This window comes from Paenibacillus oryzisoli, assembly GCF_050467285.1.
GTDB lineage: Bacteria > Bacillota > Bacilli > Paenibacillales > NBRC-103111 > Paenibacillus_E > Paenibacillus_E oryzisoli_A.
In genome coordinates, this window is record NZ_JBCMUN010000019.1 from 1 (window position 1) to 230686 (window position 230686).

197 protein-coding genes and 1 tRNA gene (1 of these 198 cut by a window edge) are annotated in these 230686 nt (G+C 51.2%); 142 read left to right on the forward strand and 56 right to left on the reverse strand.

All coding sequences use genetic code 11. The features are described from left to right. Positions 1-360: 360 nt before the first annotated feature. The 8 genes from ABE504_RS26375 to dnaA form a co-directional block, all read right to left on the reverse strand. On the reverse strand, positions 361-1422 hold the full coding sequence (locus ABE504_RS26375; RefSeq protein WP_430095067.1) for an HD-GYP domain-containing protein: 1062 nt from the start codon (positions 1420-1422) through the stop codon (positions 361-363). A 79-nt stretch (positions 1423-1501) separates the two neighbouring features. Beyond that, positions 1502-3982, reverse strand: coding sequence for a DNA gyrase subunit A (gene gyrA, locus ABE504_RS26380; RefSeq protein WP_430094658.1), 2481 nt, complete (start codon positions 3980-3982; stop codon positions 1502-1504). A 105-nt stretch (positions 3983-4087) separates the two neighbouring features. Further along, positions 4088-6004: a DNA topoisomerase (ATP-hydrolyzing) subunit B gene (gene gyrB / locus ABE504_RS26385; RefSeq protein ID WP_430094660.1), complete on the reverse strand. Its 1917-nt coding sequence runs from the start codon at positions 6002-6004 to the stop codon at positions 4088-4090. 34 nt (positions 6005-6038) lie between these two features. Continuing rightward, positions 6039-6287, reverse strand: a complete 249-nt coding sequence (remB, locus tag ABE504_RS26390) for an extracellular matrix regulator RemB (RefSeq protein ID WP_126143533.1) — start codon at positions 6285-6287, stop codon at positions 6039-6041. Positions 6288-6292: 5 nt separating this feature from the next. Continuing rightward, positions 6293-7411 carry a DNA replication/repair protein RecF gene (recF, locus tag ABE504_RS26395; protein WP_430094663.1) on the reverse strand — a complete coding sequence of 373 codons (1119 nt, stop codon included), beginning with the start codon at positions 7409-7411 and terminating at the stop codon, positions 6293-6295. A gap of 27 nt (positions 7412-7438) precedes the next feature. After that, entirely contained in the window at positions 7439-7654 is a 216-nt protein-coding gene (yaaA, locus tag ABE504_RS26400; protein ID WP_126143531.1) for a S4 domain-containing protein YaaA, read from the reverse strand. A 15-nt stretch (positions 7655-7669) separates the two neighbouring features. Continuing rightward, positions 7670-8812, reverse strand: a complete 1143-nt coding sequence (gene dnaN, locus ABE504_RS26405) for a DNA polymerase III subunit beta (protein WP_430094665.1) — start codon at positions 8810-8812, stop codon at positions 7670-7672. Between the two features lie 179 nt (positions 8813-8991). After that, positions 8992-10359: a chromosomal replication initiator protein DnaA gene (dnaA, locus tag ABE504_RS26410; protein ID WP_430076263.1), complete on the reverse strand. Its 1368-nt coding sequence runs from the start codon at positions 10357-10359 to the stop codon at positions 8992-8994. A gap of 705 nt (positions 10360-11064) precedes the next feature. Here dnaA and rpmH point away from each other — a divergent pair. The 12 genes from rpmH to ABE504_RS26470 all read left to right on the forward strand — a co-directional run bounded on the left by rpmH (position 11065) and on the right by ABE504_RS26470 (position 22238). After that, on the forward strand, positions 11065-11199 hold the full coding sequence (rpmH, locus tag ABE504_RS26415) for a 50S ribosomal protein L34 (protein ID WP_126143528.1): 135 nt from the start codon (positions 11065-11067) through the stop codon (positions 11197-11199). Positions 11200-11338: 139 nt separating this feature from the next. Next, positions 11339-11698 (forward strand): ribonuclease P protein component, encoded by a 360-nt coding sequence (gene rnpA, locus ABE504_RS26420; RefSeq protein WP_430095069.1) that lies wholly within the window; start codon positions 11339-11341, stop codon positions 11696-11698. Between the two features lie 71 nt (positions 11699-11769). Beyond that, positions 11770-12543 (forward strand): membrane protein insertase YidC, encoded by a 774-nt coding sequence (gene yidC, locus ABE504_RS26425; RefSeq protein ID WP_430094668.1) that lies wholly within the window; start codon positions 11770-11772, stop codon positions 12541-12543. Next, positions 12540-13157: an RNA-binding cell elongation regulator Jag/EloR gene (gene jag / locus ABE504_RS26430; protein WP_430094670.1), complete on the forward strand. Its 618-nt coding sequence runs from the start codon at positions 12540-12542 to the stop codon at positions 13155-13157. The genes yidC and jag overlap by 4 nt, the downstream gene beginning before the upstream one ends. Before the next feature lie 165 nt (positions 13158-13322). Next, positions 13323-14702 (forward strand): tRNA uridine-5-carboxymethylaminomethyl(34) synthesis GTPase MnmE, encoded by a 1380-nt coding sequence (gene mnmE / locus ABE504_RS26435; protein WP_430094672.1) that lies wholly within the window; start codon positions 13323-13325, stop codon positions 14700-14702. Positions 14703-14754: 52 nt separating this feature from the next. Continuing rightward, entirely contained in the window at positions 14755-16644 is a 1890-nt protein-coding gene (mnmG, locus tag ABE504_RS26440; RefSeq protein WP_430094674.1) for a tRNA uridine-5-carboxymethylaminomethyl(34) synthesis enzyme MnmG, read from the forward strand. 3 nt (positions 16645-16647) lie between these two features. After that, a complete protein-coding gene (gene rsmG, locus ABE504_RS26445; protein WP_430094676.1) occupies positions 16648-17370 on the forward strand; it encodes a 16S rRNA (guanine(527)-N(7))-methyltransferase RsmG in 723 nt (240 codons plus the stop codon). Between the two features lie 213 nt (positions 17371-17583). Further along, positions 17584-18399 (forward strand): nucleoid occlusion protein, encoded by an 816-nt coding sequence (gene noc, locus ABE504_RS26450; RefSeq protein ID WP_430094678.1) that lies wholly within the window; start codon positions 17584-17586, stop codon positions 18397-18399. Between the two features lie 437 nt (positions 18400-18836). Beyond that, positions 18837-19595 (forward strand): ParA family protein, encoded by a 759-nt coding sequence (locus tag ABE504_RS26455; protein WP_126143521.1) that lies wholly within the window; start codon positions 18837-18839, stop codon positions 19593-19595. Positions 19596-19603: 8 nt separating this feature from the next. Beyond that, entirely contained in the window at positions 19604-20470 is an 867-nt protein-coding gene (locus ABE504_RS26460; RefSeq protein WP_430095071.1) for a ParB/RepB/Spo0J family partition protein, read from the forward strand. Between the two features lie 142 nt (positions 20471-20612). Further along, positions 20613-21710, forward strand: coding sequence for an aminotransferase class V-fold PLP-dependent enzyme (locus ABE504_RS26465; protein WP_430095073.1), 1098 nt, complete (start codon positions 20613-20615; stop codon positions 21708-21710). Between the two features lie 21 nt (positions 21711-21731). Beyond that, a complete protein-coding gene (locus ABE504_RS26470; protein ID WP_430094680.1) occupies positions 21732-22238 on the forward strand; it encodes a DUF4446 family protein in 507 nt (168 codons plus the stop codon). On the opposite strand, the gene yyaC is transcribed toward ABE504_RS26470, so the two are convergent. Next, the gene (gene yyaC / locus ABE504_RS26475) at positions 22207-22836 is read right to left on the reverse strand and encodes a spore protease YyaC (protein ID WP_430094682.1); all 630 of its coding nucleotides are present in this window, start codon (positions 22834-22836) and stop codon (positions 22207-22209) included. The genes ABE504_RS26470 and yyaC overlap by 32 nt on opposite strands. 96 nt (positions 22837-22932) lie before the next feature. Between yyaC and ABE504_RS26480 the strand changes: the two genes are divergently transcribed. The 5 genes from ABE504_RS26480 (at position 22933) to ABE504_RS26500 (ending at position 25077) form a co-directional block, all read left to right on the forward strand. Beyond that, positions 22933-23172, forward strand: coding sequence for a DUF3343 domain-containing protein (locus ABE504_RS26480; protein WP_430095075.1), 240 nt, complete (start codon positions 22933-22935; stop codon positions 23170-23172). Positions 23173-23187: 15 nt separating this feature from the next. After that, complete coding sequence (locus ABE504_RS26485; protein WP_430094684.1) at positions 23188-24075, forward strand: mechanosensitive ion channel family protein; 888 nt, start codon at positions 23188-23190, stop codon at positions 24073-24075. Then, entirely contained in the window at positions 24076-24300 is a 225-nt protein-coding gene (locus ABE504_RS26490; RefSeq protein ID WP_430076287.1) for a DUF951 domain-containing protein, read from the forward strand. It begins immediately after the preceding gene. A 71-nt stretch (positions 24301-24371) separates the two neighbouring features. Beyond that, positions 24372-24459 (forward strand) — tRNA-Ser (locus tag ABE504_RS26495). 162 nt (positions 24460-24621) lie between these two features. Further along, the gene (locus tag ABE504_RS26500; protein WP_430094685.1) at positions 24622-25077 is read left to right on the forward strand and encodes a hypothetical protein; all 456 of its coding nucleotides are present in this window, start codon (positions 24622-24624) and stop codon (positions 25075-25077) included. A 68-nt stretch (positions 25078-25145) separates the two neighbouring features. Here the strand turns inward: ABE504_RS26500 and ABE504_RS26505 are convergent, their stop codons facing one another. Continuing rightward, a complete protein-coding gene (locus tag ABE504_RS26505; protein ID WP_430094687.1) occupies positions 25146-26507 on the reverse strand; it encodes a glycosyl hydrolase family 28-related protein in 1362 nt (453 codons plus the stop codon). Between the two features lie 146 nt (positions 26508-26653). Then, positions 26654-26836, reverse strand: coding sequence for a YjzC family protein (locus tag ABE504_RS26510; protein WP_126143506.1), 183 nt, complete (start codon positions 26834-26836; stop codon positions 26654-26656). A 244-nt stretch (positions 26837-27080) separates the two neighbouring features. Here ABE504_RS26510 and rpsF point away from each other — a divergent pair, with 244 nt between their 5' ends. The 15 genes from rpsF to ABE504_RS26585 all read left to right on the forward strand — a co-directional run bounded on the left by rpsF (position 27081) and on the right by ABE504_RS26585 (position 41639). Continuing rightward, a complete protein-coding gene (gene rpsF / locus ABE504_RS26515) occupies positions 27081-27368 on the forward strand; it encodes a 30S ribosomal protein S6 (RefSeq protein ID WP_430094688.1) in 288 nt (95 codons plus the stop codon). 35 nt (positions 27369-27403) lie between these two features. Next, entirely contained in the window at positions 27404-27898 is a 495-nt protein-coding gene (gene ssb / locus ABE504_RS26520; protein WP_430094690.1) for a single-stranded DNA-binding protein, read from the forward strand. 24 nt (positions 27899-27922) lie between these two features. Beyond that, positions 27923-28210 (forward strand): 30S ribosomal protein S18, encoded by a 288-nt coding sequence (gene rpsR, locus ABE504_RS26525; protein WP_126143503.1) that lies wholly within the window; start codon positions 27923-27925, stop codon positions 28208-28210. A gap of 202 nt (positions 28211-28412) precedes the next feature. Next, positions 28413-29654 carry a hypothetical protein gene (locus ABE504_RS26530; protein ID WP_430094692.1) on the forward strand — a complete coding sequence of 414 codons (1242 nt, stop codon included), beginning with the start codon at positions 28413-28415 and terminating at the stop codon, positions 29652-29654. A 63-nt stretch (positions 29655-29717) separates the two neighbouring features. Further along, positions 29718-30443, forward strand: a complete 726-nt coding sequence (locus ABE504_RS26535; protein WP_430094694.1) for an ABC transporter ATP-binding protein — start codon at positions 29718-29720, stop codon at positions 30441-30443. Further along, complete coding sequence (locus tag ABE504_RS26540; RefSeq protein WP_430094696.1) at positions 30430-31182, forward strand: ABC transporter permease; 753 nt, start codon at positions 30430-30432, stop codon at positions 31180-31182. The genes ABE504_RS26535 and ABE504_RS26540 overlap by 14 nt, the downstream gene beginning before the upstream one ends. A 13-nt stretch (positions 31183-31195) precedes the next feature. Further along, complete coding sequence (locus tag ABE504_RS26545; protein WP_430094698.1) at positions 31196-32623, forward strand: ATP-binding protein; 1428 nt, start codon at positions 31196-31198, stop codon at positions 32621-32623. Positions 32624-32642: 19 nt separating this feature from the next. Further along, complete coding sequence (locus ABE504_RS26550) at positions 32643-33338, forward strand: response regulator transcription factor (RefSeq protein WP_430094700.1); 696 nt, start codon at positions 32643-32645, stop codon at positions 33336-33338. Positions 33339-33493: 155 nt separating this feature from the next. Continuing rightward, positions 33494-33805, forward strand: coding sequence for a MazG-like family protein (locus ABE504_RS26555; protein ID WP_430094701.1), 312 nt, complete (start codon positions 33494-33496; stop codon positions 33803-33805). Between the two features lie 6 nt (positions 33806-33811). Further along, on the forward strand, positions 33812-34726 hold the full coding sequence (locus ABE504_RS26560) for a DUF2232 domain-containing protein (protein WP_430094702.1): 915 nt from the start codon (positions 33812-33814) through the stop codon (positions 34724-34726). A gap of 18 nt (positions 34727-34744) precedes the next feature. Beyond that, positions 34745-36706 carry a DHH family phosphoesterase gene (locus tag ABE504_RS26565; protein WP_430094704.1) on the forward strand — a complete coding sequence of 654 codons (1962 nt, stop codon included), beginning with the start codon at positions 34745-34747 and terminating at the stop codon, positions 36704-36706. Next, the gene (rplI, locus tag ABE504_RS26570) at positions 36703-37152 is read left to right on the forward strand and encodes a 50S ribosomal protein L9 (protein ID WP_430094705.1); all 450 of its coding nucleotides are present in this window, start codon (positions 36703-36705) and stop codon (positions 37150-37152) included. The genes ABE504_RS26565 and rplI overlap by 4 nt, the downstream gene beginning before the upstream one ends. A gap of 153 nt (positions 37153-37305) precedes the next feature. Further along, positions 37306-38664 carry a replicative DNA helicase gene (gene dnaB / locus ABE504_RS26575; RefSeq protein ID WP_430094707.1) on the forward strand — a complete coding sequence of 453 codons (1359 nt, stop codon included), beginning with the start codon at positions 37306-37308 and terminating at the stop codon, positions 38662-38664. Positions 38665-39508: 844 nt separating this feature from the next. After that, positions 39509-40795: an adenylosuccinate synthase gene (locus ABE504_RS26580; protein WP_430094708.1), complete on the forward strand. Its 1287-nt coding sequence runs from the start codon at positions 39509-39511 to the stop codon at positions 40793-40795. 163 nt (positions 40796-40958) lie between these two features. After that, positions 40959-41639: a hypothetical protein gene (locus ABE504_RS26585; protein WP_430094710.1), complete on the forward strand. Its 681-nt coding sequence runs from the start codon at positions 40959-40961 to the stop codon at positions 41637-41639. Here the strand turns inward: ABE504_RS26585 and ABE504_RS26590 are convergent. Beyond that, positions 41636-41908, reverse strand: coding sequence for a hypothetical protein (locus ABE504_RS26590; protein ID WP_430094712.1), 273 nt, complete (start codon positions 41906-41908; stop codon positions 41636-41638). The genes ABE504_RS26585 and ABE504_RS26590 overlap by 4 nt on opposite strands. Positions 41909-42192: 284 nt before the next feature. Here ABE504_RS26590 and ABE504_RS26595 point away from each other — a divergent pair, with 284 nt between their 5' ends. The 6 genes from ABE504_RS26595 (at position 42193) to ABE504_RS26620 (ending at position 49483) form a co-directional block, all read left to right on the forward strand. Continuing rightward, positions 42193-43737 (forward strand): peptidoglycan DD-metalloendopeptidase family protein, encoded by a 1545-nt coding sequence (locus ABE504_RS26595; protein ID WP_430094714.1) that lies wholly within the window; start codon positions 42193-42195, stop codon positions 43735-43737. 152 nt (positions 43738-43889) lie between these two features. Continuing rightward, on the forward strand, positions 43890-44612 hold the full coding sequence (yycF, locus tag ABE504_RS26600; protein WP_430076337.1) for a response regulator YycF: 723 nt from the start codon (positions 43890-43892) through the stop codon (positions 44610-44612). Between the two features lie 2 nt (positions 44613-44614). Further along, positions 44615-46450, forward strand: coding sequence for a cell wall metabolism sensor histidine kinase WalK (gene walK / locus ABE504_RS26605; protein ID WP_430094716.1), 1836 nt, complete (start codon positions 44615-44617; stop codon positions 46448-46450). Continuing rightward, positions 46447-47736 carry a YycH family regulatory protein gene (locus ABE504_RS26610; RefSeq protein WP_430094718.1) on the forward strand — a complete coding sequence of 430 codons (1290 nt, stop codon included), beginning with the start codon at positions 46447-46449 and terminating at the stop codon, positions 47734-47736. The genes walK and ABE504_RS26610 overlap by 4 nt, the downstream gene beginning before the upstream one ends. Positions 47737-47806: 70 nt before the next feature. Continuing rightward, positions 47807-48628: a two-component system regulatory protein YycI gene (gene yycI / locus ABE504_RS26615; RefSeq protein ID WP_430094720.1), complete on the forward strand. Its 822-nt coding sequence runs from the start codon at positions 47807-47809 to the stop codon at positions 48626-48628. Positions 48629-48670: 42 nt separating this feature from the next. After that, on the forward strand, positions 48671-49483 hold the full coding sequence (locus ABE504_RS26620; protein ID WP_430094722.1) for an MBL fold metallo-hydrolase: 813 nt from the start codon (positions 48671-48673) through the stop codon (positions 49481-49483). On the opposite strand, the gene ABE504_RS26625 is transcribed toward ABE504_RS26620, so the two are convergent. Then, positions 49440-49661 (reverse strand): hypothetical protein, encoded by a 222-nt coding sequence (locus tag ABE504_RS26625; RefSeq protein WP_430094724.1) that lies wholly within the window; start codon positions 49659-49661, stop codon positions 49440-49442. The genes ABE504_RS26620 and ABE504_RS26625 overlap by 44 nt on opposite strands. Positions 49662-49879: 218 nt before the next feature. Between ABE504_RS26625 and ABE504_RS26630 the strand changes: the two genes are divergently transcribed. From ABE504_RS26630 to rlmH, 3 genes are all read left to right on the forward strand, one after another. Then, positions 49880-51109 (forward strand): S1C family serine protease, encoded by a 1230-nt coding sequence (locus ABE504_RS26630; protein ID WP_430094726.1) that lies wholly within the window; start codon positions 49880-49882, stop codon positions 51107-51109. A gap of 198 nt (positions 51110-51307) precedes the next feature. Continuing rightward, the gene (locus ABE504_RS26635) at positions 51308-51475 is read left to right on the forward strand and encodes a CxxH/CxxC protein (protein ID WP_126145029.1); all 168 of its coding nucleotides are present in this window, start codon (positions 51308-51310) and stop codon (positions 51473-51475) included. A gap of 545 nt (positions 51476-52020) precedes the next feature. Beyond that, positions 52021-52500 carry a 23S rRNA (pseudouridine(1915)-N(3))-methyltransferase RlmH gene (rlmH, locus tag ABE504_RS26640; RefSeq protein ID WP_430095076.1) on the forward strand — a complete coding sequence of 160 codons (480 nt, stop codon included), beginning with the start codon at positions 52021-52023 and terminating at the stop codon, positions 52498-52500. Between the two features lie 132 nt (positions 52501-52632). Here rlmH and ABE504_RS26645 read toward each other — a convergent pair whose 3' ends face one another. The 3 genes from ABE504_RS26645 to ABE504_RS26655 form a co-directional block, all read right to left on the reverse strand. Continuing rightward, on the reverse strand, positions 52633-53508 hold the full coding sequence (locus ABE504_RS26645) for a restriction endonuclease (RefSeq protein WP_430094728.1): 876 nt from the start codon (positions 53506-53508) through the stop codon (positions 52633-52635). Between the two features lie 4 nt (positions 53509-53512). After that, positions 53513-54631 carry a hypothetical protein gene (locus ABE504_RS26650; RefSeq protein WP_430094730.1) on the reverse strand — a complete coding sequence of 373 codons (1119 nt, stop codon included), beginning with the start codon at positions 54629-54631 and terminating at the stop codon, positions 53513-53515. 189 nt (positions 54632-54820) lie between these two features. Continuing rightward, positions 54821-56014 (reverse strand): competence protein CoiA family protein, encoded by a 1194-nt coding sequence (locus ABE504_RS26655; protein ID WP_430094731.1) that lies wholly within the window; start codon positions 56012-56014, stop codon positions 54821-54823. Positions 56015-56254: 240 nt separating this feature from the next. Here ABE504_RS26655 and ABE504_RS26660 point away from each other — a divergent pair, with 240 nt between their 5' ends. Together ABE504_RS26660 and ABE504_RS26665 are read left to right on the forward strand one after the other, a co-directional pair. Next, positions 56255-56683 (forward strand): hypothetical protein, encoded by a 429-nt coding sequence (locus ABE504_RS26660; protein ID WP_430094733.1) that lies wholly within the window; start codon positions 56255-56257, stop codon positions 56681-56683. A 75-nt stretch (positions 56684-56758) separates the two neighbouring features. After that, entirely contained in the window at positions 56759-57025 is a 267-nt protein-coding gene (locus ABE504_RS26665; protein WP_430094734.1) for a hypothetical protein, read from the forward strand. Here the strand turns inward: ABE504_RS26665 and ABE504_RS26670 are convergent. After that, positions 57018-57389 (reverse strand): helix-turn-helix domain-containing protein, encoded by a 372-nt coding sequence (locus ABE504_RS26670; RefSeq protein WP_430094736.1) that lies wholly within the window; start codon positions 57387-57389, stop codon positions 57018-57020. The two genes, ABE504_RS26665 and ABE504_RS26670, sit on opposite strands and share 8 nt — an antisense overlap. A gap of 184 nt (positions 57390-57573) precedes the next feature. Here ABE504_RS26670 and ABE504_RS26675 point away from each other — a divergent pair, with 184 nt between their 5' ends. The 36 genes from ABE504_RS26675 to ABE504_RS26850 all read left to right on the forward strand — a co-directional run bounded on the left by ABE504_RS26675 (position 57574) and on the right by ABE504_RS26850 (position 106036). Beyond that, positions 57574-58884, forward strand: a complete 1311-nt coding sequence (locus tag ABE504_RS26675; protein WP_430095078.1) for a stalk domain-containing protein — start codon at positions 57574-57576, stop codon at positions 58882-58884. 77 nt (positions 58885-58961) lie between these two features. Continuing rightward, the gene (locus ABE504_RS26680) at positions 58962-59420 is read left to right on the forward strand and encodes a hypothetical protein (RefSeq protein WP_430094738.1); all 459 of its coding nucleotides are present in this window, start codon (positions 58962-58964) and stop codon (positions 59418-59420) included. A gap of 237 nt (positions 59421-59657) precedes the next feature. Then, positions 59658-60764, forward strand: a complete 1107-nt coding sequence (locus tag ABE504_RS26685) for a helix-turn-helix domain-containing protein (protein ID WP_430094740.1) — start codon at positions 59658-59660, stop codon at positions 60762-60764. Between the two features lie 161 nt (positions 60765-60925). Continuing rightward, positions 60926-61378, forward strand: a complete 453-nt coding sequence (locus ABE504_RS26690) for a hypothetical protein (protein WP_430094742.1) — start codon at positions 60926-60928, stop codon at positions 61376-61378. A 115-nt stretch (positions 61379-61493) separates the two neighbouring features. Next, complete coding sequence (locus tag ABE504_RS26695; protein WP_430094744.1) at positions 61494-62024, forward strand: hypothetical protein; 531 nt, start codon at positions 61494-61496, stop codon at positions 62022-62024. Positions 62025-62056: 32 nt separating this feature from the next. Then, the gene (locus ABE504_RS26700) at positions 62057-62863 is read left to right on the forward strand and encodes a hypothetical protein (protein WP_430094745.1); all 807 of its coding nucleotides are present in this window, start codon (positions 62057-62059) and stop codon (positions 62861-62863) included. Between the two features lie 16 nt (positions 62864-62879). Beyond that, positions 62880-63392, forward strand: coding sequence for a bifunctional DNA primase/polymerase (locus ABE504_RS26705; RefSeq protein ID WP_430095080.1), 513 nt, complete (start codon positions 62880-62882; stop codon positions 63390-63392). After that, entirely contained in the window at positions 63380-65656 is a 2277-nt protein-coding gene (locus ABE504_RS26710; protein ID WP_430094747.1) for a DUF927 domain-containing protein, read from the forward strand. The genes ABE504_RS26705 and ABE504_RS26710 overlap by 13 nt, the downstream gene beginning before the upstream one ends. 323 nt (positions 65657-65979) lie before the next feature. After that, complete coding sequence (locus ABE504_RS26715; protein WP_430094749.1) at positions 65980-66402, forward strand: hypothetical protein; 423 nt, start codon at positions 65980-65982, stop codon at positions 66400-66402. After that, positions 66399-66860, forward strand: a complete 462-nt coding sequence (locus tag ABE504_RS26720; protein ID WP_430094751.1) for a JAB domain-containing protein — start codon at positions 66399-66401, stop codon at positions 66858-66860. Before ABE504_RS26715 ends, ABE504_RS26720 begins: the two co-directional genes overlap by 4 nt. Beyond that, entirely contained in the window at positions 66861-67178 is a 318-nt protein-coding gene (locus tag ABE504_RS26725) for a DUF960 family protein (protein ID WP_430094752.1), read from the forward strand. A 144-nt stretch (positions 67179-67322) separates the two neighbouring features. After that, complete coding sequence (locus tag ABE504_RS26730) at positions 67323-67541, forward strand: hypothetical protein (protein ID WP_430094754.1); 219 nt, start codon at positions 67323-67325, stop codon at positions 67539-67541. A 12-nt stretch (positions 67542-67553) separates the two neighbouring features. Further along, positions 67554-69137 carry a recombinase family protein gene (locus ABE504_RS26735; RefSeq protein ID WP_430094756.1) on the forward strand — a complete coding sequence of 528 codons (1584 nt, stop codon included), beginning with the start codon at positions 67554-67556 and terminating at the stop codon, positions 69135-69137. Further along, positions 69110-69583: a recombinase family protein gene (locus tag ABE504_RS26740; RefSeq protein ID WP_430094758.1), complete on the forward strand. Its 474-nt coding sequence runs from the start codon at positions 69110-69112 to the stop codon at positions 69581-69583. The genes ABE504_RS26735 and ABE504_RS26740 overlap by 28 nt, the downstream gene beginning before the upstream one ends. A 3-nt stretch (positions 69584-69586) precedes the next feature. Further along, positions 69587-71254 carry a recombinase family protein gene (locus tag ABE504_RS26745; protein ID WP_430094760.1) on the forward strand — a complete coding sequence of 556 codons (1668 nt, stop codon included), beginning with the start codon at positions 69587-69589 and terminating at the stop codon, positions 71252-71254. Between the two features lie 73 nt (positions 71255-71327). Then, the gene (locus ABE504_RS26750) at positions 71328-72353 is read left to right on the forward strand and encodes a hypothetical protein (protein ID WP_430094761.1); all 1026 of its coding nucleotides are present in this window, start codon (positions 71328-71330) and stop codon (positions 72351-72353) included. Between the two features lie 267 nt (positions 72354-72620). Next, entirely contained in the window at positions 72621-73781 is a 1161-nt protein-coding gene (locus ABE504_RS26755) for an AAA family ATPase (protein WP_430094763.1), read from the forward strand. Next, positions 73774-76014 carry a S8 family peptidase gene (locus ABE504_RS26760; protein WP_430094765.1) on the forward strand — a complete coding sequence of 747 codons (2241 nt, stop codon included), beginning with the start codon at positions 73774-73776 and terminating at the stop codon, positions 76012-76014. Before ABE504_RS26755 ends, ABE504_RS26760 begins: the two co-directional genes overlap by 8 nt. Positions 76015-76390: 376 nt before the next feature. Further along, a complete protein-coding gene (locus ABE504_RS26765; protein ID WP_430094767.1) occupies positions 76391-76951 on the forward strand; it encodes a hypothetical protein in 561 nt (186 codons plus the stop codon). Positions 76952-77478: 527 nt separating this feature from the next. Continuing rightward, on the forward strand, positions 77479-78066 hold the full coding sequence (locus tag ABE504_RS26770; protein WP_430094769.1) for a hypothetical protein: 588 nt from the start codon (positions 77479-77481) through the stop codon (positions 78064-78066). A gap of 1105 nt (positions 78067-79171) precedes the next feature. Further along, positions 79172-79882 carry a hypothetical protein gene (locus tag ABE504_RS26775; RefSeq protein WP_430094771.1) on the forward strand — a complete coding sequence of 237 codons (711 nt, stop codon included), beginning with the start codon at positions 79172-79174 and terminating at the stop codon, positions 79880-79882. Positions 79883-80134: 252 nt separating this feature from the next. Beyond that, the gene (locus ABE504_RS26780) at positions 80135-80326 is read left to right on the forward strand and encodes a hypothetical protein (protein WP_430094773.1); all 192 of its coding nucleotides are present in this window, start codon (positions 80135-80137) and stop codon (positions 80324-80326) included. A gap of 412 nt (positions 80327-80738) precedes the next feature. After that, positions 80739-81977 (forward strand): sensor histidine kinase, encoded by a 1239-nt coding sequence (locus ABE504_RS26785; protein ID WP_430094775.1) that lies wholly within the window; start codon positions 80739-80741, stop codon positions 81975-81977. Next, complete coding sequence (locus ABE504_RS26790) at positions 81952-82542, forward strand: response regulator (RefSeq protein WP_430094777.1); 591 nt, start codon at positions 81952-81954, stop codon at positions 82540-82542. Before ABE504_RS26785 ends, ABE504_RS26790 begins: the two co-directional genes overlap by 26 nt. Positions 82543-82643: 101 nt before the next feature. Further along, positions 82644-87257, forward strand: coding sequence for a leucine-rich repeat protein (locus tag ABE504_RS26795; protein ID WP_430094778.1), 4614 nt, complete (start codon positions 82644-82646; stop codon positions 87255-87257). Positions 87258-87260: 3 nt separating this feature from the next. Then, entirely contained in the window at positions 87261-87728 is a 468-nt protein-coding gene (locus ABE504_RS26800; protein WP_430094780.1) for a hypothetical protein, read from the forward strand. A 320-nt stretch (positions 87729-88048) separates the two neighbouring features. Next, positions 88049-88435: a MerR family transcriptional regulator gene (locus tag ABE504_RS26805; RefSeq protein WP_430094782.1), complete on the forward strand. Its 387-nt coding sequence runs from the start codon at positions 88049-88051 to the stop codon at positions 88433-88435. Between the two features lie 60 nt (positions 88436-88495). After that, on the forward strand, positions 88496-89320 hold the full coding sequence (locus tag ABE504_RS26810; protein WP_430094784.1) for an NAD(P)-dependent oxidoreductase: 825 nt from the start codon (positions 88496-88498) through the stop codon (positions 89318-89320). A gap of 241 nt (positions 89321-89561) precedes the next feature. Next, positions 89562-91340: a signal peptidase I gene (lepB, locus tag ABE504_RS26815; protein WP_430094786.1), complete on the forward strand. Its 1779-nt coding sequence runs from the start codon at positions 89562-89564 to the stop codon at positions 91338-91340. Between the two features lie 459 nt (positions 91341-91799). Further along, positions 91800-93557: a sensor histidine kinase gene (locus tag ABE504_RS26820; RefSeq protein WP_430094788.1), complete on the forward strand. Its 1758-nt coding sequence runs from the start codon at positions 91800-91802 to the stop codon at positions 93555-93557. A 25-nt stretch (positions 93558-93582) separates the two neighbouring features. Then, positions 93583-94908, forward strand: a complete 1326-nt coding sequence (locus ABE504_RS26825; protein WP_430094790.1) for an ABC transporter substrate-binding protein — start codon at positions 93583-93585, stop codon at positions 94906-94908. Between the two features lie 16 nt (positions 94909-94924). Next, on the forward strand, positions 94925-95728 hold the full coding sequence (locus tag ABE504_RS26830; protein ID WP_430094792.1) for a response regulator transcription factor: 804 nt from the start codon (positions 94925-94927) through the stop codon (positions 95726-95728). A 129-nt stretch (positions 95729-95857) separates the two neighbouring features. Then, positions 95858-97204: an ABC transporter substrate-binding protein gene (locus ABE504_RS26835; RefSeq protein ID WP_430094794.1), complete on the forward strand. Its 1347-nt coding sequence runs from the start codon at positions 95858-95860 to the stop codon at positions 97202-97204. 65 nt (positions 97205-97269) lie between these two features. Further along, complete coding sequence (locus tag ABE504_RS26840; RefSeq protein ID WP_430094796.1) at positions 97270-98223, forward strand: carbohydrate ABC transporter permease; 954 nt, start codon at positions 97270-97272, stop codon at positions 98221-98223. A gap of 1 nt (position 98224) precedes the next feature. After that, on the forward strand, positions 98225-99046 hold the full coding sequence (locus ABE504_RS26845; RefSeq protein ID WP_430094798.1) for a carbohydrate ABC transporter permease: 822 nt from the start codon (positions 98225-98227) through the stop codon (positions 99044-99046). Between the two features lie 135 nt (positions 99047-99181). Continuing rightward, positions 99182-106036 carry a polysaccharide lyase family 8 super-sandwich domain-containing protein gene (locus tag ABE504_RS26850; RefSeq protein WP_430094800.1) on the forward strand — a complete coding sequence of 2285 codons (6855 nt, stop codon included), beginning with the start codon at positions 99182-99184 and terminating at the stop codon, positions 106034-106036. Between the two features lie 110 nt (positions 106037-106146). Here the strand turns inward: ABE504_RS26850 and ABE504_RS26855 are convergent, their stop codons facing one another. After that, positions 106147-106374 carry a TetR/AcrR family transcriptional regulator C-terminal domain-containing protein gene (locus tag ABE504_RS26855; RefSeq protein ID WP_430094802.1) on the reverse strand — a complete coding sequence of 76 codons (228 nt, stop codon included), beginning with the start codon at positions 106372-106374 and terminating at the stop codon, positions 106147-106149. On the opposite strand from ABE504_RS26855, the gene ABE504_RS26860 reads away from it, so the two are divergent. Then, a complete protein-coding gene (locus ABE504_RS26860; RefSeq protein ID WP_430095100.1) occupies positions 106285-106497 on the forward strand; it encodes a hypothetical protein in 213 nt (70 codons plus the stop codon). The two genes, ABE504_RS26855 and ABE504_RS26860, sit on opposite strands and share 90 nt — an antisense overlap. 194 nt (positions 106498-106691) lie before the next feature. Here the strand turns inward: ABE504_RS26860 and ABE504_RS26865 are convergent, their stop codons facing one another. Then, positions 106692-107795 (reverse strand): PRK06851 family protein, encoded by a 1104-nt coding sequence (locus ABE504_RS26865; protein WP_430094804.1) that lies wholly within the window; start codon positions 107793-107795, stop codon positions 106692-106694. 244 nt (positions 107796-108039) lie between these two features. Here ABE504_RS26865 and ABE504_RS26870 point away from each other — a divergent pair, with 244 nt between their 5' ends. Genes ABE504_RS26870 through ABE504_RS26880 form a run of 3 tightly spaced genes read left to right on the forward strand, consistent with a single transcriptional unit; the run spans position 108040 to position 109415 of the window. After that, a complete protein-coding gene (locus tag ABE504_RS26870) occupies positions 108040-108486 on the forward strand; it encodes a hypothetical protein (RefSeq protein ID WP_430094806.1) in 447 nt (148 codons plus the stop codon). Position 108487: 1 nt separating this feature from the next. Beyond that, a complete protein-coding gene (locus ABE504_RS26875) occupies positions 108488-108715 on the forward strand; it encodes a helix-turn-helix transcriptional regulator (protein WP_430094808.1) in 228 nt (75 codons plus the stop codon). A gap of 4 nt (positions 108716-108719) precedes the next feature. Beyond that, positions 108720-109415, forward strand: coding sequence for a DUF4386 domain-containing protein (locus ABE504_RS26880; RefSeq protein WP_430094810.1), 696 nt, complete (start codon positions 108720-108722; stop codon positions 109413-109415). Between the two features lie 321 nt (positions 109416-109736). Here ABE504_RS26880 and ABE504_RS26885 read toward each other — a convergent pair whose 3' ends face one another. From ABE504_RS26885 to ABE504_RS26895, 3 genes are all read right to left on the reverse strand, one after another. Further along, positions 109737-111446, reverse strand: coding sequence for a copper amine oxidase N-terminal domain-containing protein (locus ABE504_RS26885; protein WP_430094812.1), 1710 nt, complete (start codon positions 111444-111446; stop codon positions 109737-109739). Between the two features lie 89 nt (positions 111447-111535). Continuing rightward, on the reverse strand, positions 111536-111964 hold the full coding sequence (locus ABE504_RS26890; RefSeq protein ID WP_430094814.1) for a hypothetical protein: 429 nt from the start codon (positions 111962-111964) through the stop codon (positions 111536-111538). Between the two features lie 281 nt (positions 111965-112245). After that, the gene (locus tag ABE504_RS26895; RefSeq protein WP_430095082.1) at positions 112246-112614 is read right to left on the reverse strand and encodes a VOC family protein; all 369 of its coding nucleotides are present in this window, start codon (positions 112612-112614) and stop codon (positions 112246-112248) included. 104 nt (positions 112615-112718) lie between these two features. Between ABE504_RS26895 and ABE504_RS26900 the strand changes: the two genes are divergently transcribed. Then, positions 112719-113429: a TetR/AcrR family transcriptional regulator C-terminal domain-containing protein gene (locus ABE504_RS26900; RefSeq protein WP_430094815.1), complete on the forward strand. Its 711-nt coding sequence runs from the start codon at positions 112719-112721 to the stop codon at positions 113427-113429. A gap of 62 nt (positions 113430-113491) precedes the next feature. Here ABE504_RS26900 and ABE504_RS26905 read toward each other — a convergent pair whose 3' ends face one another. The 3 genes from ABE504_RS26905 to ABE504_RS26915 all read right to left on the reverse strand — a co-directional run bounded on the left by ABE504_RS26905 (position 113492) and on the right by ABE504_RS26915 (position 117055). Next, positions 113492-114871, reverse strand: a complete 1380-nt coding sequence (locus ABE504_RS26905) for a DJ-1/PfpI family protein (RefSeq protein ID WP_430094817.1) — start codon at positions 114869-114871, stop codon at positions 113492-113494. Between the two features lie 152 nt (positions 114872-115023). Beyond that, positions 115024-116250 carry a sensor histidine kinase gene (locus ABE504_RS26910; protein WP_430094819.1) on the reverse strand — a complete coding sequence of 409 codons (1227 nt, stop codon included), beginning with the start codon at positions 116248-116250 and terminating at the stop codon, positions 115024-115026. Between the two features lie 124 nt (positions 116251-116374). Continuing rightward, the gene (locus tag ABE504_RS26915) at positions 116375-117055 is read right to left on the reverse strand and encodes a response regulator transcription factor (RefSeq protein WP_430094821.1); all 681 of its coding nucleotides are present in this window, start codon (positions 117053-117055) and stop codon (positions 116375-116377) included. Positions 117056-117396: 341 nt separating this feature from the next. Here ABE504_RS26915 and ABE504_RS26920 point away from each other — a divergent pair, with 341 nt between their 5' ends. The 5 genes from ABE504_RS26920 to ABE504_RS26940 all read left to right on the forward strand — a co-directional run bounded on the left by ABE504_RS26920 (position 117397) and on the right by ABE504_RS26940 (position 120563). Continuing rightward, entirely contained in the window at positions 117397-117837 is a 441-nt protein-coding gene (locus ABE504_RS26920) for an SRPBCC family protein (RefSeq protein WP_430094823.1), read from the forward strand. Next, complete coding sequence (locus tag ABE504_RS26925; RefSeq protein ID WP_430094825.1) at positions 117830-118303, forward strand: EVE domain-containing protein; 474 nt, start codon at positions 117830-117832, stop codon at positions 118301-118303. The genes ABE504_RS26920 and ABE504_RS26925 overlap by 8 nt, the downstream gene beginning before the upstream one ends. Then, positions 118284-118727, forward strand: coding sequence for a MarR family winged helix-turn-helix transcriptional regulator (locus ABE504_RS26930; protein WP_430094827.1), 444 nt, complete (start codon positions 118284-118286; stop codon positions 118725-118727). The genes ABE504_RS26925 and ABE504_RS26930 overlap by 20 nt, the downstream gene beginning before the upstream one ends. A gap of 254 nt (positions 118728-118981) precedes the next feature. Then, a complete protein-coding gene (locus tag ABE504_RS26935; protein WP_430094829.1) occupies positions 118982-119329 on the forward strand; it encodes a YciI family protein in 348 nt (115 codons plus the stop codon). A gap of 7 nt (positions 119330-119336) precedes the next feature. Then, positions 119337-120563 carry an RNA polymerase sigma factor gene (locus tag ABE504_RS26940; protein WP_430094830.1) on the forward strand — a complete coding sequence of 409 codons (1227 nt, stop codon included), beginning with the start codon at positions 119337-119339 and terminating at the stop codon, positions 120561-120563. Positions 120564-120692: 129 nt separating this feature from the next. Here the strand turns inward: ABE504_RS26940 and ABE504_RS26945 are convergent, their stop codons facing one another. After that, the gene (locus ABE504_RS26945; RefSeq protein WP_430094832.1) at positions 120693-121568 is read right to left on the reverse strand and encodes an NAD(P)H-binding protein; all 876 of its coding nucleotides are present in this window, start codon (positions 121566-121568) and stop codon (positions 120693-120695) included. A 184-nt stretch (positions 121569-121752) separates the two neighbouring features. Between ABE504_RS26945 and ABE504_RS26950 the strand changes: the two genes are divergently transcribed. The 6 genes from ABE504_RS26950 to ABE504_RS26975 all read left to right on the forward strand — a co-directional run bounded on the left by ABE504_RS26950 (position 121753) and on the right by ABE504_RS26975 (position 131725). Then, positions 121753-122334 carry a TetR/AcrR family transcriptional regulator gene (locus ABE504_RS26950; RefSeq protein WP_430094834.1) on the forward strand — a complete coding sequence of 194 codons (582 nt, stop codon included), beginning with the start codon at positions 121753-121755 and terminating at the stop codon, positions 122332-122334. 113 nt (positions 122335-122447) lie between these two features. Then, positions 122448-123035 carry a uracil-DNA glycosylase gene (locus ABE504_RS26955; protein WP_430094836.1) on the forward strand — a complete coding sequence of 196 codons (588 nt, stop codon included), beginning with the start codon at positions 122448-122450 and terminating at the stop codon, positions 123033-123035. A gap of 110 nt (positions 123036-123145) precedes the next feature. After that, on the forward strand, positions 123146-124306 hold the full coding sequence (trpB, locus tag ABE504_RS26960) for a tryptophan synthase subunit beta (protein ID WP_430094837.1): 1161 nt from the start codon (positions 123146-123148) through the stop codon (positions 124304-124306). 253 nt (positions 124307-124559) lie between these two features. Then, positions 124560-128768 (forward strand): X2-like carbohydrate binding domain-containing protein, encoded by a 4209-nt coding sequence (locus ABE504_RS26965; RefSeq protein WP_430094839.1) that lies wholly within the window; start codon positions 124560-124562, stop codon positions 128766-128768. Between the two features lie 109 nt (positions 128769-128877). Beyond that, on the forward strand, positions 128878-130629 hold the full coding sequence (locus ABE504_RS26970; protein ID WP_430094840.1) for an ATP-binding protein: 1752 nt from the start codon (positions 128878-128880) through the stop codon (positions 130627-130629). Beyond that, positions 130610-131725, forward strand: coding sequence for a response regulator (locus tag ABE504_RS26975; RefSeq protein ID WP_430094842.1), 1116 nt, complete (start codon positions 130610-130612; stop codon positions 131723-131725). The genes ABE504_RS26970 and ABE504_RS26975 overlap by 20 nt, the downstream gene beginning before the upstream one ends. Positions 131726-131756: 31 nt before the next feature. On the opposite strand, the gene ABE504_RS26980 is transcribed toward ABE504_RS26975, so the two are convergent. Continuing rightward, positions 131757-132398 carry a TetR/AcrR family transcriptional regulator gene (locus ABE504_RS26980; RefSeq protein ID WP_430094844.1) on the reverse strand — a complete coding sequence of 214 codons (642 nt, stop codon included), beginning with the start codon at positions 132396-132398 and terminating at the stop codon, positions 131757-131759. 154 nt (positions 132399-132552) lie between these two features. Between ABE504_RS26980 and ABE504_RS26985 the strand changes: the two genes are divergently transcribed. Then, entirely contained in the window at positions 132553-133977 is a 1425-nt protein-coding gene (locus tag ABE504_RS26985; RefSeq protein WP_430094846.1) for an MDR family MFS transporter, read from the forward strand. Positions 133978-134051: 74 nt separating this feature from the next. Continuing rightward, entirely contained in the window at positions 134052-134408 is a 357-nt protein-coding gene (locus ABE504_RS26990; RefSeq protein ID WP_430094848.1) for a VOC family protein, read from the forward strand. 168 nt (positions 134409-134576) lie between these two features. On the opposite strand, the gene ABE504_RS26995 is transcribed toward ABE504_RS26990, so the two are convergent. Beyond that, the gene (locus tag ABE504_RS26995) at positions 134577-135842 is read right to left on the reverse strand and encodes a PIN-like domain-containing protein (RefSeq protein WP_430094850.1); all 1266 of its coding nucleotides are present in this window, start codon (positions 135840-135842) and stop codon (positions 134577-134579) included. Between the two features lie 202 nt (positions 135843-136044). On the opposite strand from ABE504_RS26995, the gene ABE504_RS27000 reads away from it, so the two are divergent. The 4 genes from ABE504_RS27000 to ABE504_RS27015 all read left to right on the forward strand — a co-directional run bounded on the left by ABE504_RS27000 (position 136045) and on the right by ABE504_RS27015 (position 150193). Next, complete coding sequence (locus tag ABE504_RS27000; RefSeq protein ID WP_430094852.1) at positions 136045-136506, forward strand: phage tail protein; 462 nt, start codon at positions 136045-136047, stop codon at positions 136504-136506. 269 nt (positions 136507-136775) lie between these two features. After that, positions 136776-138785 carry an S-layer homology domain-containing protein gene (locus ABE504_RS27005; RefSeq protein ID WP_430094854.1) on the forward strand — a complete coding sequence of 670 codons (2010 nt, stop codon included), beginning with the start codon at positions 136776-136778 and terminating at the stop codon, positions 138783-138785. Positions 138786-138812: 27 nt separating this feature from the next. Then, positions 138813-147500 carry a PKD domain-containing protein gene (locus ABE504_RS27010; RefSeq protein ID WP_430095084.1) on the forward strand — a complete coding sequence of 2896 codons (8688 nt, stop codon included), beginning with the start codon at positions 138813-138815 and terminating at the stop codon, positions 147498-147500. Between the two features lie 185 nt (positions 147501-147685). Beyond that, positions 147686-150193 carry a cadherin repeat domain-containing protein gene (locus tag ABE504_RS27015; protein WP_430094856.1) on the forward strand — a complete coding sequence of 836 codons (2508 nt, stop codon included), beginning with the start codon at positions 147686-147688 and terminating at the stop codon, positions 150191-150193. Between the two features lie 66 nt (positions 150194-150259). On the opposite strand, the gene ABE504_RS27020 is transcribed toward ABE504_RS27015, so the two are convergent. From ABE504_RS27020 to ABE504_RS27035, 4 genes are all read right to left on the reverse strand, one after another. After that, complete coding sequence (locus tag ABE504_RS27020; protein ID WP_430094858.1) at positions 150260-150985, reverse strand: hypothetical protein; 726 nt, start codon at positions 150983-150985, stop codon at positions 150260-150262. A gap of 13 nt (positions 150986-150998) precedes the next feature. Continuing rightward, a complete protein-coding gene (locus ABE504_RS27025; RefSeq protein WP_430094860.1) occupies positions 150999-151742 on the reverse strand; it encodes a hypothetical protein in 744 nt (247 codons plus the stop codon). A gap of 14 nt (positions 151743-151756) precedes the next feature. Then, complete coding sequence (locus tag ABE504_RS27030) at positions 151757-153049, reverse strand: SPFH domain-containing protein (protein ID WP_430094862.1); 1293 nt, start codon at positions 153047-153049, stop codon at positions 151757-151759. A gap of 708 nt (positions 153050-153757) precedes the next feature. Next, positions 153758-154144, reverse strand: a complete 387-nt coding sequence (locus ABE504_RS27035; protein ID WP_430094864.1) for a hypothetical protein — start codon at positions 154142-154144, stop codon at positions 153758-153760. Positions 154145-154208: 64 nt separating this feature from the next. On the opposite strand from ABE504_RS27035, the gene ABE504_RS27040 reads away from it, so the two are divergent. The 15 genes from ABE504_RS27040 to ABE504_RS27110 all read left to right on the forward strand — a co-directional run bounded on the left by ABE504_RS27040 (position 154209) and on the right by ABE504_RS27110 (position 172335). Beyond that, positions 154209-154664: a hypothetical protein gene (locus ABE504_RS27040; RefSeq protein ID WP_430094866.1), complete on the forward strand. Its 456-nt coding sequence runs from the start codon at positions 154209-154211 to the stop codon at positions 154662-154664. 390 nt (positions 154665-155054) lie between these two features. Next, positions 155055-155729 carry a response regulator transcription factor gene (locus ABE504_RS27045; RefSeq protein WP_430094868.1) on the forward strand — a complete coding sequence of 225 codons (675 nt, stop codon included), beginning with the start codon at positions 155055-155057 and terminating at the stop codon, positions 155727-155729. Then, entirely contained in the window at positions 155722-157074 is a 1353-nt protein-coding gene (locus ABE504_RS27050; protein WP_430094869.1) for a sensor histidine kinase, read from the forward strand. Before ABE504_RS27045 ends, ABE504_RS27050 begins: the two co-directional genes overlap by 8 nt. A gap of 30 nt (positions 157075-157104) precedes the next feature. Then, on the forward strand, positions 157105-157800 hold the full coding sequence (locus ABE504_RS27055; RefSeq protein WP_430094871.1) for a response regulator transcription factor: 696 nt from the start codon (positions 157105-157107) through the stop codon (positions 157798-157800). Next, entirely contained in the window at positions 157793-158878 is a 1086-nt protein-coding gene (locus tag ABE504_RS27060) for an ATP-binding protein (protein WP_430094873.1), read from the forward strand. The genes ABE504_RS27055 and ABE504_RS27060 overlap by 8 nt, the downstream gene beginning before the upstream one ends. Before the next feature lie 252 nt (positions 158879-159130). Beyond that, the gene (locus ABE504_RS27065) at positions 159131-159997 is read left to right on the forward strand and encodes a M15 family metallopeptidase (protein WP_430094875.1); all 867 of its coding nucleotides are present in this window, start codon (positions 159131-159133) and stop codon (positions 159995-159997) included. Positions 159998-160326: 329 nt separating this feature from the next. Beyond that, positions 160327-161874 carry a malate:quinone oxidoreductase gene (locus ABE504_RS27070; RefSeq protein WP_430094877.1) on the forward strand — a complete coding sequence of 516 codons (1548 nt, stop codon included), beginning with the start codon at positions 160327-160329 and terminating at the stop codon, positions 161872-161874. A 167-nt stretch (positions 161875-162041) separates the two neighbouring features. Continuing rightward, positions 162042-163616 carry a histidine kinase N-terminal 7TM domain-containing diguanylate cyclase gene (locus ABE504_RS27075; RefSeq protein WP_430094879.1) on the forward strand — a complete coding sequence of 525 codons (1575 nt, stop codon included), beginning with the start codon at positions 162042-162044 and terminating at the stop codon, positions 163614-163616. A gap of 105 nt (positions 163617-163721) precedes the next feature. Then, positions 163722-165563, forward strand: coding sequence for a carboxypeptidase-like regulatory domain-containing protein (locus ABE504_RS27080; RefSeq protein ID WP_430094881.1), 1842 nt, complete (start codon positions 163722-163724; stop codon positions 165561-165563). Positions 165564-165711: 148 nt separating this feature from the next. After that, positions 165712-166032, forward strand: coding sequence for a hypothetical protein (locus tag ABE504_RS27085; RefSeq protein WP_430094883.1), 321 nt, complete (start codon positions 165712-165714; stop codon positions 166030-166032). Positions 166033-166034: 2 nt separating this feature from the next. After that, positions 166035-167816: an ABC transporter ATP-binding protein gene (locus tag ABE504_RS27090; protein ID WP_430094885.1), complete on the forward strand. Its 1782-nt coding sequence runs from the start codon at positions 166035-166037 to the stop codon at positions 167814-167816. Continuing rightward, the gene (locus ABE504_RS27095; protein ID WP_430094887.1) at positions 167776-169638 is read left to right on the forward strand and encodes an ABC transporter ATP-binding protein; all 1863 of its coding nucleotides are present in this window, start codon (positions 167776-167778) and stop codon (positions 169636-169638) included. The genes ABE504_RS27090 and ABE504_RS27095 overlap by 41 nt, the downstream gene beginning before the upstream one ends. A gap of 351 nt (positions 169639-169989) precedes the next feature. Beyond that, entirely contained in the window at positions 169990-170196 is a 207-nt protein-coding gene (locus ABE504_RS27100) for a hypothetical protein (protein WP_430094889.1), read from the forward strand. A gap of 853 nt (positions 170197-171049) precedes the next feature. Then, positions 171050-171907, forward strand: coding sequence for a DUF6973 domain-containing protein (locus ABE504_RS27105; RefSeq protein ID WP_430094890.1), 858 nt, complete (start codon positions 171050-171052; stop codon positions 171905-171907). A 251-nt stretch (positions 171908-172158) separates the two neighbouring features. Then, positions 172159-172335 carry a hypothetical protein gene (locus tag ABE504_RS27110; RefSeq protein ID WP_430094892.1) on the forward strand — a complete coding sequence of 59 codons (177 nt, stop codon included), beginning with the start codon at positions 172159-172161 and terminating at the stop codon, positions 172333-172335. A gap of 22 nt (positions 172336-172357) precedes the next feature. Here ABE504_RS27110 and ABE504_RS27115 read toward each other — a convergent pair whose 3' ends face one another. Next, positions 172358-172489, reverse strand: a complete 132-nt coding sequence (locus ABE504_RS27115) for a hypothetical protein (protein WP_430094893.1) — start codon at positions 172487-172489, stop codon at positions 172358-172360. Positions 172490-172718: 229 nt separating this feature from the next. Here ABE504_RS27115 and ABE504_RS27120 point away from each other — a divergent pair, with 229 nt between their 5' ends. Both ABE504_RS27120 and ABE504_RS27125 read left to right on the forward strand, forming a co-directional pair. Then, the gene (locus ABE504_RS27120) at positions 172719-174572 is read left to right on the forward strand and encodes an LTA synthase family protein (protein WP_430094895.1); all 1854 of its coding nucleotides are present in this window, start codon (positions 172719-172721) and stop codon (positions 174570-174572) included. Between the two features lie 182 nt (positions 174573-174754). Continuing rightward, positions 174755-174925, forward strand: a complete 171-nt coding sequence (locus tag ABE504_RS27125; protein ID WP_430094896.1) for a hypothetical protein — start codon at positions 174755-174757, stop codon at positions 174923-174925. Between the two features lie 66 nt (positions 174926-174991). Here the strand turns inward: ABE504_RS27125 and ABE504_RS27130 are convergent, their stop codons facing one another. Both ABE504_RS27130 and ABE504_RS27135 read right to left on the reverse strand, forming a co-directional pair. Beyond that, a complete protein-coding gene (locus ABE504_RS27130; protein ID WP_430094898.1) occupies positions 174992-177319 on the reverse strand; it encodes a flagellin in 2328 nt (775 codons plus the stop codon). A gap of 183 nt (positions 177320-177502) precedes the next feature. After that, positions 177503-177682 (reverse strand): carbon storage regulator, encoded by a 180-nt coding sequence (locus tag ABE504_RS27135; protein WP_430094900.1) that lies wholly within the window; start codon positions 177680-177682, stop codon positions 177503-177505. A gap of 413 nt (positions 177683-178095) precedes the next feature. Between ABE504_RS27135 and ABE504_RS27140 the strand changes: the two genes are divergently transcribed. Beyond that, positions 178096-182478: an AAA family ATPase gene (locus ABE504_RS27140; RefSeq protein ID WP_430094902.1), complete on the forward strand. Its 4383-nt coding sequence runs from the start codon at positions 178096-178098 to the stop codon at positions 182476-182478. 160 nt (positions 182479-182638) lie between these two features. On the opposite strand, the gene ABE504_RS27145 is transcribed toward ABE504_RS27140, so the two are convergent. After that, positions 182639-182797, reverse strand: coding sequence for a carbon storage regulator (locus tag ABE504_RS27145; RefSeq protein WP_430094904.1), 159 nt, complete (start codon positions 182795-182797; stop codon positions 182639-182641). Positions 182798-183242: 445 nt separating this feature from the next. Further along, the gene (locus ABE504_RS27150; protein ID WP_430094906.1) at positions 183243-183677 is read right to left on the reverse strand and encodes a VOC family protein; all 435 of its coding nucleotides are present in this window, start codon (positions 183675-183677) and stop codon (positions 183243-183245) included. An 85-nt stretch (positions 183678-183762) separates the two neighbouring features. Between ABE504_RS27150 and ABE504_RS27155 the strand changes: the two genes are divergently transcribed. Beyond that, a complete protein-coding gene (locus ABE504_RS27155) occupies positions 183763-184209 on the forward strand; it encodes an Rrf2 family transcriptional regulator (protein ID WP_430094908.1) in 447 nt (148 codons plus the stop codon). Between the two features lie 122 nt (positions 184210-184331). Further along, positions 184332-184970 (forward strand): NAD(P)-dependent oxidoreductase, encoded by a 639-nt coding sequence (locus ABE504_RS27160; RefSeq protein WP_430094910.1) that lies wholly within the window; start codon positions 184332-184334, stop codon positions 184968-184970. 44 nt (positions 184971-185014) lie between these two features. On the opposite strand, the gene ABE504_RS27165 is transcribed toward ABE504_RS27160, so the two are convergent. Both ABE504_RS27165 and ABE504_RS27170 read right to left on the reverse strand, forming a co-directional pair. Next, entirely contained in the window at positions 185015-186481 is a 1467-nt protein-coding gene (locus tag ABE504_RS27165; protein ID WP_430094912.1) for a methyl-accepting chemotaxis protein, read from the reverse strand. A 181-nt stretch (positions 186482-186662) separates the two neighbouring features. Then, entirely contained in the window at positions 186663-187316 is a 654-nt protein-coding gene (locus ABE504_RS27170) for an FMN-dependent NADH-azoreductase (protein WP_430094914.1), read from the reverse strand. A gap of 274 nt (positions 187317-187590) precedes the next feature. On the opposite strand from ABE504_RS27170, the gene ABE504_RS27175 reads away from it, so the two are divergent. Beyond that, the gene (locus ABE504_RS27175) at positions 187591-189024 is read left to right on the forward strand and encodes a DHA2 family efflux MFS transporter permease subunit (RefSeq protein WP_430095086.1); all 1434 of its coding nucleotides are present in this window, start codon (positions 187591-187593) and stop codon (positions 189022-189024) included. 463 nt (positions 189025-189487) lie between these two features. On the opposite strand, the gene ABE504_RS27180 is transcribed toward ABE504_RS27175, so the two are convergent. After that, positions 189488-190765, reverse strand: a complete 1278-nt coding sequence (locus ABE504_RS27180; RefSeq protein ID WP_430094916.1) for a sensor histidine kinase — start codon at positions 190763-190765, stop codon at positions 189488-189490. After that, positions 190765-191442, reverse strand: coding sequence for a response regulator transcription factor (locus ABE504_RS27185; RefSeq protein WP_430094918.1), 678 nt, complete (start codon positions 191440-191442; stop codon positions 190765-190767). The genes ABE504_RS27180 and ABE504_RS27185 overlap by 1 nt, the downstream gene beginning before the upstream one ends. A gap of 213 nt (positions 191443-191655) precedes the next feature. Between ABE504_RS27185 and ABE504_RS27190 the strand changes: the two genes are divergently transcribed. From ABE504_RS27190 to ABE504_RS27200, 3 genes are read left to right on the forward strand one after another with little or no spacing between them, the layout of a single operon-like run. Then, positions 191656-192396, forward strand: coding sequence for a polyphosphate polymerase domain-containing protein (locus ABE504_RS27190; protein WP_430094920.1), 741 nt, complete (start codon positions 191656-191658; stop codon positions 192394-192396). Next, positions 192393-193073, forward strand: a complete 681-nt coding sequence (locus ABE504_RS27195) for a DUF4956 domain-containing protein (RefSeq protein WP_430094922.1) — start codon at positions 192393-192395, stop codon at positions 193071-193073. Before ABE504_RS27190 ends, ABE504_RS27195 begins: the two co-directional genes overlap by 4 nt. 30 nt (positions 193074-193103) lie before the next feature. Then, positions 193104-195080 carry a carbohydrate-binding domain-containing protein gene (locus ABE504_RS27200; RefSeq protein WP_430094924.1) on the forward strand — a complete coding sequence of 659 codons (1977 nt, stop codon included), beginning with the start codon at positions 193104-193106 and terminating at the stop codon, positions 195078-195080. 420 nt (positions 195081-195500) lie between these two features. Here the strand turns inward: ABE504_RS27200 and ABE504_RS27205 are convergent, their stop codons facing one another. The 3 genes from ABE504_RS27205 to ABE504_RS27215 form a co-directional block, all read right to left on the reverse strand. Beyond that, the gene (locus ABE504_RS27205) at positions 195501-196997 is read right to left on the reverse strand and encodes a DHA2 family efflux MFS transporter permease subunit (RefSeq protein WP_430094926.1); all 1497 of its coding nucleotides are present in this window, start codon (positions 196995-196997) and stop codon (positions 195501-195503) included. Then, on the reverse strand, positions 196990-197451 hold the full coding sequence (locus ABE504_RS27210; RefSeq protein WP_430094928.1) for a MarR family winged helix-turn-helix transcriptional regulator: 462 nt from the start codon (positions 197449-197451) through the stop codon (positions 196990-196992). The genes ABE504_RS27205 and ABE504_RS27210 overlap by 8 nt, the downstream gene beginning before the upstream one ends. A 578-nt stretch (positions 197452-198029) precedes the next feature. Further along, positions 198030-198446, reverse strand: coding sequence for a MarR family winged helix-turn-helix transcriptional regulator (locus ABE504_RS27215; protein ID WP_430094930.1), 417 nt, complete (start codon positions 198444-198446; stop codon positions 198030-198032). Between the two features lie 185 nt (positions 198447-198631). Here ABE504_RS27215 and ABE504_RS27220 point away from each other — a divergent pair, with 185 nt between their 5' ends. Beyond that, positions 198632-200071, forward strand: a complete 1440-nt coding sequence (locus tag ABE504_RS27220) for an MDR family MFS transporter (RefSeq protein WP_430094932.1) — start codon at positions 198632-198634, stop codon at positions 200069-200071. A gap of 156 nt (positions 200072-200227) precedes the next feature. Beyond that, a complete protein-coding gene (locus ABE504_RS27225) occupies positions 200228-201238 on the forward strand; it encodes an SDR family oxidoreductase (RefSeq protein ID WP_430094934.1) in 1011 nt (336 codons plus the stop codon). Positions 201239-201316: 78 nt separating this feature from the next. Here ABE504_RS27225 and ABE504_RS27230 read toward each other — a convergent pair whose 3' ends face one another. From ABE504_RS27230 to ABE504_RS27245, 4 genes are all read right to left on the reverse strand, one after another. After that, positions 201317-201892, reverse strand: coding sequence for a GNAT family N-acetyltransferase (locus ABE504_RS27230; RefSeq protein WP_430094936.1), 576 nt, complete (start codon positions 201890-201892; stop codon positions 201317-201319). Between the two features lie 482 nt (positions 201893-202374). Next, complete coding sequence (locus ABE504_RS27235) at positions 202375-203961, reverse strand: catalase (protein WP_430094938.1); 1587 nt, start codon at positions 203959-203961, stop codon at positions 202375-202377. An 81-nt stretch (positions 203962-204042) separates the two neighbouring features. Beyond that, positions 204043-204897, reverse strand: a complete 855-nt coding sequence (locus ABE504_RS27240) for an aldo/keto reductase (protein WP_430094940.1) — start codon at positions 204895-204897, stop codon at positions 204043-204045. After that, positions 204894-206132 (reverse strand): MFS transporter, encoded by a 1239-nt coding sequence (locus tag ABE504_RS27245; RefSeq protein ID WP_430094942.1) that lies wholly within the window; start codon positions 206130-206132, stop codon positions 204894-204896. Before ABE504_RS27245 ends, ABE504_RS27240 begins: the two co-directional genes overlap by 4 nt. Before the next feature lie 146 nt (positions 206133-206278). Here ABE504_RS27245 and ABE504_RS27250 point away from each other — a divergent pair, with 146 nt between their 5' ends. After that, positions 206279-206671, forward strand: a complete 393-nt coding sequence (locus ABE504_RS27250; RefSeq protein ID WP_430094943.1) for a winged helix-turn-helix transcriptional regulator — start codon at positions 206279-206281, stop codon at positions 206669-206671. 51 nt (positions 206672-206722) lie between these two features. Beyond that, positions 206723-207088, forward strand: a complete 366-nt coding sequence (locus ABE504_RS27255; protein ID WP_430094945.1) for a DUF4180 domain-containing protein — start codon at positions 206723-206725, stop codon at positions 207086-207088. A 525-nt stretch (positions 207089-207613) separates the two neighbouring features. Here ABE504_RS27255 and ABE504_RS27260 read toward each other — a convergent pair. Further along, positions 207614-207952, reverse strand: coding sequence for an antibiotic biosynthesis monooxygenase (locus ABE504_RS27260; protein WP_430094947.1), 339 nt, complete (start codon positions 207950-207952; stop codon positions 207614-207616). Positions 207953-208115: 163 nt separating this feature from the next. Further along, positions 208116-208697, reverse strand: coding sequence for an NAD(P)H-dependent oxidoreductase (locus ABE504_RS27265; protein ID WP_430094949.1), 582 nt, complete (start codon positions 208695-208697; stop codon positions 208116-208118). A gap of 173 nt (positions 208698-208870) precedes the next feature. Between ABE504_RS27265 and ABE504_RS27270 the strand changes: the two genes are divergently transcribed. The 4 genes from ABE504_RS27270 (at position 208871) to rlmN (ending at position 214042) form a co-directional block, all read left to right on the forward strand. After that, entirely contained in the window at positions 208871-209890 is a 1020-nt protein-coding gene (locus ABE504_RS27270) for an AraC family transcriptional regulator (protein ID WP_430094951.1), read from the forward strand. Positions 209891-210040: 150 nt separating this feature from the next. Next, positions 210041-211825, forward strand: a complete 1785-nt coding sequence (locus ABE504_RS27275; RefSeq protein ID WP_430094953.1) for a methyl-accepting chemotaxis protein — start codon at positions 210041-210043, stop codon at positions 211823-211825. A 163-nt stretch (positions 211826-211988) separates the two neighbouring features. Next, the gene (locus tag ABE504_RS27280; RefSeq protein WP_430094955.1) at positions 211989-212792 is read left to right on the forward strand and encodes an ABC transporter ATP-binding protein; all 804 of its coding nucleotides are present in this window, start codon (positions 211989-211991) and stop codon (positions 212790-212792) included. 164 nt (positions 212793-212956) lie between these two features. Continuing rightward, positions 212957-214042, forward strand: a complete 1086-nt coding sequence (gene rlmN, locus ABE504_RS27285) for a 23S rRNA (adenine(2503)-C(2))-methyltransferase RlmN (protein ID WP_430094957.1) — start codon at positions 212957-212959, stop codon at positions 214040-214042. A gap of 39 nt (positions 214043-214081) precedes the next feature. On the opposite strand, the gene ABE504_RS27290 is transcribed toward rlmN, so the two are convergent. Beyond that, the gene (locus ABE504_RS27290) at positions 214082-214348 is read right to left on the reverse strand and encodes a cytotoxin (protein ID WP_430094958.1); all 267 of its coding nucleotides are present in this window, start codon (positions 214346-214348) and stop codon (positions 214082-214084) included. Then, a complete protein-coding gene (locus tag ABE504_RS27295) occupies positions 214348-214665 on the reverse strand; it encodes an AbrB/MazE/SpoVT family DNA-binding domain-containing protein (RefSeq protein WP_430094960.1) in 318 nt (105 codons plus the stop codon). The genes ABE504_RS27290 and ABE504_RS27295 overlap by 1 nt, the downstream gene beginning before the upstream one ends. A gap of 236 nt (positions 214666-214901) precedes the next feature. Here ABE504_RS27295 and ABE504_RS27300 point away from each other — a divergent pair, with 236 nt between their 5' ends. Then, positions 214902-215573 carry a stalk domain-containing protein gene (locus ABE504_RS27300; RefSeq protein WP_430094962.1) on the forward strand — a complete coding sequence of 224 codons (672 nt, stop codon included), beginning with the start codon at positions 214902-214904 and terminating at the stop codon, positions 215571-215573. Between the two features lie 40 nt (positions 215574-215613). Here ABE504_RS27300 and ABE504_RS27305 read toward each other — a convergent pair whose 3' ends face one another. The 4 genes from ABE504_RS27305 to ABE504_RS27320 form a co-directional block, all read right to left on the reverse strand. Then, positions 215614-216114 carry a hypothetical protein gene (locus tag ABE504_RS27305; protein ID WP_430095088.1) on the reverse strand — a complete coding sequence of 167 codons (501 nt, stop codon included), beginning with the start codon at positions 216112-216114 and terminating at the stop codon, positions 215614-215616. A 246-nt stretch (positions 216115-216360) separates the two neighbouring features. After that, positions 216361-217758: a threonine synthase gene (gene thrC, locus ABE504_RS27310; RefSeq protein WP_430094963.1), complete on the reverse strand. Its 1398-nt coding sequence runs from the start codon at positions 217756-217758 to the stop codon at positions 216361-216363. Positions 217759-218282: 524 nt separating this feature from the next. Further along, positions 218283-219314, reverse strand: a complete 1032-nt coding sequence (locus tag ABE504_RS27315) for a copper amine oxidase N-terminal domain-containing protein (RefSeq protein WP_430094965.1) — start codon at positions 219312-219314, stop codon at positions 218283-218285. A gap of 135 nt (positions 219315-219449) precedes the next feature. Next, positions 219450-220643 carry an MFS transporter gene (locus ABE504_RS27320; RefSeq protein WP_430094966.1) on the reverse strand — a complete coding sequence of 398 codons (1194 nt, stop codon included), beginning with the start codon at positions 220641-220643 and terminating at the stop codon, positions 219450-219452. Between the two features lie 518 nt (positions 220644-221161). On the opposite strand from ABE504_RS27320, the gene ABE504_RS27325 reads away from it, so the two are divergent. The 8 genes from ABE504_RS27325 to ABE504_RS27360 all read left to right on the forward strand — a co-directional run. After that, positions 221162-221617: a MarR family winged helix-turn-helix transcriptional regulator gene (locus ABE504_RS27325; protein WP_430094968.1), complete on the forward strand. Its 456-nt coding sequence runs from the start codon at positions 221162-221164 to the stop codon at positions 221615-221617. Between the two features lie 162 nt (positions 221618-221779). After that, positions 221780-222739 (forward strand): ring-cleaving dioxygenase, encoded by a 960-nt coding sequence (locus tag ABE504_RS27330; RefSeq protein WP_430094969.1) that lies wholly within the window; start codon positions 221780-221782, stop codon positions 222737-222739. Continuing rightward, on the forward strand, positions 222736-223344 hold the full coding sequence (locus tag ABE504_RS27335) for an alpha/beta hydrolase (RefSeq protein ID WP_430094971.1): 609 nt from the start codon (positions 222736-222738) through the stop codon (positions 223342-223344). Before ABE504_RS27330 ends, ABE504_RS27335 begins: the two co-directional genes overlap by 4 nt. Before the next feature lie 39 nt (positions 223345-223383). Continuing rightward, positions 223384-223998 (forward strand): flavin reductase family protein, encoded by a 615-nt coding sequence (locus tag ABE504_RS27340; protein WP_430095090.1) that lies wholly within the window; start codon positions 223384-223386, stop codon positions 223996-223998. Between the two features lie 172 nt (positions 223999-224170). Next, complete coding sequence (locus ABE504_RS27345; protein ID WP_430094973.1) at positions 224171-226537, forward strand: alpha-L-rhamnosidase C-terminal domain-containing protein; 2367 nt, start codon at positions 224171-224173, stop codon at positions 226535-226537. A gap of 201 nt (positions 226538-226738) precedes the next feature. Next, positions 226739-227770 carry a fatty acid desaturase gene (locus tag ABE504_RS27350; RefSeq protein ID WP_430094975.1) on the forward strand — a complete coding sequence of 344 codons (1032 nt, stop codon included), beginning with the start codon at positions 226739-226741 and terminating at the stop codon, positions 227768-227770. 143 nt (positions 227771-227913) lie between these two features. After that, positions 227914-228537 carry a TetR/AcrR family transcriptional regulator gene (locus ABE504_RS27355; RefSeq protein ID WP_430094977.1) on the forward strand — a complete coding sequence of 208 codons (624 nt, stop codon included), beginning with the start codon at positions 227914-227916 and terminating at the stop codon, positions 228535-228537. Between the two features lie 65 nt (positions 228538-228602). Beyond that, positions 228603-230686: the 5' portion of an MMPL family transporter gene (locus ABE504_RS27360; protein ID WP_430094979.1), read on the forward strand. Its footprint extends 1027 nt past the window's final position; only the first 2084 of its 3111 coding nucleotides appear in the window; it begins with the start codon at positions 228603-228605; the stop codon falls past the right edge of the window.

The following is a 230686-nucleotide window of genomic DNA, read 5'->3' on the forward strand; positions in this document are numbered from 1 at the left end:
CAAACTCTCCATAAAAGAAAATCTGACTTGCTCATTGACTTGCTAGCGAGATTGTTAATCTCATTAATGGTTAGTTACCTAACCGATTTGCTTACTCACTCGTTGTTCAGTTTTCAAAGATCAATGTCTCTCGTCATCGTCGACCTCTAAAGGCGACTTGATTAATATACCACATCGGCCTACTCGATTGCAAGAACTTTTTATTCTTTTTTCGCAACCCGTCGAAGCGACAAGGAGTAATATAACAAATCCAATCGGAAGATGCAAGCACTTTTTTTAAAAAAATTTATTAACTCACCATAACAACAAATAAAAGCCCCGCAATGGCATAACCATGTGGGGCTTTAGGCGCTTTTACATTTAATTGATAACGTCCTGAATATACAGCTGCCGTTCTACCGTCAGGTTAACGATCGTACCGTTCACATTGACCCAAGGACGTGTCGGATGGGAACGATCCGAGAAAATAATCTCACCAACGCGATTATCGCTGAGCTTAACCAGCGTGCCCGTGCTGATCTGCGTAGCCTTGTTCATGAACACTTGCACGAATGCAGGATCTACTTTGCCAAACGATTCGTCAAAGAGCTGCTCCAGTACGACATAGGGCGAAAGCGCAGGTTTGTAGGCACGCTCATTCGTCATGGCATTGTAAATATCCGCAATCGCAACGATTTTGGCATAGACATGAATTTTGTCACTCTTCACGCCCAGCGGGTAGCCTGAACCGTCTTCACGTTCATGATGTTGAATGGCGGCAAGCTTCACACCCTCATTGATGCCAGACACGTTCTTGAGGATCTGATAGCCCAGCAAGGTATGCTGTTTCATTTCCTCGCTTTCCGCTGCGGTTAACGCTCCCTTTTTCTCCAGAATGGCACGATCAACTTTGCTCGTTCCGATATCATGGAGCAAGCCGGCCAAAGCGATCTGCACCAAGTCCTTCTGAGGCAATCCCGCCCATCTTGCAAGGGAATAGGACGTTAAGCCGACAAGAATGCTTTTGTGATAAATATATTCGTGCAAGTTCCTGTTTTTGGGCGTAAACGTAAGTACTTTGTAGCTGTCGATATGTTGGAGAAGCGCTTCAATCCCTTTGCGAATATCCATAATCGGCAAAGGTTGTCCGCCATCCGCAAGCTGAAAAACACGCTTAAGCAGCTTAACCATATTCTGATATTCCGTATAAAAAGGAGGCTCTGTCACCGTTTCCTTCGATTTCGTTTCAACAAGAGCCGGCTCCGGTTCATTGGCCTGCTTGGATTCGATATTAACGGATGGAATCAGAAATGCTTTAAGAATCTCCAATTCTCGTTGGTGCAAGATCTTTCCCTTGTAAAAAAGGACGTTCCCCAATTTCGTGAGAACATCGTCGCCTAATTTTTCGCCTAGTTTAATCTGAGAAACGGCTACCGTGGGCACTCTCATTCACTCACCTTACTGTTCGAATACTCCTATTGTAAAATAAAAGGGATGGGTTTGTAAGCCCCATCCCTGTAATTTATTCTTCTGAATCGGAAGCTTCCCAATCCTCGTCCTGCTCGCCGTCCGTCTGCTCTTCGTTTTTCTGCACACGTGCAAGTGTACCGACTTCATCGTCTTCCCGAATATTGATGAGACGTACGCCTTGCGTATTGCGTCCCATCACGGAAATGCCGTCCATACTCGTACGAATGACAGTACCGGATGCGGTAATAATCATCAAGTCCTCGTTTTCCTGTACGACTTTCAGACCGACGATCGAACCGTTCTTCTCGGTGACATTGAGCGTCTTAATCCCTTTGCCGCCACGGGATTGACTGCGGTATTCCGAAACCGGCGTCCGCTTGCCGAAGCCCTTCGACGTAACAATCAATACGCTGTTATCCTCTTGAACAACGTCCATGTCGATGACAACATCGTCTTCATCCAGCTGAATACCCTTCACGCCTGTCGCCGAACGGCCCATCGAACGGACCTCTTGCTCTGGGAAGTGAATCGACATACCGTTCTTGGTCCCCATGATAATGCCCTGGTTCCCGTCGGTCAGCTTCACTCCGATCAGATCATCGTCTTCCCGCAGATTAATGGCGATCAGGCCGCCTTTGCGGATGTTCGAGTAATCGTCGATCGGTGTTTTCTTCACAACGCCTTGCTTCGTTGCAAAGAACAGATACTGTTCCGTCTCGAAGCTTTCGACCGGGATCACGGCGTTAATCGTTTCCCCTTGCTCGATCTGGATTAGGTTAATGATCGGCGTTCCCCGAGCGGTCCGGCTCAGATCTGGAATCTCGTAAGCTTTTAGACGATACACTTTCCCTTTGTTCGTGAAGAACATGAGATAATGATGCGTATTCGTGACGAACAAATGTTCGACGAAGTCATTATCTTTAGTGTCCATCCCCACGACGCCGCGTCCACCGCGCCTCTGGTTGCGATATGTCGTAACCGGAAGACGTTTGATGTAGCCCGTATGCGTAATGGTGATAACCACATCTTCACGTGGAATAAGATCTTCGTCTTCGATGCTTTCTTCGCCCACGGTGATTTCGGAGCGGCGCTCGTCGCCGAATTTCTCTTTGATTTCATTTAATTCATCGCTGATGATGCCCAGAATGAGCTGCTCATCGGCGAGAATCGCTTTATATTCCGCAATTTTCTTCATGAGCTCAGCGTATTCGGCTTCGATTTTCTCACGCTCTAAGCCGGTCAGACGCTGTAAGCGCATGTCCAAAATCGCCTGTGCTTGGTCAAAACTCAAGCTGAACGTCGACATGAGCCCGTCTCTGGCCTCTTCCGTCGTTCTGGATGCACGAATGAGGGCAATGACTTGATCAAGGTGATCAAGCGCAATGCGCAAGCCTTCAAGGATATGAGCTCTTGCCTCCGCTTTGCGAAGGTCATACTCCGTCCTGCGGCGGATGACTTCCTGCTGATGCTTGAGGTAGTAATGCAGCATCTCACGGAGATTCAGCACCTTCGGCTCGCCGTTCACGAGCGCCAGCATGATGATCCCGAAGTTGGACTGCATCGCCGTCTGCTTGAACAAGTTGTTCAAGACAACGTTCGGATTCACATCGCGGCGAAGCTCGATCACGACGCGCATACCGTTACGGTCGGACTCGTCGCGCAGATCCGTGATGCCGTCGATCTTTTTCTCACGGACGAGCTCGGCGATTTTCTCGACCAATCTCGCCTTATTCACTTGATAAGGCAGCTCGTTGACAATGATTTTGGCCTTATTGTTGTTCTCTTCAATGTTCGTGCGGGCACGCATCGTTACGGAACCGCGACCGGTAGAGTAGGCTTGTCTGATGCCTTCCCGGCCTAGAATAAAGCCAGCCGTCGGGAAGTCAGGCCCTTTAATGACCTGCATCAGCTCCATTGGCGTGACATCCGGGTTCTGAATCAGCATTTGAATGCCCTCGATAACCTCTCTCAGGTTATGCGGCGGGATATTCGTCGCCATGCCGACTGCGATCCCGGAGCTTCCGTTCACAAGCAAATTCGGGAAACGGGAAGGGAGCACCACCGGCTCCTGCTCTTCCCCGTCATAGTTCGGAGCAAAATCAATCGTTTCTTTGTTGATATCGCGCAGCAATTCCATCGCGATTTTGGAGAGGCGCGCCTCGGTGTAACGCATCGCGGCCGCCATATCGCCGTCGATGGAACCAAAGTTGCCATGACCGTCAACAAGCGGATACCGCAAGGAGAAGTCCTGCGCCATCCGAACCATCGTCTCGTACACAGCGGAGTCGCCGTGAGGGTGATACTTACCGATCACTTCGCCGACGATTCTCGCCGATTTTTTATAAGGCTTATCCGGAGACATCCCCAGTTCCGACATCGCATACAAAATACGACGGTGAACCGGCTTCAGTCCGTCTCTAACATCGGGCAGTGCGCGACTGACAATGATACTCATCGCATAATCCAAGAAAGATGTGCGCATTTCCGTAGAAATGTCAATCTCTCTAATCTGCGATTGTAATTCTTCGCTCATGAAGGTTCCTCCTGAAAGCTTACATCGTTAGCAACGCCCAGGCGCTCTGCCCGAATGGATGAATGTGCATAATAAATGGTTTCATCGGACAGGGCGCGCAGGACATTAAATATCTAAGTTTTTCACGTATTTCGCATGTTCCTCGATGAAATCTCTCCGAGGTTCAACATTATCGCCCATCAAGGAATCGAACAGCGTATCCGCTTCGATGGCATCTTCAATCGTGACTTGCAGAAGCGTACGGCTTTCCGGATCCATGGTCGTTTCCCACAGCTGCTCCGGATTCATCTCGCCCAAACCTTTATAACGCTGTACGTTCACTTTCGCGCCTTCGCCGAATTCCTGCATGATGATTTCGCGCTGCTTCTCGTTATAAGCATAGCGAACCGTCTTGTTGCGCTCCAGCTTAAAGAGCGGCGGCTGCGCAATGTACACATAGCCGGATTCGATCAGTTTTCTCATGTACCGGTAGAAGAACGTGAGCAGCAGTGTACGAATGTGCGCGCCGTCGACGTCCGCATCGGTCATAATAATAATTTTGTGATAACGTGCTTTCGCAATTTCAAAATCGTCGCTGATGCCCGTACCGAAAGCGGTAATCATCGCGCGAATCTCGGTATTCGATAAAATCCGGTCAAGTCTGGCTTTCTCTACGTTCAGAATTTTCCCGCGCAGCGGCAGAATCGCCTGGAAGTGACGATCGCGCCCTTGCTTCGCGGATCCGCCCGCAGAGTCACCTTCTACGATGTAAATCTCGGAGATCGAGGCGTCTTTGGAAGAGCAGTCCGCCAGTTTGCCCGGCAGCGCGCTGACTTCCAGCGCACTCTTACGGCGCGTAAGCTCTCTCGCTTTACGAGCAGCCTCTCTGGCACGTGCGGCTTGAATCCCTTTTTCCAGGATACGCTTTGCGACGGCAGGGTTCTCGTCCATGAACTCTTGCAGCTTCTCAGCGAACAAGGATTCGACAATACCGCGCACCTCGCTGTTACCCAGCTTCGTCTTCGTCTGACCTTCAAACTGCGGCTCCGGAATTTTCACGGAAATAATCGCAGCCAATCCCTCGCGCACATCATCGCCGGAGAGATTCGAGTCGTTGTCTTTCAAAGAATTGGTTTTACGGGCATACTCATTCAAAATACGGGTCAGGGCACTCTTAAAGCCGGATTCGTGCGTTCCGCCCTCATGCGTATTGATATTATTGGCAAACGAATAAATGTTCTCCGTATAGCTGTCATTGTATTGCAGCGCGATCTCGATGGAGATATTATCTTTAGATCCTTCGACATAGATCGGCATTTCGTTCACAACTTCACGGTTGCGGTTCAAATGCTGAACGAAGGAGATAATACCGCCGTCATACTTGTGCGTATGCGCCGTATCCGTACGTTCGTCAATCAAATTGATTTCGATACCTTTATTCAAAAAAGCAAGCTCGCGAATCCGGGATTGCAGCGTATCGTAGTCATATTCAGTCGTTTCTTTAAAAATTTCCGGATCTGGCTGGAACGTAACCGTCGTGCCCGTCTCGTCCGTTTCACCAACCACTTTCACATCATATTGCGGCACGCCGCGGCGGTATTCTTGTTGATGAATTTGGCCTTTATTCTTTACTTGCACAGTCAAATGCTCAGACAGCGCATTAACAACGGAGATACCGACCCCGTGCAGACCGCCGGATACTTTGTAACCGGAATCCTCGCCACCGAATTTACCACCCGCATGCAGTACTGTGAGTACGACTTCGAGCGTCGGGCGCTTCAGCTTCGCATTCTCCCCGACAGGGATACCACGCCCGTTATCGATAACGGTAACGCTGTTATTTTTATGGACAATCACATCGATTCTCGTACAGAACCCGGCAAGCGCCTCGTCAATACTGTTATCGACAACTTCCCAAACGAGATGGTGAAGTCCACGGGCACTGGTTGAACCAATATACATACCCGGTCTTTTGCGAACGGCTTCTAACCCTTCCAGAACCTGAATCTGACTGTCATCGTACGCATTTTGATTCACAGACATGCTATTCTTCACCTGCTTTGTCATAGTCAAAAAGTTAATTCGTTAACAACTGATGTGCTCTTTTCTTGAGCGTCGTAGAAGAAATGGGGGAATAATAGACTTTGCTTTTGGTGACGACAAGCGACTTGGGGTCTTCCTCACCGATCAGCTCAGTTCTTTTATCTTTCACGGCTTGCTGTATGAACTGCTTGGATATTTTCGAAGATTTCTCGATGGAAATATCAAAGATAGCAATGAGCTCGGAAGCTCGAATAATTTTTTCTCCACCCAAATGAATAAACACGCTTCTCAGCTCCTGCCGCTTACATTTCCTTTCAAAACATGAAACACGGAAGCATGATCCAACTGGTCCAAATGAACGCTTTCGAGCCCTGTTGTCGTGATGAAGGTTTGTACTTTTTGCTGAAACGTCCGGATTAATTGTGTTTGTCTATGCGCATCCAATTCGGATAATACATCGTCAAGCAATAAAAGCGGATATTCGCCGACTTCTTCCTGAATCAGCTCAATTTCCGCCAGTTTCAGAGAGAGGGCTGTCGTCCGCTGCTGTCCTTGGGAGCCGTACGTCTGAACTTCTTTGTCATTGATGTAAAAGAGAAGATCATCGCGATGCGGGCCGACTAACGTGACACCTCTTCGAAACTCCTGATCTTTCACCAAGGATAACTTTATCATAAATTGGTTTAATAAAACAGATTCATCTTCATCTCGGTCCATGTCAAACGAAGGCGCATAACGGATGAGCAGCTCCTCACTGCCGTTTGTGATGCCCTGATGAATGTTCTCCGCCCATTTTTGCAGCTTCTTAATAAAGTTTTGACGTTTTTTCATAATTTTAACACCATACTGGGCTAATTGTTCGTTCCAGATGTCCAACATGGCGTCCGGCGTGCTTTTGCCAGGGTAGTTTTGTTTCAAATAATTGTTCCGCTGCATCAAAATTTTCTGATACTGCGACAGATCGTGGAGGTAGGAGGGCTGTACCTGCCCGATCTCCATATCCAGGAACCGTCTGCGGACACCCGGCGTGCCTTTGACGATCTCGAGATCCTCCGGCGCAAACATCACGACGTTTAAAGCGCCGATGAAGTTGCTGAGCTTTTTTTGCTCCATGCCGTTGATCCTGGCTTTCTTCCCCTTGGTCGAGATCGTGAGATCGAGCTTGCAGGTGCCGTATTTTTTGAGAATGTCCGCCTGCAGCTGCGTCTGCTCACCATCCCATCCGATAAGCTCTTTATCCTGATGGGTACGGTGGGATTTCGTCATGGCCAGTACGTAGATGGACTCGAGCAGATTGGTTTTGCCTTGGGCGTTAGGTCCGATAAAAATATTGATATTGCTGTCCGTCGCCAGTTCAATCTGCTCGTAGTTCCGATAATGGCGAAGCGCCAATCGCTGTAAAAACATGAATCGGTCATCCCCCTGGGTGATGGATCAGGAGCCAACGACCTCAAATTGTCCGAAGCCTTCCACCGTGACAACGTCACGCGGAACCAGTTTCCGTCCTCTTCGATTTTCAGCCTGCCCGTTCACTTCAATTTTGTTTTCCACAACGAAAAATTTAGCTTGTCCACCTGTGGATATGCAATCCGCCAGCTTGAGAAACTGTCCGAGCGTAATGTAGTCGGTGTGGATAGATATTTTTTTCATGCAGCGCCGCGCCTCCTAGTTCGTTGTCCGATACGGCAAAATGAGCTGAATCATGTTCGTGCCGTCCTGCGGCTTCATGATGATCGGCTGCATTGCGCCGGTAAACCCGATATGGATCATTTCGGAATCCAGCACTTTAAGGGCATCGAGCATATATTTCGAGTTGAACGAAATTTTGAGCAGGTCGCCGACAATATGCTGCAGCTCAATTTGTTCCGTTACCTTTCCAAGCTCGGAAGAGCTGGAGGAGACCTCGATCATTTTATTTTCGAGCATGACCATTTTAACGATATTCGTCTTCTCTTCCTTGGACATCAAATATGCGCGATCGATCGCGTCGGCGAGTTCTTTGGTCGGTACGACCATTTCCGTCTGGAACGACTGCGGGATCAGCTTGGACGTATCCGGGTAAGAACCGTCCAGAATGCGAGAATAGAACAAAATCGATTGAATTTTGAATAAAACCTGATTGTCCGAAATAACAATATCTATAAGCGTGTTCTGATCCGGCAAAATTTTGCTTAATTCATTCAGCGTACGGCCTGAAATAACGATGTTCGGCAGCGGCTGCGCGCTATCGTGATCAACGGTCACCTCACGACTGGCCAAGCGATGCCGGTCACAGGCGATAAATTTGAGCTTATCACCGGAAATGTTCCAAAGAACGCCCGTCAAAATCGGCGTCGATTCGTTGGTAGAAACGGCGTAAGACGTCTGTTTAATCATCGTTTTTAACAGATCGCTTGGTAAACGAAGCATTTTGTTCTCTTCAATTTCAGGGAGCAGCGGATATTCATCCGGATCCAGGCCCATGATTTGAATTTCGGAAGAACCTGAACGAATCGTCGTTTGGAAGTTTGCTTTCACTTCAATTTCGATCAATTGCGCCGGCAGCTTCCGGATAATCTCGATAAAAAATTTCGCTGGCAGCACAACGCTGCCTGTTTGAATCAGATCGACAATTTTAAGGGTGTCATTTTCGCTGGGTGTAAAGCTTTGAATGGAAATATCCGTATCGCTGGCCGTTAAGGTTACACCGCTGATCGTAGCATCTATTTTGATTCCTGTCAGAATCGGGATGGTTGTCCGTGAGGATATGGCTTTGGAAACGTGACCAATGGATTCGATTAAATATTCCTTGAGAATCGTTAACTTCATGATTTCACTCCTGCGGTTCTTTTTTTCTTTGCGACAGCATAATCATTATATAATAACATTTTTTATTAGTAATAGCAGTAGGGGCTCTGGATATGTGGATAGTGGGCAAAACATAAAGCAGATCAAGCCTATCCACATGTGAATAGATTGTGTATAGGCTTATTGAACATGGAAAGTTATTAAGATGGGTTTTTGATGCGTTCCGTTAAGTTATGGACGATCTTATAGAGTTCTTGATCTTCCTTCAGCTGCTGAGAGATTTTCTCGTGCGCGTGGATGACGGTTGTATGGTCGCGGCCGCCGAAGTTCTCACCGATTTTGGGCAAGGAAAAGTCCGTTAGCTCCCGTGCCAGGTACATTGCGACCTGCCGTGGGAAGGCGACGGCTTTTGTTCGTTTGCGGGCTTTGAAATCTTCCAGCTTCAATCCATAGAATTCGCCAACACGCTGCTGAATATCCTGAATCGTAATCACTTTCGGCCGGTTGGACGGAATAATATCTTTCAGCGCTTCGGCCGTCAGATGTACGCTAATATCTTGATTAATGAGGGATGAGTACGCAACGACGCGGATTAGCGCGCCTTCGAGTTCACGAATGTTCGTGTCAATCTGATTGGCGATATAAATCATCGCTTCGTTCGGGATTTCCAGGTTCTCGGCCTTCGCTTTCTTGCGCAAAATAGCAATCCGCGTCTCCAGATCTGGCGGCTGGATATCCGTGATAAGTCCCCATTCGAAGCGGGAACGCAGTCGGTCTTCCAGGGTTGGAATCTCTTTGGGCGGACGGTCGCTGGAGATAATGATCTGTTTACCTTCTTCGTGCAGAGCGTTGAACGTATGGAAGAACTCTTCCTGCGTTCCTTCTTTCCCTGCCAGGAACTGAATATCGTCAATCAGGAGCACATCGATCGTGCGGTACTTATTCCGAAAGCCTTCGCCGCGGTTATCGCGGACCGCATTGATGAATTCATTCGTAAATTTCTCGGACGAAATGTAAAGAACCCTTGCGCCCGGGTTGTGCTCCAGCACATAATGGCCGATCGCATGCATCAGATGCGTCTTGCCAAGTCCGACCCCGCCGTATAAAAACAGCGGATTGTACGCTTTGGCCGGCGCTTCGGCGACGGCCAGGGATGCGGCATGCGCGAACCGGTTGCCGGATCCGATGACGAACGTATCAAAGGTGTACCGGGCGTTCATCATATTTTGAAAATTTTCTTCGACGGTTGTAATCGCCGGCCCTTTGGGCGGAATCACGGCAGGCACGGCCGCTGCGGCGTTCTGCGCTTTAAGCTCCTCCGTCTCCAGAATGAACTTTACGGCGACATGCCGGCCTAGATAATCGTAAATCGTGCCTTCGATGAGCTTGGTATATCGGCTTTCGAGCCATTCCTGCGCGAAATTATTCGGTGCGCAAATGACGACTTCCGTATCGTTAAAAACGGTTGCTTTCGTTGATTTTAACCAGGTATCGAAGCTGGGCTTACTGAGTTTGGTTTGTATGATCGTTAGTATTTGCTGCCATAAATCCGTAGAATGGCCTTCCACAGTTACGTCACTCCTTTATGAAATCAACATGCGGCGTCGGCCAATTAAGGAGCTTCCCGAAATTACCGCCCGAGCGGTAGTTTATTTCGAATGTCTCCATAGTCTTCGTACGACATGTAAAAACGGCTTATCTATGATCAAACTCAAGTTGAGCGGAATGCGGGGTGTCAGCGGATAACGCTTATATGACCACGCTATATCGTTCCCCGCGGTTGTCGAAAAGAAACGGATAGCGGCGGGAAAAAGAAGAATTTTTTTGTCGTATTATCCACAAAGTTAAGGATGGGTGTGATAGACTTATACCGATCGAGGAATTTTGTTCACATTGTTATCCACAGGGTGTTGATAAATTAGAGGGAATAACTCATATATCCACAACAGAAACATTACTATCTTATCAAAAGATACCTTGTTAATCAACGGATTGTTTGCCATTATCCACAATCACAACAACTTGTGGGTAAATTTTGTTCACAACACAAGATATTGTTGATATTCTGTTAGTTTTCGACAAACTGTGCACACATTCGCTAAAAACCATACACAGGTTGTCCTTTCGTGGCGCTTTATGCCGCTACCTCCGGTGGAGAACTTTCCAGTGGGCTGTACGCCCCGGCGTGTTGACTTTCTACATGTAAAATGCTTTAATGAGTAGTAGAAATTTTGTGGGATGGGAAATCCTCATTAGGTAGGGAGGTGCTATAGATGGGTCCGACGTTTAATCCGAACACGAGAAAACGGAAGAAAAACCATGGTTTCCGTAAAAGAATGAGCACAAAGAACGGTCGTAAAGTTCTGGCAGCTCGTCGTCTTAAAGGAAGAAAAGTGCTTAGCGCGTAAAAAGAGGCTCCGGAAGGGGCTTTTTTTTTTGCAATCGAATAGACGGTTTGGAAAACGCGGGATTTGTCTATCCTAGATAAGATGTCAGGCGCGTGTTTCCACTATGAATATGTGTGATCGGTTTGGAGTGTTCGCCTACGTGGAGAAGGAATATCGATTAGCGAAAAGAGAAGATTTCAGCAAAGTGTACCGGTACGGCAAGTCGGCCGCCAATCATCAGTTTGTTCTATATTATTTGCCGCAGCCCAAACTCGAGCATTTCCGGTTCGGGGTTTCCGTGAGCAAAAAAGTAGGCAACGCCGTTGTGCGCAACCGCTTAAGACGGATGATGAAAGAAATCGTTCGATTGAATAAAGAGCAAATGGCGCCGCATTACGATTACATTTTGCTGGCCCGAAAGCCGGTTGTGGAGATGCCGTATGCCGAGATGGAGAAGAGCCTTTGGCATGTGGTTCGAAAAGCTTCTTTAATAAAGAAAAATGATTCTTCAAAAAAGTGAAGCAATATTTCCTTGCTGGCTTAAGATGTGATATAGTTTATGTTGGAAAAGACATTTAGGAGGATCTCATTTTGACTCGTCGAATTTATACGCTGCTTGCGCTCTCAGCGGTCATCTTGCTGCTATCTGGTTGCGGAACTTCCAGTGCGGCTTCAGCGCCAATTGATCCGAATACGGCCAATTTTTTCACGAAATATTTAACCTATCCGCTTTCCAAAACATTGGACTGGTTTGCCAATCACTTGTGGGGGCAGTATGGGCTGGCAATTCTGGTTGTGACCGTCATTATTCGGTTAATCATTTTGCCGCTTACGCTTAAGCAGTACCGCAGCTCCAAACGGATGCAGGAATTGCAGCCGGAGATGAAGAAACTTAAAGAGAAGTACAAAGATGATCCGAAGAAGCAGCAAGAAGAAACGATGAAGCTGTTCCAGTCAAATGGGGTCAATCCGTTAGCCGGATGTTTCCCGATCATTGTCCAAATGCCGATTCTCATCGCGCTGTATCAATCGATCATGCGCAACGATCACATTCGTGATCATACGTTCTTATGGTTAAATCTCGGTCAGCCGGATCACCTATACATTCTGCCGATTATTGCCGCGGCAACGACGTTTGTTCAACAGATGTTCATGTCTTCCCAAATGAATCAGCAAATGAAGAGTTTGATGTACATTTTCCCTGTCATGATTTTCGTCATGTCGATGAACTTCGCATCCGCACTTCCACTGTACTGGGTTTACGGTAACATTTTCACGATTGTTCAGTCTTACTTTATTTATGGTTCTCCTGGTAAACAAAAAAAGCCTGGATCTCAAAATAATAAGGGTGGCCTGTCGAAATGAAGAAAATCGTGGTGACTGGAAAAACGGTTGAGCTGGCTGTGAAATCAGGACTGGCTCAGTGGCAAGTTTCGGAAGAACGGGTTCATATTCATATTTTGGAGCAGCCCTCTAAGGGGTTGTTCGGGTTAATCGGTGTGAAAGAAGCGAAAGTTGAGCTTGAATTGATACCTGATCCACTTGAGGAAGCGCTAGCTTTCTTACAAGATATGTTCGAAGCGATGCAAATTTCCATCACCATTGATACGCATAAAGATCGTGAAGGCTACATCTTAAATATGAGTGGATCCGAACTTGGCATTTTAATTGGCAAAAGAGGACAGACGCTGGATGCTCTGCAATATTTGGTTAATATTGTGGCGAACCGGTACGCGAATTCGCATTTCCGCATTATTCTGGATGCGGAGAATTTCCGCGAGCGTCGGAAAAAGACACTGGAAGAGCTTGCTTTGCGGCTCGCTAACCGCGTGTTGAAGTCAAAGAAAGAAGTTATTCTCGAGCCGATGAATTCGCAGGAACGTAAAATTATTCATGCGGAATTGCAAGGGCATCCGAGCATCAAAACATACAGTAAAGGCGAGGAGCCGAATCGGCGCGTCGTCATTGCTGTGAAATAAAAGAGAAGCTGCAATGACATTGGTTGGTTCTTGTCATTGCTTTTTCTTTAGATGCTAGAATTTATAAGTTCAAGGAACTTATAGCTTCGCATCATCCTTAGTAAACGGATACCGTCATATATAAGACGGCTAAGCCGTTTATCCTTGATTCGAGGTGTTTCAATCATGTTAATGGATACGATTGCTGCTATTTCGACACCGCTTGGCGAGGGTGGCATAGCGGTTATTCGTGTGAGTGGCATGGATGCGATCCCTTCTGTGGAGCGCATTTTCCGCTCGAAAACGAAATTGTCTAACGCTGAGACGCATACCGTGCACTACGGATACATTGTAGAACCTGCTTCTGCCGAAAGGATAGAGGAGGTTCTCGTTACGTTAATGAAAGCTCCTCGCTCGTTTACGATGGAGAATGTCGTGGAGATCAGCTGTCACGGCGGGATTGTCTCGGTGAAAAAGGTGCTGGATCTGCTGCTGCAGCAGCCAGGCGTGCGGCTCGCAGAGCCGGGCGAATTCACGAAGCGCGCATTCCTCAATGGTCGTATTGACCTCACGCAGGCGGAGGCAGTTATTGATTTGATCCGCGCGAAGTCGGACCGCGCTTTCAAAGTTGCCTTAAAGCAAGTCGAAGGCAACTTATCCAAGCAGATCAAGCAGCTGCGCTATGTGCTGGTTGAACTGATGGCGCATGTCGAGGTGAACATCGACTATCCGGAGCACGATGTGGAAGAGATGACGTATGCGCTCATCAAGGGAAAATGCGAGCAGGTTGATGCGGAAATCGACCGGCTGTTGGTCACGGCCGAGCAGGGCAAAATCCTGCGGGAAGGCATTGAAACGGCGATTGTCGGCCGGCCAAATGTCGGCAAATCGTCGCTGCTCAATGAATTGGCGCAGGAGAATCGCGCCATTGTGACGGACATTCCGGGCACGACGCGAGACGTGATCGAGGAGTTTGTCAATGTCGGCGGCGTGCCGCTGAAGCTGCTGGATACAGCTGGGATCCGCGAGACGGAGGATATTGTCGAGCAGATCGGGGTCGAGCGCTCGAAGACGGCGCTGGCGGAAGCGGATTTGATTTTGCTGGTGCTGAATCGCAGTGAAGAGCTGTTGCTGGATGAAATCGCGATGATGAAACAGCTGGCGGAGCGCCAGACGATTGTTATTTTGAATAAGATCGATTTGCCGCGGCGCTTGGATGTGGATATTGTTCGGGGTTATTTTCCAGAGGAACGTATTGTAGAGCTGTCGCTGATTGAGAATAAAGGTATCGAGCAGTTGGAGAAGGCGATTTCGAATATATTCTTTGAAGGTAAGCTGGAGTCAAGCGACTTGACGTATGTGAGCAACATTCGCCATATCTCCTTGTTGAAGCAGGCGAAGCGATCACTGGTTGATGCGTTGGAGGCTAATGAGCAGTATGTGCCGATCGACATGATTCAGATCGATATTCGAGCTGCATGGGAGTATTTGGGGGAAATTATCGGAGATTCTGTCGGTGAGTCGTTGATCGATCAAATTTTTACACAATTCTGCTTGGGAAAATGAATTTCGACGGCGTTTTCATTTTTCGTTTTCACAAAAGAGGGAGGAAGAGAGTATGGGATACCATGCTGGAGATTATGACGTTATCGTCATCGGCGCCGGGCATGCCGGCTGCGAAGCGGCACTTGCATCTGCACGGATGGGCTGTCAAACGCTGCTGCTGACGATTAATTTGGATATGGTTGCGTTTATGCCTTGCAACCCATCCATCGGCGGACCTGCGAAAGGGCACGTCGTTCGGGAGATCGATGCGCTCGGCGGCGAAATGGGCCGCAATATTGATAAAACGTACATTCAATTGCGCATGCTGAATACGGGGAAAGGGCCTGCGGTGCACGCGCTGCGCGCGCAAGCCGATAAATTTGCGTATCAGCATAAAATGAAAGAAACGATCGAGGCGACGCCGAATATGACGCTGCGCCAAGGCATGGCCGAGGAGCTCATCGTGGAAGACGGTGTCTGCAAAGGCGTTGTGACCAAGACAGGCGCACAGTACATGGCGAAAGCTGTCGTGTTGACGACAGGTACGTATTTGCGCGGCAAAGTGATTATGGGCGAGCTCATGTATGAGAGCGGTCCGAATAATCAGCAGCCGTCGGTGAAACTGTCGCAATCATTGAAGGACCTGGGGCTCGAGCTCGTTCGTTTCAAAACGGGAACGCCGCCACGGGTGCATAAGGACACGATTGATTTTAGTAAAACAGAAATTCAGCCTGGGGATGATGAGCCGAAGTTTTTCTCTTTTGAGACGAAATCGGGCTCGAATGATCAGCTGCCTTGTTGGCTGACGTACACCTCCGCGGAAACACATCAAATTATTAATGATAATTTGCATCGTGCGCCAATGTTCTCGGGAGCCATCGAAGGTACGGGGCCGCGGTACTGTCCGTCGATCGAGGATAAAATCGTCCGCTTCAGCGATAAGCCGAAGCATCAGATTTTCCTAGAGCCGGAAGGGTATAACACGTCGGAGTATTATGTGCAAGGGCTATCGACGAGTATGCCGGAAGATGTCCAACTTGGCATTTTACGTTCCATTCCAGGTCTGGAAAAAGTAGAGATGATGCGTACCGGTTACGCCATCGAGTATGATGCGGTTGTGCCGACGCAGCTCAAACCATCGTTGGAAACGAAGCTGGTGAGCGGGTTGTTCACAGCGGGGCAAATTAATGGTACTTCCGGCTATGAAGAGGCGGCGGGTCAAGGCATTATGGCCGGCATCAACGCGGCGCGTAAGGTACAAGACAAAGAAGCGGTCGTGCTTGACCGTTCCGAAGGCTACATCGGCGTGCTGATCGACGATCTGGTGACGAAGGGGACGAGTGAACCGTACCGGTTGCTGACGTCCCGTGCAGAGTATCGTCTGCTGCTGCGTCATGACAATGCCGATCTGCGTCTGACGCCAATCGGTCATGAGATTGGACTTATTTCCGAAGAGCGTTATGCCGAGTTTTTAAATAAGAAGGCACTTGTGGAGCAAGAAATTGAACGTTTGTCTACGGTGAAGGTAAGACCGGAGCCTGAGGTTCAACAGCTGTTGGAAAGCTTGGAGAGCGTGACGCTCACGAATTCTGTTCCTGCGATTTCCTTGCTGCGTCGTCCTGAGGTTGCATATAAGCACATTGAGCAAATGACGCCATCCCCACTTGAGCTGGATGCCGACATGAAGGAGCAAGTCGAGATTCAGGTCAAATATGCCGGCTATATTGAGAAGCAAAGCAATCAAGTGGAGCGCCTGCGCAAGATGGAGAAGAAGAAGATTCCGGATGACATTAATTATGCAGATATTCACGGCATCGCGTCTGAGGCGAAGCAGAAGTTAACGAAAATCCGTCCGATTTCGATTGGTCAGGCTTCACGGATCAGCGGTGTAACGCCGTCGGATATTTCGATTTTGCTTGTATATCTTGAACATTATAATCGCGTAACGGCGGCTAGAGGGTAAGCGATGGAAGAACAATTGCGATTTACTGAACGGTTGGCGGAGGAGGGCATTGTGCTCTCCGAGCGTCAGCTGGAGCAGTTTGAGATTTATTTTAAAACGTTAGTGCTCTGGAATGAGAAAATGAATTTAACAGGTATCACGGAGCGAGAGCAGGTATACTTAAAGCATTTCTATGATTCGCTTTCGCTAGCTTTCAATTTCGATATGAAGCAGGCTGTTTCGCTGGCCGACATCGGTTCCGGAGCCGGGTTTCCAAGCATTCCTTTGAAAATTGTTTTTCCTCATCTCAAGGTGACGATTGTTGATTCATTAAATAAGCGGATTACGTTCCTGAAAGAGGTTGTATCGCTGCTAGGGCTTACGGACACGGAATGTGTGCATGGCAGAGCAGAGGATATTGCTAGAGTTGCAAAGTATCGCGATCAGTTTGATCTTGTCACGGCGCGCGCGGTTGCTAGATTATCGGTGCTGAATGAGTTTTGCCTTCCTTTTGTAAAAAAGGGCGGGACGTTCATTGCGATGAAAGGCTCCGAAGTGGAGGATGAGCTTCAGGATGCGGCTTACAGCCTATCCGAACTCCGAGGTAAACTCGTGAAGGTTACGCGGATGACATTACCTGTCGAGGAATCCTTGCGTCATTTTGTTGAAGTTGAGAAAACGGGGGCTACACCTGCAAAGTATCCCCGCAAGGCTGGAACGCCACTCAAGGAACCTTTGACAAAATGATGAAAATTGTTCCACGTGAAACATTTTGACGAATTGTTCATCTTTGCTGCGGCAGGATTATGAGCATACGTGGAGAATAATTATGTATTGTGGATCTGTTTCATAGATTCAGCTTGTGCTGTTTATTAGATGCTTCGCATAGGTCGAACAGGTCGTCTACCTTACATCGTACTGATGTTTAAACTACGGGAAGAGTTGGTGGTAAGTTTTCCTATGAAAGAACAAATTTCCAAGCTGTTTGGCCTAACGGATCGTTCAAATACGGATGAAGTCAAAAATATCCCCGTAAACAGCATCATCCCAAGTCCTTATCAACCAAGGACTGTCTTTGATGATGATCGCATTGATGAGCTTTGTCAGACCATTCGTACACATGGGGTCATTCAGCCGGTTGTTGTGCGGGTTAAAAATAATACATTCGAACTCATCGCCGGTGAACGACGGCTGAGAGCGGTGAAGAAGCTCGGCCTGGACACGATTCCGGCGATCGTTCGTGATTTCAACGATTCGCAAGCGGCGTCCATCGCCCTGATCGAAAACTTACAGCGTGAGGGCCTCACGGCTATTGAAGAAGCTGGCGCCTATCAGCAGCTCATCGAGATGCACGATTTGACGCAGGAAAGCCTGGCGCAAAGACTAGGTAAGAGTCAATCGACGATTGCCAATAAGATTCGACTGCTTCAACTTAGCGAACCAGTGAAGATCGCATTGATGGAGCGGAAGATCACGGAGCGCCATGCGCGGGCTTTGCTTGCTTTGGATCAAGAGGAGCTTCAGCTTAAAGTGCTTGAAGAGATCATTGCGAAAGAACTGAATGTGAAACAAACGGAGATTCGAATTAATTTCCTGAAGGAAGCGGCGAAAATTAAAAAGTCGCGTCGGGTTTCTTTTAGCAAAGATGTGCGCTTAGCCTTGAATACGATTCGCCAGTCGGTCGAGATGGTGACGAGCTCAGGACTAAATATTGATAAGTCTGAGCAGGATCATGAAGATCATTACGAAATTATAATTAAGATTCCTAAAAGATAAAATGGTTGGATGCTTCTTAACAACGGCGCAAGCCGTTTTTTTTGTTGATAAGTTTAGCTAAATGAGCGGTATGCTGCTGACTTTCGGCCACATCAGATTGGAAATATCAGTTTCATAGGAGTCGGGGGCAATTGTCGGGCTATTTGATGAGAAATAGACGCTTGTTTTAGCAGCTTTGGCGAAAATCTATCAAATATTGATAAGGTAAGTCATTGCTAGATATGGTAAGATAGAGCTATTGCTATTTCTATTGGTTTAAGGCTCGATCAAATGAATAATAGAATGATGTGGTGCTCGAAAAAAGCGTAGTCGTGCTTATGATCGGACATCACGAGATTCGACATTTTTTGATCGCGTATTGGAGTCTCTCCGACGAGACGTTTTAACCCATCGGACAGACGCATAGGTGCAAGATACACGATTGAGGTGAACAGGTTTTGTCTAAAATTATAGCGATAACGAATCAGAAGGGTGGCGTCGGCAAGACGACGACTTCTGTGAATCTGGGCGCTTCCTTAGCTTCACTGGGGAAAAGAGTGTTGCTCGTCGATATTGACCCGCAAGGCAATACGACCAGTGGAATCGGCGTCAATAAAGCGGATGTCTCCAATTGCATTTATGACGTGCTCATTAACGATGTCCATGTGAAAGATGCGACCTTCGACACGAATGTTCCGAATTTGAAAATTGTGCCTGCGACGATTCAGCTTGCAGGAGCGGAGATCGAATTGGTTCCGACGATTTCACGGGAGGTTCGATTGAAAAAATCGCTTCAACAGGTGAAGCATTTGTACGATTATATTTTAATTGATTGCCCGCCTTCATTAGGGCTGTTAACGATCAATTCGCTTACCGCGGCGGATTCGGTCATTATCCCGATTCAGTGTGAGTACTATGCACTCGAGGGATTATCACAGCTGCTGAATACCGTTCGACTCGTCCAGAAACATCTGAACACGGGCTTGCAGATCGAAGGCGTTCTGCTCACGATGTTCGATGCAAGAACGAATTTGGGTATTCAAGTTATCGAAGAAGTGAAGAAGTATTTCCAAACAAAAGTGTATCAGACGATTATTCCACGAAATGTGCGCTTGAGCGAAGCGCCGAGCCACGGGCAGTCCATCATTACGTACGATCCAAGATCGAAGGGTGCGGAAGTATATCTAGAGCTGGCTAAGGAAGTGATCTCAGTATGACCAAAGGCTTGTCCAAAGGATTAGGGAAGGGATTAGACGCTTTGCTTCCTTCTTTACATATTGATGAGAGCGACAAAGTGGTTCAAATTCCTTTGGCACAATTGCGGGCGAATCCGTATCAACCTCGGAAAAATTTCAATGAAGACAGCATTAAAGAGTTAGCGGATTCGATTAAAGAGCATGGCGTTATTCAACCAATTATCGTTCGCAAGGTTTTAAAAGGTTTTGAAATTATTGCCGGTGAGCGTCGTTATCGCGCATCCCAAGTCGCGGGCATTCCGACGATTCCTGCGGTTGAACGCAACTTCACGGATCAGCAGGTCATGGAGATTGCCCTTATTGAAAACGTACAGCGGGAAGACCTGAATGCACTCGAGATTGCGGTTGCTTACCAGGGAATCATTGATCAATTCTCGCTGACACAGGAAGAGCTTTCGGCCAAGGTTGGGAAAAGCCGTTCGCATATCGCAAACTTTCTTCGCTTGCTGCAACTTCCGGAATCGATTAAACAATATGTTTCACGTGGAACATTATCGATGGGACACGCGAGAGCGATCGTTGGCGTGAAAGACGATAAGGTGAAGAAGGAACTGGCGGAATCGACGCTTTCTAAGCAGTGGAGTGTCCGTGAACTAGAAGAAGCGATTAAAATGCTAGAAGAACCGCCGACTGGACAAGAAAAAGAAAAAGCGAAGCCGAAAGAGAAAAATAGAGATCCGTATATCAACCAAATGGAAGAGCAGTTGAGAGACAGATTCCATACAACGGTTAAAATCAAAAGCCAGCAGGACAAAGGCAAGATTGAGCTTCTCTATTATTCCAAGGACGATTTGAATCGTCTGCTAGATTTGCTGCAGCAAGGTAATATCTCTTAAAATCGCTAGCATACCTATGTTTTTCTTTCGGGCAGAAAGATCAAACTAAGGTATGCTATATTTGTGAGGAGGGGTACGATCCGTGAATAATGTACTTTATTTTGATCAGGCTGCAACGTCTTGGCCGAAGCCGCCAGCGGTCATGGAAGCGATGATGCAATGCATGCAGGAGTACGCGGCGAACCCGGGCAGGGGCAGCCACGCGATGGCTGTGAAATCAAGCCGGATTCTATTCGAGGCGAGAAAAAATCTTGCAAAACTGTTCGGAGTGAGAAACCCGAATGATATATCGTTTGCACTGAATACGACGCATGCGTTGAACCAGGCGATCAAGGGATTTGTGAAGCCGGGCGACCATGTGATCTGCACGAATGTGGAACACAATTCGGTTCGTCGCCCGCTGGAAGATTTGAAGGCGAAGGGGCACATTGAGCTGACGTATTTGTCGCATGATGCGGAGGGCAACGTCCGCATCGAGGATGTTCGAGACGCGCTGCGACCGAACACGTCGCTCGTTGTCGTCAACCACAGCTCGAACCTGCTCGGTTCGATCATGCCGGTTGGCGACATTGGCGAGCTGTGCAAACGCCATGGCGCCAGGCTGCTCGTAGACGCCGCTCAGAGCGCCGGAGTCCTGCCGATTCATGTCGGGGATATGAATATCGACATGCTCGCTTTCCCGGGCCACAAGGGCCTCCTGGGGCCTCAGGGAACGGGCGGGCTTTACATCCACCCGGAACTGGAGCTGGAGCCGCTGCTGCATGGCGGCACGGGCAGTCAATCCGAATCGATCGCGCAGCCGACGGTTCGGCCTGATCGCTATGAGGCGGGGACGCAGAATACGCCGGGCATTGCCGGGCTGAACGAAGGCGTCAAGTTCGTGCTGGCCGAGACGGTGGAGCGAATTCATAAACGGGAGTGGGAGCTCACACAGCTGTTGATGGCGGGCCTTCTGGAAATTGAAGGAATCACGATTCTTGGCCCTAAGCTTGGACAAAATAAAACAGGCATCGTTTCCTTCAATATCGAGAACGCGGATTCGTCCGAGGTTGCTTTTATTTTGGACCAGTCGTTCGGCATCGCGGTGCGTTCCGGTTATCACTGCACGCCGCTTGCGCATGAGACGGCAGGTACACTGGCGACAGGGGCGGTTCGGGCGAGCGTCGGCTATTTTACCAAAGAGGATGAAATCAGAACGTTGCTTGAGGCTGTCAAGGAGATTCAAACGCAGTATGTCTAGTAGAAAGAGGGATAGGGGACAATGGGGGAACTGTTTGGCTGGGATGCGGAAGTTGCCGGCGTAATTCTGCTGGCCTGCATGGCCTTAATTCTGGTTTTGTTTATTTTCGTAATTATCATCTCTGCGCGGCTGTCGAAGCTGCGCAAATTATATACGCGGATGATGAACGGATCGTCGGCGGACAATGTGGAGCAACTGATCGGCGAAATGCAAGAAGCCATCAACGCTCAAAAGGCTGAGTCTCAAATGACGTCAGCCCAGCTCGTATCGATTCGTGAAATCATGGCGAAAATGAAATCCAACGTCAGCATACACCGGTATAATGCCTTCGGAGATCGCGGTAGTGATCTGAGCTTTTCGCTCGCGATATTGGATGATGAGCAAGATGGTATTGTCATGACAGGCATACATAGCAGGGAGCAAATGTACGTATATGCGAAGCCGGTAGAGAAAGGGCAATCCACGTATACGCTCAGTCCGGAGGAAAAAGAAGCGATTACTCGAACTTCACATTCAAAGCAGGCGTAACGCCGGATGAATACGTTTGTGCGCGCCGAATGGCTGAGTGAAGTGCTTCGCCAATGACGGTGGCCATGTTCATGACTAAGCTGAGCCGTGTATTTTGCAGGACGAAATATTCCATGAATCCGCCAACGTTGACGATGCCAGTCACGTGAATGTCGCCGACAGGCGGCAAATCTTTGTTAACGCCGGCGCCGGGCTTGAGGGGACCGTGAGCGACTTGAATGCAGCCGACACTCGCCACCTGGCCCAAACAGGCGTCTACGGCGACGACGAAAGGATTGTCGAACTGCCCGCGAATCGTTTCCATCGTTTCCGCTAAATTCATCGCGTGCACAGGTTCATCGAGCGTCCCGAACAGATGGAGATTGCGCAGGGATGTGATACGGTTCAGATGAGAGCCGACGAGAGGGCCTAAGGAATCGCCGGTGGAGCGATCGGTTCCAACACAGATAACAACGATAGGTTGATAGGATGGTAGTTTGCTGAAAATAGACTGCAAATGCTTGGCGAGCACATAAGGTGTATCGGCTTGTGTATGTTGAATCTTCAAGGGCTCCTGGGTTTCTTGCTTATCGCCGTCAAAACCAAATTGGAATTTCATGAGATCCCTCCAGGTTGTGAATCTTTTTTTACTAGTATATGGAGAGAGAGGGACATTTATACGTAGAAGAGAGGGAATACTTTGAAAGATTCGATCATGCTGATTGCCTTCGATTCTACGCAGCAGGCGCTTAGAGCAGAAATGCTGCTAGAGTACGCTGACATCGACATCGATATTCGTCCTACCCCGAAAGAGATTACGGCAGGCTGCGCACTTTCGATTGAATTCCCCGGCGAGGATGTGGAGCAGGTTCAGGCAATTATCCGTTCGGAGCAGGTGGAGATTCGGGGCATCTATTTAAAACAAGAGGAAGGCTATGTTACCATAGATGAATAGGAAGGAGAGCGGTCTATGAAGTTGGAAACGCATCTTTTCCAAGATTTAATGACATGGCTCAAGGATCATTTTGGAGATCCCGAGACATTAATGAATCTTGTATGGATCGTTGTGAAAATTGCACTCATTTATATCATTGCTAGAATCTGCATCAAAATTGCTGACAAAACGATTTCGCATATGGTCGCTGCGCGGGAGAAATCTCCGCTGAAGTTTGATAAGCGCAGATCGGATACGATCGGGAAGCTCATCCATAACTTGATTGCCTATACCGTGAATCTGGTCGCGATTATGCTCATCTTGGGGCAGGTAGGGCTTAATCTGGGGCCGCTGCTAGCTGGGGCAGGTGTGCTTGGACTTGCGATCGGGTTTGGCGCACAGAGTTTGGTGAAAGATGTAATTACGGGCTTTTTCATTATTTTCGAGGATCAGTTCGGTGTTGGCGATGTCATTCAAATCGATCAGTTCAAAGGTACAGTGGAGGAGATCGGCATTCGCGTGACGCGCATCAAGAGCTGGACCGGCGAGGTGCACATCATCCCGAACGGAAATATCAAGCAGGTGACGAACTTCTCGACCTACAATTCGATTGCAATTGTGGACGTGGCGATTTCCTATGAATCGGACATTGATCGGACGCTGGGCGTTTTGAAGGAAGTCGTTGGCCATATTCATGAACATACGGATAAAATCGTGAAGGAGCCCGAAGTGCTGGGTGTGCAAATGCTGGGCACCTCCGAGCTGAAAATCCGTGTGATTGCGGAGTGTCTGCCGAATACACAGGGGGAAGTCGGACGGATTATGAATGCGCAGATTAAAAAGCAGCTTGACGCCTACGGCATTGAAGTGCCTTATCCGCGGGTGGTCAACTATATGAAATCGGACAGAGGGGAGGGCGCTTAGTTGGACAAAAAGGAATATCAGCTCGGCGATATCGTGCAGATGAAGAAGCCTCATCCATGCGGAACGAATGAGATGGAAATTATCCGAATGGGGATGGATATTCGGATCAAATGCGTAGGCTGCAAGCACAGCGTCCTGGTGCCGCGAACGAAGTTCGAGAGCAAGCTGAAAAAGGTGCTGCGGAGCACGGCGAAGCCCGAGGGTGAGGCAGCGGACGAAGCCTAGAAAAAAATTTGGACAACCACTTGCGAGAGACGGACTTTTTTGCTACAATAAGTCCTGTTCTCATTTTTCTTGGAAAGGTACCCAAGAGGCCCAAGGGGGCTGACTCGAAATCAGCTAGGCGTCGCGAGGCGTGCGTGGGTTCGAATCCCACTCTTTCCGTACTGATGATCAGAGAGCGAACAAGCCGTTAGTATCCGAATGGATGCTGGCGGCTTTTTTAGTCTATCGGGAATTGCTGTTTAGCGTTGCTCCCTTTTGGGGATATAAATAAGTGAAAGAGGTATCCTATTCCTTATGTTAGGCAGGAAGGAGAATGCGAATATGAAAGCATGGACCATCATGCTACTAGCCGCCGCGCTAGCCGCTTCTGGATGCTCCAAGAAGGGCGATGAGCTTGCAGCCAGTCCAACGCCGGGTGTGAGCGCACAGCCCTCGACAGGGGCTTCTGCTTCGCCTGGCACGACGCCCAGCGCGACGCCGGGGACGGCGAGTGGAGGAGGCGGCACATCCGCGGCGCCGACAGCGACAGCCGGCACCAATGCGGGCACGCCAACGGCCAAGCCTTCTCCGCTCACGAAGGAGCAGGTTGACAAGATCGCGTTGACCGCAACGTACGATGATGTTGTGAAGCAGACCGGGGCCAAAGGCACGTTGGTCAAAGAAGAGAACGGGAAGAAGACGTACGAGTATGTGATTACGAATCAGCCGGGGTATTACGCGGAGATTGTGTATTTCAGCGACGGTAAAATTTCCGAGAAGCGCGTCTTTCAGAAGTAAGCTCGATGCGGCGGCGAGAACACGGATAGAAAAAGCAGCGGACCTTTATCGGCCTGCTGCTTTTTTTTCTACAAATAAGAGGTAACTGTATCGGTACCTTTATCGATGATTTTGTCGCCGTTGCGCTCCCCGTAGTTGCCGAGCACGATGTTATCGCCACAGCGGCTGTCGACGATGCGAATGGGCGCCTTGACGCTGTCGTTCAAGCTGTTGTGCGCCACTTGATTGCGGTCGCAGTAGGAACCGGCGTCTTTGCCGGACGTAGCCAGCGCGATGCCATCGGCGGTGCTTTCGTGAATGCTATTGTGACGCAGTTGATTGGCATAGCTGTTGACCAGGGAGATGCCGGTACGCCCGGCCGCCCGAAGGACATTATTCGAGATATGATTATGATGAGGCCGTTCTTTCTGATTGGCGGCTTGTCCTTCCAACGAGATGCCGACGTCTTCGATGTTGTAGATCCTATTGCTCTGAATCTGGTTATCCGTGCAATAGCCCTGCAGGCGTATGCCGTAGGTGTAGCCCGTTTTATTGGAAGGGTTCTTAAATTTCTCAATGAGATTGCCGGAAATCGTATTGAGCTCGCAAGGTTTTTCATCCGGCTTGGCCGTGAGCAGGATACCGGATTGGTAGCACTCGGTCATGTTATTATTCGCGATGAGGGAGCGGGTAGAGCCTTTGCTTAATGTGATGCAGGGCTGGAACAGCATGTTGAAGCGATTGCTCTCCAACTGATGGCGGCTCGCTTCGCTGCACCAAATCCCGAATCCCTGCGTGTCTATGTCGAGTGTGCCGATGAGACTGTCGAATGTACAGTTGTTCACATAGACTTGATCAGAGAGGGAAGAGACGACACCATTGTCGATCTGGGAAAAAACGCAGTCCGTGATCTGAACGTCGACAGCCTGCTCGAGGGCGACGCCGCACTCCTGACGCGGCATGCTGTTGTTGTTGAATGAGCCCATGCCCTGCAGGGCGAGCTTGCTGATCGTCACATGCTGCGCAGCCGTGACGGTAATCAGCGCGAACTTGTTCATGGCCGCGCGAAGAATGCTGGAGCTGCCCGCGCCGAGCAGTGTCACGTTTGCGCGCAGGCGCAGGGGCGAGCGCAGGAAGTACATGCCCGCGGGGATGTACACGATGCCGCCATAGGCTGCGGCTGTATCGATCGCGCTCTGGATGGCCAGCGTGTCGTCGACGTCATAGCGTTGGCTGCCGCTGGCGCCAAAGTCTTTGACGTTATACAACGCAGTGCTTGCAGGCGCTTGGGCATCTGCTTGCTTAGGCGCGGCTAGCAATTCACCGCCTGTAGCGATGGCCAACCCGGCGGCGCCCAGAGCCGACAGCAGCTTTCTGCGCGATAGGGCGGGGGTGGAGCGCTCGGCGTTCTTCGCAGCCGAGTCCAATGGGGAGTGGGAATGCGGTTCCAATGCGTAACACCTCTTTTTCATAGAAATAGCCCTAAAATGGTAGATACCGTAAATTATAAGGCAATTCCAGCTGAGGGGGAAGCCGCACGCAGGAAATAAAGAAAAAGCCCTCAATTCACATTGAGGACTTGGGCTGTGCCCGGAGGCTAGACATCTTTGCGATGCCATTTGCGATTATGATTGCTCGTTGCCGGGAATTTGTCCCCCTTTTTCAACGTAACGGTCTTGGGGTTGTTCACGCCCATGTGAACGGAATTCTCGCCGACTTCGATATAGTTGCCGTCGTTTGGAACGTGGTCGCCCTCATTGAACATGGTCCACTCACCCATTCGAATCACCTCATTAGTTGGAATGACGTTCGTTATTAATGTGGCCCCGCGGCATGCGATGCATGCAGGTTGATCGCTGCCAGCTTCCACCTGTGCAGGGACAGGAAGAAAAACTTGAATTGTGCTCCGCGATTTGCTATAGTATTCAGGTGCGAGTTTTGAAAGAGAATCCTCGCTCCTTGCTCCTTAGCTGCAGAAATGCCAGCTTACTAGGAGCCGCTTAGTCCAAAAGGAGGTGACATACATGCGCAAATATGAATTGATGTTTATCATTCGTACAGACATTGAGCAAGAAGTTGTTCAATCTACGGTAGAAAAGTTCCAAGCTATCATCTCGAACGGTGGAGGCGAAATCGCCAAAACGGATCTGATGGGCAAACGCCGTCTTGCGTATGAAATCAATAAGTTCCGTGACGGGCACTATGTGCTGGTTAACTTCAACGCAGAACCTGCTGTTGTAAGTGAGCTTGATCGCGTACTTAAGATTTCTGACGAAGTAATTCGTCACTTGATCGTTAACGACGCAGCTTAATTGCAGAACCAGATCTTCGTCAGGAGGGTGATTTCATGTTGAACCGTGTTATTCTGATCGGTCGCTTGACCCGAGATCCAGAGCTTCGCTATACACCCGCGGGTGTAGCCGTGACACAATTTACACTTGCTGTAGACCGTCCTTTCACCAGTGGTGGTTCCAAGGAGCGGGAAGCGGACTTTATTCCGGTCGTGACGTGGCGGCAGCTTGCCGAGACGTGCGCGAACTACTTGCGTAAAGGTCGTTTGGCAGCGGTGGAAGGCCGAATTCAAGTGCGCAACTACGACAATAACGAAGGCAAACGTGTTTACGTAACCGAAGTTATTGCCGACAATGTTCGTTTCTTGGAATCTGCGAACAGCGGTAACCGCGAAGAGGGCGGATATTCAGGTGCTCCTGCCGGTGGAGCCGGTGGCGGAAGCTACGGCGGCGGCGGAGGCAATCGCAGCGGTGGATCGCGCGGACAGCAGGATCCTTTCATTGATGACGGAAAACCGATCGATATTTCCGATGATGACTTGCCATTCTAAAGTAGAAAGGACTGAGAAGACACAATGGCTTTCCAAAAAAGAGACAACAATGGTGACGATCGCGCAGATCGTAAATTTGCTCCTCGTGGCAAAGGCGGTAAAGGTAAACGCCGTAAGGTTTGTTACTTCACAGTAAACAAAATCAAACACATTGACTATAAAGATACGGAAACACTGAAGAAGTTCATCTCCGAGCGTGGAAAAATTCTTCCTCGCCGTGTGACAGGCACTTCCGCGAAATACCAACGTGCACTGACAATCGCGATCAAACGCGCTCGTACAGTAGCATTGCTTCCGTACACAACGGAATAGGCTATACACCAAGAACAGTCGGGAAACCGGCTGTTTTTTTATTTTTCAGGCGGAAGCGGGTGCGTGCCTCTATCTGCGAATCGTTCAGCCCCCAGGAGTTTATACTTTGTTAATAAATGATTTAGAGGGATGCAATAGGCTTGGTTTACAATAAGACATAAGGAAACGTTTCCCCTAATTATGGTTTCAAAGGAGAATGGACATGAAATTAAGCAAAAAAGGACTGACCGTCCTCTCGTTCACTGTGGGCGCTTGTCTCTTCGTCTCCACGGCATTCGCGGATTCGCTGCTCGGATCCGGCTATGACCGGTTGAAAGACTCGGCGAAGAAGACGGCATCGATGATGGAGACCGGACTCGGCAGCTACACCGTAGAATCGCTGTATACGCTCAAAGATAATGATAAGATTCTGGAGCAGTCGTCCGAAACGAAGAAATATGACACCGCGGGTAAACGTACGGAGAGTACGAGTGTTTCCACAGGCAGAGACGGTAAAACAACGACCAACTATTCCTATGAGGATGCGAAAATTACCGCCTGGAAGAATAGTGTCGAGAACAAGTTCTATGTGACGGAGTATCCTTCCGATTATGGACGCCGTGCGCCTGGCGAGTTCAAGAACCCTTTTAACGAAAATGGGGCATCCGAGGTTGAAAAGATCGTGGACGCGGTCGTCGGCAATCTGAAAGATTACGTACAGGTGGAAGAGGGAGCGAACGGCAGCAAGGTATACGCGGGAAGCTTGTCCGAAGCACAAGTGCCTGCTCTGGCAAACGCGGTAGCATCCTTCGGCTTTAAGCGCAGCCTTCATGGCGATTCCGACCTTTCGGTCGTGCAGAACGATATTTTTGTGAAAAAAGTGGTGGGCTCTGCCGTTGAGAACAAAGCGGGCTACCTGGAGAATGTAACAGGCGACATTACATTGTCGGGCAAAGACAAGAACGGCGTGCAGCACGAGCTGACGCTGAATGTGGTAGCTAAGATCTCGAACGTCGGTTCCACGAATGTCGTACAACCGGATCTGAGCGGTGCTGAGGTGCAAAAAGCGAACTACAACGGCTTCAGCAGCAAATATGTCGGGACGTACAAAAACAACATTATTATGGAGAAAGATGGCAAGTTCGTGAAAATTGGCGAACGTACCCTGCAAATTACGAACATCGATGGGGATAAGATAACAGGTACATTTGCAGAAACCGTACTTCCAGGCTTCGAGAAAGAATATCCAGACAAGGATCAATTCAGCTTCGAGTACAACCTGTCTACAAGCCTCCAGGCGTTTACATACACGAACGCCAAAGGTGAGACAAGAAACGGCATGATCCACCCGAATGGCAGTGGCAAAGTCTACGTTGAGCTTAACTTGGAGATGAAAGGTAACAATTCGTACCACTCCCAAATGAAGCCATTCTACGATGGTGAGCTTGATCGCGTATTTGAATAAGCAAGGAAGCGTCAGGAGGCTGCGATGGTGCAGCTTCCTGCGTATTTGTGAGGAGGGTATACGTTGACCGTCAAGGCGATAGAAGTTAGCGGATTAACCAAGTCGTTCAAGAACGGCCGGGGCATCAGCGATTTGAATTTGGATGTGGATCAAGGGGATGTGTACGGGTTTCTCGGGCCCAATGGCGCGGGGAAAACGACCGCGATGAAGATGATCACTGGGCTGATGAAGCCGGATCGCGGTGATGTGAAAATTTTTGGCGCGAGCGTTACGGAAGATTATGTTGGGGCGATGAAGCATGTAGGCTGTGTCATTGAGACGGCGGAATCGTATCCGTACCTAACGGCGAATGAGAATCTTAAGCTGTTTGGCCGTTATTATCCGGAAGTTGATCAGCGAAGAATTGATGAGTGCCTGGAGATTACGGGCATCTTGAAATATAAAAACGAGAGATCCCAGAAGTTCTCACTCGGGATGAAGCAGCGCTTAGGGATTGCCGCGGCGATTCTGTCGAAGCCCAAGCTGCTGATTCTGGACGAGCCGCTCAACGGGCTGGATGTCGAAGGCATGCTGGATATGCGGAAGTTGATTAAGCAGTTGTCCGCGGAGGGCACGACGTTCTTCATCTCCAGTCACTTGATTCACGATGTGGAGCTGACCTGTACCCGCATCGGCATTATTTATGGCGGCAAGCTGGTGAACGTGGAGTATACGAGCAACATTCTTTCGTATTACTCGTCGCTCGAGAATTATTTTGTAAGCGAGGTGGATCGCAATGGCCGGGTTTAAAGCCGCATTCCTCAATGAAGGGGTGAAGCTGCGTAAAAAGAAAAAGCTGCTGGCGGCCGTCATTTTGTCCACGTTAGCGGTCATGATCGGGCAAATTGCTGTGACGACGATCAAGCATGGACTGGGTTTGCGAATTGTCGGCAGTGTGGAGTTTCCGATCGTTGTTCTCCAGTTTTTCTCCTATACGATTCTGCCGCTGTTTGCGACATTTGTGGCGATCGATATGTTCAATGGCGAGACGTCGTCGAATACGATGAAAATTACGCTGCTCAGGCCCGTGAGCCGATTCGGCGTTTTCAGCGCGAAGGTGTTGAATTTGGCGCTTTTTATCGCGGGCATGCTGCTGTTTGTAATGGTGATCTCGCTGCTGGCGGGGCTAATCTTTAACCCATCCACCGCAAGCTTTGGCGGGATTTTTAAGGTTATTCTGTCCTACATGTTGACGTTTTTTCCTGTCTTTGTATTTGCGTTGATCGTCGTGCTCCTCGCCAATCTCATTCAGGGCGGATTAGCGGTCTTTTTCTTATCGATTCTCGTGTTTATTGCGTTTAATTTCCTGGGAATCATCTTCTCCACGTATTCGAGTTTCTTTGTTACGTCGATGTTCGATTGGTACATGCTCTGGATCTCCGAGACGACGAATGTGTTTAAAATCTTCCGCGAAATCCTCATTATAGCCGGATGTGGTATCATGTTATTTACAACAGGGTATTATCTGTTTGACAGGAAGGATCTATAGAGAGGCGTTAGATATGAACTTCACGAAACGTTTTTTTACGATGAACGCGCTGTCGCTGCTGGCCACGATTGGCCTTACGCTGCTAGCTGTCGTTATCTTTATCGCCGCTTATACGCGGATGTTCGGGCATGAAGTGCAGACGAAGGAGTTCCAACGCGCTTTCGAGGTTCGTGCGGCCATTAGCGATATTCAGCAGCGAGCGCAGGCGTTAAGCTTCGATCAACTGCTGGACAAGCAGTACCAAACCGATCTGGCGAGGCAAATGAACGCTTTGGGCGCTAGCGCCGTCATAGTAAAGAACCGCGAAGTGATCTATGCCACAACCAATTTCAACAAAATGGACATTGAAAAAAGCTTGATTCTATCGAGCCAGCCAACCGGTCCGAGTACGCTCGAGCTGCACGGTGATAATTATCAGTCCGCCCGCGTTGATTATAAGCTGCCATCCGGCGAAGGCGGGGTGCTTCTGCTGCTGGCGCCGATCAAGACGAACACAGCATTCTTCTGGCTGCTAGGCGGGTTTACGCTCGGATTCTTCACGCTGGTGTTCCTAGCGATGAATTTCTGGGTTTCGTACCGTTTTGCCCGCGGGATCGTTTCCCCGATCTCCAGGCTGAAGGACGCAGCCAGGGCGATTAGTGAGGGCGACCTTAGCCGCGGCATTGCCGAAGAGGGCGAAGGCGAAGTGCGCGAGCTGTGCCGAACACTGGAGCTGATGCGTATCAAGCTGAAGGAATCGGTCTATTTGCAGGAAAAATATGACGACAACCGCAAGTTTCTGGTGTCCAGCATTTCACATGATTTGAAGACGCCGGTGACTTCGATTAAAGGATATATCGAGGGCATTATCGACGGGGTGGCCAAGTCGCCGGAGAAGCTGGCGGAATACTTGGACATCGCCCGGTCGAAAGCGATTCTGGTCAACGCGATGATCGATGACCTGCTGCTGTACTCCAAGCTGGATCTGAATCAGCTGCCGTATCATTTTGAGAAGAGCGACGTGGTCGCCTATTTCGAGGATTGCGTAGCGGATTACAGGTATGAGTTCGAGAAAGCGAATGTGGCGATCGAACTCATGAATGAGCTGGGATCGCAGGTAGCGGTTCGGATCGATCGGGAGCGGCTGCGCCGAGTCGTTCAAAATATTTTGGACAACGCGCTTATGGTGGTAGAGAAAGATCGGGGCCGCATTGCGATTATTCTTCGCGAGACGCGGACTTCGGCGATTATAGAGATTCGAGATAATGGAAAAGGGATACCGGAAGCGAAGCTGCCTTACATCTTTGAACGCTTTTATCAAGCAGACCCTTCAAGAAAGAGCGGCAGCGGATTGGGTCTGGCCATCGCCAAGCAAATTGTGGAGGGGCATGAGGGGAAGATTTGGGCGACGAGCCAGGAGGGCGAGGGCACCCGGATCATGATTTCCCTGAAAAAGTTGTAGCGTGTGGGGAGAGTTAGGGATGAAAAAAATTCTTATCGTGGAAGACGATCAAAGCATCGCCAATCTACAGCGGGACTATCTGGAGCTGAGCGGCTACGCGGTGAAGATCGTAAACAGTGGAGAAGAGGGACTGAAGGCGCTGGAAGCGGAGTCGTTCGCGCTGATTCTGCTGGATATTATGCTGCCGAATATGGACGGCTTCGAGGTGCTGCGAACAGTGCGGGAGCGGGACGATATTCCGGTGCTGCTCGTATCGGCCAGGGCGGAGGAGATTTATAAAATCAACGGACTGGGGCTCGGCGCGGACGATTATATTACGAAGCCGTTCAGCTCCGGGGAGCTGGTGGCGCGGGTCGGGGCGCATCTTAAGAAGTTCGAGCGCATGAAGGAACGCTTCGGCAAGGAGCATGAGGGCAGCAAACTGCAGGTGCGAGGGCTGGAGGTTCATAAGGATGCCCGCCGGGTGTTCGTGAACGGGCAAGAGGTAGCGCTCGCTCAGAAGGAGTTCGACCTGCTGCTGTTCCTGCTGCAGAACGCCAACCGCGTTTTTGGCAAAGAGGAGCTGTTTGAGCGCATCTGGGGCCTCGACAGCTTGGGTGACGCCTCGACAGTCACCGTCCATATTGCCCGCATCCGCGAGAAGATCGAGGACACGCCGTCCAAGCCGCAATACATCGGGACGGTGTGGGGCTCGGGATACCGATTCATCGTATAACCAGGACCACATTCAGAGGATGAGAGGCAGCCGGAGACGGCTGTTTTTTCTTATTTTCAGGGCGGCAGAGGGAGGCTTTGCAGGGACTTTCTTTTCTAGTCCCTTTTTGTGGTATAATTGATCATAATGTCAGGGGACATGAGGAGAGATGACGGGTGCTGAATCGGGAGAAAGAAGTTGACTTAGCCAGACGGGCCAAAGTGATTGAGTGGCTCAAGACCGAAGTTGTCGATCACGTTGCTCATCTGCTCAAAGGCATTTGGGAAGGAAGCCATGCGAAGATTCTCGATGGATTGGCGAGCTTGATTTCAAGCGGCTATATTTTAGGCAGAAGACTTGGCATTTCTTATAAACAGCTAGACGAAGCCATCGTCGAGAAAATGAAGAAGCACCGCCAAGAGGGCCATCAGCTTGAGGACTGGTACGGCGACATTTCCTCGCTCGAAGAACATTTACGTAAGAGGTGAGCCCGGTTGGGGAAACGAGGTTGGCAAAGCATCATATGGAGCGCGGTAACGGTACTATTCCTGCTATCCTTTATGACGCCTTTTATTGTATTCACATTTAGTTTTTTGCTGGTGCCGATTGTGATGCTGTTTGTCAAATCGAGCACGAAGCACTTTATCATCAGCTATGTGGTCGGTCTGCTCGTGATTGTGCTGTTAACCCAGTGGCATAGTTGGTTTTTGGTTACGCTCTCGCTGCTGATGCTCCCGACGGTGCTGGCGATGGGCACCCTGTATAAGCGCAAAGCCCCGGCTCGATCGGTACTGACGGCGGGGATTGTTACCATCATCGCGGAGGCGCTCCTTGGCCTCGTCTGCAGCTACTTGTTCGGCTTCGATCCCGTGGATCGGTTCAAAGATTTCATGCAGTCCAGTATCGACACGATGCCCCCTGCCATGAAAGAGCTGCTGCCGACCGATATGGATGTGTACCTGAATTTTATCGTGCAAGTGATTCCGCTGTATTTGATTTTCTTTGCGTTGTTCTACACATTTGTTACGCATGGCGTCAGCCGCTGGCTGCTGAACAAATCCGGGGAAGGCATTCCCGGGCTGCGGCCGATGCGGGAGTGGATGCTGCAGAAATCGCTCGTTTGGATTTATTTGGTCGCTTTTGTGCTGGATATGTTCACGACGCCGGATGCCAGCTCGCTCATTTCGACGCTGCTCATGAACGCGATGCCGCTCTTGATGCTGGTGTTCGCGGTGCAGGCGATTGGGTTCCTGTTCTTCGTGTCTTACGCGAATCGCTGGAAGCCGGTTCTGCCGATTATCGGGATCGTGATTCTCTGTGTGATGCCGCCACTTTTTCTCGTATACAGCTTATTAGGGGTATTTGATGTTGCGTTTCCAATCCGTGAGCGGTTCAAGAAAAATCTATAGGATTAGGAGCTAGTTCGAATGCCGAAGTTCCTTCTAAAGCGGTGGCACGGTCAACACATCGTGTGGATGTTCATTCTGCTTCTGTGCTTGACGATCCTCCTTTATTTGTTCCGATGGTGGCTGGGCCTGACGGCTTTCCTGCTGTGCGGGGTCATGGCGTATTTCACGCTGCAAGCGGAGGCCGCATTCCGCCGCGATTTGAATACGTATGTCGGCACGATTACGCATCGGGTCAAAAAGGCGGGCAACGAAGTGATGAGCGGCCTGCCGATCGGTATTATTTTATATAATGAGGAAAAGCGCATTGAGTGGCACAACCCGTTCGTCGCCAAAATGCTGGAGCAGGATTCGGTGATCGGGGAGCCGCTGCTGGAGTTTTTTCCGGATTTGAAAAATAAGAAGGAAAAGACCGACAAGCTCGAAATGACGATCGGTAAGCTGATCTATCAGGTGTGGCACCGTCCCGAGGAGCGGCTGCTCTATTTCCGGGAGGTTACGGAGCAGGCGTTGCTCGCGAAAAAGTACGAGGATTCGAAGGCGGCCATCGGCATCGTGATGATGGATAACCTGGACGAGGCGACGCAAGGGCTGGACGACCAGACGCGCAGCATCATGCTCGCCAAGGTCACGGGGGAGATTACGGAGTGGGCGCAGAAGCACCAGCTGTATCTTCGCCGAACGGCGTCGGACCGGTTCCTCATTCTGATGGATCAAAAAGGGCTGCGCCAACTCGAACAGACGCGGTTCGAAATTTTGGATGACGTGCGCGACCTCACGATTGAGAATAAGCTGCCGCTCACGCTGAGCATCGGGATCGCTTCCGGCGCGGAGCAGCTGGCGGAGCTCGGCCAGATGGCGCAGATGAGCCTCGACATGTCCTTGGGCCGCGGCGGCGACCAGGTGACGGTGAAGGTCGGGCAGCGGCTCTCCTTCTACGGCGGTCGGACGAACGCAGTCGAGAAGCGCACGCGCGTTCGGGCACGGGTCATCTCCCACGCGCTGCGCGACCTGATGAAGGACAGCGATAAGGTCATCATCATGGGCCATCGGTTCCCGGACATGGATTCCATCGGCGCCGCGATCGGCGTGCTGAAGGCCGTCCAGGTCGTGGGCAAAGAGGGCTACATTGTGCTGGAGGGCGTCAACCCTTCGATTCAAAAGGTGATGGAAACGATCGCCGCCGACGAGCGGCTGCACCGTTGGTTTATCACGCCGGAGCAGGCGATGATTATTACGACGCAGCGCTCGCTGGCGGTTGTCGTCGACACGCATAAGGCGTCGATGGTGGCGGAGCCGCGGCTTCTCCAGCAGACGCATCGCATTGTCGTCATCGACCACCACCGGCGCAGCGAGGAGTTCATTCACGATGCGACGCTCGTCTATATGGAGCCGTATGCGTCCTCGACGTGCGAGCTCGTAACCGAGCTGCTGCAGTATTTGAACGATAAGCTGTCGATGGAAGTGCTCGAAGCGACGGTGCTGCTCGCGGGAATCGTCGTCGACACGAAGAGCTTCAGCCTGCGCACCGGTGCAAGGACTTTCGAAGCCGCGTCGTACTTGCGGCGCAACGGGGCGGACTCCGCGCTCATTCAGCGCCTCATGAAAGAAGATCTCGACTCGTATATTGAGCGGGCCGAGGTCATGAAACATACGGAGACGCTGTATGAACATATCGCGCTGGCGGTAGCAGAGTCATCGCGCACCTATTCGCAGTTGATGATCGCGCAAGTAGCTGATACATTGTTGAATATGACGAATATTATGGCTTCCTTCGTGATCGCGGTGCGGCCGGACGGCCTCATCGGCATCAGCGCCCGCTCGCTCGGGCAGATGAACGTTCAGGTCGTCATGGAACGGATGGGCGGCGGCGGACATTTGACGAATGCCGCAACGCAATTGGAAGGCACCCTCGAGGAAGCCGCAAATCGATTAAAACAAGTCCTAGCAGACATGCAGGAAGAGGAGGGACTTTTCGAATGAAAGTCGTATTGTTGAAAGATGTGAAGGGTCAAGGCAAGAAGGGTGAAATCAAAGAGGTATCCGAAGGCTACGCACAGAACTTCTTGATCGCGCAAGGACTGGCGGCTCCAGCAACGCAAGGCGCAGTGAAGACGCTGGACAATCAGAAGAAGGCGGAGCAGCGCCGCAAGGATGAAGAGAAAGCGGCTGCGCAGGCGCTCGGTGCGAAGCTCGCGGAAATGACGGTTCAGATTAAAGCGAAAGCCGGCGAGGGCGGCCGTTTGTTCGGAGCGATTCCGAGCAAGCAGATCGCGGAAGTGCTGGAGAAGCAATATAAAATTACGCTCGACAAACGCAAAATCGTGCTCGACGAGCCGATCCGGACGCTGGGCGTCACGAAAGTCGCCGTGAAGCTGCACACCGACGTTACGTCGAGTTTGAACGTGCACGTGATTGAAGAGAAGTAAGAAGCGGGTCCTTCCCTTGCGGGGAGGGCTTTTTCTTTTGTAGGGGAGATCGCTTGGTTTGGTAGATAACAGCATTCGACAAAAGTGATAGATTCGAACGCGGCGGAATGGTAGAATAGATTGTCTAAGACATCAGAAAGGCGGGCTATAAGCATGAGCGGAGATAATATGTTTATGGATCGTATACCGCCTCAAAATATAGAAGCGGAGCAGGCCGTACTGGGTGCGATCCTCATTCACAGCGACTCCCTGATTACGGCTATGGAGCGCATCACGAGCGATGACTTCTACCGCGGGGCGCATCAGCGCATTTTTGAGGCGATTGTCGAGTTGGCGGAAGAGCAAGAACCGGTGGATCTGATCACACTTACGGCACGCTTGCAAAATAAAGCGCAGCTCGAGGAAATCGGCGGCGTCACGTACTTGTCGGAGCTGGCGAACGCGGTACCGACGGCGGCCAACATCGACTACTACGCGGCAATTGTCGAGGAAAAATCAATGTTGCGGCGGCTCATTCGTACCGCCACGCAGATCGTCTCGGATGGCTATGCCAACGAGGATAACGTGGGGTCGATGCTCAGCGAGGCGGAGGCCAAAATCCTCGAGATCTCGCAGCGCCGCAGCTCGACGGGGTTCGTCGTCATTCGCGACGTCCTCATGGAAGTCTTCGAGAAGGTCGAGACGCTCTACTCGAACAAAGGCAGCTCGACAGGCGTGCCTTCGGGCTTCATCGATCTCGATAAAATGACGTCGGGCTTCCAACGCTCCGACTTGATCATCCTCGCCGCGCGGCCTTCCGTCGGGAAAACCGCCTTTGCGCTAAACGTTGCGCAAAATGTCGGCGTCCGCGCGAAGGAAACCGTCGCGATCTTCTCGCTCGAGATGGGCGCGGCGCAGCTCGTTCAGCGTATGGTCTGCGCCGAGGCCAACGTCGATGCGAACCGGATGCGGACGGGGATGCTCGAAGGCGACGACTGGGAGAAGCTGACGATGGCGATCGGCGCCTTGTCGGAGGCGAACGTCTACATCGACGATTCCGCACAGATTACGGTGGCGGATATTCGCGCGAAGTGCCGCCGTCTCCAGCAGGAGAAAGGGCTCGGCATGATCTTGATCGACTACCTGCAGCTCATCGCCGGCCGCGGTAAAGGCGACAACCGACAGCAGGAGGTCTCCGAGATCTCGCGGACACTGAAACAGATTGCGCGTGAGCTGAACGTGCCGGTCATCGCGCTCTCGCAGCTCAGCCGGGGCGTTGAGCAGCGGCAGGATAAGCGGCCGATGATGTCTGACCTTCGGGAATCGGGCTCCATCGAGCAAGATGCCGACATCGTCGCGTTCTTGTACCGGGACGATTACTATGATAAAGAATCCGAGAAGAAGAACATCATCGAGATTATCATCGCCAAGCAGCGGAACGGCCCAGTCGGGACGGTGGAGCTGGCGTTTTTGAAGCAGTTCAACAAATTCGTGAATATGGATCGCACGCATCAGGAAGCAGCCGGGCATTGACGCCGCGGCTGTTTGTGCGTAAAGAGAAGGTGGTGTTGGAGGGCGGTCGCCAGACGGACACCGGTTACCAATCTCCTGCACAATAACCTTGTGGGGACCTGATCCTGCAAAAGTACAGTAAATTTCGTGAAGTAGCCCTTATTTCCCATAACAACCTGCAGAATGTACAGGAAATTTCGGCATAAAGGATAATGCAAGCGATTACAATGCCTGCTGGTGCAAAATTGACTGTAGAAAATGCAGGATTTCAGGCAATTTCGGCTTTTATAGACAAATTTCATGTAGGTTTTGCAGGTTGTAGGCGAAGCAGTCGGCGCCGCCGCAAGATTATTGTTCCGCAGACAGGGACGATGACATATTTCTCTCCGCCCTTGGGAACCTTAGGAAGAGATTGGGTTTGAAAGACCGCTATGCACCTGCAAGGCAACGCTCGCCCAGGATTTGTGCGGGTAGGAGCGTGGGCGGTGCAGTTAACCGCATCAGGGCTGCCATTCAGCGATGTGGTCGCTGCGCGAACCGCTCAATCCGGGGCTATTCGCGGGTTCAGGAAACACTTGGAACATTGCGTTTTGTTTTTGCCTAAATTCCGAACATTCATACATAGCCTCTTATAATCGTTCGCATTTCATTGACTTTACCAGGGGTGACTGCTAAACTAGATAGGGCGGAAAAACCTTGATCGAGAGGCTCCGGAGGAGCGCTTGATAGAAGGTCATTTTTTTTGTGCCATGGCGACTTCACGCTGAACACTTTAGTGCTTTAATGAAGTCCAACTGACTTCTGTGGATTTACAGCCAATACGGCTTATTATGGGTGAACTGTCACCGTACGGAGGTAGTGCATTATGTCAACGGTTGTTGTTGTCGGAACGCAATGGGGAGACGAAGGAAAAGGGAAAATTACTGACTTTCTCGCGGAATCTGCTGAGGTGGTTGCTCGTTACCAAGGTGGTAACAATGCAGGCCATACGATCATTATTAGCGGGAAGAAGTATAAGCTGACGATGGTTCCCTCGGGCATTTTTTATAAGGATAAAGCTTGTGTAATCGGCAATGGCATGGTCATTAATCCGGCTGCACTTATTGAAGAAATCAATTACATTCACGATAACGGTTTTACAACGACGAATCTGCATATCAGCAACCGCGCGCATGTGATCATGCCGTATCACTTGTTGCTGGACGGTCTGGAAGAAGACCGCAAAGGCGACAGCAAAATCGGCACAACCCGCAAAGGGATTGGCCCTGCTTACATGGATAAAGCGGCTCGCAACGGTATCCGCATCTCGGACCTGATGGATCCGGAGGAATTCGAGCTGAGACTTCGCCGCATTGTCGAAGAGAAGAACGTGCTCATTCAACAAGTGTACGGCGCTGAGCCGCTTGACGTTGAGCCGATTCTGAAGCAGTACCTGGAATTTGCGGAAGTGCTTCGCCCTTACGTGAAGGACACATCCGTGATCCTGAACAACTACATCGACGAAGGTCGTCGCGTATTGTTTGAAGGCGCGCAAGGCGTCATGCTGGACATCGACCAAGGAACATACCCGTATGTCACGTCCTCGAACCCGACGGCGGGCGGCGTATGTATCGGTTCCGGTGTAGGTCCAACGAAGATCCACAACATCATCGGGGTCGCAAAAGCGTATACGACACGTGTCGGCGACGGTCCGTTCCCAACGGAACTGAACAACGAAATCGGTGACTGGATTCGTGAAAAAGGCTTCGAATACGGCACCGTAACGGGCCGTCCGCGCCGCGTGGGCTGGTTCGACAGCGTTGTTGTGCGCCACGCTAGACGCGTGAGCGGCATCACGGGCTTGTCTTTGAATTCCATCGACGTTCTCACCGGTCTGGAGACGGTGAAGATCTGCACAGGCTACATGTACCGCGGCGAGCTGATCGAGCACTATCCAGCAAGCCTCAAAGCGATCTCCGAGTGCGAAGCGGTATACGAAGAGATGCCGGGTTGGTCGGAAGACGTGTCCGAAGCACGCACGCTGAGCGATCTGCCTGAGAATGCGCGGCACTATGTGGAGCGGGTTTCCCAGCTCACGGGCATTCCGATCGCAATCTTCTCTGTCGGCCGCAACCGCGAGCAGACGAACCTGGTGCGTCCCGTTTACGCGTAATCGACAAATACGGCGGGGCCGTAAGCCCGTCATCCATAGCAAATCCCCTGGGCTGCGCGGCAGCTTAGGGGATTTTTCTTTTGCCATCAGGGATTTAATGGAAGAAATTTCGTCCATACTGGAAGGAGGAGCGCATAGGCGAAATTAGGAGTGAACAGAACGAATGAAATGGATGACTTGGCTAAGCAAAATCGTGATTGGCACCGTCCTTATAACGATGATTTCGATGTTTACGACGTGGTTTGTCGTAAATATGTATGTGGAAGATATTTTTCGACAATATCAGATCCCGGCATTGGGCAAAAAGATTCATTTTGGTGAATTTACATCAAGATTGGCGGAAGAACTGAATATAGTTAAGCGTAAAGACGGGGGGAAGCAAGCTGCCCAGGGAGGAGACGCCTCTGGCGCATCGCCTGCTCCTAGTCCCAGCCCGTCCGGTGCCCAAGTGAGCCCTTCGCCAAGCCCGGCGACGAGCATGGGGAGCACACAGGGCACCGATAGCCTGGCCGCGAGTGGAAGCGGGTCGGGATTATCGCCAAACGACGACGATGCCGTCGCCGTCATGGGCCGTGCACAGGTGGAGGATAGCGAGCAGAAGCAGCAGCTGGTCATGTCGGAGCAGGATTTTACCAAGAAGAAGGACGCCTTAACCAGTGAGGATAAAATGAAGATCTTCTCCTTGGTCGTGGCGAAGCTGCCGCAGGATGAGGTGCAGAAGCTGTCGCTGCTGCTGGAAGACGGCATTACAGCCGAAGAAATGGATCAAGTGAACACGACGCTCAAAAAATATTTGTCGGACCAGGAAATGTCGCAATTGATGGTCATTTTAAATAAATATTAGGGCTGAAGGAGCTGCCCTCCGTATTTGAGAAGCGTGTCCTCCGCTTGCCGGTAGCGGGATTTTTCCACGTAGACGTGGAGGACGTAGCTTGCGGCAGCAGGCGCCGGCTCGGCACCCGAGGTTGGCTGCCATTCGTTTGTCAGCGCAGTCTCGGCGTGCCCCTGGTAGGCGCCGGATTGCAGGCTCAGCACCCCTTGTTCCTTCAGCGCTTCGGTCGCGCGCATCAATTGGTCCTCCTGTGTAAACGCTGCGGCAACATTCATTTCCATGCGAATCAACACTCCTTTCAAATTTCGATCCATGTCGACAGAGAGGGGGGATGAGGATTGGCAAATCGGCCAAAAAACCTGTCGAAATCACGGCTTCTTTTGGTGGTGGACACGAATCTATCACATGGTTGTCTAGTAACTTGTTGAAATAACCACGGAAAGTGTGTTAAATTTAACAAAAGAAAGACAACTCGATGGATATTATGTCTAATCAAGGTTAATTTATGTACCCGTGAAGCATTATTAGGCTTCATGGTTGCAAAACCGTTCAAAGGGAGAAGATCATGACAGGTTTCAGGGGAATGCGTTTTGTCATGGATCTCGTTAAGAGATTCACGCCTAAGCGAGAAAGCTTGACCGTTAATGAATCCATATCAGACGAGCAGCAGAATGAGGTTTCGACAACTACGACGCTAACGGTTCTTAAACGACATAAATGGTCACTTGCAATAGGCGTAGGAGCGATAGCGCTGTCTGGCGTTATCACGTTTACTGGACATCAGTATGTAGAAGCAGGCATGGTGAGTGTGTACCATGTGATGCTGAATAACGAAGAGGTTGGCATTGTCAGCGACAGTAAGCTCATTGATGAGTATAAGAAGAATAGACCGCAAGAAGTTCAGAACAATTTTCCAGATGTACACGTTGTGCTCAAAACGGACGGGATCACCTACACGTCTGAAAGGGCTTACAACCTGAAATCGGACGATCAGGCGGCCATTGCCAAGCTGAACGAGCTGATTGTGCCGCAGCCGGTGGGCGTAGCCCTTAAGGTTGACGGGAAAACGATCGCAATCGTGAAGGATCAGGCGACGGCGGATGATATTTTGAATAAGGTTAAAGAACCGTTTGTTTCGAAAACGAAGGATGAGAGCAAGGTTGCTGCGTTGTCGGCCAGCATAAGCGACGATATTTCAACGGCACCGTCCGAAGTGGAGAAGTCGGAGTTCGTACAGCAGGTCGATACGACCGAGGTGCCGATCGATCCGAAGGAGCTGGCGAATCCGGAAGATGTAGTGAAGTCGCTGCAAACGGGCGATGTCGCACCGGCGAAATATACGGTTGTGGAGGGCGACTGCGTTTCCTGCATCGCGAAGAAGCTGGGCATTACGAAGCAGTTCATCTATGATAACAACCCGGGCATTCAAGACGATAAGCTGAAAATCGGCAATCAGTTGGATGTGACGGTGCTGAAACCGACGCTATCTGTGAAAACCACGGAGAAGGTCGTGAAGAATCAGGAAATTCAATACGACACGGAATACGAGCTGGACGACTCCATGCGGGTCGGCGAGCTGAAGCCGATTTCCCCAGGGAAGAACGGTCTTAAGAAGGTCACCATTCAGGTGACGAAGGTTGACGGTCTGATGACCGATGAGCAAGTGGTGAATGAGGAAATCATCGATCAGCCGGTAACGGCGAAGGTGAAAAAAGGAACGAAAGTCATCAAAGGCGAGGGCACCGGCAAGTTTGCATGGCCTGTCATTTCGCCGAGCATCTCGAGTACATTCGGCTACCGTTGGGGCAAGCTGCACAAGGGCATCGACATTACAGGCAATCGTACGATCATGGCGGCGGATAACGGCAAAGTCATCGAAACCGGCTACAAATCGGATTATGGCAATTATATTATCATTAATCATTTGAACGGTTATGAGACGCTGTACGGTCACCTCAGCCAGATTACGACCAAGACAGGTACGATCGTAGAGAAGGGCGATAAAATCGGCATTATGGGCTCTACAGGCGATTCCACCGGAGTGCATTTGCATTTCGAAGTACATAACCATGGCAGCCTGGAAAATCCTTTAAAATATTTGAATCGTTAAGCTGCGGGAAGCGGCGTGATGAGGCAGGGTCGAACCGGACAACCCGGGGACACCTTGTCTCTTTTTTCATCAATATATGTTAAGATAAAGAGGGATATGTAGGGAAAAAATGGACTTGCTTGCCGATGAAGATAATTGAGGCGGTGAAACGTATGTTTGGAAAAATTCTAGTGGTTGACGATGAGCAGCCGATTGCAGATATTTTGAAATTTAATTTGGAAAAAGAGGGCTACCAGGTCATCTGTGCCTATGATGGCGGGAGCGCGGTCGAACTGGCTTTCTCCGAGCAGCCGGACCTGATTTTGCTGGATCTCATGCTGCCGGTGAAGGACGGCATGGATGTGTGCCGGGAGGTGCGTTCGAAGCTGAACACGCCGATCATTATGCTCACAGCGAAGGACACGGAGCTGGACAAGGTGTTAGGGCTTGAGATGGGCGCCGACGACTACGTGACGAAGCCTTTCGGCACACGGGAGCTGCTGGCGCGCGTGAAGGCGCATCTGCGCCGGCAGACGAAGGCGCAGGCTGCGCCGCCGAGCGAATCGGATACGCAGCGCAACGGGGTGCGGATACATGGGCTTTTTATCGACAACGATATGTATATCGTGTACAAGGACGGTACGCCGCTGGATCTCACGCACAGGGAGTTTGAGTTGATTCAGTACTTGGCCAAAAACTCCGGCAAAGTGATGACGCGCGAGCACCTGCTGCAGGCGGTGTGGGGCTTCGAGTATTTCGGCGATGTGCGGACGGTTGACGTGACGATCCGGCGCCTACGCGAGAAGCTGGAGACGGACCCGAGCCGTCCCGAGTACATTATGACGCGCAGGGGGCTTGGCTATCTGATGCGCAGTCCTAAGGCCGGTGGCTTCTGAGCATGAGAGGCATCCGCTTCTTCCAGTCGATCCAGGCGAAGCTGATCATTATTTACGTGCTGCTCATCTTAATCGCGATGCAGCTGATCGGCGTCTATTTTTATAAGACGGTGGAGACGTATTTTAAAAATGATTTCTTGGCCTCGCGCAACAGTCAGGTAACGCTGCTCGCCGGCTTCGTCGAGTCGTACATGACCGGCGATCCCGACAGCAAGAATGCGGCGGAGGGCAAGAAAACGTACGCCGATCTGAATGAGTTTGTGAGCGGTTTATTTTCGATTAATAATGCGGAAATTCAAATTATCGATGCGAACGGGAACGTCATCTCGACGTCCGTGGCTTCGCATCTTAAGCAAAAGAATACGCAGCCGGAAGTCATCCGGGCGCTGCAGGGAATCAAGGAGAATCAGCGGATTTTCACCGATGAGGACGGCTACCGCAAGGTCATTATGGCCAAGCCGGTGGGCAGCGGGGTTCGGGTGCTGGGGGCGGTGTACATCATCGCTTCCATGGAGGATGTGTATAAGACGATCCGCTCCATCAACCGGATTCTGATTTCCGGTACGCTGATTGCCTTGGGACTGACGGCGTTTCTAGGTGTGCTGCTGACGAGTACGATCACGAACCCGATCAAGGAGATTACGAAGCAGGCGACGGCGGTGGCCGAGGGGAACTTCGACCAACAGGTCGTCATCCAGGGCCGAGACGAGATCGGCCAGCTCGGGCAGACGTTCAATTTCATGATGAACCGGTTGAAAGAAGCTCTTTCCCTCAATGAGGAGGAAAAGGAGAAGCTGGCGTCGATTCTGACGAATATGAACGACGGGGTCATCGCGACGGACGACCAGGGGCACGTCATCGTGCTCAACCGCAGGGCGAAGCAAATCCTGCAGGCAGAGGAAGAGACGACGCTCGGCCTGCCGATCTCCGAGGTGCTGGGCATCCCGCTCAGGACGATCCGCGAGTTTACGGAGAATGAAGTCAAGACGACGCTGCTGGACATTGCGCTGCCTGACGATGACGACGATCGCCTGTCGGTGCGCATTACGTTCACGCCGATCCATCGCCGCGGCGAGGGGGAAAGCGGCATCATTGCGGTGCTACAGGACGTCACGGACCAGGAGAAGCTGGAACAGGCGCGGCGCGAGTTCGTCGCGAACGTGTCGCACGAGCTGCGCACGCCGCTGACGACGATCAAGAGCTACCTCGAAGCGCTCGACGACGGGGCGATCGAGGAGCCGCAGCTCGCTTCGCGCTTCATCTCGGTGACACGCAGCGAGACGGAGCGGATGATCCGTCTGGTGACGGATCTACTGCATCTCTCGCGGCTCGATTCCAAGCAGTCGATGATGAGCAAGTCATCGACCGAGGTGAACGAAATGCTGGAGGAGGTTGCGGACCGCTTCTCCTTCCAGCTGCAGCAGCGGAAAATCTACATCGGCATCCACGTGGAGCCGGGCGTGACGAACCTGCTGCTGGACCGCGACAAGATTGATCAGGTTTTGGACAATCTGGTGTCCAATGCGATTAAATATACCGGCGACGATGGCACAATCCAGTTGAGGGCTTACAAGCTGGAGCGGGACCTGCTCGCCATTTCCGTTCAGGATAACGGGATCGGCATTCCGAAGAAGGATTTATCCCGGATTTTTGACCGTTTTTACCGCGTCGATAAAGCGCGTTCCCGCAACATGGGTGGTACGGGCCTTGGCCTGTCCATTGCCCGGGAAATAGTCAAAGCGCATGGCGGGACGATCAGTTTGGAATCTGAGCTGGGGCAAGGCACCCGTGTGACGTTCACACTGCCGATCCAGCAAGAGGTGGAGGATGAGCTATGATTGAAAGTTTAAAATCCATCCTGCTTGTCGTGCTGATCGGAACCAGCCTGTATCAGAGCTTCCTGCTGTCCTCGTACAGCCCGCCCAAGATTGAACCGATCCAGCAGAGCAACTATGTGCAGACGGAGACGCTGGGCAAGCAAATGGAGCTGCAGGACATGCTGTTCCCGGATCAGATCATCCTTCATCTGGGCAATCAGCAGCATTCGGTGCTGTATCCGAACAATTTTTATTACACAAGAGTGTTAGACAATATCAAACAGCGGAGCTTCAAAGGCTTCCGCAAAACGTCAATGTACCTCGTCAATGTGAACTGGGAGGAAGTCCGGACGAAGCAGCTGGGCGTGGAGATTCGGTTTCGGGATGGCATCCCTTTTACGATCTTGCAGCAGTTGTTCCGCATTGAGGGCGACATTCCGGTCGACAATGATAAAATTACGCGCATCTGGATCTATTCCAAAGGGACGAATGATGAGGTTAGGGCGTTCTTTTTCACGGATTCCCCGGGCGTTGGGTATGAAGTGATCGGGGCTGACTTTACGAGCAAGGACGTCGAGAATTTCTCCGCCTACGGGGAGCCGACGAATCTGTATAAAACGACGAACAGCGGCGATTACTATTTGCCGATCAAGCCGCTTTCGCTGCCAAACTATACGATCCCTTATACGCTGCTGACAGCGGATGAACTGAAGCAGAGCTTGTTCGTCGATCCGGGCATTACGCGATACCTGCGCGAGAGGGATGGATCGGAAATTTATACGGACAGCAAGCGAGGGTTCCAACTCAATCGGGATCTGCGCTGGGTTACGTATTCGGACCCAGTGGCCCCGGCTGCAAGCAAAACGGAAGTGCTGGACGATCTCATGCTTGGCATCAAGTTCATTAACCAGCACATCGGCTGGGACGGGAAATATATGCTTTCCCATACGCCGCAGCGGCAGCTGATGGATAATCAGACGTTTGCTTTTCGGCAGTATTTTGAGTCGCTGCCGATTGTGACGGCGCAGCCGGAAGGCTTTGGCACGCTGAAGGTTCAAGTGCAGAAGGGTGTGGTGTCGGGCTTCGAGCGCTCGATGATCATTCCGGATCTCAAGGGCGCTTCGCGCAAGGATGGTGAGCTGATCTCGGGCGATGTCCTGGAAGAACGGCTGCAAAACTATGTGAAGCGGTCGTCGATTGTCTCGATTTTTCCGGCGTATCGGCCGAGTATTGGCGATAAAAGCATTACGCTGACGAGCACGTGGGCTTTGGAGCTGCGGGATGGTTCGTACGATTTTATAGATTAAAGGAGCTGCGAGGAAATTAGCGGTATTTATTTCATCGCAGTCTCCAGACGGAGAGGAGGTTGGCGGACACATGAATTGGAGCAGGGCAAAATCGATTTTGATCGCTTCTTTTTTACTATTGAATCTGATTCTTGGCTTCCAGCTGTGGACGACCAACCGCTCTAATCAGACGGAAGTTTCGTCGGATACTTCGGGGACGGTGGAGGAGCTGAACCGCGCGCTGCTGAGCAAAAACATTCGTCTCACGGATGAGCTGCCGACCGATTCTCCCAAGCTGAAGGTGATTACGGTCAAGTATGATGACAGCCTGAAGCTGGACGAAGAGAAGAAGCTGAGAACCCCGTTCACGATGGGCAGTTTGCTGGGCAAAGGCGCGAGCAAGGAAGTCCAGACGCAATCGGAGATTCCGAATTTCAGTCTGTATCAGCTGGATTCGACGATGAGCAGCAGCGGTGCCTACGTGTTCACGCAGCAGTATGGGAAGTACCCGCTTTTTGATGTGCAACTGGTGTTGAATGAGAAGAACGGAGAAATTACCAGTTACCGTCAAGCGTACGTTGAAGTAGAATCAGAGGTGGAACAGACCGAGCAAAAGCTAATCTCCGCGCAGCTTGCGGTTCGCAGTCTCGTGGATAACTATTTAAGCAACGGCTCGATTATTACGGAAGTTCGATTAGGCTACCATGGGCAGCCGTATAACTCGCAAACGCAGCCGATGTATCCGCATTGGCGCATTACGATCGATAATGGGGACATTTACTATTTGCAAGCGTTTAATGGTGCCGTGGAGTCGCCGCAGAAGGGCGGGGATTTGCTGCCTTTTGGCACGGTGAATGAAGCGGGGAAACCGTTGATGGCGAGCGGAGTAACTGGGATGAGCGAACATAAGTAAGGGATAGATAAGCACATATGCAGGGATAGAGGAGCAGGGAGCATGGGTATACGATTTACGGTGTTATCGAGCGGTTCGACGGGCAATGCGACGGTGGTGGACAACGGGGAGGCCAAAATCCTCATCGATGTCGGCTTCAGCGCCAAACGCATGGAGCAGCTCATGAAGGAGCGGGATCTTGCGCCGAGCAGTCTGGACGCCATTGTGGTGACGCACGAGCATTCCGATCATATCAAGGGGCTGGGTCCGCTGGCGCGCAAGTACAATCTGCCGATCTACGCGAATGAGAAAACGTGGGACGAGCTGAACCGTCAAATCGGGGAGATTGCCGACGAGAATAAGCGCGTGCTGGAAACCGGCGGCATGCTGGAGTTCGGCGCGATGCGCGTCGAGTCGTTCGGGATTTCGCACGATGCGGCGGAGCCTGTCGGCTATTGCTTCTATGAAGGCGAGCAGAAGCTTAGCGTGGTGACGGATCTGGGCTACATGAGCGAAAAGGTGAAGGAGAAGATCACCGACTCCGATGCGCTCGTGCTGGAAACGAACCACGATGTAGACATGCTGCGCGTGGGTCATTATCCGTGGAGCATCAAGCGCCGGATTCTCGGCGACAAGGGGCATTTATCCAATGAGACGGCCGGAGAAGCGCTCTGCGATGTGATGACGAGCAAGACCAGATCCGTGTATATGGCGCATTTGAGCCGGGACCATAATTTGATGGACTTAGCCAGGCTGACGGTGAATAACATCGTACAAGAGCGTGCTCCGGAGGCTGCACAGCTGCGGTTGATGGATACGTATTTTGACCGATCTACGAAATGGGATGTGCTCCAGTCCGATTCGGATTCGGAGTAAGCGCGGCGTCGAGCTCTTTGGATTTGAGCTGCAGGTCTTGGGCGGTGATGACGCCTTTGTCTATGAGAACTTGAATGAGAGACGATAGAACGAGAGACTGGTTGTAGTGGCTGTCTTTGAGGTCGGCGAGTTTCCCGATCATATTGATTTCATCTAAATGCGAATAGATGCGGTTCATAGGGCAGGTCTCCTTTGACATGGGAAATGGGGCCGAAGCCGAATTCGAATTCGTTGCAAATCACCCTAGCAATTCGTTAGGAGATTTGGTTTACTATTATTGTAGGCAAGAAGGTTTGGAAACATTCCTATTATTTGTAATTTATAAGAGAAATATGCCGGAGAAGCGGCTGATTATATCATGATGTGCGGCGGCAAGGGGCGAGAGGAGGACGCGGTATGAGTTTGTTTGATGATGATTTTTATTCCACGAAAACCTCCCGGAAACGCGAACCGGTGTGGCGTCCCAAGCGTCCGACGGCAGCGGGAGCCTTCGAGAAAATTACGGGCCGCAAACGGTATGTAGCGCTTACAGCAGGCATCGTGGGCGCGCTGGGGATGCTCGCTGTGGTCGGGATTGTTCATGCGTTCGGAGGAAGCGGGAATAGCGCTGCGGCCCCGGCGGTGGCGGCGATCGGCAAGGCGGATGTGCAGCAGATGAACATCAGTGACACGGTTGTGGCGGCAACGGATAAAATTAAACCGGCGGTCGTCAGCGTAATTACTGCGAAAAAGGATGACGCCGGCCAGGAGACCGGCATGGGCATCGGCTCCGGCGTCATGTTCGCCCGCAGCGGCGACAAAGTGCGCATCGTGACGAACAGCCACGTGGTCGAGAACGGGAACGAATTTGAAATTGTCAACTTTCAAGGGGAACATCGGAAGGCCACACTCGTTGGACGCGACCGCGTGACCGATCTGGCCGTGCTGGAGACCGACGGCAAGGACATTAAGGTACTCGCCGAGTTCGGCGACTCCGACAAACTGCGCGCCGGCGAGCTCGCGATTGCCGTGGGCAATCCGCTCGGCCTCGGCTTCTCGCCGACGGTGACGCAGGGCATCGTGTCCTCGCCGAAGCGCACGATTCCGGTCTCGCTGACCCGCGACAGCACCGACTATGACTGGGAAATGGACGTCATCCAGACGGACGCGGCCATTAACCAAGGAAACAGCGGGGGACCGCTGGTCAATATCGAAGGCAAAGTCATCGGCATCAACTCGATGAAAATCGCCGATACCGGCGTGGAAGGGCTCGGCTTCGCGATTCCGATTAACAGCGCGCAGCCGGTGCTGGACGCGTTGATCAAGGATCACAAGGTGAAACGCCCGTTGATCGGGGTGACGACGCAGGAGCTGCAAGCTTTTAAAGGCACCGATGTATTAAAGCTCCCTGCAGATGTGAAAACTGGAGTTATCGTCTTCGACGTCTCCGGCCCTGCCAAGGATGCCGGGTTGAAAGCGCAGGACGTCATCGTGCAGCTCGACGACCGCAAAATCGACAGTACGATCACGCTGCGTAAATACTTGTACAACGAGAAGAAAATCGGCGATAAAATCACCGTGACATATTACCGCGGCGGCAAGAAGATGACGGCTACGCTGACGTTGGTGGAGGCTCCGGATCAGTAGGTGACAGCGGGAGATGGATGGCGAACAGCGAGAGACGAATGCCGAACAGCTAGAGATCGACGGCGAATAGATGTGAGATGAGTAAGCGGATGATGAGAGATGAATGGACGAACGAGTGAGAGGCACGATAGACGAACGATGAGAGATAACTAGCGAATGACGATGAATAGACGAACGATGAGATGAGAGGGTATCTGCATGCAATGTGTTTGTAAAGATCACGTGGAAATCGCGATAGATGAGTTCGTCGACGAATACGAGGAAGCGCCGGACATCGTCGACTTGCAGAAAACCCAGTTTGCCCATTGGGCGCCGCCGACGCATTGCGAGCATTGCGAGGCCGCGGCACGGTTTTTGGTGGTGTGAGGGGGAAGGGGGAGCGAGAGGCGGGAAAGAAGGCTCTCCCTGCGGCATGAGTCGAGCGTGAAGTGAGGGGAAAGAAGACCCTCTGCGGTAAAAGGCGAGCATGAAGCGGGAGTGGAAAGAAGGCGGAGGCCTTCTTTTTTTGTTGGAGCGGGGGAATAGTGCGTTCTCGAGGGTAACGATGGTTATGTGAGGGAAATTAATGACCGTTAGGGTCATTGGAGCAGGGGTTTGCGGGTATTACAGGTCAGGGATGACCGTTAAAACGTGAAATGGCCCTGTTGGCGAGAATTTACGGGCCTAATGGACGTTTTTGTCCGTTGTGTTTGAGAAATAAGGAAAAAGCGCTGCTAATGGTCATGGGTGTCCGTTAGGTGATCAGGGAGAAGGGCATGGAGCAGGCTGAAGTGTGGGAAGAGCGGAGGCGAGCGCGAGAAAAGCGAAAGTAGAGATGAATGGCGAAGTGCGGGAAGAACGAGGGTAGAGATGAAGAGATAAAAGGAAAAGCAAGTATGAGAAGAAAGCAAAATAGAAAAGAGGGGGCTGCCATGCAGATTCAGATTTTGGCCGTTGGGAAATTGAAGGAGCGCTATCTCGTTGACGGGATCGCGGAGTATGTGAAGCGTCTTGGCTCGTATGCCAAGATGCAACTGATTGAGGTGCCGGATGAGAAGGCGCCGGAGAACATGAGCCCTGCTGAGGAACAGCAGGTGCGCGTGAAAGAGGGCGAGCGGCTGCTAGCCAAGCTCGCCCCGGATGTGTACGTCGTGGCGCTGGCCATCGACGGCGAGATGTGGACGAGCGAGCAGCTGGCGAGCTCGCTCGATAAGTTGGCCACCTACGGGCGGAGCCAGGTGGCCTTCGTGATCGGCGGTTCGCTGGGCCTGTCCAGTGAGCTGCTGCGCCGTGCGGACATGCGGCTGAGCTTTGGCCGCATGACGCTGCCGCACCAGCTGATGCGGCTGGTGCTGGTGGAGCAGATTTATCGCGCGATGCGGATAAATCGGGGGGAACCCTACCACAAGTAACGGCTAAATTTTTCGTGTGGGAAGGGCGTAAAGGCGCAGGAAAGAGTTTATGGGCAAAAGTATAGAGGAAATTAGAAAGACAAAACCCGGTAAGCCTGTTTTCAAGGCTAATACGGGTTTTTATCTTTGTTTCTAACATGTTTGAAAGTCTTCTTCAAGAATAATCTTATCGACACAATTAACAATTTCTGTAGAACGAGAACCGGGGCTCATGTTGCAAAAAAATTTAGTTGATTTTGTTATAATTTCTGTTATGTCTCTTGAATCGGAAAGAATAATCCCATGATCTCTAGCCATAGATTCTACACCTGATTGAAAACCAGAGTGTGCTACAATCCATCCGATTATTGGACCTTTGCTTAGTTTAAACCAGCTTGGAATGTACTTTTCTACCGTTCGGTAATGATTTTTAACATGGTCTAAAACAGTAATGAAATCTCTGAGTTTATCGACTGATACTTTGCTTGTGTACTGTTTACATTGGCCGACTAATCTTATTGGACCATTAATGCCAATCAGAAAATGTGCATTATATGGGAATTTTATGGTTGCTAGAAAATCAATCCCACCTTCGTTACCTGCAGGGGTAAGAAAGTAGTTATCAGCACCCAATAATTTGCAGGCTAAACATGCTAATGCTTCATATTGTCGGTCACTCAAAGAATCAATCTTTGATAAAATATAGGGTCGAGATTTATATAATGCTTTTAATAATATCTGTTTTGATTGGGTGGGGTAATCTGCATTCGGTGACCAGATTACTCTTTTTAGTCTTTCATCAACGATACCAAATATAGGTCTAATATTCTTTTTAACATCCACATCCTGTTTAGCTTTTAACTGATTCCAGTACCGGTTAATATTTGCATTAGCAAACATGATAGCTTCCTGTTGGTCTTTGCCCAAGCTTTCATGCGCAGCTTCCATTAGGATATCAATAAACTCCATTACTCCGTCATTGTAACATTTTCTATAAAAATGATTGAAAACAGTATTTTGCACAGACATAAAGCTATTCCTTAATTTCTAAAATTAATTTTTCGAGCTTCTCCAATTCGGCGAATAACAGTTGTTTGCTCTCCTCATCCCTTACTATTTTCCAAGGTATATTTTCAAGTGCTTTTGAACAATGTCTGATTTGCTCAAAAACATGCAAGGAAGGATCAATGTTTTCTCTAGCCTTTTCTTCATATTTCTTTTGTAAGGCAACGGAATAAGCTTCTTCTAAGTCCATACCTGACCTGAATTGCTGGAACTCTGTGGGGGAGTTTGTAATTAAATAAGAAAGTGTACGAATATCATCAGCCTTTCTTAGTCTGCGTTTTTCCCATTCTCCTTTGGAGTCTTCCTCTTCTCTTGGGAAAAGCCAAGATAAAAATTCGTTAAGATGAAGTTCATTTTGATATTGCTTCTCAATTTCATCCCACTGGAGCCAATCTCGAACTGATATAGAGCTTCTGTTAAATAGCTCCTGACAATAAGGATAAATTCTTTCATTTATTTCTGTAGTGAAGTCCGACTTTTCACATATTTGTCTAAACGCATAGAATCCTCTAACCCACTGCCCAGCACCGTGAGCAGTCAGCCCAAATCGTTTTCCTACTTCTGTTAAAGTTAACTCTTCCTCTTCCATTAAATTGACTAATAGTTTAGCTTTATTAAAAGCAGACCACTCTCGAATACCAGTAATGTGCCTCAAACCTTGAAATATTGCAGCAGCATCCATATACGAACCAGTATAAATCAGACATGGAATTGAGGTTATCGAAGTTACAATTTCCTCATTAACAGAATTTGGATTACCCCTGTATCTATCCATTAATATTTTTGCAGCACAAATTCTCCTGTTGCCCTCTAAGATATAATATTTATTCTCCGCAAATTGTTTAACAACAACTCTATCGATTGGGAGATACCCATTAACCTCCATGTTCATTACGAGTTTATCAATTTGATAATCTCTTTCCAGTATCATTCTTGTTACTTTTTGAATCTGATCACTATCAATATTGTTTTCTGGTACGTACGACCAATCTGAGCCTACAAATCTCGGATTATTGGCATCTAAATACAAATTATCCAAGTTTATATCTTCCTCAATAAGTTCTTTGTATATCGGGTAGGTGGACATAGATTCCCTCCATATTTTAAGTGTGTTTATTAATATATTTCGCTAAAGCTAAAGATACACCTTCCTTTAGCTACATGAAAGCTCAACAACTTCTTCAGTATCTATAATAAAAATACTGTAGAGTTAGTAGAAGTTCTAGATATTCAAAATCCTATGATACCACTAGGTTCAAAGCTGCCACGATTCCTATTAATTTTGTCCATTTTTATCTTCTGATCCCAATTCTAATCGGTTTCTGACGGAATCAAATACTTTTTTGAGACTATTCTTCCATTCCTTTTCGTAATTAATCGGATCAATAACATTGTGAAAACTGAATCCGATAACCCCTGCTTTCCCTTGTAATGACTTGCCAATAATCATTTCTGCAGGATATGCAACAGATAAGACTTTCAATAGTTCTGCAAGGAGGATCTTTTCATTCAAAATGAGGAACTCTCGATCAGATTCATCTAATGCAAATACCATTCTATGCTCCCGGACTTTCTTATAAGTCGCCCCGAACATCGTAACTTTTCTAATTTCCTGGTCCCAGAAAGGTTTAACCGTTATACTTTTCATTTCACGTTGAATTTCATCAGGTACCCATGTACGTAAGTCATCTCTATAGAGAATACGGTCAACCACCCAATCCCAAGCTTTGAGCTTTAGAGATTGTTCAATTTTTTGATCTGTTTCTAAACGTATATTTTCTTTTATAACCTCTGTTAGCTCTTGATGGAAAGTTTCGGCAGTTGTATTTATCAAATTAGTTTGGAGATTGGAAAAGTAATCCGGGAAATGCAACCGTAAAGCTCGAAACGAAAAGGTATTGTCGTCAAATGCCCGTGGAGCTAATTCAAGGAAGTTGATGTTATTATCAATTAGCCAATGCTGTTTTTCTTGCTCCATTTCGTGAGTTACAACAATCTCGAAAACGAAACCCTCCTCTGAAATACCGCTCTGTATATCAATATCGTATAACAGCATAAATACGTCAGCTATATATGGTCCAATAGCTTTTTCAACTATTGCTCCACGACTTTTGTAAAATGAAGTTAGAGAGAGAAGCGACAAAGGATATTCCCTTATTCCAAGACTAAGCAAAGTGCCTTTTAGTTTAGGGGGCAAGATTTCCACAGGGACATGGATCGCAATATCAAATTTGTTTTTAATACAGTATGCGAGATAGTGTTTTGCATTAAAGTGCAGGAGAGTTTCCTCATTTGCTGAGCAACTTGTCCCTGGCAAATGAGCAAAATGATGCTGACGTTCCTGTCCTTTTTTACTTTGAACAGGAGCTAGGCAGAAGGGACAGGTATATGATTTTGAACGGTCTAATCGTTCGCTTATATGCCGGAATATTTTATTATCTTCCAGAGCTATCGCCAGTTTAATCGACATGGTGCACCTTCCAATATTGGTTAATAGTAACAATAGTAACATTTTAGTATGGAAGATGCTTTATGAAAAGACGAACTGCTACCAAAAATAAGCATATATAATAATCCTGATACGAAGGTAATCAGCTAATTTTGAAAGGAGACCACGACTTCACCCAAAAGCAACCTCTATCCAACTTGGACGGAGGTTGCTTTCTTTGTTTTGCATCATTACAAACTCAAAATGAACAGGAGAATGACGATGAATCACACGCGGCATCAACGGATACTGGATTTTCTCAAACAAGAATTTAACCCGGACGATACGATTCACTTGCTAGCCGTTTCCGCGGCAGAGCAATTACATGACGAATATGACCTTGCAACTACATTAAAGGTCCGTATCGCCCTGACCTTTCAAGAAGATGCGAGTGTAAATCCTTATTTCGATGGCACCGACCTGTTTGTATGCATGACGGAAACAGACATCCGATTTACTAAAGAGAATGAATGGGCAGACGGACCACCACTCAGGGAAGGTAGCCCGAATGAACTTGCTCTCGGTTGGGTATCGGAATTAGCTTCTCCTATTTTTGTATCTCCAGAAGCCCAAGAAGCAGCTCTAAGAGATAAAGCCACGTCAGCTGACACAAACGATTGCGGCTCAGAGACTCGTAATCCTAAAGAATAGTTTGCTGGGCTTGCTTCAAGCAAAATGACCGTGAAAAGTTATCAAAGCAAGCTGCCGGAAAGGAGGTGAGGATCGATGACGAATCCACATGAAAATTATCAAGAGCTTGTTGAGGAAGAAGATAATTTGATCAACCGAATTGAAACATGCAAAGAGACGATCGACGCAGTATTGCAGACGCTTTACGACAAAGACGGTCCTGTTCATGTTCAAACTGTCCGCGATATATTGAGTGCTATGCACGAAGTCCAAGTCAAACTCGAACGCGAGCTGCTCATTGTCCAGGCAAACAAAAAGCTTATGGCCCGCCATATGGACCATAAGCCATCTCAATTTACTTAACGCTATCGTTCCATTCCAGTACCGCTTTTACAACCTTCAAAGCCTTAGCGTGCTCCTGCACCGGCCTGCTCGACAGCAATTCTATGATTTCCCCCAATGAATCCGTTCGATCGGCAGGGTCTATCAGCCGAAATATTTCCTCTAGTGACATGGACAGCCCCTCGGCGATCTTCTTCAGAGTAAAAACGGAAAGGCTCTTCTCGCCGCGCTCAATTTGCCCGATGTAGTTCGAGTTCAACTCAGCCAGTTCCCCTAATTTCTCTTGTGATAATCCTTTCTCCGTACGAAGTACCCGGATTTTATCTCCTACTATTTTTACAAACGCTTCCGCAGCTTTTTGATCACTCTTCGCTTTATGAACCATGGGAAATCACCTCATGATAAGCGTAAGAGAGAGTGAATGTTAGTAACCAACTACCAAGAATACGAATTAGATGATAATATATTATTTAATAATACAAAATATGATACATTGTTGTATTATTAAATACGATTGTGCTTGGCAGTTCATCCATTATCAAAACATAAGCGAGGTAATCAAATTGAAAATGAAAAAGCGAATACTTGCACCTATTGCCACTGCCGCCCTATTACTAGGACAGGTCGGAACTGCATTTGCGGATGATGCAATTAATGTATACCTGAAAGGGAAGCAGCAAACATTCGAGCAACCACCGATTATCAAGGATGGTTCTACGCTTGTGCCAATGAGAGCGATCTTCGAGGCTCTTGGAGCAACCGTTGAGTGGGATGGAAGCAAGCAAATTATAGACGCTACAAAAGAAGGTAAAACCATTCGTTTGCAGATTGGCTGGAAAGGCGCTTGGATTGGGCAGACTGAAGCCAATTTGGACGTCGCTCCGGAAATCGTCAACGGAAGTACGATGGTGCCGCTGCGTTTCGTTGGAGAAGCCCTGGGCGAGAAAATCGAATGGGACGGAGATACGCGCTCGGTCCTGATCTCAACCGATAAGTCCCAGCTCTCGAAAGCAGATAGCGGGACATATAGGGGCTACGCCGATGTTTTGAAAGAAGTAATTGCCGCTAACACCGATACCGGTTTGAAAATGAGTGACGCTACATACAACGTGCTTGCAAGTAATGCTGATGCTTTCTTCTCGGAGAGCAGAGGCAAGTTTTCGTTGGAAAGCAAAGCGCAGAAAATCGGCAGCAGCGAACTTTCCAAAAATCCGGTGAAATACAGCTCGACCATCACGGAGCTCAATCGGATTCGTCTTTTCGACGTCAAAGAAGTAAACCTGGACAACGGACAAGTCGTGACGATCGCTTTCGGGGAAAATGAGAGCGGCGGAATGTATTTTCAGGTATTCTACATGGGCTCAACTAACTATGGAAAAGGGGACACCATCGAAATGAGGGGCGTTCCGGTAGGCGCATCGGCAACAAGGCTCGTCAATAAGCTGGGCAACCAGTTCGATGCTCAGACAACTGTGTTCGCGGCGGGGAACCTCTTTGCCGCGTTGGACAAGTGGTTGGACGAGGCAAGCGCTAAGGAAGCGCAACGGAAGGCCGAAGAGGAGCAGAAGCTAAAGGAAAAGGTCTATGACGTAAAGACCGGCCTCAAGAGTGCGATCTTCGACAATAACATCGATGCTGTCAAAGACCTGATTACCAAAGGTGCAGACGTTAATCAAACCGATGACTTGGGCAATACGCCGCTTTTCTATGCGGTAAGCAGCGCTAAAAATGACGACGACGCTTATGTGCAGATCGTACAGACTCTTCTTGATGCGGGGGCTAACCCTAATCCGAGAACAAATGGCCTGACGCTTTTAAACATAGCGTATAAGAACGGGAGTACAAAGATCGGAAACATGCTCAATGCCGCCGCGAAGTAGAAATAAATAGAATGTCCCATTTTCGCGATAGCGGACATGGGGTTTCAATCAGCAGCAGTAGAATGGGGGAGCAGTCAATGGGCTTACTTTTTTTCGATATGCTTCGCAACAAAGTAGACATGAAAAAAGCCGAGGCGGCGGTAAAACGAGCAGGGAAACAGGATAACAAGCGATTCAGAGAAGAACACACATTTGCCGATCGACAGATCACGGTAAGCACAAAATCGGAGTTGCAGGATGCCGTAGAAAAGAGATATGGCTCCATCATTGCCAGCGGCGATCTAGCTGAACACGTCAGTATGGCATACAAGGTAAAGAATAAGCTGGTTTCATTGGAGAAGGCCCCAACGCCGACGACAGCTGGTACGTTAGTCGGTACCGGCATAACGGAAACAGTCATTATCGTTGCGATCATTGCTTTAACAGTTGTTCTCGTCGTTGCACTTCTCAAGAATTACGATATCGACACAGATGTGCAAGTAACCAACGAACAAGGAGAACTGGAGCCAAAGATAAAGCTAAGGTTAAAAAAATAATGGACTAATAAAAAATCCCCGTGCCTGGCAGATTGCACGGGGATTTTTCATCCCTCATATAAGAATTTCATATAGGTTAAACCACATCCTCAATTTTGAAAACAAGAATCGTACTTGGATAAGATTTGTAGTTATCTGCAATTGAAGCAAGTAAATTGACGAAATGCTGAAATAGCGCCCACGTCTATTACCTGTGATAGAATGGACTCAAGTGAATTTATAACGTAGGTGGGGCATATGCAATTAGACGGGGCTATGATTGAAATGATGGAGAATGAATTACAGGGCCAAAGCGGTAATGAGAAATACAAGATGAAGCTGAAGGCTATCCTATATAAAAATAACGGGCTATCGAATAAGCAAATAGCTGAGGAATTAGGCGTTTCTACAGAAACTGTAAGAAGATGGATTCAGAATTTTAACAACCAAGGCTTCAAGGCTCTTGAAGAAAAGGAGCGTAGCGGAAGGCCTGCAAGTTTAACTCCCAAACAAGAAGAAAAAATAATCAGCCTTCTGGAGAAACATCCGATAACTGAAGGATATCGGGGTTCGAGATGGTCGATTAAAATGGTGCAGGAGACTGTGTTAAAAAAGTTCAACATCCGTTTAAGCAAATCTTCCGCACATAGGTTGCTGTCATATAACAGGGCAGAGAGCAGGAGTACAGTAACGATAGGTGAGCAAAGGAGAATAAGAAAGAATTTTGAAATGTGGTTTAACGAACTAGAACATGAACGGAGGGCCGGTGGCGCTTGCTGGTACGTGCATCGACTATATCTTGGGAGATTCCCCGAAAATGCTGGGGTGCTTAGACTAAATTATGACTACGAGCTGTTTTGTGCGGTTAATATTAGCAATATTGACTCATTGGGAGAGAGTCTGCTTGAAACTACAATTACAACGTCAAGTATGCTCCACTCACCAAACCTTTCGGGATACACAGGCTTCATAAGGCGGCTCATTAAAAAAGGCGATAAAGAAAAAGGCCCAGAAGAAAAAGGTGTAGAAGAAGCTCTCAAAAGCAGGGATGCTAAACCCGTTAAATCCTCAAGAGTATTGATTCTAATGCAGCAATTAGAATGGGAGAAAAAAGTGGCGAAAGAAATAGCCGATGATTATGAAAAGCAGGTCGAGTTTTTGTTTCTCCCAATTAACTCTTTAGAATATAACATCAGGCACTTCATAGTGATGGAAAAGTTGAAAAAACACTTAAAGAAGTCATTGAAACAGTCCAATCTCAGCGCAGTGGATGTAAAAAGTCAATTACTAACAAAAGTTACTGAAGCCTTCAACGAAGGACTCAGGCATTACGGAAAAAAACACAAGACTTTTGGGAAATGCTAATTTGAAAAATCCATGTCAGTCAGGGCCTCTCGCAGGTCCTGGCTTTTTTTGCGCCTTGTTTCTGCCGAAAACGGACTGGCCATTTCTGAGCTTTCTATGGCTTTCCTGTATTCTTTGAATTCGTAAGGTTGTTATTACTAAAAACTAGGAGGAAGACCACAATGACAAACAATCACGAAGAAATCGTAACAAATCAACAGATTGACCTAATCCAAGATGCTAGCCTTCTCGGCAGTCTTAAAGCGGTCAGTAGCAAGCACCAAAGCAAGAGCGCGACTGGTGAAAGCGTGATTTCAGTGGTAAATACTCCGGAACACGGGAGGCGCGTTACGATCAGTGCCAATTTGATAAGTGCACTCGGTTCGCCTACAACGGTGCAAATCGCTGTAAACGATAAAGGTATTGCTATCGGTTCCCAACTTCCTGATAACGACTCAAGCTTCATGTTAAGGAAGACGGGCAGTAAGGCGGTTATTTACTCGAAAGAACTGGTAAATGAACTTACGTCGCTTTTCGATCTCGACTTCATTGGTAAAACCAGCATCTCATTTTATGAGGTAACCTACTTAACCATTAATGATGCAGAGGTAGCTTTTGTACCTCTCAGAAAATAGCAAGCTTCTTTTCGGATGTATAAATCCGGAAGGCGTCCATCGTTCTTTGACAACTTAATAGCAGCAAATCCAAATGCTTCAAAAAATCTAATCCAAACAAAGGGAGAATGAAGCCATGATACAACAATTAACCCCAAAGGTTTCCTTACAAAAAGCGATATTAAATCTGGAAAGTAAAGAAAAAGTTGAACGTGCAATAAACGCTCTTTTAAAAAATGATCTATGTGAAATCTCTTTCAGTAATGTAAACATCGATTTGCTTGAACAGGGGGATCAAGTGATTGTCGTAGCTTGCCATTCCGTAGAGCTTAGTTGGGAGGAATTCCATAAGCTACTCGATTTTTACGGAGATAGTTTTCAGGACGTTTTCGAAGACGGAATGCAAGTAGAGCCCGATTCGAAGGTCGTAAGGCTTTTCAATCAATTCAGTGAAGATCAGAGCTTCAGTAGCTTGGAAGAGCTGAAAAACAACTTTGAGCGCAGTGCTGCATGGACTCGTATAGTCTTAAGTTTTGCGGGGCTGGTCAATAAGATGGTGACATTTCATCTTTACCAAACCCCAAAATTGTCTTGGCTGATAAAACAGTGGGTCAACAAAAGGGCTGACTCGACCAATTCAGCAGCTTTTGACCCGGTTCTGTTTTGATAAAACTATAACATCTAAGGGTGTGTGAGAATATGCGCAGCTTTTATGTCTCGAACCAATCCGTTCAGGATATTCAGGCTTTCTACAAGCTTGAGAAAGAGAAGAAAGCCATTGTAAGAGGTTATGACATCATGTGCTTCAGTGAGGAGCTATCGACTTCTGAATTCAAGAGGTTGATGACGAAGATGCCGATGACTTCAAGCAGTATCGTTTCACCGGCCTATATTCCGCCATACAAAAGTGAGCAGCATCTGGCCTCTTACTTATTGCAAAAGCCGATTTCGGTAAATGACGAAAATGCCATGTTGCATCTGTACCACATAATAACGGCATCCATGGACAATCTCTTACAGGGAGCGGTACACAAGCACGAATTCGATCTAAGGCTGGTCGCTTTTCATGCTGATGATACCCAAATGACCAAACCTTTTTTCATGGAAGCAATCCCTACATTCCGTAACACTTGGGGAGCGCGTAAAGCAACGATGACGGCCAAGGTAGATACCTTTGAGGGCATTCCGCTCAAGAGCGTGCCGGATGACCTTCGGCGTATCTGGATAGATAACATAAAGAAAGGTCTAAAATCCAGGGAGCCTAAGCCGGTTCATGTGAAAGAGGCGCAAGATCACCTCGAAGTCACATGGCATTTCACGGGCAAGGTCGAAACGATCGATTTGCTGAGTAGCGTCTTTTGGCAACCTGGGCATAAGGACATGATTCCCACAGAGGTTTCCTATTATTATGATCTACACGAAAAAGAGGATTTTTGTCGCGAGCTTGACCGGTTGCAAAGCTACAACGGGAAGGGTGATTCGTATGTCCCATCAGCTACCCTTTAAAGATGTGGCCGAAGCGATGAAGGCCTACGCGGCATTGGGTTGGCCTGTCATACCGCTTTGCTCGCACGATCATGCCCGAATGAGCGAACGTCATCGGTCAAATTGCTCAAGGCCGGGAAAAAGGCCTCTCATCAAAGATTGGACGGAAGCAAAGGTTCCGAGCGAAGAAACCATCGATGAATGGGCACAGGAATGGCCTACAATGAACGTTGGATTAGTGCTTGGCACAATGTCCGGTCTCCTCGGCATCGATGTAGATGGACCGTATGGTGAAGAATTGCTGACGGACTGGAGTGGCGGAGATCTTCCTGACACTTGGGAGTTTACAACTCCCGGTGGAGGAAGACGATTACTCTATACTGTTCCCTCCGGCATGAAGACTATAAAATACGCGAAAGGCCATCCCGAGAAGCCGCATGAAGAATGCGCATTGCTTGGCGACGGGCAACAAACCGTCTTGCCGCCCTCCCGTCACGCAAACGGAGGCTTGTACAGTTGGAAAGGCGGGTGCAACTTATGGGAGTTCTAACGTCAATCGCACCGGCTTGGATGCTCAAACGCATGGCGATTGCAAAACGGGAACGGACACATTCTTCGATCGACACACTAACAAAGTGTTGTCCTCGCTTTGCTGAGAACTGGGACACTCAGCAGCATAGTGGACTAGACGAGGAAACATGGTTCCGCTGGATAGCGGCACTTGCCAACGCAGGTTTTCAGAAAGACGCGCTAACATTTTCTAAAGGCTCACGCAAGCATAATGAGCAGAGCGAACGAAGAATAGAGGAGCTGACGAGCGGCAATCACGGTCCGACCCGTTGCAAGAGCATGGGATGCGGCGATGATCAGATGCGTCAATGCTTTGGTAATGAACTAAGCAAGAATGAGGCAGGGGAGCTAACGCACTCCCCCGCCGCGTTCCTCCAACGGAAGCTAACAAAAAGGAAGCCGGAACAAGAGCCGTTATTCAACGACTTACCGGAAGGGTACGCGATTGAGAACGGTCTGCTGTGCGAAATGGTCTATTACAAGGAAAACGTAAAGGCCGTTCCCATCTCCAACTTTCTGGCTGTTCCGACCAAAACCATTGTGAAAGATAACGGTCAGGAAAAGCAAAGGTTCTACCAAATTGAAGGGATAATTCCCCGAACCGGAAAAAGGCTCCCAGCCATTCTGGTTCCCGACTCCCAATTCGCAGCGATGCAATGGCCTTCGGGCTGGGGGCTGGAGCCTAACCTGTTTCCCGGCCCAACCGTAAAGGACAAAGCGAGATACGTCTTTCAGCACCTAGGGCAACATGCTGTTGAAGAGTCTGTATTTACTCACATTGGCTGGAAGGAGATTAACGGTAGTAGCTGTTACCTTCATGCCAACGGGTGCATCGGTGCTACTAACGTAAAGGTGGAACTGGAAGATCGGCTTTCAAAGTACAAGCTGCCTACCTCTCCGGGGGATCGGGTCAAAGCAAGTCAGGCCAGCCTAGCGCTGCTCGAACTGGCTCCGCTTCGCATCACATTGCCACTATTTGCGTTTATGTACCTTGCTCCGCTACGTAAGTGGCTGGAAGAAGCAAGTTTGCCGCCAGCTCTCCTTCTTTGGGTATACGGCAGGACTGGAGCAAGAAAGTCTTCAATCTCAGCCTTATATTTGTGCCATTACGGTACATTTACGGCCAAAAACCTTCCGGCGAGTTTCAAGGACACGGCAAATTCCATTGAAAAGTTAGCCTCCGACTGTAGGGATTGCGTCCTTTTAGTGGACGACTACCATCCAAATAACAACCCAGTCGATGCGAAGAAAATGGAACAGATTGCCCAGCAGCTCGTCCGCGGATACGGTGATTTGCAAGGAAGAAACCGGATGAATGCAGATGGTTCATTGCGGATAACTAACGTACCTCGCGGCCTGTGCCTGATAACGGCTGAGGACATGATAAGCGGCAGCTCCAGTAACTCCCGCTTGTTTCCGGTGGAAGTGCTTCCGGGGGACGTCGATCTGGATAAGCTGACGCAGGCCCAAAAGGATAGTAAGCTTCTTTCGCAGGCGATGGTGGGCTACCTGGAGTGGTTAGGACAAGAGATGCAGGAGCAGGACATTGAGAGCCTGACGGAGTTTCTTCACGAAAAGCGGAATGAAGCCTCCCGACTGGACGTGCACGGAAGACTCGTCGAGGCGGCTACGATGCTTTACACCGGACTTCATTACGCTCTTAAATATGCTCTTAGCATCGGGGCCATAACCCATGAGCGTCACGACCAGATTCTTACCGAAGGCTGGGAGCTATTCCTTGACATAGCCAATGAGCAGGGGGAGCAGGTTGTAGAGGTTAAGCCAACAACACGCTTCCTCAGCATCGTTTCGCAGCTTCTGGCAAACAAAAGCATTCATACGGTTAACGTAAAGCAGCAAGAACCCGACGGTGTTTCCCTAAGCGGTGCGCATGTCGGCTGGCACGACAAGGAATTTTACTACTTCCTTCCTGATCCGCTGTACAACGTAGTCAGTCAATTTTTGTCGCGCCAAGAAGAGCGATTTCCCATTACAAAACAAATGCTTTGGCGGCAGCTCGCAGATGAAGGCTTTACGCAAATCGAGATCGAAGGCAAGCAGAAACGATACACAAAGAAGAAGTCGATCGGTCGCTTTCGGGATCGCACACTTTGGGTGAAGGTTTCTGCTCTGCGAGGGGCGGAGGAGCGTCTCACTGCCAGAGCTCGGCGGGAGCAGGCAACGTCCCCTGAAATGGAAGCCTTGTTTGCCCCTGAAGACGGGGAACAAGCCCCAGAAACTTGAGTGTGGAGGGGCGGTGGAAAGGCCATGCAGCGCAAGCAAAAGCTGAGCATCCGCCCCTAATGCCCCTGAAAAAACATAAATAAAAAGAAAAAAATGTCTCCCCCCCTGCCAATCTAACGTGGCTGTCCTCCCCCCCTCCAAAGCAGGGAAAACAGGGGCGCTCGTCAGAAAGCTAGGTGCGACATGGACTGACACGGCACGCACGCAGGGGCAACGCCCCTGTCTCGGGAGGGGCTGAAGCAAACGTAAATAAACCAAAATCAACCTTATATTATAACCTTGGAATCCTGGTTCTAACAGAAGAGTTTCTGAGGGAGATGAGAATGTTGCTAATTATTACGAAAATCGATCACATTATGAAGTTGCATCAAAGCGGTAAGCTGCCGCGGTTCGGATTGCATTACTTGATGGCCCAATACCTCGACTTTGCAGCCGGACTGAACCATAGCACGCCAGCTGACGATTTTTCGCTGGAGGGGCACGGCTACCGGATGGCGGTGCTAGAAGGTAATGATGCAGACTGTGCTTTACCGATCGTGAGCCTATTTGGAACAAAGCCGATTCTAACGGAGTCCCATCCCGAATATGTGGAATTGGTCGAAATATCTGACGGCCATTTGATGTACCGAATCTGCTACATGCCGGACAACGAGAGTTTTCTCATGCTTTATGCAGTGAAGGGGAGTCTGGATGCGGATGTGGAACGGTGGCTTGCCGAACAAGCGGGAGAGGAGGGCGTACAATGAGCAACCGAAAAGCGGCAAAACGAATCGAGGTTGTATCCTTGCGGATGGTTCGCGAGAAGACATCGCTACTCTACCCGAATCGTGTCATCCGTTCGCCGCAAGACGCGGCAGACCTGTTTCGCCAGTTCATCGGGGACTGCGATAGGGAATCATTCTGCATCCTTTGCCTGAACACGAAGAACGAGCCTACCGCGATTCATCAGGTTTCCTGTGGGTCGCTCAATGCTTCGATTGTCCATCCCAGGGAAACATTTAAGCTGGCTATCATGGCAAACTCGGCATCCATTATTGCTTGCCACAATCATCCGTCAGGCCAGCCCGACCCTAGCCCGGAGGATGTAGAAATAACGGAGCGACTTCGGGATAGCGGATGTTTGCTAGGTATCGAACTTATCGATCACGTCATCCTCGGCGAAGGCACCCGATTCGTTAGCATGAAAGAGCGGGGGCTGATATAAATGCCCGGCACATTCAGGATTCAGCGATATGTAACACGCGGCGTCAACGAAATCATCAGCCCCGAACTCCAACTAACCTTATGGGCTCTCGTGGACGAGCAAGTCAGGAACGGCTTCAAAATGGATTACCTGCAAGTATTCGATTTGAGCGTCGGGGAGGTTCATGGCCGGAAAGTTCAAAAGGTCATACATCGTCAAGAACAGCCGGTACGTAGCAAGGAAACGATGTTGCCCGGTGTTCGTAAGCCTGTAAATATGACCGTTTGGGTCATCGATAGCGGCGATTATGCCACGATGCTCCTTCCTTCGGAATATTGAGGGAGGCATTGTAGGTGAACCCGAACATTATCAGGCTTATAATCGTCGCGTTAGAAATCGCAATAGAGATCGCTAGAAACAAAAAGAAATAGCTACATCTATTGGCCGTGTTCAATACAAATCTGCATCAAGGGGGAACGAAATATGCCGGAAACATGGGAAGAGCAGGGCGGATTAAATGCAATGGTCGATCTATTGTCGGATATGATAATCAACTACCTCGCTTTGGAAGAGAAGAAAGTCGCACGTAAAGCCGACTTGAATTGGCTAGACGAAATCATGTGGGCCGAGGCGGAAGAGATCGCGACACGCGAACTGGCCGCGCAGATGCTCGGCACATGGGACTTCGAGCTTGTCGCGTAGGAGGGGAGGCTGATGGCAAATAACACAGCGGCCCTGTATATCCGGGTATCCTCCGAAGAGCAGATCGAAGGTTACAGCATCGATGCCCAGCTCGACGCCTTACGGGAATATTGCAAGTTTCGCAAGATAACCATCTCGAAGGAATACGTAGACGCGGGGCGGTCGGCTAAGTCCATCGAGGGAAGGCCAGCCTTGCGGGAACTTCTGCTCGACGCCGCCCAAGGGCGATTCCAGATCGTGATGGTATGGAAGCTAAACCGGCTGGCCCGTAACCTGAAAGACCTGCTTCACATGCTAAAAATCTTCAACAAGCATAACGTCAGTATTCAGAGTCTGACAGAGGACATACAAACGGATACCGCGATGGGCAATTTCCTTGTCCAGATGCTCGGTGCTGCCGCTGAACTGGAGAGAGCTCAAATCTGCGAAAATGTCCAGCTAACGGTCCAGAATCGTAACAAACAAGGCAAATGGAACAGCGGCAATATGGTGCTGGGTTATCGCTGGTACAAGAACCCCAAACAAGGGCAGCCACAACTGGAAATCGTTAAGGAAGAAGCGCAACTTGTCCGAACCATCTTCGAAATGTATGCTGACGGGCTTGGGCTGAAGGCGATCACGAACCGCCTAAATGCGGAAGGTTTCAAAACGAAGAAGGGGCTCACGTTCTGTATCGCGGCGGTCAGAGGCATTCTGACCAATCCGAACTACATCGGTAAAATCCGTATCGGAACAAGCCTAAAGCGAACAGGCGCTGACATTGAGGTACAGCTTGTCGATGGCGAGCAGGAGCCGATCATCCCGCAGGAACTTTGGGACAAGGTTCAGTTGAGGTTCGGGGAGCGCAAACGTTCGTCAGATCGAACGCCCGACCGGGCCATGCCGCTAACGGGTCTGCTTAAATGTCCCCAATGCGGCAGTGGAATGGTCGCGGGGCGATCCAAGGGTTATCGGAAGGACGGAACCTGCCGGACGAATCATTATTATGTATGTTCCAGCTATACCAATAGAGGTTTCATTTCTTGCAAGCAAAACGCGGTTAGGGCCGATGCCATCGAAAACTGGTTTTTTGGGCATATTCAGGAACTCGTAACCAGCCTCGGCTTGCTAGAGCGGGTTGTCGCGGCGGTGAATGCCAAGCGGAATACCGATCGGAAACCGCTTGAGGATGAGCGTAGACGACTGGAAAAAGAAATTGCTTCGTTCGATAATCGGCAGCAGCGATGCTTCGAATTGTTCGAGGACGGCCATATCGACCGAAATGGCTTTGTGGAACGCCTGAATGAATTGAAGGAACGGATATCCGTACTACAGGCGGAACTAAGAGAGATCGAGAAAAAGCTATCTGACCCTCTTACGGAGTCCGTTGCTGCTGAAAGAATATGCGCGGCGCTGCTACAATTTCGGAAGTTGCTCCAAATAGCGCCGATTAAGCAGCAAAGAAGGATGCTGCGCGGCCTGTTCGACAAAATTACCTTGCCGCCTGACCGTGACATTCAAAAAGCGGTTATCCATTGCAGTGCTGATCTGCAACATCTAACACTAACAAATCAAATGGGGGAAGAAACATGGAAAACCAACAACAAACTCGCGTAAACCAAGTTCGTGTCGCTCTCTATGCTCGTACAAACCAGGCCGGAAACGAGTCTAACGCCAACTCCATTGAGTGTCAACTGGATAAGATGAAAGCCCAATGTCAGCGGGAGGAAAAAGAGATTGTTGTTATCTACATCGATGAAGCCGTCAGCGGGAACGACCTCGAACGGGCTCACTCTCTGAAAAAAATGCTGAAAGAAGCTACAGAAGGGAAATTCGACGAAGTGCTGGTTCATGATTTAGGCCGAATCGGTAGGAAGACGGTGGATGTACTGGGAGTCGTAAGTGAACTTGAAAGAAATCACGTTAAATTCTGCATGCTTACGGAGAATTTCGATACCTCTACTCCGATGGGCAAATTTGCAACGCAAATGATGGCGGCTGTATTGGAGTCTGGTCTGCTTGCGGAGGAATTAACGAAGGCAATGAATGAGGGAGGAAGATGAGATATGCTTAACCCCCTAGAGAAACCATCTGTAGTTGCGATCTACGTCCGCGTTAGTACCGAGGAACAAGCACTGCATGGATATTCCATCGACGCTCAACTTGATACGCTGAAGGAATACTGCAAGCTATACAACAAGGAGATATACGATGAGTATGTGGACCGCGGCATCAGCGGCAAAAGTACGGAGAAACGCTATGAACTCCAGCGAATGTTGAAAGATGCCCAAATGGGGCTTTTCAATGAAGTGCTGGTATGGAAAATTAACCGCCTCGCCCGGAATACGTATGACCTGCTTGGAATCACCCAATTGTTGAGTAAGCATAGCGTGGCGTTCACGTCTTTTTCCGAACGATTCGACACCGGTTCCGCGATGGGCAAATTCGCTCTTCAAATGATGGGGGCTGTAGGTGAGCTTGAACGCAACACGATCGTAGATAACGTCAAAATGGGCCTTAGCAAGCGGGCCAAGACCGGAAAACATAACGGTAAGGTGCCGCTGGGATATAAAACCGTTGAAATACCAGGGGAACGAGGGCGCAATAGGGATTCTCGAGTAGAGGTCGTATCCGAAGAGGCCGTCATCGTCACGAAAATATTCGAACGGTTTGCGGCGGGACAGGGATTCAAATCCATCGCCAATCAGCTCAACCAGGAAGGTTACGTGACTAAATCCGGTAATGCTTTTTCGATCTGCGGGGTCAAAGAGATACTCGACAACCCGTTTTATGCTGGGAAAATCCGCTACAATCGGTTCGAGCAATGGAGCGAAAAGCGCCGGAAGGGACGGAACCCTAAACCGATTCTTGAGAATGGCCTGCATCCTCCGATTATCGACGAGGAACTTTGGAACAAAGTCCAATACCTTCGGCAGAAGAAGGCTGTCGTATCTTTAAAGCGCTTTGACGGGGAGTTTCTGCTGACCTGGCTCATCCGCTGTCCGAAATGCGGAGCGCCGATGGTGGCGAACCGCATCCAAAACCGCCAGAAGGATGGGGACAAGGTTACCAGGTTATACTACTCCTGCAGCAATTTCCGCAACAAGGGAAGCAAGGTGTGCAGCGCCAACAGCATCCGCAAGCAGGAAGCCGAGCAGTACGTGGTAAAGCGGGTCAAGGAAGTGCTGTCGCAGCATCAAATCCTGAAAGCGGTCGTAAGTAACATTAACGAACGGAAAGCGAAGCGCATCAAGCCACTTCAGCAAGAGCTCGATTCCATTACGGCGCGGATTGCCCAGCTAGAAGAGAAGCGGCAGCGGTATTTCGAGTTGTACGAGATCGACCAACTGGACAAGGAACTGTTCTCGAAGCGGCTGGATGACATCAACGCCGAGTTCGACCGGCTGCATGCCAAGAAGTCCGAGCTGACTTTCGAATTGCAGGATGACAATTCCGAGCCGATTTCTTACGAGGTTGTCCATGCTCTGTTGGAGAAATTCGATAAGCTACTGGCCTCGTCCCCGTTCGAGCAGCGAAAGATGCTGATGCATCTGGTTATCAAGCAAATCACGATCAAGGATACACGAACTGTCGATAAGATTGAGATGAACTTCGATGAAAATACAGTACATCATTTTTTAGCCGCTGACCCTTCTGCGACCCATGCAGAAGGGTCTTTTGCTATGCGGATGAGGCGAGCGCTCGCAGGGCAAAAGATATGGTTCGCCATTTGATGGAGTAGACAATCAGATGACAACCGATTAGGCTTATGAGAAACTGAAATCAAAATGAACGGAGGAGCGGCGAATGTCTGCGTTAACGAAAAAGGAAATCGAGTCTATCGCAAAAACCATATCTGAACACTATGGCGAGTATGCGTCAAAATATGAATCGGAAAAATACCCTGAGGAGCCATACTTAGGATGGAAGCAGACTTTTGGCGACCCGAAAGAGGTCAGTCAGGACGACATAAGACAAGCGCTGGAGTGGAAATACGGGCATTGGGGAAAGGTTAACTATGTTCCGGCACATAAAATCATCATTGCCAAGCTGCAAAAGTATTGGCCGGAGTTTGCCGAGTCGGGCAAATCGGAGATCGACGAAATCTTTGCTTTCTGGGAGGATCGGCTGGCGGGGCATCAAACATTCATCACCGTTGCATACCTATCCCACTTGCTCAATCCCGATAAGATAGAAATCATCGATCAGCACAATTTCCGGGCGATGAATTACCTTATGTCCACGGTAAGGCCCGATTGGGTTTGGAAAAGGAATCCCGCAAGTATGGACGATATTACCGACTTTTCTGTGTTCCTGCAGTCGCTGCTGCCCGCCGTCAAGGAGGCGAAAGGAAATAAGCGTGAACTGGACAAGTTCCTGATGATGTTCGGAAAGCATAAGGTGAAAACCATTCCGGTGTCCCGGTCCAAAGTGGCCCCTGCGTTGTCCAAAAAGCACGATTGGAGCTCGCTCACGTCAGAGGTTTTCGACTTGGGGAAAATCTCGCTGCGGTCCAACGCCGACCTGCTGTTCGCGCTCCTGCTGCAATCACTTGAGGCAGAGGGTGCCGACGTCGAGGCAGCATATACAATAGAAGAAATCCATAAGAGAATCCCCATGCATAAGACAGGCATTGCGGTCAGTTCGAGCTATAACTACGCGATGGTTGCGCTGTTCGGCAATCAGAGGGGAAGGGATTACTTCCATTTTGAGAATACAAAATTGGGAGTGTACTTTACGGAGCAGGCAAACGACCCGTCTAGGGACAATACATGTTGGAAGAAGTACATTGATGAGAAGGTCAGCATCAATCCGAAGTATGTGATGGATTGAACGATTAACAAAGAGTATGGCCGGTTGACGCTATTGTAAAGTAAATCATTTTTTATTATCGACCCTTCTGCGACGCATGCAAAAGGGTCTTTTATTACTCGGATGAAGCGGGAACCAGTAGGAGAGCGAATAATAAGTGACCAGCCAACTAAAGGCACATAGGCCTTTAGTTTATTCCGGTTAAATCCGAAAAATGAATGGAATAATCCTAATATTTATCGTATAATATAAGCATCAGTTCGGTTTAATCCGGTTTTGGAGGTTTTTATGAAAGCTACAATGGTTGTGAAATTAATTGAAGCACATTCTTCCGGCAGCGAGAAAGCTTTCGAAGATGCCGTTCAGCGTTTAGCGAAAGACGAGGAAAAGAAGGGAAACCATTCATTAGCAAATTCTCTAGTGCAAGCATACAGGCCTGCACCAAGTTCTAAAAACTCACTTGGAACAGGAGCAACATTAGCTCCTTCTTCATTTGAGGCATCTAATTACGGCGCCAAGGCATATGTGATTCCAAAGGATAAGGATACCTCTTTGGACTTGTATGAGGTAATGTCGCCAACATCTTCAATGAAGGATATTATATTATCTCCAGATCAGAGGAAAATTATTGGAAACGTAATTAAAGAACAAGAAAACTCAAAAAAACTAGTTGAAAAGGGATTTCAACCAACAAATCGTTTATTGTTATGTGGGCCTCCTGGATGTGGAAAGACACTTACAGCGAATGTTATTGCGCATGAGCTAGGTCTTCCGCTTGTATATGTCCGGCTCGATGGCTTGATTTCTTCATATTTGGGGCAGACAAGTGCAAATATTAGAAAGATTTTTGATTCTGTAAAACAGCAGGAAGTGGTCCTGTTCTTAGATGAATTCGATGCCATTGCTAAGAAGAGAGACGATCAACATGAATTGGGTGAATTAAAGAGAGTTGTTAACACTTTACTGCAAAACTTCGACTCTTTACCTTCTCATGTATTATTGATCGCTGCTACAAATCATCATCACTTGCTTGATCCAGCAATATGGAGAAGATTTGATATTAGTGTTGAATTGGAACTCCCTAATATTGAACAAAGAAAGCAGTTTATCTTATCTGTTTTTGAAAAGCATGAGATACAATGCGATTTGGATCTGCACATAATTTCTCAAGCATTTGGGGGATTAAGTGGTTCACAGATAAAGACAATTATCGAACAGACCATAAAAGAATCATTTATTGAGGGTAAGGGGGTTGTAACTGAAGACGACGTTTTGCGAAAGTTTCTGAATACCACTACTATGAACACCTTCAACCACAGTGATAATTGGAAGACCAGCGCAGAAATGCTATACAAAAAAGGAATTCCGCAAAAAATAATAAGTCGAATTTTAAATGTCCCGAAATCCACTTTAAGTGATTTTCTGAAGGAGAGTGCAGCGGATGTCTAGAGATGATAAGCCTAAAAACCCACATTTATGGATTCCTGAATCTGAAGTTGAAAGTTTACCGCACGATCCTACAGGGCGAGAGAAGCAAAGAAATATACATCATACAGAGCATGGGGATTATCTCATTCATGCTTTACAGTCAATTGAGCAAATACATCAAAAGCGAAAAACGCCTTTATCTGACGAAGTGGTTGTTTTTAAAGTGACTTTATCGGAGGGGCAAAAGTTCCAAAACAGACAAAGGCAACAAAATTTAGGGAATCACGGCATTAACTTGTTGGCAGTTAAGAATCAAAATACTGCGGTAGTCTCAACCACGACTAGGCAATTTCAAAACCTAAAAAGCAGAGTTGAATCATACAGAACAAGAAAAGCATATCCAGACCTGCAATTTATTGAGTCATTTGAGTCGTTTAGCAGACAAGATAAGCAATCAGAAGATATAAAGCGTCTTCTTAGCCAAGATGTTTTAATGGAAGAAAGAGTTGATATTCAAATGCTCTTGACTCCCAACCTGACAAAAGGTTTCTATGAGAAGGCGCTACCTTTTTTAATTTCACGAATTCATGAAGAGCATGGTGAATTAGTACGTTCTCCGTATTACTTATCTGACCAAACACCAGTAATACGTGCAATATTACCTGCCTCTGCAATCAACACAATTTCTGAAGAAGAGATACTCTTTAGAATTGAGCAAACCAATTTTTTTAAGGACGGGGAGGAGGAGAACCAAGCAATTGATATCACGTCTATTCCATTAAATCCACAAGTGGACATAGACCAACTTCCAATCGTCGTAATTTTAGATAACGGGATTCGCTTCCCCGCAAATTTAGAAACACTGATGATAGATCGAATACAACTACCGGAGATTTTAAACCCTACATGTTTGCATGGCACTCAAGTGGCTAGCCGGGCAATATTTGGGGATAGTATTGATGCCCAGGTTAGAATGGGACAGCTTACACCAAGAGTGCGGGTTATTGACGCGTGTATTTCGGATGGAAGATCAGCTATTCCTGAGGACACTATGATTGCTAGAATACAACACGCTGTTCAACAGTTATCAGGTATTTCGAAGGTGTTCAATTTGTCAATGAATGCTCGCCGTCCTATTGATGGCGATTCCATCAGTATATTAGCTTACGAACTTGACAATCTAATGAGAAACTACAACGTGCAATTTGTAATTTCAGCAGGAAATCATTCCGTATGGGTTACCGCGGATGACTTCGGTGAGATTGTTGATGATGACGATTCACAAATCGCTTCTCCGGCAGACTCTGTTTTAGGTCTAACCATAGGGGCGATCAGCCGAGCCGGACACCCTCAATGCCTGACACAGGAAAATCAATTATCTCCGTTTTCAAGAATTGGCCCTGGATTTTCTAATACTACAAAACCTGATTTCGTAGCTCCAGGTGGGAATATTTTTCTTGATAAGAGAGGTAACGAATCAATACCAGATGAGGTTGCGGCACATGTAATAAGCCCAGATGGGAAACTGGGTCCTTCTTGTGGGACAAGCTTCTCGGCTCCGATCGTTGCCGGTGATTATGCACATGTATTGGCTGCTTTACCGAGTGAAGATATACTACTTGCTAAAACTTTGCTGATCCATACTGCTCGTCCTCTATGGGACAGTGAAGAACTTAATGAAGAAGAGCAGGAGAGTATTGGCCGTCTATATGGTAATGGCCTTACTGATCCGGAAAGGGCCATTCTTTCGACAGATAGTAGTGTAACTTTCATTACGACAGGACAGCTCAACCGATTAACAAAGCAACGTGTTAAGTTTTATATGCCTGATGCCCTTGCGGCCCAAGCTGGAAGAAATACAGCAAGAGTAACGGTAACGTGTGTTACTGCTCCTCCCCTTGACCGAACAAAAGGTACAGAGTACCTGGGGGCATATGTAAGTGCATCTCTGAAGAAGATCAATACAAAGAACATGCTTGCCGTAGCTAACCCTGCTGGAGGCGAAGGTAGAGAGAAATGGCATAGTTATCAACACTTTACCAAATTATTTTCTTCGTTTAATCCAGGTGATTGGCAAATTTGGCTGCAGCTCTATAGCAGATGGGATGTCTCTGATACGCTAAACATTAATTATGCTTTAGCTGTAACAGTTGAAGATCCGTCAGGTCAGATTAATGTGTATGAGCACATCCAAAATGAGGTTGGAAGTAGATTTACGCCTATGACCAGTGTGAGACTACGGACTTCATTCTAATACCTAATAATTGAAGGAAATAACTAAAACGGGATGGATAGCTCTTTTGCTAGTCCATCCCGTTTAAATTTAGCCGTTATAGTGTATAAGGTGAACCATACCATAAGTGACGGCGAAAAATGGTGGCAAGAAGGGTGTAGAGGCCTGTAAGAGGGATAAAGGAAAGTGCTACAGAGATATATGCTTATACCCCTAGAGGTGAGTTCTAGGGGGTGTTTTTGTATGGAAAAATTCGGCAAATTCCTCTATTCCTATGGTATGATCATGGTATGTAAAAGGCTTGTATTCGTAAATGTTTACGAGCCGTGTTATTAGTGAACTTCGCTAAAAAGATGTTATCGGAAATTTCCTAAATACGTAAAAAGAGGAATACATAATGGAGTCAAGAAAAACAAAGCATAAAAGAAATAGATTTAATCTAAAACATTTCTTAATAGATAACTTTGTATTTTGGTTAAGTTTTTTTATAAGTATTATGATTTATGGTCTCTCTTTATTATTATGGGGACGGATTCTCAAAGGAACTATTTATTTTGATTTATTGGGAAATCTTTTAGAAATTAATATAGCTGTGATTGGTCTATTCATGATGATAGGGTATGCAAGACTAAAGTACTTAAACATCGTTATAGAATCACTTTTCAAAATACTGTTCACAGTGTGGGTTGCATTAATTGTTCAATTTTCCTCACTAAATCAAATTGAGCAAAATGCCTGGATAATAGTTTCTGTGTTTGCAGCGGCATATTTGGAAGTTCTAATTAAAATCAATGATTATTTTCACGATATGGCTGATTTTCAACATAAGAAATATAAGTTATTAAACAAAAAATTTGTTGTCAATCTTTCGATACCACTATCAATAATTACCCTAAGTGGAATCAATATATTTATTAGTTATTCAGTAAAGGATTTATTAGTAACAATAAGTAATTGATCATGATTCGAAACAGAGGGAACATCCGATAACACCACATTCACGCATCGGGCATTTGCCCCTTGACCTCGGAAGTAAGAAGCGAGGAAGTAATTGCCGGGATACATCTGCGAGGAAATCCATTTTCTATTATCGTTTGCAAACATATAACCTCGAACTACTGTAAACGTTTTTTCAATCGTGTTTTCATGCGGCTTGTACTGGCGGAGAAGATTTATCGGGCGGTGAAGATTAGCGGTGCAAGTCGAACATAAGGTGACGGCGAAAAATTAGGTGTGAATATGGCGGGGAATGCTGGTGGGCTTGCAGAATAAAGCGAATTTTAACCCCTACAACCTTTGGGTTTAGGGATTTTTACTATGGAAAGAGAGAAGTGTTGTGCTACATATTACCATATCATGGTATTATAAGATGGTTAGGATTTTAATCTCAGGGGCTAAGGTAAAACAGAGGAATTTGTGGAATTCATGAATGATACTTTATGTGAAATATCCGCAAGTTCAAAATAATATGTAAGAGGTGTACAAATGTTAACCTATGAACAGATTACAAGCCAAATACTTGATTCGATGAAAGATGCTGAACTTAATCCATATCTTATTAGACATAATCTTGAGTTGATTACTCTTATGAAAGAATTTGAGTGTTTGTGTGTTGTGAAAAATAAAAAATCCCCCTATGTTACAAGAGCAGAGATTAGTTTCAGTTGGGAAAGTATCATGACGGCTGAATCGATTTACGGAGGAAATTGCGCTCTATTCCATGATGAAACTGAAGATTGTTTACATGATGATGAGAACAGGGAAGCAGTATTGGAACTAGAAATTAAATATAACATAGAGGCCAAAGAAGGATTCAAAGAAGAGACGAATCTAATTAATTCAGAATTACTGACAGTTATTAATACAGTAATGGAGCACCAAAATAAACCACAAATAACATGGGAAGTAACTCTTAATAGCAGTGGAGTACACTTTATAGGAGCGATAAAATTACAACATTACTGGAACATAGAAATTAAAGACGAAGATTTAGAATTAACTGAAATTTTTGAAGAAGTGCATGAAATGTTGATAAATATTGATAAATTGCCCTTTGTTAAGGATAAACTCTAAGTTACTCAAGAAGGCGGTACATCACCATAACACCATATTCACGCATCGGGCATTCGCCCTCGGTCTGGCACGAAGTTAGAAAGTGGTCAGAGAGGCAAATCAGTTTCCGGGAAGAGTGAAAAATACAATTGGATGTCACAATATCACAATTATATTTTAGGTATTTTAAACGATTCACCTGTTGATTTTAGGTTACCAAAAATTTCAAAATGGTATAAGAGAAGATAATGGGCGTGGCTGCTACGCCTGTTTGTTCTGCACTCATTCAAAGATTGTGGCTGTAACTAGCGCGGAGAACCGTATCACAAATAGTGGTAAAGCGGAAAACAATTGAAGGTAGATGCAACAATGTTAGGTCTGCAAGTAGGTGCTTAATTATAGCAGTAACTACATGAACGTTGAGTGACTGTGCCATGACTGCATTATGGACAGCACATAACGCCAGTAAACGCAAAGATCCCGTAATAGACGCGAGCCGGATATTTGTTGAATTGGCGTACCGAGATTATTATAAATACAGGAACGCTTGTTCCCAATTAAATTGTTTGTTATTATATATGTATGACTTATCCAATTTTGGATTCTGGGGGTGAGAAAATGGCGGTAAAGCATACTCCGACAAATATTGTGCACAGTGGGGTCAAAGGTGGTAGAACTGGCTGTGGGTTTGAAACTAATGAGAATCCTACTCATTGGGTTGACAGTCACTCCAAGAGTACTTGTGACAAAAACGGTTGCAAAAACTAGTCATTATTAAGTAGGGGCCCGCTCTCGTCATTGGTGAGCGGGCTATTGCTTTTCGAAACGAGAAATTGGTTGGTTCCAAACGAGGTAAACCCTACCATAAGTGACGGCAGAAGTTTTCGTGCGGGAAGGGTGTAGAGGCCTGTAATATTGATATAGCAAGATTCTATAGAAGTATGTTTATCCCCCTAAGATGGATTAAGGGGATTTTCTTGTGACTTTATGCGAAAAAGTTTTCCATATTTGCGGTATAATTGTAGTGCACTTGAATTCGAAGATACGTAAGAATATGGACTATTTGCGAACTTTGAAAATAGGACGTTAGTCGTAATGTTTGAAATTCATCAAGGGAGGTTAGTTCATGTATTTTATTGAACTTGAAGGCCATAAAGAAAGCATAGAACTTTCAGTTTCTGTTTCTCATGAATCATTCTCAAGCTTTCCGGATTTTCCAGAAATTGATTTCAATTATGGCTGTTATCCAATCCATCACACAATAAAGTTGTTGGCTTCTACTGAAATATTAAGAGAAGAACTCGGATATCTTAACCTTAAAAGTGAACTAGAAGGAAAATACCACTATGATAAGTCTACAGACGAGCTAATCATCGCTAAAATTTCAATTTCAGAATTTCCTTCTGAGTGGAAAGAAACGATGGGAGATTCTTGGTTTATGTGGCTTGATGCTCTTGATGGAGATCACGCTGTTGTAGGCGAGCGGGCAGATGAAATTGAAGAAAATGATTTGTATGACGATCCATTTCTTTTTGGGAACCTATTTTATATTGATCGAGTTGATGTTCATCCACTCTTTCGTGCTAACAAAACTGGAATCAACTTAATTATTTATACATTTAGATATTTAATAAATGATACTGACGGAATGGTATTTCTTATAGCAAAACCAATGCAATCATTATTGTCTGAAGATAAAGAGGATTTTAAAAGTAGTGCCCGTTTAGCAAATTATTATAAAAAGTGTGGATTTAAACGAGTTTCTGGGTCAAATCCAAAATCAATTCTTATGGAATCTAAGGTCAGTAATTTAAGGAAACGTAGTGTTTCAAGATGACAAGCATGTCTAACACCATATTCATGCTTCGGGCCAATCGGTTTGCGGTTCGCAGGATTTAATCGGAAATCGGTCAACCTATAACGAGTATTCGCTTCGCAATCGTCCTACCACAACAACTCCTTCGGCCGCATGACCTCCATCTACCATGTAGTTAAAAGGAAGAAGGGTTTGAGAAATCGGCAGAAATTTTGTTTACTTTAGTTTAAGAATGCTCAAGAAAAATACCCAAACAAGAACAGAATAATTTGCATGGATATTGAGGGACATAAGAATAAAGATGGCGGCTTTGATCATGATATGTTTGAATTGCAAAAAGACTTTATCCTTGGACTTTTAATGCAGTTTATATCAGAAGTAAGTATGCCAGTGGGAAGATTTAAGAATGAAAATCAAAAAAATGATGTCCCAGATGGATTAAATATAGTGCCTGCAAAGGATTAATTGAAACAAGAGTAACTACTGTGAATTCGAAGAGGGCATTAACTATGCGTAACACCCAATGCACTATCGGCCATAGAGTCCTCGGTCGATAGCAGTTATTTGAGGATTCAACAAGGCATTTCTGAAGCAGAAAGCATTAACAACCGAGCATAGTCGCCCACCTACCCGTATCAGTTGATGCGGGTGTCACTGTTGGTGGAGCAGTTTTCGAACGACTAGATTAATTGGGGAATAACTCCAAAAGTGACGGCGAAAAAACTTGGCAAAGCACCGGTCTCTCCTCATTGGACTTGGCCGCTGAACCCTATCAACTGCTCCTTCGCAATCGAGACATTCCTCCAATAGACAAAAGAACCAGAAATTATTTACAATGTTCCTAATAGAATGGTAGGAAGGATATAGGGCTGTTATCATGAATATCCTCGAAGACTTATTGTTGCAAGTAGCGTTCGTCGTTACGTTGATTTTCGCCTTCCAGCTCATTTATTTGATCGGCTTCGGGAGATTTAAGTATTTCAGGCTTATGCAGGCTGTTCTATTCGGAGTGGCGCTTGTGCTGTGCATGAGCTTTCCCGTCCAAGTTACCGACCGATTAAACATCGATATCCGTATCGTTCCGCTGCTTCTGGGGACGTTCTACGGTGGGTTCGAGACGACGATGTTTCTATCCCTGCTTATTCTGATTTACCGCTCCTACCTTGGGATCGATGACGGTTTCTATGCGACGACGCTGGCGGTGTTCATGTGCATCCCCATATTCATATTCTTCCAGTCCCGATTCCTGCAAGGCAATAAGAAACGGAGGCTGTGGATAGCGACAGGTCTTACGGTTAGCTATTGCGTTTGCAGCTTTGTATCCATGGCTATCTTCATCGGCTTATCCGAAACATTTTTAGGCGCTATGCTTCTGTATACCTTGGTCATGATCGCCGTCGTGCTGATCTTTGTTGCGATGAATGAGGTCATTGGGGAGACGCTAGTGAAAAATCAGCAGCGAGTGGCCGAAGCCAAAGATGCAGAGATCGCTTTTTTACGTTCGCAGATTCAGCCGCATTTTCTATACAATGCCTTGAATTCGATAGCCGCCCTCTGCGTGGAGGACGCTAGGCAGGCGGAGAAGCTTACGCTAGACCTGGCTCAATATTTCAGAATCGGGCTCAACTTCAAGCAAATGGACGCTTTTACGACATTGGAGAACGAATTAGAATTGATCAAGGCTTACCTTAATATCGAAAAGGTACGCTTCGGCGACCGATTAGCCATCGAGTACAACATCGATGCCAATCCAAATCATCTCATTCCTCCGCTCGTCTTGCAACCGCTGGTCGAGAATGCGATCAAACACGGTCTGATGTCTAATGAAAGAGGCGGTACTGTCACAATCTCAATTCTGGAGCACGACGATAAGCTTCAGTTCGCTGTCGAGGATAACGGGTGTGGAATGAGCGTGGCGAAGCGGCAAAAAGTCCTTGGTTCGGGTTCGGAGCCTAGTGGGATAGGATTGAGGAATATATCGCGACGAATCAAGCTGCTGTACGACGCAAGCCTGCAAGTCAACAGCACGGTCGGGATCGGAACGAAAGTGTCTTTCGAGCTTCCCTATCTGCCAGACAGGAGGAAGATGGATGATAAGGGCCATAATCGTGGATGATGAACCTTTGTCGGTGCGACGGCTGAAGTATATGCTTGCCGAGTTCGAGGAACTCGAGATATGCGGCGCATTCCTAACCCCACGCGAGGCGTATGAGTATGCGCGAGCCAACCCCTTTCAGGTGGCTTTCCTCGATATCTCCATGCCGGATGTTGACGGGATGTCTTTGTCCCGATTATTGCTAGAGCGCGATCCCGTCCTATCCATTATATTCGTTACGGGCTATGACGATTATGCGGTACAAGCCTTTGAAGTGAATGCATTAGATTACTTAATGAAGCCAGTAACGGAACAACGGCTCGCGCGAACGTGGGAGAAGATCAAGGAAAAGTATCGCAATTATGTTTCCGAGGAGGGGCCGGGCGCAACCGGTCTGCTGACCGGACAGGAGACACGAATCGTTCAATATATGGCTGAAGGATTATCCAATAGGCAAATTGCGGCGAATTTGCACATCACTTCGGAGACGGTTAAGTATCACTTGAAGAATGTCTTCCGGAAGTTGGACGTCAATAACCGTGTAAGGGCGCTGCAGCGCGCCAAGGAATTGAAGATCATTCCATAGCCGATAAGCTCTCAAAATCCCCCCCAATCGGGGGATTTTTTAATATATCCGATTATTCTACAATAATCCAATGAATCACTTACTATTGGAGGAGAAGAATTATGCGTCGGATCTTATCCTTGTTGATGTTATGCGCTCTGCTCGGCGGCAGCTTGCCTGTACCGGCTGCACATGCGGAGGCCATCCAGGACAGCGATTTTACTTATTCGTTGCAATTAGACAACACTTTCATGATTACGGATTACTCGGGAACTCGCTCAGACGTCGTCATTCCGAGCGAGTTCGACGGGAAGCCGGTTACTGCCATCGGGTCGAGTGCATTTGATCCATCTAGTAATTCGGGTCAACCTAAACTAACAAGCGTAACGCTCCCGTCTAGCGTTACGATGATTTCTAGTTTTGCATTCGCCCATAATGAATTAACTGCGATCGAGATTCCGAGCGTCACGGATATCGGAAGAGGGGCATTTCAATACAACCAGCTGCAAAGTATTGTGTTCGGAAAAGTTACCTTTCTCGATGAGTATGCGTTCGCCGACAATCAACTCGAAAGCGTGACAATTCCGGACAGTCTGGCTACCATCGGAAGGTATGCTTTCCAGAATAATCGATTGTCCAGCGTGTCCCTTCCGGAAGGACTAAAGATCATTGATTCTTATGCGTTCAACGGCAATCAATTAAAGAAGCTTCAGATTCCGAAGTCAGTAATCGCCATTAACTCGAGGGCATTCACAAACAATTCATTGGGAGATGTCGCGATTCCACCGGAAGTCAATTTGGGCAGCGGGGATCTGGATCCTGTATTTGATACGAACGCAACCCTTTTTATTCCGAAGAGCAGTGTAACGGTTTTTAACCATGCAACGAAATACGGTATTCCAATTAGACCCTGCAATTATTTGATTACCTATGACGTAAATGGCAACACAGGGGGAACCCCTCCATCGAATACTCCATATGTTTGCTATAAAGGGGTATTTAAGGTGCCGATACCGGATCAGGATCAGGATCCAAGCGCGTTAACGAAGACAGGTTATACCTTCAAAGGATGGAACACGGCGAAAGATGGAAGCGGGACGAGTTATTCGGACGGAAACTACCCGATTATTTATGGAATTCGGGACGGAGGCTTTACCTTATATGCCAACTGGGAGGCGAATTCATATCAAGTGTCTTTCGACACGAGAGGGGGAACGCAAATCCCGCCCCAATCGGTTGCCTACGGAGGACAAGCTCCCAAGCCTTCAGAGCCTGCGAGGGCGGGATATGCCTTTGTCGGCTGGTATACGGATCCCGAAAATATCGACGCGTGGGATTATGACACCGACAAGGTCACCGAAGATATGACGCTGTATGCGAAATGGAAGTGGAACGGAGCAGCAACAATTGCGTCCTTAGCGTTAAAGAAGGATGGCGATCTTGTAACTGGAGGCGGTAGCCTTACGATTATCGGTGTAGTGAGGGACGATACCGACTTACCTGTTGAGAACGCTGTCGTGAATTTGCATAGCACCCTGGGCAAATGGAAGCCTACCGATACCAGCGACGTGTCGGCGACAACGGATGCAAGCGGCGGGTTTGCAGTGAAATGGACGGCTCCTTCGGTAGTGAACCCAGAATCAGTAACGATTTATGCAAGCGTAGATGGTACGATCGGGATGGCGGACAGCCGGACGTTTCAGGTCGTTCCGCCAGATGAGTCCAATGCCGAGTTAAGCGATTTGTCACTAGGGTCCATCGCTCTCGTTCCGGAATTCTCGGGCGACACGTACAGCTATACCGTGGCGGACGTCAGCAATGCCGTAACAAGTATCGACGTAAGGGCAACGACCGCCAGCGATCAGTCCACTCTGGTGATTAACTATTTGTCTGCCGGCACCGGCGCTACCGTCAGCTTACCTGCCGTCAGCGGTTCACCCGTCAGCGTACCGCTGCATACCGGGATGAATATAATTAGAATCGATGTAACCGCGCGGGATGGGATCAATGCTCGAACGTTCTTGATATTCGTGCGCAAAGCCGATACCGTGATCAGCGGGGATTATGCTTACAGCCTGAAAGACGACGACGGTACAATTAAGATTACGAGGTACAAAGGAACGGATTCGGACGTTGTCATTCCCGAGAAGATTGACGGCTATGTCGTGACGGAGATCGGGACGGGGGCTTTTGCGAACTTGGAGTTGACGGGCGTCTCCATACCCGATACCGTGACGAGCATCTCCACGAATGCATTTAGTAACAATTGGTTAACGGCGGTGACTCTGCCAAAAGCCTTAAAGAGCATAGGAGACTATGCTTTTAAGGAAAATCAGTTAGCCCAAATCATACTCCCTAACGGCTTAACTTCAGTGTACGGCCATGCCTTCGAAGATAATCGGTTAACCTCGATTACAATCCCGAATAGCGTCACCCTGGTGGATGAATATGCGTTCTATAACAATCTTCTGGAGGACATAACGTTCTCCGAAGACGGTTTGAAAGAGATCGGTTTCGGCGCGTTCTCCGATAATCAGTTGTCATCGATCATTCTTCCAAAGACCTTAACTTACGTGGGTTCGGAGGCCTTTAAAAATAACAAGCTCTCACAAGTGATCATGCCTGCGACCTTGGAGTTAGGGGATAGCGTGTTTGGAGGGACGATGCAGACGGGGGTAAAGCTTATCTTCCCGGCTGAAGGCAGTAGTGAAATGGTCAACTATGCGCTCTCGAACGGGTTCCCATTTGAAATAAGCGATGTCCGCATCGAATATGACGGCAACGCCAACGGGGAAACCGAAGGAGAAGCGCCGGTAGATGGTACTCATTACGATTATTATTCATCGGTAACCATTCAACCGAGCGGGAGCTTGAAGAGAACCGGGTATACCTTTCAAGGATGGAACACAAAAAAGGATCGCAGCGGAAACTTCTATGAGGCAGGCGAAAGTTATAAATTCGAGCGTATCAGCGGAGTTGTAAAGCTTTATGCCGTGTGGGAGCGCAAGCAGCTCGCAATCAGTCTAGTCACGAGTAGCACTGTGGCGTTAAGCGGTCATGAAATCTCGGTTACCGGTACGGTATATGATGAAGGCGCTACGCCTCAGGCCAATATCTCCGTTCACCTGAGCAGCTCGAACTTAGGCAAGTGGAGCCAAACGGAGAGCGACACGGCAACGGTGACGACTGATAAGAATGGCATTTTCCAAGTCTATTGGAAGGCCCCTTATGTCTTCGAGATTGCATCGGTCGAGCTGTTGGCAACCCTCGATGGATCGAGTGCGGAGCCTGCAACGGTAGCGATTCAGGTAAGTCCGCTGCCTGGCCCGAATCCAAGTTCGGATGCCGACTTAGCCAGTTTGACGTTAAGCGTAGGTGATTTGACGCCGCGGTTCCAAGCCGGGATTACGAGCTATACCGCCGACGTCGGATATGCAACAAGCAGCGTAGCGATCGTACCTGAAGTGTCCGGTCCTGCGGCAACCGTTACCGTCAACGGAAATGTAGCGGAGTCGGGTCAACCCGTACAGGTCAATCTGAAGGTGGGTTCCAACCCCGTAGCGATAATGGCAACGGCGGAAGATGGTACAACCGAAACTTATCATGTTACGATCACGCGGGCATCGGCACCGGTCGACACGATCCTGGTTACCAGCATCAAGGTGACAAGCGTCACATCCTCCGTTTATGAAGGCGGCACGCTGCAAATGGCCGCCAGCGTGAGTCCGGGCGATGCCACCAACAAGCAGGTGTCTTGGTCGATTCAAGGGGGTAGCGGCAGGGCCGTCATTGATGAGACGGGATTGTTGAAAGCAGAGCATGCCGGCCTCGTAACGGTTCAGGCGACGGCCCAGGATAGTTCCGGGAGCGTCGGAAGCCAAGAGATCACGATCTACGAGCGTCAACTAGGCGGTGGTAGTACCCCGACAACGCCGTCACAACCGACGACACCGTCGGACCCTAAGGCACCGACAGTCCCGACAACGCCATCACAACCGACGACACCGTCAGACTCTAAGACACCGACAGTCCCGACAACGCAGCCGTCTGAGAAGCCCACCATACTCAACGTCGTTCCCGGCCGACCGCCGATCGACGTGAATGACGCGGGAGCGATCCATACGATGCTGGATGCACTTACCGTCAAATTGGGCGAACCCCGCAATGCCAACGTTCCCGTCTTTGCAGATGTGGAAGATCACTGGGCAGCTCATAGCATCCGCTTGTTCGCAAGACTCGGGATCGTTCAAGGATACGGCGACGGGACGTTCAAGCCGGAGGCAAGCATCACGCGAGGAGAATTCGCCTCGATGCTGGCGAAGCTGTTCCCGCTCGCCAAAGGCACCGCGGCAACGCCCGGATTTACCGATCTTAGGGACAGTTGGGCCAGGGACGCAGTTCTTATGTTGGCTAGCAACGGCATCATTAACGGCTATGAGGACGGTACTTTCCAGGCCGATCGAAATATTACGCGTGCCGAGATGATTGCGATCCTCGCAAGAATCGTGAATCTGACTTCGGTGAAACAAGTAAAGACGGGGAATTTTCGGGATATCGATCGTACGTGGGCTAGGGATCAGATTCAGCAAGCCGCGAATGCCGGCATTATCAGCGGAAGAAGCACGAATGTTTTTGACCCGGATAAGAGCGCTACCCGAGTCGAAGCTTTGACCGTCCTCTTGCGAGCGATCTCATTAAGTTCCGAAATCGAACAGTTGTTAGAGGGGATGAACTAAGCCATGGCTGCGAACGAATATTATATGCCAACCCAATGGCGGGTGAAGGGAAACATCTGGGAGATTTATGAGATCTGCTCCGACTTCTTGGACTATCAACGTTGGTGGCCCGAAGTATATTTGATGATTCAAAGGGGAGGCACGGACAAGGAGACGGGCAACGAGGTCTATGACATTCTCTCGAGGGGTAAGCTGCCGTACAAGCTCCGCTGGAGGTCATGCAAGACGGCCGAACAAGCACCGCATTTCATCTCCTTGAAGTCCTCGGGAGATTTGGTCGGTCACGGAACGTGGCAGTTCGAGCAGGACGGGGAATATGTGAATGTACAATTCGATTGGTATGTGAATGCCGAGAAGCCCTTGCTCAAACTGTTCTCGCCGATCTTAAAACCGTTCTTCACCTCGAACCACTACTGGGCGATGACAAGAGGGAGGGAGAGCCTTGAGAAGGAACTGATGCGCAGACGCTAGTTGTTCCAGAGCAAACGCCTGTTTCTCGGGGCTGACATCCGATCAAATGACGAAGGTTATCGTCAATGACACGCCTCTGATCAGTGTGAGATTGTGAACTTCATTCTAAATTCATACCTAATAATCGAATCGCGATAACTAGAACGGGATGGACAGCTATTACGCTAATCCATCCCGTTTAAATTTAGCTGTTATAACGTATAAGGAGAACCGTATTATGAGTAGGGCGAAGTTCAGGTGCCTTTACATTTTCCAATCCAAATGCTATCATGCAAACATGACGTTAACGTCATATTATATCTTGGAAGGAGTGATACATTATGAACCGCATGCGCATTGGCGATTTGACAGAACGAGCGGGGGTAACCCAGCGCACGGTTCGCTATTACGAGAGCATTGGATTGCTTCCATCTGGCGAGCGCGAAGGCAATGGTCATCATTACTACACGGAAGAAACGGTTGCTCGTCTGCATAAGATCGATCAGTTGAAGAAGATTGGCCTAAGTTTGGAGGAAATTCGGGACGTAATCGAGCTTTACTTTACGGATACGAGCGGAGTGCTGCCGAAACGGAAAGTCCTCGGCATACTGCGCCGGCATCTGGCCGACACGGACCAGAAGCTTGAAGCGCTCGGGCAGTTCCGCAGCGATTTGCAGTCGAATATAGAACGTTTCGAGCGATGGCTCGAGGCCAATGAAGGCGATTAATTTTTTTTGCTTTAAACATGACGTTAACGTCATGTTTAATAATATAGGGAGGTTAAATTCATGAGAGAAAACATTGGATTTATCGGACTCGGACTGCTTGGTATGCCAGTGGCTGCCAATCTGCTCCAAGCAGGATATGCGTTGACCGTATACAACCGCACCCCAGAAAAAGCGGAACCGCTCGTAGCCCAGGGTGCGCTGCAGGCGGTCCGTCCAGCTGACGCCGTGACAACCGGTGGCATCATCGTCACCTTGGTATGGGACGATGAAGCATTGGAAGACGTCGTCAAAAGCGAAGATTTCTTAGAACGTCTGGGCAAAGGCGGTATTCATGTATCAATGAGTACGGTGTCGCCCGATACGGGTAGGAAGCTGGCGGATCTGCACGCGCGGCACGGTTCCGTCTATGTTGAGGCGCCTATCTTTGGACGGCCGGAGGCAGCCGCTGCCAGGCAATTGTGGATTCCAATAGCGGGTCCGCAGGAAGCAAAGGAGCGGGTGCGGCCACTGCTGGAGGCGATGGGAGCTAAAGGGATCTTTGACTTTGGCGAGGAAGCCGGTTCGGCTGTACTCGTCAAACTGATCGGTAACTTCCTAATCGTCTCCGCCGCACGCTCACTGGAAGAAGCACTAGGAATAGCTGAGCGCGGCGGGGTTGATCCCACAGCAGCGGTCAATATGCTTACCAGCACACTGTTTACCGCCCCAATTTATCAAAACTATGGCAAAATGATAGCCGAGAAGTCATCCATATCCGAAAGTAAAATTCCGCAGAAAGATGTTGGCCTCTTGCTGTCGGCGGCGCAAAATGCACAAGTTCCAGCCCCACTTTCCAGCCTGCTGCTTGATATGCTGGTGAACGGAGATCGGAGCAGAACATATTAAGGCTACGGTCGATGTTATTCTGCCTCTGAGACCTTTTGTTTCAGAGTTTTTTTAGTTTCCTGTGGCTATTATCTTTAGAATGATCAGACGGCTTGAATAATCTTATGGTAAAATCTTGTAGAAGGTGAATACGAAAATGATAGAGGTGCTCTAATTGCTGCGATATTTCAGGCTAGTTATCCTTCTGTGTTTACTCCAGCTTTATTTGGTTCCGTCCGTTTATGCGGATGAACCTGCTCGGGTGTTCGTTAATGAATATCAGGTGATCTATGATCAACTGCCTATAATTGAGGACGGAAATACACTCGTTCAATTCCGGCCTTCCTTTGAAGCGCTTGGCTTCACCGTACAGTGGGAACAGATGAGCTCGACCGTTACAGGCACCGCTCCGAATTTGAAGGTTCAAATGCAGGTGGGCAGCCGCAAGGCCTATATCAATGGTGTGGAGAAGGAGCTTCCTGCTGCACCCCTACTCGTAAATGGCTCGACATTCGTGCCCATCCGGTTTCTGGGGGAAGCATCGGGGGGAGACGTTACGTGGGACTCGGTAACGAATCATGTCGATATCGTAACGGATAAAAGCTACTACGTGTACCGCGAGGTGATCGCGAACAACCTCGATAGGGTCAGATATTGGCTTGAGCATGGCGGCGGCCCCAACTTTGCCAATAGAAACGACGGTATTTCCTCACTAGGGATGGCGTCATTCCACAACAATATCGAGATGGTGAAGCTTTTGCTGGATTACGGGGCTATTCCGGATATGCCCAATCCGGTTTACGCCTTTGCGCCGGATGAAATGGATATGGCCATATACGGGAAAAATCCCGAATTGGTGAGGTTGCTCGTTCAATATGGAGCCGATCCGAATAAGAAAACCAAACAAGGCCAGACATTAGTCGAACAGGTCAAGCAGCAGTTGGATAAAGCAAATTCCGAGGATGTCCCAGCGCTGAACGCGATTCTAGACATTCTCAAATCCGCCAAGGATCTGCCAAAAATAAACCGTTACGCGCATTTTATTGCGCAGGATAACTCTATGAAGCCGACCATCGCGAATGGGGAACGGACGTGGGTGGACAAGCAATATGGCCAGCTTCATCCGGTTTTGAGGAACGACTTGGTCATGTTTGAAGGGCCGGACGGCAGGCAATCCATGAAGCGGGTGATTGGACTTCCGGGAGAAGCGATTCGCATAGATCAGGAGAATATATATGTGAATGGCGAGCGCTCAACGTCCAATATGCTACCGGGGAACAAGGTTGATCAGGCGGAGATGGTACTGAGCAGTGATCAGGTGTTCGTGATCGGGGACAATTACAACGAGAGCATCGACAGCCGGTCTTCCTACGTCGGCCCCGTCTCACTGAAGCAAATTATTGGAAAGATAATTCACATCGAGCATAAATACATCCCAAGCGAGGTGGAGCATCCACCTCAAGGAATGAAGCAGACGAACCCGGCACCAGCCACGTCGGCGGCCAAAACCTATAAGGTCCCGCCAGCCATGACCATCGACACTTCGAAAAAGTATCAGGCTCAAGTGCATACGAACAAAGGTGACTTTACCATTGAAATGTTTGCCGATACGGCCCCGAAGACTGTAAACAACTTTGTTTTTCTGTCGAGGCAAGGGTTCTATAACGACGTTATTTTTCACAGGATTATCAAGTCATTTATGATCCAGGGTGGCGATCCTACAGGTACAGGAAGAGGGGGCCCAGGCTACAACTTCGAAGACGAACTGAAGACGTCTTACACTTACGAGCCGGGAATTGTCGCGATGGCGAATGCCGGGCCGAATACGAACGGAAGCCAGTTTTTCATTTGCACGGGAGAAGACAGCCGCAATCTGGCGCAAATCCCCAACTACACCATATTCGGCAAAGTAACGGAGGGGATGGATACTGTGCTGGCGATTGCTGATGTTCCGGTCGAGCAGCAGGACAATTATAATGAAAAAAGCAAGCCAGCAGAGAAAGTAGTCATTCAAGGCATCGACATTGTAGAATCGGAATAGCGAAGGAGATAGAAGACGGGGCGGCAAAATGCCGCCTCGTCATTTTTTAAAATAAGGACTGTAATATGAAACTCGCATGACAGCCGAGCAGGGACAACGCCTAATCCGTGCTTGCCCGAGCGCCACCGGAAATCCGGGGCTAAGGTTCGGGTCCATCCATCGTTCCTGGGGAGTGTGGGTAATGTTATACTTGTTTAGGGGGGTATATAAAAACAGAATAAAAGTAAGTTTTGCCTCATTAAATTTTCGACGAAGGTTCTGTATGATCTTCTTATCCGATGTAATTTTGAGGATTGATCGTTGAGGACTTCATTTTGAGAGCGCTTTATTTGCACCGAAGGGCGCTAACCGACGCTCAAACAGCTAGCCAATTTACGATGGGGTGCATTCCCTATTCGCAATACTGAGCGATAAAGGGAAACTACCGGGAAGCGGGAAGGAGGAAAAACAATCTTTGCGTTGAACAGGCCGATTTCCATACGAGCGATGTTGCTAACCGTTTTTTTGCTTCTTATGCTGTTTCCTTTGATCGTCATCACGTATATCACGTACGAGAAACAAAACGAGATTTTTCAAAAGCAGGTCAGCCAATATTTGCTGCAGACCGTCGGTCAGACCCAGCGGGCGTTGGAAGCGGATCTTACGGAGATCGACCGGCTAACGTGGCCCTTGCTGTATCAGCGCCCGCTCGATTTTCTGGATAAGCCCATCAATAGCCCGTACTTGCTGCAGGAAGCGAATCAAAAATTCAAAGAGTTAATGTATTCCGACCTGCTGCGGGGTCGGCTGGATCATATCCGCGCCGTTTATTTGGTCACCCCGAACCGAACGGTGCTGTCCACGGACAACGCCTTTCAATCTTACGAACAGTTGGATATCGGAAATTTCAATCATATCGTGGAACAGATTCAGAAGCAGCCGCTTAAAATGAGTTGGTTCAGCGACAAATGGGCGATTTATCGGACCAAGGACGGCTTTAAGACCCCGGTGCGCGATTCCGTGACGGCAGCGAGGCAACTCATCGACAGCAATACGTCCGAACTGAGAGGGTATCTGTTCATCCAATTGAACGATCGCTTTATCGACGACAGTCTAGCCCCAGTCCGAATCGGTTCGACCGGGGCGCTCATGTTGTCCGACGCGGCGGGGGATGACATATATCGGCAGCAGTCAGCCTTGTTCGATGAGCCGGGCATTGAGGGTTCGGTGAAATCGCTATCGCATCCCGCGGAGGCAGTCGGTAAAGTCGCGGGGAAATGGTTGATGGCTCACGAAACGTCTGCAGTAAGCGGCTGGAGAATGACAGCGGTTGTTCCGTTAAACGAGCTCATGAGCCCGAATCAGAAAATTTTGAAATACTTACTCGTCATGGCGGGTTTAGGCGCGGTCATCTTCACCATTGTATCCGTTCTCATGGCTACCGCGATATCGAAGCCGGTCATCAATTTGGCCAAGCTGATGTCGTCACCTTCAATCGACCAGCTGCAGGTGCGAGAAATCCAGGGTTCCATTCAGGAAATCGGCGTCCTGCAGCGCAATTTCAACCGATTAATGCAGCGGATTCAACAGCTGATCCAAGAGAACGAGCAGCAGGAGAAGGAGAAGCGGAAGGCGCTGCTTCAAGCGCTCCAAATGCAAATTAAGCCGCATTTTCTATACAATACGCTCGACACGATCTACTGGATGTCGAAGAAGCACAAGGCGGAACCGATCAGCAAGCTTGTGACCGCGCTGGGCAAGTTTTTCCGGTTCACCTTGAGCGCGGAGCAGGAATGGACCACTTTGCAGATGGAGCTTGAGCATATCGAAAACTATTTGCAAATTCAATCATTTCGCTACCGCGATCGGCTTCAATATACAATCGTCGCCGATCCGGATACGAAGGATACGAAAATTATGCCTCTTCTGCTGCAGCCGATTGTCGAGAACGCGCTCGAACACGGTATTTCCAAGGTTAGCGGGGGCGGCCAAGTCACAATCCGTGCCTTCAAGGAGGGCGAATGCGTAAACATCGTCATCCACAATACCGGGGGGAAAATTGATATGGAGCGGGTCAGCCTTCAGTTGCAGGAATCGTCCAATGAGCATCTGGGGCTTCGCAATGTCCAGCAGCGCATTTCCCTGGCATTCGGCCAAGCTTACGGCATCCGCCTGGAAGCGGGCGAAGCGGAAGGGACGGCGGTAACGGTTTGCATTCCCCACAACGAATTGCATTAGATATCGATGCTAAGGAGGGAACGGCTTGAATCGCAGGAAGTACAACGGGTTGATCATCGTTTCTTTCGTCTTGCTGCTCGTCTGGGCGCTGAGCGGAACTATACTGCTGAATCTCGAGACTACGGATTCGACGGTTGTTTCGGAGCCGGTTCGCAAAATCAAGGTACTGATCCGTACGGGGACCGAGTCTGCAGCTTTGCGACAGCTGCTGGCACCATTCGAACATGATACGGGGATCAGGGTCGAATTCATTGAGATCGGTCGCGACGGTTACTTTACGGCTGTAGGTACGCAACTGCTCGCTGGTTCGAACACGTTCGATATCGTCTTCGTCCCGAACACGTCTATCGCCCAGTTTGCTTCGGCGAAAGCGATCGCGCCTCTGGACGGTTATATAAGCAGTGAGCAATCATCCGATCCCGAAGGGTTCGATCTCGACGATTTTCTGACAGTGTATCGCTACAAAGGTTCGATTTATGCTTTGCCCACGGACATCAGTACGCATTTCCTGTACTACCGCAGCGATTTGATTCCGAATCCGCCCGATACCTGGGAAGAAGTGTACGAGATCGCAAAGAAATTCTCGCAATTTGGGAACCCGAAGTCCCCTACGATATGGGGGCTCGCGATGCCGGGCGTCGTTCCGGAAGAGCGGACGAAAATATTTGCCTCCTTGCTGTGGTCTTTCGGCGGAAACTTCCTGGAGGAGGATAGTGGCAAGGTGCTACTTGATTCGGAGGCATCGGTCCGTGCCGGGGACTATTTGCAGCGGCTTGTTCGGGATAAAATTGTGCCGGATAAGCTTCTGTCCTGGGATTTCGTGCGGACGAGGGACGCTCTCTTGTCCGGGGAGGTCGCTATGGCAGCACCGTATTGGAACTCGGCATATCCAACAATTAAACTAAACGCCGGCCCTTATGCGGGCTTCATTCGGATCGCGTTACTTCCGGGGAGGAAGGACAGCGACGGAACGGTTCAACGCGTTCCTTTCCAGCACGGCTGGACGCTGGCGATCAACGCAAACTCGGACAACAAGGAAGCGGCGTGGAAGTTTCTCGCATATGCCACCGGTAAACGTGGGGGAATGATCTACGCTGATGCCGGCGGTGTGCCGGCGAGGCGTTCGCTGCTCGGCGACCCGGCGTTCCGGGAGAAGCGCCCCGATTTTTCGCTAATTCTGGAAACGATGAAGATGGCCGAGAATGAGCCGTCGGTTACCTACTATCCGGCGATGGTGGATGCGGTGGAACGGGCTCTCGCCAAAGTCGTGACGTTGTATGAAGAACCGCAGGACGCATTCCGGGAGGCGTCCACCGATCTGCGCCGTTTGGCGGTGCGGGCGGCTCCGTGAAAGGAAGGGGATTAGGTTGGCTAAGGCGGAATACCGCGCGATGATTATCGATGATGAAGCCTGGATTCGGGAAGGACTATGCGAACACATCGAGTGGGAGAAGCTCGGCATCGAGCTCGTTAACGTTTTCGAGGACGGCGCCGAAGCGCTTGCCTATTTGGAGAAAGACCCGGTTGACATCGTCTTGTCCGATATACGCATGCCCAACATGACCGGGCTCGAACTGGTGGCCCGGCTTCGCGTCAGCGGCCGCGTAGAAGAGGGAGCCGACGCAGCCACGGTCAAAGACTTGTCTGGCATCAAGGTGATCTTCTTGAGCGGCTATGGTGATTTCCAATACGCGCAGGAAGCGCTGCGGCTGGGAGCGGTCGATTATTTGCTCAAGCCGACAGAGGTGGAGGAGATCGAAAACGCCTTGCTGAAGGCCAAAGCGCTTTGCGCTTCGGACAGAGTTTCTCCATCCAGAATGCCTAGCGCCATTGAGCCGTTGGAGGAACCGAGCTCTTATTTGATCAAGAAGGCTCTGAACTACATTCACGCGCATTTTGCCGAAGAGGTTCATTTGGCGGACATTGCGGGCGAGTTGTTCGTGACGCCGAACTATTTGAGTCGATTGTTTCGCCAGGAGACCGGACGATCGTTTGTCGAATGCTTGTCCCGGATACGCCTCGGTAAAGCCTGCAGCCTGCTCACGGAGGGCAAGCTGAAAATCTATCAAGTGGGAGAAGCGGTCGGTTATCCGAATCCGCGTTATTTCAGCGAGTGGTTCCAGAAAAATATGGGCATGTCGCCGGGAGATTTCCGGAAAACGCAAATATGAAAGCGGTTCAAAATTAGGCGAAAAAGCGGACGAAAAGATAGATTCGCCTCATTATGTCGATAATCCCGATCGAGTAGGATAAAGATGTTAAGCGATTACATCATTCATCGGATCGAAAGGGGTATTGACATGAAACAAAAAGCGGGCCTGGTTTTTACGACGGCAGCCGTCCTCGGCATGATGCTGACGGGGTGCAGCAGCAATTCGAACAACGGCGCTTCACCTTCCGCGGCTTCTCCAAGCACACCGCCAAGCACACAGCCGAGCGCAAGCGCATCCGCCACGCCCGGCGGCGGCAATCAACAGGTCGAAATTTTCAGCTGGTGGACCGGCGCCGGCGAGGAAGCGGGTCTGAAAGGACTCATCAAGGAATTTGAAGGCAAGTACGCCAACATCAAAGTCATCAATTCCGCCGTCTCCGGCGGCGCCGGCACGAACGCCAAGGCGGTGCTGGCAAGTCGGATGCAAGGCGGGGATCCGCCAGATGCCTTTCAGGTGCATGGCGGCGCTGAACTGAATACCGGCTGGGTGGCGGCAGACAAGGTCATCCCGCTGAACGATCTGTACGAGGCGGAAGGCTGGAAAACCAAATTTCCGCAAGATTTGATCGACCTCGTTAGCAAGGACGGCAACATCTACTCGGTACCGGTCAACATCCATCGCGGCAACGTGTTGTTCTACAACAAGAAGATTTTCGACAGCAACGGCCTGAAAGCCCCGACGACGTTTGACGAGTTCTTCGCGGTGGCCGACGCTTTGAAAGCCAAGGGCATCGTTCCGCTGGCCTTGGGCGATAAGGAGCCGTGGACGGCCACGATGCTGTTCGAGAACGTGCTGCTCGGCCAGCTCGGCACGGAAGATTACAAGAAATTGTGGACGGGCAAGCTGTCTTTCGACGACGCCAAGGTGAAGACTTCGCTGGAAACGTTCAAGAAGATGCTAACTTATATCAACACCGATCATGCCGCCCGCAACTGGCAGGACGCCGCGCAGCTGGTGGCAAACGGCGAAGCAGCGATGAACGTGATGGGCGATTGGGCGAAAGGCTACTTCACGACGGATCTGAAATTAACCGCGAACAAAGACTTCGGCTGGGCGGCGACGCCGAACTCGTCCGGTATGTTCATGGTCGTCACCGACACGTTCGCGATTCCGAAGGGCACCAAGCACAAAGAGGCAGCCAAAGAATGGTTGAAAGTGCTCGGTTCGGTAGAAGGGCAGGATGTGTTCAATCCGCTGAAGGGCTCCATTCCGGCTCGCATTGATGCAAATAAATCCAAGTATGACGTGTATGGGCAATCGACGATTGAAGATTTCAAGGCAAGCAAGCTGGCGCCGAGCATGGCTCACGGCTCCGCCGCTCCAGAAGGCTTCACGACGCAAGCGAACCAGGCCATCAACATTTTCGTCACCAACGGCGATGTGAATCAAGCGCTGAAAGCGCTGAAGCAAGCGCAAAGCTCGAGCATTAAGTAGAGAATAGCATTAAGGGTCAGACGCCGAATCGCGCGGCTGACCCTCCTTATTGGGAGTGATCGCTTATGATAGACACGGGTTCCGTAACGGCTCCAAGACGCCGTAACCGGACATTTGCCCGGATGGCGCCAATTCTGATGATCTTGCCGTCTTTTGTGGTCATCGGGATATTCGTTTACGGGTTCATCGCTTGGACAGGTTATGTATCCTTTACGGATTGGAATACGCTCGTGAAGTCGTCCAATTGGATCGGCTTTGACAATTACCGCTTTCTTTTTCAGGATTTTCGGTTTCAGTCCGATTTGCGCAATACGCTCTTTTTTACCGCGTTGTTCATTGGCTTGTCCATGATGGTCGGCCTATTCCTGGCCCGGATTGTCGATACGAAAGTCCGCGGGGAGGTTTTCTTCCGCAACGTATTCATCTTTCCGATGGCATTGTCCTTCATCGTTACCGGGGTCGTTTGGCAATGGATCCTATCGCCCAAAACCGGAGTGAATCTGATCCTGAAGAATATCGGTTTTACGCATGTGCCTGATTGGTTCGTCAGCACCCAGATCATACCGAAAGTTCATATCGGACAGATCGATTTCGGCATTCCGATGGCGATTATTGCCGTCGTGGTAGCCGCCGTATGGCAAATGACAGGTTTCGCCATGGCGATGTATTTGGCCGGATTACGGGCCATTCCCGAAGATCTGCGTGAAGCCGCACGCGTTGACGGTGCAGCCGAACGTCAAATCTTCCGCAAAGTCATCCTTCCGCAGCTGAAACCGATCTCTATGAGCCTGATCATCATTTTGGCGCATGTCTCGTTGAAAATATTCGATTTAATTTACGCGATGACGGGTCCCGGCGCCATGTTCGTGACGGATGTTCCCGGCATGTACATGTTCGAGACGACTTTCCGCGGGAATCATTACGCGCAAGGCGCAGGTATCGCGATGGTCATGCTGCTGCTCGTGTCTCTCGTCATCGTGCCCTATTTGATTTCCGCGTTCCGAAAGGAGAAGTCGTAGAATGGCGATGCCGCGCACGAAACGGCTTGTTCTGTATTTCACACTCGCTGTGCTTGCAGCCGTCTTCCTCGTCCCGATCTATGTTATGCTCGTCACGAGCGTCAAGAGCGTGGATGAAATTACGCTTGACCAGATGTGGAAGCTTCCCTCCCGTCTGAATTTCTCAGCCTATCACGAAGCTTACGACAAGCTGATTCCGAACCTGGCCAACAGCTTCTATCTGGCCATCCCGGCGACGCTGCTGTCTTCGCTGCTGGGTTCCATGAACGGTTATGTGCTGTCCAAATGGAAATTCCGGGGCTCTGATACGTTGTTTGCGTTGATGCTGTTCGGGATGTTCATCCCGTACCAGAGCATTCTCATTCCGTTGATTCAATTTTTGCAGCAGGTGCAGCTCTATAACTCGATCCCCGGCCTCATCTTGATTCACGTCATCTATGGTTTGCCTATATGCACCCTGATGTTCCGCAATTTCTACGCCGGTATACCGAACGAACTGCTGGAGGCAGCGCAAATCGATGGCAACGGCTTCATGGGGATTTACAGAAGGGTCATTTTCCCGCTGTCGATCACCGGATTCGTTGTCGTCGGCATTTGGCAGTTTACGAGCGTATGGAACGAATTCCTGTTCGCCGTATCACTGACTTCGCAGAAACATCAGCCGATTATGGTCGCGCTGCAGAATCTGTCCGGAAGCCAGATCGTGCAATGGAACGTGCAGATGGCGGGAGCGCTGTTGGCTGCACTGCCTACACTCGCTGTATATATTTTCTTAGGAAAGTTCTTCATACGCGGATTGCTCTCGGGATCAATTAAAGGATAACCGCTCCAAGCTGTCATTCGTTTATGAAATAGGCCCGGCCAGCAGTGGCTGGGCCTCAAATTCCTACTGTAAGAAAGCGGTTGCAATGCTTGATTACGCCGGCAGCAGCAAAATATGTGATGAAGGAGAGTCGTTATGAAGCAAAAACGACTAGTGAGCATGGTTTTAGCGTTTGTCATGATGCTGACCATGGTTTTGAACAGTGTGCCTGTTTCCGCACAAGGGCAAACAGTCGATGAATTTGATAAACTGCGGGACAAATGGCAGTATTTGGCTATGGGCGGTAATTATGATCCTAAGGACCCGAATATGCAAGGGTTGCTGCAAGCTATCAATAATGTGGCGCAGGATCTTCTTGACAGGATCAATCCTACCCCTACACCGGATTGGGGCGACAATGATTACCTTTGGAAGGAATATATGCTTGGAAATCGCGGTTCTGCCTATAGTGACTCAAATAATACCCAGTTCACGATCCGAAGCCTTAAGTTCATGGCACTGGCCCTTCAGACGAAAGGCTGTGAACTTTATCAGAATGAAAGATTAAAAAATGAGATACTCCGTGGAATGGATTATATTTATAAAAATCATTTTAAGGTCGGAGTAGAAACGAATTCCTATGGAAATTGGTTTACTTGGGAAATTGGGGGGCCGATTTATCTTAGCGAGACCGTTCTGCTTATGTATGATTATCTGACAGCAGAACAGATCCAGGCGTATACATCAACTGCTTATCGGGGAGCGACAAAAGTCGGGGGAGACGCCTATATGTATGTTGGTGCAAATGCTTTGTGGAGAGATCGTGTCCGCATGTATTCGGGCATTCTTCTTAAAGATAGTACAATCCTTGCCTATGTAAAAAATGATGTTCCTTCCTTTATGGGATATGTTAAAAGCGGCGATGGCTACTATGAAGACGGTACGTTTATGCAGCACGGAAATGTTGTTTATAATGGCGGCTATGGGAAAGAAGCATTTTCCGATGTGAGTCACTTTATTTATATGCTTGATGACTCTCCCTGGAAGATTACCGGCCCCGAAAGAGATAATATGAGTACCATCGTGGAAAAAAGTTATGTGCCTTTTATGTATAAAGGTGTCTTCATGGATATGGTAAGGGGACGTGAAATTACCCGTAAAGATACGACCGATGCCTATGCTGGCATTACCATTAGTCTCGATGTTCTACTGTTCTCTGAGTCGGTATCTGAGGAAGCGGGCAAGAGATTTAAAGGCATGATTAAGGAATGGATGAATAATGAAAATGCCATACGTACTTTAAATGAGGGTGCCGGTGTTGCATGGTATATGTTCCCCGTATATAATCTCTCCAAAACTTTGGAAATCCTTAAGGATGATTCAATCAAGCCGGTTTCAAATACGGGAAAAAGCTATACCTTTGGTAAAGGTGTAAGAACCGTTCATACGACAGACAAATTCTCTTTTGGTCTTTCCATGTATAGCAAAGATATCACAACCTTTGAGCAAGGGGATAGTAATACAAAAGGCTGGTATACGGGTCTTGGACAGACTTATGTGTATACACCTGATATTGGACAGTATACCTATCAAAAGCCAACCGTTGACTGGTATCGGCTTGCTGGTGTAACTGCCGTTAATGGCATCACGGTCGGCAGTCATAAAAATGCAAACTCCTTTGCTGGAAGCACCACGCTTAATGGTTCTTACAGTGCTGCCGGCCTGGAGATTTCATCCGGCAGCACAAAAGTGAGCGCAAAAAAATCGTGGTTTATGTTTGATAACGAGGTTGTAGCTTTAGGATCGGGTATTACTTCTACACATAATAACCATGTTGAAACTACGATTGACAACCATTATATTACAGGTGACAATGCTCTAATTATCAATGGGGAGAAACAGTCGAACACGCTTGGCTGGAACGGCGAAATCGATAATGCCAGGTGGGCGCTAATCGAAGGAAATGTTAAAGGCTCGAATATTGGCGTTTATTTTCCGAAAGAAACCAAGATCGGCGCAGTCCGTGAAACCCGTAAAGGGAAATGGACGGATTTGGGCTCTTATAATGTAGATGAAGATGTGCAATCAGCCAATTACCTTACGATGTGGATTGATCATGGCTCAAAGCCGGTGAATGAAAGCTATGCATACGTCCTATTGCCTGAAATGACCGAAGAGCAGGTTGAAAACTATGCAGACTCCAGCGATATTGAAATCATTCGCCAGGATAATAATGTACACGCCGTATATGAGAAAACGCTCCATACGCTGGGCGTGAACTTCTGGCAGGATGGTAATCAATCCATTGATGCAATGGGTGTAAAAGACTATGTTACTGTTGATAAAGCTGCTTCTATGATGATAAAAGAAGATGATCATAAGCTTAGCTTTGCTCTTTCAGATACGACAAAGAGAAATTCGGGCACAATTACGGTGGATATTAACCGGGCAGCTGTCGGGGTTATTTCTAAAGATAGCCGGATTAAAGTTATTCAAACTTCTCCGTCAATCAGGTTTGAGCTGGATGTCGATCAATCTTTCGGGAATCCGATCGAGGCTGAGTTTTCCTTCCAACCACTTGAGGCGCCAGGAGAAACATCTATTACAAATATGGCGTTAAACGATGTCACATTGAGTCTTGAATTTGCAAAAGCTGCGCGAGCAACAGGCTATAAGCTGCTTTACGGTACGGAAAGTGGAAATTATACGGAATCGCTCGTTATTTCCGGAAATACAGCGCAAATCAAAGGATTACATGCAAATACGAGTTATTATTTTGCAGTGAAAGCAATGAATGAATCAGGGGAAGGCAGTCTATCGCCTGAAGTTTCCTATCGTATCGGCAATACGCGTACTTTGATCGAAGAATTCGAGGATTTATCCAAGACGGTCAGTTATTCCGGTGGATGGGCCTTCGACGCTTCCAATGCGAATACTTATTATGATGGGGATTCTACCCGTCTTAAGAGAAATGATGCTGATAAAACGAATCCAAGACGAGAGGAATATGTAACCTACTATGCGCCAACACCAAAAGACTTTGAACTGACGACCTATGACTATGGTTTAGCTAATGCAGGGGATAATACCATCCTTCAATTTTTTGGTTCAGCAGATAATGAGAACTGGATTCCTATTCCGGCAACAAAAAACGGAACCGTAGTAAAAGATAAGTGGAGTAAAGTTGTATATACCAATTCAGCGGAATTAGATCGCTCCATAAGATTTATTAAAATTTCGGTTTCCAATAATACAAAAATATGGGCACCACAGCTTTCAAAACTGGTCATCAATTATGCTTGGACTTCTGACCGTTTTGTCATGGATACGATGCTGGATGATTCCAGAACCTATGAGGTAAAAGGCGATGCCGCCTATATGAAGGGAGATGGTGTTAAGTTCGGGGGCGATAAGGATCTTCTGATAAAAAGCGGCTCTGAAAATGCAACGATGCTTTATAGTTATACCAATATACGAAATGCCAATCTTACTGCTTTTATCGCCAAAGCAAATGGCGGTGCCGTTTCGATGATGTCGTCCAAGGACGGGAAAAGCTATAGGCCTGTTGCTTCCAGTCAAGAGATTGCCGGACTTGATTATGGGAACTACAATAAAGTGGTTTACAACATTCCTGAATTAGAGGATGGCACGAACTACCTACTGCTTACAATAAGCGGTGGAGGCGATTCAATTGCTATTGCCGACCTACACTTATCCTATGTCCATGAAATTGCACCTCTACAAAAGATCCGCTTTAAGGATAAGCAGCTTGAAGCCGTTATGAAATATAATTTAGTCCCGACCGTCAAATTGGCACCGATGAATGCGACCGGTGAAATCAACTATACGATTTCAGATAAGGATATTGCTACTGTGAATTCTTCAACAGGGGCATTGCAGGCTGGAGCACTCGGATCAGCGGTTCTAACAGCGAAAGTTCTTGGAACGAAGGAAGATGTAAGTGCAAATATTAATGTCCGAACTTCAGAAAACCTTGCACTTAACGCAAATACTTCCGCAAGTTCTGTGAGTGGTACTTACACTGCTAATAAAGCAACAGATGGCGACTATCTTTCGCGTTGGGAATCCAGTGTAGGGAATGTTCAATGGCTGCAGGTCGATTTAGGATCACCAAAGGGGTTTGGAGCAATTGAGCTGAACTGGCAGCAATATGCAACCAACTATGTGGTTCAGGGTTCCCTGAATGGTAGCACTTGGGTTAATCTGTATACGGAGGCGGACGGTAAAGGTGGTAATGTCTGGATTGCATTTGATGAGATACAAAAATATCGATATGTTAGATTAAGTGGTACACAAGCACCTGCTGCCTATTCACTTTATGAGTTCCGTGTTCTCTCGTTCAAAGCACAAAGCGGACAAGATGGAGTTGATCTTCGAAATCTTGCACCTGGAAAAACCGCAACAACAAGTGGCAATGACACCACGAATAGTGAACCGAAAGCTGCTATAGATGGAGATCCATCAACGCGTTGGGCATCTGCCAGATCAGACAACAATTGGTATACCATTGACTTGGGTGCTCAAAGCAATATTTATCAGATTAATTTGCTTTGGGAAGCAGCCTACGGTAAAGAGTATAACATTCAGGTGTACAATGACAGCGATTCGGTAACGAATGTCGTCTATGAAAAAAGCGGTGCTGCCGGATGGAAGAGGTATGTACTTGATGAGCCGATACAGGGAAGATACATTCGTATGCAAGGTATTAAGCGCGGTACCACGTATGGCTATTCTTTATATGAATTTGAGGTCATTGGAAGTTTGGCAGAAACAACGGTTAATTCCATTCAGTTTGCTTCTGAGAAATTTACTGTTTTACGAAACCATAAGAAAACAGCTGCTATTCTTACAGATCCACCTTATATAAATGAAGGAAGCGTTGCATTTGTCAGCCTAAACCCTGAAGTAGCAACAGTATCCAATAAAGGTGTTGTTACGGGTATAACAACAGGTTCGGCAATCATTAAGGCTTATTCTACGGTTTCTGATGCTGTTTATGCGAGTAGTGAAGTAACGGTAACCGATTATAGCGGTGCTCCCGTACCCGTTTCCAGTCTTGAGGTGCGAGGTGGTGTAGCGATCATCGAGAAAGGGACAACTGCCCAGTTTGATGCTTCAGTTACTCCTGATAATGCATCAATTAAGAACATTCGCTGGACTTCCAGTGATGAACGTGTGCTTCTCGTAACGAACGAAGGTTTAATAAAAGCAATTAGCTTAGGGAACGTGGTTGTAAGAGCGACCAGTGTCGCTAATCCGCAGTATATGTTTGAACAGGAAATAAGAGTTGTTGATGCAGAAGTGGAAACCGTAAAGGCATTGATTCGTGCAATCGGTATGGTTACCTTGAACAGCAGGGAAGATATCGATGCTGCGCGGCAAGCGTATAATGAACTGTCGGATGATCAGAAAGCATTAGTGGATAACTATGAAGAGCTGGCCGCTGCAGAAAGACAGTATGAGGAACTGGTGGAGGCAGCGAAGAAAGTAAATGGAGTAACACTTGACAAGAACACAATGGATTTGACGGAAAGAAGCAGCGGACAGCTGACAGCTGCCATAACACCATCCAGTGCAGTAAACAAGAATGTAACATGGTCGAGCAGTAATTCCAGTGTTGCAACAGTCGACAGTAATGGTAGGGTAACCGCTGTGGCAGCAGGAACAGCGATAATTACGGTAACAACGGAAGATGGCAGTAAGACCGCAACATGTTTGGTAACCGTCAGAAGAAGCGGACCAAGTGATGGTGGAAGCGAATCTAGTGGAGGCGATTCATCCGGAACACCGGGAACAATACCGCCAGTAACCCCACCGCCAAGTACGCCGATAGAAAATGCTCCGGGTACCATTCAGGCATCTGCACCTGTAGTGAATGATGCAGGCGTAGCTTCAACTACCATTGATGCAGATGCATTGGCCAAAGTTCTCAAAGCATCGGATACCGCAAAAATCCATGTACCGAAGGCTGAGGGAGCCCGTGCCTATGAAGCGGTCTTCACGGTACCAGCTCTGATGTCAGAACATGCATCAAAGAAGGTCGAACTAGCAACGGAACTCGGTAAGGTATCCATACCTGGAAACATGCTCACACCAATCGATGTAAAAGAGGCACAACGTATAAGCTTCACCCTAGCAAAAGCAGATACAAACGAAGTGATTGATCCGGCAGTAAAGTCACAAATAGGTATGAGACCTGCCGTAGAACTCCATGTAAGTATAAACGGCAGCAGGATATCATGGAGCAATCCTGAAGCGCCTGTTACCGTGAAAATACCGTATACGCCTACAGCAGCTGAGCTTGCTGATCCAGAACGTATCGTCGTATGGTACATGGATGAAGCAGGCAAGACAGTGGCGGTACCAACAGGCAAATATGATTCCAGAACGGGTGAGGTAACCTTTCAAACAACACACTTCGGCAATTTTGCAGTGGCCTATGTGAAGAAGAGCTTTGGAGACATTGGCGAATATTCATGGGCAAGTAGGGCCATCGAAGTTTTGGCATCTAAAGGTGTTATTAACGGTACTTCAGAAGCAACCTTCGATCCTTCTGTCGATGTCAAGCGGGCAGACTTCATACTCATGCTTGTTAAGGCTCTTGGGTTATCTGCAAAAACAGAAGGCAACTTTACAGATGTAAGCTCAAGTGCCTATTATGCAGAAGCGCTGGCAACAGCTAAAGCTCTTGGAATTACGGATGGGGTTGGTAACAATAATTTCAATCCAGATGCCAAGATATCAAGGGAAGACATGATTGTTCTTGCAGCAAGAGCTATGGATAAGGCTGGAAGACAATTGGCAAACGCCTCCGAATCTGAACTGAAAGGCTATTCGGATTCGGCACAAATAAGCAGTTACGCATTAAATGATGTTGCAGCTTTGACTAAAGCTGGGATTATAGAAGGCAGCGGCAATTCAATAAATCCGAAGGCAACAGCAACAAGGGCTGAAACAGCAGTTATCATTTACAACTTGTATAACAGGTAGTCTAGCAAACGGGGTTTTCCTTTTATTTGGGAAACCCCGTTTGGTTATGCCGATTATACATTCGGCAAGGGGCTATAGGAGTTGGCCGCGGCAGCATGGACCTCAACCAGCTATATCTCAGGTCGATGAGAGGCGGCCATGGCCTCAACTCCAGCTAAAATGAGCTCGGCACCGAATGCGAAGTGTCGGTCCGGGTCGACACAGACCGCAATATCCGGGGCTGCTTCGACGAGCCTCGGATACTCCTCTTGGGGCAATCCCCGCCTTATGGTCTTCCATGGGGCATGCCCAATGTGCCGCGCGATGCCTTTTTCGCTATGGGCAATATGGGGCAGCATGTGGTCATCGTGCCTTCTGAGCACCTGGTCGTCGTTCGATTGGGCATGTCCCACCATCCAGACGGTCTGATCATGGGGGCTGATCGGCTGATTGCAGATATCATCGCGGCGCTTGCACATTAGACAGCACGGTGAACCCTACCAGAAGTGACAGCAAAAAACCAACGGATAACAAGTGAAGAGTGCGCGTCAATTTGCGGAATAGAGATATTTCGAGCCTTGGCGGATATCAGAAATAATAGGCACGTCATGCTTTACTTGGAGGGCTCAGCCGTCAGCAGCTGAGCCCAGTCTAAGAGTTCTTTTAGATTGTACCCTTATTTTGAAGGCTGCATGGCGTCGATCAGTTCATTCAATTCGGACTCTACTTGCAGCTGGAGTTCATCGACAATCGAGAAATTTGTGGCCGCAACATAGTAGGCCTTAATTTGAGAATCGATGGCCTCGGCTTCGGCCAAAAAGGAGGTGGCCTCCTTCATTTTTGCCGAATAGCGCTCTTTAATAGCGGTGATTTGGGCTGAATAGGCCTGATCTGTGCCAGGATCCATCGTAAGCGAATACATATCCAAGACTTCATCCCCATCCCGATCAGGAAAGTATTCATGTGGGGCGGTACTATCGAAGATCGCTGTTCGGAGCGTCGGGAAAATCAACATATCCAGGCTGTTGGGATCAAAGCCGCAATGAAATACTTGAACTTCGACTCCTTTATTTTCAGCAGCAGCGGCAAGTTTTTTTAGCAGTGTTGATTTTCCGGATCCTGGCCTTCCTTTGATGAAAATCCGTCGCTCCAGCCGAGAGGTCAAGCTTTGAATAAAGTCGAATGCTCCCTTCGGCGTCGCAGCTCCGAAAAACAAGTGGCGCCCAACGGTTGGTGAATGACTTTCATGACCAGCAAATAATTCTTGAATCAAATTCTGTGCAATCTGGTCAGCTTTCATGAAATCCATGCTTTCGATATAATATTTCTCCCATTCGTCATGAATCCGCAATGCGGTTAAGAATGTTTCATATGCTTTTGAATAAGCGCGATCAAGCTTACCTCTAAGATCCTCAATCGTCCGGAGTCCCGGTGAAAGAAGACTTTTATCAAGCGCTTCCCCGAATTCGATAAAGACGATTTCGCCGGCCTGGTTCTCCGAAATTTCCCCGCAGGCTCGCCCATCGACAATACCAACCTTCAAATCCGTCAGAATGATGCCATCCAGTTCGTCGGGACGGAGGGGGGAGTGGAAGCATTGTACGTGCTGGCCTTTATCCAGCAAGCTATCCGCCAAGCCGCGAATGGCCGTCGATTTTCCCGTACCCTGTGGACCCGTAAGGACGAATATCTTGTTCAGCCCATCGAAGGCCGATTTGTACAAGAAATGAGCTCCGTGCGCAGTGTTGCCGCGGGCAAAGTAGTGAGATGATTTTTCCATCAATCTGAAACACTCCTTTTTTGCCTATTTCGATTCGCAAAGTTTTCAGGATCAGGGGAATCGAATAAGCATGCGTGGGATAAGTGCCTATGCATTTGTATATTCCGCTTTGTAAAAAGTGGTGTTTGTTCTATTTCAATGGGGATGCCTTTTTATTGTTTTATGTATAATAAAATTGACTTAATGTAAAGTTTGTTATACATTATGTTTAGTATAGTTTACTTCACTAAAGGCGGTGTCATACATGACTTATCAAGAAAAGAAGAGCATTGTATCGCTAATCAGCAGCATACTCATTTTTACAGTGTACTGCCTGTACAAGTACCCAGAGTATCCCGAAGAAGTGCTGGATTCAACCGTAACCTTCCATTACTGGGGCTCCTTCGTTCTTGTATTGACCTTGGTTTCCATTGCAGCACATATCGTGATCAGCATTATTTTTAACATCGTCTTCCGAATGACGACGGGTGAAAAGGAGCCTACATTCGCGGATGAACTGGATAAGCGCATCGACTTGTTGGCTTTTCGGAATTCATTTGCTATGTTTGTCATTGGTTTCCTTCTGGCTATGGGCTCATTGGTTATAGACCAGCCCTTGAAGGTGATGTTCATCGTCCTCATCGTCTCTGGATTTCTTTCAGACGTAACCGGTTCAGTATCGAGACTGTATCACTACAGGAGAGGAGTCTAAAATGGGTAAAGTTCTTGTTGGCAATCACATCAGAAAATTACGATTCAATCATCATGAAATGACCCAGCAGCAGTTAGCCGACAAGGTAGGTGTAACCAGACAAACGATCGTGGCGCTTGAAAAAGGAAACTACTCCCCGTCACTGGAATTAGCTTTTCGTATTGCCCACGCCTTTAACTTGCCATTGGAAGAGGTATTCTTTTACGGAGAAAACGCAGAGGAGAGATGAGGAAATGGATTTTTCATCGAAGACAGCGTCAAGAATCGTAGGTGTTCTGTTTATTGTTGCTGCCATTACAGCTATAGTAGGTGTTATTTTATATAAACCGATTCTGAACGATTCGAACTACCTGATTCAAGGCTCCGCACATGCTAACCAGATCGTTCTGGGAGTGTTTATGGAGTTAATTCTTGTCGTTTCAGCGGTCGGTACTGCAACTGTGATGTTCCCATTCTTGAAGAAATATAATAGAACGATTGCTATTTGGCATGTTTGCTTCCGGTTTTTAGAGGCTGTTATGATTACGGTGGGGGTTGTCAGCGTACTGTCCCTGTTAGCCTTAAGCCAGGATTATGTAGCAGCGGGTGCCCCGGATATCGCTTCGTATCAAGTTTCAGGTACATTGCTGAAGGCAGTGCATGACTACACATTTTTGCTTGGTCCTAACTTTTTTCTAGGAATTAATACGATGATGTATAGTTATATCTTTTATAAGTCAGGGCTTGTACCCAGGTTCATCCCCATATTGGGCTTGACAGGGTCAACATTGATTCTTCTTGCTGCTATATTGGAAATGTTTGGGGTCATTAATCAAGTCTCTGCTTGGGGGGCGATCTTGGCGCTTCCGATATTCGTCAATGAAATGACTCTTGCGGTGTGGCTCATCACGAAAGGGTTTAATGGATCTGCAGACAGACGGTGTGACTGACAAGCGAAGGTCATATGGTGTTGAACCGTACACAAATAGTGGTAAAGCGGAGAGTGGAGTTGGTAGTATCCTTACATAACGTAGCATATATGCGAACAGTTCCACTGGGGGGTCTTTCATCACCACCGCGATATATGGGTTAAGCAACTACGCTGCACTAATAACGCAGCCCCCGCCTGAAACTCAGGCGGGTGACAGTAGTACCGCAACCGATTTCTTTCTTTGTCTCCAGTCAATTCGTTGAAAATGGCATCTGCGAAGGCATCCAACGGTTCTCCTTGCGGATGTAATCCGGTTCCCCCAAAAATCCGTAATTCGCTATCAGTAGTCGGCCAAGCCGAGGTAGTGCAGCGAGAATAGGTTTTCGAAGCCGAATGAGGACCATACGTATTCAAATCCGTACAAGAATCGTGGGGTATTCTTATTGGCCTCGGTCAGAGTTGCGTAGGCGGCATTCGCCTCGAAGAAACTTTGCAAACGAGTCTTTCCGCTATCGATCGCCTCATAGTACTTGTAGACGAAAAAGAACGGATTGTCCCATTCCAGATGCTCTTTGTCTACAGGAAGATAGTCGTACCAGTCGTTCCCGGTCTCTCCCTCCGGTGTGGGGATCGGCAGCCACAGGTAATTATTTACTCCCCTATTGGCCGCGGGGATGGTATGGGCGATGGGGTTGATCATTTTGCCCTGAACCAGGCCGTCGTGGACGACGTTGTCTATGCCCAGGCCTTTGGCGGCGTCGAATCCCCAAAAGAAAGCTGTATAATAGTTGGAGTTTAGGCTAGCCGCGCTTTTGTGGTCGAAGTAGTACTCCTTACTATCTTTTTTCATTGATGCTCCATCGCTGTCACCCCGGCTGCCCATGACAAGGTCCATTATTCCGGTTTTATTCTCCTGCATCAAGTTCTCGGCCAACTCCTTATAGTAGATACGTTGGTCGATATTCTTGAAAAGGCCAAATTCCTTATCCTCTTTCAGACGTTTTATGAAAAATGCGATGTCGTCCTGAGCCGTGTCTAATCCTTTTTGAAACTCGACAGGGGCCGATATGGCGACCGTCGGAACAGATTTCCCTTCGGTCTGCTTACGGTAGGTGTCATAGTTATCTATGTACTTGGCGATTTCGCCTTCCGTCAGGGGCAGGCGAGAGACGGGCCATTCCGGAATTACGCTGATTGGAAGACTCTCCTGCACGATGTTGTAGACAGAGATGTCATTCAGGTACTTGCTGTCGTTCTTGAAGGTGGAGTAAAGAAAGTCAGACACCGACTTATTGGTCTTGTCCTCCTCGATGCCGTTCCATTCGAAATTGCCCTTCGAAGGCTTCATCTTATGCGTGTAGGTGAACGAAGGCACGTCTTCAGCGGTTCCGAAAATTTGGATTCCGGCGACTTTCCCGCCGAGCTTTTTCTGCTCGTTTTTCAGAGCATCGTACAATTGAGGCGCGGTCTTGAACTGCGCCGTGTCTAGTAAAATATTAAGGGTGCTTCTGAACTTGTTCACAAACAACTTGATCGAGGCCAAGTCCTGGTCATTCACCTTATGGCTGTTGTAGAGAAAGTAGTAGCGGTCTTCTGGTGCAGCAACGCCTGTACTAATAATGACTTGTTTGTTGGTGTCATCCCATTTTACGTCGGCACCGAAGCTTTCTGCGACAAATCGCGCCGGGACGAAGGTTCTTCCTTCAATTTGGGTTGCGGCCACATCGAGCGTGACGGTTTTGTCGCCAACCGTTGCCTCTGTAGCATTCAGTCGCAGCGTGACGATAATGCTTTCTTTTTGGCCAGTAATCGTCTGGGTCGAACCTTCCCAACCGACCTCTGCACCCAGACTCTCAAAGATGGCACGAAGTGGAACCATAACTCGACCGTCAATTTTTTGTGGAGAGACGTCAAAGTAGATGGGGCGGGAATTAATCGTCACAGTGATCTCAGAGTTGCCCTCGCCATCAGCGATGGCAAAGCTGTCGAATGGAAGCAGCGTACAAATCAGAAAGAATAGGAACAGAGAAATCCATCGAAACCGTTTCACGTGGGTCTTACCTCCTAAAATGTTGTAACACCCATTTTTTCATACTTCCAAATTGTGGTCAATCCTTACTCTAAGAAGGGCCTAAATCCTTATCGTCCGCCGGCAGCTGATCCGCGAATCATGCTGATCAGTGCACTTAGGTCATCCTCCACCGAAAACTCGCGGATGATCGTTGTCGGCAGCCCATTCTCTATGCGCCAAACGAAGTTGTACAATGCGGGCTTTCCTTCCTTTACTCGACGTAGAACAACCGATCCGTGATCGTCATACACGGTCGTGGTCACGTACTGCACATCTTCAGTCGTTCCGAGCGTCGCCCCGCCCCCATCCTTCAAGCGGCGGAAAGTCAGCATGAATTGTTCCTTCGTAATCGAGACGGTTTGCCCAACCTTGTCAGTCCGAATGTTGACGAAATCAGGTGCATAGATCGCATTCAGCCTATCCAAATCCAACAAAGTCCCCGCTTGAAAATACCCATCCATTGCTTCGATTAACGATTTGTTCTCCAAGGTATCCATATACATCTATCTCTCCTTGAGTTCGATTAATAACAGCTTAGTGCATGTTTATGAACGGAATATAAACGGGAATTCGGCGATACACCTCCGGAAAATAATCCCCCACGAGCAGCTCGCCCGGCTTTACGTTGACGTAGGAGAACATTCTCCCGGAATTTCAAAGAGGAGACCGGTCTGACGCCTACGGAATTCAAAAATTAGGAGGTGGAACGAATGGATTGGGAACAGCAGGGGATTATTACACGAATCAAAAAGGATTGTAGCACAAGGTAACCTGCGCTCTAGATATGAAAACAAGTTACCTCAAACAAAATTCCGTTCAGTGCTCTGAAATATAGGGTGTACCCGCCTCTCATCAATTTAGGTGCATGCTCGGATGCGGTTCCGAATGCTTTAAGCTTTTTATGGAACTCATCAACTTCGGTTGTGGTATCCACGTAGAAGCCCAGATGAAAATCCTTCGGATAGCGATAGTCTTCATCCAGGCTAGAGGGCATGCTGCTAAGAACTAAGGTAAATCCATGTCCGTCCTCCATAACAGCGATCACAGTCCCTTTTTGTTCAATGAGTTGAAAGCCAAAAAGACTTTGGAAAAACGTAATTGCTTCGGGTAAGTCAGGAACACATAAGTTCAAGTGGTTAAGTTTCATTTTCATCAACGGCTCCTTTTGCTATTAATCTAATGGGATTAGAATAATCTAATGTATTTAGATTGTCAACTCATGATATACTTGAAGTGAAAGAGGTGGGCTGCGTGGCAAGACGGCGAATCTACATATTGTCAGATGGGCAAAACGAAGGAATTAGTTCAGGCCATGTACCACTTGGTCGGGAACGGATACTGGGTACGGCTCTTGAGGTATTAAACGAGGTTGGATTGAAAGAACTAAGCATGAAAAAGATAGCGGATAAATTACAGGTGAAAACAGCCTCTTTATATTATCACGTCAAAGATAAAGAAGAACTAATACAGCTTCTCTCGGATCGAATAAGCAGGGGAATGGTGTGGCCAGAGCGATCTTTGGATTGGGAAGAACAAATTGTTCAGTGGGCTGAGCAGTTTCGGCAGGTACTTCTGTCCCACAGAGATGCGGTTGAATTGTTTAAGCAGACGATTGCGAGAGGTATGGACAGACTAACGCAGATCGAAAAGTTATATGAGCTGCTTGTCTCCGCGGGATTCGCAGATTCTCATATTCCATGGACCGCATCGCTACTCAAAAATTATGTGCTTGGTTTTGTAGCTGAGCATGTTCAACTTATGGCTATTGCAAGTGGTCAATTTACTTCTTCTGAAGAGATGAGCGAGCAGTATGAGCAGTTTTATCGCCAGCTGCCTGAAGAGAAATTCCCCAATATGATTCGCTTAGCTCCTTACACAACTAGACCAGACTGGGAGAAGGAATTTCAATTTGGGTTGAGGGTGTTAATTGACGGTTTGGCTGACAAAAGGAAACAGAAATAACTTGCCGTTACAGACAGCACGGCGAACCGTACCGTTAGTAACGGCGGAAAATTCCCGGAAATCTAGTTTGAAATAGTCGATGGATGACGACCTCTCCTTATTTTACGAATGAATCGTCTGTCCATGTAGAAAGCAGTAAGCAATGCTGCTAAAGTAAGCAAAATCGGTATGCCGAAGGCTTCATAGGAAAATGGGTTGCCTTCGAAGTTTAAGTTGGTCACACGGTATTCCAAACGCTTGATTCCATATTTAGCGGTTTGGACGTCCTCTTGCTTGGCTAAATCCTCAAGCGGTGCATCGAACATAAATCTATCAGCAGAGCCACTGTGAATGAACTCGGGCACCACGGTGTTATTCTTTGCATGCCATTGTTTAATATCCTCCGCAGCTGAAGTCTCTGCCTCTACGCCCGGAACGAGCATTCGATCGAGTTTCGGCGCATTCGACATGTTATATCTGGTAACTAGGTTAAGGTGGTATTTCGTGACGATCGGTTGCTTGGCGTCTGAGACGGTATGCACCTTGGTTGTTCCGGAAGCCGCATACGTATCAAAAATCGTAGTAAGCGCTCCGTCATCCATTCCGTTATACAACAACACGCCAGTGCTTTTTACGTTCCATTGGAACGCTCGATTGAGTGTATAGGCCACTTCGGTTCGATCCATATGATAAGGTTGTATCTCCGGATTTTTCACGAAGGAATAAGAGGGGTAATGAATCTCTTTTGCTATTTTCTCCGCCATAGGCTCGCCTAATTGTTGTGAAATGACATAGAGGACAGCATCAATTCCTGAGGTGAGGGCTGCTGAGGAGACAATGTTCCCGTCTGCAACATAACGCAGATCCCTTCTCCAGTTTGTTTCGGGATATTTTGCAACTTCCCCGTACTCGAAACTTTTCCAGTCCGTGGCCGCTTCTTTCCCGTTTAATAAACCCGTATCCGCCAGATTTAACGCCCCGGCACAGATGCTTAACAGCTTCGTATCCGCATGTTTTTGTATCCATTGTCGGATAGGTTTATACTTGGCTTCGTCAACCATAGGCATGGCCGGGATCACAATGAGGTCGGGACTTTTTCCCAACAAACGATCCAGTTCATCGAACGAATAGTGAGGCATCAGATCCAAACCGCCAGAGAGGGTTTTCAATTCTTTATCCGGAGCCACGGCATATACGTTATAAGACTCCGTCATCGCAAACAGTTCATACGGAACCATAAAATCAAACACTTCTGTCGTTGGGTTGGATAAGAGGACAGCTACTGTAGGTTTTTTCGGGTTATGTTCAGGCACACTCACAGCTTGTAAAGCAGGCACGGGTGTTGGCCGGGTGGGAATCCAGTACTCCTTGTTGGATCGAATATACCCAAACGCCCCGACCCCTCCAAACAGGATGATGAACATCATGACATAGACAGCGACTCGTAAAATTAACTTTTTCATCTTACATTCTCCTTTGACCTTGTTATGGTAACCTTCTCTGGGATTAAGATAAATGCGTTCTGTGAACTCAAAATGAACGGCAAAAAATGGCCAAAAAAAATACCGCCCGTGCGGGCGATAGTGTGCCATTCAATGAATTGTGCGCTCGATTTCTAGTTCCCATGCGGCAGTGAAACCGTAAAAGTCGTTCCGGTACCCAGACTACTAGACACATGTATTTCTCCGTTATGCATATCTATGATTTTCTTGACAATGGATAAACCAAGCCCATTTCCCTTAACAGAATGACTACGGGCTTTGTCCACTTTATGAAACGGTTTGAAAACATGGACAAGCTCTTCTTCAGGGATCCCGATTCCACTGTCTGTTATCGATACGATAGTATCATGCGTTTTCCCCATCGATTGGATACGTATCGTACCGTTAGGCGCAGTGAATTTGATAGCGTTGTTCAGCAAGTTAATCCATACCTGATCCAACTGATCTTGGTCCGCGCGAACGGTTATGGGCTCAAGTTCAACATCCATATTGATTTCTTTTGCGGTCCATAGCGGCTCTAATGTGATGATAACCCGTCGCAGCTGCTCATCCAATCGGTAGGTAGTAACCTTTAACGGATGATGCTCCTGCTGTAAATAAGAGAGTTGAAGCAAATTTTGCCCTAATCGGGACAACCGCTCGCTTTCCTCCTCGATAATTGTTAAATAACGTAGACGGCTCTCTTCACTTAGCTTCTTATGTTTTAATGCTTTCGTAAATCCTGAAATTGAAGTTAACGGGGATTGGATTTCATGAGAGACACTTGAAACAAAGTCTTGTCGCATATGATCCAGTTTTGCAAGTTCTGTTGCCATTTCATGAAAACTCACGCTTAATTGACCAATCTCATCCCTACGTTTCATAGGAAGGTTGGCAGAATCGAAGGTCCCTTTTGCCACCCTTTTGGTGGCTTCCGTCAACTGAATGATCGGATGTACGACATAACGGGCGGCAATCAAAATCAGAAAGCTGCCAATAACCAGAACAAGGATATATACAGCGTGAATCCAAGGCATATTTTCCTGCTCTTGTGCTACCGTTTGCTTATCTAACGTGAGAAACAAAGCGTAGGGATCGCCTCTCACCGAAAAAGGTACCCCCACCACGGGAAAGCCATGTGATTCTGTATCGAAACCGCGTGCGATGCTGCCGTCTAGCACTTGCTTAATCGTACTCTGTTCCACAGGCATAAGCTCTTTTTCTTGAAACATAGGCGCAAATTCTTTATTGAAAAGTTGGATACTGTAAATCGAAAGACCGGAGAAGCTTTGCATAAACGCTCCCAACTCCGCGGTAGGGTTCGACTGATAGGCCTGGATGATGGTTTTACCGTCTTCCACTAGCGTATCTTCTATAAAATTGTTTTTCCGTCCCTCAAACATCGTGGTACTAGCCATAAACGCTGCGAGCAAGCTCAACACCACAATACAAATAAAGACCAATACGACGCGGGTATATAGTGATTTAATCCTGATGCACCTCCAAACGATAACCAAGCCCCCGGATCGTGATAATGCGGAATTCAGACTCGAAGTCAATGAACCTCTCCCGAAGCCTTTTAATGTGAACATCGACTGTCCGATCATCCCCTTCATAGTCGAGGCCCCAGATATTTACGATGAGATTTTCCCTTGTAAACAATTGCCCGGGATAACTGCCCAATTTATACAGCAGCTCGAATTCTTTCATGGGGAGTGTTGCGCTTTGTCCATGATTAAAGATAACTTGATAACGCTTACGGTCTAATGTAATCGTGCCAAGCTGGATCTCATTGGCTGTGGAGATACGGTACCGCTTGAGTAAGGCTTTTACCCGAAGAACCAACTCTACGGGGTCAAACGGTTTCACCAAATAATCGTCCGTGCCCAGTTTAAATCCTTTGATTCGGTCCGTTGATTCCCCTTTCGCGGTAATCATTAATATAGGCATCTCACCGAAGTTGCGAAGATTCTCGCATAAAGCCCAGCCATCCATAATCGGCATCATAATATCGAGAATCACCAGATCAACGATATGGTTCTCCGCGTATTGCAACGCATCTTCCCCATTGGATTTTTCGATGATCTCAAAGCCTTCATCTTCCAAATACAGACGGACCAACTCGCGGATATGCGCATCATCGTCTACCACTAACACCTTTGCCATTCTTAATCTCTCCCCTACAAAAAGAAATGCCCTTACTTTTTCATTCGGTCAAATAAAAGGAACCGCTCTTACATAGCGACACAATAAACCGTTCTAATGAACTCAATATGAACAGACGCAAACAAGCACCCACAGCGGCCATCCACGAATACTCCCTACATTATTGTACGGTTTAAGGAGGATCAAGCAAGCCTGATTTTCCCTGAGAAAACGAATATAACGGCAAATTTCACACGGGGATTATACTCGGTCGCCATTTTTTCGTCTGCGATTAAATAGTATTTACACATATAATATTTATATATATAATATCGGTAAATACTAAATGAGGAGCGATCGAGATGTGGCAATTTGAGCATTCCCTTACCACGGCGGCCAAGGCGGAGACGATTTGGAGGCTATACAGTGATATTACGACCTGGACAACATGGGATAAAGGGATCGTAGGCGCCTCGCTGGAGGGGGCGTTCGTCCAGGGTACGAGGGGCTTCCTGCAGCCGGAAGGCCAAGAGCCTCTTCCCTTTGAGCTTACAGAAGTCACCCCCCTGCATGGATTCTCGGACATAACCGATATTCCGGCTGCAGGCATTCAAGTTCATTTTACCCACCTTCTGGTGGAGTCGGATGGAGAGACACAGGTTACCCATAAAGTAAAAATCACGGGACCGAATGCGGAGCAGTTGGGGCCCAAATTCGGGGCTCACATGGTAGAAGGCATCCCCCGTACGATGGAGGGCCTTGCTGCTCTGGCACTGGAGAAGGAGCGTGGCCAAGGTGCATGAACAGATAGAACAAACTCGCCGATATTGGATTGGCGTCGTCTCCGCCTCTCACGTATCCAGGGGAGTAGAGGGTGGGTTCGCCCAGCTTTGTCATGGGAAGGCAGCGCCCCTTAAGCGGATGCAAGCCGGGGATTGGCTGATTTATTACTCGCCTCGCACAGATATGAGGAACGGGGAACCCCTGCAGGCATTCACGGCGATAGGGCAAGTACAGGATGACAGCGTATATGAATACCACATGTCCGATTCGTTCATACCATTTCGCCGGAATATTCGCTATACTGATTGTAAAGAAACAAAGATCAGCTCGCTGCTGGGTCAGCTTAGCTTCACGCGCGGCGAGAAAAATTGGGGCTACCGGTTTCGGTTCGGCCACTTTGAGATCTCGGAGCAAGACTTTCGGGTCATTGCGGATGCCATGTTGAACAACGCGGAGGGAAAGGCATATGAGCTCGGAATTCAATAGCGCAGAGGAAAGTCCCGGATTTATGCTGTGGCAGGTCACGAACCTATGGCAAAAGGCGATACGGAATGCCTTGAGTCCATTTGAATTGACCCATCCGCAATTCGTGCTCCTTTTCTCCTGCAAGTGGCTCAATGAACGAAATGGCCACATGGGCATTACGCAGGTTCAATTAGCCCAGCATGCACAGATGGACGTTAATGTCACGTCGCAGGTGCTGAGGACACTGGAAAAGAAAGGCTACATCGAGCGCCGGCCTCACCCGACGGATTCCAGAGCGAACACTATTTCCGTCACGAAGGCGGGAGACGAAGTTGCTTCGCAGGCCGTTAAGGCTGTAGAAACGGAGGACGGAGCCTTTTTCTCCGGGCTTGGTCATGAGATTAGGGACCTGAACCGACTTCTACGGCAGCTTGCGAGGCGGTAGTCGTTGATTTCTGTACATGTTGGGGAAAACCGCCACCCAATGATACATCACAATGCGCTTATCGAGGCCATCCCCAAAGGATGGCCTAAAAACTTGCCGGGGCGAGGAGAAAGTATCGCCGACTGTCGTTTTCGTTTTGAAGGTGCGATGTGGAATTGACAAAAATTTTTTCTCGCAATGTAGAAATCCCACCCTCCAATACGACATAATATCGAAACCCAATTCCAGTACGATTTTGTGAGAGGAGTTTTTCCATGAGTTACACGTTGATGTTTTATGAGAGCCAAGAGGATTTTGCGGCAAGAATGGATCCTGCAAAGCAGCAGGAGTATTTAGCAGGCTGGACACACTACGTGCATGCTTTGCGGGAGGCGGGCATTGTGGTGTTCGGGTCGGGCCTCTATGCTCCTGAGACAGCTGCCACGATGAAGCGCCGCGGCGGCGAGATGGTTGTCCAGGACGGACCGTTCCCGGAGACGAAAGAGCAGCTTGGCGGAATATTCGTAATTGATGTTCCGGACCTAGAGACTGCATTGGAGTGGGCTGCGCGAGGGCCTGTCGATACGGTAGAAGTCAGACAGAACATTCCCGCGTTGAAGTAATCATGCTATGAAAGCCCATCAAATGATTGATCAAACAGCTAGAGATGCGTATGGCCGGTTGCTCTCCTATTTGGCTGTCAATTGGCGTGATTTGCAGGCGGTTGAGGATGCGATCGGAGACGCTTTTCTCGCTGCGCTGGAATCGTGGCCCAAGACCGGTGTTCCGGATAAGCCGGAGGCATGGCTGGTCACAGCCGCCCGGAGGCGGCTGATCGATCGTGCCCGCCGTACCCGTGTTTCCGAAAGTGCGCTGCCGACACTCCTTGCCATGTCCGAGGATGCTGAGCATCTGGCGTCTTCAAGCGCTGCCTTTCCGGACGAACGGCTGAGGATGATGTTGCTCTGCACGCATCCTGCTATTGATCCTGCCATGCGTACGCCGCTGATGCTGCAGACGGTGCTTGGCATCGATGCCGCGCGAATCGCGTCAGCATTTGTCGTCAAGCCCTCCACCATGGGCCAACGTCTTACTCGGGTAAAGGCAAAAATTCGCGCCGAACGCATCACATTTGAAATGCCTGATGCTGAGGAGATCCCGGAACGACTCGATTCCGTCCTGGAGGCCATTTATGCAGCTTACGGGAGCGGGTGGGACGAGGCAGCGATGGCCGATTCGCCTCGCAGGAGCTTGGCGCAGGAAGCAATCTATCTTGGAAGGCTGCTTCTCCAATTCACCCCCCGCGATCCAGAGGTGAATGGTCTGCTGGCCCTCATGCTGCACTGTGAAGCGCGGCGGGGGGCCCGGCATGATGAAGAGGGGAACTATATTCCCCTCTCTGAACAGGATTGTGCGCGATGGGAACAACGTTTGATTGTGGAGGCGGAACGTCATTTACATATCGCATCGCAAGCCAAGGGGATGGGCCGGTTTCAACTCATGGCCGCGATCCAATCGGTGCATGCACAGCGATTATGGACAGGGCGAACGGAGTGGGAGGCGATTGCGCAGTTATACGAGGGCCTTACTCGGATGTATCCCACGCTAGGCGGCTTAGTCGGTCGAGCCGCCGCAGTGGCGGAAGCTTATGGTGCGGAACGCGGCCTTGCATGTCTAGAGGCCATTCCACCAGCAGAGATAGTGAGCTATCAGCCTTACTGGGCGCTTGCCGGGCATTTGTACAAGGAGATGTATCGACAAGAAGAGGCCCAATCGGCCTATAGCCGTGCTATTGGATTAAGTACAGATGCATCGATTCGGCGATTTTTAAGTCGCCAAGCGGTTTGGGGGATATGACTGGCTGCATGTGCCTCACGAGCTGCCATCGCAATCCATCATTCTCATGGATCAGAAAACAGTAGCAGCCGCGGACAGATTTTTTTTGTCCTCGGCTGCTAATGTTTTGAGGTTCTATAGATCTATCCGTCACAAAGCGTCAAAAGCAGGCTTTAGAACAGTTGCCGCCCATTGGCGGAAGCTGGTGGGGGAGGTGGTTTCCGGCGTACGCCGGAGCGCGTTGAAGATCCCGTCCGCTCCAACGATGTCCATGTCCACCATACTCTGGGCCATGGCCTCCGTGTAGCCGGTGCCAAGAAATATTTGCTTGTAGCTGTCGAGCGTCATCTGCTCGAAGCGGACCGGTGTGCCGAGCACTTCGGTCAGAATTACCGCCATATCCTGATAAGAAAGGTCTTCCGGTCCGAGCACAGCCAGACTCTCCTGTCCGCTCCACTCCCGCTCAAGGAGAAGCCGTGAGGCTGCAGCAGCAATATCACAGGTAGCAACTGTGGGATTCTTCAGGTTACCCGGGATCGTGAAGCGAATCAAGCCCTCGTTTTTCATGAAGCGCAGCTGCCTGAGCATGTTGTCCATGAAGGAAGGCATCGTTAACGCACGAAAATGTACGCCTGTGCTTCTAAACAGATCCTCCATCGCCAGCGATGCCGAGATATTACCCGCATAGCGCTGCTGACCGCGCCCGAGTGCGGAAATCGCCACAACACGATCTACTCGATTACGGACGATCGCGTCGGCAGCCGGGATGCTGAACTGAAGGTAGGCGTCATAGACGCTCTCCGCGTTCTTGTCGGCCGGCACGAGCCAGAACACGGCATCGGCTCCCTCGAACGCCCGATTAACGATACTCCGGTCGGCATGTGAGCCCTGAATGACTTCTACCCGCGTACGAATCTCTTCAGGGATTCGCTGCGGATCCCGCGCAATCACGCGAATGTCCTCACCGCTTTCAAGCACGCGTTCAAGCACCTGGTGCCCGATCTTACTCGTGGGTGCAGTAATCACAATCATCTTCAATCATCCTTCCCTCGCTAATAATCAACAGTGTTGCTTACACGTTAGTGTTGCGTATGCTACACTATATGAAGAATTTTATGGGAGACTTACGATTTCAACAACCGATAAAAGGCTTCTATCGTTGCATACGCAACACGCCAGCTAATGCGTTGTCTAAGGAGGGTGTTTGATCATGCCGGTCAATCCGAATGATCCGCGCGTCAGCCGGACGCGCCAATTCATTATGCAAGCTTTCACGGAACTGGTGGAAGAGCAGAAGAATGTATACTCGATTTCAGTGCAGGATATAACGGCTCGCGCGAACATTAACCGTGCTACCTTTTATGCTCACTTTGAGGACAAATACGCTTTTCTGGAAAGCTGGATAAGTCGGAAGTTCCAGATTCTCTTGAAGGAGGCCGTACCCCAGGGCAGGATTACGGGGATCGGTAGCTTGCGCACCGTAGTCCAGACGGTATTCGACGTGCTGGCGCGATTCCGCCAGTACATGGCCCATCCCGGCAACAGTCGGTTCGAGCCGCTGTTCGAAATTGCGATGCAGAAGGAACTCTACAAGCTCCTGCTCGAATGGCTAAACGAAGAGACGATGGGTTCGTCGGACAAGGTTGAGACCACAGCGCTTGTTGCCAGTTGGGGCATCTTCGGTGCCGCCGTGCATTGGAGCAGAGATCAGCAGAACCGCACAGCGGAGACGGTGGTGCATCACGTATTGGAGGTTGCAGCGGCGGCCCTGGCACCGGTCTTGGAGGAATAATTGGCGTTTCAGTTAGAGCGATGAAGCGTGTCGCAGGCTCACGGCAAGTTTTTGCATAAGATGGGCATAATGGATTCATTACTTGCGAAAAAAGGAAGGGGCACGGCAAGGAAATGAATCATCCCTATGTAATTTTGCCTGAAGAGCAAGCGCCTGCCGGTGTGGAACATTGCGAGAAGTGTGAGCTATCTAAGCAGCGGACGCGGGTCATCTGGGGGGAAGGAAATCCGCAAGCCTCCCTTATGTTGATATTGGACAATCCCGGGGCTCGGGAAGATCGTCAAGGGAATCCATTTTTATGCGGTACTCGAGAAACACTCCAGCGCGGTCTGAGGGAAGCGGGGATTGATACCAACGAAGTTTATGTCAGTTACTTGCTGAAATGTCGCCCTGTGCGTGCTTATAATAAGCCCGAGGCTAGAGCGGCATGTTCTTCACACCTGCACCTGCAGCTTTTAACGAAGCGGCCGCTTGTCTTATTTGGCTTTGGCAATGTCGTGGCGGAGGCCGTATTCCCAGGTATGGAGAGTGCCAGTGTGAAGGAATTGCGAGGCGGCTGGCAGGAGTTTCAAGGAATACCGATCGGCTTCACCTATCACCCCCTTGCCGTAAGAAGGCGACCCAATTTGCAAAGGTTCTTCGTTGAAGATCTGCAAGCCTTGAAGGAGAAATGGAAGAAGATACAACAAGGGACGTACTAGCGTGTTCTTGTATTGCAGAGGGACGCGCTTTCGCTTACGCCCGTGGGAATTTATGGTAAGATAATAAGTGAAGCAGCATTTCTATTTTCGATAATTGGAGGCGCTTACTTATGGATCAACCATTGCAGCAAGAGGGGTACTTTGGAGAGTTTGGCGGCAGCTTCGTTCCGCCGGAATTGCAGGAAGTGCTGAATTATTTGAGTGAGCAATTTTACAAATTTAAAGACGATCCTGAGTTCAAGGAGGAGCTTCGGTACTACCTGAGTGAATATGTTGGCCGCGAGAATCCGCTGACCTATGCAGAGCGGCTGACCAAAGCATGGGGAGGGCCGAAGATCTACTTAAAGCGCGAGGACCTGAACCATACCGGAGCGCATAAAATCAACAATGCCATTGGCCAGATTCTGCTTGCTAAGCGGATGGGGGCCAAGCGGATTATTGCGGAGACCGGTGCCGGGCAGCATGGTGTGGCTACGGCCACGGCTTGCGCGATGTTTAACATGGAATGCGTCATCTACATGGGGGCTGAAGATACGCGTCGTCAGGCACTTAACGTGTTCCGCATGGAGCTGCTCGGCGCGAAGGTGGTACCGGTGAATAAAGGCCAGGGTCGTCTAAAGGACGCGGTGGATGAGGCGCTGGGCGATCTGGTACAGAACTACCAGAATACGTTCTACCTGCTCGGTTCCGCAGTGGGTCCACATCCGTTTCCGACAATGGTCAAGCACTTCCAAGCGATCATTAGTGAAGAATCGAAGCGGCAGATTATTGAAAAAGAGGGCCGGCTGCCAGATGCGGTCGTGGCCTGCGCAGGCGGCGGCAGCAATGCGATTGGCTCATTCGCGCACTACATCGACGAGCCGTCCGTTCGTTTGATCGGCGTCGAGCCCGATCAAGCGCCAACCTTAACCGAAGGCGTGCCGAGCATTATTCACGGCTTCAAGTGTTTAGTGCTTCTGGACGAAGAGGGTCAACCGAAGAAGACGTATTCGATCGCCGCGGGACTTGACTATCCGGGCATTGGGCCGGAGCACAGCCACTTGAAGGTGTCGGGCCGGGCGGAATATGCAACAGTCACTAATGAAGAAGTGCTGGCGGCTTTCCAGGAACTGTCGCGCACAGAGGGCATTATCCCTGCACTAGAGAGTGCACATGCAATTGCCTACGCGAAAAAGCTGGCGCCAACAATGGGGCAAGATCAGATTGTTATCGTCAATCTGTCTGGCCGCGGGGATAAAGATGTCGAGCAAGTGTATCAAATGCTTAAATAAACGAACAACAGGGCGCCCAATGGGGCGCCTTTTCATATATCGGCTTTGCGGCAGAAACGGCATACCGTTCCGCCACATGGCCGGTGTCATCGTCAGTCACCCGCGGCTCAGCCAAGTCCCCCGTCAAGGATACAGCAAGACGGATCTCTCCTCAGGCAGTCTTTCATAATTCTTTCAGAGGGATCTGTTATTCTGAGAAGCGGCCAATATATAAGAATAATTGCTGATCATACCGAAGTGAGGGATGTTGATTATGAAAAAATGGTTTCTGGCATGCTTGATCGCGATGGGCATGCTGCTGGGTTCGTTGGCGCAACCCAAACAGGTTGACGCGGCAAGTCCGATATTATTCAGTGAGGTTGATTCGTATAATTATACGAACGTGGCTTTGGACTCGGATGGCCGAATATGGGCTTGGGGTCAAAATGAGGGCAAGTTTGGAAATGGAGATAAAGCTGCTTGGTCGTTTACACCGCAGCGTATTTCAGTAACTGAAGGCGGATCCGAGGTGGTATTTAAGCGCGTGCAGGTTGGTATTAGCTATGCGATTGCGCTGGATATTCAAGGGAACATATGGGTAACAGGGAGTAATGAGTATGGCCAGCTGGGAGTTGGTGCTGGCACGACGGAGTTATTGTCTTGGACAAAGCTAGGGCTGCCCGTCACGTTCACAGAAGTGGACGCAGCACGTATTACAATGGCGGCTATAGATAGTGATGGGTATATATGGATGTGGGGGGCTACGTTTAACGCATCTACAAGAGTTTATGACGCTGTGTATACGCCCACCAAACAAGCATATGAAGAAAGTGGAACTCCAATTAAATTCTCAGACATTAGTATGAATGAGACGCACGGGATTGCGCTTGATGTGAATAAGAAGGTATGGACGATTTATAATTTTTCCCCTACGTTGTCCCCTTTGCCGGGAAGCTTTACATCCATTTCAACGGGAGGCACGTATGGATTTGGCGGTAATTTCTCTGTTGCCCTCGATGCGAGCGGAGATTTATGGACTTGGGGGTCGGAGGTGTATGGCTACCAAGGAGAATTCGGCAACGGTGATCAGTCAGGGACGCTTGTTCCCAGTCCGACCCGGATTTCCGTATCCGATAACGGATCCCCTGTGAAGTTTAAGCAAGTACATGCGGGGGTCAAGTATGTGCTCGCGCTCGATACGAACAATACGCTGTGGACGTGGGGGCAGAACACCAGCTGGCAGTTAGGCGACGGGACAACGAGCAATCAGTATGTGCCACATAAGCTGCCTGTGTCACTGGATGGGAACCCGGTTCAATTTCAACTGGTGTATGGCGGTCAAGACGCGTCTTATGCGGTCGATACGAATGGCCGGATGTGGGCCTGGGGAAAACAGCAGTTTTTAGGGCTTGGTTTGAGCGGTCAACAGACAACGCCTGTCCGTTTCTATCTGCAGCCAGGCGTGACATTGACAAGTTCGCCGAGTTCATCCACGTATCTTCAACAGGTTACGCTGAAAGCGAAGATTACGGGGGACTACTTTACGCCTACAGGGACAGTTGAGTTTAAAGATGGTGTTACGACGCTGGGCAGCGCCCCTGTAAATGGAAGCGGCGAGGCACAGTTGAATATCTCGAATCTGACGGAAGGCAGTCACTCTTTAACAGCCGTTTATTCGGGGGATGCCATCTATGCAGCCAAAGTTCCAACGGCATCTTCTTATACCGTTACGAAGCCAGCGGCGCCAAACATCCAGATTACACCTTCTTCGACGGCGAACACTGCAGGCCCCGTCACACTGACTGTAGCAGTACAGGCGAACGGGGATGGCAACTCGATCGTGAGCACAAAATGGTTGTCGGGGAATCAGGACGTTTCGGCCTTTGCAAGCGCGGGGACGAATGTCACGAGTGGAAGCTTTGTAGTATCCAATGGAGGAGACTATACCATTTATGCCAAGGACGCGGTCGGGAACGAGAAGGTTACCGTGTATAAGGTAATGAATATGAACAGCGACATCAGTCTGACGACTGCAAACTTTGATAAATATACCGGATCGGCCGACTATACCGATATAGCGACAACGATAACGTTCAAGGGAAATACGCTTGCGAGCATCAAGAACGGTACAGCGGCACTAGCGTTAGGAACGGATTATACGGTGAGCGGCAGCATGGTAACGATCCGAAAAGCATACCTTGCCTCGCAATCCACAGGCACGGCCATGTTAACGTTTGCATTCAGTGGAGGAGCCGTGAAGACGCTGAAAGTGTCGGTAAGCGACACCACGCCGAGCATCAGCCCGGCGACCGCGGGCTTTGACAAGTATGCCGGGGCCGCTGGTTATGCGGATGTGGTTACAACAATGACGTTGAACAATGATACGTTAACTAGCGTCAAGAACGGTACAGCGACACTAGCGTCGGAAACGGACTACACGGTGAGCGGCAGCATGGTTACGTTTGCGAGCGCTTATCTTGCTGCGCAGCCGACCGGCACGACAAGCCTGACGTTCACGTTCAGTGGGGGAGCGACGCAAAACTTGGACGTGTCGGTAAGCGATACGACGCCGAGCATCAGCCCGGTGGCGGCGAGCTACGACAAGTATACAGGAGCTGCCGGCTATGCGGATGTAGTCACAACGCTGACGTTTAATCATGATACGCTCGCGAGCATTCAGAACGGCGAAACGGAACTGACTGCCGGAACGGATTATACAGTGAGCGGCAGCACGGTAACGCTAGCAGCCGCCTACCTTACTGAGCAGCCTGTTGGCCCGATCAGCCTGACGTTCACGTTCAGCGGGGGAGCGACGCAAAACTTGGACGTGTCGGTAAGCGATACGACGCCGATAATTACCACGCCGACCGCGAGCTACGACCGGTATTTGGATCGTCAGCATGATCTCGTCACAGCGTTGAATTTGTACAATGACACGCTGCTCAGCGTTATCAATCACAGTTCTCCACTGACAGCTGGAGTGGATTATACCTTGGATGGCAGCACCCTGACGATTGCAGAAGCGTACCTGGCCGCGCAGCCGAATGGCGTGACGAATTTAACGTTCACATTCAGTGGAGGGGCCGAGAAGGAATTGACGGTATCGATCCTGGATACAACGCCATCCAGCGATGATGGAAGCTATACACCCCCATCACCGCCGGTCAATGGAAATCCGGCTCCGGCGTATCGCCTGGAGGAAGATCCGCGCCTCGGTGTGATTTTGTACATCGATACACCTATGCTCGTTAATCAAACAAAGCCGGATGGGACGACGATTCAGAAAGTCCAAATTCCGGACAACGTCGCAAATGAAGCGGCCAACTTACTGGCACACGCAGCGCGTCCACACCTGATTATTCGTACGGCGGACACAGCAGGCGGTGTACAGGTTGAGCTGTCGGGAAGTGCGATGGAAACTATCTCGCGTGCAGTGTCTGGCACTGTGGTAGAACTAGCAGGGCGGCATGCCAGGTTGGAGCTGCAAGCAGGTGGATTTGATCTGGCAAGCCTGGCCAAACGCATGGGTGTAGCGATCGCAGATTTGAAAATCGTAACCACGATGGAGCAAGTCGGCAGCAATATTGTGAAGCAATTGCAGCAAGTGGGCGTCGATGGCGGGTTTCAGGTCGTCGGCACGCCGGTCAACTTCCAGATCCACATCGAAGCGAAAGGTCAGCGCATAGCGCTTCGGGATATGGGCGGCATGTACCTCGTACGAGCCATTATTCACGATGCCGATACCGTGCCGGGGCACGTCCTCGCAGTCTTTTTCGATCCAGCGACAGGGAGCGTAGTACCCGTACCGAATAAGCGGATTGTGCGTGAAGATGGGCAAGTGGAAGTCGAGCTGCAAGCGCCGAACTTCAGTATTTACAGCATGGTCAGCACGTCAAAGCGTTCTTTTTCCGATTTGCAGGGGCATTGGTCGGAGCAGGATGTTGAGCTGTTGGCTTCCAATCTGGTCGTCAATGGGGTGACGAACGACCGCTTTGCGCCGGATGTCAGCATCACGCGGGCAGAGTTTGCTTCGCTGCTTGTACGTGCAATGGGCATGTCGGCGGAAGAAGATCCGGCTTACCGCAGCTTCGCTGACGTCGCCTCTGATGCATGGTACGCCTTGCCGGTGGAAGCGGCATCGAAGGCGGGATTGATTGAGGGCATCAGCACAACTGAATTTGCCCCGAATGCGCCGATTACCCGCGAACAGATGGCGGTTATGATCGCAAGGGCGCAGGCGCTTGTCCGTACTTTGCAAACTGTGCCCAGCAGCGCAGATAACAGGCCGCCGCATACGCAGACGTTTGCCGATGCACACACGATTTCGGCGTGGGCGTTTGACGCTGTGGAAAAGGCGGTTGCATCCGGTATCATGGATGGACTCGAACAGGCCCATTTTGCACCGGCAGACTTGGCTACACGGGCACAAGCGGCAACGATTTTGAAGCGGTTTATGCAGAATGTTGGGTTTATTGAGGGATGATGGGCAGCGCCGGTAATGCATAGTTTAGCCTTATAGAAACTGCCTCCACGGTCGATATAGGAAAGAGGGCATATACTTCGAATGAAAATCGACTAGGGGAACTATTCTAATGGCTGAAATAATGCAAACGATGTTTATGATCGCTTCTGTGATCATGACGTGCATCATCTTTATCTTCGTGTATGGATTTAGACAAGAGCGCGGTATCCGCTATCTGATGGGTGTCATCGTGTGCCGGATTGTTTATGCAAGTGGTGTGATTCTGGAGGAATTCAGCTATAGCTTGACTGAAAAGCTGATCTTTCGCAATATTCATCAAACGGCATTAAATATGATGGTGCCATTCTTCGTCTTATTCGTACTTGAACTGGTCGCTTATGGCAAGTTATTAAGGACACGAGGGAAGAAGATTGCACTGATCGCCATTTTCGCGCTCTGGTCGGTGCTGATGTGGTGTGATTCGGTTCTCCATGTGACTTATCGCAAGATTGAACTGTATGAGGGTCATTTACTTACGACGAAAACCATCTACTCGATCACGTTCGGTATGATTTGTTATACTATCGTGGCGGCATGTTTTTATTTTCTATTTCAATATATTCGAAATATCCGTAAAGATTTGCGCAACCCGGGGATGTGGGTGCTGTTTCTGATTTCATTTACGCTCATCATCGAGATTGTCAAATTAGTCAATTCCGCATGGTCGCCATGGTTGCTTCCGATGTCGGTCTACTGTAGTTTCTTGGGCATGCTGGGGCTAATTATCGTCCTGCGATACAGGTTCTTTTCTCTCGTTCCTTTTGCTAGAAACATTGTCCTTGATACGCTTCAGGAAAGTATTCTGATTGCCAATGCGGCAGGCAAGATTATCGACAGCAACAGGCAGGCTTCCCGTTGGTTTTCAAAGTTGGGTTATGCCACGATTTCCGGCCGGAATATCTCGGAACTATTGGCGCTCTGGCCACATTGGACTGCGTTGTGCCAGTCTATGCAGCAAGGCCATATCGAGATTGACGCTTGGATGGATGGTGAAAAAAAGGTCTACCGTGTGAACGTGTACCCATTGCATACCTTACGAAGGCGGGAGCAGGGGAGTATTTCACTGATTTTTGATATTACGGAGAAGCAGCGCCATCTCGAGCAGATTGCCCAGCTCAACCAATTGAAGGATCAATTGTTTACGATTGTATCGCACGATATTCGCAGTCCGCTGGCGCTGCAATATCAGCTGGTTGAACTGCTGGAAGAAGATCGGGACAGTTTCAGTGCGGACCATCGGGAGATCGTTGAGATGCTGGGCGACCAGATTCGGAATACGCTCGGAATGACCGCTAATTTGCTAGAATGGTTTCGCAGCCAGCGGGAAGATATGGCTCTTCGTCCACAGCTATTGGCGTTGTCTGAGGTTGTGGAGGAGTGTTGTCACGTGTTGCATATCAAAAGCGAAGCCAAACAGATTAGGGTGCACAACAACATTGCCCTCGGTCTTCGTGTGGATGCGGACCGGGAAGCGCTAGGTTTAATTCTTCGTAATTTGTTATCCAACGCGATTAAATTTACAGGATTGGGCGGGTCCGTTCATGTCGATGCACAGGTATCCGGAGAGATGGTGACGGTTTCGGTCCGTGACAATGGGACGGGGATGAAAGAAGAACAGGCGCATCAGCTATTTAGCGACAAGCAGCTTGATTCCATACCCGGCACAATGGGAGAGAAGGGCGCAGGGCTTGGACTTCTCGTAAGCCGTCAATTTGTGCAGCGAAGCGGCGGAACCATGTGGGTCGAAAGCAAAGCAGGGCAAGGCAGCGTAATTTACTTTACCGTGAGAGGAGAACGGCGGGATGAAAGTTCTCATAGTTGACGACGAGCCTGCCATGCTGTTTGCGATGAAGCGGATGCTAGCGACGATGGAAGGTGTGGAGCTTATTGGCAGCTTCCAGCATGCGGACGGGGTACTGGACTTCGTGCGGAACGTAGATGTGGATTTAGCATTTCTGGACATCAAGATTGCAGAAGATGACGGATTAGAGCTGGCCCGCCGCTTGCGTTCGCTTCGTGCGGAGCTGGACATCGTGTTTACGACCTCGCATTCCGAATTTGCGCTTCATGCTTACGATGTGTATCCCTTGGATTACATGGTTAAGCCGATTTCCAGAAAGCGCCTGGCTCAGACAGTTGCTCAAGCATCTGGCAGACACAGTGCTGCTTCTGATGACGCTGGCAGCCACACGTTAAATCGATTGACGGTTCGGGGACTGGGGTGCTTGGAAGCCAGTAGCAAGCAAGCGGGTGCTGTGAAATGGATGTCCAAAAAAAGTATGGAATTATTCGCTTATTTGCTCGTTAACCGGGGGAGAGGTGTAACCAAAACCCGGATTTTGGAGGACATTTTCCCGGAGCGTCCTCTAAAGAATGCTGAAGCGTATCTCCATACGGCGGTTTATCAACTAAGGAAAGCATTGGCACCGCATGGGTGCAAGGATATGGTCATTTCAGCACAAGAACTGTATCGCATAGACCTGAATCACGCAGATGTTGATTTTATTCAATTTGAGCAGGGCGTTAAGGAATTGTCCGAAATCGGCGAAGCGAATATAGCGGTGGCTATCGATCTGGAGCAACAGTTCGGGGGAGAACTGTTTGAGCATCATTCCTTTGTGTGGGCAGTTGCTGAATATGAGCGAGTAGCCATCCTCTACGATTCCTTTGCTAAACGTATCGCCAACTGGCTGCTAGCTCAGAAGCAAGGGAGAAAAGCCGTGCAAATTGCGAAAAGGCTTGTTTCCCGCAATGAATTTGAAGAAGAATCCAACCTTCTCCTGCTGAAAATATACGGCTCCTTGGGGGACCGACAGTCCCTGCATCATCATTACAAGCACTACGAACAGCTGCTGCTTCAAGAGCTTGGTATACAGCCCTCGTTGATGGTTCAACAGCTATATGAACAGTATCAGTGATAACAAACAAGGATGAACCGAGGCTATCGGTTCATCCTTGTTTGTTCAGCTTCCGTACGAGCGGCAGGAAGATCACGTCCACGATCTCGATAACCGCCTCATCGGTCAGCGGTGTGTGCGTCGTGAGCAGCTCAAGTCGCACCAGGTCAATGGGAAGGGTGATGACGCGTTCCGTCAGTTCTTCGAGCTTCAGCTCGCCGCGCCGCTCAGCGTTGCGCAGGATGTTCGTCATGGCCTTGGAGAGCGGATCTTCGGATCTCGGCGGCAGTGTCATTTTAGAATGAAGCTCGTCCCCGTGAAATTCGACCATCAGGCCGTGAATCGTCTCGGCCCCGATCATTTGCATCGGTTTGATGATTCCGTCCAGCAAGGTGAGTACGTCTTCTCTCAGGGTGCCCGTATCGGGAGCTTCAATAGATGGCTTGGGTGCATGCTTCATCAGAGCGGCGACGATCAATTTCGCCTTGTTCGGCCACCGTCGATAGACGGCGGTCTTATTCGTCTTCGCCCGAGCGGCGACAGCCTCCATCGTCAGTCGGGAATAGCCAGTCTCCGCCAATTCCTCCCACGCGGCGGACAGGATGGCATTTTCCAGCACGTCTCCACGTCTTCGCGATCCGCTCGCTTGTTGTTCCTCGCTATTCTTCTTGTGATCTTGTGACTGTTCCGTCATATCGGTTGTCCTTCTCCCTCCCGCGATGTATTTCCGTTCGTTCATTCTGTCCCTGTAAATAGTATATTGCATTTTCACTAGAAAGGTAATATGATTGTAATCAATTAAGGTACGGTACGTACCGTACCTAATAAAACTAGAGAGGTGAGCAACGATGGCAAAAAGCCAAGCGGAGGCAATCAAGCCTCCCAAAGAAAAAATCGACCCGGGTATTTTGAAAGTTGCACTTATTCTTGTTTTCGGCGCTATCGCGTCTCAGTTGGACTCAACGATGGTCAACGTGGCGATCAACACGCTCGCGTTAGACTTGCACAGCACAGTGTCGGCCATTCAGTGGGTGATTACGGGTTATGTCCTGACGATGGGGCTGGCGGTCCCGGTCTCGGGTTGGGCGATTCAGCGGTTTGGCGGGAAAAACGTGTATATCTTCTCCCTGTGGGTTTTTCTGATAGCTTCTGTTCTCTGTTCCCTGGCGTGGAACACTGGCAGTCTGATCGGCTTCCGGTTGATTCAAGGGATCGGCGCGGGACTGCTCATCCCGACGATGCAAAATGTGCTCGTTCAATCCGCGGGCGGGCGCAATCTCGGAAGGTTGGTTGCGATTATTAGTATTCCGGCGCTGCTCGGTCCGATTCTCGGTCCGGTGATCGGCGGTCTGATTATGGATAACATGAGCTGGCGGTGGATTTTCTATGTGAACATTCCGGTCATGTTGATCGCGCTCTGGCTGTCTTGGAAGCACATCCCGAAAGACGAACCTTCCAAGAGCAAACCGAGATTCGATACGATCGGTCTCCTTCTATTGTCTCCCGCGTTCGCGGTTCTGATTTATGGCATCTCGAAGCTCAGCTCTCAGGGCGGATTATCTTCGGCGGGAGTGCTCGTGCCGCTGACGGCCGGACTTGTCCTGCTCGCCGCGTACATCGTGTATGCCTTGCGTACGAGCCAATCTCCGCTGCTCGATTTGTATTTATTCCGCTCCCGGCATTTCTTGGCGTCAAACGTCACCTTATTCCTCTCGGGCATGGTGATGAACGGTGCGCTTCTACTGCTCCCGCTGTATTATGAGCAGGTTCGCAGCGAGAGCGTGTTAATGACGGGGCTTCTTTTAATCCCGCAGGGGGTCGGGATGCTGCTCACACGGAGCTGGATCGGAGGACTTGCGGATCGGATGGGTTCTCGAAGTATCGTGCTCGGTAGTCTGACCGTGACGCTGGCAGCCAGCATTCCATTTGCCTTTGCGGGGACGGATACGAGTTATTTCTGGCTGAGTGTGGCGCAGCTTGTGCGGGGGGCGGCGTTGAACGGTATCCTGATTCCGATTATGGTGTCCGCGTATGAAGGATTACGGAAGGAACAGATTCCGCATGCAAGCATCGCGACGCGGATCTTTCAAACGATCGGGGGCGCATTCGGCTCGGCCGTCTTAGCGACCGTTATCGGACAACAAGTAACGAGTGGAACGGGAGCAAGCCTTACCGCATTAGCCCATGCGTACCAAGTTGCTTTTTGGTGGTCGGTCGGGTTTGCGGCAGCTTCCTTTGTCCCTGCGATGTTCATGTCGAATCGTAAAAAATAAAAGAGGGAAACGAATCGTGATCAGGAATACTAAGGAAAGGAGACCGTTCGTGGAAGGGAAGTGGAGATAAACAGATGTTCAATGCAGCACACATTATTTTCTATAGTACCGACGCGGAGGCGGACCGGGTTTTCATCCGGGATGTGCTCGGATTCGCTGGCGTTGACGCTGGCAGCGGGTGGTTGATATTCAAACTGCCTCCTGCCGAGATTGCTGTACATCCTACAGAGGGAGTAAGCAAGCACGAGTTCTATTTGATGTGTGAAGACATCGAAAAAACAATGACGGAATTATCCGCGAAGGGCGTGACAATCTCGGAGCCAATCAGCAACCAGAGATGGGGGAGGCTTGCCTCTATTAAGCTTCCTAGCGGCGCTGATCTTCCTCTCTACCAGCCGCTTCATCCCACAGCTTACGATCTAGAGGGGTGAGTGAAGACCAAAATGTTAAGATAAGGCCATCCGCTCAAGGATGGCCTTGGATTTGCCGTGACAAGCAGGTAAAGCGCTTAAGCAACGGCAAGTTTCTAAGAGATTATCCGACTCATTTTGTATATGGAGAGGAAACAAGGAGATTTAAAAAATGCCTTTGTTCTATGCTTAGCTTACCGGATAGAAAAATCCCCTTTCAGTTCCAGAGTGTTCATCATTTGACCAAGATAATTTGATAAACTCCTCGTTAACTGAGCCAATCATTAGTACATCCGCCTTAGGGTAGGAAATCTTAATTTCAATTTGGTCACCATTAAGTCTATAGTGGCCTGTTGTAATTTCATCACTTTTACCATCCTTAGTTTCTACTCGGCCGTCATCGTAGAAATAATAATAGTATTCATAATGTGAAATATCGTCAACATCATTATTAAAGTCGTCTGTCAAAGTTCTATAATAACCATCGTATCTGACACGTGCAGATTTGCTTGAGGATTTTGTAGTTTTTGCTTCATCAATGACTTCTTGGGTAAGATTAGTACCCAATATTTCTTTAGCAGAATACAAGAATTGAGAAAACGTATACATCCAAAAGTCAACTCTCGCAATATCATTTATTTCCTTAATTAAGTCCTCTTTAGGTCTATCAATTCTTGTTTCACTACCTCGCTTATATTGGTAACACCAATCCTCTTTAACATCATTTGTAATGAAAACAATAGCTTTTCCTTTTTGGTTGGCATAGTCTATTATTTGCTTCCAAATAATTAAATCACCATATTTCTGTATGCCTTCTTTTTTTGTCCCATCTTTATAACCTGGTGGAATTTGATTTCTATAGCGAATTTCCCCTTCATTCACAATCTCAAGTAACTTTGTATAACTATATTCTTTTCCTACTTCAAAATATTTGTTAAATGATTCAAGAACATCATCTTGCTCAGCGAAAGCATTAATTTCATCCTCGCGTTTTTTAAATTCTGATTCAACTTTAGATTTGAAATCAAAAAATAAACTTTCAAATTTTTTACAAGAATCATCGAAATCTAATGGAATGGTATTATCAATGTATGGATGAGTATCTTCTTTTTTTGTGTGATTGATAAAATCAGCAATTCTACTTTTAATGTCTTTTATGTTATTTTCAATTGTTTTGATCTGGTCACTTTCGAGTTTCTTATATTTTTCCTCAATTGGTTTTTTTAAAGTACTCTCTCTATTTTTTAAATACTCGAATTCAACGTGGTTGGGGATCCATAACCTTCCGAGTAACTTCTTGAACGTACTATCAAATATCTCTTGCTGGGATTTTTTTGAAAAGTAATAAAATTCTAAAAGCGCCGAGGTATCAAAAACAAAGACACAATCCTGCCACATATTTTTTTCCCGTTCAACAGATGGTTTAAAGTAACTTTCTATTTTTTCAGTTTTCATTCAATAGACCCACTCTCTAAGACATCATTCACATTGGTAAATATTATCATAAATTTAGGGGTGAGGAGTAAATATTAATTTCTGCAGAATTATCCGTTACAACCAAGCGAACCCTATCACAAATAGGCGGCAAGTTTTTTATAATGTGTAATTATGGTAAAGTAATTTTAGGCTCGTACTAAAATGAAAAAGAGGGATGAACATGTCCTATATCGTCGATTTTAAAAAAGTGTCCACGGTCGGTTTAGAGTCCTCACCTGTAGCAGAGGCGCTTGCTGGTTTGCGTGCCAATGAAGCCCGTTATTTTATGAACAAATACAAGCATGAATTTACGGTTGTACCGGCTAGTGAAAGTCAGGAGACCCTTGAGTATGTGAACCGCGTTTTGAAAGAGCGTGATATTGCGTTTGCGGCCAAACCTTTAGAAACGTCGCGTTTTCAAGTGGAAAATATAAAATTTGCTTACGTATTCTATGAGGATGGTCTTTCGATCAACGTCATGTATACGGTGGATGACCCGAAAAAGCGGGCCGTTGGGTTTAAGCTTTCTGAGGGGATGGAGGTACCGCAGGAGCTAGAAGGGAAGTTTAAGTTCGCTAGGCAGAAGTCTGCCTTGGCAGGAACGATTCGGGGTTCGTTTTTTGTGATCAAAGGCGAATATTAAGAGAGTCGTCGTAAAAGGAATAAGGAGCAGTTGCCTAAGGGCAGCTGCTTTTTTTTTTGGGGGATAGAAGGGGATATCCAAATACTTCCTAGTATTCGACATATTTTTATTCAAAAAATGACACTATTTTCATCTTGCATCTATTAAAATAGTCGTGCAGTACTATAAAACTAAAACTGAGTGGGTAATTGGATTTAATAAAAGGTATATAAATTCCCAAATATTGGTTTAACGCACTTTTATATAAATTTCAAAAGGAGGATGCTAGCTTGAACAGCAGAATGCGATTAAGCAAGAGACATCTAGAGAAACCGAGGGGGAAGATGCCACAGTTCGTGGTGGTTTTTATTCTACTTGCGTGTATAGGGGCGCTATTGCCGCTAGGCGTGAAGGCCGCGGGTCCTGTTGTAAGTGTAACTGCGGAATCATCCACGGTGAGCAGTGGAGAGGCCGTCAATATTAACGTCCAGACCACGGATGTTCCTCGTATATATGGATACAGCTTCACATTGGTTTACGATACAGCCAGATTGCAATTGGAATCGACCGCGGGTGGTCCGGCAGCTGGAGCTGGCCTGATTCTAGGCTCTGATGCACTAGTTGTCATTAATGAAGAAACATCGCCTGGCCGGATTGAAGTTGCTGCTGTTCGGGGAAGTACCGGTGCGGGGGCATCCGGGCAGGGTAAATTAGCCGGGTTCCGATTTAAGGCTTTAACCGAGGGCGATACAACGGTCCAACTTGAAGATGTTCAGCTTGCCAACAGTGCGGCTTCGGCTATAGCGGAGGTAACGGGCTCGGGTGCGCAGGTTGCCTTGAAGGTGTCCGCCTCTCAAAGTGGAACCGGTGGTACTGGCGGCCAGACGGGGACTGGAACCGGGGATCAGACCGGCAACCCAACCGGGGGCCAGAGTGGAACTCAGACTGGAACCCAGAACGGAGCTCAAACCGGGACTCAATCCGGAACCCAGACGGGGACGCAGGGCGAGAATACGACACAACCTTTGCCAGTTGTAGACCTCGGGCAGGCCACTGTTTCAAAGACGAACGTGGATGCCGGAACAGGACATGCCACAGTTACGGTGACGTTTGACCAGGCTGGAGCTGACGCGGTACTGGATGGGCTGGCCGGCCCAAGCATCTTGCGCATCGATGTCGCGGAGCCTGGCGATACGATCCAGGTTGAAGCGAGCGCTTCCATCGTTGAGCGCGCCGCCGAACGCCAGACCGATCTGGAAGTTGTATCCGGTAGCACCGGATTTCGGATTCCTGCATCGGCGATTGACTTGAAGGCGTTAGCCGCGGCTCTTGCTAAAGATGGCGGTACTCCGCCGGCGCCTGGGCAGATTGTCGTACGGATCGTCATGGAGCCGCCGCCTGCAGCCATAGCAGACGCTGCAGCCCAACGGGCGGAGGCCGAGGGTTTGCAGACGGCGAGCCGCCCAATGGACTTCCGGATCGAGGCGTCGGCAGACGGCCGGGTCGTCACCACCCGAACATACGGATATAGCTTCGCCGAACGTACGGTGCCGCTCACGCATACGGTTGATCCCGCTCTTTCTACCGGCGCTTATTTTGACGGTACAGCGTATCACCATGTGCCAACGCTGTTCACGACCGACACGGACGGCAATCAGAGTGCAGTGATGCGGCGGAACGGCGACAGTGTCTATGTCGTGGTGGAGCAGACGCGGACATTCGCGGACATCCGCGATCACTGGGCCCGTTCCGACATCGAGTCCATGACCTCGAAATTAATTGTCACCGGGCAGGAGGAAGGGCGGTTTAACCCTGACGGCAACGTTACCAGAGCAGAGTTCGCAACGCTGCTAGTTCGGGCGCTCGGTCTGGAGGGCCAGGCTGTTCCATCAGCGGCTCCGGTATTTGCGGATGTTGCTGCTGCTGATTGGTACCATGACACAGTTCGCTTAGCCGCGTTTTATGGACTGGCCAATGGGTATCCAGGCGGAACATTTGCGCCGGACGCGCCGATCAACCGGCAGGATCTGGCTGTGATGGTCGGCCGAGCGATGGATATGGCCAACAAGAAAGCCGTGCTCCAGCCGAATGAAGTACAGGCAGCCCTTTCCCGTCTGGCTGATCGCGATGCGATCGACGGCTGGGCTAGCTCCGCTATAGCCCGGGCTGTGATGACGGGTGTGGTCACGGGCTATACCGATGGCAGCTTCCAGCCTTCCGCTTCTGCGAATCGAGCTGAAGCCGTCGTGATGATCCGGCGGTTTCTGACCGCTGTGCAATTTATTAACGCCACCAAGTAGAAAAGGGGATGAAGACTGGTGCACCGCATGTTGAATCGGTTATTCAATCGCTCTCGCCGTTTAATCGCAAGCGTCCTTATCGCGTTACTGCTAACGGGCATGGTTCCGGAAGCTTTCTCTGTTGACAGCGCTGTCGTCAGCGCCGCAGCTTCAGACGAAGTTTCGTCTCCGCTCCCACGTGGAGAACAGGCCGACCTGGCAGTCCAGACCATTACCTCGGCAGGGACACTGACGGTTACTCAAAACAACCCCTACAGTTCAGTCCAGCTGCCCTATTACCATACGGGGGCAGCCCCGGCCCTAGTCGAGATAGAGCTTGCTACGGCCAGCAGTGCCGTAGGTGGTCTCTCCCTGCTCAGCAGTCATCAGATTGCATCTCCCGCTAGTCCGGGTCAGTGGGATTATGATATGGATGTACCGTGGCTTAGACTTCCTTTGGCACCTGCAGGAAGTCATTACATCACCACCGGCTTCGTGCTGCCTGGGCAGAATTTAATAGAGATTTCTGCTGTGCTGTTCGGCGGAGGGCTAACTGATTCTGGCCAGGAGCCGTACGTCACCGGGGATCTGCCATATACCGTCACCATTCGGCCAAGGACCCCTATGCCAGCAGAAGGCATGACCCTGGACATGGGGACGTTCCCAGCCAAGCAAGCCTTCCTTGGCTCCATCGAAATGAGCAGCAGCAGGCGTTTTACCCTGAATACGTCCGGTCTCTACCGGCTATCAGCTTCTGCCCTGGTTGGACACACATCCGTTCAGTTGAGTCGGATCAGTGGGACCTTTCCCGACGAGAGCATCGTAGAGATGCTTAGTGCGAGTCTGATCGCCGGCCAGAAGTATCCCTTTTATCTCACGGCAGGTGAATGGGAGTTGACCCTTCAGCAATCCAAACCCGGAGGAGCTGAGGAACCGCTCCCTGCGGACCCGGGCGCCATGCTGTCGGCATCCGTCTCCATGATGCCGTGGACACAGGCCGATGACCCCTCGAATGGGGGGCTGGAAATCGTGACTTCAAAAGATTTTACACTCAAAGTACCGCCTACTCTGGTTGGCCCCTACTTGTTCACCGCGAGTTCAGTCACGAACGCCACTTACAACACCGCAGCCAGCCTAACCATCGGTGGGAAAACCCGCACCTTGACAGGGGGCGCTACGGAGACGTTTGTCCAGAACTTGGGGGGCGGGGAAATTCTCTCGTTTGACGGATCCACGGCGATAAAAGAAGGCTATCAGGTCGCAATCCGTCCACTGAGCAACCTGGGCGAAGATCCGCTCACCCTGCAGGGAACAGTGGCCGTGGAGGATCCGGATTCCTACGCTCAGCCAGACGGCTTGTCGCTCTATATGCCGCGTCAAGGCTGGTATCCGGTGCAGGCGAGGTCAAGTGCGGAGAAGGCAAGCTTGACCTGGGGCTCACTTGTGTTTCCCGTTCACGGTACAGATAGTGCCGGCGGCAGCGCTCCTGCTCCACTTTTGCCGATCGCCGGAGGCCCTTCTACGCTGACAGTTTATCCGGGGGCACCGCTTCGGGCAACCTGGCAGCTTGATGTGGGCAAAGGACAGCTTTATCCAGGTCGGTCGGTTAATTTACAAGGGCAGCTGCTTCCGGATGAGGTGCTGCAGGTTCCGCTCCTACTCGGTATTCATCAACAAACCAGCGTGGACTTGCAGGTCGCTTTAAATGGTCCCGATGGATCCTACGCAGTACTCTCGCTGGGTTGCGGGGGCATATATGGCGGCAGTGCTTGCTGGCAGCAGCCGATCTTCGGCATGGATGCCCAGTCAACCGCCGATAAAGACGAGCGCCTTTATGCGAATAGCCTGGAAAAGCTTTACTCCGATAACGGGTACGTGAAACTCGTACGAAACGATAGCGTCGCGGGTCCGTTATCCTACACGATCTCAATGACCCTTCCTGAAGTCAGGGAGGTCGTGATTACGAAAGTGGACGGAAGCGGGTCCGTTAAAGTGGATCAAGCCGGCCCGATTGAAGTACCGCTCGGGGAGCCGATTGATCTCGATGCACGGGACTATGCAGAAGGTTTAGATCCCAATAACAATGTCACGGGCCGCAGTCTGAATGTGACTTGGAGCGTAGCCAGCAATGGCGGACAGGCAACCATTGACCAATGGGGCCATCTCGTGGCTCAGGGCGCAGGTGATGTGACGGTCACGGCGACCTACACGGACGAGCCGGGGATCGCTGCTGCAACTCGCGTGATTCGCATTAAGGGTGCGACGCCGCCAGAGGTGTCCGCTAGTGCAAACGCCGACTGGCAGGTGCCGGGGAAGTGGATCATCAGCGGCGGCGCTTCGGTGCTGGAGCCTAAGCAGGTGACCAAACTGGAAGTCCGGTTGGCCGGTACGAATGACTGGGTCAATCTGACAGCGCCTATAGCGGAGAACCTTGGGAAAGCTTATGCCGGCTTTTCGACCGATCCTGTTGCCTTGTTCCCGGGGCTGGCTCAGGGTCGATATACGTTTGAACTTCGCGCGACAGATAATGTAGGCGGAGTCAATACCGGCACCGCTGAATTTATGGTAGATAGTACTCCGCCGACCGTAACAGGCATGGAAGCCCGCCAGTCCGAGGACGGCAGCGGAGAGGTCGTTCCTGCCCCTGGTCCTCTGGACACGGCCCATCCGATTAGCTTCACAGGTGTGGCTGCGGATATGGCAGGGCAAGCTGCAGGCAGTTTGGCTCGCGTGGAGTTCGGCTACCGGCTCAAGGGAGCCTCGATCTGGCAAGACATTGGTTCCACTTGGTTTGATCCCACAACGGGGATACAGTCGCCCGTCTTCTGGCAGGCGACGAATCTGCCAACCGCAGATTATGAGATAAGAGCCATAGCGGTGGATTTGAGCAACAATCGCTCTGAAGCAAAGATCACAACCTATCATCTTAGCGGCGGCAGCGCAGACACGACACCGCCGCAGTCTCTGAGATTGACGTTGAACTCAGACGCCGACGGATACTATGACCAAGACTATAAAATTTACGTGCGCGGAACCCAGACTGTTTATTTTGATGCGTACGATGACGGCATTGGTCTCGCTTCTGCTCAGGTAGAAGAGCGTCTCTCGACAGGTGTTGATGCGGAAGGACAGCGAATCTGGGGAGAATGGAACCCTATCGGTTCCGAAGTCGATTGGCCTGGAGTCGGCGTGACTTGGCAGGGCGCCATGGACGTTAGCCAGTTGGTGGATGGCCTCTACCAATTTCGGATGGTTGCGAAGGACCTCGCCGGTAATGTCAGTTATGGAACAGTCGACGGCATTTATTCGAGTGGGCTCATAGAAGCGGTGGTGGCGACAGGAGAGCCGGTTGACCCGTCTGAGCTCTCAGCCGCCTACCTGCCGCCGGATGAGGTGAATCCAGCCCCTCGCGTAGAGCTGCAGTGGCCGGCGGTGCGCATCGTCAATGAGTATCAAGTGGAGCGCCAGGTTGTTCCTCAAGGTGGTGAGCCAACGGCCGAAGAATGGCAATATGCCGGGCGCGTCACTCAGATCAAGGAGCCGGTCTTTACCGATGTGCCGGACGGTCTGGCCAAGGGCAGCACGCTCTATTACAGAGTCAAGGTTCTCGATCCGTTCGACAGCCTTAGCGCAGGTAACCAAATTGCATCCGTCATCTTGGAGCCCGATGAAACGCCCCCTACGGTCGAGGCTCCGCTAGTCGGAGGGAAGATTTCGGGCGCTTCGATTCGCGGAAGGGTCAAAATACAGCTGCCATTCAGCGACAATCAAAGTGTTCGCAGGGTGATGATCAAGGTGGCGAATTCTAGTGGAACGGTCCTCACGACCCTGTCGGCTAACGCGGGTACGCACTCCGGTGAAGCCTCGGTGGATTGGGACACCACGGGCCTGCCCGATGACGAGTATGAGCTAGAAATGATCGCCGTTGACTATTGGGGTAATGAGTCCCAGCCCCTCTTCTTTAATGCCGGTGTTGACAACGCTCCGCCGGATGCGCCTGCCAGTGCTTCGGCGTCAGTGCTCGAAGGCAAGCTCCAGGTCGATATTTCCTGGACAGCCAGCCCTTCTGCCGATGCAGCGAATTACCAACTCATCCGCATCGAAGGGGCGGCCCAGTCCGTCATCGCAACGCTCCCTTCGGACACACTGACCTACTCGGATTCCGACGGCCTTGTGCCGCTGCATCGTTATCGCTATGCGGTACGGGCTGTCGATAAGGCTGGTAATGTCAGCATCGGCGCTGCAAACACCGATGAGGTGTTGGTTGGCGAAGACAAGACACCGCCTGAGGTGCGAATTCCGGTCAAGCGCGTGACGAAGCGGCTTCAGCCCCGTGCCGGCGACAACTTGCCGGTGGCACCGGTGCTGCTGACGGACGGGAACCTCTCGACGGATAATGTGGAGATTACCGATTTTTCTTGGGATCCCGGGGATAGTTATCCCGTGCTGCCAGGCCGTCGGGTCACGCATGTGTATACCGAGGCGGGTATCTATGCGGCTACTTTAAAAGCAAGAGATCATGCAGGGAACACGGGCACGGGGATGATGATCGTCGAAATCCTTGATGCGGCCAAACCGTCCGTCGTGTTAACTGTCAAAGATGTGGACACCGGTCTCCCTCTCAGCGGAGTAACCGTCGCCGTTAAGAGTTCGGACGGGACACAGACGTTGATCGCCGACGAAGAACCTTTAGAGATTTACGCCGTACCTGGGGAAACTGTGTTTCTCTCCCTCTACAAGAAGGGCTATCTAGGATCTTCCCAGCAGGTGAGCATTCCGCTGACCGGCCAGGAGCCGAAAAGCGTGTTTCTGAAGAAGGGCGAGCTCGCTGTAGGCGAACTGACCACCCGCCGGTTAACACTGGATGAGGTCAAGGCACTAGGTATCGACATCAACAAACCCGAGAATCAGAGGGTGAAAAAAATTGAAATTAAAATCTCCTGCTCGAATGGGGATCAACCTTGCGGTGCAGGTGCAGGCGGTGGCGATGGGGGCGGCGGCTCTGGCTATGTGAATGCCAATGGGGATCCAGTAGGTCCAGAAGCCAATACCTGTAAGTTCAAGGAGTGGAATCCGGACACCAACAGCTTTGAGGAGAATGAGTACGGCTGCTTCTTCAAGTTGTTCGACCCGCCCGATCCTGGCAGTGGTGGCAGCGGCGGTGTGGCCCTGTTCAAGATTGACGGCGAGGCCAAGTGGCTCAAAGAGTTTTTCCGGGTAGACGCGCTGGTCTACAATCCGTCTGATTCAGGCTTTGTGATCAAACAGGGCCGGATCACGCTTGACGCCGATGGACTCGGCAACGGTCTGGCTTTGGTGGATACCCCGGAGACCGAGGCTGCCGCTGGGGTGAAAGTGCTGGATATTGAAGGTGGCAAAACCCGTCAAGTCTCTTGGATGCTGCGCGGCGACAAGGACGGCAGCTACAATATCCGCGCCCTGTTCACCGGCAACATGGAATACGGTGGAGGAAACACCGCACCGGTGCGTGTGGAGATGGCAGCCGATAAACCGCTGAAGGTATACGGCGACAAGGCCATCGAGCAGACGATCGTGGCCCCAGCCCAAATGACAGAGGGCGAGGTTGCCGAAGTGAAGGTCAAGCTGCGGAACACGACGGTTGATGCACCGGTGTATGGCCTCAGCTTGACGATGAAGGAGCCGCACCTGTTGGAACAGGACGAGAAGGCTACCCGGTCTATCGATGTCCTGCCTCCCGGCGAGACGTGGGAGACGGTCTGGCACCTGAAGGCGCCTGGCAATAAGCCGGAAGATCTGGACGGTCTCTGGGGTGATGCAGGGGAGGAGGAACTGGATCCCGTTCCGAATCCGACTCACTTTATCCGCGGCCGCGTGGTCTACCGGCCAGGCGAAGGCAAAGATTTGCCTGCTGAGGGCGCAGTCGTCCGCGTGGATGGCCGACCGGTTGCCCGGACGGGAGCAAACGGTGAATTCGAAGCCGGAACAGACAAGACCGGTACGCTTGATGTTGTAGTTGCCGGCGGCGGCTGGCGCGGTGCGTGGCACACGACGGCCTCCGTCAGTGAGAACGACCGATATGTTACCGCGGTGAAGCATCCTGATGCCACAACGGATGGAACAGGCTTCTTGATCTCACCTAGCTTGATCATCTCTTTGAAGAATAGCCTGGAGACATTGAAGAACAATGAACTGCATGATGGACTCAAAGTCATCAAGGTTGAGCAGTTCGCACTGAAAGTGCTTGATAAGGGATTGAACGGCGGCACGGAGTCCACGGGCCCTTATGAAGAGGAGACGCTTCGCCGACTGTACGCCGTTGCCAACTTCATGGCGGACAACGACCGCAGTGCCAAGCAGTTCCTGGACACAGCCGCAGACAGTATGTGGGATGGGGTTGTCGGACCGATCTCGGCCACGATCGACTCGCTGAAGGCCGGGGAGTTGGTCATGAAGAAGATGCGTGAACTTCCTTATATCCAGAACCGCAAGACGCTGGATCAAGTGTTGGAGAACGGACTGGGAGAAGGGCTCGACAGTCAAATTCAACGGGCCCGTCAGTGGGCCCAAGATCAAGTTCTCCGGCGGTTCAACAATCTTTCGTCCGAGATGGTTGAGGGTGTCGGCGAGGAGATCGCTGCTGCCATGAAGGAAGGACTGAATGAAGCGCAGACGACGCTAACCGAGAAGGTCAATGAGTTAGTGGAGACGCAAGTGACGACTCCGCTTCAGGATGCGGCTAAGACCGCTTTTAAGGACGCGATGTTTAAGGCGTATAAGGAGGGCAGCGATCAGGCGCTGGGCAATGCGCTACTGTACGCTGAACTCTCCATTTCCCCTGATGCGCAGGTGCGCTGGTGGACGCCGGATACGTACGGAGAGGTCATCAAGCGCATGCAAGACTTGAGGGGGGTATCCCAGGAGCTCAACCAAAAATTACTGGAGAAGCAGGGAAAACTTATCGCCCTTAACACGATTTCAGAGATTCTGAAAGGCGTGTCGGAGCGCTCTGAAGAGGTAGGCGAGTTCGTCAAGGAGATCGACGCTCTCCCGGCCGCACAGGCTGTTGATAAGGCCACAACGATCTTAGGCACGGTCTCCAGTATCGGTAACCTGGTAGATCAATCCCTGATCAATGGTCCGGAAATGGTGGGGGTTTCCATGAATTTGGTCCGCATGACCAGCGGCCCTCGAAGCCTGCTCTACGTCAACGAACGCGCCGCCTTCGGCGCATTCAGTCAGACCTGGACCTTCGAGAAGCCGGCTGACCAGACCGCGCCTGTTTCCCGACTCTCAGCAGGCCCGCTCTTCAACTTTATCTTGGCGCCCCTGGCTGCCGATCGGGCAGGAGCGATCAAGAAAGGCGGTATGCAGGCGACGCTCCGAAGCCCTGCAAACCTTTATGTTGTAGATGGTCAGGGGCATGCACTTGGCATCGATCCGAGCACAGGACAGGAGGTGCCGGCTGACAAGCGCATTCCGGGCGGTTACTACTCCGGCTCGGATTCAGAACCTGAAGTGATGATCGTTCCTGATCCTGGGGCTGACCTCCCTTTTGCGATGGTCGGCACAGGTGATGGCGGAGATGTGACGCTCGAGTTCACTCGATTAGGCTTCCGTTCTACGCCGGTTGGCGGGGAGGCGCCTGCAGACAAGGCGCTGGTCTTAAAAGACAACGTCGCTCCCGGACAGAAGGTCAACTTCAATGTGAGCATTCCGGATGCCGGTCAGGCGCAAAACCAAGCGCTGCCGACGATTACCCGTAACGGAACGAAGCTCCCGATCCTGACTATGGCAGGCGGCGACCCTAACGGTTCGCTTACAGCAGTGAAGGATCAGCTTCTGGATCTGTCGGTGCAGCTGGAGAATGGCTCCCCCGTGAGCAAAGTCGCTTTGAATCTGCCTTGGGATACCGCCTTGCTTGGAGACCAGCCTGAGGTAATCGCTGGCAGTGGTTGGGCATTGGAATCCGCTGCTACACTGACGGATGGCTACCTGACGGCTGTGCTGATCCGTACGGGAAGTGGCAGCGATGCGAAGTCTGAACTTGTAAACATACGTACGACGCCTGGGCAAACGGGTGAAACCTTCATCCGGCTCTCCGCTCCGCAAGTGGCCCTGTACACGGGGGATGCCGCGACCGAGCTGCTAGGCCTCGGGGCTGAGACCAACCTGACGGTCACGGACGGCACCATTGCCGTGACGGGAACCGTATCCGCCTTCTTCGGCGAATTGGTGGGCAAGGATGAGCTGACCAGCGATCCACTTAGTGCCAAGGCGGCCAGGGCCAAGGGTCTCCAGGAATACAGTGCAACGCCTGCGCGTACTGCGCCAAATGCAAAGGTGCAGTTGTGGAACATCGACGCTAGTGGGCTGAAAACCGGCGATCAGCCTGCCTTCCAGGGTCAGAGCGATACCGATGGCCGCTTCCGGATTACGGGCGTGCAGCCTGGAGAGTACTTGTTGGAGGTGACGCTGCCCGGCCTGCTGTCCCGCCAGCAGCGGGTGACACTTACGCTCGGCGACGGAAGGCTCGGCCTGATCGATCTCCTGCCTGGCGATGCCAACGGAGACGGAGCGATCGATCTGTTCGACTTCGTGTTGATGGAGCTCCATCTCGGAGACCTGAGTGCGATAACGGACGACACCCTGCGGGAGCGGCTTGGATGGCTGGATCTAAATCGCGACGGTCAGCTTTCCGCGGGTGAGGTTGAACAATTGCGGCCTTTCTTTGAGCGGCCAATTCAAGAAGATTAGGAAAAAGAAAACAAGCTGGTCCCAGTATGCTCCAGGGGCCAGCTTTGTTTAATTTTTTCGGATGAAAAATTTATCGACAAATCTCTCTTTTATATACGACAAAAGTCCTATACCCCCCTCGAAATATGGTATAATTCAGGTAACCAAACGCTTGTTTCGGCTTATTTCTCAAAGGGGGGATGATTGTGCTGTCTTATCTGCATCGTTTATTCATCATCGCATTCGGGCTGCTGGGTCTGACGCTTGCCGCTCCAGTGCTGGCTTCAGCGCAAGGTTCTCCGCAAATTGTCTCTGTCACAACTTCTGCGCACGGCTTGTTCTCGTTGGGCGCTCCAATCGACATCTACGTCACCTTCGACGCGGAGGTTGCGGTTACGGGAACACCGACAATTGCGTTAAATAACGGGGGAACCGCGCACTATGTATCTGGCGATCAGTCGAATACGTTGGTGTTTCGGTACACACCCTCACTGGGTGTGAGTATTCTCGGCCTTAACTTGTTGAACAGCAATGCGCTTTCACTTAATGGCGGTACGATCACGGATATTGTGAATAGCGTAGCTGCAGGCCTGTCGACGATAGGGCTGGAGTTAGGTTCCACGGGCGACAGTTTTGTAGATACGACTCCGCCAGTGGCAACTTTTACGGCGAATAATGGGGCTCACGCTACGAACAATAGAGCGGTTTCGCTCGTATTTACATACCTGGATGATGTCACGGTTAGCGGTGAGGTGTACCTGTCGCTTGATGGGGTAGCCTGGGGTAGCTCGCAGCCGGTAGAACCGACGACATACAGCTTGCCGGATGAGGACGGGTCCTACACGATCTACGCCAAGTTCAGGGATGAAGCGGGGAATGAGACTGCGCCTGTCTCGCAGACGATTGTGCTGGATCGTATTGCACCCGCAGCTCCTGTCATGACGCCGTCCACAACGGACCGTGCACAGGAAGTCACAGTAACCATCGTATTCTCGGGAGACACGGTGGTCAAAAGGTATCAGCTGTGGGGTGATAACATCGCTGAGTATACGGGGCCGTTCGTGCTGACATCGAATCGGACGATCTCGGCGTATGCCACGGATGAAGCCGGCAATCAGTCGAATGCTGTGCTGTACGTTGAGAATATCGATCATACGCCGCCGACCGTGACCGCCACGATCAATAGCGGTGCGCTTTGGACAAAAGACGCGGTTGTCACATTATCCTTCAACGACGGAGGAACCGGGGCAACCGGGATGAGGTTCTACTCCGATGCTGAGACGGTCTGGTCCGACTGGGAACCGTATTCGCCGACTCGACTGTACGCCCTTTCGGAAGGGGACGGCGAGAAGACGGTTCATATGCAATTTCAAGATGATTATGGCAACGAAGGCGCAGCCATCTCCCTGACGATTAACTTGGATAAGACTCCGCCAGTAGCCGCTATGATGATCAATGATGGGGCACAGCTTACGGACTCCCGCGAAGTGACGCTAGGGCTCTTTGATGACAACAGCGGTGCGATGGAGATGCAGTTTTCGGAGGATGGCATAACTTGGACGGACTGGGAGGCTTATAGCGAGACAAAGGCGTTCACGTTGCCTGACGGCAACGGTGTGAAGACGATCTATGCCAAGGTAAAAGATGCCGTCGGCAATGAAAGCGACCCTATCAACGCATCGATTGTGCTGGATGTGCCGCCGCCTCCCAATCAGCCACCGGTGATGACCTCACATGATGGGACAGCTGTCGTGAATCTCGATAGGGAAGAGAATACAACCGCAGTGACGACGATCACGGCCGAGGACCCGGAAGGGGAGTTCACTACGTTTGTCATCTCGGGCGGGAGCGATCAAGCGAAGTTCAGCATCGACGCCGTGACTGGGGTGCTGGTCTTCCTAGAGCCGCAGGACTATGAGAACCCTAGCGATACGGATGCGAACAACAGCTATGAGGTCGAAGTGACGGCCATCGACAAAAGAGGAGGTACGGCAACGCAAACGATCATCGTCCATCTGATCAAATCGCAGGACGAGCTTGCCGCTGCGGCGGTCATAGAGGATATTGATCTGCTGCCATCCGAAACGGCCTTAACGTTAGCGGACAAAACAGCGGTTGAAGCAGCGCGTGCCGCATACGACAATCTGATGCCGATTCAACAAAGTCTAGTCACGAATAGCGATACACTGCTTGCAGCGGAAGCGGTCATACAGGCACTGGAAAACGCGACAACAGAGGTCGCGATCCTATCGGCTTTCGGTGATGCGGCTGGCGATGCGATTACGCTGCGAGTATCGTCCGAGCTGGACGGCATGCATGCGATGGAGGCCAGTCGTTTCCAGATCATTGTGAATGGCGCGGTCGTCACCGCTGCAGAAGCGGCCTATGATCCAAGCGATGCCAGCGGCAGAACGATCCAACTTTGGTTCTCGTCACCGGTCCTGCTCCATGCAACGTCAGCTTCGATAACCGTGCAAAGCGGTGCTTTCAGAACGAGCACGCAGTACTTGAACGGCGAGATTCCGTATAGACCGATGAATACTTTTAAAAGTCTCGACATCACGCAAGACAACCGAATTGGCGTGGACGATATCGCCGGCATCATCCTGAATCCCGATTGGCACATGGATGTGAATGCGGACGGCCTCTTCGATCAAGAGGACGTTCAGATGCTGCTCAGTCAGATTTCACCGGTATCCGACACTCTGCGTTAGCGTCAGAAAAAGCAGAACAAAAAAATGCCCCGGTTCTCATGATTTCTCATGACCGGGGCATTTTTCTTAGGTATAGTGCAGCAGAGATCCGCAGTACGCGCACTCTTTTTGCTCACCGTGCTGCAATTGCGTCTTGGAGCCGCAGCCGAAGCATTCGATCGTTTTGGGTGGTGGCGGTGGTTCTTTGGGCTGCTCTTGCGCAGTCTCAAGCGTGGCGGCAAGTCCGAGAAGATCGGCGGCGAGGTTAACCGTAAGGTTGTTCGTTGCCGAGAAGGATGCGGTTGGCTTCTGCCTGTTGGTCAGAATCACTTGACCGGTCGGCAGATGCACGTAAGCGTCAGGCAGACGGCCCAGCGCAGCCATGCGGGTCAACTCGTTGGTCACCGTCTCCACGTTCTGCTTGACCACTTCCGCCATGTAAGAGATGAGAGAAACTTCTTGCTCATAGATCATGAAGTGATACTGCTCCATGCGGTTCTCCAGCTCTTTTTTTAGAATGGAGGCTCTGCGGAAGTTGAGAAGGCTGGGGAGCAGGAAAATTAGACCAGTAGCTATTAAGCTAATGAACCTATCGTAGTTGGAGGTTGACTGAACAAACATTATAAGGAACATAAACAGAAACAGACTTAACAGCAGTCCTCCGTAAAATTGCTTATCCATAATCCTAAGATGCGTTAAGTTTCGATGCTTAACAGACCGGATAATCATCAAAACAATAGAAACTGGAAAAAAGAAAATCAAAGTCGCAATGATAATGCCGCCATGGATCGACGGCTTGTTGTCGGTTGCCACGCAGGTCCCCCCTTTATTTGAGCAGTTGCAGCTTCTGATTTCGATTGTTTAACGCGTTCACAATGTCGCGCACCAAGCGCCGGGTCATCGTAGGCGACGATGGATTGTCCTGGTCACGGAGCAACTCCCGTACGCATTTATGCAGCTCGCCGGCTTGCCACAGCAGGTCCTCCTCCAAATGAATGAGGGACGGATGTCCGACAGGATCACTGTATTTCACGTTTTCTTCAAGCTCGGCTACGATCCGATGAATGTCGGTCAGGTCCGTGCGCTCGAGGGCGGCCAAGTCCTGCTTGATTGCGAAAATGGTCGACTGGAGCTGCTTCATGAGCTGCGTTTGCGATCTGGTGTTACCTTCTTGCTGCTCGATAACGTTCTTCGCTGACGACATGATGGCGATGCCGATCCCGGCTAGGGCGGCGGTGATGAGGTGAAGATAGATATAGGTGGAAAGAGCAACTCCGATGACCAGCCAGAACAGCAGGATGTCCAGCAGGACGACGACACCGTACGCAATAATGACAATGCTGGAGCCGAGGTACGCAGGTACGATCATCTGAAATTTGCGGCTGTTACGCATGGCGGTCACGACGTAGCCGAATGCGGTCAACTCCACCAGGATCATGGCGGCTAGGGAGACAAGCCAGTGTCCCCACGGTGTCGTATCCTGCCGGAAAACCATAAACAACAGAAGCGTAACAAGAACAGATAAAATGAAAACAATCGACGCGTTACGGGAAGACCCGAACGAGTTCATGGCACTTCCTCCTTTTAGGACAGTTTATTTCCGCACTCTAGGCAAAACTTTTGTCCTGGCTGCACTTCTGTCTTGCATTGTCCACACTGCGGTAAACCTACATGCCCGCCGCATTCCGGGCAGAACTTGGCTCCCGGCGCTACGACATGTCCACATTGTGGACAAGGCAAGGACAGGGCGGTTCCGCATTTAACGCAGGCACGCGCATGCTGAGGATTATCGGCTTTGCACGTTGGGCAAGGACGGACGGCATCTCCGCAATGCGAGCAGAACTTGGAGTTCGGGTCAACCGGTTTGCCGCAATTGTCACAGGCTACTTTCTCTGCGATCGGCGCACTGGATTGAAGCGTGCTGCCGCAGCTGTAGCAGAATCGAGCGTCTGCTTTGTTGGCGGCTTGACACTTCGAGCACGCTCGCGTCTCATCTTGCACGGTTAGCTGATTGGTAAGCTGCGCTAGATTCTGACCGATCGGGCCGCCGATGCCGATGCCCATAGCAGCCCCGAGACCTGCGTCCATAATGGACGAGCCCACGCCATTCTTGGTCGCAGCGCCTTCCAACGTGTTGAACGTTCGTTCCTGCTGGTAGGTAAAGCCGAGAATGTCCATTTCCGCGCGTTTGGCCAAGGCGTCCTTCAGACGCTGTGTTACGTTGTCGTTGTCCGGAATATTAATCGAGACGACATTGAAATTGGCGAGCCGGATGCCATACTCCTCGAACACAGGGCCGATCGATTGCTCCATATGTTTGGAAATGTCTTCAACATAAGCGTTGATGTCCAGAATGCTGATTTTGTTATGTACCAAATAGCCGGAAATCAGCTTGTTCACGTTCATAAGCAGCACGCCGCTGAAATGCTTGACCAGGGTAGCCTGATCGAAGACCGGAAGCGTTCCGTTGATTTTGATCAGAAATTTGCGGGTATTCTCGATTTGCACACCGAATTGACCGAAAGCGCGCACCGATACCGGCAGTTGATACTTCGGATCTTGCAGCTGAATCGGCGACGGTGTCCCCCATTTGATGTCAAGTGTATGCGCCTTGTTTACAAACCATATTTCCGCTGTGTACGGAGATTTGCCGCCGAAAGGCAGGTTGATGATGGAGGATAATAAGGGAATGTTTTGCGACGATAGCGTATGGCGCCCTGGTCCGAACAGATCAAGCGCTTGACCGCCTTTGACAAAAAGCGCCTCCTGCGACTCGTTCACAATCAATTGGGTCCATGTCGAAAGCTCCTCGTTGGGATACTTCCATGCCAGAGCGAGTGGAGGTCCATTGTATTTGACAAGATCGATAATAGCCACGTGAACAGCTCCTTTCCTAGTGCTTTAAAACCAGATGAGTATAGTAAATATTACGCATGAATGCCTAATTTCGTTTCTTTACTTAATTCTCTAATCGACAAGATTTTCCTTTCTCGTTGTCAATTTTTCTGGGAAAGCAGGCGTAGGTTAGCTGAAAATAATGAGGTCGCAAAGCGCCCAGTTGCATTTGTTAGGGTGCCGTACAGTTATGCTCAAGAGCAGAACAAGAGTACGCTGGTGGGGCGATCTTCCGCCGCTAGGGGTCAAGACGTAAAAAAGTGGGGGTGGAGGGAGCCTTGACAATGAAGGGAGACAGACGATTTCAAGCAAGTTGAGCGATTTTGCGTGTCTACGAACTGGATAACCTCCAGTTTATTTGGCCTGAAGACGGCTCCTGCGGCGGCTGAACTGGAAAACCTCCAGCTCATTTCAGCAGTTTCGAGGGAATTGCCGCCGAAAAGGGCAAGTGTACGGGAAGAATTCCAGTTCAGCACCCCGGTTTAGTCGGAAATGCAACAATGTACGGGATAAATTCCAGTTCATTTGACGAGCGCCGGTGGGTACGGCTAATAAGGTGGCAGATTGTGAGCGAACTGTTTTTTTCTCAAATGAAAAGAAAAAGCCCCCATCATGAACGCTTCCCCGTTAGCGCGTGTCTAACTTGCAGGGGGCGTCACATGGTTGAGGGCTTTTGGTCGTGTCGCGAATTTACTTCAATGCAATCGTAGATAAACTGCCATTCGTTTTAAAATCCCGCGTAAACGCCACGCTCGCCGTCGCCGTCACCGTGCCGTCCGGTCCGGTGATCGTCACCGTCGGCGCGCTGGTATAGCCCGAGCCGGGGTTCGTGATCGTGACGCCGGTCACTTTACCATCGGTGACGGCTGGGGTTGCGGTCGCCAGGGTATGCTGCCAGAGGGCGCCGTCCCTGCCGTTATAGCGATAGAAGTTCGACACTTCGTCCAGTCGATCGTTGGTGATGCCGTACGGCGCGAGCACGCGCAGCAAGGCTGCTTTGTTCCGCTGCGCCTCCTCGGCCGTCGGCCCGCGGTCCAGCCCGGCCGGGGTGACGCCGCTGAAGGCTTCGCGGAACACCTCGTCCGGCACGCCGAGCGCGGCGGCGATCACCGCGATCGGGCGGCCATGGTCGCGCGGGTCGGTGTCGAACCCGCCGGCGATCGTGACCGTGTACGCGCCGTCCACGGTCGCGCTCACGGTGTCAGCGCTGCCCGCTTGCTGCGGCGCGTGGTCTGCCGGCGCACCCGGTACGGGCGCGTTCGCCGGCGGGCGCGGTGCGCCTTGCGCGGGCGCTTGCCCCGGAGCCTGGGCGCCTGCCGCAGGGCAGTCGCTGCCAGCCCCCGCTGCTTGCCCGGCGGGGCTGGGGCGGTTCCCTGGCGGCTTGGCTTTAGCCGGTGGCGGCGGCTGCGAAGCATCCGCTGCGGCTGGGGCAGCCGAAACCTCCTTGTTCGGCAGCACGGTTAGCAGCGTGCCTCCGGTTACGACAGTGGCCAGCAGGCCGGTGATGAGCATTTTTTTCATGGTTATCATCCTTTCGAAGGTAGTAGTGTTGTGCTTCTTGAGACCATCGTACCTGCGTTTGGTGAAAATACGGTGAAAGCGAGCGCGATATCGCCTATACTGGTTTCATAAAGATTGGAAACACGGTAACGGGTGAATGCCAGTTGAACAAGCGCGCACCTAAAGGCTGATTCTAGACACAAGCATGGAGGATCAGGATCTGAAATTGCCTTCGGAACGGGCATGGAGCCTGCAAAAAGGCGGAATTTTCCTCGTTCTCTCCTTGATTAGATGGGATTCCTGCGACTAGGCAGGCATTTTGGGTCAGCCTCCGCTTATAGAGCAAATTTGGCTGAAAAAACTGCTTTATCGCAGGAATTTTGTTGAGAACACCGCTTTTACGAAAAATTCCTGCTTATTTGCAGGAACAGAGATGATTCACCTCAATAGGAATCTAGGTAGCTACGGAAACGGGAGGGGCTTGCTCATGAAGATATTGCTGGCCGAGGACGACCTGCGGCTTGGCGAGCTGACGGCGCACATGCTGAAGCGAAAAACAGGCGGCGACGTTGACTGGGTGACGACGGGGAGCAGCGCGTTCGACTACGCGACCGCTTCCAGCTATGACGTCGTCGTGCTGGATTGGATGATGCCGGACGGCGATGGCCGGGAGACGTGCCTCAAGCTTCGCAAAGCGGGCTATCGCGGCGCGATCGTGATGCTGACGGCCAAAGATGCGCTGCAGGACCGGGTAGAGGGGCTAGACGCAGGGGCGGATGACTATGTGATCAAGCCGTTTGAGATGGACGAGCTGCTGGCTCGGCTGCGGGCGCTGATGCGCCGCAATTTTGCGCCGCTGCAGGATGATATTGTCACGATCGGCGATCTGGAGCTGCAGCGGACGAACCAGCAAGTCATGCAGGGCGGCCGAGAAGTGCAGCTGTCGCCGCGAGAGTTTCAGATTCTCGACCTGCTGGTTCAGAACCGCGGCCGCACGCTGTCGCGCGAGCTGATCCTCGACCGCATCTGGGGGCTGGACGCCGACGTCAACCTGAAAACCATTGACGCCATCGTGAAGCTGATTCGCAAGAAGCTGGCATTCTCCGAGGCGCAGGACCTGATCCAGAGCGTGAGAGGGGTAGGGTATAAAATCGATGCCTAACGCCAGCTTACCTAACGTGTTCGACCGCATGCAGCGCAAGCTGACGCTGCAGTACAGCGGGGTGATAATCGTATTCCTCACACTGTTCGTCATCATTGTCTATGCGCTGCTGTACCTGCTTATCTGGAACGATCAGCGCGCCCGCCTGACGAAGCTGGCGGACAGCGAGATCCGCATCCTGCAAGCCTGGGCGGATCAGGACAGCAACCCGAACCGGCTGCCGCCGCGCGAGATTGAGGACAAATTCTCCATCAGCGCCGATCAGTCGTTCTATTATTTGATCGCGGAGAGCGGCAATGTGCAGCTCGGCGACGAGACGCAGTCCGAGCTGCGCGCGCAGGTGATGGCGCTGATCGGGCAGGGGCATCTTCATGGGAAGTCGATGGAGAAGGTGACGCTGCAAACGTTCGATGACCCGAACGCGAGAGACACCTCCGTTGGCGGAAGCGCGAATTTTCTGGTCGTAGACCGGGACTTGCAGTGGCAGGGGAAGCGGATCGGCAAGCTATATGTAGGGAAAGAGGTGACGTTTCAGCACAATCTGTTCCGCTACTTGCTGGCAGTGCTGGTCGGCCTGGCACTGGCGTTCTTCGCGCTTGCCTTGTGGCTCAGCCACTATATGTCGCGCAAAGCAATCGTGCCGGTGGCCCATGCTTATCAGCGGCAGCGCGAATTCGTTGCGGACGCCTCACATGAGCTGCGCACGCCGCTCAGCGTGCTGACGACCTCGATGGAGGCGCTGGAGCTGGAGGAGCGCGATCCGTTCGAGCGGAAGGTGCTGGACGGGATGAAAGCGGAGGCCCGCGCGATGACAAAGCTGACGGGCGAGCTGCTGCAGCTCGCCCGCTCGGACTCTGGCGACGACCGGCTGGAGGTCGTGCGTTTCGACGCAACCGCAGCCGCGCTCAGCGTGGTCGAGAAGCTGCGCCCCATGGCGCAGGCGAAGTCGCTCGCGGTGGAGCTGGACGCGCCGGGCGAGCTCGCGATCGATTGGGATCGCGCGAAAATGACCCAGCTGCTCGTTCTGCTGTTGGAGAACGCGATCAAGTACACGCCCGAGGGCGGCCAGGTTGTCGTCCGGCTCGCGGCCATGCCGGAGAAAGGCGGACGCGTCCTGACGATTGAGGTGCAGGACAACGGTATAGGTATCGCGGCGGAGGCGCTGCCGCGTATTTTTGACCGCTTTTACCGTCAAGATAAGGCGAGGACACGTCAAAGCGGCGGGCACGGCCTTGGCCTGGCGATTGCAAAGCAGATTGTGGACCTGGGCCGGGGGACGATTCGGGTGAACAGCGAGGAGGGCGCGGGCAGCACGTTTCAGGTGCGGCTTCCCTTGCAAGCGTGACGTACTAAGGAGAGAACAGGAGGGCTCGTGATGAAGCCGACGACGATTTTAATTGCCGATGATGAGCCGGAGATTGCCGATCTGATTGCGCTGCATTTGGGCAAGGAGGGCTATCGCTGCATCAAGGCGGCGGATGGACGGGAGGCGGTGCAAGCGGTGCAGACGCACGCCATTGACTTGGCGATTCTGGACATTATGATGCCGCAGCTCGATGGCTACGAGGTGACTCGGCAAATTCGCGAGCGGCACCACCTGCCGATTATTTTCCTCAGCGCGAAAGCGTCCGATCTCGATAAAATTACGGGGCTCGTGCTGGGCGCCGACGATTATATGACGAAGCCGTTCAACCCGATGGAATTGGTTGCGCGGGTGAACGCCCAGCTGCGGCGGGCTCAACTGCTGAATCAGCCAGCGCCGGACGGCAGAGCGGTGATCGAAGCGGGCGGACTGATCATCGACCCTGAGCAGCGCAGCGTGAGGCGCTACGGCAAGCTGGTCGAGCTGACGCCGAAGGAGTTCGATATTTTGTACCTTTTGGCGGCGCATCCCAAGAAGGTGTTCAGTGCGGAGCATCTTTTTCAGGCGGTCTGGGGCGAAGCCTACTATGAGAACGGCAATACGGTGATGGTGCACATTCGCACGCTGCGCAAGAAGCTAGGGGAAGAGCTCGACAAGCAGAAGTGGATCAAAACCGTCTGGGGGGTCGGCTACACATTCAATGGCTAACATCATGCGAAGTTTCCGCTTCAAAATGCTGATGCTGCTCGGCCTGAGCATGGGGCTGTCCGGGACGCTGGTCTATCTGCTCTATAAAGCCTTGCAGATTTACTATGCGGGTGTGCGGCGAGAAGATTCGCTGGCGCGGGTGCGCAGGGCGATCTATGAATTCGGGGACTTGAACTTTTTCCTGCTGCTGTTCATTCCGCTTGCGATTATGTTTTTCTTCTTTCTAACCAAGCCCTATGCGGCGTATTTCCGGGAAATATCGACCGGCCTTCGCCGGCTGGCGCAAGGCGACTTCGCGCATCGGGTTCATCTTGAATCCAACGATGAGTTTCAGGCGATTGCTGCGGACATCAATATGGCCGGCGAGAATTTGCAGAAAGCGATGGAGCGGGGCGATTTCGCCGAAAGCAGCAAGGACCGGCTCGTTCTGAATCTCGCACACGATTTGCGCACCCCGCTGACATCCGTGCTTGGTTATCTCGATTTGCTGCTGCGTGACGAAGGGCTGACGCGGGAACAGGCTGTGCACTATACGACGATCGCTTTCACCAAATCAAAGCGTCTGGAGCGGCTCATTGACGAATTGTTTGAGATCACGCGGATGAATTATGGCAGGCTGGAGCTGGAGAAGCGGGAGCTTGATCTCAGCGAGCTGCTGGCGCAATTGCAAGAAGAGCTGTATCCGATGATGGAGAGCAGCGGGTTGGATGTGCGCCTGGAGCTTGCGTCGCAAGTGAAGATCGCGGCGGATGGGGAGCTGTTGGCGCGCGTGTTCGAGAATTTGCTGACCAATGCTTGCCGATACGGCCAGGATGGGCAATTCGTAGATATTCGCTGCTTTGTCGAGGCTGGGGAGGCTGTGGTGCAAATCGTCAACTATGGGGATGTGATTCCGCGGGAGGAGCTGCCGCGTTTGTTTGAGATGTTTTATATCGGCGACCGGGCTCGCTCACATCGGGAAGGGGGCACTGGCCTCGGTTTATTCATCGCGAAAAACATCGTTGAACAGCACGGCGGCACGATCTCGGCGCACAGCAGTGTGGCCTGCACGAGGTTTGAGGTGCGGCTGCCGCAGTAACCCGTTTAAGAGGTAGTTCAAAAAGTCGTCTTTTGATCACGAAGCAAGTCAGGAAGCGGATTCGACATCGAATCTTGCGTTCACCTTCGAAGTGCGGTGCTCATGTAGGTTTTGCCTTCTCGGTGCTGAAAACCCGACTTTTTGAACACGTATTTTGAAAACGTATTTTAAGAAAAATTTTAGATTTGACCCACTTCGGATTTAAACCGTTTTTCTTATCCTGATAGCAAGAAGTTCAGGGAGGAAATGACGATGAAGAAGTGGCTTTTTGTGCTTATTTTTGTGGGGCTGTTAGGCTATGGGGCTGCGAATTGGGGTTCGTCTGCACAGCCTTCGCTGTCGGTCGATCTTCAAGTTTCGGATCACCCGGCTTCCCTCGGCCCGACCAAGACCATTAAAGTGAAGAAGGAACAAATCTACCAGGGGAACCTGGTGCTCATTAATAAAACAAATCCTGTCCACGCGGCAGGCAAGAAGTCGGATGTCGTTAAGCTTTCTCAACAGCGGGATCAAGCTGCCAGCTACAGTCTGCTCGATAATACGATCCGGTTGTCGCAGAGTGTGCTGGGGCCCTTGCAGACGATGCTTGAAGCGGCCGAGCAGGAAGGGGTTCGCCATTTCATGATCACCAGCGGCTACCGGGACAACGAGGAGCAGGACAAGCTGTACCGCGAGATGGGCTCCGGTTACGCGCTGCCGGCCGGCTACAGTGAGCACAATCTGGGCCTTGGCCTCGATATTGGCTCGACGCAGGGCGAAATGAGCCGGGCCGCGGAGGGTAAATGGCTGACGCGCAATGCGGCGGCGTATGGCTTTATTTTACGCTATCCCAAAGATAAAACGGCCGTCACCGGCATTCAGTTTGAGCCTTGGCATTTTCGGTATGTCGGCTTGCCGCACAGCGTCGTGATGAAGGAGAAGAACATGGCACTGGAGGAGTATCTGGATTATCTGAAGGAGCAGAAGTCATACACGGTGAAAATCGGCGAACAAACCTATCAAGTATCCTACTATGAGGTTAAGGGCAACGCCTCCATTCCTGTGCCGGCGAACGGCCGCTACGAGCTGTCGGGCAACAATCGGGACGGCGTCATTGTGACGGCAGCGGTTGGCGGGTGAGAGGGAAGCGCCTGCGATTTATTCATTTTTGGAGAACATGTTTGGATGCTGTCCGCTTTCTTGGGGTAAATTAAACTTGGGCAACCAACCATCCATAACCAATTAAACTCAATGAGGGTCATGCTCGCTGCGGGCGTTTCCTAATTGAGTTTTTTTATCCTTGAAAGTGCGGCAACGCCGTTTATCTTGGGACATAACGGAAACTGTAAAAGGATTGTCACTTTTTAGCCGCTTCCAGGCACCTTCACTAAAATTTACAGGCTTTCAAATACGTTTTAACTATCATATAATAGTAGGTAATCTTATCTGTCCATCGGCGCGATGAACGGATGATCGGAAAAGCATGGTCAAATATTAGTGTAAGGATGGTAACTATGAGCAGCAGAGACAACCATACAGACGTTATCTTAATTGGTGCCGGCGTTATGAGTGCGACATTAGGATCGCTGTTGAAAGAATTGGTGCCGGATTGGAAAATCTCCGTATTTGAGAAGCTCCCGACCGCAGGGGAAGAAAGCTCCAACGAATGGAACAATGCGGGTACAGGGCATGCGGCCTTGTGCGAGCTGAATTACACGGAAGAGAAGCCTGACGGTTCCGTCGACATAAGCAAGGCGATTAAAATCAATGAGCAATTCCAAGCATCCAGACAGTTCTGGTCGTACCTTGTTGAGAAGAAACTGATTGAGAACCCGCAGGAGTTCATCATGCCACTGCCACATATGAGCATGGTTCAAGGGGAAAACAATGTGAAATTCCTCAAAAAACGGTTCGAGGCGATGACCAGCAATCCGCTGTTCCAAGGCATGGAATTCTCCGATGATCCGAAGAAATTGATGAAATGGATTCCGCTCATTATGGAAGGCCGGAAATCGAATGAACCGATCGCAGCGACCAAAATTGACACCGGTACGGATGTGAACTTTGGCGCTTTAACGCGACTCTTGTTTGACTACTTAGTGGAGAAAAATGTCAAAGTCAACTATATGCACAGCGTTGAAAACATTAAACGCACGAGAGACGGCCTGTGGCAGTTGAAAGTGCGCAACATGTACAACAATGTGGCGGAGTATCACACGGCCAAGTTCGTCTTTATCGGCGGCGGCGGCGGCAGCTTGCCTTTGCTGCAGAAATCCGGCATTCCGGAAGGCCGGAATATCGGCGGCTTCCCGGTCAGCGGGATCTTTATGGTATGTAACAACCCTGAAGTCGTGGAACAGCACAATGCCAAAGTGTACGGCAAAGCGCCGGTCGGCGCGCCGCCGATGTCCGTTCCGCACTTGGATACGCGTTACATCGACAACAAGAGATCGCTGCTCTTCGGACCTTTTGCCGGCTTCTCGCCGAAGTTCCTCAAGACTGGCTCGATGTTCGACTTGCTCGGCTCCGTGAAGCCGAACAACGTGGCGACGATGCTCGCGGCGGGCGCGAAGAACATGTCGCTGACGAAGTATTTGATCCAGCAAGTGATGCTGTCCAAAGAGAAACGGATGGAAGAGCTGCGCCAATTCGTGCCGAACGCGAAGAGCGAAGACTGGGATCTGGTCGTGGCGGGTCAGCGCGTGCAAGTCATCAAAGATACGGAGTCCGGCGGCAAAGGTACGCTGCAATTCGGTACGGAGGTCGTCAGCAATGCGGACGGCACGATTGCAGCCCTGCTCGGCGCTTCGCCAGGCGCTTCGACGGCGGTTTCTGTTATGCTCGAGCTGATGAGCAAATGCTTCCCTTCTCACATCAAGGAATGGGAGCCGAAAATCAAGGAAATGATTCCTTCCTACGGCCAGTCTCTCGTGAAGAATCCGGAGCTGATCAAGGAAATTCATGCATCTACCGCGCAGGCGCTCGGTCTGAACCGGGAACTGCAAACGGTGAACTAGTCCGTCACATCGCTGTGCCGATGAAGCGGCCTTCGTCCTCGAAGTTAGGGGACGGGGGCCGTTTTTGCTTTGCGGAAGGGGCGCTGCAACAAATCATGCAAATTTAATTTCATCTATGCTAACATTAAAGGTATCAACCAGCTTATATCAAAAGAGGGTAATCCGCCGTGCATTCGGAACTGACCGCCTATATCACACTTGCGTGTACATCGGGCGTACTGAACTTGTATCTCTGCCTCTACGTGCTAATCAAACGCCATCGGTATACGAATATCGCGAAGCTGTTTCTTGCCTATACGATCTGTATCGTTATCTATTGCTTTTCTTCGGCGCTCGGCTTGCTGTCCACGACGCTCCAGGAGCTCAAACTATGGACGGCCGTGCAGTATATCGGCATGCCATTTTCACCGCCGCTGGGCCTGCTGTTTGTCATGCATTATTTAGGCTTTCCTGTTACGAGAAGAAGGGTCATCTTGCTGCTGGCCATTCCCGTGATTAGTTTATGTATGGTCGCGACCAACGACTGGCATCATCTGCACTACCGCGTATTCGAAATCGACCCGATCCTGGGCGCGCCTTACGTTCATCAGGAGATCGGCGTCTGGTATATGATTCATGGCGTGTTTACGTTCGGCAGCATGTTCCTCGCCTTCTGGCTGGTGATCTTCCAGTGGCGGGAAACGGCGAAGACGTATCGCCCGCAGCTGATCGCGCTGATGTTCGGGCAGCTGGTGCCGATTGTTACCGCGTTTGTCTATCTGATCGGGCTGACGCCGCCCGGTGTGGATCCCGTGCCGATGGTGCTCTGGATTTCTTCGCTTCTCTACGTATGGTCGATTAACTCCTCGCGCTTGTTCACGCTGATGCCGATTGCGAAGGATGCGATTTTCCAGAGCATCAATGACGGTGTGCTGGTCCTCGATGAGTTCAACCGGATCATTGAGTTTAATCGCGCCTGCCAGCGGATGCTGCCCCGCCTGCACAAAAGGCAGCTGGGACAGCAATTCGCGGAGGCATGGCCGAGGCTGGCCGGGGGCCAGTTCCCGTTTCCGCTCAAGGCGGAAGCGCAGAGCTTGGAATTGCAGCTTGCTGCCGAGGGGCGGCCGGACGCCACGTATCAGGTGCGGATCACGCCTCTCGAGCATGCGAAACAAGGCAAGGGCTTGCTGCTGATTTTTACTGATATTACGGAGCTGAAAAGGCTGCAGCGGCAGCTGGAACACCACGCGTATTACGATGAGTTGACCCGGGTTCCGAACCGCCGCGCGTTCTTTCAGCAGGGCACGATGACGCTTGAGGAAAGCAGACAAGCCGGTGGGCCGTTTACGGTTGTGCTGATGGATGTCGATTATTTCAAAAGAGTCAACGACACCTACGGCCACCATGTCGGCGACCAGGTGCTTATGCACGTGGCGTACCTGTGCCAGCAGGAGCTGCAAGCCGGCGAGCTGTTCGCCCGGTATGGCGGCGAGGAGTTCGTGCTTGCCCTGAAAGGGCGCACATTGCAAGAGGGAGAGGCGGTGGCGAACCGCCTGCGGACCTGTGTCGCGTCCGAGCCGCTCATGACGAACGAGGGCGCGATCGCGGTGACGCTCAGCCTCGGTGTGGCCGAAGCGGCGGTGGGGCCGGAAGAAACCATGTCGCAGCTGCTGAACAAGGCGGATCAGGCGCTGTACGCAGCAAAGCAGGCTGGGCGAAACCGGGTGTGCGTGTATGCGGAGGCAGAACAGCCTGTGAAATAAAAATCGGGCTAAGCTGCTGTTGTCGATTTATGCAAAAAATCGTCTATTTATGTCTAAAGTCCTATGATATGATGGAAGTAATCAGCCATTATTTGGAGGGACATCATGAAACGGTTCGGCAATTATGCGGTATTCCTGCTTTTAACTCTGTTCTTCGGCACGTTCGCCACGCTGGTGCCTGCTGCTTCGGCTTCGGTTGCGAGCGGTCGAGCTTCCGTAAATGTGACGGTGAGCAGCTCGTATGGGTACCAGCTATCTAGTTCCAGCGTCACACTGACATCGCAGGCACTTTCTTTTCCGATTACCTTGCGAACGAATGCTTCGGGGAAAGCCAATATTCCCAATTTGCCGGTTGGTGATTATGCACTAACTGCATCGGCTAGTGGGCATACAGCAAGTCAACCGGTCAATGTAACACTGGCAGCGGGACAGACTTTCGACTACACATTTACGCTTGTCGGTGACGATGCCGCCATGGGGCTTGGCTTTTTCAACCCCAACAATTACTCGCAGGATGCGACTCAGTTTCAAGGTACCGTATCCTGGTCAACCTACGGTCCGATTCCGCTGCATTCCGAAATGCAGCTGCAATTTCTGGATGCCCAGAACGGGCAGGTAGGCGCGGTGATCGCTTCTATGTATACGAGCAGCAATACGAATAATTATTCCACTGACGTGTCTGCAATGGCAATTCCTTCAGGCGCCACGCGGATCGGCGTCGCGCTGCTGAATGAGAGCGGGAATGTCATCGCGACGCAAACCGCTCCGATTTGGAATTTTGGACGGCACAGCGCGACTGCCTTCAAATTTCTGGACACGGATCCGATCGGCGGGGGCATTCATGCTGTCGTGACTTGGTCGGGTGCGCCGAATGAAGCTTTTCTGGCGGGGTACAAGCTATTTTATTGGGTCAAGGGCGAAAGTATATGGAGCTACTGGGACAGCGTAGCGAAGCAGGAACCGGGGACAGGGACAGCGGGGACGTACGCGTATGCCTTTGATACACTCCCCGATAAGACGATCGCAATCCTAATTGGCAGCGTCAACGGCAACGGGGAAGAGATCAACTCCTATCCGACGGTTTCCGTTATCGATAATCGATTGGGTGATGTCAATCTGGATGTGGATTATCCGGGTAGTCTGCCGGCGCCGGCCAATATTCAGGACAACATGTATTCACTGGTGCCTGGCACCGTTTCCGGCCAGTTTAACTTCACGGTGCCTGCGAATCACAGCCAGATTAATGGCTACAATCTTTATTTTGTCGATGCGGCGGGGAGGAAACTGCAAGCCATCGGCAGGATCGATGTCCCGGATTCGCATATGCAGGAAATTTATAATTTCAATGACAACCAGCCCATTCCTTGCGGCGCCGCCCAGTTTGCGCTCTATTCTTATGGAGTGGACGGCGAAGACACCTTTGAGAGCGAACCGGTTTTGTTCCCGATCCGAACGTTGAACGGTGTGCCAAGTACGGCGGGTTGCGTACATTTTGTGGATCTGGATGCGCAGGAGAATCTTCTGCACGGTCTTCTAACCTGGCAGCCGGCAACGAGTACGGCGGGGTATAGCAGCTACCAGATCGATTTCCTCGATAGCGCGCAGCACTTTGTAAGCAATATCGGTGAAGTGCCGACAGGTGCAGAGGCGACCTTTGCTGTGCCACGCGGGTTGGGGATTCCGAGCGGCGCTGCGCAAATCGGTGTTCGACTCAAGGATAGTCAGGGGCACACTTCCGACTATTTGACGGCGTTCCCGATTATGGACAATCAGTCCGATGAGCAAGTAAGAACGGCCGTTAGAGAGGCCTATTTCCCAGGTGCCTACCCGATTGGCTTGACCGCGATTACAGGCGTTCTGCTCCAACCGGGCGGCGCTGCTGCTTATGATCGGATGGATGCCGAGCTGCTGCTGACGCTCATTGATTCGACGTTAGGCCCGAGGTAAACGTAAGCTGCGTGAGCGTCTCTATCCCAGTGGGATAGGGACGTTTTTGCGTGCGTGGGGAGATAGTAGCAGCGATTTCTGTTGACACTTTGCATACAAATGTATACAGTGAAACGTATACAAACGTATGCAAAAAGGAGTTGTGTGCATGAAAGAATTTGAAGGCCGGATGAAAGGCGACAAGCATCGGGAGCGCGAGCGGGGCGGCGGCCATAAAGGGCGCCATCATCATCACGGGGCACAGACGTTCCGCCGAGGCCGGGCGTTGGAATTTCTGGAGCGGCTGAACGTAAGCCGGACGACGCTCAGGCAGCAGCTTGAATCGACGGATTTTCAAGAGATTCGGCCCATGCTGCTCGGGGAACTGAAAGCGCTCGAGACGGTCATCGACCAGTTTACGAAGCATTTTGAAATCCGTGAGTTCGAGGAGACCGAAGAGCAAGCTGAGGCAGAGGAAGGACGCGAGTAGCCATGTGGGGATTACGTGCTTATATCAAGCCTTACTGGAAATTCGTTGTGCTGGGCCCGCTTTTTATGATCTTCGAAGTGTTCTTTGATCTGCTCCAGCCAAGGCTGGCCGCTCATATTGTGAACTTCGGGGTGGTGCTGCGGGACTATAGTGTCATTGAACGTACGGGGATCGTGATGTTCGCGGTGACGCTGCTTTCGCTGATTACGGGCGTGGGCTGCAACTTGTTTGCCAGCCGGGCTTCTCAGAATCTGGGTGCCGACATTCGTGAGGCGCTTTTCACCAAAATTCAAACGTTCTCCTTCGAGAACATGGATAAGTTCCAAGCGGGATCGCTGATTACGCGTATGACGAATGACGTCGTCCAGGTGCAGAACCTGATGCAAATTATGCTCCAGGGCCTTGTCCGGGCGCCGAGCTTGCTGATCGGCAGTGTCGTCATGGCGCTGCTGATGAATGTGAAGCTGGGGTTGATTTTGCTGGGGACGCTCATCGTCTTAATTGCTGTGTTGGCGGTGCTGATCCGGTACTCCTCGCCGCTATTCGCCGGTGTGCAAGCGAAGCTGGACGCGGTGAATACGCGGATTCAGGAAAATTTGGCGGGTATTCGGGTCGTCAAAGCGTTCGTTCGCTCGGACTACGAAACGAAGCGCTTCCGCGAGGTGAACCAAGAATACACGCACACTTCGATCAAGGCGGCGCGGTTCATCGCGCTGAACTCGCCGATCGTGACGCTGATCATGAATGCGTGTCTGGTCGTTATTTTGCTCTATGGCGGCAATCTGGTATGGGGCAGCACGGTTCAGGTTGGGGATCTGGTCGCGTTTGTGAATTACGTTGTGCAAGTCCTGTGGTCTCTGCTCATGGTAAGTGGGCTGCTCATGAACGTGTCGCAGGCGAATGTGTCTGCACGGCGCATTCAGGAAGTGCTTCTGACGAAGCCGCGGATCGCCAGCGAAGGCATGGCCGTCGAAAATGCCGCCGCGATTCCGGCGGAGCACGTGAAGTTCCAGGACGTCGCGTTCGCCTATGCCGGCTCGCAGGACGACCGAAGCCTGGTGCTGCGGGACATCTGCCTGGAAGCGCGGCGCGGGGAAACCGTCGCCATTATCGGGGCGACCGGGTCCGGCAAATCCACGCTCGTGCAGCTGCTGCCGAGACTGTATGATGTGACCTCCGGCTCTATCGCGATCGATGGCCGGGATCTTCGCGATCTGCCGCTTGCTGCGCTTCGAAGCAGCATCGGCATGATCATGCAGGAATCGTTCCTGTTCACAGGTACGATTCGCGACAACATCGCGTTCGGCAAGCCGGACGCGACGCAGGAAGAGATTGAGGCGGCCGCAGCGGCTGCGCAGGCGCACGATTTTATCGCGAAGCTGCCGGAGGGCTATGACACGCTGCTCGGGCAGAAGGGCGTCAATCTATCCGGCGGGCAAAAGCAGCGGATTTCCATCGCGCGGGCGCTGCTCGTGAAGCCGTCCATTTTGATTATGGACGACAGTACGAGCGCGCTCGATCTGGCTACCGAGCAGCGGCTTCGAGTGGCGCTGAACGCACTGACGCAAGACAGCATCACCTTCCTGATCGCACAGCGGATTTCATCGGTGATGGCCGCGCAGAACATCATCGTCCTCGACGAGGGCGTCATCGCCGGCAGCGGCACGCATGAAGAGCTGCTCGCGACTTGTGAGGTATATCGAGACATTTATCGCTCGCAATATGGCAGAGAGGAGGCGCCGTATGTCTACCGACCATCGATCCAGTCCGTCACAGGCGAATAAAGCGCAGGCTCATTTTGACCAGATGGGCTTCCGTCCTGGGCAAGGGCCGCATCACGGAGCCGTGCCGAAGGTTAGGTCCAAAAACACCAAGGAGACGCTGCTGCGAATCTGGGGCTATCTGAAGCAGCAGCGGCAGGCGCTTGTCATTGTGATCGTGTGCACGGCGCTAACGTCCGGCTTATCGCTGTTAGGCCCTTATTTGATCGGCAAAATCATCGACAATCACATTATGCCGCACCGCATGGATGGACTCCTGCAGATGGGATGGCTGCTTTTCGGCGTGTACGTGCTAGGCGCTGTGTTCACCTGGATTCAGCAGTATGTGGCCTCAAGCTTATCCCAGCACACCGTGCGGGACATGCGCGAGGACTTATTTGAGCAGTACCAGCGGCTGCCGGTCCAGTTCTTCGACCAGCGGCGCCATGGCGAGCTGATGAGCCGGGCGACGAACGATATCACGAACGTCTCCAATACGCTGAATCAGACGGTCGTGCAGATCATCTCCAGCGTGCTGATGCTGGTCGGCAGCTTGGCGATGATGCTGAGCTTAAGCCTCTGGATGACGCTGGTTACCATTTTAACGGTGCCGATTATCGCCTTTTTGACGAAAAAGATTACCAAATACACCCGCCAATATTTCACGACGCAGCAGAAGCAGTTGGGGGACGTGAACGGCTTTGTGCAGGAGAACATTTCAGGCCTCAAAGTGGTCAAAGTGTTCGGCAGGGAGGCGGGGTCCGTCGAGCAATTTCGCGAGATGAATGAAAAGCTGCGAACCATCGGCATCAAGGCCCAAAGCCTCTCGGGCTCGATGGGACCGCTGATGAATGCGATGCGCAACTTGAGCTTCGTGGTGATCGCGGTGTTCGGGGGGATTTTCGCCTATCATGAGGTCATTACGATTGGTATTATCGTCAGCTTTCTGAACTATGCCAACCAATTCAGTCAGCCGATCAACCAGCTCGCTAACCAATACAATCTGTTTCAATCTGCCGTTGCGGGCGCGGAGCGTGTGTTTGAAGTGCTCGATCTGGAGCCGGAGACGTTCGGTGAGAAGGGAAGCGCTGAGGCGCCGTCTATCCGGGGCGAAGTCGTCTTCGATCAGGTCAACTTCGGCTACACGCCTGACGTGGCGGTGCTCAAAAATGTGTCGCTCCAGGCGAAGCCCGGCCAAACGATTGCGCTGGTCGGCCCGACGGGGGCGGGAAAGACGACGATTATCAATTTGCTGACGCGATTCTATGACATCCAGTCCGGGTGCATCCTGATTGACGGCGAGGAGATTCAGACGATGAACAAGTCGGCGTTGAGGCGGCAAATCGGGCTGGTCCTGCAGGACGCGTATGTGTTCTCCGGTACGATCCGCGATAACATTCGCTACGGCCGGTTGAACGCGACGGATCAAGAGGTCGAGAAGGCGGCCTGGCTCGCCAATGCGGATAGCTTTATCCGTAAGCTGCCGAGCGGTTACGATACGTATCTAAGCGCCGAGGGCGGCAACTTGAGCCAGGGGCAGCGGCAGCTGTTAACCATCGCGCGTGCGGTGCTGGCCGATCCGTCCATCCTTATTCTGGATGAGGCGACGAGCAGCGTGGACACACGGACTGAGCTTCATATCCAGGAAGCAATGAAGACGCTCATGCAAGGTCGAACGAGCTTCGTCATCGCACATAGGCTGAGCACAATCCGGGAGGCGGACATGATTCTAGTCATTCAGGACGGCCGGATTACGGAGCAGGGGTCGCACGACGAGCTGGTGAAGCAGAATGGCTTCTACGCGGCTTTGGTTCAGCACCAATATGTGCAGGGAGAGGTCGGTTAATTCATTGAACTTTGATCGGTATATTGGGATTGATTATTCAGGACGGGGCGAGCCGTACGAGCGAACGGCCGGTATTCAAGTTGTGGAGATCGACCGGGAGGGAAGCGTTCAACGGATGTCACCTGCTGGGAGACAGCACATCCTCACCCGAATGCGACGGCGCTCCGAATCAAAGAGAAGTATACATCTTCCCCCTGTAACTTCGAGCAGTTGGCCTGGACCGCCTTGTACTCAACGCATGCGGGCTTGCCCTGGATTCACGAGTTCGCCGTGCGGCACTAGGTAACCGTCCTGGTGTATAACGACTAGTTGCACAAAGGCCCACGCATATTTGTCGCTACATACGAAAAGATGATTCAGAAATTATATATAACATGGGCGATGGAGAAACCGAGTGGACGCGGGTTCTACGAAGAATCTCTACGTTTTAGCGAGCAGGGATACGTGGACCGGCGCATCCTGATTGAGCACGAGATTGCGGAAATGAAGCTGATAGCCGAGCGCTATATCGTTAACCTTGACAAAATTGAAGTACGCACCGCCGCTACGAATTTGTAATGTGCCCGAGGAACATCGAAACATAGTGATTACAGAAATTTATTAGTCTTGACGAAGTGGTAGAATACTTTAATAAATACTAGAAAGCTGACGTTTTGGAGAGGGAATCGATCGGTGAACGGCGTTGAAACTTCATAGACATTTGCCCCGACCGTCGTTGTTCCGTGATCCTGCGCAATTCGTATAATAGCAGCTTCTAATAGAGGTAGACATGGATATGGCTGACATATTGCACTACTATGAAATGAGTCTGATCGACAAACATTTTATGGGTACGACGACAAGGAAGAGAAACAGAAACTTAGTATACCCAGGACGGCTACTTGGATTCGGTAACAAATACCCCTTCTGACGACGATAAAACGAAAAAGAGCCGAACTCAGCGTCGGTTCTTTCGTTTTATACGCTGCTTCCCGGGGAACAGGTAGCCGTTCTTGTCAAAACCCTACACATCATTTTACCTTACCCCATATTTCGATTGATGTCTCCAAGATTGTTAAGATAATTGGAAATAGTTATCCCTCCTACTACGACCACTATAACAATTACTACTATTATAAAAATAAGTTTTTTTCTCATTGTATCTCCCTCTCCATTTGCTTTATAGAATAGTTGTATATCTCTCAGATTAATGTGCATAGCTTTATAAAAAATACATTATAACATAATAAAGAGTTGATTTTTACTTGTAGTTGTATATTTGTATAAAATACTTAAATAACTTCAATGAAAGTCGATTTTTGTAAAATTAGAGGGAAATTATGGTACAAACATACCATTTACAAAATATGTATATTATAATAGAATTTTGGATGAAAATAAAATCTGTGGTATAGAGAGGAAGGAAATGTTAGTGAAAAAAGCAATTATGACAACCGTTTTAGGCCTAGTTCTAGTCGTATCTCCAACCGCTGCCTTTGCACAAAACTCAACGACGGATGATATTAGTCAGAAGCAAAAGTTTCAAGTAGTATATGAAAAAGCAAAAGCAGATTACGACAAAAACCATCCAAAACGTAAAGCTGCTACGAAAACTTATCCCCATGCTTATGAAATGTTGGATGCTAAATATCAAAATGTTATTCTCGAAAAGGTTATGGCCTATGAAAAGGCTAACCCTACAGCTAGTGAAGATGAAGTAAATGATTACTTTGTACAACTTGAAAAGACATATAATTCGAACAATAAAGAATTAATATCGCTCAATGAGGAAATGAATCTTACATCTGAGAGTAGCAATCCTTTTTATGAGTATATTGGCGGTAAAGCACAACTGAATGATTTAGAAGAAGGATTATTTGAAGCACATCCAGTCGATGGTCTCAAAGCATTAACCGCAGCACAGGAGGCAACCGACTGGACAGTATATAAGTTTGGATATAATGGTCATAACGATAAGTCCGACGCATTTAGGCACAGCGCATGGAACATATGGATCATCGGATTCACTAGTGATTCGACATGGGCTGCAAACTGGACTAATGCTCATGAGTTAGGTGCCGTAGGACAACCTCAAGCTGAGTATGACATGGATATGCAAAATAACAGTATAGGAAGATTGTATGCCTTCCTTAATGGAATTGATGAAAATAGTTCTGTAACTGCAACACGGAATACAACAGTTGACTCCTATACTTCAGGCAGTCTCTGGCGCATAGTGAGCGGTTCAAACCAATATTTTACTGGTTCTACAAGTGACTTTATAAATTAATTAATTTTTATCCATTGAGCAGTTTGGGCTCGGTATCCAAACTGCTTTTTGATTCACATCGCAATTAGTTTAAGTCTCTTTTGAATTTCGTAACGTTTATTTTTTATTTTGTCCAAGCTTTACTGGTATTTGACATATCGCATAAAGCTCAAACCGCCGCTACTTATACGTAGGCAGTAATAGTGCATCCTCCGCTCAAGGGATAATACAAAACCGAAATTCAAAAAACCAAGTTAGGGGAAATCCCATACTTGGTTTTTTGTTATAAGATTGCGCAGGATGCGTACGTCATTGCCGCGTGGCTCCGGGAGAAGGATCAGAACGGGACGCTGGTGGGCTATTTCCAGGCGGATACGTTAACGGAGTCGGAGGAAGACATTGCGCAGCTGTGTGAGGAAGGGGATTTTGGGCTTGTGCTAGGCTTATGACCCATCCACGCCCCCGCGCATTTTACACGCTCCGGGCCGTCTCGCTCAGCACTTTCGTGGGCGCCGCCACCTTCTGGCCAATATCTTCGATCACTTGCACGAGTGCTTTGATGTCGGTTTTGACGCGTTCAATCTTCTGGCTGTTCGCTTGCATGGACGTCTTGATGGGTTGAACGCTTCCCGAGCGTGATCGTCTGTAAATAAATAGTGACGAGAAGACGGCGATATTGTGTCTGTTTTTATTACCAGTCCGTCATTTTTGTCAACATCATGAAGATTTGGCGGCAACCGCTTGTTTATCCTCCCTTTACGTATACCCAGATACGGCTGCGCTTGCTATAATTATGTATTAGTTTCATTGCTTGCGAAAGGAGTGGAGAGGTATGGCTTCATTGTTCAGGAACCGGTTATTTTTATTTTCGGCCTGCATGATGATCAAAGTTTCTGTCGCTTGGACGATTCTTTTTGAAACGGGGCCTTCGCTGCGCATTTTGCTGACGGAAGTGCCGTTTATTTTAATTGCATACACCCTTGTTGAATATTTGGCGAAAAAGAGGAAGATGCTCTGGTATCTCATCGTCGATTTCCTGATTACCCTGCTTTTCTTTGCACTTGTTATCTACTATAAGCACTTCGGCGTCATTGCGACGTACCATGTGCTGGGGCAGGCAAAGCAGGTAGGCGCCGTGCAAAAGAGTATTTTCTCCGTCATCGAGCCGTCCTATTTCCTAATGTTTGCCGACATTGCCCTGGTGGGCGTTCTGCTGCTCTTCAAAAATAAAGCCCCGCGCTTCCGAAGGGTCGTCACGACGCCGATCTCCTTCAAAATTGTAAGGCGTGTTGCGCTCGCCTCCATTGTGCTGTGTACGCTGAGCGTGCTTCCGAACCGCGGCGCCTTGAACGAGAACGTGAAGGCCGAGAAGATGGGCATTTTGAATTATGAAATCTACAACCTCGTCGGCCGGAAAAAAGAAGAAGTCATCAGCGCGAACGCGATCTCGCAGCCGGTAATCGATGAGCTCAAAAATAAATCGACCGTCGCCGCTCCGCAATTATTCGGGTCAGCGCAAGGGAAAAACCTAATCATTATTCAAATGGAATCATTTCAAAATTTCTTAATTCATCTTACCGTTGACGGAACAGAAGTTACACCGAATTTGAATCGGCTGGCGGCATCCAGCTACTATTTCCCGCGGTTCTATCAACAAATCGGGCAAGGGAACACCTCCGACGCCGAGTTTCTGACGAACACGTCCTACTACGTGCCGCCGAATGGTCCGGCTTCGCAGGTTTATGCGAAGAAAGACCTTCCGAGTCTACCGAAGCTGTTGGAAGACAAGGGCTACACGACAATGAATTTTAACACGAATACCGTAACGTTCTGGAACCGCGACGATTTATATAAAGCGGTAGGGTTCGACAAGTACTATGATAAAACGTTCTTCAAAGACGAAGATGCGTTCTTCTACGGAGCGTCCGATGAAGTGCTCTACCGGAAAACGGCCGAGGAATTGCAAACCTATCAAGATAAGGGAGAGCCGTTCTACGCCCATATCATCTCCATGAGCTCGCACAATCCGTTTACGATTCCCGAGTCCAAGTATCACATGACGCTGCCGGACCGCTACGAGGGTACATTTGTCGGAGACTACATCCGGGCGGAAAATTATGCGGACTACGCGCTGGGCCTCTTTATTCAGGATTTAAAGGCGAGAGGGCTGTGGGACAACAGCCTCGTCGTCGTTTATGGTGACCACCGCGGTTTGCCGCTATTCTCTTTGAAGGATGAAGATAAGGACCTGATGAAGGAAATTCTGGGGCATGAGTACGCGGAAAAAGACTTGATCAACGTGCCGCTGATGATCGCCGGCGGCGGCATTGACCATCCCGAGGTGCAGATGCAGCTCGGCGGCCAAGTGGACACTATGCCGACAGTGGCGAACCTGCTTGGCGTCTCATTGTCCAACTACGTGCATTTTGGCCAGGACCTGTTCAATCAGACGGCTTACAACCTGCTGCCGCAGCGCTACTATTTGCCGACCGGTTCCTTCGTGAACAATGAAGAGTTATTCATGTCCGGCAAAGGCTTCGAGGACGGCAGCGTCCTCACGCTCGCAGGAAACAGCGAGTCGCATCAGTCGGCGTCCGAGGATGAATTCAACCGCGCGCTTAAGCTGCTTCAACTATCTGACAGTTACGTGTCACAGCTGCCGGACCGGCCGGAGGAAGAAGAATAAACCATGCGCAGGGTCGCATGCTTTCGGCCTGCGATAGACACAATAACCCCTAGGCTATAGCAAAGGGGGGAGAACAACATGGCACAACAACAAGGCCAAGGCGCCAAGAACACAACGAAGAAAACCGCGAATGACAAAAACAAAACCAATGACAATAACGAATAAAGGATGAGGTGACCACCATGGCGGGAAGAAACAGCAAACCTGACAATGATGGCCCATCCTCGAATCCGGGCCGACTTGACCAATACGGCGACAAGCTGGCGTCCAGCAACGAAGAAGAGTTCGAAGACGCGGCAGCGTCCGTATGCAACACTTCTGCAGTGACGGATGAGGGCGAGCAGGAGTCGTAGCGGGCAAAAAGCTTCGTAAAAAAACCTCTAAGCCAACATAATGGCTTAGAGGTTTTTTGGCATGGATTAACGCAGCAATTGCAGAACGCCTTGCGGCTGTTGGTTCGCTTGCGCAAGCATCGCTTGTGCGGCTTGGGAAAGAATGTTGTTCTTGGTGAACTCCATCATTTCTTTCGCCATATCCACGTCGCGGATACGGGATTCCGCGGCCGTCAAGTTCTCGGAGGAAGCGCCGAGGTTGTTGATGGTGTGCTCCAGGCGGTTTTGGCTCGCACCGAGGCGGGAACGTTCGCTGGATACCGACTTGATCGCGCCGTCGATGACGGTAATCGCATTGGCTGCGTTTTCCGCTGTTGTCACATCAAGCGCCTTTTCCACGTCGGAATTGTTCGTTCCGTTCGTGACGTTGTTGCTTGCGGAGAAGGCAGTGCCTGTACCCGTCAGACCGAGTGCCGCAGCACGCATGTCGGCGATGCTGAGGGACATCGATTGGTTCTGGTTCGCACCGATCTGGAACGAAACTTCGGCATTCGCTTTATCCGTTCCGGCTGTTGCCGTGTTCGTCGTCAATCCCAGGATGCCTGCGGCGTCTTTGGAAGCATGCGTGCCGATTGTAATGCCGGAAGTGCTGCCTTCTTTACCGCTTGTAATCACAAGCTCGTTGTTCTCATTGACCGATACGACGACATCCGCTGCCGTTGTTGTCGCGTTGTTGATCGCGCTTTGCACGGCGGAAGCGAGCAAGGAGCGGTCTGTGTACGTCCCTTGCTGGATAACGGCATTCACGTTTTCGCCGTCAACCGTGAGGGCAAGCGTCGTGTTGCCGTTCGCACCGGCAATGAAGTTGCCTGCCGCTAGTGCCGTACCGTCGGATTGAACGAGACCGAGCTGTCTGGTCGCGTCGGTATCTTCAATGTTCGTTACGGCGCTGGCTACGCCTGTCGCGTTGCTGGTCAGCTTCAGCACGCCGCCGTCACTAGCTGCCGTTACACCGGCTGCTGTGAAGGCCGCCGCGTTCGATGTAACGAAGTCGTCCAGATTCTGGTACACTTTGTTGGCAAGTGTAATCGTTTTGGTCACGCCGTCGACGTCCAGATCGAAGGAATTGTTGGCTGTCAGGCCGGCTTGTGTCGTGCGGCTCGCTGCGGAGCCGAACAGGACGTTGGCCAAGCCGCCGCCATCGATGCTCACGTTGCTTGTCGTACCCGTCGAGGCGGAAGTCAGCACCAATTTGTTGCCGGAATCGATGGAGAACGTGCCAGTGCCGCCGAGCGCCGTGTTCAGATCAGACAGCAAGGTCGCTACGTCTTGACCGGCTGTACCGTCGTAGGTGTCACCGACGGTCAAATTGATCGTTTGCTGCGTACCGTCAATCGTGACGGTCAACTCGTTCGCACCTGCGGCGATCGTAATTGGCGTGCCAGTCAGACCTGTGTTCGTGAGGGAAACACTGCCAGTTACTTCACCGGCTGTTGCACCGTGCATCCATACGTCATTCACATCTTTGCCTTCTGTGTGTACGACGTCTGAGAGCGTTTCTGTCGATGAGTCGTAGAGGAAGCTGGCAGCGAAATTACCGCCAAGAATCTCGACAGAGCCTCCGCTGCCAAGCGTGTTGGATTTGATCACCAATTTATTGCTTGCGTCGAACTCCGCGGTAGCCCCTGCCGAAGCGAGCTGGGCATTAATGTCGCTAAGCGCTGCGGAACCGGCAGCTGTACCTGCGGTAAAGATAATATTGTACTCGGTGCCGTCAACTTTCAGCGTCAACTCGTTATTGTCGGTTGCGATTGCTGTCGCATTCGCCGCAACCGTACCTGTCGCAGTCGCTGCGCTGGCTTTCGGATTGCGTGTGCCCGCTGCGCCGTAAGCGCCGCCTGTGACAGAGCCGGCCGTATCCGTGTTCGTGATGACGGTGGACGCGCTAAGCGCAAGAGATGCCTTCGTCGAACCCTTTGTTGCCGCTACGAATTCCAGGTCGCCGTTCAGCAATTTCTTGGTATTGAACTCGGTTGTATTCCCGATCCGGTTGACTTCGGATGTCAATTGGTTGATTTCTTTTTGAATTTCGGCACGGTCATCGCCTGTGTTCGTATCATTGGACGCTTGAACGGCAAGTTCGCGCATCCGCTGAAGGATGGAGTGCGTTTCATTCAGCGCGCCTTCTGTCGTTTGAATCATGGAAATGGCATCCTGCGAGTTCCGCGTCGCTTGCTCCAGACCGCGGATTTGGCTGCGCATTTTCTCGGAAATCGCGAGACCGGCAGCGTCATCGCCTGCGCGGTTGATGCGAAGACCGGAAGACAGTTTCTCGAGGGCTTTTCCTGTTGCCGTCGTATTGTTGCCCAGTTGACGATACGTGTTCAATGCTGCGATGTTGTGATTAATTCTCATTGCTCATTACCTCCGTGTGGTGTAGTAGGATGCCTATCCATTTGCATCCTTTGCTGCTTGAAGCTTGGTGCGCGTTCTGCAAGGCGGGCCGGATCGCGCGCTGATCCCGCTCTGCTCCTCGCTAACGCACAGCGTATCTTCCCTGAACACACCACTCGTCCTTAAGTGGCAAAGAGGTTGCTGCTATTCAGCCTTGTCGTAAGACAGGGTTCCTTCTTCAAAAAGCTCGCCGCGAATAATCGCGATATGCTTCGGCGCTTCAATGGCAAGACGTAGATGGCCTTCGTCGCTCTTCACGACTTTCACCATAATGTTGTTGTCGATCATCACATATTCCCCAGGCTTTCTTCCTAACACGAGCATGCGCTCATCCCCTTGTCTCAAAGTAAAATTGTTTGAAAATAAAAAATGAGCAAACACGCCGCTGCGCCTCTTCATCCTGAAGATTTGTCAACGACTTGTTTGCTCATCCTTAGCCTTGCGTATGCAGTTAGTTAGGACTTTGAACAACACAAAAAAGACGAGTAAATAGGCCTGCGTTCCTGTATCGTCCCTGAAACGCCATGCATATTTACTCGTCCATGAGTAAGGTACTGCGTATGTTTGTGTGAATAATACGTATATCGACAGCATATTCGAAATTGTTTAGCTTTTTTATAAAATTTTTTAGAAAAATGCCGATAATAAAAATACTGAGTCTTTGTGCCTAATCATAGGACCTCCGTCACATGGAAGTGGCGGTGCGTTTTCAACCCCTTTACTGGAGGTTTCCAAGGATGGATAAGAAGAAAGGCATCACTTTGCAAGAACGGATGCAGGAGGGAAGAGTTAGCCTTCCCACATTTTTTACGATTGCGTTCGACCTTGCGGCGCTGATTCGCAAGCGTCATGAGAGCGGATACATCGGACATGACCTGCAGCCTGACCAGCTGTGGATCAATAGGGATGCGGAGTACAGGCTCCCTCAAGACACAGCGGGGATACTGGGCGGCCGCATGACCGCACAAGGTAAACACCTCCAGACGGAGGTGAACCGCAAATTTATCTACATGTCCCCTGAACAGACTGGACGTTTGAACCGGCAGGTCGATGAGCGCAGTGACTTATACGTGCTCGGCCTTCTCTGGTACGAGCTGCTGACCGGCGAGCTGCCCTTCAAGGCGGCCACGGCGAGCGACTGGATTCATGCGCATTTGGCGCTGCTTCCTGTCCCCCCGAGCACGGTGGATGCGGCGATTCCGCAGACAGTCAGCGATCTTGTGCTGAAACTGCTGGCGAAGGCGCCCGAGGACCGGTATCAAAGCATAAACGGGCTTTGCGAAGATGTGGAGCGCATGGTCACGCAGTTGAATGAACGTGGAACCATTGAACCGTTCCTGCTGGGAGAGACGGACGCGATCAGTCGATTTCGGCTGCCTGACAAGCTGTATGGAAGAGAGGCCGAGCTGCAGGTTTTGCATGAGCGCTATGACAGCGCCCGCAAGGGGGCCATGGAGCTTGTGCTCGTGAGCGGACACGCCGGCAGCGGCAAGACATCGCTCGTCAAAGCGTTCCAGAGTGCGATTTTAAACCAAAGAAGTTATGTCATTTCCGGTAAATTCGATCAATTGAATCAGGCGACGCCTTATGCTTCCTTGATCGCCGCTTTTCGCGATCTGATTCGGCAGTTGTTGTCGGAAAGCGAAGAGCAGATTGCCGCCTGGAAACGAAAAATACAGAAGGCGCTAGGGCCCAACGCGCAAGTGATGACCGAAGTGATCGCCGAGCTGTCGCTGATCATCGGCGAGCAGCCCCCGATTGAGGAACTGCCGCCGAGCGGGGCGACGCACCGTTTTCAATCGCAGTTCAGCAGTTTCGTGAAGGTGTTTGCCGACCGGAGCCATCCGCTGGTGTTGTGGCTGGACAACCTGCATTGGGCGGATGCCGCATCGCTCAATCTGCTTCGGGCTTTGGCGAGCGATGCGGGCAACAAGTATTTGTGCATCATCGGTACGCAGCGCTGCCAGGAAACGGGCGGCGGCACGGAGTTTCTGCCGGGCGCCTCACTGCCGACAGCTGCCAACGTTACGCGGCTGGAGCTGCAGGCGCTCGGGTATCCACATGTGCAGCGCTACACGGCGGATGTGCTCCAACGCGAAGCCGGCGGTATCAAGCCGCTGTCGGATGCGCTGTACAGAAAAACGGCAGGGAACCCCTTTTATATCAAACAAATGCTGCAAACATGGGTGGACGAGCGACTGCTCTACTTCAACTGGGAAAAGCGGAGCTGGGCCTGGGATCTTCAGGGCATCCAAGCCTGGGAAGGCTTTTCGGACGTGCTGGGACTTATTGTTGGCCGTTTCAACGCACTGCCTGCGGCTACCCGGCATGTGCTTCGCCTGGCCAGCTGCATTGGCAACGTGTTCAGTACGGAGCAGCTCGCGATGCTGCAGGAGCAGGAGATCGCCCAGACGGAGAAGGCGCTGCTGCCTGCTGTGAACGAAGGCCTGGTGCTGGTGGAGCGGGATACGTACATGTTTCTCCACGATCAGGTGCAGCAGGCCGCTTACGAGCTCATGCCGGAGGAAGAGAAGCGTCAGGTTCATCTGAAAATCGGTCGGCAGCTCCTGCGGCACTACCGGACGGAAACGACGGAGCGCTACCTTTTTGACGTGGTGCATCATATGAATTGGGGTCGTTCGCTGCTGACCGATCCGGCCGAAATGGAACAACTGGCCCGGCTTAATCTGCTTGCAGGCAAGAAAGCCAAAGCCAGCGCCGCTTATGCCCAGGCGAACCAGCTTTTGAAGCATGGGTTGGCGCTCGTCTCGGAAGAGGGCTGGTCGGGCCATGCCGCACTCTATGCCAGCTTACTGCTGGAGAGCTCGGAGTGTCAGTATTTTTGCGGAGAGTTTGAGGAGGCCGAGGCGGTGCTGGAGCATTTGCTGCTGCATGTCGATGGTTTGGCCATCCGCGCCAAAATCTATGTCGTGCAAATTATGATGTACGCTTCCCAGAAGCGGGAGGAGACCGCGTGCCGGATCGCGCTGAAGGCATTAGCGGAATTTGGTCTCCATGTGCCGTATCACCCCTCTCGTATCGTGATTGCGAAGGAAATCTTCTACACCCAGGCATGGCTGGCTGGCAAAATGAAGCGATTGCGCGAGCTGCAGGTCAGCCCTGATCCGGGACATACGGCGCTTGCGGATATTGTGATGGCGAGCTCATCCATTTTATTCATAGTGAATGAGAAAGCGGCGGCTGTATTGCTCGCCAAATATGTGCGCATGTCTCTGCAGCAAGGCAGCTCAGAGGCCTTATCGATTGCGCTCGGTTCTTACGCCATGACGTTATGCTACGGTGCCAAAAGGCCCAAATCCGCCTTGTCGCTCGCCGAGTTGGCGCTGCAATACGCGGAGAAGCTGGGCAGTCTCAAGCTCAAAGGCAAAATCGAGTGCATGGTCGGATTATTGCTGCAAGAGGTGAAGCCGGAGGCTGCGGGCGCGCATTTTGCCAGAGGAGCCGACTACAGTCTAACAACGGGGGATTTGGTCTATGCGGGTTATTCCATTTCCTCGCATGTGATTACGGAGAATTACGATCTGCAAAGGCTGCGCGAGTTCTGTGAACGCTATACCCGAGAAGCGGGACGAGGGCTGGACAGCATGACGATCAGGGTGCTCGAAATGACGATGCAATATGTGCATGTGCTGCAGCATCCTCCGGAATCGCAGGCGTCCAGGCTCAGCATGGATCTTGAACGGTTCCATGAAGCGGAGCTACTGTTGGAGGAGCAGGCGAATACCTCGCACAGACACAACTTGCACTACTACTACACTTGCAAGCTTGAGTTAAACTATCTATACGGCCGCTATACGGAGGCGCTCACCTGTATAGAGAAGGCGAAGCGGGTTGCAGACAATACGGTACTGTCGTTTAACCGGCGTTTTGAATTCTTTCGAGCGTTAACGCTCATGAAAGCGGAGACGGACCATCCGTATACCGACAGACGCCCCGATAGGGCAACCTTTCCCCGTATTCTTCGACGCTTTAAGCGTTGGAGCCGGCGGATGCCGGAAAGCACGACGGCGAAATATTGGATTTTGCTGGCGGAGCAGGCTCGGGTGGACGGACGTAACGAAGCGGCGTTTAAGCTGTACGAGAAGGCGAAGGGCTGGGCGCAGCGCGCGGGCTGTCCGGAGGACGAAGCGTTGGCGAGCGAGCTTTCCGGGCAGCTATATGCCGCGATGGGCAACCATGGCGTTGCACAGGCCTGTCTGCAGCAGGCGGCGAAGGCTTATCTGGCGTGGGGCGCGCGAGGAAAGGCGATCAGCATGCGCGAGCGCTATCCGTTGGTTGATTTTGCGATGGATATGGAGCTGGAGGTGGATGATGTCTACGAGGAGGAGGAAGCCGCACCGTTGCAGCCAACCCTCCCGAACGGGCTTCATCAAGAGCTGGACATGGATACGCTGCGGCAAGCTTCGCAGGCGGGAGATGGGATGCGGAACATCAACCTGCTCCAGTCGTTTCTGCATCTGGCCATTCGCGCGTCCGGCGCGGAAAAGGGTGTTGTTCTGCTCGGTCGCCGCGGGCAGCTTGCGGTCGAGGCGGAGGAGGATCTGAACCGACAGGAGGAGACGCAGGACGGGGATTGCTATTCCGCCGCGGTTGTGCAGTACGTGCTGCGCACCCAGAAGCCGGTGCTGCTGTCGGAAGCGGCGCAAAGCATTTTTGCCACAGATCCGTATGTGCAGCGGCAGCAGCCGCGTTCCATTCTCTGTCTGCCGCTTCGCTACCCGGAACAGCGGGAAGGGGCACTGTATCTCGAAAATAATCTGACCTCCGACGCTTTCACGCCGGACCGCTTGGAAGTGTTGGAGATGGTGTTCTCCCGCATGGCGTACATCAAGCTCTGCGAGATGCAGAACGAAGCGGAGGAGGCTGCGCCTCCCGTCAAGGTTCAGTTGGCGCCCTCTCTGATCGAATCGCTGTCGAACCGGGAAGTTGAAATTTTGCGCCTTATGGCGGGCGGCTTGTCCAACCGCGAAATCGGTCAGGAGCTTGAGATCACGGAAGGCACGGTCAAGAGCCACGTTTTTAACATTTTTGGCAAGCTGCAGGTGAACAAAAGAGTACAGGCTATTACAAAGGCCAGGGAGCTGCAGCTGCTGATGTAGTGTACAAGGGGGCTGGGGGCAGCCTGGAAAAAAATAAAAGCCTGGTCGCCGATGACCAGGCTTTTCAGTATGGCGGCAAGGAGGGGGACGTCCGTGCTCCTCCTTTGAAGGGGGCGGCGAAGTTATATCTTTGTTGCTCGGTGATAGATGAACGCGGTTATTACTGCTGCTGACGCAGTAGCTCGCCGCGAATAATTGGCATTTCCAGCGGCGCATCGATGGCCAGGCGCAGATTGCCCTCCTCGCTGCGGACGACTTTGACGATAATTTTCTCATTGATTACGATGTATTCTCCTGGCTTTCTTCCGACGACTAGCATATCCCAATCCAGCTCCTTTGGTTGTGGTTTACAGGATTCATCGTACCGTATTTCCGGCGGGGTGTGATCTGACGAAAGTAGGACGGGCAAGAAAAAAAGCGGCTAACGACAACGCGGACGGAGGGCGGATAAACGAAAGTTATAGGAAAGTTATAGATGTTAGCAGACTGTCGCCGCGGCTATTTTATGGGAATCTCAAAGAAAGGAAAATGCGCGTCATAAGAGGGTTAAACCACTGTTAGTTGTCCGATTCAGCCGGATTGCGGGGAAATAAGAGGGGCTAACCACCTCTATTGGGCGTAGATTTGCGTTTTTTCAGGCTGTCGGCGCAGAATAAAAGGGTTTTACCCCTCTTATTTGTCCCATTCAGCTGGATTATGAGGAAATAAGAGGGGCTAGCCACCTTTATTGGAACGGATCCGTGTTTTCCAGGTGAGGTAGACCGCTATTGCTCCGCCATATAAAGCAAATTCCAACGGTGCCCGTCCGGGTCGGCGAACGCCGCGCCGTACATCCAGCCTTGATCGTGGGGCTTGCCAAGGATGGCCGCGCCGGCGCTCTCGGCTTTGGCGATCAGGGCGTCGACCGCAGCTTTACTTTCCATGCCAAGCGAGATCAGCACTTCCGCGCTGCTGCTTGTATCGGCGATAGCGGCACCTGTGAAGGAGCGGAACACCGGCTCGGGGAACAGCATGACGATGAGCTTCTCGCGGCCGATAACGAGCTTAATTTTATCGGTCATGTCAGCGGTGTCGAAGCCAAGCTGTGTGTAAAAGGCCGCAGATGTTTGAATATTGTGGACGGGCAAGTTTAACCATACAGATGTAGACAGGGGAATCGCGCTCCTTAGATTGAGATGACGTCTCGTTTGGTTCATCATACCACGCTTGTCCGGACGAAGAAACGAAGGGTTGACAGGGAAGTTGTGTTGTAACTATAATGATTACAACGAAAGGGTGTTCAACATGCAAATCAGCAGCAGGTTTTCCATTGGCGTGCATATTCTTTCTCTACTTGCCATTCACCCGACCGAGCATCATACGTCGGAATGGATCGCGGGCAGCGTAGGCACGAATCCGGTTATTATTCGGAAGGTGCTGGGTTACCTGAAGAAAGCGGGTTTGGTCAACGTCCGCGCAGGCAGCGGTGGCGCTACGCTGGCGCGCAGCCTGGAGGAGGTTACGCTGCTGGATGTGTACCACGCCGTCGATGTGGTGGAAGAGGGCAAACTGTTTCATCTGCACGAGCAGCCGAATCCCGCGTGTGAAGTTGGCGCGAATATTGAGCAGGTGCTCAGGCTCCTGCTGGTGAAGGCACAATCGGCGATGGAAGGTGTGCTCCGGGAGATCACGATGAAAGAGCTGGTCGAGGTTCTGGCACAGGAGATTAAGGCGAAGCGTGCGGCAACGTAAATGTCGCCTTCTGCTGCATTTGTTGTAATCAACATGGTTACAACGCATAAAGAGCATAAGTACAACATCCCTTTTCGCAAAATAGACGAATGATTATTGATTTAAATAGGAGGCAGAGTACGATGAAAATTGGTGTGATTGGGGCAAGCGGCAAAGCAGGCCATGTGATTGTGAAGGAAGCGGCAGCGAGAGGGCATGAAGTGACGGCGATTGTGCGGAATGCGGAAAAAGCGCCGGGGGGCGCAGCGGTGCTGGCCAAGGACGTCTTCGACCTGACGGCGCAGGACCTCGGTGGCTTCGACGCCGTCGTTAATGCATTCGGCGCGGCGCCAGGGCAAGAGCATCTGCACGTGGAAGCGGGCCGTGCGCTGATTGCCGCGCTGCAAGGCGCGCTGAACACCCGCCTGATCGTCGTCGGCGGGGCGGGCAGTCTCTATGTCGACGAAGCGATGACGCTGCGCGTGGTCGACACGCCGGAGTTCCCGGAGCTGTACAAGGCGACGGCGCTCAATCAAGCGCAAAATCTGCAAGAGTTGCGGGAAGCCTCGGGCATCCGATGGACGTTCGTGAGTCCTTCGGCGTTTTTTAACCCGGACGGCAAGCGCACGGGCGCTTACCGCAAAGGGAACGACCACTTGCTCGTGAACAGCAAGGGGGACAGCTACGTCAGCTACGCGGACTATGCCATTGCTATCGTGGATGAAATCGAACAGCCGCAGCACGAGAACGCACGCTTCACCGTTGTTGGGGAAGCGGAGTAAGCAAAAAAGAGCTAGGCCCCGGATGACAGGGCCTAGCTCTTTTTTTACCGCTTGGCCATCCGCGCCAAGTCGTTCGTCAGCGTGTCGAGCTGCAGGAAGCTCTCCAGGATGTCGCGGATGCGGCTGTCCTGCGTTTGCATATTGGCGGACATCTCCTGGATGGATGCCATGTTCTCTTCGGTGATGCCGGCAATCGTCACCATCTGATCCGTGATCCGCGTATACTCGCGGTTCAGTCCGTCGGCGGCGCTGTTCACCTGCGCCGACTGGCTCTCCAAGTGACTGGCGTCCCGCGCAAGCGCGCGCATCACTTGGATTACTTTTTGCGCGGCCTCGCTGCCGCTGGCCACGGATTGCTGGCCCTGCAGGACTTGTGCGGCGGCCTGCGATGTTTTGGAGCGGATATCTTCGAGAATCCCCTCGATCTGTTCCGTTGACTGCTGGGAGGACTCCGCCAGCTTGCGAATTTCATTGGACACGACGGCGAAGCCGCGTCCATGCTCGCCAGCGCGAGCCGCCTCAATGGCGGCGTTCAGCGCCAGCAGGTTCGTCTGCGTCGAAATGTGCTTAATCGACGCGACGATGTCGCGAATGAGCGAGCTTTGGCTGTCGAGCTCATTCATCAACTGCACCGACGAGTCGATCGTCTCGTGGGCTTGCGTCATTTGCGCCTCGAGGGAAGCCGCTTCTTCGCGGCCGTCAGCCGTCAGCTGCGCAGTCGACATCGAGAGCTGACTCATTTCCGTGGCGCGGTTCGCCAGGGAAGTGACGGACTGCTCAATCGCGGTAATCGACTCGCTGATGTCCGTGATGCTGGCGGTCTGCGTCTCCGTGCTGGCGGTAATTTCGCCGAAGGCGGCGGTTACCTCCCGGGAAATTGTGCCCGTGGATGTCGCATTCTGTTTCAAGTTCGAGCTGAACTCATGCAGCATCGAGAGAGAAGCGGAGACCTGCTGAATGAGGTCGAACGATTTGTTTTTTTCCTGGATGGCGTGCTCGCTTTGCTTATGCATCTCCTTCTGCAGCTTTTCGCTGAACCGGGTGGAGACAAAGAGCGGCACAGCGAATAACGCGAAATACATATACATCGTCATGGGAGCGTTATCCCCAAAAATAGCGGCCCGATCAGGACTGAGGAAGAAGTAAGTCGTTAGCAGGACGCCCATGAAGCTGGAGAATGCGATGGCCCGAGAGCTTGCGTACAAGGTCATAATTGCCAGGTTGACATAGACCAGCAAATAAGTCGTTAGTATCGGACCGGTCAGCATCAGCAGCAGAGTCAGCAGCGTAATGATGGCGGATAGAATAAACATGATGTAAGTGGTTAGCCATCTTTTGTACGTCAGGACGGTTGCTATGCCGCATGTGACGGTTCCCACCAGCAGCAGCATGATGATGGAATCCATCCCGGCGCCAGTGAGGACATCAACTGCCAAGCCAAGCAGCAGCATCCCCCAAATGATATTCACAAGCAGTTTATTGCGGCGATGCAAAGTATCAAGCGCGTTCATCATCTGACCACCTTTTGTTCAGGAGTACGTTCAACGATTCGATAATACCATAATTCGACAAAAAGATGCGTAAATTTTACATAAAGTGATAGGTAGGCAGGCGCAGCAAAAAAAGCGTAAGGGACGTTATGGTCCTTTACGCTTTCACTTGAATACCGCTAACAGGTCCGCAACCTGGCGCCTAGGTAGTAACCACGGAATGAGCGGCAAAATGCCTCGCTGCTTCCTCCGCTTCCTGCTTCGCTTTGCTGAGAATGGCTTCCTTCTCAAGCCTTGCCCCGCCCTCTGCGCGGATAATCGTGTAGTCGTCGATCCCGACGAAGGTAGAAATCATTTTCAAATATTTATGAGAAAATTCGACATCGGCGTACCAGCCGCCTTGGGAATAGATCCCGTCGCTAGCCTGAATCACCAACACCTTGCGGCCGTCATTCAGCAGCCCGATCGGACCGTTTTCGCCGTAAGCGAAGGTCTCCCGCGCGATCAGAACGTTATCCAGGTAATCCTTCAACTTGGAGGGGATATTAAAATTGTAGAGGGGCATTACAAACACGTACCGATTGGCCCATTTGAACTTCTCCAGCAGCTCACCCATGCGGTGGGTGATAGTGCGCTCCGTTTCACTTAACCCCTCGCCCGCTGCCAGTTTGCCCCATGCGCTAAGGACGACGCCGTCTACGACAGGAATGTCGTTGCCGTATAGCTCCAGTGTTTCGATCGCAGCCGTAGGCTCGAGCTCATGCAGCTTCTCTTTAAAATGGCGTGCTACCTGCAGGCTTTTGGACTTCTCGATCGCTACCTTGGGGTGCGCGTTAATAACCAGTACTCGTAGCATAGTTTTCTCCTTTTGTACACGAACTTGGTGCTGATTCCATCAGCTTTTAATATTTCAAACGGTCTGCGAACTTATGCCTTTAGTAGGGGATTGCTGCGACGGTCGCATTTACCAAAGGTAAAATGCCGGCAGGTCGGAAAAAATAATTGTAATCAATGTTCGGTTCTTGTTCGCATCCTGAAATTCTGGTAAGATAGTTGGGTGTTCTAGGAAAAAAATGGGTAGAGGAGGATGAATTGTGAACATATCTAGTGAGGCCGGCGGTTCTGCCGGCCTGAGCGGCATCAAGCGGGGGCCAATTGTCGCTGCGCTGGTGATTGGCGCATTTGTCGCAATTTTGAATGAGACGTTATTAAACATTGCTTTTCCCGATCTAATGAAGGAATTCGGCGTCCTGCCGGCCACGATTCAGTGGTTGTCAACGGCGTATATGCTGGTGATCGGGGTGCTCGTCCCGGTTACGGCGCTTTTGCAGCAATGGTTTACGACGCGGCAGATGTTTTTAACAGCTATGATTCTATTCCTTGTCGGTACGGTTATTTGCGGAACTGCACCGATATTTAGCATGCTGCTCGTCGGTCGGGTTGTGCAGGCGCTTGGAACAGGGCTGATGCTTCCTGTTATGATGAATACGATTCTGGTCATTTTTCCACCTGAGAAACGTGGCGGCGCCATGGGGATGATCGGTCTGGTTATCATGTTCGGGCCGGCCATCGGACCGACTTTGGCAGGGCTCATTATTGACCAGCTCGACTGGCGCTGGCTGTTTTACCTGGTGACACCGCTTGCGCTGTTCTCGGTTATTTTCGCGGCGGCCTACCTGAAAAATGTGTCCGATATTACGAAGCCGAAGGTCGATATTTTGTCAATTTTGCTGTCGAGTATCGGCTTTGGCGGTATCGTATATGGCTTTAGTAAAGCGGGCGAAGGCTCTTGGTCGGCACCTGAAGTGGTATGGACGATCGTCGTCGGCGGCATCGCTGTGGTGCTGTTCGTGATTCGTCAAATGCTGATGAAGGAACCGATCTTGAATCTGCGCGCGTTCAAATATCCGATGTTTACGCTAGTGACGATCATGATGCTCGTGCTCATGATGACGTTGTTCTCAACCATGATTCTGCTGCCGTTGTTCCTGCAGACGGCACTGATGATGACGGCCTTCAAAGCAGGGCTCACGCTGATGCCGGGCGGTGTAATCAACGGGATTATGGCGCCAATCTCCGGGAAGCTGTTTGATAAATTCGGCCCGCGTGTTCTGGTTATTCCGGGCCTTATCTTGGTGATGCTGGCTGTGTGGCTGTTCACTGGCATTACGGTTTCGACGACAGCCGGTTATGTTGTCACGCTGCATATCATTTTGCTGATCGGCATCTCGCTGGTGATGATGCCAGCGCAAACGACGGGCCTCAACGAGCTGCCGCGGCACTTGTACCCGCACGGTACGGCGATTCTGAACACGCTGCAGCAGGTGGCTGGTGCCATTGGTACAGCGTTGTTCATCTCGATCATGTCGTCCGGCACGAAGAAGTATATGGAGACCACAGCGAATCCCAACCCGGCCGAAGGGCTGGTGGCGGGCTTGCATGACGCGTTCCTGATCGGCTTCTGGATCGGCTTGATCGCCCTAGTGTTGAGCTTCTTCATCAAGCGCGTGAAGGCGCCAACGGAAGATGCAGGTCATGTACCTGCGAAAGAACAGCATACGTAAAGTAAAAAAGGTTGCCCAAGGTCGTCATGACCGAGGGGCAACCTTTTTTTGCGTTGTGAGGACCGCCGTGGCGGTTCTTGACTTTCGATTCAAAGCAATGTAGGTGACTTTCTGCATTTCCTACAGTAAAATTCAGGGAATTGCGCAGAATCGGGGGTACAACCTGCATTTCGTACATCAAAAAAGGCATTGTAGAACCAAATTAGCCCAAAATGTGGGGGAGAGCAGTAATTTGCTGTACGTTTTACAGTTGTATGGACGTATATCCGCTACTTTGAACAAATTTGCTGTACATTTTGCAGTTTGTAATGGGGACGTTCCCAACACGCGCAAATCCTCTGTGCACGTTGCCTCGTCTGCGCTTGGCGACGGTCAAGCCCCACACAATCGGCACTATTTGGAGTGAGGCTGTGGCCGTCACTGTATGTTTAGCATTTTGCTGTGATTGCGTAGCGAGCACCCGCTACGCGCCTAGCGGCAGCTGCACGGTGAACGTTGTCGATTCGTCGACAACGCTTTTTGCGGCGATCCGGCCGCTGTGCTGCTCGACGATCGACTTCGCGATCGCGAGGCCGAGGCCGTAGCCGCCCATTTTGCGGGACCGGGACGGGTCGGCCCGGTAGAAGCGGTCGAAGATGCGCTCCAGATGCTCGGGCGCGATGCCCGGCCCCGTGTTCGTCACCGTCAGGAGCGCGTCATTATGCCGCTTGCGCAGCGACAAGGCGATGCTGCCCTTCGGGTTGGTGTATTTGATCGCGTTGTCCAGCAGGATCATCACGACTTGCCCCAGCTGCTCGCTGCTGCCGCGCACGGTGAGTTCCGGCTCGATGTCGTAGCTCAGCGCGATGTCTTTCTCGAAGGAGACGGCCTCCATCGCGAGCAGCACGCCTTCCACGGCGTCGCTCAAATTGACCGGCGTCACAATCATTTGCATTCGAGCGTCATCCATCTCTGTGAGGTACAGCAAATCGTTGGTGAGCGTCTTCATGCGCTCGGTCTCCGATTTGATATGATGCAGCCATTTCGCCTGCTGCGCGATCGTGTCCTCGCTGTTCGCGAGCAGCACATCGGCGTTCGTGTTGATGACGGCCAGCGGCGTTTTCAGCTCGTGCGAGGCGTCGGCGATGAACTGCTTTTGCCGGTTGAACGCTTCCCGCACAGGCGCAATCGACCGGTTGGCAAAGAAGCGGCTCGTAAAATAAATCACCACGAGCATCACCAACCCCACGATCAGGAACGTATAGACGAGAGTGGTTAGAATTTTGACCTGAGCAGTTACATCAAGGAAAACGACGGAATAGCCGTTAGGCGTCAAATCGACCTTGTAGGCCCAGCGGTTGCCGTCCAGCGTGAATTGCCCGCCATTTGCGGAGCCGGAAGACACTTTGGCAATCGCATTGGTGTAGAAATCCTCGTCCATATCGAAACGAGAGTTCGTCGACGTAATCGCCCAATGGACGTCAGTCTGCAACGAGAAAGAGACAGACCGCTCTGCCGGCGGCCCCATGCCGTCATCAAACATCGGCGGTCCGCCTTTGTCTCCGCCGCGGTGCGGCTTGCCTTGACCTCCGCCGCCATCCGGGCTGTGCAGGAAATCCGACACCTTCCCCAGCTCCATCTGGATGTCGCGGTGCACGTTCCCGTACGTGATCGTATAGATCGCGGCGAAGGCGGCCAGCATCATGACGGAGATGATGACCAGATTCAGGATGAGGAACCGATTCCGAAGCTTCGTAAACATCACTCAGCCGCCTCCAATACGTAACCTACGCCGCGCAGCGTGTTGATGCGGACAGCGGACTGGAGGAAGGTTAATTTTTTGCGTAAAAAAGAAATATACACTTCCACGTTGTTATGCTCCGCCTCGGAATCGAATCCCCACAGCTTCTCGATGATCTGCTCTTTGGAGGTGACGGCGGTCTTCCGGGTGATCAGAAGCTCGAGCAGTTCGCTTTCTTTTAAAATAAGCTTCATCTCCTTCCCCTTGCAGGTGAGCTTCAGCGTATTCGTATTCAATTCGAGATCCCCGAATTTCAGTCCTTCCTCCGGCAGCACCTCGCCTTTGCGCCTTAGCGCCGCGCGGATGCGAGCCAGCAGCTCCTCCGTTGAAAAAGGCTTGGCGACATAATCGTCCGCCCCGTGATCGAGTCCCGCGATTTTATCGGAAGTTTCCCCTTTGGCCGTCAGCAGAATGACCGGTGTGGCCATGCCTTGGCCGCGCAGCTTGTGAAGAACGGTGATCCCATCCATCTCCGGCAGCATAATGTCCAGCAAAACTAAATCATAAATCCCGCTCAGCGCGTTATCGAGACCCGACTGGCCGTCATGGACGGTGTCGACGGAGTAGTTGTGTTTTTTCAAAATTTGCGTTAACGCTTCAGCCAGATGAATTTCATCTTCGACGATCAGTATCCGCATGTCCATCTCTCCTTTGCCGCTTGGAGGCGGCATGTGATGTGTTGCTTCTTATAGTAGAGATGCAACCTTTAATCAACCTTAAGTTTCATCGTAGCACGAGTCCCCGCCGCAGGAAAGAAATGGTGCAATCATTTAAGTTTCGTTAAAGGTTCGAGCCCTAAGATAAAGCCATGGCACAGCGATACAACGTTTAGTGGGAAGGGGCCGAGACACATGGCGATTGAGGTTTTTAACCGATATGAAAATAAGTACTTAATGGATCAGCCGGCTTTTGAGCGGTTGTACAATCGACTGCTGGAGTATATGGAGTGGGATGAAAATAACAAGAATGGCCAATTTTATTCGATCAGCAACATTTATTATGATACCGAGCACGACGCTTTGATTCGTACGAGCCTGTCGAAGCCGAAATACAAGGAAAAGCTGCGCATTCGCGCTTACGGCGTGCCGCAGCCGGACGGCAAGGTGTATCTCGAGCTCAAGAAAAAAGTGTTCGGCCTCGTCAACAAACGGCGGACGGCGCTCAAGCTGAACGAAGCGTACGCGTACATCCGCACGGGCGTCATGCCAGCCTATCAGCCTTATATGAATAAGCAGGTACTGCAGGAGATTGACTACTTCCTCGGCCGGTACACGCTGATGCCGAAGGTGTATCTGGCTTATGACCGGATGGCGATGTTTTGCCGGGGGAATCGGGATTTGCGAATTACGTTCGATACGAATATCCGGTCCAGACGGTATGACGTCAAGCTGGAGGACGGCGACTTCGGCGAGCAGCTGCTCGAGAGCGGTCAATGGCTGATGGAGGTCAAAGCGGAAAAAACCATTCCGATCTGGCTATCCCGCCTGCTGAGCGAGCAGCACATGTTTCGCACGAGCTTTTCGAAATATGGCAACGAATACAAGAAAAACCGACGAAATAACCCTCAGTTAAAGGAGCGAATTCTCTTATGATCGATTCACTATTCTCCCAAGTGTCGACGAACGCAGAGCTAACGATGACGACAGCCCTGCTGACGATGGTGATTTCTATTGTGCTAGGTGCCATTATCTCTTTCACTTATCGTAAAACGCAGCCGAATTACACGCAGAGCTTTACGCTGACGATGGTTGTGCTCCCGGCGATTGTCGCCATCATCATTCTGCTCATCGGCAGCAACATTGCCCGCGCCTTCTCGCTGGCCGGCGCGTTCTCCATTATTCGCTTCCGAAGCGCGCCCGGGGATCCGAAAGACATTGCTTTCGTCCTGTTCACGATGGCCGCGGGGCTTGCATCAGGGGTTGGGGCGTTTGGTTACGCCGTGTTGTTCACTGTCGTGCTTTGTGTGCTGATGTTTGTACTTAAAGTAATCAAGTTCGGTGAAAAGACAGCAACGCAAAAGCTGCTAAAAGTCACGATTCCCGAAAACCTCGGTTATGAGGAAGCGTTTGATGAGTTTTTTCGCAAATTTAACATTGCCTATGAGCTTAGAAAAGTCAGAACGACCGAGCTTGGCAGCTTGTATGAGCTGGTGTACGCCGTTACGATCGACCATTTGACGAACCAGAAGGAGTTCCTGGATGCGATCCGCACGCGCAACGGCAATCTTGATATTACGTTAACAATGAACCCTGTTACGCAGGAGTATTAATAGCCATTTGATATGAGAGGAAGATGACCTATGAAAAAATCTTTACTAGTGAAACAATCCGGCGTTGCGCTGTTATGCGTGATGATGCTGGCGGCATGCAGTCAGGAGGAGGGAACAGCGTCCAGTGGGGAGGCTGCTGCAACGGCGAGTGCGACGGCGGCTGCGACAGCGACTACGACAGCAACAGCAACAGCGACTACGGCTTCGAAGACCTCCAGCGGCACAGTGTTGGCGAGTCTGGACTCGGCGAAAAATGTGAGTTATGACGCGGACGATGCCTATTCAAATTGGTCTACGGGTACCGTGACGAAAATTGCGTTAAGCGGCTCGGGTGCGACGGTAGATGGTTCCGGCGTTGAAGTGAAAGACAGTTCAGTTACGGTAACGAAGGCTGGCACTTATGTGCTGAGTGGAAAATTAGACAATGGTCAAATAACAGTCGATGTGGCGGATAAAGGTGTCGTTCGGCTCATATTGAACGGCGTGGAGCTTCACAATGAGACGTCTTCGGCGATTTATGTAAAAGAAGCTGGTAAACTTATCATCTCGCTGCCTGAGGGGACGACGAATACGGTTTCCGATGGCAAAACCTATGTCTTTGAGGACGCTTCGTCCGATGAGCCGAATGCGGCCATTTTCAGTAAAGACGAAATGACGATTAACGGCAGCGGGAAGCTGACTGTGCAGGGTAATTATAACAACGGGATCACGAGCAAGGATAAGCTGAAAATCACAGGCGGACAGATCAGTGTGCAAGCGGCGGATGACGCGGTGATGGGCCGCGACCTGGTGGCCGTGAAGGACGGCAGCCTGACGATCAATACGACCGGTCACGGCATTAAAACGACGAACGACAAGGAAGGCTCCGAGGGCGTGATCGCCGTTTCGGGCGGAACGTTCGCGATCACATCCGGCGAAGATGCGCTGCACAGCAGCGGCGGCATCGTGATTACCGGCGGCGATTTCAAAATCAACGCCGGAGACGACGGCATCCATGCGGACTTGGCACTTGAAATTGCTGGCGGCAATATCGACATCGCGAAGTCGAATGAGGGTCTTGAGGCGCCGAGCATTTTGGTGGCCGGCGGTACGACGAACGTCGTCGCCGCGGACGACGGTGTGAACGCCGCGAGCGGCAGCAGCGAGACGTCGGGCGAGGCCGGCGCGCCTGGCGGCGGTGGGCAACCGCCGGCGGGCGGGTTTGGCGGCGGCCAGGGTGGCGCAGCAGGGCAAGCGCCGCAAGGTCAGAGCGCGGCTAGCGGGCAGACCGGCAGTCAGGCTGGCACGACTGGCCAAGGCACCCCGCCGCAGCGTGGCCAAAGTGGCGGCATGCCAGGCGGCGCGGAAGGCGGAGCATCTTCCACGAACAAGCTGACCATTACCGGCGGCACCTTGACGGTTGACGCCGCGGGCGATGGACTGGACGCCAACGGGTCCATCGAAATGTCGGGCGGCACCGTGATCGTGAACGGTCCGACCAATAACGGCAATGGGCCGCTCGATTACGACGGCACGTTCGTCATGACCGGCGGCACGCTGATCTCCGCGGGCAGCTCCGGCATGGCGCAGGCGCCGTCCGATACGTCGACGCAAGCGGGCGTTATGATGACATTCACGCAGGCGCAGAAGGCGGGCGCGATCTTCCACCTGCAGGACAAGGACGGCAAGGATATTGTGACCTTTGCGCCGTCGAAGAGCTACCAGTCCGTGTACGTCAGCACCCCGAGCATGACCCCAAGCGGGTCGTATACGGTGTACACGGGCGGCTCGGCCAGCGGCAGCGCGGCGCATGGCTTGTATTCGGGCGGGACCTACACCGGCGGCGCGAAAATCGTTGGCTTTGACGCCACGAAGGTCATCACGTGGCTGAACGAGTCCGGCGTCACCGAAGCCAAGAGCGGCATGGGCATGCCGGGCGGAGGTGGCGGCGGAGGCGGCCGCGGGCCAGGCGGCGGACCTATGATGCAGGGCGGCGGTCAGGCGCCGCAAGGGCAGCAAAGTAAGTAGTTGGTGCCAAGGCGAATTCAGGGTGCAGCCATCCGTTTATCGGATAGCTGCACCCTGCTTGGTTGTACAGGACAGGCAATTTGGGCTGGCTATGAGCGACCAAAGCAGATGTATCGGTTCCCGTGGGCGTGTACCTGCATTTCCTACAGTAAAATCCGGGTTAGTCGCCCGGTTTGCGCTGGCAACCTGCATTTCGTACAGCAAAAATGCACGACTCCCCGCACAAATCGGGCAAAAACGCTGGTTTGCCCCAATTTACATGTATGTTTTACATGTCCATCCGTAATTTCGGGTGGTTTCTCTGAAAATACATGTACATTTTACATGTTCAAACGATCTTAAACCTTCAAGCGATACTAAAAAGACCACCCCACGAGACGCAGCGTCTCGAAAAGGTGGTCTTGCTTTATGCTGCGAAGTTTATTTCGCTTCCTGCACCTGACCCGGTGCAACTGCGGCACTCGCTGGCTCTTCAGTCGGCGATGTTTTCTTAATGAAGAAAGCTAGGATTAGTGCAGCGATGGTCATGTACGTCGCGACTTCGAACGCGAAGTTAATGCCGTACACGGTCGCATGCTGTGTAACGTCCGCCATTTTCGCGGCGTCTTTGGGATCGATTTTGCCCTCGATGATCAGATCTTTGGCATGGGATGTCGCGGCGTTCGACATGACGGTCACGAGCAGGGCCGTACCCAGCGCACCGGCGATGTTACGAAGCGTTTGTGACATCGCGGAGCCATGTGCGTTCAGTCTGCGTGGGAGCTGGTTGAGACCGGCAGTTTGAATCGGCATCATCAGCATGGACATCCCAAACATCCGCGCTGTGTAAATGACCATCATGTGAGAATAGGTAGAATCGACCGTCAGATGGCTAAATTCATAAGTCGTAATCGTCGTGATGATGAGACCAACAACAGCCAGCCAACGAGCACCAATTTTATCGAAAATGATGCCAGTGATCGGTGACATAATACCCATCAGAATTGCCCCTGGCAAGAGCAGGAGACCTGATTCGATCGGTGAGAAGCCGCGGATGTTCTGTAGGAAGATCGGCAGCAAAATCATGGCCGAGAACATCGACATCGTAATGATGACGTTAATGATCATGGTCAGCGAGAACATGTTGAATTTAAAAACCCGCAGTTCCAATAGCGGCTTCTCAACCGTCAGTTCGCGCCAGACGAACAGGGCCAGAGATACTCCGCCTATGATGAGACAGCTGACAACCGCTGTGCTTCCCCAACCAGCAGATCCGGCGTCTGAGAATCCGTACAGAATGCCGCCGAATCCGATCGTGGACAGGATAACGCCAAGCGTATCGAGTTTAGGTGAAGATGTTTTGATGACGTTTTTCATGGAGAAGAAGCCGAAAATAAAAGCAAATAGCGATAATGGCAAAATAATATAGAACAACACGCGCCAGGAGTGGTGCTCAACGACCCAGCCGGACAGCGTCGGGCCAACGGCTGGTGCGAAAATCATGGCAATCCCCATCAGCCCCATCGCTTTGCCGCGTTCGGCAACCGGGAAGATGGTCAGGAAGACGATGGTCATGAGCGGCATCAAGATGCCCGCGCCCACGGCTTGAATCAAGCGTCCTACAAGCAAAACGCTAAAGCCTGGTGCCACCGCCGCGATAATTGTCCCTACGGCGAAAAAGCCGGAAGCGACCAGAAAGAGACGGCGAGTTGTAAATTTTGTAATCAAATAGGCGCTGACCGGGACCAAAACACCGTTAACCAGCATGTATCCATTGATGAGCCATTGAATCGTGTTTTCGTTCACGTTCAGATCGGCCATCATTTTCGGCAGGGCGACGTTGAGCAGCGTTTGAGCCAGCAAAGCGACAAACGCCGCGATAAGTAAAGAAGCGACGATCGGGCCTCTTTTGAGCGCAGTTGTTGCGGTGTTACTCATAGTAGGTATGTTCCTCCAGTTCTTTGTGCAAGATTTGCACGATTTGTGCTTGCGTGCGAAGCAGGTCATCCAATTGGTCTTGTACCATATCCTGAAGAGGGGCAAAATGCTCCAGCTGCCTTTCCTGGATCAACTGCAGCTTGCGCTTGCCTTCCGCAAGAAGCTTTATGGAAACGGAACGTCGATCCGTGCTCGAGCGCTCACGGGATACTAAATTGGCCGCGACCATGCGATCAATGACGCCGCTTGTCGTACTCGCGCTGACATACAAGCAAGCCGCCAGCTCGGATTGCATCATCGAGGGGCGGTCCGCCAGCATTTTCAGAACAATATACTGAATCGGCGTTAGATCAAGCTCACCGGCGATTTTCGTCAGCAGCTTATGAAAGACCTGATTCACTTCGCGAAAAGACTGAATAATGTGCAGCGTGCGCTGCTGCTGGTGATCATTCATCTTCGCTCATTCCTTACGTTCAGGCGAAATTCCGAAATTTAGGGAATCGCCATTAGTTCTTATGCTAATATTTCGCATGCGAACTATTATAAAAATGATTGCGTTTCCATGTCAATTAGAAATATTAAGGGTTGTTGAAGTAGTTTGTTACGAACGCTTCTAAGCCATGCGCGAAAAGCGCCGATCACATTATTTGCCTTCGATGATCAGCGCAAGCCCGTCCCGGTACACATCATTGGATGAGCTCACCGCACGCACCTGCCGCGGCTCATCAAATGAACTGGAGGTTTTCCTGTCCACGAATAAGCAAAGCTGATCAACTTTACTTTTGTCGTCTGGCTCCCATCGTTATCCCGTCGTGTCTCTCCGATAGCCTTACTTCGCGGATCGACACGCCGCTATTTCAGGGAATTTCGCAGATGCCGGCTAAAAAGCGGAACGAGGAAGCCTTATTCTGGCGCTGAGCTGTCCATTTCGCGAAAAATGAAGCAAATAGAGGGCTCTCGCTCCCTTCGCCCCCGCAATATGCCGAATTCGTGCCTATTAGTGTCAGTAGGCTCCTCCGCTGGGAGGTTGCCTTACAAAAAATTCAGGTTCAGCTTCGTCAGCAGCTCACCGAACATCTGCCGCTCCTCCGGCGTCCAGGCGGCGGTCAGCTCGCTGATGCGCTCTGCGCGGGCTTTCCGATGCTTGGCGAGCTGTTCCTCGCCGAAAGGTGTCATTTTGAGCGAGTAGGAGCGCCCGTCATTCGGATCGGGGATACGGTAGACGTACTCGCGCTGCTCCAGAGCGGCGGTTTGCCGGCTCACTGTGGAAATGTCCAGCTTGGAGCTGTCGGCAAGCGTCTTAACGCTGGCAGAGCCTTGCTTGCCGATCTGATGGAGCAGCAAATAAGCCGAGCGGTCGAGTACGCCGATTTTTTTATGAATAGAAGTAGACGTGACATGACGGAGTAAAATCGCGAGCTGATATTCAATCATTTCTTCGGGCGTCATAGATAGGGCACCTCATTTTTGCGTGTAGCCTTGTTGGGGCTATCTCATATTGTGTAATAACAGGGCCGGGAGCGCAAGTGGATATTGACAATGCGGGAGATCGTTGTATAATACAACTTTAATAGTTGCCATTGCAACTGATTTGGACGGAACTTCAGCATGCGTAAAAAAAGGAGAGCAACCCCATGACTCAGGAAAAGCCCGCGTCAGTGTCATTTTGGAGTATTATTTTCGCGATTTTCTTCGGCAACTTTATGGCCACCCTCAGTACGACCAGCATCAACGTTGCGCTGCCGGTGTTCATGGATGATTTCGGTGCCTCGCTCAACACGGTGCAGTGGCTGATGTCCGGGTTTATGCTCGCGACGGGGGTCATTGCTCCGATCATCGGCTTTCTGGGCGACAGACTGAGCTACAAGCGCCTGTATGTCTATGCGTTAGGCGGGTTTACGGTCGCGTCGCTGCTTTGTATTTTTGCCTGGAACATTCATTCCTTGATTGTGTTTCGGATTATTCAGGGGATTTTCAGCGGTATCATTATGCCCACGACCATGACGATTATTTATCAGGTCATCCCGAAGGAGAAGCAAGCCTCCGCGATCAGCTTGTGGAGCGTTTCCGCGATGCTGGCGCCGGCTTTCGGGCCGACGATCGGCGGCTGGTTGACCGAATCCTACGGTTGGCATGCGCTCTTTCTTATGAACGTGCCGATCGGCGTGATGGCGCTGTTCGCGGCGCAGCGGTTTATTCCATTTTATCGTCTCAGCAAAGGGTTGTCGCTTGAAGTCGTCGGCTTCATTTCCGTTATTGTAGGCACAAGCTCGCTGTTGATCTCCTTTTCTCAAAGCCACGATTGGGGCTGGACGTCCTGGAAAACTCTTTCCCTCATGGGTGTGGGTGTGCTGTTCATCGGGTATTTTGTTCTCCGCTCGCGCCGGGTCGCGGCCCCGCTGCTGAATATGACGCTGCTGCAGAACGCGAGATATACGTACAGCTTAATTCTAAACTGCGCGATTACGATTTCTTTATACGCAGGCACCTTTCTGATTCCGATCTATATGCAAAAAATTCAAAATGCCAACACCCTCCACACCGGTCTCGTCATGCTGCCGGGCACGCTGGCGATGGCGCTGATTTCGATGGTGGTTGGGAAAATTTATCATAAAGTCGGGCCGTTTCGCCTGATTTTATTCGGCTGCCTCCTTATGGGGATCTCTACGTGGGCATTGTCCCGGCTCGACCTCGTCTCGGCAACGTGGTTTATCGTACTGTGGATTGCCATCCGCTATATCGGCATCGCGATGAGCAACATGCCGGTGACCAACTCGGCCATGTCGGCTGTACCTTCCGAGCTGTCCGGGCAAGCGTCTGCGCTGATGAACTGGATTCGCCAAGGGACGGCGGCGCTGTCGGTCAGTATTTTCAGCACGGTGCTTTCGTCCCGTACGGTATCGCATTTGAGCGACTTAGGGGCGAAGGACAGCAAAGCTTCCGCACTTGCGCTGACCTTAAGCATCCAGGACGTGTTCATCATCGGCACTGTGCTGGTCGTGCTGGCGATTCCGCTGACGTTCCTCATTCGGAAGCCGGCGGGGGCGAGAGGCACGGTGGGGAAGGCGGCGTAAGGCGCTTGTGTGGTTTAACATGGACAGTCCACCCGTTAGCGGGATGGGGCTGTCTTTTGTTTTAGGCTGCTTTTATGGTCGACAGCAAGGAAGAGAAGGCGTCTGTGTCGAATCCGTTAGGGTCACGATTAACACGATAACGGAGGCGAATACACGTTGAGAGCATTGTTCATCGGCGGTACCGGCACGATCAGTTCGGCCATTACGAAGCAGCTGGCGGCAAACGGGTGCGAGCTATATTTGATCAATAGAGGGATCCGGAACAGCGCGCTGCCGGAGGGCGTGAAGCTGCTGCAGGGCGACATCCAGGATGAGGCGCAGATTGCGACGCTCATTAAGGATTTGACGTTCGACGTGGTGGCGGATTTTATCGCGTTTGAGCCGTCGCAGTTGGAGCGGGATTACCGGCTGTTCAAGGGGAAGACGAAGCAGTTTATTTTCATCTCCTCCGCTTCGGCGTACCAGACGCCGCTTTCCGACTACCGGATCACGGAGGGGACGCCGCTGTCCAACCCATACTGGGCATACTCCCGAAATAAAATCGCCTGCGAGGAATACCTGATCAAGATGTACCGCGAAGAGGGCTTCCCGATCACGATTGTCAGGCCGAGCCACACGTACGACGAGCGGTCGATTCCGCTGGGCGTCCATGGCCGCAAGGGCAGCTGGCAAGTGGCGAAGCGCATGCTCGAAGGCAAACCGGTCATCATTCACGGCGACGGCACGTCACTTTGGACTATGACGCATAATCGCGATTTTGCGAAAGGGTTCATCGGGCTGATGGGCAATGCGCACGCGATCGGCGAGGCGGTTCAGATTACATCGGACGAGACGGTAACGTGGAATCAGATTTATGCGGCGATTGCGGATGCGCTCGGCGTGAAGCTGCAGGCGGTGCACGTGGCATCGGAACTGCTGGCGGCGAGCAGCACATATGACTTCCGCGGAGGACTGCTTGGCGACAAGGCCAATTCCGTCGTGTTCGACAACGCGAAGCTGAAGCGGTTGGTGCCGGATTACGTAGCGACTACACGCTTCGATCAAGGGATCAAGGGGACGGTGGCGAACATTCTGGCGCATCCCGAGCTGCAGGTGGAAGATCCGGAATTCGACGCATGGTGCGATCGGGTGATTGGGGCTGTGCAAGAGGCAATGGGAAAAATATAGTGTTTGTCATGAAAAGAACCTCACCCTCCACATATCCGTGGGGGCTGAGGTTCTTTCGCGTACGAGTAGCGACGCCTGTCAAAAAAGCAAAGCCAGCATGACGACATCGAGCAATTGCTTGGTCACTTCATGCATCATATATTGCCGCAGGAGGCCTTCCTCCTCGAAGCCGAGCTTCTTCAGCAGCTTGAGCGAGGACGTATTCTCGGGGTACACCTCCGCCTGAATGCGGCGCGGCCCGAGATGCTCGCGAGAGAAGCCGATGACGGCTTGCAGCGCTTCGGACATGATGCCTTTGTTCCAGTATTCGGCGTTCAGATCATACCCGACGGTCAGCGGATACTGCGGCGTATCGTCAAAAGCCCCGCGCGTCGGCATCAGCAGTATCGTGCCCAGAATGTTCGATCGGCTGGCGGCGCTCATCGAAATGCCCCACGGAATAATGCGCCGATCGGCATAAGCTTGATTCCAGGCAGCAATCAGCTCACGCGTGTTTTCCACGGAAGCGGGGCCGTGCCAATCCAGATGCTCCGTCACATGAGGATTGCGATAGTAGGTGAAAATTTCCTCAGCATCCGATGCCTCCATCTGTCGCAGCATCAACCGTTTGGTATACAGCACGGGGAAGGAGGAAAATAGCGACGAGACCGACATCGGCGTCACCTGCCTTTGCGTTAGAATAGTAGATTATCTTTATTCTATCGGAAAATCGTTAAGATAATCTTAATGCCAGCTTAAAGATGGGAGAAAAGTAGTTCTGCGGTGCTGTGATGCCATGGCCGAGGGCCAGTCTGCCAGCCCCTCGAGTGCACTAAATAGCTGCAAAAACTACAGGTCTTCTGCTCAAAATTATGGGAAATCGACGATTACCTGTAAAACCTGCATGTAACTTTAGCGAAACTGCGGATTTTACCCCGTTTTCGGCTCATGTGGGCGATTTTACATGTACATTTTGCAGGTAAATGAGCAATAAGACCATCTCACCCTACGATTACCTGCACAAAATGCAGGTTCCCGTCTCGTCCGCTGCCTGATGGCCGCTGCTTGCTGGCTGATGCCCGCGCTCCGAGTACCGCCGCAGCAATAGAAAAACCCTCCCGAACCTTCGGGAGGGTTGGTTGAGCAGGACGGACGGATCAATATCCGTCCGTCTTCTGCCCGGCGCTGGCCGCGATCGCCGCGCCGGCCTTTTCCTCGGCGGAGCCGAGGTGCGCCTGATCCACCTTGGCCTGCGCCAAGCCTTCCTTCACGCGGCGGCCGTAATCGGCATCCGCCTGCGTAAAATACGAGATCATCTTCTCCTGGATGATCGGTGCACAGATCTTGAGCGCGCCCACCAGATTGGCAATCAGCTCATCGCGCTCCCAATCTTCGAACTTGCGGTACGTATCGCCCGCCTGCGCAAAATCATTCGTGCGGGAGATCTTCTCCCGCACTAACTTATCATTGTACATCGGCTGATGCTCCTTGCCCGATGGCACGGCCTCTTGCAAGCCGCCGAGCGACGACGGCTCGTAGTTCACATGGGGATTCTGGCGCGTGCCCTGATCCACCATGTACGCCATCTGCCCATCCCGCTGATTCGTCGCCACCGGCGACTTCGGGGCATTGATGGGCAATTGCAAATAATTCGTACCCACGCGGTACCGCTGGGTATCGGAGTACGAGAACGTCCGGCCTTGCAGCAGCTTGTCGTCAGAGAAATCGAGTCCGTCCACGAGGACGCCGGTGCCGAAGGCCACTTGCTCCACTTCGGCAAAATAATTCGCCGGGTTGCGGTCGAGCACCATTTTGCCTACCTTCAAAAATGGAAACTTCTCATGATCCCACAGCTTCGTCGGATCCAGCGGGTCGAAGTCGAGCTCAGGGTGCTCGTCATCGCTTAGAATCTGTACGCACAACTCCCACTCGGGGTAGTCGCCGCGCTCAATCGCTTCGTACAGATCTTGCGTGGCGTGGTTGACGTTTTTCGCCTGAATGGCCTCCGCTTCCGCTTGCGTCAGATTCTTGATCTCCTGATTTACCGGCTCCCAGTGATACTTCACCAGCACCGCCGCGCCGTCCTTGTTGACCCACTTATACGTGTTGACACCCGACCCTTGCATCTGCCGATAGTTGGCGGGAATGCCCCACGGCGAGAACACGAACGTAATCATGTGCGTCGCCTCCGGCGAGTTGGACACGAAATCGAACATGCGCTCTGGGTTCTGCAGGTTCGTCACGGGATCCGGTCGGAATGCGTGCACCATGTCAGGGAATTTCAACGGGTCACGGATGAAAAAGATTTTCAGATTATTGCCGACCAAATCCCAGTTGCCGTCCTCCGTATAAAATTTCGTTGCAAACCCGCGCGGGTCGCGGAAAGTTTCCGGCGAATAGGTGCCATGCACCACCGTCGAAAATCGCACAAACACCGGCGTCTGCTTGCCCGCCTCTTGAAACAGCTTGGCACGGGTGTACTTGCTGACCGGCTCGTCGCCGACTTTGCCGTACGCTTCAAAATAGCCATGAGCCCCTGCCCCGCGGGCATGCACGACACGCTCCGGCAAGCGCTCCCGGTCAAAATGCGAAATTTTCTCGATATAATGGTAATTCTCGAGCGTCGAAGGGCCGCGACTGCCGACCGTCCGGATGTTCTGATTATCGGAAATCGGGTGGCCCTGTCGGTTCGTCAGCGTCATTGAAGCGGGTTCATTGCCCGTGGTGGTTTCCTTATTGTCCATGTCTCGTGGTACGTCCTTCCTGTATTGGATAGATGTACTTTCTGCGAGATGACTGGAAATTATTCACTCAACCGGCAGCGCTTAAAAATCAAAATTGTCCGGATCCGGGCCCACGCGCCGGTTCTCGTTCAAGGCGTCGATGGCCTGCATCTCCGCCGCGGAAAGCTCGAAATCGAACAGGGACGCATTCTCCTGAATGCGGTGCGGTTTCGTCGATTTCGGAATGGTTACAATGCCGCGCTGCAGATCCCAGCGCAGAATGACTTGCGCCACCGATTTGCCGTGGCGCGCGCCGATCGCTTGCAGCACCGGGTGCTCCAGCAGCTGCCCCTGCATGAGCGGCGACCACGCTTCAAGCTGGATACCGCGTTCGCGGCAGTATGGGTCGAGCTCCTGCTGCGAGAGCAGCGGGTGCAGCTCGACCTGGTTCACCATCGGCTTGATGCGGGCCGTCTGCATCAGCGTCTCGAGATGGTGCACGTGGAAGTTGCTGACGCCGATGGCGCGGACACGTCCAGCGAGGTACAGATCTTCCAGCGCCCGCCAAGCCTCGCTGTATTTGCCTTCGACCGGCCAGTGGATCAGGTACAGGTCGAGCTGTTCCAGACCGAGCTTCTGCAAGCTCGCCTCGTAGGCCGCTAGCGTTGCTTCATACCCGAGGTCGGCGTTCCACACCTTCGACGTGACAAAAAGTGCCTCACGCGCCACACCGTGCTCGGCGATGGCTTCGCGCAGCCCTTGCCCTACGCTCGCTTCATTGCCATAGATCGCAGCCGTGTCGATGCTGCGGTAGCCCGTGCCGATTGCGGCTTTCACCGAATCGACCACCTCCGGGCCGTCGGCGACTTGAAAAACGCCAAGACCTAGGCGCGGCATCTGAACGCCGTTATGCAGGGCGACGGTATCTTGTATGTTTTGAATCGTGTGGTTGCTCATTGAGAAAGACCTCCTAGTGGTTGGGTGTGTTGTTGATGTGGCTGTTGCTGCGGTTGTGCAGATACGGATTTTTCCAGGGAACGGCTCCATGCTGTGAGCCCCACAGCCCCGAGAACCATCAAACCGCCGACCCATGTTGTGTGAATCAGGCCGAGATGATCGGTTACGAAGCCGCCGAGGGAGGCGCCGATGGCAATGCCGGCATTGAACGCCGCAATGTTAAAAGCGGATGCCACGTCCTTGGCCTCAGGCGCGAATTGCTCGGCTAGCTGTACGACATAGATTTGCAGGCCCGGCACGCTCATGAAGGCAAGTAATCCGAGCGAAAAAATGGTGATTAAGCCCGCGACTTTGAACGGCGCGGTGAACATCAGGACGAACAGCACGATGGCCTGCGCGAGAAACATGACGAGCAAGGCTTTGCTCGGCTTGTGGTTCGCGGCGCGTCCTCCGACGACGTTGCCAATCGCGATGGCGATGCCGTACACGAGGAGGATGAGCGCAACGGTGCGCTCTTGAAACCCTGCGATGTCATGCAGCAGGGGAGACAAGTACGTAAAAACGACGAACGTCCCGCCATATCCCAGGGCGGTCATGGCCAAAGCGAGCAGCAGCCGCGGGCTGGCGACCAGCTTCAGCTGCACGGCGAGCTTCGTCTTGGTGCCGCGGCGCAGCTTCGCGGACACCAAGACCAGGTTCGCGATCAACGCCAGCACGCCGACGGCGGCGATCGCGAAGAACGCGGCCCGCCAGCCCAGCTGCTGGCCGAGGTATGTGCCGAGCGGCACCCCGGTGACGGTGGCGACCGTTAAGCCGGAGAACATGAGCGCTATCGCGCTCGCCCTGCGGTTCTCCGGAACGAGATCGGCGGCGATCGTGGACCCGATCGACATGAACACGCCGTGCGCCAGCGCGGACACGATGCGGGCGATGAGCAGCACCGCGACGCTGCCTGCCGTCGCGGCGAGCAGATTGCCGATGATGAACACCGTCATAATCCAGAGCAGCAGCGTTTTGCGGGAAACGGTGGAGGTCAGCGACGTGAGCACGGGGGCTCCGAAGGTGACCCCAAGGGCGTATAAGGTGACGGTAAGGCCCGCCGTCGTGAGGGCTATATGAAGGTCTTCAGCGATAAGCGGAAGCAGTCCGACACTGATAAACTCGGTTGTGCCAATAGCAAAGGCGCTAACTGCGAGGGCGAGCAGCGCCATCGTGGATTTCTTCTTGGGCTCCATGTGTGGTTCACTCCTAACAACAGTACTTGTAAATCCCGGCCGGTAGATGCTATTATCAGATATTCCGACCAGAAAGAACAGTACGTACTTTTAAGTGCTGTAGGTACTTTTTAGTGCCTATACGCACACGCAGGAGGGAGACGCATATGAGCAATAAGCTGTACAATATCGGTGTGGAGGCAACGCTCGAGGTGATCGGCGGCAAGTGGAAATGTGTGATTTTGTGCCACTTGACCCATGGCAAAAAGCGCACCAGCGACTTCAAACGCCTCATGCCGCGCATCACGCAAAAAATGCTGACGCAGCAGCTTCGAGAGCTTGAGGAAGACGGCATCCTGCGCCGCATCGTCTACAATCAGGTGCCACCGAAGGTGGAATATGAGCTGACGGAGTATGGCATGAGTCTGAAGCCGATTCTGGATTCCTTGTGTTCATGGGGAGAGCGGCACATCATTATCGAGCATGGGGATTTGTCTGCCGTGTTGGAGGACAATGTCTTGAATAAGAAGGACGAGGCGGAGCCGGTTGTGACGTCATGATCCTGTTTTGGCGATACGCGCAATCATGAGCAAGTAAAGGGAGGTAGCAACATGAACATTACTGTGAATCAAAAAGGCACGTCCGAAGTCGCGATTGTAGAGAGCGGCGACGTGCTGATCCGCGAGGTGCAGGATGCGCTGGACCTTATGGCGAACGTGAGATACGCTCACGATTGCGATAAAATCGTGATCCGGAAGGAGAACCTGACGGAGGATTTTTTTGAGCTGCGCACGAAGCTGGCGGGCGATATTTTGCAGAAGTTCACCAATTATCATGTGAAGCTGGCCATTGTCGGTGACTTTTCGCAGTATGACAGCAAAAGCCTGCGCGATTTTATTTACGAATGCAACCACGGGCGGCACTTCTTCTTTGTCGCCGACGAGCAGGCCGCGCTCGATGCGCTGCATGGAGTGTAGGGGGCGAAAGGCGGCAAGGCTCGCGGCAGTGCGTCCCGTCACCGACGCCAAAACGCCGGCATAAGCCGGCGGGTTCGTGTTGATGACGGTGGCGGGGTGCCAGTAAGTTAAGCGGTTAGCCTCTGCGTCGCCCAGCAGTTTCCTGTATTTCCTACAGCAAATCATGCACAGGAGCGGCAAAGCTGCGGATTTTCCTGCATATCCTACAGTAAATCAGATATGAAATTAGGGGAAATCCCCCAAATGGGCGAACGGCCGTATTTTTTACTGTAAGAAATGCAGGATCTTGCCCCAATTCTTCGGTTTTGGGGTAATTTACGTGTACTTTTTGCAGGTTGTGCCCTAAGAGAGCTGCCCCATGCAGTTTCATACAGCCCATTTGATTCCCACCGACCGCACACAGCCCCGTGCTGTCCCATTTGGCTCCCCCTGCCGACCGCAGGCATCTAAGCGGCGGTCTTATCGCCAGCGATCCAACCACCTTGCGGCCATCGCGATAGGCGTGAGCCGGGGGTCTTGCTATACTTAAGCTTCCTGCTGCTGGCGGAACTGGCCGGGGCGGACCTTCTTCACTTCAAACATTTTCACCGTGGAGCTGACCACATAGTCCGGCGGCTGTTGGCCGCGGGCGTTGCGGTGGCCTTCGAGATGGGCCGGGCTTTTCTCCCAGTTCTTCCACGCCTCTTCAGATTCCCAACGAATGAAAACGACGACTTCTTCCGTCTCCTTATTCTTCTTATTGACCATCACGGTCACGTCGATCAGACCTTCCATGCCGTCCAGCGGCCCTTCCTTGCTAAAACGCTCCACAACCTTTTCGGCATTCCCTGGCTGCACAACAATTGTTCTCTGTTGAATAAGCATGGCATTTCCTCCAAGCGGTATTTTAGTGGAGGCCGCCTTGCCTAAGCTCACTGACAGACATCCCACTGAGAACAATTATCAGTTATACCTGACATCACGTCAATAGTTGATTCGCAAAGGGGCAACGTGGCATTCGACTACTGCCAAGCACAACAGTGCGTATCTAAGCCCGCTTATGCCCCAGCTGCTCGGCTTTCACCAGCCACCGCTCCCGCTGCTGAGGCGTGGAACTGCTGACCGGCGTCAGTTCGGTGATGCGCACGGGTTTCACCCCGCAGTATTGAAGCGTTGCACGCTTCATCACATGATGGCCGCCCTGCCGGTAGACGAGGCGGTTGTACCAGGACGGCGTATCCATCGTCACGAGGAGCCGCGCAGACTTGCCCTGCAGCAGCTTGTCCCACAGCACGGAGCCTGCGCGTTTTTGGAATGCGAACCCGGGGAGGAAGGTGCGGTCGATGAAGCCTTTTAACAGGGCAGGGATCGTTCCCCACCACGTCGGATACACGAAGACCAGGTGATCGGCCCAGAGAATCGTGTCCTGCGCCGCGAGCAGGTCATCTTCCAGCTCCATGCGCTTCGAGTAACCGTAGGCCAAATTAGGTTCGAACTGCAGAGTGCCCACGTTGATATGACGGATTTCGGCTCCGCTGCTCAGCGCGCCTTTTGTATAGGCTGCCGCGAGGGCAGCGCAGTAGCTTTCGGTATAAGGGTGTCCTTGAATAATCGCGATACGGGATGGCATGGGGGTCGTTCCTCCTTGTTATGCGCAGCGGCTGCCGCTCGTAGCCGTCTTGCTATTCAACTGCGGCTTCCCTGCGTGGTAAGATATAGAAATCATACGTCACAGGGCGGTATCGCAATAGGATCAATCACGCGAAAAACATGCGCAAACGTGCAAAAAGGAGAAGCTTAACGATGAATAGGAGTCCGGCGAGCGGGGTGTCGATTTCGTTTGTGCATCCCATTTTAAAAAGATGCGTCTTCAGCGGCCTTGACCAAGGGGAGCTGCTTCGCGAGGCGGGCATCGACCCTGCGCTGCTGAAGCAAATTGATGCCCGCCTGACAAACGAAGCATTTGAAAGGCTCACCATTCTCGCCGCGGAGATGACGGGAGATTGTGCGTTCGGCTTGCATCAGGGTCAGGCGATGGAGGTGTCCGATCTCGGCGTTGTCGGCTACGTGATGCAGCATTCCCAGACGCTGGGCCAAGCCATGGGGGCTTACGGCAAATATAACGCCATTGTGTGCAGTGGTTTTCACGTGGATTGGGAGCAGGACGGGGAGGCTGTCTGGATCACGCTGGCTTATCAGCATACACAGCACCCGCCGACCCGGCACTGCGTCGAGGACATTGCAAGCTCCATCCATCACATCCTGCAGCGGCTTAGCTGCCGGTCGATTCCTTTGTTGGAGGCGAATTTTGCGCACGGGCGAGGGGCAGCCGAAGAAGAATACCACCGTGTGCTCGGCATCGTCCCGCGGTTCGGACGGCAGAGCAATCGGCTGCGATATCCGATGGAGATTTTCGCCTATCCGGTACTCTTTGCCGACAGCCAGCTGCATGCGACTTTCGAAGGGATCGCGGAAGAGGTGAAGGACCGGCTGCTGCGCGGACGCCTTTTCTCGGATGAGCTGTACGCGTGGATGTTAAAAAGCATGCCCGGCGGCTTGCCCGCACTGGGGGAAGCTGCGGCGGCGTTCGCGATGAGCACGCGCAGTCTGCAGGCGAAGCTGCAGCAGGAGCAGACGACCTACCAGGAAATGCTGAACCGCGTCCGGCAGGAGCTTGCCGCGAGCTATTTGGCGAAGCCCGGCTACAAAATCTCCGAAGTGGCCTATTTGCTTGGCTTTTCGGAGCCGAGCGCCTTTCAGAACGCGTTCAAAAAATGGACAGGCCAAACGCCAAAGCAATACCGGCTGGCGCAAACGCTCTGAACGGAGCGGACGGCCTCAAAATTTACAAAATAATGGGCAGGAATTCCCAAAAACTTTGTCGAAATATAAGGGACTGTTGACCTATTTTGTAAATTGCAAGCCATTTTCATTAAGCTTTCGTTGGACATTTTTGGAGGTGCTTTGTTAACCATGCCACAACCGCAAAAGCCTGGCAAGACGTCGTCCGTTTCTTATTTTCGGTCCATTGCGTTCAAAATCTCCGCGTTAACCGCGACGTGCTACATTATCCTCTGTGTCCTGCTCACTTACATTTCCTATACGCAGCATCAGGGGCAAATGACGGATGAGCTGACTGCGATGGAGGAGATTTTTCACGCGCCGTTAGTACAGAAGATCGACAATATCGAGAAGTCCAAAGTTGAACTCAAAAAAAATCAGGAGGCCTACAAAACCGTACCGGAAGTCGTCGAGGTCCAGCAGGATATGGACCGCGTGTCGGCTAGTGAACTGGTGGAGAACGCGTATTTGTTCTACCCGGACTGGATCACGTCTGATGGCGAGCCTGCGCTGCTGAACTTGTTGTCCAACGCGAATCTGTATGTGGACGAGAAGCCGGCTGAGCCGTATGTGCCGGAGAAGGAGCTTCGCGATGCGCTGGAGGCTGCGGAAAAAACGGGCTTCGGTATCACAGGCGTCTATGAGGATTCGCTGGGCACTTGGGTCAGTGCGGTGAGTGCGATTCGAGACAAGGACGGCAAGCTGGTTGCTTTTGCGGGGCTTGATTATGATTACAGCATTCTTCAGAAACAAATGCACGGCTATTTAATGGAATCGATCTGGACCGGCTTGATCGCGCTGGTCGTGGGCATGGCGTTCATCTCGACCGTGGTGCGTTTACTGATGCGCCCGGTCCGCCCGCTGTTGAAGCTGATGCAGGCCGCATCGCAAGGCGATTTGTCTGTCGCGGATATGCCGTACAGTCGTCGAAAGGATGAGCTTGCACTGCTCGGCAATCATTTTAAAGATATGATAACGAACCTTCGATCACTCGTTCAGCACATCGGTCAAGCGGCTCAGCAAGTATCGTCTGCTTCGGAAACGCTGATTGCCGGCGCGCAATCGTCGTCGGCCTCGACGGAGACGGTCTCCGGCATGATGGGGCGTCTGGCGACGCAGTCGGAGCAGCAGCTGCAAGGCACGCAGGAAAGTTCGCTGGCGATGAACGAAATGGCCGTCGGCATCCAGCGCGTGGCGGAATCGGCCGGGCATGCAACGGATTTGTCGGAGCACGCGCATGTGCGTACGGAAGAAGGCAATGAGCGCATGCAGAATAACCTGAAGCAAATTACCGAAGCGCTCGGCTCGGTGCAGCAGGCGGTATCGGCGCTTCACAGCTTGAAGCAGCTGTCGGAGGAAATTGGTGACATCACCGTGCTCATCTCGACGGTGACGAAGCAAACGAATCTGCTCGCATTGAACGCCTCTATTGAGGCGGTGCGGGCCGGCGAGCACGGCAAGGGCTTTGTCGTCGTCTCCGGTGAGATCCGCAAGCTGGCGGATCAATCGAAGCAGGCGACGGAGCGCATTGCCGACCTCGTGGAGCGCGTCCAGTCGGAGACGGAAGCGGCCGTCGTGGCCATGGACCGCGGACTCGCCGAGGTCGAGGCGATGCAGGCCGTCGTCGAGCAGACCGACGGTACGTTCAAGGCGCTGGCCGCGACCGTGCAGCAGGTCGTGGACCAGATGGCCGAGGTGTCGGCCGTGTCCGAGCAGATGTCGGCATCCTCGGAGGAGGTGCTGGCCGGCATCGTCGAGATGGCCGACCTGACGCGGATGACGACGGAGCTGACGCAGACCGTCGCGACCGCGTCCGAGCGCCAGCTCTCGACGATCGCCGAGGTATCGCGCACCGCGTCGGGACTGAGCAGCATGTCGACGGAGCTGCAGGAGGCGGTTTCGCGATTTAAGGTGTAAGAAGTGAGCCCCCGGTGTCTAAGGATGCCGGGGGCTCACTTTTTCCAGCGAGAAGTTCTTGACAATTCAAGTGATAATGATTATCATTACTGATAATTGGAATAGATCGAAATGTTAGTATGGCATTCTTCTGTACATATTTGAGCCGAAGGGGATGTTCGCCTTGCAATCGACCGCTACACGGATTTATACGGAACAGCTGCACGTTTCCTATGAGAAACTGAATATTATCAATGACCTTAATGTCGAGATTCCAACGGGTACAATCACAGCGCTCGTCGGCGCGAATGGATCCGGCAAATCAACGATTCTCAAAGCGATGTCGCGTTTGCTGAAGCCGACGAACGGCACGGTGTATCTGGATGGACACTCGATCCATCATCAATCCACGAAGGATATCGCCAAGAAGCTGGCGATTCTGCCGCAGTCCCCGACGGCGCCGGAAGGCATCACGGCAGAAGAACTGGTCGGCTACGGCCGCTTCCCGCATCAGCGCGGCTTCCAGAAGATGACGAGCGCGGATCGCGACATCATCAACTGGGCTTTTGAAGTGACGGGCATGACGGCGTTCAAGGATCGCCCAATCGACCATCTGTCCGGCGGTCAGCGCCAGCGGGTGTGGATTGCGATGGCGCTTGCGCAGCAAACCGACATGCTGTTCCTCGACGAGCCGACGACGTACCTCGATATGGCGCATCAGCTCGAAGTGCTCTGCTTGCTCAAAGAGATCAACGAGCAGCACAAAACGACCATCGTCATGGTCGTGCACGATTTGAACCATGCGACGCGTTACGCGGATCATTTGATCGCGATCAAATCCGGCAAAGTGGTGTACGAAGGCAGCCCGCTTGAGGTTGTGACGCCGACGATGCTGATGGATGTGTTTGGGATTTTGGCCGATGTGATCGTGGATCAAAGAGCCGGCGTGCCGCTTTGCATTCCGTACGGTCTGAAAGAAGAAGCTTAAATGTCGAGGTGCCCCGGGTTAAACTTAAACTGGTGGGCGCCTTTTTTTCTTGTGTAGGCTGGTGCTTGTTACGCCCGCGCCCCTTGTGTTCAGGGAAGATTTTTGGCACAATACTAAGAAGTACTCGTGGAATGTAACGGAGTCTCGAAAAGAGGATAAAGGCTATGAACAAACCTTCCATATATGGATTAACCTTCGACCAACTGGTCCTGTGGCTGCAAGAAAAAGGCTTCAAAAAATCCCGCGCCCTGCTCGTCTGGGACTATTTGTACCGCAAGCGGGTGCATGCTTTTGCGGATATGACGGACCTGAAAGCAGACTGCCTCGCGTGCCTGGAGGAAAACTGGGTCATCGGCACCTTAACCCAGCACACGCGGCAGGAGTCGGCGGATGGCACGAACAAGTTTCTGTTCAAGTTGCAGGATGGCAACCTGATTGAAACGGTGCTCATGCGCCACAAATTCGGTCTCTCCGTCTGTGTGACGACGCAGGTCGGGTGCAACATTGGCTGCAGCTTCTGTGCGAGCGGGCTTCTGGCGAAGAGCCGGGACTTGTCCGCGGCGGAAATCGTGGAACAAATCATGCGCGCGCAGTTTATGCTGGACGAAGCGGGTGCAGGCGATCGCGTCAGCCACATCGTCGTCATGGGCATTGGCGAGCCGTTTGATAACTTCGTGAATATGACGAATTTCATCCGCATCGTGAAGGATCAGAAGGGCCTGGATCTCGCGGCGCGCCATATCACGGTGTCGACGAGCGGTTTGGCCAAAAAGATCAAGGAATTCGCGGACTCCGACCTGAAGGTCAACCTCGCGATTTCGCTGCATGCGCCGAACAACGCCCTTCGCTCGCGCATCATGAAGATCAACAACGCGATTCCGATCGAGACGCTGATGGAAGCGATTGAGTATTACCTCATGCGGACAAAGCGCCGCGTGACGATTGAGTATATCCTGCTCAAGGATGTCAACGACCAGCGGGAGCATGCGCTTGAGCTTGCCGAGCTGATCGGACACATCAGCCAGCTGGCGAACGTGAACCTGATCCCGTACAACCCGGTCGACGAGCATAGCCAGTACCAGCGGACGGATCGGGAAGTGGTGAGAGCTTTTTACGATACGCTGAAAAAGCAAGGCATATCCGTCTCCGTGCGCCTCGAGCACGGCACGGACATCGACGCCGCCTGCGGGCAGCTGCGCAGCAAGCAAATCAAAAAATCTGCCGCCGAAGAGAATGTCGTGGCGGGATAACAGAAAAGAGACTTGGCTCGGTGGAGCTAAGTCTCTTTTTTATGGATTTCGCAAGGCCTCATCATGGTGTCCGCAATTGCGCAGGACAATCGTGTCCGGCTTTTCATAGTGGAAGGTCATACGGATATCCATGTTAGCGCTAGCCTCAAAGATATGGTCATGCCCTTCCATTTTCTTGGTCCGCAGCGAGGGATGGCGCGGATTGTCCAGCATGATGCGCAGCGCCTTTTGGATCGCTTTCCTAGACTGGCTATCCAGTTCGACGAGCTTTTCTTTAAAATTGTCTGTCAGTCTTAATTGCGCCATTATTTATCCAAGGAGTCGAAAAAAGCGTCCAGCTCTTTTTCATCCGAGATGTCGGTCAAGCGGCCTTTTTCTGCATCCCTCTCTGCCTGCCGCTCTCCTTGCTGCCAAGATTCCGTCCAAAACCACGCCTGATCTTTCGCAATCGTGACTGTTGGAATCAGGATGATGCGCCCATCCTCAACCTGAATATTCAAATTATCGCCTTCATTCAAATGCAGCAGTTCTACAATTTCGGTGGGAATGGTTAATTGAGCTTTTTTTCGGAGACGAACGAACTTTTGCACGTTGGACACCTCTTTCCAAGCGGCATTTGCCATCAGGATTTCCACCTTTCTATTAAGATATTCATAAAATCTAAAAACGTGACAATCGGAAAATGTGATTTTCCAACTTTCTTACTATCATTGTACAACGGATTCCCTCTGCCTAACAAGGTAAGACATTTCCGAGGCTTGGCCTCTTTTATGCCGAAATCCAAATCGATGCATCTGAAATGGACAAATCTCGCATATACTGAGAGTAAGAGACGGCTGCTGAGAGGAGCGTGGAGCGTGTGCGGGTGAAAAAATGGGTGCTTGGCGTTAGCGCCGGTGCGGTGCTGGTTGCGGCTTCGGCAGCGTACGCCTCGGAGGTGTTGCCGAAGGGCAGGCAGGTGGCGGTAAATCAGCAACTCCTGCACACCCCGGTTGAAGTGGCGAAGGACGGCACGACGATGACATCGGCGAGGGCGGTTGCCGAAGCGCTTGGTGCCAGCGTGAATTGGAACGAGCAGACGAACACCGTGGAAATTCAGAATGCGGACCCGACGTATCGGAACGATCAGGCGCAGGGGGCCTCTTTTCTCAGTTCGCTGCTCCATGGTCGATACAGCTTGCAGGTCGAAGTGATCGGGCACAAAGAGCCGGGGACGACGGTCGTTTTCTCCGATGGGTATGTGGATGTGCCGGAGAATACGGATTTTCAAAAGCTTTTTCTCATGCTGCTTGTAGAGCAACTAAGGGATCAGACGGGCCAAAAGATAGAATTCTGGTCCAATAAAGAGTTGGCCAAGGCGTATGTGGCAGGCCGCTACAAAGAGGATACGCTGGAAGGCTGGTCGGGGCTGAACGCCCGATTCGGGGAGTTAACGCGCGAGGGGGAGCAGGCGTATCTCACACATATTTTGAGCGTGCATGAGCGGGATGCTGTTATCCTTGGAAAATACAAAGAAAGGCCGCTCCGGTAAGTCCGGAATGGCCTTTTTCTTGTTTGCGGTTTGAGTCGCCCTACGAGCGACCCCGCATCAGCATCATGGCGCCGCCCACTACGATCAGTGCGATCGCAATGATGGATTGGTTGTGGAACACGCTGCTGAGCAGCGAACCGATCGAGAAAATCGCGAAGAACAGCAGCGACATCACGGCCAAAATGTTAATCGGAATCAGCAAATACCGGTTTCTTCCGCCGAACCAGTACAGCTCGAACAAGCCGACGGCGACCGCCATCATAAAACCCGGCCACATTAGGCCCCAGATGTTGAAAAGGGTGGAAAGCTGGCACACGATTCCGGCTGTCAGCAGGATGCCGCCTGGCACGAGAACGCCAACGCCTCTGCGCTGCAGGATGAAGAAGTACAGCCAGTGGAAGAACACCCCAACCGGAATGACGAACAGCGTCGGCCAGAAATTCGCGAAAATCGAACCCGTGCTGAACGTGACTTCCCCTTTTAGAAATAGAAACACGCCAAGCAAAATCAAGATCGGGCCGATGAATGCGCTGCGATTCATATTCATACTCAAGTCACTCACTCCTGCTCATTAGTTTTCATTGAACCCAGTATAGCACGGCGTTCGTCCAAGTGTCCTCCGACCTAGGGAGAGAACCTTTTCAGTCTAGAGACCGATTTCAAAATGAAAAACCTCCAGCCGCCGGTAGGGGCTGGAGGTTGGAGTCGCCTTGACGAGGCAGGGCGGACGAAGCTAAAGGGATGGGCCATCCTTCTCGGGATGGGCGTTTACTAATGCATGGACTGCTTAGAAGAAATTAACAAGCTCGTCTTTGATCGCGTCGTTGGAGCCGCCGACGACCTTCTGGAACTGCGGCTTCTCGAACAGCGCCTGAATCTGCTCCGGATACGTCTGCTGGATGCCGCGGAGGCGGATCGACTCGTCGAATTTGGCCGGGTGCGCCGTGGACAGCGTCACCGTGATCTCGCCGGGCGTCGCCAATTGGTCGGCTGCAGCGATGCCGCAAGCGGTATGCGGGTCGAGCAAGTAGTCGTACTTGCTGTAGTAGCCGCTGATCGTGTCGAGACACTCCTCGTTCTGTACGCCGTAAGCCGCGAAATCGGCCTGTACGGCTTCCAGTTTGTCAGCAGGGATCACAATGCGGCCTTCTGCTTTAAACTGCGCCATCAGCGTTGTAACGGCCTCTGTGTCCTCGCCATACAAGTAGAACAAGTAGCGCTCGAAGTTGCTCGCCACCTGGATGTCCATGGACGGGCTGTACGTGCCGCGGAACTCGCCCGGCTGGTACACGCCTTCTTTCACGAAGCGCTCGAGGATGTTGTTCTCATTCGTTGCGAGAATGAGTTTGTTGATCGGCAGCCCCATTTTTTGCGCGAGGTAGCCGGCAAAAATATCGCCGAAATTGCCCGTCGGCACGCTGAAGTTCACGTTGCTGCCTGCAATGGCGGCGTTGTCTTTCGCCACTTGGAAGTAGGCGTAGAAGTAGTACACCGTTTGCGCGAGGATACGCGCAATGTTGATGGAGTTGATCGCGCGCAGATGATAGCGCTCCTTGAACGCCACGTCGGCGAAAAGCTCCTTAATGATGCGCTGGCAGTCGTCGAAGGTGCCTTCGACGGACAGGTTCAGCACATTCGCGTCGTTCACCGTCGTCATTTGCAGCTCCTGTACCTTGCTGACCTTCTGGTGCGGGTGCAGAATACAGATGCGGATGCCTTCCTTGCCGCGCACGCCTTCGATCGCCGACGCGCCGGTATCGCCGGACGTTGCGCCGAGGATGTGAATGATCGAGTTCGTTCTGCGCGAGACGTAGCCGTACAGATTGCCAAGGAATTGCAGCGCAATGTCCTTGAACGCAAAGGTTGGGCCGTGGAACAATTCGAGCACGTACGTGCTGTCCGACAGCTTCTTGACCGGCGTCACTTCCGCATCGCGGAACGTGCCGTAGCTGTCGTCGACCAGCTTTTTCAGCTCGTCGCGTGGAATTTCGCCTTCCGTGTACAGCGAGAAAATTTCAAGCGCTAGCTCGGGGTAGGAGAGCTTTTGCCATTGTTTGAACGTGTCAGCCGACAACTGCGGGATCACCTTGGGAACGAGCAAGCCGCCGTCGTTGGCGAGTCCCATTAAGATCGCATCGATGAAGCCGAGAGGTGCTACTTTGCCGCGCGTACTAATGTATTCCATATGAATCCCCTTATACGATTGAATTTTCAGTTATTGTACCAAAAAACGCTGGCTTTGGACAGTGTTCATCCGTCTGGAAAGGGAAAGATCGGGGCGGCGTGGCGCTGATAAGAGTGGGAGCGGTTACATTTGGGGGAGGGCGAAATGGCATTCGGGTGAGGCATCGATCAAGCCTGCAAAAAGGCAGGAATTTTTCTCCGTTCCCTCCTGATTCGATGGAATGCCTGCGAAATGGCAGGCATTTTGGGCGAGGGCCCCCTTACCTGAGCAAATTTGTCCAAAAAACTGCCTTATCGCAGGTTTATTAGGGAAACCGCCATTGTGGTGAGAAATGCCTGCTGATTCGCAGGAATCCGTTTGCTGCGCGGCTGCCGACTCCGAGAGATGTAAAGCTCCAGGCCTGCGCAGTTCCCCGTGCGGATGCGGAAAAACGCCTTCCGAGCAGCTTGTGGAGCGAACGACACCTCCTCGCAGCTCCCCACGCAAATGGAAAAACCGCCCTCACCAAGGAGGGCGGCCTCACATTACTCTTCCGTCGGCACGACGACGACTTTCCAGGCGTTGCCGATCGGCGGCAGGCTCTTCGTCAGAGCCGGGCCGTAAAAGCCAATGACAGACGCGCCTTTCACCAGCGCGGCTTTATCGACCGGCTCGCCGTTCGGGTCCACGACGGCGGTGTCCTCACCCAGCTGCAGCACGACTTCGTCCGGTGCCGTCTCGGTCAAGCCGCTGCCTTTCACCAGCAGGCTGCCGTTCTCGCGCACGTCTTCGATCGTGCCGGCCGTTCCTACCGTGCCGGCGTGCAGCGCGGTATCCAGCACGGTCAGCTTCGTCGCGTAGGTCTGCGGCGGCAGGCTTTGCGCCATCGCCATCGAGTGCTCCGCAGACACCGTGAGGCCTGAGTGCAGGTCGGAGAGGCTGAGCGTTTTGCCGTCCAGCGTCTGGTACACGGTGTCTTTGCCCACGTTCAGCACGATGCCGTCCATGGCGGCGCCTTGAATGTGGATGGCGGCGTTATCGCCATTCACGCGGATCGTCGAGATGACGCCGGTGGATTGCACCTTTTTGGCCTCGTCGCTCAGCGAGACGGAGATGGAAGTGCCCTTCGTTGCAACGGAGCCGTGCAGCACTTTCGAGACAAAAGAAGCCGGCACATACAGACGGCTGTCCACCAATTCCGGCGCGGTGCCGAGCGAGGTCAGCATTTTATTGATCGTGTACGTATCCTTGCCTGTCGTAACAACCGTATAGATGTTACCTTTGGTCAATTCTACGGCATACGTGTCGGGATTCCATGTCAGTGCGAAGCCCAGACTTTCGGTCACGGCGCGCAGCGGCACCATCGGTTCTTGGCCGGCAGGCTTCATAAAGCCAGTCTCTTCAATCGCATTGCCATTGACTTGGATCGTGTAAGGGGCTGGGACAGGAGCCGAGATGGGCACGACAGCGTTAATCGGGACGGCTACAGGGACAGGGGCATCTGCGTACGCAGCGCCGGCTCCCAGCACGCTGGTTACGGAGAGAATGGCCAAACTTTTTTTCATTACAGATTTCATGTGTGATTGTTTCCTTTCTGTATGTAAATGTAATCGTATGCTGATCTAACTAACGGAAGCGGTCCTCGGAAAGTTGCAGACATGCTGAGAAAAAGAAAAAAAAGGCCCGGGGAAATCCCCGAACCTTCTTATGAATCAACGTGCGCTGCGCTCTCTGAGGACGCTCCACAGGAGAAGGAGAAAGCCGAGTCCGGTCACGCCTGCACCGATCCAAGGCAGCGACGCGAGGCCGAGATGCGTGATCGCCCACCCGCCGAGAAAAGCGCCTCCCGCATTGCCCAGATTCAGGGCGGAATGGGTGGAGGTGGCGGCGAGCTCGGGGGCTTTTTTCGCTAGGTTCATGATGCGAATTTGCAGACCGGGCAGAATGCCGAAAGCGGCGACGCCCCAGACGAAAATCGTAATAATCGCCGGGACCTTGGCATGATCCGTGAAGGCGAAGACACACAGGATTAGCGCCAGCGCCGCGAAGTTAACTACGAGCGAAGGGAGCAGCTTCCAATCCGCCAGCTTGCCGCCGATGATATTACCGAGCGTCACACCGCAGCCGAATAAAATCAGAATCCACGTCACGGCACTCTCCGAGAAGCCGGTAATTTGAATCAGAATCGGCGCAATATACGTGAAGACGGCGAACAGACTGGAGCAGCCCAGTGCACCGATGAGAAAAACAAGCAACAGCTTCGGCTTCACTAATTCGCGCACTTGTTGCATGAGACTGGTGTTCGTTTTTTGTTGGATGTTCGGGATAAAAATTAGTATGCCCACAAGTGAGATAACACCCATAATCATCACAGAGACAAAAGAGGCACGCCAGCCAAGATTGTGGCCGATGAACGTGCCAAGCGGCACGCCGATGATATTGGCGATGGCGAGGCCGGACATCATGATCGCGATGGCGCTCGCGCGCTTATCAGGGCGGACAAGGCTAGCGGCGATGACGGAGCCGACGCCGAAGAAGGTGCCGTGCGCCAGCGCCGTAATGAGGCGCGCGAGCATCACTATGCTGTAGTTCGGTGCTGCCGCGGCGAGCCCGTTGCCTAGCACGAAGATGAGCATGAGCACGATGAGCAGCCTTTTTTGCGGCAGCCGGTGGGTCAGCATCGCCAAGATTGGCGCCCCGAAAGCAACGCCAAGCGCATAGCCGGTAATCAATTGTCCGGCTTGGGAAATACTAACGTGCAGGCTGTCCGCCACACCGGGCAAAATACCCATGATAACGAATTCCGTCATCCCAATAGCAAACGCGCCGACTGTTAAGGATAAAAGGGAGATGGGGAAGCGATCTTTCTCCACCATCGTCCCGGACACTACATTTGAAGCTTGCATATGGTTCTTCCTCCATCTTTTTTGAAAACTCATGATGAAAATGAATGAAATCGACTAATTTTAGCACGCTTTTCTTGCTTTGTGCAGTGTTTTTTGATGCACCGTTGGTCAATTGCAGGCAATGGCAAGTTATCTTCACCACCTGTTTGTTCAGGTCCGAGGCACTGGCGCCACAGCGTTTATTGCTCTCAAAATCCGTCATTCCAATTTGTAACGTTTGCCCTAGCGCTTATTTGCACCAAAATCGGTGGAGTCTGCCCAGTTTCATCTATATAGGCGCTGCTGCAACCGTTACGCCTGAGAATCACGATCTTTCGGTCTCCGCATACTGCAACACTTCGTCCATCACGGGCTCGCCCCGCTATTCTTCCTTCTCCCTCCAGCCCCGCATTCTACATACTTCTCCCCCCCCTCAATTCTGTAGTTTTTTCACACATGCATTTTAACTGTTGACATCTATCTCAAATTGTATTATCTTTAATTCAAGATATTAAACGAAACAAACCGAGGTGAACGACATGAGTGATGCCAAAATCTCCGATAAAAATATCGCCTTGGATTTATACATTGCGCTCTCCCGCGCCAGCGAGTGGGTGAATGCCCACGGCGATCGAGATATTCGCAAGCACGGCTTGAACCGTACGGAGTTCGGTGTTCTTGAACTGTTGCATCACAAGGGGCCGCAGCCGATTCAACAAATTGGCAGCAAGGTGCTTATGAGTTCGGGGAATATTACGTACGTGGTCGATAAGCTGGTAAAGAAAAATTACGTCGTCCGCAACACGTCGGCAGAGGATCGGCGGTTGGTTTTTGCCGAGATTACGGCGGAGGGCAAGCAGTTTATTGAAGAGGTATTTCCAAGTCACACGGAAGTGATTGAGGGGGCCGTCGCCGGGCTCACACGCGATGAGCAAAGAGTGGCTAGCGCGCTGCTCAAGAAGCTTGGCAAGTACGCGCAGGAAGGATTCAAGTAGAATCCTTTCCATGCGTAGGCAAGTCCCAGGCACATGATTCGGTCAACGAGGGGCATGGTCAAGTTGCATGAGCAGAGCAAAGGGTATATCAATAGGAAGTCACTTTTTTAACCCCTGATATCTTGAAATAAAGATTCTTAATTATAAAGGAGTTGGCTGAAAATGACACAACAACAACAACAAACCGCAGGTATCCACCATATCACCGCTTTTGTACAAAGCGCGCAAGGAACCGTTGATTTTTATGCTGGTATTCTCGGGCTTCGCTTGGTGAAAAAAACGATTAACTTTGATGCACCGGAAGTATATCACCTCTACTTTGGGAATGAAATCGGCGGCCCTGGCACGATTATTACCTTTTTCCCTTGGGCGGGCTCGCGCAAAGGGCGCATCGGCGGCGGTCAAGTCGGTATCACAACCTATGCTGTTCCAACAGGCAGCCTAGACTTCTGGCAAGCGCGGCTGAGCCAATTCGGGGTTGCGTTCGAGCGGACAGAACGCTTTGGCGAAACCTACCTGCAGTTCGCGGATCGCGATGGCCTGCAGCTTGAAATCGTGGAGCGCGCTGAAGGAGCGCCGAGCCAGTGGGCATTCGGCGGCGTATCGCTCGAGCACGCGATCAAAGGCTTCGGCGGTGCGGTGCTCTACAGCACAGCGCCGGATCGCACCGCCCATCTCGTGGAGCACGTGATGGGGCTGACCAAAGTCGGGCAAGAGGGTGCCTATGCCCGGTTCAAAGCTTACGGTGACATCGGCAACGTCATCGACATTAACATCACGCCGATGGCTTACGGCGCTGGCGGCGCCGGCACGGTCCACCATATCGCATGGCGGGCGAAAGATGATGCTGAGCACGCGCTCTGGAGAAGCCACGTTGAAAGCCAAGGCTATCATCCGACGCCGATCGTCGATCGTCAGTATTTTAACGCGATCTACTTCCGCGAAGAAGGCGGCATCCTGTTCGAGATCGCGACAGATCCACCAGGCTTTGCCCGCGACGAAGAGCCGGACGCGCTGGGCGAAAAAATCATGCTGCCCGCTTGGTTTGAAGAGCACCGCGATCAAATCGAGAGCAATCTGCCGCCGATTGCCGTGCGGGTTTTGGAGGAGGATGCACAATGAGACATCTCTTTCAGCAAGGTTCGGACGCTGCGGCGCCAGTCTTGGTGCTCTTTCACGGCACAGGCGGGACGGAGACGGATCTCCTCCCGCTCGCCCAAGCAATTTCCCCAACGTCCTCGGTCCTGAGTGTCAGAGGAAATGTGCTCGAGAACGGCATGCCGCGTTTTTTCCGCAGGTTGGCGGAAGGCGTCTTCGATGAAGAAGACCTCATCTTCCGGACGACGGAGATGTACAATTTCCTTGACGAGGCTGCGGCCGAGCACGGGTTTGACCGCCGTAATCTGGTGGCGATTGGCTATTCCAACGGCGCCAATATCGCCGGGAGCTTGTTGTTCCACTACCCGGATGCGTTGCGTGGGGCGATTTTGCATCATCCGATGGTGCCGCGGCGCGGGATCGCGCTGCCGGATCTCACGGACGTGCCGGTATTTATCGGCGCTGGGCGCAATGATCCGATCTGCTCGCCGGAGGAAACGACCGAGCTGGAGGATCTGCTCAGCACGGCCGGCGCCGACGTGCAAGTGCACTGGGAGTCGGCCGGCCATCAGCTGACGCGCTCGGAAGTCATGGCCGCAGCGGAGTGGATGAAAGGCAGCGGGCTGTAAGCCGCGAAAAAGGCAAAGGGAGGCCGATACGTTATGGCAATGCGGGCCATTGATCCGTCCTCGCAAAGCGAGCGCGACAATTATAAGCTGCTGATCGGCAGCATTATTCCAAGACCGATTGCGTTCGTGACGACGCTGTCGGAGGGTGGGGTGCTGAACGCGGCGCCGTTCAGCTACTTCACCATTGTCACCGCGGACCCCCCGATGGTCGCGGTGTCGGTCCAGCGCAAGCAAGGTGTCCGGAAGGACACCTCGCGCAACGCCATCACGACGGGGGAGTTCGTCGTGCACATCGCGGATAGCTCCTATATTGGAGCTATCAATACGACCGCAGCGCCGCTCCCTCCGGAGGAGAGCGAAGCGGCGCTGGCGGGGTTGACGCCGGCGGCGAGCCTCGCCGTCGCCGTGCCGGGGATCGCCGAAGCCTCCATCCGCATGGAATGCGTGCTGGAGCAGGCGATCCCGCTCGGCGGCACCGCGGATGCGCCAACCGCCGATCTGTTGATTGGCCGCGTCGTGCAGTTCCACGTCGCGGAGGATGTGATCGATGGCCGGGGCCATATCGATGCGGGCCGGCTTCAGCCGGTGAGCCGCCTCGCCGGCAACAGCTATGCGCAGCTCGGTGAGGTGTTCGAGCTGGAGCGGCCGGTATGAAGACGCTATCTAAGGTTTGCCCATTCCCAGAGCAATGTGGGAATGGGCTTTTTTGCCTTGGAGGGTACATGTTAATCCGGCGAAGAAGTGTAGATTGATGCAGCGACTTATCGTCGGTAAGGTAGGTCTGAAAGTATTGAAGTGTACACTTTGATTTGAAGGGGATTCCATCATGACGAAACCTTGGGAACAGACGCCTGCTTGGCGCTGCCGTTGGGTGACTTGCCCGGAAGCGGGACAGCCTCCATTCGTAACGATGTATCGTTGCACATTTACGTTAAGCGAAGCGATGCGAGTGCGTATACATGTATCGGGAGATGAAAGGTATGAGCTATACCTAGACCAGCGGAGGATCGGTCGGGGCAGCGAACGGGGGGATCGCAGCAATTGGTTTTATGAGACCTATGAGGTTGAGATCGCTGAAGGGGAACATCAATGGATGGCGAGATGCTGGGCGCTGGGGCCTTACAAGCCATGGGCTCAGGCCACTGTGCAGCCCGGTTTCCTGCTCTGCCCGGAAGCGGAGGCGCTTGAGCCTCTGATGGGCACTGGCATTGCCCGGTGGGAGACGAAGCCCATGCCCGGCTATCAGTTCATTCCAACGCCTTCCGGTATCGGCACAGGCGCTAAGCTGGACATTGACGGCTTCGCCTTTGACTGGGACGCGTTGTCGGGAGGAAGCGGCGGCTGGGTGCTTGCACAGCCTGAAGAAGATGTTGTGCTTAGAGAGAATAACTATCATCTTTCATCTGTGCAGCGCCTGATGCGCCCGGCTGTTCTGCCCGCGATGCAGGAAGTTCGGTTCTATCCGAAAGCGGTTCGATATATTGCGGAAGCCGGCGTGTTGGAGGCCGGCAGTCAGCCGATCGACACAGGCTCTGATTTATCAGAGGAGCACGCGAACTGGGGCGGCCTCTTAACGGGCGACCCTGTCGAGGTTCCGGTGCACACCCGCAGGCGTATCATTTTGGACTTAGGCAACTATTATTGTTTATATCCGGAACTCGTTGTATCGGGCGGAAAATCCGCGGTCATTCGGCTTCATTGGGCCGAGGCCCTTTATGAGGGGGCGAATGGCGAAAGGAAGACAAAAAGGGACGAGATTGCCGGCAAATGGTTTATTGGCATTGGCGACACGTTCCGTCCGGATGGGGGAGCGCATCGAAAGTTTGAAACGTTATGGTGGCATGCGGGGCGGTACGCAGAACTCATCATTGAAACAGGAAGCGACGCCCTCCGCGTGGAGCAACTTACATTACTGGAAACGAGATATCCCCTGACAATGGAAGGCTTTATCCACAGCAGTGATGAACGTCTCAACCGAGCGATGGCCATATCGTTCAGAACGCTGCAAATGTGTTCGCATGAGACTTACATGGATTGTCCTTATTGGGAACAGCTGATGTATGTGGGAGATACCCGCATTCAGTCGTTGGTTACCTATGTCAGCACACTTGACGACCGCTTACCGCGGAAGGCGCTGGAGATGTTTCAAGCGTCCCGCAACAACCATCTGGGACTTGTCAATTGTGCTTACCCGGATCAAGCGGGGAAACATATCTCTACATTTTCGTTCTGGTGGGTTGCAATGGTCTATGATTATGCTTTATGGCGAGGAGACCGCGAATGGGTACGTCACCTAATGATCAGTGTCCGGGATGAATTGGAACGGCTGCTCAGCCATCGCACATCGGACGGTCTGGTGAAGCTGCCGGTGGCATGGAACTTTCTGGACTGGCAGACTTCGGCAAACGAGGCATGGAGCCATGGTGAACCGCCATACGGGCCGGATCGGCTAAATGCGGCATACAATCTTTTGGCCGTTCATGTATTGGAATTAACGGCCAAGCTGGAGATCTATCTGGGCGAGGATGAGCTGGCAAGCAGAACTGGGCGAATGGCCAAAGAATTAGGCGACCGGGTTCAGAAGACGTTCTGGAACGAGCAAAGAACATTGTTCGCCGACGACACGGCTCATCGGCATTACTCCGAGCATACCCAAGTGCTTGCCATCCTTTGTGATGCCATTGCTCCTGTGCGCTCCCGTCGTCTCGTACCTGTCATGCTGCAGGCCGACGATATTATGCGTACGAGCATTTATTTCGATCATTATATGTTAGAGGCGCTTGCCGCGTCGGGGCATGGGGATAAAATGATGGAGAGACTCCATCCTTGGCTTCATATGGAGGAAGAGGGGCTCCGGACAACACCGGAAATTTTCCAGGCTGCTACACGTTCAGACTGTCATGCCTGGGGGGCGCATCCAATCTATCATTTCTATACAAATATGCTAGGCATTCGTCCAGCTTCGATGGGCTTTCAATCTGTTGTAATTCGTCCGCAGCCTGGGCAGCTAACAAGCATGCACGGTAAAGTGCCGCATTCAAAAGGTTGTATTGAAGTGAAGGTAGACCGCGAAGGAGAGGATTGGATTATTGACATCCAACTTCCGCAAGGGTTGCCGGGTACGTTGGTCTGGAACGGGGAGGACTATGTATTAGCGGAAGGACGGAATGATTTTAAATTCGGAATAAGTTGACTAAGAAGTTCATCCTGCTTTCGCTTTACTTATATTGCCTTTTACAAGGATCACCCTGGACAGTATGATGAGGGAGCAGCAACTAAATATTTTCTGTGAAAACGGGAACCCATTTGGCATCGCGGCGTAGTACATCGAATGAGTATAGCGACAACCAAATACAATCCGTTGTCTTAACGCGGAGTGAGGGGTTCATAGTTAATGACAATGAAAAAAACCGGCTGGCGAGCCGACATCGCGCCTTATGAAAAACCGCAATGGAAGATGAGTATGTGGCAGATTGTGAATACGGTAGGCCCATTCCTGGTACTGTGGGTGTTGGCTTTCCTTAGTCTGTCGGTCTCAGTCTGGTTGACATTGCTGGTAGATGTCCTTGCAGCCGGGTTTTTAGTGCGCATTTTCATCATTTTTCACGATTGCTGTCACAAATCTTTCTTTCGAAATAAATGGGCGAACGAAGCCGTCGGCACGCTGATGGGGATTCTGACCTTCGTTCCTTTTCATCAATGGCGGCACACGCATGCCGTGCATCATGCCTCCAGCGGCAATTTGGACCGGCGTGGGGTAGGGGATATCTGGACGCTGACTGCGCAAGAATATATGGAGGCATCTCGACTCCGCCAATTGACGTACAGACTGTATCGCAATCCGACTATCATGTTCCTGATCGGCCCGATTTACATTTTTCTAATCGATTACCGGTTTAATCGGAAGCGCGCGGGCATGAAGGAGCGCATGAATACGTATTTGACCAATGCCGTGATTTTCGGTGCATTTGGTTTACTGATCTGGGGGATCGGCTGGCAATCCGTCCTGCTGATCGAAGGACCGATGTTCCTGCTTTCCGGTATGGCAGGGATTTGGCTGTTCTACGTGCAGCACAACTATGAGGAGACCTACTACGAGAACGAGGCGGAGTGGGACTATGTGAAAGCGGCGATGCACGGCAGTTCTTTTTATCATCTGCCAAGGGTGCTGCAATGGATTACCGGCAATATCGGGTATCATCACATTCATCATTTAAGTCCGCGCGTGCCGAATTACCATCTGGAGAAGGCTCACCATGCCAATGAAGTGCTCCGTGACGTGCAAACGATTACGCTGCGGACAAGTCTCCAGTCGTTGAAATTTCGGATTTGGCACGAAGAGAAGAAGCGATTCATTACTTTTCGCGAAATGAAAGTTATGAAGGTCAAGCTGCCGCAGATGAAAGCGGCGGTGAAACTCGACTAACGACTGCCGCCGCTTGGTTAACGCTGAGAGGCGGTTTTTTGCCGCAATTTTGCCATAAACTCACTTTGTCCCCCAGTTGAATTCCTCGCAGCCCAGCAGTATAATGACAACTATGACGTCAAACAGTAAACAGGTGTTTATTAATGCAGATTCTAAAAGATGAAGTCAAACGCAGCATATGCACAGCGGCTTTGGCGGAGTTCAAGCAGCATGGTTTCCTCAAAGCGTCGATGCGACAGATCGCGGAAGCGGCGGGCATGACGCCAGGGAACATTTATCGCTATTTTAAAAGCAAAGAGGATCTGTTCGGCGAACTGCTGCAGCCCGTCTACGAAGAGCTGACGATGGCGATGGGCACGATTAAGCAGGAAATCGACGGCAGCTTGTGCGTGGAAGTGAAGGATCATTTGAGCTTTTTGCGCCAAATCGATGCGACGCTGATCCGGCTGTTTCGCGAGTCGAGCACGGAGCTGAATATTTTGCTGAACCTTAGTGAAGGCTCGGAGTATCGGGCGGTGAAGGGCGATCTGGTCACGCTCGTGAATCAGATTATGCTCGATGTGTACGGCACGATGAGTGAAGTGCCAGGTACGCTGTCGCCGCGGGAGCAGGCTTCCGCACGGATGGTTGCCTCCACGATTATGGAGAGCATTTGTCTGATTTTGCGGGAGAATGAGGATGGCGATATGATTAAAATGCTGGTCGACGAGCTGCTCTTTATGTACTCTGTCGGTATCAGCGAAAAAATGCGGCTTCGGCATACGTAAATTTTTTTGACTGAATAATGAACGCCTGTTTACTGCTTGGCAAGATGGGATGGAGGAGAAAAAAGATGAAGAAAATCATACAATGGCGCTGGGCGATTCTGGCTTTGTGGCTGGCGGCGACCGTCGTGCTTACGGTGTTTCAGCCGGATGTAAATGCGATTCTCGGGCTGCGCGGCCAGGACCCGCTGAAGAGCGACAGTCCGTCAAAGGTGGCGGCGTCGATTTTGAACAAAATGAACGGCGTCGAGGGCACGAGCGATATTCTCGTGTTCCACAACCCGGATAAGCTGTCGCAGGCCGATATGCAAGCGATTGAAGCGGGCATTGCGAGCATGAAAAAACACCAGCAAGAGCTTGGCTTCGATCAATTGCTCGATCCGATTTCGATGCCGGACGCCAAGTCGTCGCTCATTTCGGAGGATGGCACGACGCTGATGGCGAGCTTTAGCCTGGATAAGAGAGGCCGTCACGTCGATGAGATTCAGAAGCAGTTCGATGAGGTTTTGGCTGATGTGAAGGTGCAGCACTACTTCTCCGGGGAGGATTTTATTCAAGATGATTATCTGAAAGCCTCGGAATCCGGCGTGGAAAAGAGTGCGATCCTGACGGTCTTGTTCATTCTGGTCGTACTGATCGTGATGTTCCGGTCGGTCATCATCCCTGTCGTCTCGCTTTTTGCCGTAGGGGTTTCCTACATGGTGTCCTTCGGGATCGCGGCGCAGCTCATCGACAAGTTCAATTTCCCGGTCACGAGCGTGACGCAGATGCTGCTCATCGCGATTTTGTTCGGGATCGGGACGGATTACAACATCCTGCTGTTCAACCGCTTCAAAGAAGAGCTTTCGCATGGACGCTCTATTGACGATGCGATTCTGACGACGTATCGTACGGCGGGGAAAACGATTTTTTATAGTATTCTCACGGTGATTATCGCGTTTGCAGGGCTGACGTTCTCGGACTTCGGCATCTATCAATCGGCCAATGTTGTGGCCATCGGCGCGGCGGTGCTGCTGCTGGAAATCGTCACGGTGACGCCTTTCTTCATGAAGGTGCTAGGCGGCAAGCTGTTCTGGCCTTCGAAAGGGACGTCCGGTCACGGCGAGAGCAAGTTCTGGGCAGGCTTGACGCGGACTGCGGTGAAGCGGCCGATTGTGACGACGGTGCTTATTCTCATTATTATGGTGCCGATTGCGCTGCTGAACCATCAGAAGCTGTCGTTTGACCAGTTAAAAGAACTCGGGGGCGGCTACGATTCCACGAAAGGCTTCTCCCTTGTGGCGGATCACTTTAGCCGTGGGCAGGCGCTGCCGACGATGGTCGTCATTGACAACGATCTCCCGCTAAATACGAATGACGGCATGGCCGCAATCGATAAGGTGACGGAAAAGCTGAAAAGCATCCCTGGCGTCGACAAGGTGTCCAGCGTGACGCAGCCGCAGGCGAAGCCGATCGACGACTTTTATGTGTCGAACCAGACGGAGACGGTGGCCGAGGGCATCACCGCTTCACAGAAAGGCGTGGATCAGATTCGCGACGGTCTGAACACGATGCAGAGTAAGCTGACCAGCCCGGATCTGTCCAGTGTGTCGCAGCTGACGGACGGGACGGCGCAGGTGCAGGACGGCTACGTGCAGCTGACTGCAGCGCTGAATCAGGTGGCGAGCGGCGTAGCGCAAGGCGCGGGCGGTGCCGGCGATCTGAAAGCCGGCATCACGAAGTTGAAGGATGGCCTGGCCCAAGTGCAGGCCAATATGACGCAGCTCAGCGAGGGTCTGACGCAGCTGCAGCAAGGCTATGTCGGCGTGACGGACGGGTACGCGCAGATCGAAGGGAAGTTGTCGGACATTCAGCAAGGCTTGGCCGGGATGAATGCGTTGATTGGCGGGCTGGGCGCGAAGTATAGCGACCTGGCCGCCGATAGCGACTACGTCAAGCTGAAAGCGACGGGCGAGGGTTTGGCGTCCGGTCTGGCGCAGCTGACCGGGGGACTGAAGGAGCTTGGCGCGAACGCTGCCAAGCTGAATGAAGGCTTCGCGGCGTCCACGCAGGGACTCGCGCAGTTGGGCGACGCCCAGGCGCAGCTGGCGTCGGGTCTTGCGGCGCTCGAGAGCGGCGCGGATGCGCTCGCGAAGGGGCTCGCGCAGGGCAG

Coding starts and splice junctions, on each gene's coding strand:
- ABE504_RS27330 (WP_430094969.1), top strand. CDS start 221,780: ATGACACAACAACAACAACAAACCGCAGGTATCCACCATATCACCGCT.
- ABE504_RS27100 (WP_430094889.1), top strand. CDS start 169,990: ATGATTCAGAAATTATATATAACATGGGCGATGGAGAAACCGAGTGGA.
- ABE504_RS26850 (WP_430094800.1), top strand. CDS start 99,182: ATGAAGCAAAAACGACTAGTGAGCATGGTTTTAGCGTTTGTCATGATG.
- ABE504_RS26810 (WP_430094784.1), top strand. CDS start 88,496: ATGAGAGAAAACATTGGATTTATCGGACTCGGACTGCTTGGTATGCCA.
- ABE504_RS27065 (WP_430094875.1), top strand. CDS start 159,131: ATGAAGAAGTGGCTTTTTGTGCTTATTTTTGTGGGGCTGTTAGGCTAT.
- ABE504_RS26750 (WP_430094761.1), top strand. CDS start 71,328: ATGTCTGCGTTAACGAAAAAGGAAATCGAGTCTATCGCAAAAACCATA.
- ABE504_RS26770 (WP_430094769.1), top strand. CDS start 77,479: ATGTTAACCTATGAACAGATTACAAGCCAAATACTTGATTCGATGAAA.
- ABE504_RS26980 (WP_430094844.1), bottom strand. CDS start 132,398: ATGACGGAACAGTCACAAGATCACAAGAAGAATAGCGAGGAACAACAA.
- ABE504_RS26690 (WP_430094742.1), top strand. CDS start 60,926: ATGACAAACAATCACGAAGAAATCGTAACAAATCAACAGATTGACCTA.
- ABE504_RS27355 (WP_430094977.1), top strand. CDS start 227,914: ATGCAGATTCTAAAAGATGAAGTCAAACGCAGCATATGCACAGCGGCT.
- ABE504_RS27125 (WP_430094896.1), top strand. CDS start 174,755: ATGGCGGGAAGAAACAGCAAACCTGACAATGATGGCCCATCCTCGAAT.
- rpsR (WP_126143503.1), top strand. CDS start 27,923: ATGGCTTTCCAAAAAAGAGACAACAATGGTGACGATCGCGCAGATCGT.
- ABE504_RS27315 (WP_430094965.1), bottom strand. CDS start 219,314: ATGAAATCTGTAATGAAAAAAAGTTTGGCCATTCTCTCCGTAACCAGC.
- ABE504_RS27275 (WP_430094953.1), top strand. CDS start 210,041: ATGCCACAACCGCAAAAGCCTGGCAAGACGTCGTCCGTTTCTTATTTT.
- yaaA (WP_126143531.1), bottom strand. CDS start 7,654: ATGAAAAAAATATCTATCCACACCGACTACATTACGCTCGGACAGTTT.
- ABE504_RS26470 (WP_430094680.1), top strand. CDS start 21,732: ATGGGGGAACTGTTTGGCTGGGATGCGGAAGTTGCCGGCGTAATTCTG.
- gyrA (WP_430094658.1), bottom strand. CDS start 3,982: ATGAGCGAAGAATTACAATCGCAGATTAGAGAGATTGACATTTCTACG.
- ABE504_RS27000 (WP_430094852.1), top strand. CDS start 136,045: ATGTCCTATATCGTCGATTTTAAAAAAGTGTCCACGGTCGGTTTAGAG.
- ABE504_RS26840 (WP_430094796.1), top strand. CDS start 97,270: ATGATAGACACGGGTTCCGTAACGGCTCCAAGACGCCGTAACCGGACA.
- ABE504_RS26680 (WP_430094738.1), top strand. CDS start 58,962: ATGGGCTTACTTTTTTTCGATATGCTTCGCAACAAAGTAGACATGAAA.
- ABE504_RS26705 (WP_430095080.1), top strand. CDS start 62,880: ATGAAGGCCTACGCGGCATTGGGTTGGCCTGTCATACCGCTTTGCTCG.
- ABE504_RS27045 (WP_430094868.1), top strand. CDS start 155,055: ATGAAGATATTGCTGGCCGAGGACGACCTGCGGCTTGGCGAGCTGACG.
- ABE504_RS26890 (WP_430094814.1), bottom strand. CDS start 111,964: ATGGATACCTTGGAGAACAAATCGTTAATCGAAGCAATGGATGGGTAT.
- ABE504_RS27130 (WP_430094898.1), bottom strand. CDS start 177,319: ATGAGAATTAATCACAACATCGCAGCATTGAACACGTATCGTCAACTG.
- ABE504_RS27245 (WP_430094942.1), bottom strand. CDS start 206,132: ATGGAGCCCAAGAAGAAATCCACGATGGCGCTGCTCGCCCTCGCAGTT.
- ABE504_RS26895 (WP_430095082.1), bottom strand. CDS start 112,614: ATGAAACTTAACCACTTGAACTTATGTGTTCCTGACTTACCCGAAGCA.
- ABE504_RS27350 (WP_430094975.1), top strand. CDS start 226,739: ATGACAATGAAAAAAACCGGCTGGCGAGCCGACATCGCGCCTTATGAA.
- ABE504_RS26695 (WP_430094744.1), top strand. CDS start 61,494: ATGATACAACAATTAACCCCAAAGGTTTCCTTACAAAAAGCGATATTA.
- dnaB (WP_430094707.1), top strand. CDS start 37,306: ATGAGCGGAGATAATATGTTTATGGATCGTATACCGCCTCAAAATATA.
- ABE504_RS26620 (WP_430094722.1), top strand. CDS start 48,671: ATGGGTATACGATTTACGGTGTTATCGAGCGGTTCGACGGGCAATGCG.
- ABE504_RS27090 (WP_430094885.1), top strand. CDS start 166,035: ATGTGGGGATTACGTGCTTATATCAAGCCTTACTGGAAATTCGTTGTG.
- ABE504_RS26540 (WP_430094696.1), top strand. CDS start 30,430: ATGGCCGGGTTTAAAGCCGCATTCCTCAATGAAGGGGTGAAGCTGCGT.
- ABE504_RS26805 (WP_430094782.1), top strand. CDS start 88,049: ATGAACCGCATGCGCATTGGCGATTTGACAGAACGAGCGGGGGTAACC.
- ABE504_RS26740 (WP_430094758.1), top strand. CDS start 69,110: ATGGAAAACCAACAACAAACTCGCGTAAACCAAGTTCGTGTCGCTCTC.
- ABE504_RS27055 (WP_430094871.1), top strand. CDS start 157,105: ATGAAGCCGACGACGATTTTAATTGCCGATGATGAGCCGGAGATTGCC.
- ABE504_RS27080 (WP_430094881.1), top strand. CDS start 163,722: ATGAAACGGTTCGGCAATTATGCGGTATTCCTGCTTTTAACTCTGTTC.
- ABE504_RS26720 (WP_430094751.1), top strand. CDS start 66,399: ATGAGCAACCGAAAAGCGGCAAAACGAATCGAGGTTGTATCCTTGCGG.
- ABE504_RS27345 (WP_430094973.1), top strand. CDS start 224,171: ATGACGAAACCTTGGGAACAGACGCCTGCTTGGCGCTGCCGTTGGGTG.
- ABE504_RS27255 (WP_430094945.1), top strand. CDS start 206,723: ATGAACATTACTGTGAATCAAAAAGGCACGTCCGAAGTCGCGATTGTA.
- ABE504_RS27200 (WP_430094924.1), top strand. CDS start 193,104: ATGAAAAAATCTTTACTAGTGAAACAATCCGGCGTTGCGCTGTTATGC.
- ABE504_RS27325 (WP_430094968.1), top strand. CDS start 221,162: ATGAGTGATGCCAAAATCTCCGATAAAAATATCGCCTTGGATTTATAC.
- ABE504_RS27170 (WP_430094914.1), bottom strand. CDS start 187,316: ATGCTACGAGTACTGGTTATTAACGCGCACCCCAAGGTAGCGATCGAG.
- yycI (WP_430094720.1), top strand. CDS start 47,807: ATGAATTGGAGCAGGGCAAAATCGATTTTGATCGCTTCTTTTTTACTA.
- ABE504_RS26610 (WP_430094718.1), top strand. CDS start 46,447: ATGATTGAAAGTTTAAAATCCATCCTGCTTGTCGTGCTGATCGGAACC.
- ABE504_RS26675 (WP_430095078.1), top strand. CDS start 57,574: ATGAAAAAGCGAATACTTGCACCTATTGCCACTGCCGCCCTATTACTA.
- ABE504_RS27215 (WP_430094930.1), bottom strand. CDS start 198,446: ATGACGCCCGAAGAAATGATTGAATATCAGCTCGCGATTTTACTCCGT.
- ABE504_RS26510 (WP_126143506.1), bottom strand. CDS start 26,836: ATGGGTGAGTGGACCATGTTCAATGAGGGCGACCACGTTCCAAACGAC.
- ABE504_RS26655 (WP_430094731.1), bottom strand. CDS start 56,014: ATGTCGATTAAACTGGCGATAGCTCTGGAAGATAATAAAATATTCCGG.
- ABE504_RS26955 (WP_430094836.1), top strand. CDS start 122,448: ATGAATCATCCCTATGTAATTTTGCCTGAAGAGCAAGCGCCTGCCGGT.
- ABE504_RS27190 (WP_430094920.1), top strand. CDS start 191,656: ATGGCGATTGAGGTTTTTAACCGATATGAAAATAAGTACTTAATGGAT.
- ABE504_RS26990 (WP_430094848.1), top strand. CDS start 134,052: ATGTTCAATGCAGCACACATTATTTTCTATAGTACCGACGCGGAGGCG.
- ABE504_RS27160 (WP_430094910.1), top strand. CDS start 184,332: ATGAAAATTGGTGTGATTGGGGCAAGCGGCAAAGCAGGCCATGTGATT.
- ABE504_RS26645 (WP_430094728.1), bottom strand. CDS start 53,508: ATGTCTGTGCAAAATACTGTTTTCAATCATTTTTATAGAAAATGTTAC.
- ABE504_RS27150 (WP_430094906.1), bottom strand. CDS start 183,677: ATGATGAACCAAACGAGACGTCATCTCAATCTAAGGAGCGCGATTCCC.
- ABE504_RS26635 (WP_126145029.1), top strand. CDS start 51,308: ATGCAATGTGTTTGTAAAGATCACGTGGAAATCGCGATAGATGAGTTC.
- ABE504_RS27010 (WP_430095084.1), top strand. CDS start 138,813: ATGTTGAATCGGTTATTCAATCGCTCTCGCCGTTTAATCGCAAGCGTC.
- ABE504_RS26865 (WP_430094804.1), bottom strand. CDS start 107,795: ATGGAAAAATCATCTCACTACTTTGCCCGCGGCAACACTGCGCACGGA.
- ABE504_RS26590 (WP_430094712.1), bottom strand. CDS start 41,908: ATGGAAATGAATGTTGCCGCAGCGTTTACACAGGAGGACCAATTGATG.
- ABE504_RS26920 (WP_430094823.1), top strand. CDS start 117,397: ATGTGGCAATTTGAGCATTCCCTTACCACGGCGGCCAAGGCGGAGACG.
- yycF (WP_430076337.1), top strand. CDS start 43,890: ATGTTTGGAAAAATTCTAGTGGTTGACGATGAGCAGCCGATTGCAGAT.
- ABE504_RS26550 (WP_430094700.1), top strand. CDS start 32,643: ATGAAAAAAATTCTTATCGTGGAAGACGATCAAAGCATCGCCAATCTA.
- ABE504_RS26725 (WP_430094752.1), top strand. CDS start 66,861: ATGCCCGGCACATTCAGGATTCAGCGATATGTAACACGCGGCGTCAAC.
- ABE504_RS27115 (WP_430094893.1), bottom strand. CDS start 172,489: ATGCAAGCGAACAGCCAGAAGATTGAACGCGTCAAAACCGACATCAAA.
- ABE504_RS26765 (WP_430094767.1), top strand. CDS start 76,391: ATGGAGTCAAGAAAAACAAAGCATAAAAGAAATAGATTTAATCTAAAA.
- ABE504_RS26710 (WP_430094747.1), top strand. CDS start 63,380: ATGGGAGTTCTAACGTCAATCGCACCGGCTTGGATGCTCAAACGCATG.
- noc (WP_430094678.1), top strand. CDS start 17,584: ATGAAAGAACAAATTTCCAAGCTGTTTGGCCTAACGGATCGTTCAAAT.
- rsmG (WP_430094676.1), top strand. CDS start 16,648: ATGGAAGAACAATTGCGATTTACTGAACGGTTGGCGGAGGAGGGCATT.
- dnaN (WP_430094665.1), bottom strand. CDS start 8,812: ATGAAGTTAACGATTCTCAAGGAATATTTAATCGAATCCATTGGTCAC.
- ABE504_RS27295 (WP_430094960.1), bottom strand. CDS start 214,665: ATGGCAAATGCCGCTTGGAAAGAGGTGTCCAACGTGCAAAAGTTCGTT.
- rpmH (WP_126143528.1), top strand. CDS start 11,065: ATGGGTCCGACGTTTAATCCGAACACGAGAAAACGGAAGAAAAACCAT.
- ABE504_RS26795 (WP_430094778.1), top strand. CDS start 82,644: ATGCGTCGGATCTTATCCTTGTTGATGTTATGCGCTCTGCTCGGCGGC.
- ABE504_RS26580 (WP_430094708.1), top strand. CDS start 39,509: ATGTCAACGGTTGTTGTTGTCGGAACGCAATGGGGAGACGAAGGAAAA.
- ABE504_RS27140 (WP_430094902.1), top strand. CDS start 178,096: ATGGATAAGAAGAAAGGCATCACTTTGCAAGAACGGATGCAGGAGGGA.
- ABE504_RS26875 (WP_430094808.1), top strand. CDS start 108,488: ATGGGTAAAGTTCTTGTTGGCAATCACATCAGAAAATTACGATTCAAT.
- ABE504_RS26760 (WP_430094765.1), top strand. CDS start 73,774: ATGTCTAGAGATGATAAGCCTAAAAACCCACATTTATGGATTCCTGAA.
- ABE504_RS27050 (WP_430094869.1), top strand. CDS start 155,722: ATGCCTAACGCCAGCTTACCTAACGTGTTCGACCGCATGCAGCGCAAG.
- ABE504_RS27240 (WP_430094940.1), bottom strand. CDS start 204,897: ATGAGCAACCACACGATTCAAAACATACAAGATACCGTCGCCCTGCAT.
- ABE504_RS27235 (WP_430094938.1), bottom strand. CDS start 203,961: ATGGACAATAAGGAAACCACCACGGGCAATGAACCCGCTTCAATGACG.
- ABE504_RS27195 (WP_430094922.1), top strand. CDS start 192,393: ATGATCGATTCACTATTCTCCCAAGTGTCGACGAACGCAGAGCTAACG.
- ABE504_RS26685 (WP_430094740.1), top strand. CDS start 59,658: ATGCAATTAGACGGGGCTATGATTGAAATGATGGAGAATGAATTACAG.
- ABE504_RS26775 (WP_430094771.1), top strand. CDS start 79,172: ATGTATTTTATTGAACTTGAAGGCCATAAAGAAAGCATAGAACTTTCA.
- ABE504_RS26915 (WP_430094821.1), bottom strand. CDS start 117,055: ATGGCAAAGGTGTTAGTGGTAGACGATGATGCGCATATCCGCGAGTTG.
- jag (WP_430094670.1), top strand. CDS start 12,540: ATGAAGAAAATCGTGGTGACTGGAAAAACGGTTGAGCTGGCTGTGAAA.
- ABE504_RS26735 (WP_430094756.1), top strand. CDS start 67,554: ATGGCAAATAACACAGCGGCCCTGTATATCCGGGTATCCTCCGAAGAG.
- ABE504_RS26630 (WP_430094726.1), top strand. CDS start 49,880: ATGAGTTTGTTTGATGATGATTTTTATTCCACGAAAACCTCCCGGAAA.
- ABE504_RS27060 (WP_430094873.1), top strand. CDS start 157,793: ATGGCTAACATCATGCGAAGTTTCCGCTTCAAAATGCTGATGCTGCTC.
- ABE504_RS26670 (WP_430094736.1), bottom strand. CDS start 57,389: ATGGTTCATAAAGCGAAGAGTGATCAAAAAGCTGCGGAAGCGTTTGTA.
- ABE504_RS26565 (WP_430094704.1), top strand. CDS start 34,745: ATGCCGAAGTTCCTTCTAAAGCGGTGGCACGGTCAACACATCGTGTGG.
- ABE504_RS27290 (WP_430094958.1), bottom strand. CDS start 214,348: ATGGCGCAATTAAGACTGACAGACAATTTTAAAGAAAAGCTCGTCGAA.
- ABE504_RS26755 (WP_430094763.1), top strand. CDS start 72,621: ATGAAAGCTACAATGGTTGTGAAATTAATTGAAGCACATTCTTCCGGC.
- ABE504_RS27305 (WP_430095088.1), bottom strand. CDS start 216,114: ATGAATCGCAGCGCATTCATCGGCCCGATCTTGATTTTGCTTGGCGTG.
- ABE504_RS27025 (WP_430094860.1), bottom strand. CDS start 151,742: ATGAACTCGTTCGGGTCTTCCCGTAACGCGTCGATTGTTTTCATTTTA.
- ABE504_RS27165 (WP_430094912.1), bottom strand. CDS start 186,481: ATGAACGCGCTTGATACTTTGCATCGCCGCAATAAACTGCTTGTGAAT.
- ABE504_RS26880 (WP_430094810.1), top strand. CDS start 108,720: ATGGATTTTTCATCGAAGACAGCGTCAAGAATCGTAGGTGTTCTGTTT.
- ssb (WP_430094690.1), top strand. CDS start 27,404: ATGTTGAACCGTGTTATTCTGATCGGTCGCTTGACCCGAGATCCAGAG.
- ABE504_RS26940 (WP_430094830.1), top strand. CDS start 119,337: ATGAAAGCCCATCAAATGATTGATCAAACAGCTAGAGATGCGTATGGC.
- ABE504_RS27185 (WP_430094918.1), bottom strand. CDS start 191,442: ATGCGGATACTGATCGTCGAAGATGAAATTCATCTGGCTGAAGCGTTA.
- ABE504_RS26700 (WP_430094745.1), top strand. CDS start 62,057: ATGCGCAGCTTTTATGTCTCGAACCAATCCGTTCAGGATATTCAGGCT.
- ABE504_RS26870 (WP_430094806.1), top strand. CDS start 108,040: ATGACTTATCAAGAAAAGAAGAGCATTGTATCGCTAATCAGCAGCATA.
- ABE504_RS27335 (WP_430094971.1), top strand. CDS start 222,736: ATGAGACATCTCTTTCAGCAAGGTTCGGACGCTGCGGCGCCAGTCTTG.
- ABE504_RS26930 (WP_430094827.1), top strand. CDS start 118,284: ATGAGCTCGGAATTCAATAGCGCAGAGGAAAGTCCCGGATTTATGCTG.
- ABE504_RS27260 (WP_430094947.1), bottom strand. CDS start 207,952: ATGCTTATTCAACAGAGAACAATTGTTGTGCAGCCAGGGAATGCCGAA.
- yyaC (WP_430094682.1), bottom strand. CDS start 22,836: ATGAAATTCCAATTTGGTTTTGACGGCGATAAGCAAGAAACCCAGGAG.
- ABE504_RS26855 (WP_430094802.1), bottom strand. CDS start 106,374: ATGCTGCCCCATATTGCCCATAGCGAAAAAGGCATCGCGCGGCACATT.
- ABE504_RS26485 (WP_430094684.1), top strand. CDS start 23,188: ATGAAGTTGGAAACGCATCTTTTCCAAGATTTAATGACATGGCTCAAG.
- ABE504_RS26905 (WP_430094817.1), bottom strand. CDS start 114,871: ATGAAAAAGTTAATTTTACGAGTCGCTGTCTATGTCATGATGTTCATC.
- trpB (WP_430094837.1), top strand. CDS start 123,146: ATGGATCAACCATTGCAGCAAGAGGGGTACTTTGGAGAGTTTGGCGGC.
- ABE504_RS26975 (WP_430094842.1), top strand. CDS start 130,610: ATGAAAGTTCTCATAGTTGACGACGAGCCTGCCATGCTGTTTGCGATG.
- ABE504_RS26530 (WP_430094692.1), top strand. CDS start 28,413: ATGAAATTAAGCAAAAAAGGACTGACCGTCCTCTCGTTCACTGTGGGC.
- ABE504_RS26790 (WP_430094777.1), top strand. CDS start 81,952: ATGATAAGGGCCATAATCGTGGATGATGAACCTTTGTCGGTGCGACGG.
- ABE504_RS27250 (WP_430094943.1), top strand. CDS start 206,279: ATGAGCAATAAGCTGTACAATATCGGTGTGGAGGCAACGCTCGAGGTG.
- ABE504_RS26625 (WP_430094724.1), bottom strand. CDS start 49,661: ATGAACCGCATCTATTCGCATTTAGATGAAATCAATATGATCGGGAAA.
- gyrB (WP_430094660.1), bottom strand. CDS start 6,004: ATGTCTGTGAATCAAAATGCGTACGATGACAGTCAGATTCAGGTTCTG.
- ABE504_RS26970 (WP_430094840.1), top strand. CDS start 128,878: ATGGCTGAAATAATGCAAACGATGTTTATGATCGCTTCTGTGATCATG.
- mnmG (WP_430094674.1), top strand. CDS start 14,755: ATGGGATACCATGCTGGAGATTATGACGTTATCGTCATCGGCGCCGGG.
- ABE504_RS27270 (WP_430094951.1), top strand. CDS start 208,871: ATGAATAGGAGTCCGGCGAGCGGGGTGTCGATTTCGTTTGTGCATCCC.
- ABE504_RS27340 (WP_430095090.1), top strand. CDS start 223,384: ATGCGGGCCATTGATCCGTCCTCGCAAAGCGAGCGCGACAATTATAAG.
- ABE504_RS26480 (WP_430095075.1), top strand. CDS start 22,933: ATGCTGATTGCCTTCGATTCTACGCAGCAGGCGCTTAGAGCAGAAATG.
- rlmN (WP_430094957.1), top strand. CDS start 212,957: ATGAACAAACCTTCCATATATGGATTAACCTTCGACCAACTGGTCCTG.
- ABE504_RS27180 (WP_430094916.1), bottom strand. CDS start 190,765: ATGTTTACGAAGCTTCGGAATCGGTTCCTCATCCTGAATCTGGTCATC.
- ABE504_RS27120 (WP_430094895.1), top strand. CDS start 172,719: ATGGCTTCATTGTTCAGGAACCGGTTATTTTTATTTTCGGCCTGCATG.
- ABE504_RS26650 (WP_430094730.1), bottom strand. CDS start 54,631: ATGTCCACCTACCCGATATACAAAGAACTTATTGAGGAAGATATAAAC.
- ABE504_RS26785 (WP_430094775.1), top strand. CDS start 80,739: ATGAATATCCTCGAAGACTTATTGTTGCAAGTAGCGTTCGTCGTTACG.
- ABE504_RS26995 (WP_430094850.1), bottom strand. CDS start 135,842: ATGAAAACTGAAAAAATAGAAAGTTACTTTAAACCATCTGTTGAACGG.
- ABE504_RS26935 (WP_430094829.1), top strand. CDS start 118,982: ATGAGTTACACGTTGATGTTTTATGAGAGCCAAGAGGATTTTGCGGCA.
- ABE504_RS26665 (WP_430094734.1), top strand. CDS start 56,759: ATGACGAATCCACATGAAAATTATCAAGAGCTTGTTGAGGAAGAAGAT.
- ABE504_RS26950 (WP_430094834.1), top strand. CDS start 121,753: ATGCCGGTCAATCCGAATGATCCGCGCGTCAGCCGGACGCGCCAATTC.
- ABE504_RS27220 (WP_430094932.1), top strand. CDS start 198,632: ATGACTCAGGAAAAGCCCGCGTCAGTGTCATTTTGGAGTATTATTTTC.
- ABE504_RS27265 (WP_430094949.1), bottom strand. CDS start 208,697: ATGCCATCCCGTATCGCGATTATTCAAGGACACCCTTATACCGAAAGC.
- ABE504_RS26465 (WP_430095073.1), top strand. CDS start 20,613: ATGGAAGCGATGATGCAATGCATGCAGGAGTACGCGGCGAACCCGGGC.
- ABE504_RS27320 (WP_430094966.1), bottom strand. CDS start 220,643: ATGCAAGCTTCAAATGTAGTGTCCGGGACGATGGTGGAGAAAGATCGC.
- ABE504_RS27155 (WP_430094908.1), top strand. CDS start 183,763: ATGCAAATCAGCAGCAGGTTTTCCATTGGCGTGCATATTCTTTCTCTA.
- rpsF (WP_430094688.1), top strand. CDS start 27,081: ATGCGCAAATATGAATTGATGTTTATCATTCGTACAGACATTGAGCAA.
- walK (WP_430094716.1), top strand. CDS start 44,615: ATGAGAGGCATCCGCTTCTTCCAGTCGATCCAGGCGAAGCTGATCATT.
- ABE504_RS27145 (WP_430094904.1), bottom strand. CDS start 182,797: ATGCTAGTCGTCGGAAGAAAGCCAGGAGAATACATCGTAATCAATGAG.
- ABE504_RS26500 (WP_430094685.1), top strand. CDS start 24,622: ATGAAAGCATGGACCATCATGCTACTAGCCGCCGCGCTAGCCGCTTCT.
- ABE504_RS27205 (WP_430094926.1), bottom strand. CDS start 196,997: ATGAGTAACACCGCAACAACTGCGCTCAAAAGAGGCCCGATCGTCGCT.
- ABE504_RS26985 (WP_430094846.1), top strand. CDS start 132,553: ATGGCAAAAAGCCAAGCGGAGGCAATCAAGCCTCCCAAAGAAAAAATC.
- ABE504_RS26660 (WP_430094733.1), top strand. CDS start 56,255: ATGAATCACACGCGGCATCAACGGATACTGGATTTTCTCAAACAAGAA.
- rplI (WP_430094705.1), top strand. CDS start 36,703: ATGAAAGTCGTATTGTTGAAAGATGTGAAGGGTCAAGGCAAGAAGGGT.
- ABE504_RS27095 (WP_430094887.1), top strand. CDS start 167,776: ATGTCTACCGACCATCGATCCAGTCCGTCACAGGCGAATAAAGCGCAG.
- recF (WP_430094663.1), bottom strand. CDS start 7,411: ATGTTTTTACAGCGATTGGCGCTTCGCCATTATCGGAACTACGAGCAG.
- ABE504_RS26845 (WP_430094798.1), top strand. CDS start 98,225: ATGGCGATGCCGCGCACGAAACGGCTTGTTCTGTATTTCACACTCGCT.
- ABE504_RS27085 (WP_430094883.1), top strand. CDS start 165,712: ATGAAAGAATTTGAAGGCCGGATGAAAGGCGACAAGCATCGGGAGCGC.
- thrC (WP_430094963.1), bottom strand. CDS start 217,758: ATGGAATACATTAGTACGCGCGGCAAAGTAGCACCTCTCGGCTTCATC.
- rlmH (WP_430095076.1), top strand. CDS start 52,021: ATGCAGATTCAGATTTTGGCCGTTGGGAAATTGAAGGAGCGCTATCTC.
- ABE504_RS26835 (WP_430094794.1), top strand. CDS start 95,858: ATGAAACAAAAAGCGGGCCTGGTTTTTACGACGGCAGCCGTCCTCGGC.
- ABE504_RS26730 (WP_430094754.1), top strand. CDS start 67,323: ATGCCGGAAACATGGGAAGAGCAGGGCGGATTAAATGCAATGGTCGAT.
- ABE504_RS27210 (WP_430094928.1), bottom strand. CDS start 197,451: ATGAATGATCACCAGCAGCAGCGCACGCTGCACATTATTCAGTCTTTT.
- ABE504_RS26715 (WP_430094749.1), top strand. CDS start 65,980: ATGTTGCTAATTATTACGAAAATCGATCACATTATGAAGTTGCATCAA.
- ABE504_RS27230 (WP_430094936.1), bottom strand. CDS start 201,892: ATGTCGGTCTCGTCGCTATTTTCCTCCTTCCCCGTGCTGTATACCAAA.
- ABE504_RS26780 (WP_430094773.1), top strand. CDS start 80,135: ATGGATATTGAGGGACATAAGAATAAAGATGGCGGCTTTGATCATGAT.
- mnmE (WP_430094672.1), top strand. CDS start 13,323: ATGTTAATGGATACGATTGCTGCTATTTCGACACCGCTTGGCGAGGGT.
- ABE504_RS27135 (WP_430094900.1), bottom strand. CDS start 177,682: ATGCTCGTGTTAGGAAGAAAGCCTGGGGAATATGTGATGATCGACAAC.
- ABE504_RS26585 (WP_430094710.1), top strand. CDS start 40,959: ATGAAATGGATGACTTGGCTAAGCAAAATCGTGATTGGCACCGTCCTT.
- ABE504_RS26595 (WP_430094714.1), top strand. CDS start 42,193: ATGACAGGTTTCAGGGGAATGCGTTTTGTCATGGATCTCGTTAAGAGA.
- ABE504_RS26800 (WP_430094780.1), top strand. CDS start 87,261: ATGGCTGCGAACGAATATTATATGCCAACCCAATGGCGGGTGAAGGGA.
- ABE504_RS26545 (WP_430094698.1), top strand. CDS start 31,196: ATGAACTTCACGAAACGTTTTTTTACGATGAACGCGCTGTCGCTGCTG.
- ABE504_RS26745 (WP_430094760.1), top strand. CDS start 69,587: ATGCTTAACCCCCTAGAGAAACCATCTGTAGTTGCGATCTACGTCCGC.
- ABE504_RS27070 (WP_430094877.1), top strand. CDS start 160,327: ATGATCGGAAAAGCATGGTCAAATATTAGTGTAAGGATGGTAACTATG.
- ABE504_RS26965 (WP_430094839.1), top strand. CDS start 124,560: ATGAAAAAATGGTTTCTGGCATGCTTGATCGCGATGGGCATGCTGCTG.